The organism is Streptomyces sp. NPDC001668, from assembly GCF_042893155.1.
Classification (GTDB): Bacteria; Actinomycetota; Actinomycetes; order Streptomycetales; family Streptomycetaceae; genus Streptomyces.
This window is the reverse complement of the sequence record NZ_JBIAUQ010000002.1, coordinates 57672-283793: the sequence shown is the minus strand read 5'-3', so window position 1 is coordinate 283793 and position 226122 is coordinate 57672. Positions and strand designations below refer to the sequence as shown.

Below are 226122 nucleotides of genomic sequence, written 5' to 3'. Positions count from 1 at the left end.
GCCGAGGAAGGTACCGACGGACCCGTCTCAGGCGGAGGTGCCCGTGACCGCGGTGCCGGACCTGGTCACCGTGTACGTCAGTCGCGTTCCGCTCCAGAAGTAGAAGGTGAGGGTCACGGCGGCGCCGTCGGTGACCTCGTCGAAGAACGCCTTCGGCAAGGTGATCGTGCCCGCCGTGTAGTCCGGTACGAAGGCCACGTTGAACTGCTTGTACGTCGTCCAGGACTGCGGACCGGCGGCGGTGCCGTCGGCGTAGACGGCTTCCATGGTCGCCAGCTTGTCGCCGTTGAACGCGGTGGGTATCACCAGCGAGCCCGCGGTACCCGTCGCGCTCGTCAGCACCGGCTTGTCGTAGGTGATGACGTTGACGGCCCAGGGAATTCCCTCCGTGAACCGCAGGGTCAGCACGGCATTCGTGCCGTACTCCTGCGACGCGGTCAGCCGGCCGAGCGTCGCCGCCGCGATCGTCAGCGTGCTGCCGCTGACGGTGTAGTCCACGCCCCGGACCAGGGGGCGGGTGCCGACCTCGATCCTCGACAGCCTGGTGCCGTTGAGGTTCAGCGTGAGCGTCGCGTCCGTCGGGGACTTGCCCTTGGGCACGAAGAGCTGGTCGGTGGACGCGGTGCCGGAGCGCCCGGTCCAGCTGGAACGTATCTGCGCGTAGAGGCTCGGGTCGTTCCACTGCAGGGTGCGGCGGTTGAAGCGGCTGCCGTTGTCCCACAGCATCGTGGTCAGGCCCCGGTAGCGCGCGTAGTAGCCGAGATACTCGAGGTACTTGAGCGTCTCGCCCTGTTCGACCGTGCCGGGGCCGGAGTCCCAGCCGAGCAGTCCGTACTCGCCGACGACGACCGGGATGCCCTTGGCCACGAAGGATCTGTGCAGCAGGTCGAAGGTGTCGGTCAGGTCCTTCTGGGTGGCCGCGTTGAAGGTCGTGTAGCCGGCGAGGTTCACGCTGAAGGGCCAGAAGCTGTAGTAGTGGATCGAGGCCACCAGGTTCGGGTCGCCGAGCGCGGCGAAGGTGGCCAGCAGGGTGTCGATCTTGGCCTGGTCCGGGGTGTCCCCGAGGGTCGGCATGACGAGGAGCCGGTCGGTATTGCCTCCGCCGGTCGCGCGCACCACGGAGTGGAAGGTCGTGTTGAGCTCGTTGATCAGGGCGGCGTTCTGCTGGTCGCCGGAACTGCCGTTGAAGAAGGGCTCGTTGATGCTCTCGAAGAGCAGTCGGCGCGACGCGTCCCGGAAGGTGGCCGCGATCTGCTGCCAGGTGGCCGTGTACCGGGCCAGGACCGCGTCATGCTGGGACGGCATGTCCGGCACCCACTGCCAGGCGTCGCCGTGCATGTTGATCAGCACGTAGAAGCCCTCGGCCAGGGCCCAGTCGACCACCTGCTTGATCCTGGTCAGGAAGGCCGGGTCGAGGGTGTAGGCGGGAGCGGGGCCCTCGTGCTGGCCCCAGGTCACGGGTATCCGGACGCTCTTGAAGCCCTGCGCCTTCACGCTGCGCAAGAACGCCTGGGTCACCCGCGGGTTGCCCCACGCCGTCTCGTCGGCGCCGATGGCCTCGAAGCTGTTGCCCAGATTCCAGCCGGGCTGCATCTGGGCGACGACGTCCAGCGCGGACGCCGAGGTGGCGGAACCGGTGGAGCGGGCGGCGGCCTGGGCGGCCGTCGGAACGGACAACGCCGCGACGGCGAGGGCCGCGGAGGTCGTCATGACCTGGCGGCGAGTGAAACCGGCTGAACTCGGCATAGAACTCTCCATTGAGTCGAAAGGCCTGCCCCCCCATGTCGAAGACGCTGATCGTCGAAGCGCTTCGACACGAGGCGGGAGCCTAGCGCAACCTGACGGTGGAGAGAATGGCCTGATCCGTAGGGAACCTGCGTGGAGTTTCGAAAAGTTGCGAGTCGAAGCGCTTCCCTCGGTGGAGCGTCAGGCAGGGACCACCGGAAGGACGATGCGGGAGGGGCGGTCGGCGTCGTGGAAGATCTGCTGGCGGGCCACTCGGGCGGTGGTCGCGCTCTCCTCGGGTTCGCCGGTGTTGAGGTTGCGGTCCCAGCGCGGGAAGTTGCTGGAGGTGACCTGGAGCCGTATGCGGTGGCCTGCCCGGAAGACGATGCTGGTCGACCACAGGTCGACGACGTGTTCGGCGGGCTCGCCCGGTGTCGCTTCCCGTACCCGCACGATGCCGTCGGTCACGTTGCGGGAGACGCCGTTCTCGTCGACGTCGCACAGGCGGGCCACCCAGTCGGTCGAGGGGCCGTCCGTGGCGGCGAAGAGCACGGCCTTGATGCGGCCGGTCACTTCGACGTCCTCGGCGAGCGGTTCGGTGGTGAAGACCAGGACGTCCTCGCGCGCCTCCACGGCAGCCTGGTCGAGCGGGCCGGGCCGGAAATCCTCGGTCAGCAGGAGCGCCCCGCCGACTGTGGGCACCGGATCCGTCGGGTCGTAGGTGAACTCCTCGGGCTGCTCGGCGGTGGACGGAGGCTCAGGGGTGAGGCGTCCGTCGGCCCGCAGGTGGAAGTCCGTGTCCACGGCCCGGGACAGGGGCCATTCCGTCTCCTCGCGCCACTGGTTGACGCCCATGACGAACAGCAGGACCTTGCCCGTGTCCGGCTCCAGGGCCTCACCGTTGCCGATCGTGCGCTGGAACCAGTCGAGTTGGAGGCCGTGCAGGGGGCCGCGCATGCCCATGAAGGCGGAGTTCGCGGCGAACCCGAAGTTGACGTCGCCGATGACATGCTGCTGGTTGGCGTGACTCCACGGACCCATGATCAGTGTGGCGGAGCGGCCGGCGCGGCGCATGGCGGTGAAGTTGTCGAGCGTGCCCTGGGTGAAGATGTCGTACCAGCCGCCGACCTGGAAGGTGGGCAGGTCGACCTCGTCGTGCCGGCCCGCCACCCGGCAGGTCGCCGACCACTCGGGCTCCCGCCGGGACCGCTCATAACCCAGTTCGGGAAGGTCGTGCCGGGCGAACGCGGGGAACCGTCCGGCGGGGAGTTCGCCGTAACCGCCGCCCGCCAGGCCGTCCATGTCCTGTACGAGCCCGCCGAGGCTGCCGACGAGTGTGGCCGGGTCGGCGCCGTGCCGGCGCATCAGCGCGTCGGCGCCCATCATGAGGGTCCAAGGTGCGGTGATGCCGAGCTCGATCGCACCGCCGCGCGTCCACAGTCCGTCGTCCGGGTCGGACCAGGTGACCATGGGAGCGATCGCCTTCAGCTCCGGCGGCTTGGCCAGCGCAGCCATCCACTGCGTGTTGCCGAAGTAGCTGGCACCGATCATGCCGACGGAGCCGTTCGCGCCGGGAAGGGCGGCGGCCCACCGTACGGTGTCGTAGCCGTCGCTCTCCTCGTACGTCCACGGGTCCCACTCTCCCTCGGAGGCGAACCGGCCGCGGGTGTCCTGGAGGACCACCATGAAGCCGCGCCGAGCCGCCGCCAGGGGATCGAGGACCGCGATCGCCAGGGCCATCTGCTTCCCGTACGGCAGCCGGCTCAGCAGCACCGGCCACGGCCCGGTGCCGCCGGGGCGGTAGACATCGGCGCGCAGGACGGTGCCGTCACGCATCTCCGCCGGAACATCGAATTCGATCTGGACCTCGGCCATGTACCGCTCCCATGTGTGCGACGACGTTGTCACGCGACATGGTCGGACCGGGGCGCAGTCACGCACTACACCCGAACGGGGGTGGTCACGTCCTCCGGGCGGCATCCTCGAAAACCGATCGGTTTTCATTTTGTCGGAATCGAGTTAATCTCACAGCATGACCATCCAGGTGAAACCAAGCCCCAGGGAGCGGCTGCTGGAGGCGGCGGCCACGCTCACCTACCGGGGCGGCGTCGGAATCGGCGTCGAGGCGCTGTGCAAGGCGGCGGGCGTGTCGAAGCGCTCCATGTACCAGCTGTTCAAGAGCAAGGACGAACTGCTCGCGGCGAGTCTCGAGATGCGCACGTCCGCCTACGTGGCGGCACTCCTTCCCGCGGCGGACGACGGCCGTTCGCCCCGGCAGCGGATCCTTTACGTCTTCGAGCGGGTGGAGTCGCAGTCGAACACGCCCGAGTTCTACGGCTGCCCGTACCTGACCGCTCAGGTCGAGCTCAAGGATCGGAGTCATCCCGCGAGCCGCGTGGCCCATCGCGTCAAGGAGAACCTGACCGCCTTCTTCCGCGGCGAGGCGGAGCGGGGTGGGGCGAGCGATCCCGAGCTGCTGGCCCGGCAGCTGAGCATGGTCTTCGACGGTGCCAGCGCTCGCGCGGGCGTCGGAGCGGACAAGCTGGACGGGCTCATCGAGCCCACGGTGACCACCCTGCTCGACGCGGCGGGCGTGCGCTGACGGGTCGCATGCCCCCGGGCTCCGGTGCTTCCGCTCCGCCGCGGCTTGCGTCAGTTTCTTCCCATGGGTGCGAGTCATGATGACGACAGACCGACCGGTGGCCCTCGTTTGAGCCAACGGTTCGGACGCATCGACGTCCTGGTCGACAACGCCGGCGTCGGCCCGATGGGCGCCTGCCTCACCGACCACCCCGACGCGGTCGCCGCCCCGCCGGACTGAACCGCGGTAGACACTCGGTCGCCTTCGAGGACGTCAGCCGGGGAAGCGTCCGCCGGAGCGCAGGAGCCAGCGGCGTTCGGCGTAGGCCAGGTCGTCGCGCCACAGCCGTGCGGCCCCCGCCGTCATCAGGCGGCGCAGGACGGGGGCCGCCGTGCGGGCGGCGGCGAAACCCGGGCGCTCGGAGGCGGCCACGACCGCCTCCAGGACGGCGGTCCGCGGCCGCCCCAGCTCGTCCGGGCCGAGCGGGGCCGTATGCGTCTCGACGACGGAGCCCACGCCCTCGCCCTCGGTGATGCGCATGACGACCGTGCGCGGTTCGGGCGCGGTGAAGACCGCGCGCACCGGCACGACGAACCGTCCGGCGACCTTGAAGGAGACGTCGACGGTGAACCCGTCCTCGTCGGACCCCTCGGAGCCGGGAGTGTCGACCACGGTCAGGTCGACGAAGGAGTAGGGGTGGAACCAGGCCCCGTGCCAGGGGTCGAGCCGGTTGGCCACGATGTCTTCGGGCTCGCAGATCCCCACCCCGGTGTAGACGGCGGCGACGGAGCGCGACAGTCTCGGCCTGGGTGGGACGACCGGTGCCGGCGTGGGCGGTTCCCCGCCCACCTCGTCCAGGCGCACCCACACCAGCACTCCGTCGTCGTGCACGGGCAGCGGCTCCCAGCCGGCGAACGGCCCACCGTCCAGGGCCAGTCCGTGCCAATGGCAGACCAGGGTCCCGCAGCGCACCGGGCTGTCGGCGAGCGGTGCTCCCAGGTGCGGGCAGATGCCGGGGCCCGCCGCGAGCCGCCCGTCGGCGGTACGCCACACCACCACCTCCTGCCCGGCCACCGTCGTGGACAGCGGGCGGTCACCGCGTACGTCCCGGGTGGCGCCCACCACGTACCAGTTGCCGGACGGGCGGGCCTGGGCCCGCTTCAGCGCGTCGGCGATCAGAGCGGGCCGGGCCTGCCGCCAGGTCGGCTGCTGCTTCTCCCACCGCACCGGGCGGCGCCGCAGGGAGAGGGGGTAGCGGGAACGCTCCGCAGGTCGCCGCCGTTTCATGCGATCCTCCGCGAGGGTGGTGAAATGCCGGCCGCAGTGGTCGGCGAGGGAGCCGTACGGGATCCGGCGGTCCTGTGCCCCAGCCGCGCCGCGCCCACCCGCATCAGGCCGTCGAGGGCCACGAGGGCACGGCGGCGCGCCGGGACCACGGCACGGTGTTGCACCGAGCGGTACCCGTCCGCGGCGACCGCGTCCAGGATTCCGCCGTACAGGACGAACGCGGTGCGGATGCAGGGGCGCGAGACCGGGTCGAGCATGGCAAGGCCCGGGGCGGCCTCCCGGTAGACGCCGCGGGTCAGCTGCTCGAACTCGCGCAGTGCGGCGGTGATCCGGCGGTCGGGGCGCCCGGTGTCCCGGCTCCAGCGCAGCAGCCGCCGTTCGACACCGTGTGCGGCCAGCAGGTCGGCGGGCAGATAGACGCGGCCGCGGTCGAGGTCCTCACCCACGTCCCGCAGGAAGTTGGTCAGCTGGAACGCCACGCCCAGCGCCGCCGCGTGCGGAGCCGCCTCCTCACACGGGACGACCGTGCCGAGCACCGGAAGCATCTGCAGACCGATCACCTCCGCCGAACCGTAGGTGTACGTGCGCAGATCGGCGTAGGTGGCATAGTCCGTGACGTCGAGGTCCGCGCGCATCGCGGCCATGAAGTCGGTGAAGTGGCGGTGGTCGATGCCGTAGCGCAGCGCGGTGTCGGCCAGGGCGTGGACCACCGGCTCGGGGCTGTGGCCCGCCCGCAGTCCCGACTCCAGCTCGTACTCCAGCAGGGTCAGCCGTCGGGCCCGCTCGGCGGTGGTGGTCGCGTCGTCGAGGGTGTCGACGATGTCGTCGGCCCAGCGGGCGAATCCGTACAGCGCGTGCACGGCCGGCCGGCGGGCCACCGGCAGCAGGCGGGTGGCGAGGAAGTACGTCCTGCCGTGCCGGGAGTTGAGCTGCCTGCACCGGGCGTACGCCCGTCTCAGTGCCGGATCGGTGACGCCGGCCGCGTCGAGTTCACGCTCGGTCATGCCGGCCTCCGTTCCCGGGATGCGCGCACGGCGGGGCGCGGCCGCCGCGAGGGGGTGCCGCCCGTGATCCGTACCGCTGCGAGCTTGCCCGACAACAGGACGGTCGGCACGCCGACGCCGGGGGTGGTGCCGCAGCCGGCGAGGACAGCGTTGACCGTCCCGCGCACCAGGTTGCGCGGCCGGAACGGCCCGGTCTGCGCGAAGGTGTGGGCGGCGGAGAAGGGCGTGCCGGCCGCATGGCCCTGGGCCTGCCAGTCGGCCGGGGTGACCAGGCACTCCTCCTCGATGGCGGCCGCGATGCCGTCAAGGCCCCGCCGTTCCAGCTCGGTGAGCAGGCTGTCGCGGTAGCGCGGTCCCAGTTCGCCCCATTCGGCGGCGCCGGGGCCCAGGGCGGTGTTCGGGCAGGGGGCGAGGATGTAGTGCAGGTGCCGTCCGGGTGGCGCCAGGCCGGGGTCGGTGGCGGTCGGGCGGGTGATGAGCAGGGACGGATCACTCATCAGGCGGCCGGTCTCGGTGAGTTCGGAGAACGTCCGCCGCCAGGCCGCGCCGAAGGAGATGGTGTGGTGGGCCAGCGACGGCCAGGTGCGGTCCGTGCCGGCGTGCAGGATCACGGCGGAGGGCGAGAACCGCAGACCCACCGGGCGCCTGGGGACCCGGCCCAGCAGTCCGTAGACGACGGGCAGGTCGGGTGTCAGGACGACGGCGTCGCAGGCGATACGGCCGTGGTCGGTGACGACGGCCGTGATCCGTTCCCCGGAACGCTCCAGACGGGTGACGGTCTCCCCGAAGCGCAGGTCGGCGCCCGCGTCGGCGGCCGCGTCGGCCATCGCCCGGGGCAGGGCGTGCATGCCGCCGCGCGGGAACCAGACGCCCGCGACCGTGTCCATGTACGCGATGACGGCGTACGCGGCCAGGGCCCGTTCCGGTGCCACGCCCGCGTACAGGGACTGGAAGGAGAAGACGCGCCGCAGCCGTTCGTCCTGCAGGAACCGTCCGATGCGCGCGTCCAGCCGCCCGAAGCCGCCGAGGGCGGCCAGGCGGGCGAGGTCGGGGTGGAGCAGGCGCAGGGGTGAGTCGAAGTCGGCGTCGATGAAGCGCCGCATCTGCACCCGGTAGAGCCGCTCCAGCCAGGTACGCAACCGTCGGTAGCCGGCGGCTTCCCGGGCCCCGGCGAAGCGTTCGACCTCCGCCTCCATCGCGTCGGCGCCGGTGTGGACGTCCAGGGTGCTGCCGTCGGCGAACCGGGCCCGGTAGGCCGGGTGCAGGGGCACGAGGTCCACTCGGGCGCGCAGGCTGTCGCCCACGGCGGCGAACGCCTCGTCCGCCAGATGGGGCATCGTCAGCACCGTGGGACCGGTGTCGATGCGGTAGCCGCCGCGGACCGTCCGCCCGGCCCGCCCGCCCGGTGACGTGTCGCGCTCCACGACGGTCACCCGGCGTCCGGCACCGAGCAGGTGCAGGGCGGCCGCGAGACCCGACAGACCGGCACCGACGACCACTACATGGTCGGTGCGCCCGGGGACGGTACGGGTCATCGGCCGGCCCCCTCGTCACCGGTCGCGAGCTGCAGGGAGAGCGGGACCACGTCGGACGCGACGGTGTCGGCGACCCCGCTCGCGGAGCGCATCAGCAGCTGAAGCCGCCTCGTGGCCTCGGGTTCGAGCACCGCGGTGTCCAGATGGCGCAGCCCCTGCGCCACCAGCCTGCCGATCTTCCCCTCCACGGTTTCGCGTGCGCCCGTGGCCGTGAACACCTCGCGCACCGCGGCGAGTTCGCCGGCCGAGGCATCCGTACGGCCGAGGGTGCCGCGCAGCACGTCGAGGGCTCGCCGGTCACCCGAGGTCTCGGCCCGCGCCTGTGCGACGGCGGCGAGGTAGGTGGGTTTGCCGCTGCGGATGTCTCCGCCGGCCGGCTTGCCGGTGTCGCGGGGATCCCCGAAGGCGTCGAGGAGATCGTCGCGCAGCTGGAAGGCCAGCCCGACGCACCGGCCCGCCGAACACAGGGCCCGGGTGGCGGAGGGGCCCGCGTCGGCCAGCGCCGCCCCCAGGGCGAGCGGGCGTTCCACGGAGTACAGGGCGCTCTTCAGGCAGGCCGCGCGGATCGCCCGGGCCATGGAGCGCGCCGAGGTGGCCTCACCCTGGACGTCCAGGTACTGGCCGGCCACCATCTCCGTGCGCATGGCACGCCACAGCTCGCGGACCCGCCGCGCGGTGCGGCCCGGCATCTCGGTGTCCGCCACCACGTCGTCCGCCCAGGCCAGCGCCAGGTCACCGGCGAGGATCGCCGCGGCCTCCCCGAGACGCCCGGCGCGCTGCGCGCCGCAGCTCCCCGCGTACTGGTCCGCCAGCTCGACATGCAGCGCCGGCCGACCGCGGCGCAGCCGCGCGCCGTCCATCACGTCGTCGTGGACGAGGGCACAGGTCTGGATGAGCTCCAGGGCCGCTCCGATCCGCAGCGCGGCCCGGGCCTGCGCGGGCTCGGCGCCACCGCAGGCCCGCAGCGCCCACCACACGAAGCGGGAGCGGGCGAACTTGCCGCCGTTCCGCGTGAAACGGGCGACCGGCGCGGCCAGGTCCGCAGCGAAGAGCGGGTCCGCGGCCTCGGCAGCGGCCACCTGCCGGTCGAGCAGATCACCCAGCACCACGCGGACGGCGCCGCTCACGTCCGCGTCCACGGCGGGCGGGTCGTCGCCGTACGCCGGCCGTGTCTCGTGCGGTGAGGCGCGCGGATGGTCGCCGCGGCCGTGGTCCCCCTCCCCGGCCGTCCGTGGGGTCGGCGCGGGGGAGTCCTGCTCGGCGGTCGGGTGTTCAAGCGGACTGCGGTCCGCGCGGCGGTCCTTTGCCACGGTGGAGCTCATGCCGGTTCCCCTCATCTTCCCCTCGTCCAGATCCTCGGGATCGTCGCGATCACAGCTGACGTCGTCATGACCGGTTCGCCTCGGGTGGCGGGGACGGATGCGGGGCGGCACGGTGAGGACTGGGCCTCGTGGTGAAGACGGGTCTCACCGCTGCCCCATTCGATGCGAAGTCGATGCAAGTTGCCCACCCTGTGCCGGATCCGCAGGGTGGAAGGGCCGCAGGTCGCTGTCGGCGACCCTCAGGCCCAGTGGAGGAGTGACCATGACGACCGCACAGCCAACCGGCGCGGACATCGACGACAGCACCCTCGTGAACGGCTTTCTCAGCGGGGACGAGTCATGCCTCACGGTCGTGCACCAGCGGTGGGGGCCCCTCGTGCACGCCCTGGCCAGGCGCTCCCTGGGCGATGCGAGGGAGGCGGAGGACATCACCCAGGTGGTGTTCCTGGCCGCGTGGCGAGGACGCGCCGGATTCGTCCCGGACCGCGGCACCCTGCCCGGCTGGCTCACGGGCATCGCCCGCCGGAAGATCGCCGACGCGCTCGCCGCCCGCACCCGGCGCAACGAACTCGTCGCCGCCGCGGGCGCCCAGCTGCTGCTGCGGGCCGACGACGAGACCGTGCTGCCGGAGGCCGCCCTCGACCGGGTCCTGCTCGCCGACGAGATGTCGCAGCTCCCGGCACCGCAGCGCCGGGTGCTCAACCTCGCCTTCTATGACGACCTCACCCAGACCCAGATCGCCGAACTCACCGGCTGGCCCCTGGGAACGGTCAAGAGCCACGCGCGCCGGGGCCTGCGCCGCCTTGCCGGCCGGCTCCGCAACCAGGGTCCTCTCGAGTGCGCCGCGTGACAACGACGCAGAACCGATGCGGCTGTTCGCCGCGCCCGAGCGAGCCACACGGTGCGAGCACGTGAGACACGCATCCGGACGGGTACCGCGACCGGAATACCGTCGCAGGACACGGCGTAGGCGCGCAGGGAGGGACTCGGCCATGCACGAGGCGGACGTCGCCATCATCGGAGCCGGGGCCGCGGGACTCTCCCTGGCCCACCGCCTCTCCCGGCCCGCCCCCGGCACCCGGCGCCTGTCCGTCGTCCTCCTGGACGCCCCACCCGGACCGCTGCGCCCGCCGCGGCGCACCTGGTGCTTCTGGGAGACCGGCCGCGGACCCTACGACGCCGCGGTCACCAGGTCGTGGCAGCGGCTGAGGGCGCACCGGCCGACAGGCGAGCCGATCGAGCACGTCATCTCACCCCTGCGCTACAAGATGATCCATTCGGACGACTTCGAGGCCCTGATCGCACACGACCTCGCCCGCGGCGGACAGGTACGGCGCGTCGAGGCGACGGTCGAGAGCGTCGAGGGACTCCCGCGGGGCGCGCGGATCGACGCCCGCACGGCGGACGGGCGCCCCGACTCCTTGCACGCCCGCTGGGTGTTCGACTCCCGGCCGCTGGGCTGCCTCCCCGCTGCCCGCACCACCCTGCTCCAGCACTTCCACGGCTGGTTCGTCCGCACCGGCCGCCCGGTCTTCGACCAGGCCCGCGTGGAGTTCATGGACCTGCGCACCCCCCAGCCCGCCCATGGCCTCTCCTTCGGCTACGTCCTGCCCACCGGCCCCGACCAGGCCCTCGTGGAGTACACGGAGTTCTCCCGGTCCGTGCTCTCCCCGGGCGCGTACGACAAGGCGCTGACCGACTACACCGGTGCCGTGCTCGGGCTGAAGGACTTCGAGGTCACCGGGACCGAGACGGGTGTCATCCCGATGACCGACGCCCGGTTCGCCCGGCGGACGGGTGACTCCGTCTTCCGTATCGGCGCGGCCGGGGGAGCGACCCGGCCCTCGACCGGCTACACCTTCGCCGGCGTGCAGCGCCAGACCGCGGCGGTCGCCGCCGCCCTGCGCCACGGCCGACGGCCCGTGCCCCCGGTGCCTCACTCGGCCCGTGCCCGCGCCATGGACGCGGTCCTGCTGCACGCCCTCGACAGCGGCCTGGTGGACGGAGCGGACTTCTTCGCGCGGCTGTTCACGACGATCCCCATGACCCGGCTCCTGCGCTTCCTCGACGGCGGAACACAGCTGCACGAAGAACTCGCCATCGGGCTGCGCACCCCCGTCCTGCCCATGCTGCGCGCCGCCGCTCACATGCCCCGATTGCCGCGGCGGCCCTTCCCCGGCCCTTGACCGGCCTTCCCCGGCCCATCCGGATCCCGGACTCCCCGACCACCCGCACCAGGAGGCACCGTGACCGTGTTGCGCGACGCGGAACTGGCCGCCGCATTCGACCACGCGGCACACCGTTACGACACCCTCGTGGCCGCCAACCCCGGCTACCACGCCCAGCTGCGCCGCTCGGCGCGCCGGCTCGGCCTGCCCCGCCCGGGCACCGGGCTGCGCGTCCTGGACCTCGGCTGCGGCACCGGAGCCTCCACCGCCGCGCTCGCCCGCGTACTGCCCGACGCCGAGATCACCGCGGTGGACGCCTCGGCCGGGATGCTGGAGCGTGCCCTGGCCAAACCGTGGCCGGGCAAGGTCAGATTCGTGTGCGCGCCGGCGGAGGCCCTCGCCGAGGCGGACGTGGAAGGGCCCTTCGACGCGGTGTTCGCCGCCTACCTCTTCCGCAACGTCGCCGACCCGGACGCCGTGCTGGACGCCGTGCACGACCTGCTGGCCCCGCACGGCCGGCTCGCCGTGCACGAGTACACCCTCAGCGGCCGCGAGCTCGACCGGGCCGTCTGGACGGCCGTCTGCCGTGGCCTGGTGCTGCCGATCGCCACCGCCCTCGGCGACGGCGACCTGTACCGCCATCTGTGGCGCAGCGTCGTGGAGTTCGACACGGTCGACCGGTTCACCGACCGCGTCCGGGCCCGGGGATTCGACCATGTGCGGGCCCTGCCCCTGCCCGGCTGGCAGACCGGCATCACCCACACCGTCGTCGCCCGCCGCGCCGCCCCGCCCGCCGGGAGCGGACAGTGAGCGCCGCGGCGGCACCCGCCCGCCCCGGACGGGACCGCCACGCCGTCCTCCTGCCCCCGCGGCCCGGAGCGACCCGGGTCGGCGGGCGGCCGCGCAGCACCGCCGTCGTGGGCGGCGGCATCGCCGGCCTCGCCGCCGCCACGGCGCTCGCCGAACGCGGCGTCCACGTCACGCTCTACGAACGCGAGGCCTACCTGGGCGGTCGGGTGGGCGGCTGGAGCACCGAGCTGCACGACGGCTCCCTCGCGACCATGAGCCGCGGCTTCCACGCCTTCTTCCGCCAGTACTACAACCTGCGCAGCCTGCTGAGCCGCACCGGCCCGGGGCGCCTCACCGGCCTGCCCGACTATCCGCTGCGGCACCGCGACGGACTGCACGACAGCTTCCGCGGAGTGCCGCGCACCCCGCCGCTGAGCGCACTGGGCTTCGTGGCGCTGAGCCCGTCATTCCGCGGACGGGACCTGGTGCGCATGAACCCCGCCGCGGCCCTTCCCCTGCTGGACGTCCGCGTCCCGGACGTCTACACCGAACTGGACGCCGTCAGCGCCCACGACTTCCTCGAATCCCTGCGCTTCCCAGCGGCCGCACGCCACCTGGCCTTCGAGGTCTTCTCCCGCAGCTTCTTCGCCGACCCGCACGAGCTCTCGGCCGCCGAGATGGTCCTGATGTTCCACATCTACTTCCTCGGCAGCTCCGAGGGCCTCCTCTTCGACGTGCCCGACGACCCCTTCCCGACGGCCCTGTGGGACCCGCTCGCCGAGCATCTGTGCCGCCACGGCGCCGACCTGCGCACCTCGACCTCCGTCGAGAACGTCTCACCCACCGCCGACGGCGCCTTCACCGTCGCCACGGACCGCGAGGAGCGGCGGTACGACAGCGTCGTCCTGGCTCTCGACACGGCAGGCCTGCGCTCTCTCGTCGGCCGTTCGCCCCGGCTCGCCGACGACGCCTGGCACGACCGCATCGCCCGGCTGCGCACCGCCCCGCCCTTCCTCGTCTCCCGCCTCTGGCTCGACCGCCCCGCCGACACCGGCCGGCCCGGCTTCCTCGGCACGGCCGGATACGGCTCGCTGGACAACGTCAGTGTCCTGGACCGCTGGGAGCGGGAGGCCGCACGATGGTCCGCCCGCACCGGCGGCTCCGTGGTCGAACTCCACGGCTACGCCCTGCGGGAGAACGCCGACCCCGATACGGAGGCCCGGCACCTGGTCGCACAGCTCCACGACGTCTACCCCGAGACCCGCGACGCGCGCATCCTCGACGCACGGCACGAATGGCGCCAGGACTGCCCCCTGTTCCCCGTCGGCGGACACACCGACCGCCCCGGCGTGCGCACGCCCCGGCCCGGCCTGGTCCTCGCCGGCGACCTGGTGCGCACAGACCTCCCGGTAGCCCTGATGGAACGCGCCGCCACCACCGGCTTCCTCGCCGCCAACGCCCTCCTGGAGTCATGGGCGGTGCGGGGCCACCCCCTGTGGACCGTGCCCAACGGCAGCCGCAGCCGCCTGCTCCGAGCGGTGGCACGGAGACGCGGTGTCGGTGGCAGGCGGGTCTGGCGGTGATGCCGAGCACGAGCGCCTCGGGCCGGTCGAGGGGGCGTCACCGAGCAGCCGGGCGGCTTGAGAGACTGCCGGGTATGGACATCACGAGCAGGAACCACGTGACCGTCACCGGCAACATGCGGGGACCGACCGTGGTGCTGGCCCATGGCTTCGGCTGTGACCAGAACATGTGGCGGCTGACGGTGCCCGCGCTGACCGACGACTACCGCGTCGTGCTGTTCGACTACGTGGGTTCGGGCCGTGCCGACGCGTCCGCGTTCTCGGAGGACCGGTACTCGTCCCTGGACGGGTACGCCCAGGACGTGGTCGAGGTGTGTGAGGCGCTCGACCTGCGAGAGGCGGTGTTCGTGGGCCACTCGGTGAGCGCGATGACCGGCGTATTGGCGGTGGACAGGGCACCGGAGCGGATCGGCGCCCTGGTGATGGTCGCGCCGTCCCCGCGGTACATCGACGACGAGGGGTACCGAGGCGGGTTCAGCGCCGAGGACATCGACGAACTGCTGGCCTCGCTGGAGGCGAACTACCTCGGCTGGTCGGCGGCCATGGCCCCGGTGATCATGGGCAACGCCGACCGGCCCGAACTGGGCGACGAGCTCAAGAACAGCTTCTGCGCCACCGACCCGGACATGGCGCGCGTGTTCGCCCGGACGACGTTCCTGTCGGATTCGAGGGACGACCTGAAGAGCGTACGAGTGCCGACGCTGGTACTGGAGTGCACCCAGGACGTGATCGCCCCCCGTGAGGTCGGAGCGTTCGTGCACGAGACGATTCCCGGCTCGCGTCTGGTCACTCTGGACGCCACCGGGCACTGCCCGCACCTGTCCGCGCCCGAGGCCACCAACCAGGCGATCGTCGACTTCCTCGCGAGCCTGTGATGATGTGCCGCGCCGGCCGGCAGCCCGAGCCGCAGGACGCCGACGGCCGCGAACCCGCGGACGCCGCGTTCGCCGGACTGCTGGAGGACAGCGTCGAAGACCTCTACGAGAACGCCCCCTGCGGATACCTCTCCACCCTGATGGACGGCACCATCGCGAAGATCAACGGCCGGCTGCTCGACTGGCTCGGGCTGGAACGGGAGGCGGTGGTGGGCCGCAAGAGGTTCACCGACCTGCTGACCGTCGGCGGCAAGCTGTACCACGAGACGCACTTCGCGCCGCTCCTGCGGATGCAGAGCGAGATCAGCGGGATAGCCCTGGAGATGAAGCAGACCGGTGGCCGCCGGATACCCGTGCTCGTCTCGTCCGTCGTCAAAAACGGCACCACCGGACAGCCCCTGCTGATCCGCACCACGGTCTTCGACGCCCGCGACCGCCGCGCCTACGAAGAGGAACTCCTGCGCCGCCGGGAAGCCGCCGAGGAAGCGCGCCGGCAGGCGGAGGCCGACCGCGCCCGGCTGCAGGAAGCCCTCGCCGTGCTCCAGCAGTCGCTGCTCCCGGACACCCTGCCGCCGGTACCCGGCGTGCAGACGGCCGCCCACTACCACACCGCCTCACCCGACCGCTTGGGCGGCGACTTCTACGACGTCTTCCCCATCGACGGCAAACGCTTCGGATTCTTCCTCGGCGACGTGTGCGGCAAGGGCCCCCAGGCCGCAGCGCTCACCTCCCTGACCCGCTACACCCTGCGCGCCGCCGCTCTGCACGACCCCGACCCCGTCTCCGCGCTGACCACCCTCAACACGGTGCTCCACGAGCGCTACGCCGGCAGCGGAGACCCCCGCTACTGCACCGCCGTCTTCGGCACCCTCGAACCCGATCCCGTGACCGGGCAGCCCGCCGTCCACCTCGCCTCGGGCGGCCACCCTCCGGTCATCGTGCTGCGCGCGGACGGTACGGCCGACTTCCTGCCGACCCCGGGCGGCCTGCTCGTCGGCATCCTGCCCTCCGCGCGCTTCACGGCCGCGAGGACCGTGCTCGGCCCCGGCGACACGCTCCTTCTCTACACGGACGGCCTCACCGAAGCCCGCACCGGCCAGGGCCGCACCGGTCTCTACGGCGACGAGGCGCTGCTCGCCTTCGCCGCCGGCCAGGCGGGCAAGCCGCCCCAGGCGGTGATCCAGGCCCTGACCGGTCTTCTGGCAAGCTTCGGTGACGGCCTCGACGACGACACCGCCCTGCTCGCCATCGGCGTCCCGGCCCCCGAACCCCAGACGAGAAACGAACGATGAGCCCGTTGAAGATCACCACCCGAGATGCCGCGACCGGTCCCGTCCTGGAGATGTTCGGCGAACTCGACTACGCCAACGTCGCCGAACTGCACGAGGTGCTGCGCGGTCTCACCCTCAGGCCGGGCCAGCGACTGGTCCTGGACCTGGGCGGTCTGGAGTTCTGCGACTCCAGTGGCATCACGGCGCTGATCGCCGCGCACAGCAACGCGCAGGCCGTCCAGGCGGACGCCGCCCTCGCGGCCGTACCGCCCAACACCCTGCGCGTCCTGCGCATCGTCGGCCTCGACCAGATCCTCACCATCCACCCGGACACCGAGACCGCCACGCGTTCCTGAGCCGGCCGGCGGTCGGTCAGGACAGGATCTCGACGTACCCGTCGGTTCCGTGCACACGGATGCGCTGTCCGTCCCGGATCCGCCGGGTCGCCTGCTCCACCCCGACGACGGCCGGCAAGCCGTACTCCCGGGCGATCACGGCGCCATGGGTCATCAGTCCGCCCACCTCCGTCACCAGGCCCGCCACCGCGACGAACAGCGGTGACCAGCTGGGGTCCGTGAAGGGTGTGACCAGGATGTCGCCCGCTTCGAGATCGGCGTCCGCCATGTCGAGGATGACGCGGGCCCGGCCCTCGACGGTCCCGGTGGAGACCGGCAGGCCCACCAGGGCGCCCTCCGGCACGTCATCGCGCCGGTAGGCCCCGCTCAGAGCCTCGCCGTCCGAGGTGAGGACCCGGGGAGGGGTGAGCGCCTCGTACGAGCGGAACGCGTCCTTGCGCTCCTCGACGAGCCGCAGGTCGACCTGTCCCGTGCGCACGACGTCGCGGAACTCCTGGAAGGTGAGGTAGAAGACGTCCTCCCGGCCGGCGAGCACCCCCGCCCGCACCAGGCGGTCGGCCTCCGCCATCAGGGCCTGCTTGTAGACGAAGTAGCGGCTGATGATGCTGTACTTCGGGTACTCCCGGTAGCCGATGAAGGTGCGGACCCGGTCGATCATGGCCTTGGTCTCGGCGGCCTTCCGCTCCCCGTCCGGCAGGGCCCGCAGCCGGGACAGCACCTCCTGTTCCTTCTGCTGCGCCGCCTGGCGGCCCTGCTCGAAGCGCCGCCGGGCCGCGCCCGGTTCGAAGTTCCGTACGTTGTCGAGGATCACGGGAACGATGGTGCCGGGGCGCTCGCTCCAGCGTGGCCTCGTGATGTCGATCTCGCCGACGCAGCGCATGCCGTACTGGTCGAGGTAGGACTCGATGGCGTCGCGTGCCTCGGTCCCGCCCGGGAGCTTGGCCAGGTCGTCGAGGAAGCCGTCGTCCTCGACGCTCTCCAGGAATCCGACCACCTCCGGGTGCGGGCGGATCGCGTCCGCGACGTCGAGCAGCGCGAGTCCCATCTCCGACGTGATGTTGCCGGGGGCGGACAGGGTCAGTGTGTCAGCCGCGTTCTTCTCGCCGAGCCACTCCTCCAGCTTGTCGTTGAGCCACCACGTGGCCTCCATTCCCGCCATGATCGCCTTGAAGTTCAGCGGGTCCGTGAGGACGCGTTTGTGCTCCTCGAAGGCCTCCGTCAGGAAGTCGAACAGCGCCGGTCCGGTCTTCGCCTCGATGCCGCGCTCGAGGGCGGCGACGGATGCCCGGCTGCGTTCGATCAGCTCGGTGACGATGGCCGGATCGGTCTCGATCGGGGCGGGCGGCCCACCGGCCGGCGGCCCGGCGGCGGGCGCGTCCGGGAGCGAGGGCACGAAGTCCTCCCGCTCGAGGACGGTCTCCAGCGCGTCCCTGACCAGCGGATCGCCCTTGCCCATGAGGTCCAGCAGGGCGGCCCGGCTCGCGGGCGTGGCCAGTCGCTGGGTGACCTCGACGAACAGCCTCCCGCCGGCCTCGTGCATCGGCACCATGGCCGTCAGCCGCCACATGGACAGCCCCAGGGGCTTCATGGGGTCGGTCATCATCTGCTGGTGACCGGTGGAGACATAGACGTGATTCTCCTCGTCGTCCCTCTCGGGAACGGGGAACAGCGTCGTGATGGGCCGGCTCTGCACGATGTGGAAGTCGTCACCGACCAGGCACCACTCGATGTCCTGCGGGCGGCCGAAGTGCGCCTCGATCCGCCGCCCGAGCCGCGCGAGCCGGACCGCCTGCGCGTCCGTGAGCGACGGCTGCTCCTGCTCCTGGGCGTCGACCGCCACTTCCTGCGTGCCCCCGCCCGGCAGGGCGCGCACGGCACGCCGCTTGGCGGAGATCGTCCTGGCGACGATCTCGCCGTGCCGCACCTTGAAGACGTCCGGGTTGACCAGACCGGACACCAGGGCCTCGCCGAGGCCGAAGCCGGCGTCCACGGTGGTGACCGTCCGGTTGCCCGTGACGGGGTCGGCCGTGAACAGGATGCCGGCCGCCTGCGGGAAGACCATCCGCTGCACGACCACGGCCATGTGGACCGTACGGTGGTCGATGCCGTTGCGCCGGCGGTAGGTGACGGCCCGTTCCGTGAACAGGGACGCCCAGCACCGGCTGATGTGCTGGAGGACCGCCGCCGCACCCACGACGTTCAGGTAGGTGTCCTGCTGGCCGGCGAAGGAGGCCGTCGGCAGGTCCTCGGCCGTCGCGCTGGAGCGGACGGCGTAGGGGGTCTGCTCGCCGGACCGGGCGAGCGCACCGGTGATCGCCGCGGCGATGTCGTCCGGGACGGCGATCGCTTCGACGGCCCGGCGGATCCGCGCGCTGAGGGTGCGGATCGCCTCCTGGTCGTCCGGGCCCACCAGCGACAGCTCATCGAGCTGCCGGCCGATCGACGGCGTCTGCGCCACGACCCGCTGGAAGGCCTCGGTCGTCACGCAGAAGCCCCCGGGTACGCGGACGCCCTCGATCCGCGACAGGCTGCCCAGGTGAGCGCCCTTGCCGCCGACGACGGCGATCCGGCTCTCGTCGATCTCCTGAAGATCCAGCACGTACTGCTCGGTCATCGCGACACCTCCGAGGCGGCCGAGCTGTGCCGCACTGCGGTGCCCGATCGAATTGGCTGGTCTGTCGAACCGTTGGCCGAGCACGTCGCCGTGCGCCATAACGTCGACAACAACACGTGGTTTCCCCATTTCCGCAGGTTGTGGCCTCGGCCGACGATTGTGCGCCGTCACCGGGGGCTTGCCGCAAGCCCCCCTTCGCGCTATAACTTGGGTAGTGGCAAGGAGAGTTCTCTCCTTGCCTTTTCCTTTTGCCGTCTTCCGGAGCGGGTCACGTGCTTGGTCGACGCCTCATCGGGTACCGCGTTTGAATAAGGGTGGTATCTGTATGGCCAAGCGATTACTGAAAGCGATGGGTGCGTGACTCGTCTCAGTGGCTCGGGGGGCGACCAGTCGAGCGGATCGGGTGACGACCCACTTTCCGTGGCGCTGGAGATCGCCGATGCCGTGGACGGTCTCGCGAACGCGTGGTCGGTGGCCGCCCAGGGAGCGAGCCTGCGGCTGTCGCCGCACCAGCTGAGAGCCCTCCGGATCCTGGAGTCGGCACCCGGGCTCAATCTCACCGCTCTGGCGGAGAACATGGACATAGGGCCCCCGACGGCCAGCCGGCTGTGCGACCGGCTGGAGGCGGCCGGCCTGCTGGAGCGCCTGCTGCATCCGCACCGACGCCGTGAGGTGCAACTCGTGCTCACCGGGCGCGGTCGGCAGGTGCTGAACGAAGTGGCCACCCGCAGGTCGCAGGCGCTCGCCGCGGTCCTCGCGGCCATGGAACCCCGCGAGCGGGCGGCGCTGAGAGTGGGCCTGCGGGCCTTCCTGACCGCTCAGGGCGACCCCGGCAAGGAGAGCGGCCGCCCCGAGCGCTGACGGCCGCGTCAGCCCCGGCGGCCGTGCCAGTCGAGGCAGACCACCGCGGCGTCCGACATCAGCTCCTTGCTGCCGTAGTGCTCGATCAGCCCGGCGACGACCGCGCGCGCCGTCTCGTGCGGCGGCGCGGAACGGGTGGCGCCGAGGATCTGTCGCAGCACCTGCTCGCCGAAGAGGTCGCCCGTGGCGGAGCGGGTGCCGTGGACACCGGTACTGACCGCTATGAGACGGTCGCCGGGCTCGACCTGGAAGGTCTGCTCCCGGTAGAGGGTCTCCTCGAACATGCCGAGCGGCAGCTGCGCCTCCAGCTCGACCCTCTCGGTATGGCCGCCGCGCTGCTGGAACAGCTGCGGTGAGCCCGCGTCGACGGCGTGCACGAGGCCCGTGGCCAGGTCGAAGCTGAGCAGCAGGGTCGGGGCGTAGACCTTCCCGCCGTACTGCGCGTAGACGGCCTGGTCGGCGAGGCACGCCTGGTCGGCGAGGCCGATGCCGGCGCGGCGGGCGTTGCGCAGGGCGCTGACCGTGAGACCGGCGAGCAGGGAGGCGTCGATGCCGTGTCCCATGCCGTCGGTCACGGTGAGCACCAGATGGTCGGCGCTGGTGGACCAGTCGAAGTTGTCGCCGCCGATGGCATAGGCGGGTTCGAGGTGGGCGCCGATGGCGTACTCCTCGCGGGCACACCCCCGGCCGGGCAGGAGCTGCCACTGCATCTCGGCGGCGAGCGTCAGCCGGCGGGTGCGGCGGGCCTGGAGGTACAGGTCGGTGTCGCGGCCGGCGGTGGTCACCTCATGCCCTAGCGCTGTGGCGAAGTCGCCGAGCTGGAGCACCGTGCTCGGGTCGACGGCGCCCGCGGGCAGCCGTACGGACAGCACGCCCAGACGGTCGCCGCGCACGGTGATCGGCAGATGCGCCAGGTGGCCGGCCGGGTCGTGCAGGACTTCGAGCACCGGTTTCTGGGTGCGGAAGGCGCTGCCCGCGGGCCCGTCCTGGGCGGAGACCGGGGGACCGGTGTGCGGCAGGTGGGTCACCGGCTGCAGGACGGCCAGGGCGTAGTCGGCGAGCAGGAGCGTCACGTCCTGGGCGCCCACCCGGTCGGCGAGCAGTCGGCGGGCGGTGGCCACCAGGGCATGGGGTGGGGCGCCGCGCAACAGGGCTTCCGCGGACGGCTGTGCTTCAGGGACGTTCACGCAATCCACCCTCTCGCCTTGTGTCCTTCACGCTACCGCGAGCGGACCGGATGTCAGGCGGTGAGGAGACGGAGGAGGAGCGGCCGGACTTCCCGTGCTGTTCCTGCGGGCCGGAGAGCACGGTGTGGCAGAGCAGGACGCAGACGTCGTCGTCCCGCTCGGAGTCGTGCAGGAGGGGTTTGAGCAGGGCGTCGGCGGCGGCGTCCAGGTCCTGTTCGAGCTCCGGTGTGTGCAACGCCGCGAGAGCGCGGGCCAGGCGTCCGATACCGGGGTCGATGCCCTGCCCCCGGCGCTCGACCAGGCCGTCGGTGTACAGCACCAGGGAGGAACCGGCGGGCAGCTCGGCCCGGTTGTCGGTGTAGACGTAGGGCAGCGGGATGCCCAGCATCACGCCGGGTTTGGCGTCCAGGACCCGTACGGTGCCGTCGGCGGAGCGTACGACGGCGGGTGGGTGGCCGGCCGACGCCCAGAGCACTTCCGGCTCACCCGGCCGGAAGCGGGCGATCAGCGCGGTGGCGTACAGGTCGGGCTGCAGGTGGCCGAGCATGCGGTGCAGGCGCGTGAGGATCTCGCCGGGGGTGGCGTTCTCCACGGCGTAGGCGCGCAGGGCCGTGCGCAGCTGGCCCATGACGACGGCGGCGTGCAGCCCGTGGCCGGTGACGTCCCCTATGACGGCCAGCAGGCTGCCGTCGGGCTGGAGGAAGGCGTCGTACCAGTCGCCGCCGATGTTCATCCCCCAGGTGGCGGGCAGGTAGCGCGCGGCGAGCAGCAGTCCGGGCGCGTCGGGCAGGTCGGTGAGCTGGGCGCGCTGCAGGGCTTCGGCGGTGTTGCGGGACTGCTGGTAACGGTGGGCGTGGTCCAGGGCGACGCCGACACGGCGGGCGAGCTCGACGAGCATCACCGAGGTGTCCTCGTCGAAGCGGGGGGCCGGGGCGGTGAGGGTGAGGACGCCGAGCAGACGCTGGGCGACGAGCGGGATGGCCAGCAGCGGTCGCCGGGGGGAGAGGGCGGAGGGCGGGAGGTCGTCGACGCCGGGAAGGTTGCCGGGGTGGTCCGCGGCGTGCTGGGGACGTCCCGTGCGGGCGGCGGTCACGGCGGCCGCGGAGTGTTCCCCTACGCGGTGCGCGCGCTCTTCGCCGTGCTCCTCGTACTCCTCCTCGTCGAAGAGCCACACGTCCACCCGCTCCGCGTACTCCGGCACCAGCAGGTCGGAGAGGCGGCGCAGGATGGCCGTATGACTGAGGGACGAGGTGATGGCGGCGCTGGCGTCACCCAGGAAGCTCAGCAGACGCCGGGCCTTCTCCGCCTCGACGCGCGCGGTCCGCTCGGCTTCCAGGAGCTCGCGCTGCGCGCGTGCCGCGGCTTCCAGATCGGCGTGCAGCGCCAGTACGCCCTGGTTGGTGTGGTGCAGTTCCTCCCGGTGCAGCCGGACCAGGCTCTCCTGTTCGTCCAGGAGGCCCAGTACCTCGGCGGTGGTCTCGTCGGCCCGCAGCAGGGCCTCCGGCAGCGAGCCGGCGACGCGTCGGCCTTCGCGGACGGTCCGGTGAGGCAGGGAGCAGGTGAGTAAGGGCGTCTCGTCCCGCGGGTCCGGCCCGCCGGAGCCGGCCGGGCGCAACGAGGCCTCGAGCCGGCCCGCCTGCCCGGGGGTCGGCTGCCGGACCTGAAGCCGCAGTTCCCAGTCCTCGCCCAGGCTCAGGCAGTGCCGCAGCCGCGCCGTCAGCGCCGTCAGGAAGCGGGCCTGTTCCAGGGCCGGTGCCCCGCCGTCCGCGGCGATGCGGCCGGCGGCGGCGCGGGCCCGGGCGGCGTCGGCGACCGACGCGACCTTCCAGACGCCTGTGGGTGCGGTCATACGGGTCCGTCCGGGGGTCGGGGGGCCAGTACGGCCACACTGGCGTCGTCGCGCGGGGGCCGGGCGGCGCTGCCGGCGTCCCTCAGGACGACCGCGGCCACCACGGCCGGATCGTGGGCACCGAGCCGGGGGTCGGTGGGGGGAACCCAGCGGCCGGGGAGCCCGTCACTGTGCAGGACGAGCAGGCTGTCCGGCGCCCAGTCGGCCTCGCTCAGGGGAACGGTGGCCGGGAAGTGGGCTCCGACGATGCCCGGGTGGGAGATGAGGGGCCGCCACGCGCCGTCGGTGCGCAGTCTGGCGCCTATGTTGCCGACACCGGCGAACGAGAGCCGGCCGGTGTCCTCGTCCAGCTGTGCGACGCCGACGGCCGCGCCTCGCGTGACCCGCAGCGCGGTGTGCAGTCGCCGAAGGATCTCGGCCGGCGGCAGACCGGCACTGCGGCGCAGTTCTTCCACGGCGGCGCTGGACGCGTCGGCGGCCTTCTCGCCGTGGCCGAGCCCGTCCACGAGCATCAGCGTGACGCGGGCACCGGAGCGCACCCGGGCGAAGGCGTCCCCGGAGTGCTCGGCGCGGCCGAGCGAAGTGGTGATCCCCCCGGCCCGGGTGCCTGTCCGTGACCCCACCTCCCGCGGGGGAGTGCTCCCGCGCGCCTGTGCCGGGGCGATGCGGGCCACCGCGACGGTGCCCCGGCCCGGCCGGCTGTGCAGGTCGAACTCGCTGGAGATGCGCCGGCAGGTGCCGAGCCCGGCCCCCAGCGAGGAGGAGGCGGTCGTGTGACCGTCCCGCATCGCCGCCTGGACGTCGTCGATGCCCGGTCCGTGATCGAGCGAGGCGATCTGCACGCAGGGCACGTCCCCGGCTGACGTGTCGGAGGGCGCGGACAGGTTGACGAGGATCCGGCCGCCGCCGGCGTGCTTGACGAGGTTGGTGCCCAACTCGGTGGCCACCAGCGCCGCGACCGCCGTGGAATGCGCGTCCAGTCCCGCGCGGGCGCAGGCGGCCTCGGCTGCGACGCGTACGTCCCGGACCCGGGTGCTGTCCTGTACCGGGACCTCCCACACTCTGCTCACGGCGCACCTGTGCGGGGCGCGGGCAGACCGGAGACCCAGTCGGTGATGGTGACGGTGGTGCCCTGGCCGGGCCGGGTGTCGAGGGCGAACTCCTTGACGAGCCGCTTGGCCCCGCTCAGCCCCATGCCCAGGCCGCCACCTGTGGTGTAGCCGTCGGTCATGGCGAGCTCGACGTCTCGGATGCCCGGACCCGCGTCGACGAAGGTGAGCCGCAGCCCGCGCTGGGTCCCTTCGGCCAGCACGGTCATCTCCATGTGGCCGCCGCCCCCGTGCACCAGGGCGTTGCGGGCCAGTTCGCTGGCCGCGGTCACCAGCTTCGTCTGCTGGACCAGGTTGAAGCCGAGGTCGGCGGCGTACTGGCGTACTTGTTGCCGTACCCAGGCCAGATCGGCGTCCGAGCCGATGGGCAGGCGGGTGGTCGAGGCGATGGGGGCATGCATCATGCACCCTCTTCCGGACGAGCGGTCGGAGCTGCCGAGAAGTCGCGGCCCAGCAGGGCCAGGGCCTTCTCGACGTTCAGAGCCGTCCCCAGGCCGGGCAGGGTGAGGCCCAGCTCGACCAGGGTGATGGCGACGGCCGGACGCATGCCGGCCAGGACGGTCCGCGCGGCGAGCAGGCGTGCGCTCGCGGCGATCTCGGCCAGCACGCGGCCGAGGAAGGAGTCGACGATCTCCACGCCGGAGATGTCGATCACGACACCGCCCACCGGCACCGGGCTGGACGCGATCCGCTGGGCGATGTCGTGCTGGAGCTGCTCGGCCGCCCCGTCGTGCAGTTCTCCCTGCAGGGTCACCAGCAGGACGTCTCCCAGCGCCAGGACCGGCACCGGGGCCGGCCCTGGGTACATGGCGACGAAGCCGGTCACCGCGATCCCGCCGCCGTCACCTGACGTGGGGAGACGACGATGCCCTGCTGGGTGAGCGCGTAGGCCAGCGCGTCGGCGAGGCCGGCCCGCGTGATGATCGAGCCGAGGTCGATGCCGAGGTGGACGATGGTCTGCGCGATGGCGGGACGGATCCCGGAGACGATGCACTCCGCGCCCATCAGCCGGGCGGCGGCGACCGTCTTCATCAGGTGCTGGGCCACGAGCGAGTCCACGGTCGGCACACCGGTGATGTCGAGGATGGCGTACGCGGCCCGCTGGTCCACGATGGCGTCCAGGAGGCTCTCCATCACGACCTGGCTGCGAGCGCTGTCCAGGGTCCCGATCAGCGGTACGGCGACCACGCCGTCCCACAGTTTGATGACCGGGGTGGCCACCTCCAGCAGCTGCTGTCGCTGCCGGGCGATGAGCTCCTCGCCCGCGCTCAGCGTCGTCTCCATGATCACCAGGCGCAGTGTGGCCGTCAGGACCGCCAGGGCCTGCTCGCACGCGTTCACCCGCACGTCGTCGGCGGTGTCCTGGAACTCGGCCCGCAGCAGCGCGGTCACCGGCTCGCGCAGGCCGGCCACCTCGCCGGCGATCTGCACCGGTGTGAACCCGGCCCTGGCCCGGGCCGCGGCCATCCGGCCGAGCTGGTCCCTGACGGTGCCGAAGCCCGGGGCCTCGAGGTCCTCCAGCCGTCCGGAGCGGGCCACGTCGGCCAGGGCGTCCACCACCGCCTTGCACGCCTCGACGGCCTCGTCCCGGGAGACGGTGAAGACCGTCCGGAACAGGGCGGCGTCCGCCCAGCGCTGGGCGATCTGCTCACGGCGCCGCTCCAGGAAGGAACCCAGCTCCTCAGCCGTCTCGGGGGCCGTGTCGTGCTCCGCCACCTGCATCGTCTCCCTGCCTGTCGGGCCGGACGGCCCGCCGGGCGGTCAGGCCATGCGGCAATTATTGCCGCATGGCAAACGTTAACGCGAGCGTGTCCGGCGAACAACATGCCCTCGCCGTCATCGGGTCGGCTCGCCGGTCAGTCGAACCGCGGCCTGCCGTGCCAGTCCAGACACACGATCAGCGCGTCATCGGACGGGACGGCCTCTCCGCGGTGGCCTGTCAGCTCCCGCAGGATGGCCCGCGGCACCTCGGCTGCGGGCAGCAGGCGCGTGGAGTGGATGGCCCGGGTGAGCGCCGCGTCCCCGTACGCCTCGCCCCGCGGGGAGGCCACGGCGTGGACCCCGTCGCTGACGAAGACGAGCCGGTCGCCGGGCTCGACGTGGAAGTCCTGTGCGACATAGTCCGTCTCCTCGAACATGCCCAGCGGCAGCTGGGCGTCGAAGGAGACGCCTTCCACGGCGCCGTCGCGCAGCCGCAGCAGCTGGGGGGAGCCCGCGTCCACGACGCTCGCCCGGCCTGTGGTCAGGTCGAAGTCGAACATCAGAACCGACAGATAGCTCTGCCCCCGGTAGTGGGCGTAGACGGCCTGGTCGGCCAGGGCCGCCTGGTCGGCGATGGACAGTCCGGCGCGCCGGGCGTTGCGCAGCGCGTTGATGGCCAGGTTCGTCAGCAGGGACGCCTCTATGCCCTCGCCCATGCCGTTGGTGACGTACAGCATCAGGTGGTCGGCGGTGGCGGACCAGTCGAAGTTGTCGCCGAAGATGGCGTACGCGGGCTCCAGCTGGGCCCCGAGTTCGTACTCGGGACGGGAGCAGGCGCGGCCGGGCAGCAGTTGCCACTGCATCTCGGCGGCCAGCGTCAGCCGGTCCTTGCGGCGCGCCTGCAGGTACACGTCGGTGTCGCGCTCGGCCACCATCACCTCGTGCCCCAGCACGTCGGCGACATCGGCCAGTTCGGACTCCCACCGCTGCGCGGCGTCGCCGTCGGGCAGGGTGACCGACAGCACGCCGAGCCGGTCGCCGCGCACACTGACCGGCAGATGCAGACGCGTCCGCCCGTCCCGTTCGTCCTCCCGGTACGGCTTCTGCGAACCGAAGGCCCGGCCGGCCGTGCTGTTGTGCACCGACACCGGCTCCAGCGTGTGCGGCAGTACCGACACCGGCTGGAGCACGGTCAGGCTGTAGTCGGCCATGAACAGCTCGACGTCCTCCGCGCCGTACTGCTCGATCAGTACGGCGCGGATGGCGTCGAGCAACTCGTGGGGGGCCGCTGTGCGCAGAGCGCGTTCAACGGCCAGGAATCTCTTCATGAGGGAAAAACACCTGTCCTTCGCCGGACTACGTACGGGTCTCAAGGGCGGGGCCGGCTCCTCGGTGAGCCGCTTCGGCCATCCCGGTCCTGTGTGGTCAGCGCGTGCGCCTAGTACGCTGACAGGCACCCAAGTGCCTGCGAGAGTGTGATCGTGACTGCCTTCCGCCGCCGCTCAGAGCCCGATGAGGTCGCACGTGTGACCACCACGGCCGTCGAGCTGCTGGAGCTTGTGTGGGGCCGGGCCTCGACCGCGCCCACCTCCGCGTCGCAGCTGCGGGTGCTGCACATCCTCGAGCACCACGACGGCATCAACCTGCGCACCCTCGCGGAGTCCCTCGCCTCGACCCCGCCCTCCACCAGCCGGCTGTGCGACCGGCTGGTCGCGGCCGGGCTGGTCGAGCGGGTCGTCAGCGAGGAGAACAGGCGGGAGGTCCGGCTGCATCTCAGCGGCCGGGGCCGCGCCTTCCTCGTCGACCTGCGTGCCCGCAGGGAGAGGGAGTTGCGGACCGTGCTCGCGGACATGCCTGCCGTGAAGCGGGTCGCGCTGCTGGAAGGGCTGGAGGCGTTCTGCGCGGCCGCGGCCACGCAGATACACAACGACGCGGAGGAATCCGGCAGCCGCACCGCCTGAACCCCCGATCGCGCCCTCGCCGTCTTCGTCACCTCTCGACATGGGTGACCAGCACACGGAGCGGTCTCCGCCCACCGGAGCATTCCAGGTCCTTCCCCGTACGTCCGACACGGTTACTCTGTTGCTTCCCGGCTTTTATTGTCAAACGGCAACAATGCGTCTGACCGCCCTTACCCGAACTCGCTTACCCCGTCGCGGTGAGTTCTTCCGGGGGTGTGCGGTTTGTCTCTCGAACGAGGGAAGCCGCGCATGAGCGCACCCATCCGGGGAAGGAGGGGGATGGATCCGCGCTGGTGCGAATGTCCGCGATGCGTGCGGAGGTTCAGCCGAACCGCAGCGTACGCGGGGCGAAGGCGCCTTCGGGGCCGTCGGCCCGGCCGACCGACCACACCGTGTCCGTGCCCGGCACCGGCGCCAGCCGCAGGGTCCGGGAGTCTCCCTCACCGGCCACCGCCGGTTCGTCGTAGGCGCTGAAGGACTGTCCGTTCCAGGCGAGGAAATCCGGCCCGGACACGAGCGGCGGCGAACCGGGCGGGCCCCACTTCTGCGAGCGGGCCACCGCCACCCAGGCCAGCCCGCCGGACGGGGAGGCCGCCAGCGAAGTGACCGAGCCGAAGTCGGTGGGCACGCTCACCCGGCTCCACGTCTGTCCGTCGTACCGCAGCAGCAGCGGCGGGATCGGCCGGCCCGGGGGACCCCCGATGAACCCGGCCGTGCCGCCCGCCCACACCTCGGTCGGCGAGATGGCCAGCACACTGCCCACGGCGGAGCGCGGGGAGCCGTCCACGATCGTCTGCTGCCACGCCTGCCCGTCCCAGTGGGACACCGCCGCACCCGAGTCGCCCGCGCCCGCGGCCCACACATCGTCGGGCGCCTTGACCTGCAGCCCGTACACCGAGCCCGGCGGCACGGGCATGTCCTGCCACACCTGCCCGTCCCGGCGCAGCAGGACCTGGGCGCCGCCCCGCGTACCGATCAGCCAGGTCTCACCGCCGCCGGCGACCACACCGGTCAACACCACACCCGTCGGCGGTCGGCTCTCCGACCAGGCGATGCCGTCGAAGCGGAGCAGCCGGGTGCCGCCCGCCGCGTCGCGGCCCACCGCCCAGACCGCGGTCGGCGCGGTCGCGGCGACGGACAGCAGCTCTCCCTGCCAGCCGACCCCCGGCAGGCTCCGGCGCTGCCACGCGGTTCCGTCCCAGCGCAGCACCAGAGGGAAGCCCGGCGCCTCGCGGCCGACGGCGTCGGTGCCCACCGCCCACGCCTGGTCCGGGCCGAACGCCACGGCCTCGTTCAGCGCGGCCTGGGGGCGTACCTGGGCCGGGACCGGAACGTGCTGCCAGGACAAGGGTTCCGTCGCGGCCCTCGCCGTCGTCATGGCGGCGATGAGGGCCATGGCGACGGCGAGGGCCGCGACGAGAAGTCTGCGTGCCATGGTCAGCCTCCCAGCCGCTCGCTCATCAGGTTCGGTTTCGAGCCGTAGATCTCGACGGTCCCGAAGGACAGCAGCGCGGATCCGGCCCTGGCCAGCGCACGCGGTTTGACGTCGATGGCGTTCGTGCGCTCCGGGCCGTAGGAGAAGGTGGTCCGGGGGCCGTCCAGCCGCGTGTACTTCGACTGGAAGGCGCGGTCGCTGCGCACCGGCAGCCACAGCGCGCCGTCCGGGCCGCGCACCATCGCCCCGGTGTAGGTGTCGCCCAGCGGCGGGTAGGTGGTGCGCCAGGCGTGCCCGTCGAACGTCATCAGGTAGGTACGGGCCACGCCGTCGGTGTACTGGCTGCCGCCGATCGTGACCCGGCCGGACGGTTCGAGCAGGAGCGTGTGCACGTTGCTGTCCGGCGGCAGCGGCACCTGCGCGTCCCGCCACGCCGTGCCGTCCCAGCGCAGCACCGCGGTCCCGGTACTGGTGTCCGCCCAGGCCCACGCGTCGCCGGCGCTGCGCGCGGTGATCCCCATCAGGTACAGCACTCCCTCCGGGGTGGCCTGCGCGGTCCAGCGGGAACCGTCGTAGCGCAGGACCCTCAGCCCGGTGTCGTCCTCACCGACCACCCACGCGGCACCCGGCACCGCGGCGAAGTCCTGGTAGGTCCACAGCGTCTGCGGCAGCGGGACGGTGCTCCATCCGCCCGCCGACCGGCGCAGGATCTCGCCCTCGCCCGCGCGGTTGTGGAGGAACCACGTCTCCGCGCCGACGAACTGCACCTTGCCGAGCCAGCCCGGCTCGCCCGCGCCCGGGAAGGTGGTGTCCCGGCTCCACGCCGTGCCGTTCCAGCGGTACAGCAGCGGCCGCAGTCCGTCGGCGGGCTGCTCGTACCCGGTCGCCCACGCCTCCCCGGAGGCGCGGGCCGCGAGATCGGACACGGTCACGGGCGGGGTGGCGGGCGGCACCTGGAGCGCCGACCAGCTCGGGGGCGCGGCCGCGTCGGGCGTCACGGCCACGGCCGGCGACACCACCGAGGCACACGCGATCACAAGGCAGACGACGACCGCACGGAGACCGTTCACGAGACCCCCAAACCACGACGGTCGCACACGCTATTGGCCGTCACAGGCCATGGACAGACGGCATTCGGCCGATCGTGGCCCCCCTGGGTCAGGCAGGAGCGGCAGGAGCGGCAGGAGCGGCAGGAGCCCGGTCGGGTGTGGGTTCCAGTCGTACGACGATGCCCTTCGACGTGGGCTGGTTGCTGATGTCGGCGACGCTGTCCAGCGGCACCAGGACGTTGGTCTCCGGGTAGTAGGCGGCGGCTGAGCCCGGCGCGGTCGGGTAGGGGACGATCTCGAAGTTCTCGGCCCGGCGCTCGGTGCCGTCCTCCCAGACACTCACCAGGTCGACGCGGTCGCCCTGGGCAAGGCCGAGTGCGGACAGGTCGGCCGGGTTGACGAGCACGACGTGGCGGCTGCCGTGGATGCCGCGGTAGCGGTCGTTGAGCGTGTAGGGGACGGTGTTCCACTGGTCGTGCGAGCGGAGCGTCTGCAGCAGCAGATGGCCCTCGGGCGCCCTCGGGACCACGCGCTCGTTGCGGGTGAACAGGGCTTTGCCGGCCGAGGTGTTGAACACGCCCTCGTTGACGGGGTTGGGGAGCTGGAATCCACCGGGGCGTGTCACCCGCGCGTTGAAGTCGTGGAATCCCGGCACGATGCGGGAGATGCGGTCGCGGATCGTGCCGTAGTCCCCCTCGAACCGGTCCCAGGGGATGTCCGGCTTGCCGTCGAGGGTGCGGCGGGCGAGCCGGCACAGGATCGCGACCTCGCTGAGCAGCAACGGCGACGCCGGTTCGAGGCGGCCCTGGGAGGTGTGGACCTCGCTCATGGAGTTCTCCACCGTGACGAACTGCTCGCCGTCGGCCTGGACATCGCGTTCGGTACGGCCGAGCGTCGGCAGGATCAGCGCCGTGTCACCGCAGACGGTGTGCGAACGGTTCAGCTTGGTGGAGATGTGCGCGGTCAGCCGGCACGAACGCATCGCCTCCTCGGTGACCTCGCTGTCGGGAGCGGCGCGCACGAAGTTGCCGGCCAGGGCGAGGAACACCTTGACGCGGCCCTCGCGCATCGCCTTGATCGAGTTCACCGAGTCGAGCCCGCGCGGGCGTGGCGGATCGAAGCCGAACTCCCTTTGGAGCGCGTCCAGGAACGTGTCCGGCATCTGCTCCCAGATGCCCATGGTGCGGTCGCCCTGGACGTTGCTGTGCCCGCGCACCGGGCAGGCGCCGGCGCCCGCACGCCCGAGATTGCCGCGCAGCAAAAGGAAGTTGACGATCTCCCGGATGGTGGGCACGCCGTGCTTGTGCTGGGTGATGCCCATCGCCCAGCACACGATGACGCGTTCGCTGCGCAGGACCTCGTCGCGGACCTTCTCGATCTCCTGGCGGCTCAGTCCGGTCGCCGCGCGTACGTCGTCCCAGTCGACGGTGCGGGCGTGCTGGGCGAACTCCTCGAAGCCGGAGGTGTGTGCGTCGATGAAGTCGTGGTCCAGGACGGTGCCGGGCCGGGCGTCCTCGGCCTCCAGCAGCAGGAGGTTCAGGGCCTGGAACAGGGCGAGGTCGCCGCCGGGCTTGATGTGCAGGAAGCGGTCGGCGATCTGGGTGCCGCGTCCGATGACCCCGCTCGGCTTCTGCGGGTTCTTGAACCGCCGTAGCCCCGCCTCGGGCAGCGGATTGACCGCCACGATGCGGGCGCCGCCCCGCTTGGCCTCCTCCAGGGCGGAGAGCTGGCGCGGATGGTTGGTGCCGGGGTTCTGCCCGACCAGGAAGATGAGGTCGGCGTGGTGGAGGTCGTCGAGAGTGACGGTGCCCTTGCCGGTGCCCAGCGTCTCACTGAGGGCGAAGCCGCTGGACTCGTGGCACATGTTGCTGCAGTCGGGCAGGTTGTTGGTGCCGAAGGCGCGGGCGAAGAGCTGGAGGACGAACGCGGCCTCGTTGCTCGCCCGGCCCGAGGTGTAGAAGACGGCCTCGTCGGGGGAGGCGAGCGAGGTGAGCTCCCGCGCCAGTTCGCCCAGGGCGTCGTTCCAGCTGATGGGCTCGTAGTGGTCGGAACCCGGCCGCTTGATCATGGGTTCGGTGAGCCGGCCCTGCTGGTTGAGCCACATGTCGGAGCGCCCGGCGAGGTCGGAGACGCTGTGCTCACGGAAGAAGTCGGCGGTGATCCGGCGTGTGGTGGCCTCGTCGTTGATGTGCTTGGCGCCGTTCTCGCAGTACTCGTTGCGATGGCGTCGCCCCGGGGCCGGATCCGCCCAGGCGCAGCCGGGGCAGTCGACCCCGCCCACCTGGTTCATGGTCAGCAGGTCCACCCCGGTCTTGCGCGCGGAGGTCTGCTCCAGGGAGTACTCCAGCGCGTGCACGACCGCGGGGACCCCGGCCGCCCACTTCTTCGGCGGTGTCACGGAGAGGGTGGTCTCCGGCTCCTCGCCGGGCGGGTTCTGCATCGCATCGCCTTTCTCTTGCCGAGTGTCCTGCCGCGTCATGCCGTCACGGTTGTCCCCGCGACCGGTACGCGGGTCAGCCGACGGGCCACTGGGCCACCCGGCTCCTCGGCGGTTCCGGGTGGTCGTGCTGTACTCGGCCGTTGCGGATGGTGCCGCGCCAGGCCCCGCCCTCCTGTCCCAGCCCCTCGATGAACCGCTTGAAGTTCTCCAGCTCACGACGCACCAGGCGGCCGATCACCTGCGAGATCCTCGAAGAGCGGGCGAGTCGTCTGGTGGCTCCGCGCGGCTCGAGGAGCATCCGGACGGTGATCGCCGTGCCGCCCGACTCGGTCGGCCGGAACTCCACCTCGCCCTGGTGGGAGGGATTGAGCTCCAGTCCGCGCCAGGCCAGGTAGGTGTCGGGGTCCTGCTCCACGATCTCCACGGCGAAACGGCGGCGCAGCGGACCGTAGCCGATGATCCAGGCGGTCACGGTGGGCCTGACCTGCTCCACGCCGTGCACCACGCTCGAGAACCGGGGGAAGGTCTTGAACTGCGTCCACTGGTTGTACGCCGTCCGCACCGGCACCGCGACCTCGACCGTCTCCTCGACGTGCTGCGCCCGCAGCGGCCTGCGGCGCGTGACGCCGTCGCCGTCTGGGCGCATCCCCGGCGTGTTCGGCACGGCCTGCTGGGAGTCGTCTTCGCGCACCATCGTGGCCTCTCCTCCGGTGGGTGAGCGGGTCCTCCCGCGCACCCGGGCTCCCTCTCGGGTGTCAGGGCTTGCCTTCCCGGTTCCCAGATCGCGGGTTTCGAGTCGCGCGAAGGGGGTGGTGTGTTGTGTGTGGGACCCGGGCCTGACCAGACTTAGGCCTGACCGGAGCACCCCCGAGGAACGGGAGGCGGACGGCGGGCGTGCTGCTGGGCGGTGGCCAGGGCGGAGGTGTGCTTCTGCGTGCCGCCGCCGGCCTCCAGGCCTATCCGTGTTGCTGAGGGCGGCGAACTACCGCTCGGCGGCCAGCGCGGCCGTGAGCCGGGGCAAGCGGGGGCAATGGCCTGCTGTGCCGTCCCTGTGGACCTCGGCCACCTGGTTGGTCCCGGCGAAGGGGATATTCGGCCGCGAAGGTGCATCGTCGCGCATGTGCGTACCCCTGCTGTCGTACAGAGACTCGTGCTCAGGTCCGGGCTCAGGTCCAGGCCCGGGCCCCCGGGGCGATCTCCTTGACCAGACCTTCCACCAGCACCTTGATCTCGTCCCGGATCGGACGCACGGCCTCGACACCCTGGCCCGCCGGGTCCTCCAACTGCCAGTCCAGGTACCGCTTTCCAGGGAAGACCGGGCAGGTGTCGCCGCAGCCCATGGTGATGCAGACGTCGGACTCCTGGACCGCGTCCACGGTGAGCATCTTCGGGACCTCGGCGGAGATGTCGATGCCGACCTCGGCCATGGCCTCGACGGCAGCCGGGTTGACGGCCGCGCCGGGGCCTGACCCGGCGGAGCGGACCTCGACCCGGTCCCCGGCCAGGTGGGTCAGCCATGCGGCGGCCATCTGGGAACGGCCGGCGTTGTGGACGCAGACGAAGAGCACGGAGGGCTTGTCGGACATCGGAGGTCTCTCTTGTCTCAGGTCGACATCAGGCGCGCGTGACATCAGCACCCAGTGATGTCAGTCACCACTGATGTGACATTATCAGCGCATGCTGACGTCCGTCGACACCGATCTGATCCGGGTTCTGGCCGACCCGCTCAGGCTCCGGATCGTGACCCTCCTCGCCCGGGAGACGCTGTGCACCACCCACCTCGTGGAGGAGACCGGTGCCAAGCAGACCAACCTCTCCAACCACCTGAAGGTGCTGCGCGAGGCCGGGGTCGTGGAGACGGAGCCGTGCGGCCGCTTCACCTACTACAAGCTGCGCGCTGACGTCATCGCATCACTCGCGGGCCAGTTCGCCGAGCTCGCCGAGTCCGCCCGCACGGCGGCCGGCAACAAGCGGTCCTGTCCCTGATCCCTCGCCGACGCGATCCCTCGCCGCCGCCCGGCGACCGCACCAAGGAGTCCCGTTGACCGCCACGCACGAGTCCGCCGCGGAACCGGTGACTCCGCCCGCCCAGCCGCAACCCGCTCCGGGCGCCACCCCGCCGCGCAGGCCGCCGGCCGCCCGGGCCGCCGCCGAACTCCTCGGCACCGCGGCCCTGGTGGCGGTGGTCATCGGCTCCGGCGTCCAGGCCACCGAGCTGACCCACGACGTCGGAGTGCAGCTGCTGGCCAACTCCCTGGCCACCGTCTTCGGTCTGGGTGTCCTGATCCTGCTGCTCGGCCCGGTCTCCGGCGCGCACTTCAACCCCGTCGTCACGCTGGCCGAGTGGTGGACCGGCAGGCACGGGGGAGCGGGGGTGACGCTCCGCGAGGCGGCGGTCTACGTCCCCGCGCAGATCGTGGGAGCGATCGCAGGCGCGATCCTGGCGAACGCGATGTTCGGCGAGCCACTGGTGGAGTGGTCCACGCACGACCGCTCGGCGGGACATCTGCTGCTCGGTGAGGTCGTCGCGACCGCCGGCCTGATCCTGCTGATCTTCGGCCTGGCCCGCACCGACCAGCTGCGGTTCGCCCCGGTGGCCGTCGCCTCGTACATCGGCGCCGCGTACTGGTTCACCTCCTCGACGTCCTTCGCGAACCCCGCGGTGACCATCGGCCGCGCCTTCAGCGACACGTTCGCGGGCATCGCACCTGGCTCCCTCGCGGGCTTCATCGGCATGCAGCTCATCGGCGCCGTGGTCGGACTGGCTCTGGTGGCGATCGTCTTCATGCCCGGACGGGACAGCGCCGAGTGACGCACACGTCCTAGGTGTGGGTGATCGGCGGCGGCCGGTCCGGACTCGCCGCCGGATGCCACCGCCGACGGAGCCTGGCAGCACGGCCCGCAGGATTTCGAGGGCCGGTCGACGGCGTTGACGGCCGCCCCCGTACGTTCCTGTAGCCGCAGTCAGACCGCGGCCGGCGCGACAGCCAGCAGCTTGCCCATCGCGGCCAGCACGGAAGGCTCGACCCGGTAGTACACCCAGGTGCCGCGCCGCTCGGAGGTCAGCAACCCGGCCTCCCTCAGCTTCTTCAGGTGGTGGGAGACGGTCGGCTGGGAGACGCCGACGTCGGAGATGTCGCACACGCAGGCCTCGCCGCCTTCGTGCGAGGCGACCGCTGAGAACAGCCGCAGCCGCACCGGATCGCCCAGTGCCTTGAACATCCGCGCGGCCGTCTCGGCCTCCTCGGCGCTGAACGGTCGCTCGGTGAGCGGCGGGCAGCACGGTGCCGCGGCCTCGGAGGCTTCGGCATCGAGCATCGGCAGCACCCTCGTATTCGACATACGTCTATGTTGACACATGTCGAACCAGTCGATGGGGCGTCCGCTTGATTCGGTGAATGTCTATGTTGACGCTTATCGATGCAGGTGTCATTCTGGCGACGCAAGATATCGACAGGCGTCGAATCAAAGGGGACCATCATGAACGCGCCCACCGGCCAACTGCCCGTCGTGGTCATCGGGGCGGGCCCCGTCGGCCTGGCCGCCGCCGCCCACCTCGTCGAGCGGGGCCTGGAACCGCTGGTCCTGGAAGCCGGCCCCTCCGTCGGCACCGCCGTACGCGACTGGGCGCATGTCCGGCTGTTCTCCCCGTGGGCCGAAGTCACCGACCCCGCCGCCGAGAAGCTCCTCGCCCCCACCGGCTGGACCCGCCCGGACGGCGCCACCTACCCCACCGGCGGCGACTGGGTCGAGCGCTACCTCCAGCCGCTCGCCGACGCCCTCGGCGACAAGGTCCGCTACGGCGCCACGGTGACCGGAGTCGCCCGGGCCGGCCGGGACCGCATCGTCGACGCCGACCGCCACGAGCAGCCCTTCACCGTGCACCTGCAACGGGCGGACGGCCGTGAGGAGCGCCTCGCCGCCCGCGCGGTCATCGACGCCTCCGGCACCTGGACCATCCCCAGCCCGATGGGCGCCGACGGTCTGCCCGCCCTCGGTGAGAAGCAGGCAGCCGAGCGCATCTCCTATCGCGTGCCCGACCTCAAGGACCCGGCGGTCCGCGCCCGGTACGCGGGCAGGCGCATCGCCGTCATCGGATCCGGCGCCTCCGCCTTCACCGCCCTCGCCCACCTCTCCGACCTCGCCGAGGACGAGCCGGGCACGCACACCACATGGGTCCTGCGTCGCGGCATCGGCGCCAGCACCTACGGCGGCGGCGACGCCGACCAGCTCCCCGCCCGCGGCGCCCTCGGCCTGCGTGCCAAGGCCGCCGTCGAGGGCGGTCGCGCCGACGCGGTCACCGGCTTCCGCACCCAGGCGGTGGAGCGGGACGGGGGCCGGCTCGTACTCGTCGCCGAGGACGGCCGCCGCCTTGACCCCGTCGACGAGGCCATCGTGCTCACCGGCCTCCGTCCCGACCTGTCCTTCCTCTCCGAGGTCCGCCTAGGCCTCGACGAACGCCTCCAGGCCCCGACCGCGCTGGCCCCGCTCATCGACCCGAACGTGCACTCCTGCGGCACCGTCTACCCGCACGGCGTGGGCGAGCTCTCCCACCCCGAGCAGGACATGTATCTGGTCGGCATGAAGTCCTACGGCCGCGCCCCCACGTTCCTCGCCATGACGGGCTACGAGCAGGTCCGCTCCGTCGCCGCCGCCCTCGCCGGTGACCGCGAGGCCGCCGAGCGCGTCGAGCTGACCCTGCCCGAGACCGGGGTGTGCGGTGGCGCGGGCCTGTACGACGACTCCGAGGCCCCGCAGAGCGGGGAGGGCGGAGGCTGCTGCGCGGCCCCGGCCACCCTCCAGATCGGCATCGGCGCCCCGACCTCATCCGGCGGCTGCTGACCTGCCCCGATGACCGACGTCCGTGCGGTTGGAGCCGAGACCGGCACGGGGGACCGGCCACGGCCCCGCGCTGTCCTGCCCGCCCTGTGCGTCACCCAGATCACGAGCTGGGGCATCGTCTCCTACGCCGTCCCCGTCCTCAACCCGCGGATCACCGCCGCCACCGGCTGGTCGGCGACCTCCACCACCGCTTCCTTCCCGGTCCCGGAACTCCACCAGCATCCGGATCAGCCGTACGACCTGATAGCTGCCGCCGACCGCCCAGTCCGGCTCACCGCTGTCCGGGCCCACCCACACCAGGTGGTCCATCTCCCGGCCGTCGGTCACGTCCGGGTTGGCGATGCCGCCCTTGAACCCCAGATGGTTGCGCGGGGCCCCGGAGGGCCGGGAAGGACTGACGAAGCCGTCCATCCGCCAGCGCACCTGCATACCGCCGCGGGTGTGCCGGGCGATGTCACGCAGCGCGTGCAGCACGGTGTCGGTGTTGTCCGCGCACAGCTGCACGCTGAGATCGCCGTGGCACCAGGCGGCGTCGATGTCGTCGTCGGGGAAGGACGGCATGCTGGTGAGCCGGCGCGGGCGGCGGACGGCGAGGCCGTAGCGGTCGTCGAAGAGTGAGGCGCCGACGCGGACGGTGACGGTCAGCCGGTCGGCGGGGACCTGCGGGCCGAGGGTGCCGGAGTCGGACGGCGGGGCGGTGATACCGGGGGAGTCGGGGGTTCCGCCGGCGGTCAGGAAGCGGGCCCGGTCGGTGAGCGTGCGCATGGTCGCCTCGCGCGCTCCTCCATCTGCTGGACGGCGTGGGGCGTGCCGTCGGACCGGGCTTCCAGGGCGCGCAGGACGGCCACCATGTCCGCGTCGCCGTGGCCCTGTTCGGCGGCCTCGCCGTACAGGGCGTGGCAGGCGTCGAGGAGCGGTGAGGCCAGACCGGCCTTGCGGGCGGCCTCGGCGATCAGCCGGTTGTTCTCCAGGACGTTGGTGACGGCGGCCTGCACGGTGAAGTCGCGGGCCAGCAGCTTGGCTCCCTTCACCCGTGACACGGCACTGGCCATGGGGCCCGCGTCCAGGACGTCCCGCAGCCGGTGCTGGTCGAGTCCGTGCCGGTCGGCGAAGTGGAAGGCCTCGGCCAGACCGGTGACCAGGGTGATCAGGAACAGGTTCACCGAGAACTTCATCAGCAGTGCGCCGGGCACCGCACCGCAGTCGAAGGTCTCCCGGCACATGGTGGCCAGCAGGGGGCGTACGGCCGCGACCGCGTCGTCGTCACCCGCGGTCATTCCCACCAGTTCGCCCTGCTCGGCGGGGATGCGGGAGCCGGAGACGGGAGCCTCGACATACCTTCCGCCCGCCGCCCGGACGGCATCGTGCAGACCGGCCGAGTACTCGGCCGAGGTCGTGCCCATGTGGACGACGGTCCGTCCGGGCACGAGGTCGGTGAAGTCCGGGGTGCCGCGTCCCAGCACGGTGTCCACGGCGGCCTCGTCGGCCAGCATCAGGAACACGGTCCCGGCCCGCCCGAAGACCCCGGCCGGACTCGCGGCGACCTCGGCGCCGGCCGCACGCAGGGGGTCGCAGCGGCCGGAGGTGCGGTTCCAGACGACGAGAGGCGTCCCGGCCCGGGCGAGGTTGAGGGCCATGGGCTGCCCCATGGTTCCGAGGCCGATGAATCCCACGTACACAAGGCACCGCCGTTTCCGGCCCCTGCCGAAGCCGAGCCGTAGCCGCCCGCTATGACAGTGGTCATAGTAGGCGCATCTATGACGACGGTCATAGAGTGAGTCCGGCACAGACTCAGATGCGGAGGTCGGCCATGGCGGTGTCCGAGCGGGGAGCACGGGAGCGGATGGTCTTCAGCGCGGCCCAGCTCATCCGGCGCGACGGGGTCGCCGCCACCGGCATGCGCGAGGTCGCCGCCCACGCCGGTGCGCCGCGCGGGTCGCTCCAGCACTACTTCCCGGGCGGCAAGGAGCAGTTGGTCAACGAGGCGGTGGGATGGGCGGGCCGATACGCGGGCAACCGGGTCGCCCGTTTCCTGGCCGCCCTGCCCCAACCGACACCGAGCGGGTTGTTCGCCCAGATGGTCCGCCAGTGGACCGACGAGTACGAGAACGCCGGCTTCGCGGGCGGCTGCCCGGTCGCCGCCGCCACGGTGGGCTGGGCGGAGTCGACCGCGTCCACACGGACGGCGGTGGCGGAGGCGTTCGCCACCTGGACCGGTCCGGTGTCCCGGGCACTGACCGACATGGGTGTACCCGAGGAACGATCCGACGCGCTGGCCACGCTCATGGTCAGCGCCTTGGAGGGAGCGATCCTCATGGCGCGGGCTCAGCGGGATGTACGTCCGTTGACGACCGTGGCTCGGGAACTCGGCCCGCTTCTCGATGCGGCGGTGAGCCAGGAGGGGTGAACGGTCGGGCCTCCGGCGTCCACGAGTGGGCCGTCCGGTGGGCCGGGGGACGAATACCTGTGCCTCGTACCGCGCCCGGCATGACAAGCTGGGCTTCCCATTGCCCGAACCCAGGAGGTCACCATGACCGCAGAAGCTGCGTCCCCAGAAGGTTCGGAGCCGGCTGACACCGAGACGTCCGCGCTCGCGCCCGACAGCGACGGCAACTACGACCTCAAGCGCAAGTTCCGCGAGGCGTTGGAACGAAAGCGCGGTGCGCAGGCGGACGCCGCCGAGCTTGCCGCCAACCCCAATGCGTCAAAGATCCGCGGGACGCACGGACCGGCGTCGAGCCAGCGGTCGTTCCGGCGCAAGAGCGGGGGCTGAGCCGGAGCGGTCCCGGACAGCTGACCGCCCAGCACCATCCCGAAGGGCCCTGCCTCTCCACCGAGGCAGGGCCCTTCGGGATGGTTGTCGCCCGCTACCGCACTGTCCGCAGGAAGATGTCCGTCACCCCGTTGGTGTCCCCTTCCACCAGATCGGGAGAGGCCGACTCGAACGCGACGACCGTACCGTCGGCGTTCACGGAGGGATGTTCCGCCGGAAGGTCGTTGCGGCCGCCCCAGCGGTCTACGCTGACCAACTGCCTCTTCCCTGTGGCGAGTTCGAGCAGATACACGGAACGGCCCGAGGTGTACGCGAACTCTGTGCCGTGCCCGGAGATCGAGGGCTGGGCGCCCCTGACCCGAGCCGTGGTGGTGCCGGTGTCGAGATCCCGGACCAAGACGTACCGGCCCTGCTGGAAGGCGATCGTGCGGCCGTTCGCGCTGAGGGAGGGGGCCGAGGCGCCGTCCGCGACCTTCGACAGGTCGCCGGTGTCCAGGTCACGCACGTAGAGGTCGCCGCCCTGCTCGAAGGCGATGTACCGGCCGTCGTAGTCGATGGACGGGTTGCCCGCCGGACCGCCCGAGGGCGCGCTGACCACGTCCGTGGTCCCGCCGTCGATGTTGAAGCGGTAGACGCGGGGTTGCGGGTCCGGGTCGGCGTCGGTGGCGGGCAGGGTGGCCGCGTAGGTGATCCACTGGCAGGTGGGGCTGATCCGGGGCCGCCCCATCCAGGCGAAGCGGACGCCCTGGTAGGAGTCCAGGGTGGTGACCTTGCCGACGGCGCGGTAGCGGACGTGGATCTCAGGGGCGCCGTCGGCGGCGGACGGGACCACATAGCCCACCATGCGTCCGCTGTAGCAGGGAGTGCTCTGCGACGACGGCCTCTCGGTGTCGGAGTTGACCGGGACGACACGGAGGGGTGCGTTGATCAACACGTCTGCCTCCGAGGTGAAGGTGACGACCTTGTTCTCCCCCATCACCGGGTCGTGGGACGCCCCGGCCGGTCCGTCGAGCCGTTCGGTGACGGACGGCATCGGGGCGGGGTTCTTCCTGAGGCCGCCCGAGAAGGCGAACACGTCCGACTGCCGGTTGGTGTCGCCCGGCACCAGGTGGGACTCCGTCGAACTGAACGCCACCACACGCCCCTTGGCGGCCAGCGAGTGCCCCATCACCGTAGCGGTCCACGGGAGGGCGGCCCCTCGCAGCCCCGTCCGCAGGTCGCGCACCCGTACCCCGTCCTCGCCCGTGATGACGGCGTACCGGCCGTCCGCCGTGGCCGAGGAGGCGGTTCCGTCGGCCACCCGTCGCGACAGGCCCGTGCTCAGGTCGTGGACGTACACACCGAACTGGGCGTTGAGGAGAACCCGGCGGCCGTCCGCCGTGATCCGGATCAGATGGGCGACACCGAGGTCCGCGCCGACGTGGATGCGCTCGCCCGTCGTCCGGTCCTTGACGAAGACGTCGTTCGTGTCGCCGCCCTCGGCATACCCCCCGACCGAGTAGGCGACCCGATTGCCGTCACCGCTCACCGAGGCCCCGTTCTTGTCGCCCTCCTCCGCGGGCGAGATCAGCTCGTCGGTGCCGGTCTCCGTGTCGCGGGCGTACAGCAGCCGCGCGGTCTGGCCTCCGTTGCGGTTGCCGACGGTGTACGCCACGTGCGTGCCGTCAGGGCTGATCGACTGGGCGCGGCCCAACTCGTCGAAGCCGGGCGGGTCTTCGGGCCACAGCCGCTCCGAACGGCCGGTGGCGCTGTCGTACAGGTAAGGAGCCTGGGAGCGGGTGCCGGCGGAGTAGGCGACCCGGCTCCCGTCGGCGCTCGACATCGGCGCGTCGTATGTGTAGCCGCTGCCGAGGTCGATCCTGGTGAGGCCGCCGTCGGCCAGGTTCTTCAGGAACAGGCACGGCGAGAGGCGCTCGCAGCCGAGGCTCGGCGCGGTGGACGTGAACGCGACCTGGCGGCCGTCGGCGCTGATCGCGGCCCCGCTCGACGGTCCGTCGGCCTGACTGCCGTCGGCGGCCGTGCTCACCCGCACTGTCCGGGGCTCGTCGCGCCCCTGGGGACCCCGGTCCTGTGCGGCGGCCGCCGGCGTCCAGACCAGCGCGATCGCGACTGCCGTGCCGAGCACGGCTCTTGAGGCGCGGAACATCAGCTTGACCTCCACTGGAAGACGTCGTGCACGCCGTTGGTGTCGCCGGGCACGTTCGCGTCCGTGCGCGGGTCCCGTACGCAGGAGCCGTCGGCCTCGGTCCGCGCGCAGGTGGCGCGGTCGGCGACCCCCACGTCGCCGGTGCCGGACACGGCTGTGGCTCTGCCGGACATGGCTGAAGCCTTGGACATGTTCCCCCTTGTGTTCCCCGATGACGCATGGCCCCCGGCCCCGCGCCGAGGGCTCCCTTCGAGGCAAACGCACCAGGGGCCACAGGGTCAATCGTTCTTGTCGCGTACAACCCGGACGGAAGGTCACGCGTCCGCGAGGAGTCTCTCCTCCGGCAACTCCCGTATGTGGCCGAGAATCGTCGGCTGGGGCGGGGTGTGGTGACGGGCGCCGCAGACGCAGACGTGGTCCGTACTGCCAGGCCGTACGTGGCCTTCCCGGTCGCCTCCGGCATGGTGGCCCCAACCGCGGCATACGCCGCCGCCGGGGCCCATGCGCCCTCGGCCGCCCAGCAGTCGGCGCTGTGCGTGCCGTGCGTGGGCGGTGCCGGGCCCTGCGTCAGAAGGTCAGGTTCCAGGCGTCGATCTTGCCCGTGTCGGAGGAGGCGTTGTCGTTGACGCGCAGCTTCCAGGTGCCGTTCGCGACCTCCGAGGAGGCGTTCACGGTGTAGGTCTGGGCGATGTTGTCGGCGCTGCCGCCGGCCCGGTTGTGCAGCGTGTACACGGTGCCGTCCGGCGCCACCAGGTCGGCCTTCAGGTCACCGATGTAGGTGTGCTTGATGTCCACACCGACCTTGAGGGTGGCCGGGGCGTTGCCGGTCACACCGGATACGGCGATCGGGCTCTCCACGGTCGCGTTGTCGTTGATGGCGAAGTCCGTGAGGTTCTCGAAGTACTTGCCGGCCGGCGGGGTGGTCCCGACGGCCTTGAGGGCGTCGACCTGTCCTTCGCCGAAGAACGCGTTGTTGGCCGTCGTGCCCGTGCAGCGGCTGTCCGAGGGGCAGGCGATGTCGTTGGCCTGCTCGGCCAGCTTGGCACGGAGCTGCGCCGGGGTGATGCCCGGGTTGGCGCCGGCGATGAGTGCCGCCACGCCGACCACGTGCGGGGTGGCCATCGAGGTGCCGCTCTTGCTGCCGTAGCCGCCGCCGGGGACGGTGGAGTACACGTTGCTGCCCGGTGCCGCGACGTCGATGACGCCCTGACCGTAGTTGGAGAACGAGGCCTTGGTGACGCCGGTGCCGTTGGCCGCGACCGTGACCACGCCCGGCAGCTCGGTCGGGATGTCGAGGCAGGCGTTGGTGATGGTGCGGGTGACCGGCGTCGAGTCGTTCGGGCTCGCGGAGTCGGTCGTCTTGTGGGCGAGGTCGTAGTTCTCGTTGCCCGCCGCGGCGATCTGGAGGGAGCCCTTGCCCTCGGCGTACTCCTGGGCGCGCTTGACGCCCTCGATGATGGCGGCCTGGTCGATGTTGTCCGGGCAGTTGAACTGCCACGGGTCCGTGTAATAGCTGTTGTTGGTGACCTTGAATCCGTGGTCACCGGCCCAGACGAAGCCGCAGATGGTGTTCTCGGCGAAGAAGAAGGAGTTGCCCGGCTCGGCGACCCGGACCGCGGCGATCTTCACCCCGGGCGCCACGCCGACGACACCCTTGCCGTTCTTGGCCGCGGCGATGGTGCCCGCCACGTGAGTGCCGTGCGTGTCGACGTCCCGCCACGCGCCGGCCCGGGTGTCGGGCTTGCCGTAGGCGCAGGAGACCGAGTCGGCCGCGTCGAAGTTGGGCGCCAGGTCCTGGTGCTGGTCGTCCACGCCGGTGTCCAGGATGCCGACCGTGACGGAGGGGGAGCCCGGGTTCACGGCCCAGGCCTGGTCGGCCTTGATCTGGCTCATGTCGGCCCGGACCGGTTCTCCGGCCGGCGTCGAGGCCTGGGCCGGATTGGGCGGGAGCGCAGGGTCGTAGGCGGCGGCCGGGACGTCCGAGGTACGCGTGGCGCCGACCTGCTGCACGCCGGCGACGCCGCGCATGGTGGCGGCGAATGTGCTGGACGCCGAGTGGGCGACGATCACGCCGATGGCGTCGAAGTCCGAGAAGACGGTGCCGCCGTTGGCCGTGATCGCCGAGCGGACCGCCGAACTGTCACCGGGGGCGGTGATCACGAGGTAGGCGCGCGTCCCGGCCACCCAGTCCGCACTCTGGGACGCGGGCACCGCGGCCGGAGCCTGGGCCTTGCCGGCCGGCGCGGTGGTGGGGACGACGGGGAGCGTGCCCGCGAGGGCGCCAGGGGCACCGAACGCGAGGGCGGCGCCGAGCGTGGCCGCCAGCGCCAACGTGCGTCTGGAGCGGCTGGAGATGTGGGGTATCAATGCGTCCTCCGGAGACGGCCCGGCCGTGCTGGGGGCACCGGCCGGGCCGTACGAAACGAGTGGTGGGTGCAAGATGTCAGGTGCATGCTCCTGTACGGAAGTACCTTTCAGCGCAGGGACGTTGGAGAGGCGTGGCTGAAAAGAGACGTGCTCCGGGCATCGGGGATCGGGATCCACCGAGAGCTCGGCGACGTGGACCGGGCCCTGGCGGCCGGCGCCGACGTACTACCCCCTCGTGCCGGTCGGAGCGCCGGGCAGAACGCGGCGGCGCGGGCGCTGTTGCGCAGTGCCGCGGCGGTGCGAGAGTGGCGGTATGTGCGGTCGATACGCTTCCACTCGCAGCCCGCAGGAATTGGCCCCGCTCTTTCAGGTGCCCGACGTCCCGGCCAAGGAGACCCTCGCGCCGAACTGGAATGTCGCCCCGACCGACGCCGTGTGGGCGGTCCTCGAGCGCTCACCCCGCGGCGAAGAGGACACCGACATGGTGCGTCGGGAGTTGCGGCCGCTGCGCTGGGGCCTGGTGCCGTCGTGGGCGAAGGACGCGAAGGCCGGCGCACGGATGATCAACGCTCGAGTGGAGACGGTGCACGAGAAACCCGCCTACCGCCGCGCCTTCACCCGGCGCCGCTGTCTGCTGCCCGCCGACGGCTTCTACGAGTGGGAACAGATCAAGGACCCGGCCACCGGCAAGGCCCGCAAGCAGCCGTACTTCATCCACCCCGAGGACGAGCAGGTGATGGCACTCGCCGGGTTGTACGAGTACTGGCGCGACCCGGCTGTCAGACGGGACGACGACCCGGCCGCCTGGCTGATGACGTGCACCATCATCACCACCGAGGCCACCGACGCGGCCGGCCGTGTCCATCCGCGCATGCCGCTCGCCCTCACGCCCGACAACTATGACGCCTGGCTCGACCCCGGTCACCGGGATCCAGATGAGCTGCGGGCCCTGCTCGGCCAGCCGGCCGAAGGCCACCTGCACGCCAGGCCCGTCTCCACCGCCGTCAACAACGTCCGCAACAACGGGCCCCAACTCCTCGACGAACACCCCGCGTGAGACCTGCCGGCCTTGCGTGCGGCGGGGCCGGGGGTCGGCGTCCGGGGAGTGACACTCGGTCGCGGCAACGCGCGTCCCACCTGGTGCGCGAAACGCCGGCTCGTAGGCGGTGCCGACGCCAGGGCGACTTGGGAGGGGGCCAGGGCCGCCGTCGCGCCCAGCACCGCGACGAAGGGGGGGCGGGCCCAGGAACAGCACGCGCTGCGACCGCCGGCCGAGAGGCGCCGTCCGGCGGTCATGTCCGCCAACGCGTCGTCCACCGCCCATCCACCGACGTTCCGCAGACTGCCTACGTCTTCGTCGCGCTCCGGGACGCGCTGCAGCCGCAGTGGCTGTACCGGCGTACTAGCGTTGGTCGGCCTTCACGGCGCGGTGCACGCTCTCGCGGAGGAGCGTCCGGCGCTGGTCGTGCACCTCGGGGGATTCCTGCGCGGTCGCCGCGTAGACGTTGCTGACCGGTGACCAGGCCATGGACATGGCGATCACCATGGCCATCAGATCGAACGGGTCTCCCTCGCGCACCAGCCCGGCGGCCTGGGCCTCGGCGATGGCGCGCAGCTTGAGGTCGTCGAGCCGGTCGGGGTCGTCGACCAGATGGCCGGCCGGACGCCGCTCCAAACGCGCCCAGGTGGCCAGCCGGATGAGGTCGGGGCGGCGCAGATACTCGTCGTAGAGGCGTACGGCCCAGTCCGCGAGGTCGGTGGCGTCGATGGGGACGACATTGACGATCCGCTCCAGCGAGCCGAAGAAGATGGCGTCGAAGAGCCCTTCCTTGCTGCCGAAGTAGGCGTAGAGCTGCGCCTTGTTCGTGCGTGCCGCGGCCACGATCCGCTCGACGCGCGCACCGGCGATCCCGTGCTCGGCGAACTCCTGGGTCGCCACTTCGAGGATGCGCTGGTAGGTGGCGGCTCCGCGCGGGGTGAGGGGCTGGTCGGCCATACCCCGAGGCTACCAGACAGAACAGTTGGTTTGCCTGGCGGGCAGTTGCCTGTACGGTTGAATAGACCGAACAGTCTGTCTGTAGGAGATGTCATGAGGAGCACCGTTGGCTGGCAGGTGACAGGTCCGTCGCCGATCCTGCGGCGGACGTCGTTGGAACGGCGCGACCTGCGCCCCGACGACCTCGCGGTCCGGGTCGACTTCTGCGGTGTCTGCCACACCGATGTGCACGCCGTCGGCGCCCGGTCCGGCGAAGTCGGCGGCAAGCCGCTGGTGCCGGGGCACGAGTTCACCGGCGTGGTGAGCGAGGCCGGTGCCGCCGTGACCCGTTTCGCCGTCGGTGACCCGGTCGCGGTGGGCAACATCGTCGACTCGTGCGGCGAGTGCGCCATGTGCGGGGCCGGCCAGGAGAACTTCTGCCACACCTTCCCGACCCTGACCTATGACGGCATCGACCGGCACGACGGATCGACCACGCTGGGTGGCTACTCCCGCGAGTACGTCGTCCGCGACCGCTTCGCCTACGCCCTTCCCGCGGGCCTGGACCCGGCCGGCGCGGCTCCTCTGCTCTGCGCGGGGATCACCGTCTGGGAGCCGCTGAGGGCCCTCGGCGCGGGGCCGGATACCCGCGTCGCCGTGGTGGGGCTGGGCGGCCTGGGTCATCTCGCCGTCAAGATCGCCGTGGCACTCGGCGCCGACACCTCGGTGGTCAGCCGCACGCCCGACAAGGCCGACGACGCCCGTCGTCTCGGCGCCCGCGACCTCATCGTCTCCACGGACCCGGAGCAGATGGCCGCGGCCCGCGACCGGTTCGACGTCGTCATCGACACCGTCTCCGCCCCCCACGACCTCGCCCCCTACCTGCGCCTGGTCGCCATGGACGGGACGCTCACCCACCTCGGACACCTCGGAACCGTCACCGTCGAGACCACCGACCTGCTCGTGGGACGCAAGAAACTCACCTCGGCGGGCAGCGGCGGAAGGCCCGCGACCGCCGACATGCTCGACTTCTGCGCCCGTCACGGCATCACCGCCGACATCGAGGTCCTTCCCTCGGCGCGTGTGAACGAGGCCCTCGAGCGTCTTCGACGCAACGACGTCCGCTACCGATTCGTCCTCGACATGTCCGACCTGGATTGAACGCGGCGGCTGGTGGGGGGCGGTTCGAACGGCCGGCTGAGGCTGTACAACTCCCGCTGCCGGATACACCGTTGAACGAGTTGCCGCCTCCGCATAGGTTCCGGCGTATGACGAACGTACGGATCGGTGTGATGTACGACCGCGACTGGGCCCCCGAGGGTCTGCCCGGGTTCGCGCGGGAGGCCGAGGCGCTCGGTGTGGACGACCTGTGGGTGGTCGAGGACCTCGGGTGGAACGGTGGGGTGTCGGCGGCGGCCGTGGCCCTGGGAGGCACGGACCGAATCAGGGTGGGCATCGGGATCGCCCCCGCCCCGTTGCGCAGTCCGGCGCTCCTGGCCATGGAACTGGCCACGCTGGCACGGGTGTTCCCCGGACGGCTGGTGGCCGGGATCGGGCACGGAGTGCAGGAGTGGATGGCCCAGGTGGGCGCCGCGGCGCGGTCCCCGCTGGCCCTGCTCGAGGAGACGATCACGTCGGTCCGCGCGCTGCTGCGTGGCGAGCGGGTGGAGCTGGCGGGACGTGAAGTGCGCTTGGACGGCGTCGAGTTGACGCATCCTCCGGTAGTTGTCCCGCCGGTGGTCGCGGGCGTCGTGCGCGCTCGCTCACTGGAGCTGTCCGGACGGGTCGCCGACGGCACGGTGATCACCGAGGGGCATGGCCCGCGCGATCTGGAGCACGCCCGAGCGCTGACCGGCAAGGGCGGTGCCACGTCCGACCACGCCCTGATCGTCTTCGCTTTCACCTGTGTCGGTGACGACTCCGACGCGGTGGCCGAGGCCCTGCACCCGCACATCGAGGGCCATGGCGCCTGGCTCGGCCGCCCGCCCCACGAGGTGTTCACCGTCTCGGGTCCCGTCTCCGGGGCCGCCGAGCACATCCGCGAGCTCGCGACGGCCGGCGCGGACACGGTCGTGCTGCGCATCACCGGTCCGGATCCGTTGCGGCAGCTGAAGGCCGTACTGGAGGCGGTGGGGCAGCAGAAGCCGGCCATCGGTCGTTGAGGAGGCGGGTCGCACGGCGGGCGCCGCTGGTCGTGGTGCTCCGCTCGCGTCCCGCCCCGCGCACACCTGGCGGTCGGGCCCGCGCGGCCTCACATCCGGGATCTCAGTACGTCGACCTCACAGCCCGGCGCGAACGGGTCGAAGCCGTGCTCGGCCAGCCAGCGCACTATCAGCAGGCTTCGCAACGACCACCACGCCTGGATCACGTCGAGGTCGACATCGGCGCCGTAACCGGCGATGACGTCCTCGAGGTGCTCCTCGTGACCGAGGGTGAAGGTGGCCAGGTCGTACAGGGCATCGCCCTGGCCCGCCTCGGACCAGTCGATGATGCCGGTGATCTCGTCGCCGTCGACGAAGACGTGTTCGATCTGCAGGTCGCCGTGCGTGAACGACGGAGTCCACGGCCGGAGGGCGGCCTCGGCGACTTGGCGGTTGCGGGTGACCAGGTCGGCGGGCAGGACGCCGTTCGTCACCAGCGACGCGCACTCGTCGTCGAGTTCCACCGCCAGCGCGGCGATGCTCCGGCCGGCCTGGCCCTGCCGGGACGGCAGCGGCGCGTCGTGCAGCTTGCGGATGGCGGCGCCCGCCGCGGCCCACGCCGCCGGCGACCCGGTCGACGGCCCGCCGAGGCGCCCGAGCGTCGTCCCCGGGAGTGCGGCGGTCGCGAGCACGCACGGCTTGCGCCACAGGACCTCCGGGGTCGGAACCGGCGCGAGGGACATCGCCTCGACCTCGAAATCGATGCGTGCCGGATCGGCGTCCACCTTCAGGAACATGTCGCCGACGCGCAGTGTCGCGCGCTCGGAATGGGCGACGACGACTTCGACCTCATCCATGGGCGACCAGTATCCCGGGGATGTTCGCCCACGTCGCCGGGTTTGCAGGGTGCGCGTGCGCGTGTGAGTGCGCGGCGGACCAGGTCCTGCCGCCCCGCCCGGTTGCTACTTGGGCGGCAGGCTCGCCGCGAAGGCGCGGCCCTCGTCGATCCACTCTCCCAGGGCCTCGTCCTCCGCCACCGCGGAACCTGCGACCACGACCCAGCCGCGCATCGGGCGGCCGGTCATGTCGAAGAGCCGTGCCCCGGGCCGGGCGAGGGCCGTGTCGGTGGCGTCGGGGCCGACGCGGACCATGAGGTCGTCGCCGGTCACTCCGACGGCCATGTTGCCCTGGTGGAGGAAGGCGATGCCGCCGAACATGCGCTTCTCGGTGACGGCGGGATCCGCCCCGAGGTGTTGGCGGACGCGCTCGGCGAGCCCTTCGTCGTACGCCATCGGAGGTCTCCTTGCCTCGGACAGTCTGCCGCCTCACCGGCCTTGTACCCCTGGCCCGGTGCTACGTCGTTTCCAGCATGGCAGGCCTGGATCATCCGGGTGGGGCATTCTGGTAGCCACAGGAGCCTGGCCGGGAGGTGCGCGGATGCGACGGTGGGTCGGGGGGTGGGTGATGGCGGGGGCGGTGGTCCTGGTGGCGTGCGGCGGATCGTCGGGAGGGGGAACGTCCGAGAGCGGCTCTCCGACGCCGTCGACCGGTGCGTTCACGTCCTCCACGCCCGGGACACCTCCTGAGGCGCCTCCTGAAACACCTCCCAAGACGCTTCCCGCGAGCCCGACCGGGCGAAGCCCGTCCGCGTCGTCCGGCTGCGTCGCCGGACACGTCGATCTCACCGTGTCACCCGATGACCCGGCCCCGCAGCAGATGTGTGTGCGGCCCGGGACCGTCGTGTCGCTCGTCCTGCGCCCTCGCGCGGACGGCCGGCGATGGACCGCGCTGCGCAGCTCCGCGCCGGTCTTCGTCCAGCCGTCCGGCTGGCAGGTGGATGCGGACGGCACCGCGAGGGTCTCCTTGCGGTGCGCGGGAATCCGGGCCGGTGCCGCCGACATCACCGCCCTGGCGAAGGAACCGGACCTGGCAGGGGTGGGCCGCGTGGCCTTCACGCTGCGGGTGGTCGTGGTGCCCCACACGACGGCGGGGTGACCCCGGAAACCGGGATCACCCCTTCACCGCGACGTCGATGCCGACTCAGTCGATGCAGACTCAGTCGCAGTCCCGCACTTTGATCGTGTAGATGCCGCGGCCGTGGGTCGCGGCGTACAGCGTGCTGCCGTCGGGGCTCAGCTTCAGCTGGAGTACGGCGACGGCCGGGAGCGAGCCGACGCGCTGCCAACTCGAACGGCCGGGCGCGCGATAGACGACGCCGAGGTCGGTGGCGACGGCGAGGCCGCCGTTCGGTGTGACGACCGCGGAGTCGGCCGGCACGTCGGGGAAGTTCTTCGAGACGTCCTTCCAGGTGGTGCCGCCGTCCTCGGACTCGAAGACATGGCCGACGCCGGCGCCCGGTCCTTCGGTCCACTGCCGGGAGAAGCCGCTCACCGTGAGGTAGACGTGGTCGGCGTTCTTCGGGTCGATGGCGAAGCCGCTGAGGTAGCGGTTGGGTACGGTGCCCGTCGCGCCGGTGGCGGGGAGGGTGATGTCGTGCCAGCCGGTGCCGTCCGCGTTGCCGACGGAGATGCCGCGGGCGAAGCCCTGGTTGTTGCAGGGCCCGCACCAGGCCGCGTACACCTTGCCGCCCGAGGCGGCGACGGCGGTCGCGGTGTGGCCTTCGCCGAGGTCGTAGACGCTCTTCCACTCGTCACCGCTGCGGATGGCGTAGCCGTGGGTCTGCACCCAGACATGGCGGCCGCCGGCGATCCAGGTCGAGCTGTTCTTCGCGTCGGCCGCGAGCGGGGCGATGAAGCGTGCCTCGCCGGTGGCGTTGTCGGCCGGGGCGACGCTGTACGACGTGGCCTTGCTCGGGTCGTCGATCCAACTGCCGTCGTTGACAGCGCAGTTCTGGGTGACCTGGATGGAGAGGTAGACGTACTCCTCGGCGATGTTGCAGCCGTTGGCGGGGTCGGTGAGGGTGTCGCCGCCGTCGCCGCCGAAGTTGGAGCCCATCACCTTGTCGTTGCTGCGCAGGATCGACTGGCCGTTGTCCTGCAGTCCGCCGGTGACGGAGACGCCCCCGTGGTCCAGGTCCTTGCCGACACCGACCGAGTAGTACTGGAGGGTGTCGATGGTGCCGTCGTTGAGCGAGGTCCAGTCGGTGGCGTGCCCTGAGGAGTCCTGGGCGCCGTTGACCGGGCGCTTGTAGACGCCTCCGTCGTTGCCGACGTACACGAAGCTCTTGCCGTGGTAGCGGCCGATCGCGACGCCGTGCTGGTCGGAGTGGGTGGTCGGGTTGCAGTCGCCGGTCTGCTTGGCCGGGTCGATGCTCCAGCAGGAGAAGCCGAAGTTCCAGTACGGGCCCACGGCCGACCAGTCGGTGCCGCCGTCCTTGGTCTCGTAGACCTCTTCCAGGCCCGCGTACACGTGCTCGGCGTCGGCCGGGTCGACGGTCAGGAACTGGTTGTACCAGGCCTGCACGCCGGGCATGTAGCCCGGGGAGGTGAGTGCCGAGCCGTCGGCTGCCAGGCCCTGGTAGTCGGCGATCTTCGTCCAGGGGCCGCTGGGAGAGCCCGACTTGGAGACGTAGATGCCCTCCAGGCCGCTGTCCGGATTGGTGTTCAGCTGTTCCGGCGACTGGTCGATGGCGTAGTAGCGCGAGCCGTCGGCGGAGCGGGCGAAGGTGACGCTGCCGACGTTGTCCGCGTCGGTCGGCAGGTCGCCGAAGCCGCTGCTGATCCGGGTCCAGGCGCCGTTGACCTTGGTGTAGAAGCCGTTGTAGTCGTCACCGCTGCGCCAGCCGACCGCGAGGACGACCTTGGAGGGGTTCTTCGGGTCGATCGCGATGTCGTTGGTGATGTTCTTGTACGCGGCGGCGGGGTCGTCGGCCTTCGAACCACCGGGCAGGTAGTCGGGGTTGGGCGCGAACTCCAGCTTCCAGGCACCGCTGAGCTTCTTCGCGGAGTGGCTCCACACGCCCGCGCTGGTCGCCGCCCACACTTTGCCGCCGCCGAAGCGCAGTTGGTGGATGGTGGTGGACTCCAGTTCGTCGCCGCCGACCCGGCTGCGCGTGGAGAACGTGCCGTGGTGCGGGTCGGACAGGACGTAGACGCCGCTGCCGAGGTAGGCGTCCGCGTTGGTCGTCGCCTCGCCGGTGCCCAGCCACAACCGTCCGCCGCCGTCGAGCGCGAGCGCGCCGGTGGACTGCGAGGAGAGCCGGTCGCTGATGGGCTGCCAGTGTCCTCCGCCGCTGCGGGACCGCCACACCCCGCCGCCCGCGCTGCCCGCGTACACGTACCCGTCGTCATCGGCGGCCATCGCGGCCATCCGGCCGGTGACATTGCCCGAGCCGCCACTGGAGTTGGAGTCGATGTCGCGGTAACGCGAGTCGTCGGAGTTGTACGGCAGGTCGGTGATGTTCCGCCAACTGCCGCCGCTGCTCGGAAGGTTGGCGAGGCTGGTCCACGCGGCCCCGTAAGCGCCGGGGGCGACGATGCCGGGTGAGGTGCGGGCCTCGGCGTACTGGTCCGCGCCCTCGGCTATCTCGTCGGCCTCGTTGCCGTCGTCGCCGTCGCCGTCCTCCTCCTTCACCTTGGGGCTCATGGCGCCCACCGACTGCTCCCGCTCAGCGGCGAGTCGGGCGAGGGTGCGGGCCCCGAAGGGGGTGTTGTCGTGCCGGCCGGGCGCGGCACTCGCGGGTACCGCGACGAGTCCGGCGGTTGCGGTGATGGCGCAGATCGTGAGCCATCGTCTTCTACGGGTTGGTGCTGACACCAGGTCCTCCCACACGGGCGGTGATACAGCCGTCGGTGGAGACCCGATCACGGGCAGGTCAGAGCATCCGGGAGTTTGGCAAGCCTTGACCGGAGCCTGCCATTTGCGTGGCCAAAGGTTGGCAGTCGCCTTCCGGCCGTGGCCCACCTGATGCCAAGTCCGCTGGAAGGTGCCGGACTTGGATGGTCCTGGGACATCAGCTGTTTCACCGCATCTCCGCCTCGACGACGGCCCGGAAGCTCCGCGGAGGACGGCCGGTGAGGCGCTGGACGGTGTCGGCGACGCGGTCCTCCGTGCCTGCCGCGATGGCACGGTCCATGCCGGCCGGCATGGCGGGCTTCTTCCTCAGCAGGGCAAGGGCGGCCTCGCGGACCTGCTCCGGTTGGGGGCGCCCGGCGGGCGGCTGCGCAGCTGTCCGACGAACTGCCAGGTGCGGGGCACGATGCAGCCGATGAGGGAGACGAACAGCAGGATGTAGATCGCGGAGAAACACACCGAGCTGTAGACGTGGAAGAGGCCGAGCTTGTCGTAGACGTCCCCGAGGGTGGGGTTGTTCTTGACGGGACCTCCGCCGCCAGGCGATCGCGCGTCTGTTCGTACGGCAGGCGGTGGTGCGTCACGGGTCGCCCGGTGACCTCGGTGATGATCGTGGCGATGTCGTCGTGGCTGAGTGCCTCGGGTCCGGTGAGGACGAGATCGGTGTCGGGTGCCCGTTCGTCCGATGGAGGGGCCGACTGTCGGGGGGTGGGGCATTCGATGAGCTTCGAATTGTTTCGCGTGGGACAACCTTTGCCAGAGTCTGAACGTCCAACGAACAACAGGAGACATGTTGTCTCTGTTGAGGGGGAGCGTTCATGCTCAAGGTGAGCATCGTGGTGCCCGTTTACAACGCGGGCCGTTACATCGACCTATGTGCACCATCACTCTTACGCCAGACCCTGGGGGAGGACGCGTACGAGATCATCTACGTCGACGACGGATCGACCGACGACTCCGCGCAGCGGCTCGACGACCTGGCCGCCCAGCACGCGCATGTCAGGGTGATCCACCAGGAGAACTCCGGCTGGCCCGGCAAACCCCGCAACGTCGGCATCCGGGAGGCCCGCGGCGAGTACGTCCAATTCGTGGACCAGGACGACGAGTTGACCCCCGCGGCCCTCGAGCACCTGCACCGGCTGGCCGCCCGCAACGGCTCCGACATCGTGCTGGGGAAGGTCATCGGCACCATGCAGGGCCCCAGCAACGTCTTCAAACGCACGGTGGAGCGCTGCACCGTCGAGGACGCGCCGCTCATGGAGAGCCTCACCCCGCACAAGATGTTCCGCCGCGACTTCCTGCTCGCCCACGACCTCACCTTTCCCGAGGGCCCGGTGCGGCTGGAGGACCAGCTCTTCATGGTCCGCGCCTACGTGCACGCCAAGACGGTCTCGATCCTCGCCGACCACCCCTGCTACGTATGGAAACGCCGGGACGACGGCGGCAACAACAGCAGCCGCGGCACCACCCCGGAGGACTACTACGGTCACCTGCGCACGGTCGTCGAGGCCATCAAGCAGGACACCGAACCGGGGCCCCTGCAGAACCACTTGCTGCGCCGTTCCTACCGCGTCGAACTGCTCCGCCCGGTGAACGAACCCCGCGTCCTCCAGCGCACCGGCAAGGACCTCGAGCGCCACTTCGATGTCGTACGGCGCTTGGCCGTCGAGGCCTACCCGCCCGGTGTCCGCGACGGACTCCCCGCCCTCACCCGACTCCGCGCGCACCTGCTGGAGGAGGGCCATCTGGACTCCCTCGTCGAACTCGCCCGCCGCACGCGGGGCATCAGGCCCGTGGTCACCGTCGACGACATCCGCTGGCGCGACGGGAAACTCCACGTCACCACCACGATCGGCATGCGCCGCGCCGACGGTGAACCCCTCGCCCTCGTCGAACGCTACGGCCGTATGCTCCTCGACCCCGATCTGCTGGCCGGCATCGAGGGCGCCGAGGGCTGGGAGGCCCCGCACCCCCTCGGCCACGCGCACGGCGAACTCCTGGTCCACGACACCGCCCAGGACCTGTGGTGGTTCCCGGACGCCGACCTGATCCCGCGCACCCAACCGCTCGGCGGACGCCGCCACCGCGTCGTGCTGACCGGCGAGACGGCCATCGACCCCCTCACCCTCGCAGGCGGCCGACAACTGGAACCCGGGACGCACCTGGTGTGGGCGAGCGCCCAACTCCTCGGTGTGGGCCGCAGGGCGCGGGTGACGCGCGCGGACGACACCACGCGTGACACCGGCTCAGGACTCGCTCTCGGCGGCGGACTCGGCTTCGGCTCGGTCAGCGTCGGCACCCCGCCCCACCTGGTGATCCCGACCTGGGGCGGCCCCGCCGGCCAACTCCGCCTCTCCGTCCGCCCACCGGGCCGGGCCACGCTCCCGCACCGCCTCTACCTGCGCACCACCTCGGCCCCGCCCATCCGCCGAGCGGCCCGCACGGTCCTGCACCGCCTCCCCCCGGACGTACGGGGCCGTGCGAAGAAGCTGGCACGCAGGGCGGACCCCTGGAGCGGCGCCTGACCAGAGCCGCAGCCGGGCAGAAGGGGCCGGCTTCCGGCCCCCTCCCTGGCCTTCGCCGGCTCGGTCGGCCGTATGGTCGCGGTGGACGAGGCGACGGACATGTCGGCGGAGGGGCTCCGGGACAAGTGACCTGTGACCTGGACGTGTCGGGGATACCGCCGCGGCGGCACGGTGACGCTGCCGGCCAGGGCGGAGCGGGAGACGGCGAAGGAGCTGAAGTCCCTGCCGCAGGTGGACCCCCTGCTGGGGGTGGGCGGCGCGATGCGGATGAGCTGGTCAGACGGCCACGCCTGGCCGCTGCCGGGGAAGTTCGGCATGCCGCACCGCGCCGGATGCCAGGGCGATGACGACGCCCAGGCCGGCGAAGAGGCCGCAGCCGACGAACACCGGAGCGGATCCCCAGGCTCCGATGGCTGCGCCGACCAGCGGATAACTGAGGGGCGCGAGACCGACCATGGTGAGCATGACGACAGAGGTGACCCGGCCCAGATAGGCCGGGTCCGCAGCGGTCTGTATGAGGGCGTTGTCCAGACTGCCGAAGACACCCGCGTTCAGTCCGATGACCCCGGCCACTACCGCGGCGAGCCAGAGCGTGGGCACCAGCGCGATGGCGGTTGCGCCCGCGCAGCCCACGAGGAGTGTCCCGGCCAGCACCAGGCCGGCGCGGGGCAGCCAACCGGCAATGGCCAGCAGCGAGGCGCTGGCAGCAGCTCCTGCGCTGAAGCTGCTGACGATCCAGCCGTAGCCGGAAGGGCCCCAGCCGCGTTCGGCGTTGAGGACCAGCATGCCGACGTTGAGGGTGCCGACGAGCCCGAGTTCACAGATGGCACCGGCGACCACGAGCGGGCCGATGAGTCGGTGGCGGCGGAGGTAGCGCAGACCGTCGAGCAGGTCCTGCCGCGCGGTGCCGGGCTCCGGCTTCTCGGCCTCTCGTGCCCCGAGCGACCGTATCCGTGTCGTCAGCAGAAGTGGCAGGGACAGGGCGATGAACAGGCCGGCCACGGTGAACGCGGCCGCAGGTCCACCGAGTCCCATGGCCAGGCCGCCGATCGGCGGGCCCGCGATCTGGCTGAGGCGCATCGCCAGCGCACGCATGCCGGTGACCCGGGCCAGCTGGTCGGGGCTGGTGATGAGTGGCGGGAGGGCACCGACAGCAGGCACGAACAACGCGTCCACGGCACCGAAGACGAGCGCCACGGACACCAGGATCCACAGGGCCGGTGCCGTCAGTGCGATGACTGCGGCGACCGCCAGGATCAGGAGGCAGCGCAGTGCGTCACTGCCGAGAATCACCCGGCGGGGGTCGAACCGGTCGGCCACCACACCCCCGCCGAGCATGAGTAACGCGCGTGGCAGGGCTCCTGAGGCCATGACGAGGCCAACTTCCGTAGGGCCGACGGCCCTCTGCGCGGACCAGCCCAGGGCGACGAAGTACACGCTGTCGCCGACGAGAGAGGCGGTGTACGCGGTGAGCCAGCGCAGCACATTGCCGTCCCTGTGGGCCGGTGCGGCGGCGCGTTCGGGCAGGGCTGTCTCCGGGGTGGCCATGGCAGGCTCCAGTGAGTCGGGGATATGGCCGGGTCAGGGCCGGAAGGGGAAGCCGTAGAGGTGTACGGACACGTGCTCCCTGTCCTCGGTGTCGCCGGCAGCCTTGGCGGCCTTGCCGCGCTCCCGCCAGCGCCGGGCCAGTGCCTCGAGCTCGTCGCTCATCTCGTCGAGTTCGGCGGGGGTGAGGTCGAGCAGCCACTCTGAGCTGAAGGCCGCGTCGCTCCAGGTCTTCCCCCAGGCGGACTTCTGGTCGAGGTACGCGCGGTACTGGGCGACGCGGGTGTCGAAGATGCCTCGGGTGACCGCCCCGACGGCGGCGGCGCCCTCCGGAGTGTCTGCGAAGTCCGAGTCGCGAAAGCCCCAGCCCTCCTCGGACGCCACTCGCCACCAACGCTCGCGGCCGTCGGTGCTTTCACCGTTCGCCTGAGTCACGAAGCCGTTCTCGGCCAGTTTGCGCAGGTGGTAACTGACCAGCGAGGGCGTCTCGTCGACATCCTCGGCGAGCTGAGAGGCGGTCGCGGTGCCCGCGGCGTACAGCAGCCGGTACAGCCGCATCCGCAGCGGGTTCATGAACGCCCTCAACCGTGACAGGTCGGTGATCTGCTCAGGCTTGTGCTTCGGTCGCATGCACGCACCGTAGATGTGAAGCGGAAACTTCGCAATATCTGCTTCAGATTTGATCCACAAGTGGGCCCCGGAGTGGCTGCCGGCGGCCGGGGCCGACGAGACACCTAGTCTCACCAGCAGCGCACCGACCGCAGGAGCAACTCCGTGAGCGAAACACGCCTCAGTTACCGCACGACCCTCTCCGTGCCCAGGGCCAAAGGTGTCCTGGGACTCGGCGTCCTGAGCCGGATACCCGCCGGCGTCGTGCCGTTCTCCGTCCTCATGGCTTTCACCGAGAGCTACGGCATCGGCATCGCCGGCATCGCCTCCGGCGCCCTCATGCTGGCCATCGCACTCCCTGGACCGGCGCGCGCTCGCTGGGCCTCGCGGCGCGGCCCGGCCGCGTTGCCCCTGATGGCCGTGGCCTGCCTCATCCTGTTCACCGCCGCAGCCGCGGTGATGGGACACGTACCCTGGCAGGCGGCGGCAGCGGCCACCTCAGCAGCGGGATGCCTCTTCCCGCCTCTCACACCCACTTTGCGGTCCGTATGGTCTCGGCTGATGCCGGACGAGGACCATCTGCAGCGCATCCACACCCTGGATTCGACCGTCGAGGAGCTGACCTTCGTCGCGACGCCGCTGCTGGTGTCAGCCGGAATGGCGCTCTCCGACACCCGCCTCACGCTCGTCGTCGGCGCAATCCTCCTGCTGCCCGCGGCCCTTGGCCTGTCCGCGGTACTGCGAGTCCTCCCTGCCGACCAGTCCGAGGAGGATGCCATTGAAGCGACCGTGCGGCGGCAGCGGTCCGTCCTCCGCACGCGCGACGGGCGCGGCATCATCGTGCCTGTCCTCGCCCTCGGCCTGTTCGCCGGCGGTCTTGAGGTCATCATTCCGGCGGCTTCTTCCCACTTCGGCGGCCTCGCCTCCTCCGGATACGCGTTCGCGGCCTTCTCCGTGGGCGGCGTGGTGGGCGGCCTGGCCTACGGTCGCAAGACCTGGGTGGCAACGCTGCGCATCCGCTACGTGATCGTCACGGCCGGACTGGTCGCCGGGGCCTTCCTGCTGGCGGCGGCCGCACAATCACCGCTCATCGTGCTCGTCGCCTTCTGCGCCGGACTGCCTATGACCCCGATCTTCGTCGTCGCCTATCTCCTGGTCGACGAGCGCGTCGAGGCATCGCGCCACACCGAGGCAAACGCCTGGTTGGGCTCGGGATTCAACGTCGGCTCCGCCTCCGGCGCAGCCATGGGCGGGCAGTTGCTCGCCCTCACCGGCCCCCGGCTGGTGGCTGTCGCACTGGCCGCCGTTGCCTCAGGCGCTGCGGCCGTCGCGTTCCGGATTGCAACTGCGGAAGAGGTGTCCGAACGGCTGACGGGTGTCGGCGGAAACTCGGATGTCCCCGGCGTGCCCCCTGTATAGAGTCGGGCCGTGCCCGAGCTGCAGCGGCTGCGTGCTGATCATGCCTCGGCGGTGCTGGCCTTCGAGCTGGCCAACCGCGCTTACTTCGCTGCCTCGATCTCCGACCGCGGCGATGACTTCTTCGACCGGTTCACCGACCGGTACGACGCCCTGCTGGCTGAGCAGGAGGCCGGGATCTGCGCCTTCCACGTGCTCGTCGCCGAGGACGGTGCCGTCCTCGGCCGGTTCAACCTGATCGACATGGAGGATCGCGCCGCGGTACTCGGCTACCGGGTCGCGCAGCACGTCGCAGGCCGTGGCGTGGCGACCGCGACCGTTCGGGAGGTGTGCCGGCTGGCGGCGTCCCGGCACCGGCTGCGTACCCTGCGGGCGGCCACCGCCCACAAGAACGTCGCCTCCCAGAAGGTGCTGACCAAAGCCGGGTTCGTCCCGATCGGCCCCGCCGGTCCGGCCGGCCTCGGGGGCAAGCCAGGCACCTGGTACGAGCTCGACCTCCGCTCGCCGTCCGTCGGCGGTTCCTCCTTCCTCGGCGGGGTGGGGTGATGTTGAAGCTTCGGGGCATTCGGGAGGTGACAACGTCAGCGCACGCGAGGAGGCACATCATGATCGCGCTCGGCATCATCCTGCTTGTCGTCGGTTTCCTCACCGGCATATCGATCTTGTGGACCCTGGGGATCATCCTGGCCGTAGTGGGCGCCGTTTTCTGGCTCATGGGATCCATGGGGCACGCGGTCGCCGGTCGACGTCACTATTGGTGACCGCGGCTGTCCTCGATCGGCACCTGGCGGCTGCGATCTCCAGCCGGGTCTGCTCCGGATCGAAGAGGCACGACGGCCGGGCCTGCCGAGGAAGAACTCGGTGGCCCGGCCGCCGTCATGCAGCCCTCGGCGTCAGCCGTTCAACGGTGCGACCGTGATCCGGTCGATGTCCGGCGCGTACGCCGAGTCGTTGCCGAAGGTGACGCTGTTGACGCCCGCCTTGAGGGTGACCGGGACCGGCAGGTACCAGTAGTTGGACCAGCTGTAGCTGTTGCGGAACATGACCGTCTGCGTGCTGCCGTCGACGGTGATGTCGGCCGCGCGGGAGACCACGTTGGTGTTGTAGTTCCCGGAGCCAGAGACCTGGTTGTTGGCGTAGCGGACGCTCATCACGTACCGCCCGGCCTTGGCGGCCTTCACGGGGACGGTGAGGGTGTTGCCGGCGCCGTTGCCGATGTCGCCGACGTACTTTCCGCCCGAGGTCCAGGCGTTGGAGGCGACGGCCGCGTGGCCCGCGAGGGTGCCGTCCTCGGCCTCGTAGGCGGTCACGCCGTCCGTGCTCGGCGCGCCGGTGACGCGCAGATCGCGCAGGGAGAGCCGGTCATGTCCCTGGGCGGCCGCGGTGACGCGGTTGTTGCCCGCCGACAGGTACAGCCTCAGGGTCCTGCCCGTGTCCTTCGCCTGGGCCGGTGCCAGGGTGGCGGCCGTGGCCCCGTCCAGGCTCAGGGTGCCGCTGCCGGTGTAGTCGGCTCGCACCGAGTAGTAGCCGTCCGCGGGAGCATTGACATCGAAGATCGCCTTGTCGCCCTTGCCCAGGACCAGGGCCCCGGCGCCGCTGACGCCCGAGGCGGAGTAGTCGTACGACGGCGATCCCGTGATGTCGGCGTACGTCGCCGGGTAGACGGCCTGCGGGGTGACCGACGCGGTGAGGTCGATCTTGTCGAGGGTGACCTCGCTGGTGCCCTTGGCCAGCGACAGGGTGTGGGTGCCTGCCGTCAGGGTGACCGGGGTGCGCACGACGGAGCGGTAGGTCCAGTTCAGGGTGGACCCGTAGGTGAGGGTCACCGGTGAGGCGCCGTCCACGGTGAGGGTCTGGGTGGAGGGGGTGCCGGACTGGTTGCCGTAGAAGACGTCCAGGTCGTACGTGCCGGTCTTCGGGACCTCGACGGTGAAGGCGACCTTGCTGTTCGGCTGGTTGAGGCTGCCGACGTCCTTGGTGCCGGAGGTGGCGAAGCCGTAGGGGTTGGAGCGCGAACCCTGGGTGTAGACCGTGCCGGCGGTGATCGCGGCGTCCTCGGCCTCGTACGACGCCGACCAGGGCAGGCTCGCCGTGGCGGGAGTGCCGTGGCCGGCCGGGTTGACGGTGACGCGGTAGGCGGACATGGGGTCGAGGCCGGTCAGCGGCACGGTGAGCGCGCGGTCCTTGCCGACGGTACGGCTGGTGCGGGAGACCACGCTCGGTGCGGCGGCGGCTCCTTCGTAGCCGCTCCAACCGACGTGCTCCACGGTCACGTTGACCTTGCTCCCGAAGGAGGAGGGGAGGTGCCGGAGCACGGTGTCGGCGGCGCCGGAGGTTCCGCCGCCGAGGAGCACCTGGGCCTGCTCGCGGCTCGTGTCCAGCGTCCCGATGCCCTGCAGGGTGTCGATGGTGTCGGCCTGCGGCGGGGTCGTCTCGACGGTCTTGCCGGTCAGTCCCGCGTACCAACGCAGCAGCCACCAGCTGCCGTTGGGGATGTTGGTCTGGACGGCGTTGTCGTTGAGGTTGCCCGCGATGTTCCAGTACGCCTGGTCGGCGTAGACCTTGTTGCGTTCGAACATCGACAGCCACTGGACCATCTGCCCGGGCACGGACTGGTCGCGCCGGTTGGCGTACTCGTTGATGCTGACCGGGCGTCGGGGGATGCCGGCGTTCTTCTCGATGGTCCGGTAGGCGGCCAGGTTGGACTCGAAGTTCGCGAGCGAGCCCGGGTCCAGCTCGTGCCAGGTGGTGACGTCCGGCAGGACGTTGTTGGCCTTCGCCCAGGGATAGAAGTCCCGCATGAGCCGGGCGTCGTAGTGGGTCTCGTTGGGGCCCGCGATCCGGGCGTTCGGGATGATCGAGCGGATCTTCTTGTAGACGGTGGCCCAGTCGCTCTCGAACCTGTCGCGCGTGCTGGTGTAGGTGGCGGTGTCGGAGCTGCCCAGGCCCTGGTACCAGATGCCGTCCGGCTCGTTGAACGGCACCCACACGAAGTCGTCCGCGTCGGGGCGGGCGGCGACCTTGCGGACCATGGTGTCGACCTTGGCCAGGTAGTCGTCCAGGCCGAGGTTCTCGTAGGGCCACTGGGTGTAGTAGTCCTGCATGTAGATCTGGACCTGGCCGCCGCCGGCGCGGTCGTAGGCGGGCTTGACCGTCAGCGCGTCCCCGTTGGGGTGCTGGAGTCCGTCGGGTGCCTTCTGCACGATCGAGGTCTGGTGCAGCGGGACCAGCAGGTTGTCGCCGGGGACGCCGTCGTCGCTGAGGCCGTAGAGCGTGCCGTTGGCGCCGTGCATGACGGCGCCGGTGGTCCGGCCGAGGTCCACGGTCAGCTGGGGGGTGGCCGCCTGAGCGGCGGGGATGGTCAGGGCGGTGCCGACGAGGGCCGCGGCGACGGCGCCCGCGCCCATGAGGCTGCGCAGGCGTAGGGATCTGCTGGGAGTGCGAGGCATGGTGGTCCTCCTCCTCCCGCACCGTTGCGGGAGGCTCGTGTCACTACGGGGGATGGGGTTACTTGACGGCGCCGCTGGTGATGCCGGAGACGATGCGGCGCTGGGCGATGACGAAGACGAGCACCATGGGGAGGCTCATCATCACGACGTAGGCGAAGATCAGGTGCCAGTTGTTGAGGTACAGCTGGGCGCTGGCGACCTGGTAGAGGTTGAGCGGGAGCGTGGCCCTGTCGCCGCCGCCGAGGACGAAGAAGGCGTAGAAGATGTCGCTCCAGGCGAACAGCATCACCATGATCGTCGCGGTGGCGATGACCGGACGCAGCAGCGGCAGGATGATGCGCCAGAAGACCCGCACCGGCCCGGCCCCGTCCATGCGCGCGGCCTCCTCCAGCTCCTCGGGGAGGGCGCGGATGAAGCCGGTCATGAAGAAGATCGACGTGGACAGGTACATCCCGGCGTAGACCCCGATCATGCCGGGCCGGGTGCCGGCCAGGCCGAGCTGGCGCAGCTCCATCACGATGGTGATCACCGCGGGAGGCAGCAGCAGGCCGCTGATGCTCAGCGCGTACAGGGCGTTGACCAGCCGACCCTTGCGGCGGGCGAACACCCAGGCGGCGCCGGCCCCGAGGAGCAGGACGAGGACGACCGAAGGGGCCACGACCAGAAGGCTGTTGACGAATCCCTGGACGATCTTCCCCTCGTCGAAAGTCTGTTGGTAGTTGGCGGCGGCCTGGGCGTGGTGGGGCAGCGCGAGGTTGGGCTTGATGGCCTCGGACTGCGGCTTGACCGAGGTGACCGCGACCAGCCACAGCGGGATGCCGATGGTGACGGCGGCGATCAGCAGCACGACGGCGGGCTGAACCCAGCGCCACGGGCGCCGGTGGACGGGCGCGAACGCGCCGACGGTGGTCACTGGTTGTTCTCCCTGCGGCGCAGACCGACGATGACGGGCACGGCGAGGACGACGACGATGAGGAACAGCACCAGGCTCATCGCCGAGGCCTGCGCGTACAGGCCCTGGCCGAAGATGCGGAACATGTAGATGTTGAACACCTCGGTCTCGCTGCCCGGGCCGCCCGCGGTGGTGGCCTGGACGATGTCGAAGGTGTTCATGGACCCGATCAGCGCGGTGGTCACGTTGAAGGTGACGGCCGGGGCGAGGAGCGGGAACCTGATCGACCAGAAGGTGCGCCAGCCGCCCGCCCCGTCGATCCGGGCCGCCTCCAGCACGTCACCGGGCATGCTCTTCAGGCCCGCGAGATAGATCAGCATGGCCAGGCCCATCCACTTCCAGCCGTGGATGAGCGTGACGACGACCAGCGTCCAGGTGGTCGAGCCGAGCCAGGGCGTGTCCACGGGGTGCCCGGCCAGCGACGACAACACGCTGTTGAGCGCCCCGTCCTGGGCGAGCAGGGCCCGGAAGATGTAGCCCACCGCGAGGGCGGAGATCAGCACCGGGAGGAAGAACACCGCGCGGAAGAACCGGTTGAAGCGGGTGTCCCGCTCCAGGAGCAGGGCGAGCCCGAGACCGAAGCCGTTCTGGAAGACGGCCACGAGGACGGCGTACTCCAGGGTGATGCGGATGTCCCTGACCATCGACCCGTCGTGCAGGATCGTGGAGAAGTTCGAGAAGCCCACGAAGCCGATCTGGGGGTGGAACGCCGACCAGTCGGTGAACGGGTAGACGAAGTTCAGCAGGTTCGGCAGCAGGAAGAACACTCCGAACACGGCGAGCGCGGGCACCGCGAACCACCACGGCTGGCTGGCCCTGCGGCGGGACCGACCGGGACGTGCGGGCCGGGCGGGTTCCTTCACGCGCTCGGCGTCGCTGACACCGATAGTGGCTGTGTCCGCCACGATTCAACCTCCGGTACGGGACCCGGTTCTGCCGCCCGACGGGCGCCCCGGGGAAGGATCTTGCGAGGGCCGGGCGGCCGGGCCGCGCCCCCGAAGGGGCGCGGGACTGCATTGACATGCGGCTCCGCCGCGGGGGCGCGACCAGCGACCAGCCACGAAGGCGCCGCAGACGAAAGACGGCCCCTTCGCGTTCGTGACACTCAGAAGCCGGACACCCCACGTGCCTTGAGGACCTGGTCGAACTGGTCCTCGGCGGCCTGGGCGACCTGCTGCGGGGACTTCTTGCCGTAGATCATGTCGGCGAGCGCGAGGTGCATGTCCGGGGCGGTCAGCGCCTTGACCTGGAAGACGCCCGTGGCCGTGGACAGCGCCTTGGCCTGGGCGAGGGCGGTCTGGGGCAGTCCGTCGGGGTTGGGCACGGACGGCTCCACCGAGACCAGCTTGTTGGCCTTGATGTAGGCCGGGTAGTCCTCGCCGAGCCAGAAGGACATGAACTGCCGGGCGGCGGTCTGCCGCTTGTCGTCACCGGTGTTGAAGGCGACCACGCCGTTGGTCTGGTCGGGCGAGTACTCGGCATGGGCGGAGCTGTTGGAGAGCGGGAACCAGCCCAGCTTCTCGTCCATCTCCGCGGTGCTGGAGGCCGCCTGGATCTCGGACTGCAGCGAGGTGACGTTCACGGCCATCGCGGCCGTGCCGTCCATGACCGCCTTGCCCTGGTCGACGAAGGTCGCCGTCTTGTAGTTCTTCTGCGCGAGCCCGCCGTCGAGGACCTTCGTCTTGTACTTGGTGATGGCGTCGACGATGGTCTTGTTGGTCCAGGAGTCCTTGTTCTTGTTGAGCTTGTCCCAGAACGTCTGCGGCAGGTCCGTCATCTGGAGCTGCACCTGCCACTGCAGCGGCCACTTGTCGCCGCCGACCTCGAAGAAGGGAGCCACGCCCGTCTTCGCCTTGATGGTCTTCGCGTCGGTGAGCATCTCGTCGTAGCTGGTGGGCATCTTGGTGATGCCGGCCTTCTTGAAGACCGCCTTGTTGTAGTAGACGCCGAGGACCGCGGGGCTGGTGACGATGGCGGCGTAGCGGTGGCCGTCGACCTGGCCGAGGCTCTGCTCCGTCTTGCCGAGCTTGGAGACCCAGTCCTCCTTGTCGAGCTGGAGCAGGTTCTGGGCCGGCTGGATGAACGGCAGGGTGCTGCCGGTGGGCTGCCAGAACATCAGGTCCGGCTTGGTGCCCGAAGCCAGCTTCGTCGGCACGTTCGACTCGTACGGGTCGGGGATCACCTCGGTGGTGATCTTGGCGCCGGTGGCCTTCTCGAACGCCTCGATGGCCTGCTTGGGCTCGGAGACGCTGTTCTGGGCGACCCACATCGTGAGCTTGACGCCCTTGAGGGAGGCGGTGGCGTCGACCGAACCGGTGGGCGCGGCACCGCTGCCGCCGGCGGTGCTGTCACTGCACGCGGTGGCGGTGAGCCCGAGGACACAGGCGGTGGCGAGAACGGAGAGGGCTCTTCTCATGGCGGGATCCTTGAGGGTGAGGGTAGGGCGGTGCTACGGCGGTGGGTGAGGCGGTCGGGGAACTCGGAGAACACGGAGAACACGGAGAACACGGACGGTGCACGCGTCCGGTCCGGATCAGGTGGAGCGCGGTCCGGTGCGCTTCAGGTGGGGCGCGGGTTCAGTCCGCCTCAGGTGGAGCGTGGTCCGGCGCTCTCCCGCAGGACGAGGGTGGGTCGTGCCGGCGGAAGAGGTACGGATTCCCGGTGCGCGATGGCGAGTTGGGTGTGCGGAAGGCCGAAGGTGGTGTGCGGCCCGGGTCGGTGAGCGACGGGGTGGGGGAGGGGGAGTGCGGGGCGTCGAAGAGGATGAGGCCGATGTCCCGCCGGACGCGCCGCGCCCGTGGAGGATCGGGGTGACGTCCGGATCCGCGGCGAGTGCCGTTTTCGTTCCCGCCCCGTGCCCGGCCCGCGGCCACGCGTCCCGTCCGCTGCCGGACGGCGGGGGAGGAGCCGCAGCGGCAACGCGCAGTGCCTGTCCGGCCGGGGGGACGGTGCCCATGCCACCAGGGCCGCGCAGGGCAACTGCGCCGGTACGTGGTCCAGGGCTGTGCAAGGGACCACGCACGGCACCTGCGCCGCTACGTGGTCCAGTGCCGCGGCACCGAGACGGTCCTCGGGTGTCACGACCGGTACGCCCAGCACGTGCCCCGCCGCGCGGGCGGCCTCCTCCAGGCCCTGCAGGGTGGCCGCGCAGCCGTGGAGGACGGTGTCCGAGGTGTGCATGGTGACCGGTCGGGTCACGCCGCCGGTCAGCGCGAGTGCGTCGCGCGACTCCTCCATGACGTTCGGGTGGGCGTCGATGACCCGCGAAACGGCGTGGTGGCAGACGCGTGCCGCCTGGGCGACTTCGCCGATGTCGGCGGCCTTGTGGTGCCCCGCGGAGGGGCCGGTGCGGCCGTCAACGCTTGTGTGACCGGTCACATGCATGCCAGGATTGTGAGCGGTCACAACGTGGCCGTCAAGAGACCGAAACACGGGATTCATCTTGTGGGCGCAGCAGTTGACGTCAGCGACACCCCGCCACCGCGTGATGTGCCCAGCTCAGAACGACCACGACCACCCCAGTACGCACGTTCCCGGAAGAGGAGAAAATGTTGACCGCTGCCGTTGAAGCGGGAGGGACGACCCACCTCTGGTCGCATCCTCAGCTCGGGTTGCACGCCGTCGTGGACGCCACGGGCTCGGTCCGGCTGGGGGCGCCCGGCCAGGACTGGGCCGCCCTGGTGCCGCTCGTCGAGGTCACCGCGACCGGGCACGGGCGGCTGTGGTCGGGGGAGCGGTTCATCGAGACCGCGATCGGGGACCGGCTGACCTACCGCGACCATGACACGGTCTGGGACGCGAGCGGAGAGCGTACGACGATCCGGCTGGCGGATCCCGAGACGGCTCTGATGGCCGAGGTGACCCTGGAGACGGCTTTCGGCGCGGGTTTCCTGCGCTCACGGGTACGTCTGGTCAACGAGGGCGACACACCGCTGCGACTGGAGAGCGTCTCCAGCCTCACGCTCGGCGGCATCACCGACGAACGCGGTGGACTGGACGCGCTGATGCTGCACTGGGCGGACAACGACTGGCTCGCCGAGTGCCGTTGGCGCCAGGCTCCCTTCCGCCGACAGGTCGTCCCGCTGAGCCGGTTCGCGCACGGGCATGAGGGGCGCGGCTGCTTCGAGCGTTCCTCACAGGGGAGTTGGTCCACCGGCCGCCATCTGCCGGTCGGGGCGCTCACCGACCGTCGCGGACGTACCTGGCTGTGGCAGATCGAGTCCAGCGCGGGCTGGCGCTTCGAGACGGGCGAACGCGAAGGCGCCGCCTATGTCGCCCTGTTCGGCCCCGACGACGCCCACCACCAGTGGCGGCACTCCCTCGCACCGGGCGAGGACTTCCACACTGTTCCCGCCGTCCTCGTCCGCGCCGGGACGGGCGGCCTGGACGCGGCGTTCGGCGAACTCACCGACTACCGCAGGCTGATCCGCCGCGACCACCCCGACCACCGCACCCTGCCGGTGATCTACAACGACTACATGAACACCCTCATGGGCGACCCGACCACCGACAAACTGCTCCCGCTCATCGCGGCGGCGGGGAGGGCCGGCGCCGAAATCTTCGTCATCGACGCAGGCTGGTACGACGACGACGCCCAGGGCTGGTGGGACGCGGTGGGCGCGTGGGAGCCGGCCCAGGGGCGCTTCCCCGGCGGCATCCAGGAGGTGCTGGACGCGATCCGGGCCCACGGCATGGTCCCGGGGCTGTGGCTGGAGCCCGAAGTCGTGGGCGTGCGCAGCCCGTTGGCCCATACCCTGCCGCCCGAGGCGTTCTTCAGACGCGGCGGCCTGCGCGTGACCGAACACGGCCGCCACCACCTGGACCTGCGCCATCCCGCCGCTCGCGCCCACCTCGACGCGGTGGTGGACCGGCTGGTCGGTGAGTGGGGGGTGGGCTACCTCAAGCTCGACTACAACATCAACATCGGACCCGGCACGGAGAACGGCCCGGAGAGCCCCGGAGCCGGCCTGCTCGGCCATCACCGCGCCCACCTCGACTGGATGTCCGCCGTCCTGGACCGGCACCCCGGCCTGGTCCTGGAGAACTGCGGCTCCGGCGGCCTGCGCATGGACTACGCCCAACTCGCCGTCACCCAGCTGCAGTCCACCAGCGACCAGCAGGACCCCCTGCGCTACCCGCCCATCGCCGCGGCGGCCGCCACCGCCGCAACTCCCGAACAGGCGGCGGTGTGGGCCTACCCCCAGCCCGACGATTCCGCCGACCGGATCGGATTCACCCTCACCGGCGCACTGCTGGGCCGTATCCACCTGTCCGGCTTCCTCGACCGCATGAACGACGAGCAGTTCGACCTCGTCCGCTCGGCGATCCGCGTGTACAAGGACATCCGGCCGGAGATCGCTGACGCCCACCCCCTGTGGCCGCTCGGGCTACCGGACTGGGAGGACGCCTGGATCGCCCACGGCCTGCGGGCAGCCGACTCCACGCTGCTCACCGTATGGCGAAGGGGAACCGAGTCCGCGGACCACCGCGGGCTCAACCTCCCCGACCTGCGCGGCAGACGGTTGCGACCGGTCGTGCTCCATCCGGGAACGGCCGATGCCGGCGCGGAGTGGAACGCGGCCGCGGGCGAACTCACCGTGCGCCTGCCACGCCCTGACACGGCCGTTCTGCTGAGGCTGGTCCCGTACGCGTGAGCGTGGTGTCCCGGTCGTGGCGCTCTCCCACCAGCGTGTTCCGCGCTGATCTGCCCCTCGGTGTTGTCACTTCATGACCGTGGCCGGATTTCGTCACCGGTGGGTCACAGGTCGGAGTGCGGGAGAACTGCCAGGTCCAAGATTCTGTCTGGTTCGACGGGAGCGGCAAGGAGTCGCGCTCCGGACACCTGGGACTCGGGGGACAGCATGCGGTACGTGAAGGCAATGCGCGGTTCGGCGATGGCGGTCGTCGCGGCTTCGGCGGCGCTGGCGGTGGCGGGATGTCAGCCCGGTGGGGCCGGTGCGGACACCGCAGACGGCGCCGTCACCCCGTCCGGGGCCGTCAGCTCAGCGGCCTCCCCCTCCACACCCGGCGCCCCGAAGCCCGGCGGCTCCGCCTCCGGCACCTCGACGCCGTCCACCTCCCGGCCCGCGCCCGCCGCCTCCGCCCCTTCCTCGTCCGCACCTGCTCCGGGCGGTACGGCGGCGACCTGTCCCGCAGGAAGTCTGAAGGCGACCGCCCGTCAGGCCGCCCTGCGGCCGACCGGTACGGGTACCGGGGCGGCCGTCGTCGAGTTCACCAACGTGTCCGGACAAACGTGCGTCCTCTCGGGGCACCCCACGGTGGCCGGCGCCGCGAACGGCTCCCCCGAGATGAACGTGCCGCTCACCGTCAAGCCGACCGGAGCCGCGGCGTCAGTGAAGGTGGCGCCCGGCGGCAAGGCGTGGGTGAAGCTGACGTTCGTGCAGGTGCAGGGAGAGGGCGACGGGTACTGCGTGTCCGGTTCGGCGCCCGTGCTGTATCCCACGATGGTCGTCCGTCTGCCGGGGTCCGGGGCGCACCAAGTGGCCCTGGACGACGGACAGTTCGCAGAGTGCGACGACACCGTGACGGTCTCCGCCGTATCGGCGGTCAGGCCTTCCTGACCGATTCCAGGCGGTGCACCAGCGCGGGGGCCAGGCGCTGCGGATCGTGGAGAGCGGCGCGAAGCCGGTCTGCCCCGCGAACCACACATAGGCGGCGCGGGAGAGAACCCCGGTCACCGCCTTGCCGGCACCGGTGCGCTCCCTGCCCGACTTTCTACGCGCTTCCACGGCCGCGCGCCACATAAATCGCCACCAAACTACGCGCTCTTTTGAGCGCTTAACGGCGACCGCTGCTCCTGAAACGCTGCGCTTCGGCTCGGTCAATATCTATGGCCGCGAGATGAGGGTTTGACACGTCGCACGGAAAGTGTTTTTGCCGTAAACAGCAGGACTGGGTCATCTTCCGAACTCGGCCCGTCACGGCGTGCTACTGTCGATCTCAGTTGCAGTTGTGGTTCCCAAAGCGTTTTCGTATGGCCGGTCGTTTTCCGGACGGGGCATCATCGCGGCGACCCGGTATCCGTGCATCGCGGGTTTCGGCGTACTGCCCAAGAGGAGATATGACATGGCGTCAGGCACCGTGAAGTGGTTCAACGCGGCCAAGGGGTTCGGCTTCATCGAGCAGGACGGTGGGGGTGCCGACGTGTTCGCCCACTTCTCGAACATCGCCGTCCAGGGCTTCCGGGAGCTGATCGAGGGCCAGAAGGTCACGTTCGACATCGCGGCGGGCCAGAAGGGCCCGACGGCCGAGAACATCGTCCTCACCTGACGCTGACGCGAACTTCGTAGCTGGGGCCCGCATCCCTCGGGGTGCGGGCCCCAGCTACGGACTTTTCCCGACCTCATGTCGTTTTCGCATTCCATTCGGTCCGTTCTTGAGATTCCCCGCGCTGATTGTGCTGCGGGAATTCCTTGATACGTGCCGTATCAAGGAAGGTTCTCATTGAACTCCGTACGTACCAATGACCGATCCTCCCGCCGTAGCCGTGGCGCCGGCCCTGTTTTCGGCTCCAGCGCCGGTTCGAAGCGGGGCAGCCGTTTCGGATTGTCCACGCCGAACCGCTCGGGCGGCTACGGCCGGCGGCCCGCAGTGGTCCAGGGCGAGTTCGCCCTGCCGGAGACCATCACTCCCGCACTTCCCGCGGTCGAGGCGTTCGCCGATCTCGACATGCCCAAGCAGCTGCTGGCCGCGCTGACCGCGCAAGGCGTGAGCGTCCCGTTCCCGATCCAGGGCGCGACGCTGCCCAACACCCTTGCGGGCCGCGATGCCCTGGGGCGCGGGCGCACCGGCTCCGGCAAGACCCTCGCCTTCGGCCTGGCCCTGCTGGCCCGGACCGCCGGTCAGCGTGCCGAGCCCCGCCAGCCGCTGGCTCTGGTCCTCGTGCCGACGCGTGAACTGGCCCAGCAGGTGACCGACGCGCTCACCCCCTACGCCCGCTCGGTGCAACTCCGTGTCGCCACGGTCGTCGGGGGGATGTCGATCGGCAGGCAGGCCAACGCGCTGCGCACCGGAGCCGAGGTCGTCGTCGCGACGCCGGGCCGGCTCAAGGACCTCATCGACCGCGGGGAGTGCCGGCTGAACCAGGTCGCGATCACCGTCCTGGACGAGGCGGACCAGATGGCCGACATGGGCTTCATGCCGCAGGTGACCGCGCTTCTGGACCAGGTCCGCCCCGAGGGCCAGCGGATGCTGTTCTCCGCCACCCTCGACCGCAACGTCGACCGCCTGGTCCGCCGCTACCTCACCGACCCGGTCGTCCACTCCGTCGATCCGTCCGCGGGTGCGGTCACCACGATGGAGCACCACGTGCTGCACGTCCACGGCGCCGACAAGCACTGGACGACGACGCAGATCGCGGCGCGCGAAGGCCGGGTGATCATGTTCTTGGACACCAAGCACGCCGTCGACCGGTTGACGCAGGACCTGCTGAACAGCGGGGTGCGGGCCGCCGCCCTGCACGGCGGCAAGTCGCAGCCGCAGCGCACCCGAACCCTGACCCAGTTCAAGACCGGGCACGTCACCGTGCTGGTGGCCACGAACGTCGCCGCCCGCGGCATCCACGTCGACAACCTCGATCTCGTCGTCAACGTCGACCCGCCGACCGACCACAAGGACTACCTGCACCGAGGCGGCCGCACCGCGCGCGCCGGCGAGTCCGGCAGCGTCGTCACCCTGGTCACCCCCAACCAGCGCCGCGACATGACCCGCCTCATGACCGCCGCGGGCATCACGCCCCGGACCACCCAGGTCCGCTCCGGCGAAGAGACACTCGGCCGGATCACCGGCGCCCGGACACCCTCCGGCATCCCCGTGACGATCACCGCGCCGGTTGCCGAGCGGCGTCAGCGCAGTACGTCGTCCTCACGGGGCCGACGCAGCCCCGCCTCGGCCGCCCGGCGCAGGACCGGACGGCAGTCGTCGTTCAACGCGGCGGCGTAAGGACTTCGTCTTCAGGGGCCCTGTCCGTCATCGGAAGCGCCCGCAGCGGGCACCTGCTTGTCTGCGACAACGACGGCGTGTGCACCGGACTTCTCACCCAGGCCCAGCTCACCGCGGTCGACCGCGGCAGAACCATCCCCTCGTCCTTCTCCCTGTGAGGCATCATGCGCTGTGTCATCGCCCGCTTCCCCTTCGACCTCACCAAGAGCGGCGTCCTGGAATCGATGAAGGGCGTCAAGCCCGAGGAAGTCATCGGGGCGTCCGTGACCATCGGTCGTCGCACCTACCCCGTCAAGCAAGTCGGGCAGGTCGTCACCCGCCAGGACCGCCGCGACTTCAGTGGCGCCGAGGTCCTGCGGGCCATGACCCAACTCGGCTTCACCTGCCGCGACCTCCCCCCAGTGGCCGCACCCGAGCGCATTCTCAGCCCGTTGCAAAAGGCTTCCGCGATGCTCGGGGCCCCCGCGGCAATCTGACCGGCCGACGTGAGCCGCCGTCGCGGCAGCGTCAGGTGGGGACACTCCGTCGAACCCACCGCCCCCGGGCCAGTACTCCCGAGAGCCGGAGAAGCCGTAGAGCGGAGGAAGCAGAAGCCGAGTTGGCCTTGCATGCGGCGAGACCAGCATGTGTCGGCGAAGTGAGGCGCGAGAGTGTGTGCCCGGCCTTCGATGGTGCCCTCGGCAGAGGCTGGGCGTCCGAGCGGGCCATCGCCCATGCCAACGCCTCGCGCACGGCCGGCCACGCCGGCGCCGGCACCCCCGACTCGCCCGGCCTCGGCGTACCGGGCGATCACCGTCCCGCGCATGTCCCGCCCCAGCGCCCCCGCGACGGCGGCGACGGTCCAAGAGGGTTCGCCCGCACTCGGTCAGGCGTCGTCGTTCGCGGCACAAGCGCTATGGCGTGGCCTGGTTCGCCGGGTCACCGGTCAGCGGGTCCGGAGTGGGACGCCATGGGTGACAGAGGGCCAGGAAGCAGACCGTCGCGGCCAGCGTGAGGCCGAGCACCGACAGGGCCATGGGCAGGGCGGTGCCCTGGTCGCCGAGACCGGCGAGGGCGGGCGCGAGGGCTCCCATGAGGAACTGCGTCGTGCCCAGGAGGGCTGAGGCGCTGCCCGCCGCCTGCGGGGCGCGCTGGAGGGACAGGGCCGTGGTGGTGGGCAGGATCATGCCGACCGGGCAGGCCGTGAGGAAGAGCGCGGTGGCGATCCAGGGCAGGCCTACGTGCGTGGTGGTGGCCAAGATGACCAGGGCGCTGCCCGCGGTGGCGAGTACGGCAAGGCCTGTCCCCAGGATGCGGTGCGAGGGGAAACGGCCGAGGAGCAGTTTGCCGTTGAGCTGCCCGGTGGCGACCATGCCGATCGCGTTGAGGGCGAAGAGCAGGCTGTAGGTCTGGGGGGAGGCGCCGTAGACCTCTTGCAGGGTGAAGGAAGAGCCGGCGATGTAGGCGAACAGGGCGGCGAAGCCGAGGCTTCCGGTGAGCAGATAGCCCGAGAAGCGGCTGTCTCCGACGAGGCCGCGCATGGTGTGCAGAGTGTCGGGGAACCCGCCGCGCCGGCGCTGACCGGTGGGCAGGGTCTCGGTCAGCAGGGTTGCGGTGGCGGCGAGGATGGCCAGGCCCAGCAGGGTGAGGGTGACGAACACGCCGCGCCAGGAGGTCAGGCGCAGGAGCTGGGCGCCGAGCACGGGGGCGAGGATCGGCGCGGTGCCCGAGACGAGCATCAGCGAGGACAGCAGGCGGGCGGCGCCGAGTCCGTCGTACAGGTCACGGACGACGGCCCGGGCGATGACGATTCCCGCGGCGCCCGCCAGGCCCTGGATCAGACGCATGCCGATGAGCACCGTCGGAGTCGGGGCGACGGCGCAGAGGACGCTCGCCGCGACGTACACGGTCAGGCCCGTCAGGAGGGGACGGCGTCTGCCGAGGGTGTCGCTGAGGGGCCCGATGACGAGCTGGCCCAGGGCGATGCCGGTCATGAAGGCGGTGAGGGTGAGCTGGGTGACTGCCTGTGAGACGTGGAGATCCCCGCTGACCTGGGGGAGGGCAGGGAGATAGAGGTCGATGGTGAGCGGTCCGAGCGCGGTCAGGGAGCCCAGGATCAGGACGAGGGGCAGACGGCGTGGATGGCGCTGCCGGGACGGCGCATGGAGGGCGTCTGCTGTCCCGGCGTTGCTGGTAGGGGAGGGGTCGGACATGTCTGTTCCAGGGCTGTCGGGGAGAGGGGATCGTGCGGACCGCTGCGCTGCCGGTCGTGCACGGGCCGGTGCCGCGCGGTCGGCGCGGCACCGGCCCCGGTGGGGTGCGTCCGGCCGGCCGTGTCAGCGGTCGAGGTGGGCGATGAGCAGGTTGGGGTCCTTGTCGGTCATGTAGGCGGCGCTGGGGACGTACACCGTGCTGCCGTGGACCGCGATGGACGTGGGGGTCTGGAGGCCGTCGGCCGGGGTGAGGACGGCGGTGTGGGTGCCGTCGGGGCGGACGAGGTCGACCTGGTTGTCGTCGCGGGCGGCGAGCAGGGTGTCGCCGTGGCCGGTGAAGGCGAAGTCGTCGATGGACGGCATGCCGGTGGCCCGGACCTGGATCTTCCCGGCGGTGCCCTTGGCGGTGACCGGGATGCGCAGGACGGTGCCCCGGTCGAGGTTGGTGGCCCAGACGGAACCGTCGTGCAGCTTCAGGCCGTTGGCGCCGGCGAACGTGGTGGGCTCCAGCTGCGTGCCCTTGGCCCAGACGGTGGCCTTTCCGCCGCGCGTGGGGAGGCGGTAGATGACGCCGTGCACGGAGTCGGTGACGTAGAGCTTGTTGATGTGCTGGTCGAGGGCGAGGCCGTTGGGGAGTCCGTCGGCGGGCAGGGCGGCGATACGGTGCGGGCGCCCACCGGGGCGGACAGCCCAGACGCCGGTGAGGTCGGCGGTACCGGTGGCGTAGGTGACGTACAGGGTGCCGTCGTCGGCGCGGGCGATGCCTCCGACGAACGCCTTGCCGAGGTTGGGGGTGCTCGCCTTGGCCGGGGCCGGCAGCGTGGCCAGGACGTGCGGTCGGCCGCCCGGAGTGACCCGGACGATCTGCCGGGCGAAGGAGAAGGTCAGGTACGCCGCCCCGGTGCGGTCGACGGTGATGTTCTCGGGCTGCTGCGAGGCTTCCAGCTGGAAGTGGTTGGTGATGTGCGGCGCCGAGAGGGGCTCGGTCGCCGCGGTTGCGGTGGCTGCGGAGACGAGCAGGGCCGCGGTGACCGCGAGCGTGGTCAGGGGGGTAGGGACGCGCATGGGGTGGTTCTCCTGGTGGGGTTCTGCTGACGGTCCACTGCCGGTCCGTGGGGTCGCGGGCCGGCAGTGGGGCTCCATGGGGTGGTACTGCTGCGGCTCAGGAGGCGACGATCTTGATCGTGCTGGCCCAGCCGTGGCCCGCCTCGCGTATCTGCAGGGCCATGTGCAGCAGTTGGAAGCCCTCCAGCTCGCGGGCGTGCCTGAGCGCGCCGACGTCGACCGGGTTCAGCCCACCGGACGTGACCAGGTCGGCGACCTGCTTGCGCGCGGCCTCGTCGTCACCGGCGATGAACACGTCGAGCGGAGTGCCGTTCACCTCGCCGGCCACCAGGGTCGTGGCGAACGTGGTGTTGAACGCCTTCACGACCCGTACGTCCGGTCCCGCGGCCTCGGCGATCCGCTCGGCGGCGGAGGTGCCGGGGGCGACGGCGAGCGCGTCGAGTGAGGCGTCGACGGGGTTGCTGATGTCGATCAGCACCTTGCCGCTCAGCCGCGGGCCGTAGGCGGTGGCGAGCTGCTTGGCCGCGTCGAAGGGGACCGCGAGGACCACGATGTCCGCGGTGTCCACGGCCGAGGCGTCGGCGGCGGCGAGGCGGCCTTCGCCGGTTGCCTGCCCGCGCAGTTCGTCGACGAGTCGTACGGCGTTGCCGGGGTCCTTGGCGGTGATGGTGACCGAGTGTCCGCCGGCCAGGGCGCGGGTGGCGATGCCGCGGGCCATGTTGCCGGCACCGACGACGGTGATCTGCATGAGAGGGGTGTCCTTTCTTGTCCTGCGCTGTGCCTGGTGGCTGTCAGACGTGGACCCGCACGACGTTGAACGGGAGCTTCGGGTCGGCGATCTGGAACTGGAAGTTGACGATCAGCAGGTCGTGGCCGTCGACGGCGGCCGTGGAGGGGCTGTGCATGCCGTGGCCGTGGACCGTCCGCACGAGCTTGGCCTTGGTGCAGTCGTGGCTCAGCTTCAAAACGCTGATCTGGCCATCGGGGTGGTCCAGTTCGGTGACGGCGGTGAGGGTGGTGCCCTTCAGCAGCAGACCGTCGCCGGAGACGCCCTTGGCGCCGCCGAGGTCGATCGGGACGACCTGGTGGGTGCGGATGTCGACCCGGTAGAAGGCGTAGTCGTTGTAGTCAGCGAGCAGGACGTAGCGGCCGTCGTGGGTGACCACCAGGCCGTTGCCGTTGAACCCGGCGTCGTAGACCATCGGGGAGCCGTTCAGGTGCACACCCACCCGCAGGCGCTGCTCGACCTGCTTGCTCTTCAGCTCGGCGGCGCTGATGTGCCACAGGGCGGGGTGGAGCGAGTCGGAGATGTAGGCGTCGCCGTTGGGGGCGAGGGCCACGTCGTTGAGGAAGGTGTCGGTGCGGCCGGTGCCGAACACGTGCAGCAGGGCGCGGCTGCGGGTGTCGTAGACGAAGACCTTGCCGCCGGCGCCGCCGGCGACGATGAGCCGTCCCGCGCGGTCGGTCTTCATGCCCGCGACGGAGGTCCGTCCGTCCTTTCCGCCCGGCAGGAACACCTTGGTCGCGCTCTGATGGACGTCACCGCGGTAGATGGTGCCGTCACTGGTGCCGCCGACGTAGAAGAAGGGCGTGCCCTGCTGGCGTGCGATGCCCTCGGGGTAGGTCTTGTCGCCGGGGATCGTGTAACTGGTCGGCAGCGGTTCCCGGTGATGCCAGGCGGTGGCGTGGTGGAGGTCGGCGCCGGAGGCGGCCAGGGCCGGGGCGGCACCACCCAGGACGAGGAGGGAGGCCACGGCTACGGCGGCGGCGCGGGGACGGGAGAGGCGGTTGTGGGACATGACGGATCTCCGGGCGTGAGCAAGCGAGCAGACCAGGGGGTGATCAACGATGTGGGGCAATCAGCGGAGAGGGCGCGGGCCGCGCGGAGTGCCCCTGATCCGCGCGGCGCGGGGGCACACGCCTACGGCGCTCAGTGGCCCGCCGGGAAGAGGGACCGGTTGGCGATGTCGATGATGAACGGGCCGACGTGGGCCGGGTACTTGTCGACGATCGCCTTCTTGTACGCGTCGCCGTCGTCGCCGAGCAGTTCGCGGGCGTCGGCGAGGTAACGGCGGATGTCCGAGTAGACCTCCGGGCCGGTGGGCAGACCGTGGCCGGCGAGGATCGTGTCGTAGCCGGACTCGGCGGCCAGGGCGTCGAGGGCCTGCTGCCAGCCGGTGATGTCGTTGTTGCCCAGGTAGAGGTGGACGTCGTTGTAGACGAGGTCCTGGGCGATCAGGACGCCCTGCTCGGGCAGCTTGATGAGCAGTTCGTCGGCGGCCTCGCCACCGGAGACGGCCTCGAAGACGAACGGGACGCCGTCGATGACCTCGGTACCGGGAATCAGGGTCACGGACGGGGTGAAGTCGCTCAGGGGGATGACCTGGCCGGTGGGCAGGTGGCTGTCGCCGCGGGCGATGATCTGCTCGCGCACCTGGGCCGGCGCGTGCACGGGGACGCCGAAGCGGGCGGCGCCGTTGTAGTGGTCCGGGTGGGCGTGCGTGACGATGAGACGGTCGAGCGGCTTGCCGAGACCCTTGGCGTAGGCGATGGCCTCGTCGGCGTAGGAGGGGAGCAGTTGCGCGTCGATGGCGATGACGCGGGCCGAGGTCTCGATCAGCTGGGTGGTGGTGTGGAAGGTGTCCGCCGGCGACATGTAGCTGTGGACGCGCACCGCGCCCTTGTCGAGGACCGTGACCGTGCCGTTCATGGAGATGCTCCTTGAGGTGCGGGCGGCCTCGCGCCGCCTTGATGTCCTCCACTCTCGCCGCGAAACCGCAGGCAGACGAGATACCCTGAAGACGCGGCATGGTAATTCGAGGACATCTGGAGATCGCGATGCTTCCCGCGGACCTCGGTGACGGCGATCCCTCCCAGGGCGGCGCCATCCTCCGGCTCGACTTCCACCCGCCCGAGGAACGGGTCCCGGGTTTCGAGATCATCGATCTCGCCACCCTGCACGAGCGGCGCCGACGCCGGGGCAGGCGTCCCGATCTGGTGCACCGGGTCGACTTCCACACCCTCACGCTGATCACGGAGGGCAGCGGGGAGCACGCGATCGACTTCGTGACCTACCCCTGCCGCCCCGGCACCCTGCTGTGGGTGCGGCCCGGCCAGGTCCAGCGGTTCGTCCGGCCCGGCACGACGAACGGCACGCATGTGCTGTTCACACCGGCCTTTCCCCCGCACGGCAGCAGCGCCGACCGGCTGGTGAACGAGTGGTACGGCTCGGCGTGCCGGCAGTTGGGCACACGTCCCGCGTACGCGGTGCTGTCGACCCTGCTGGGCCAACTACGGGCCGAGTACGACCGCCCGGAGCCGACCGTCTCGGCGGAGATCCTCCAACTCCTGCTGGCCACCGTGCTGTTGCAGGTCGACCGGTTGCCCCACCCCGAGGGCGGCGGCGACCCGCACGCCGGTGGCGAGGTGTACGCCCGCTTCCGCGCCGAGCTGGAGCGCTCCTACGCCACCACCCGTCGCGCCGCCGACTACGCCCACCGTCTCGGATACACCGTCAAGACCCTCACCCGCGCCTGTACGGCCGCCACGGGGAAGCCCGTGAAACACGTCATCGACGGTCGCGTCGCCCTGGAGGGACAGCGGCTGCTCGCCCACACCGACGAGCCGGTGGCGACCATCGCCCGCCGTCTGGGCTTTCCCGAACCCACCAACTTCGGCAAGTTCTTCACCCGGCACACCGGAGTGACACCGGGCGCGTTCCGGCAGACGCACCAGGGGCAGCAGTGACCTGAGGCTCACGGCGCTCAGTCCTCACATCAGCCGGCCGGTGGAACGCAGCGCGTCGAACACCATCCGGTCCACTGGCGAGACCCGGGCGCGATCGCCGTAGCCGAACCAGTCGGACTCGGCGATTTCTCGGGAGGCGATCAGCGGGCCGGTGTGCTCGGCCGTATAGCAGATCATGCGGAACTCGACGGATCCGTCGGACTCCCTGCGTGTCTCGAAGGTACCGACGTGCATCATCGTGGCGGTGTCGATCCGGGACCGGAGTTCCTCCATGATCTCGCGCGCCAGGGTCTCGGCATCGGACTCACCCGGCTCTCTCTTCCCACCCGGGAAGTAGAAGAGGTCCACACCGCGGTTGCGCGTCACCAGCACCCGCCCGTCGCGCACCAGAACCCAGGCCACCTTCTCCGGAACGCTCCCACCCATGCCCGTATTCGTGCCCATGGCGGGACCCATCCATGTACCTCACCAGTGGCGGCAGCCAGGACAGGCTCTCCGGACCCGGCGGGAACGAAGGTCTGAACAGCCGGGTCGCGTGTGCGAGGCGGAGCCGTACGTGGACGGTGCCGAGGGCAGGGGCATGGGTGCGGTCGGTGGTGTCCTGGCGCCGGGGAGTGGCAGCCCGGCCTGCGGCGCGGAGGGGGAGCACTCGGGGGCAGCGGGGGCAGCTTCCGGCGGGGGAGAGACCAGACGCCGTGGAACAGCTGCCCCAGCCCGAGTGCGACAGCGTCCCGCCCCGCACGGGTGTCCGCACGCCTTCGCCGCTGCCGCCCAATGACCGGGGCGCCGGACGACAGGTGGAGCCGTCCTGTGGACGAGTCAGTCCCGCAGCGAGGAACTGACGTACGGTCGCCGCGCCGCCCGCGATTTCGACGTCCTTGTCACCTGCGGCCTTCCGCGCCTGCTCCAGAGCGGTTTAAACCCATCCAGCTTTTGTCCCAGGCGCGCCGCGGGCCTGCCCTGTGGTCAGTGATCGTCAACGTGGACTCGTCGTCCGCCTCGAACTCATCGGTGTTCCCGCGGACATGTCCGGCGGTACGGATCAGAAGGAACCGCGTTGGCGCGAACGGCGGCGCCCGCAGCGCCTACTGATAGCAGGGAGTTCCGCACTGCACGGTGAGCGAGCCGTCGTGGCCGTCCGTCACGGCTGGGGCCACGGGGACCTTGCTGGTCTCCCACGGCATCGGCACCGCCATGGCGGGCGCGCCGAGGGCGCCCAAAGCGGTAGCCGCCAGGAACACCACAGCGATCGCACGCTTGTACACGTTCATTCGTTCCCCCATTGGTGGTTCCCCTGGTCGTTCGACCGGTCGAGCGACGGTGGCAAGCACAGTGCCACGCATCTGTACGAGCCGCTATGACTTCGATCCTCTTCGAAACGTGGTCCCGCTTCCGGCCAGCAGGTTCAGGGCCAGTGGCGTGGCCGTGTGCTCGACATGCTTTCCGTCTCGTCGGCTGACGATGAGTCCTGCCCCGCGCAGGACGCCTATCTGATAGCTCGCACTGGCCGGTGCGAGTTCGAGGGCCTGTGCCACCTGGGTCGTGGTACGCGCGGGATGACCTGCCACGTCGACCAGCACCGCGCTCCTCGTCCGGCCGAGCAGTCGTTCCAGCCGTTCCTCGCCTGCTCGCGCGATGTCGAGCGGCTGCTTGGCGACGGGATAGACGAGGACCGGATCGAGTTCGGGATCGGCCAGGGCCGTAGGTCGGCGCCAGCAGAAGTACGACGGCACGAGCGTCAGCCCCCGCCCGTCGAGCCGTAACTCCCGCTCGACGGGATAGTCGACGTCCAGGTACGGCGGGTTCCAGTGGGCGAAGGGTCGCAGCCCCTCAAGGAGGGCGGCGGTGCCTCCGTCGAGGACGGCGCGTGTGCGGACCGACACGTCGTCGCCCACGGCTGAGCGGACGTGCCGCCAGTGGGGTGCAAGGAGCGCCCGGAACGAGGTCCGCAGCGCCTCGGAGACCAGTTTGAGCGAGGAGGCGGCTGGTTCGTGGGGGCCGCGGATCCAGCCCGGCACCGGCCGGGTGCCGGCGAGTCGCGTGATGTCCGCGACCAATCGGTCACGGGGTGTGGCCCTCAGCATCTCGAGCCCCGAGTCCAGGCACTCGCCCGTGACCGGAGGTGTCAGGAAGTCGGGGATGTAGCCGGAGGCGGGGATGACGGTGCGGAGCATGCCCAGGGCATGCGAGGCCGGGCGGTCACGTGACAGCCGCTGACCCGTCTCGCGGCGCCAGTGCCCGAACTCCACGGGCCCGTCGCTCGTCTGGAGGCGGCAGACCGCGCACATCAACTCCCACAGGGGGTCGGGCTGCTGAGCGATCCGGATGTTCTCGAGATCGCTCCAGCCGAAGTGGATACGAAGCAAGTGACTCCTTGAGAAGGTGCCCACCGGGGCCCGGCGCTCGACGGCAGGCGAACAACCCTGCGGGGGATGTTCCGGCTCGTCCTGTTCTGTCCGTCAAGTCGGCCCCATAGATCCTGATGGAGGGCGACCGGAGAGGAAAGCCGAGCGTGGGAAGAGGATGACGTTCGTGTCGATAACCTTTCGTTTATGAGTGCTGGTGGCGCAACCGGCGGCAGACGAGAGCCGAGTCTCCGTCAACTCCGGCTCTTTCTCGTCCTCGCCCAGGAACTTCACTTCGGGCGCGCGGCAGCGCGGGTCTACGTCACACAGCCCGCCTTCAGCCAGCAGATCAGGTCGCTGGAACAGCGGCTCGGTGTCGTACTCGTCGAGCGTGGTGGCCGTGAGGTGCGGCTCACCGCGGTCGGTCAGTCCGTCGCCGAGGAGGCCGGCGCGGTGGTCGACGCCATGGCCCGGTTGCGGCAGGCGGCCGACCGTCATGCCGGCGCGGCGGACGGGCTGTTGAGGATCGGCAGCCTCGGGGCGGAGGCTGCCATGCCCTACGCGCAGGCGATCCTCGCCCGCCTCCGTGCCCGCCATCCGGACCTCGAGATCGAGGTCCGCAACCTGACGTTCGTCGACATGTTCAGCACGCTGCTCACCGGGGAGGTCGACGCGGCCTTCCTCCGTGGCCCCCTGCCCGGCGGGATCCAGTCCCTGCACCTGGCCAGCGAGACCCGGGTGGTCTGCCTGTCCGCCGACGACCCGCTCGCCCACCGGGACGCCCTCACGCTCAGCGACCTCGCCGGTCGCAGGGTCGTCGACATGCCGCCCGAAGTACCCCGCTCGTGGTGGAACCACCTGACGGTCAATCCCCGGCCCGACGGCACCAGAGTCCGCTTCGGCCCCGTCGTCAGAGACACCGAGGCCATGGTCCTCGCCGTCACCCAGGGCGGCGCGATCACCTTCCTGCCCTCCGCGGCCCGCCACCTGTACCCGCGCGCCGGCATCACCTACGTCGACTGCCCGGAACTGGGGCTCTCGACGGCTGAACTCGCCTGGCTCCCGGACAGCCGCGACGAACCAGCCGTCGCGGCCCTGCGCGGGGCAGCCCGCCAGACGGTTGGACAGCCCGAAGACACGGCTCTCGATTCGGGCTCCGACGGGTGACGGGTGACGGGTCGCGGGTGACGGGTGACGGGGGCGGGGCAGGCCCCGGGACGTTCGCGTAGGTCGTGATCGTCCCGAACTCCGCCCGCCAGGGCGACCGAACACGGCCACCCCAACACACGCGCAAGATTACGAATCCGTTTCGGACGCTTGACGGGCACCGTATGACTGCGTAGACATGTCAGCGCAGTCATACGACGGCCACGATCATCCGGAGACACCATGGGGCGAGGCACAGGGCGGGGCACCAGTCCCGGCGCGCCGCGCAGTGTGGACGTGGCCCAGCTGGCCGGTGTCTCCCAGAAGACCGTGTCCCGGGTCTACAACGACGAGCCGTACGTCTCCGCCGAAGTGCGCCGACGCGTCCTCAAGGCCGGGGAAAAGCTCGGGTACCGGCTGAACAGCGCCGCCCGGGCCCTGGCTTCCGGACGTACACGGTCCATCGGCGTGGTGACGCTGGGCACCGCCCTGTACGGGCCCGCTTCACTGATCATGGGGGTCGAACGTGCCGTACGGGACACCGGATACGCCCTGCGTGTGGTCAACACCCTGGAGGGCGACCCGACGGGCGTCGCCGGCGCCGTCGACTCGCTCCTGGAGCAGGGCGTCGACGGCATCATCATCTCCGAGCCGATCGACGACGGACACGGCGACGACCTCTCCGCCCGCGTCGACGTGCCGGTCCTCGTGCTCGGGGCGCCGCCCCTGTCCACGCCCAGGACCCTGGCCGCGGGTGTCGGCGCCGATCTGATGGCGCGTACCGCGACCGAGCATCTCCTGGAACTGGGGCACGACACCGTCCACCATCTCGCCGGTCCGCAGCGGTGGTACGCCGCCCGGGACCGGCTGGAGGGCTGGCGGTCCACGCTCGCCGCGTACGGCAGGACACCGCCCCGCGTCGTCGAGGGCGACTGGTCGGCCGCGAGCGGCTACACGGCCGGACGCGAGCTGGCCCGCGACGGCGACATGACCGCCGTGTTCGCCGCCAACGACGACATGGCGATCGGCCTCATCCGCGCGCTGGCGGAAGCCGGCCGACGCGTGCCGCGGGACGTCAGCGTCGTGGGCTTCGACGACATCCCTGTGGCCGCCTATGTGACTCCGCCCCTCACCACGATGCGTCAGCCCTTCGACACCGTGGCGCAGGAGGGGCTCAAACGCCTCGTGCACTCCATCGAGAACCCGGACGCGCCACCCCTGCCGTCCGGTGAACCACCGGTCGACCTCGTGGTCCGCGCCTCGACCGGGCCCCCGCCGCCGACCCGGACGATCCCGGGCCGAGACCGGGTGCTGGCCTCTTCTCGGAGCGGGGGCCGCGCCGGCCCACTCCGGAACGGGGGTGCGTCCGCCTACGACTGATCAATACCGACGTACACCTGATCACTGCCGGCCGACCCGGAGGCCGGCCTTTCAGCCGGACCGGCCCCGGCCCCCGGGCCGTGGCCTCGCCCCCTCGGACAGCTCGCCGCACGCACGACGCGCCCCGTCCGTCCCACCTGACGGCAGCCGCTGAGCAGCCTGGCCCGCCACAGCTCTCCGCTCCACCCGCACCCCTCCCGTCCCCGGGTGTCCGCTTGTTGCAGCAGGTGGAACACCCGCCGGGCGGCGTCCGCGAAGACGCGCACCCCGTGCCATGCCGACTCCGTGCCCTGGTCGGCGCGTCCGAGCTTCCTGTGTTCCTCAGCATCACCCTCCCCTCGCACCACCTCGCACCACCTCGCACTCCCTCGTGCCTCCTCGCACCCCCTCACACCTCCGTTCGCACGTCCGTGCTCGGCGTGCCATTCCTCAGCCATCGGCGGGAGTTCGTCATGCGCAGATCCCACTCCACCTCCAGCCAGTCCCGGATGAGCCGTCGGCTCCTGCTCACCGCCGCGGGTGCCGTCTCGTTGGGTGCCGCCCTCACGGCCTGCGGCGGTGACGGCGGCGGCTCCGCCTCCTCGTCCTCGAAGCCGGTCAGTCAGGCAGACATCGACAAGGCGATGAAGAAGCCGACCACACTGACGTTCTGGACGTGGGTTCCGGACATCGACCAGGAGGTCGCGCTCTTCGAGAAGAAGTACCCGGCGATCAAGGTGAAGGTCGTCAACGCGGGCCAGGGCGTGCAGCACTACACGAAACTGCGCACGGCGATCAAGGCGGGCAAGGGCGCCCCGGACGTGGCGCAGTTGGAGTACCAGGCCATCCCGACGTTCACGATCACGGACAGCCTCCTGGACCTGAGCCCGTACGGCGCGGCCAAGTGGAAGGACACGTTCGTCGACTGGACCTGGGGCCAGGTCAGCGGCGCCAAGGGCGAGATCTGGGCGATCCCGCAGGACACCGGTCCGATGGGGATGCTGTACCGGGCGGACATCTTCGAGAAGCACGGCATCGAGCCGCCGAAGACCTGGGACGACTTCGCCGCCGCGGCCCGCAAGCTGCACAAGGCCGACCCGGAGGTCTACCTGACCAACCTGGCCGGCAACGAGGCGGCCGCCTGGCACGGCCTGCTCTGGCAGGCGGGCGCCAAGCCCTACGCCTCGTCCGGCAAGGGCAGCGTCACCATCGACGTCGACGACGCGATCTCCAGGAAGCTCGCCGCCTACTGGGGCGACCTGGCCCGGGAGGGTGTCATCGGCGTCGAGCCGGACTTCACCGACGCCTGGTTCTCCGCGCTGAACAAGGGCAAGTACGCCACCTGGATCACCGCCGCCTGGGGGCCGGTCTTCCTCGCCGGCTCGGCCAAGTCCACCGCGGGCAAGTGGCGCGCCGCCCCGCTGCCGCAGTGGGACGCGTCGAAGCCGAGCTCGGGCAACTGGGGCGGGTCGACCAGCGCGGTCATGCGGGGGACCAAGAACCCGGTCGCGGCCGCGGTGTTCGCGCAGTTCCTCAACAGCGACCCGGCCAGCGTGAAGCTGTTCAACACCAAGCAGTCGTTCTTCCCGGCGACCAAGCGGCTGCTCGCGGACGCGTCCTTCACCGCCGACGCCCCCTCCTTCTACGGCGGCCAGAAGGTCAACCAGGTGTTCGCCGACATCGGCAGGACGGTCAGCCCGGACTTCCAGTGGCCGCCGTTCCTCGACCAGGCCGTCACCGACTGGACCGAGACCGTGGGCACGGCCCTGACGCGGAAGAAGGACGCGGTCGCCGCACTCGGCGCCTGGCAGACCCGCCTGACCACCTACGCCAAAGCCCAGGGCTTCACCGTCAAGTCCCCCTGATCCGCGGCGGGTTCCGAGCCGAAGCCCTTCCCCAAGAAAGGCCCGATGATGACTGCCACGACCGTGGCCTCCCCCGAGGAGCCGCGCCGAGCGGGGCCCACGCGCCGCCTGGGTGGCCTGCGCCAAGGTGCGGCAGGCCCACTGTTCGTCGCACCGTTCATGGTGCTGTTCCTGCTGATGTTCCTCGCCCCGCTCGGCTACGCCGCCTACCTCAGCCTGTTCCAGGAAAGGCTCATCGGCGGGAACACGTTCGTCGGGCCGGCCAACTACGTGACGGCCCTGAAGGATCCGCTTCTGCACGAGGGTGTCCTGCGGGTCGCGACGTTCTTCGTGATCCAGGTCCCGCTGATGCTCCTGCTCGCCCTGGTCTTCGCGCTCGCCCTGGACAGCGGCCTGCTGCGCCTCGCCCGTGTGATCCGCCTGGGCATCTTCGTTCCGTACGCCGTCCCGAGCGTCGTCGCCACCCTGATGTGGGGCTACCTCTACGGGCCGGACTTCGGGCCGTTCGCCCAGCTGAGCCAGAAACTCGGTCTGCCCGTCCCGCGCTTCCTCAGCGACGGATGGCTGCTGGGCAGCCTGGCGAACATCGTGACCTGGGAGTTCGTCGGCTACAACATGATCATCCTGTACGCGGCTCTGCGCACCGTTCCCCAGGAGCTGTACGAGGCCGCCGCGATGGACGGCGCCGGCGCCTGGCGGATCGCCTGGTCCGTCAAACTCCCCGCCCTGCGCCCCGCACTCCTGCTCACCCTGCTGTTCTCGGTGATCGGCAGCTTCCAGCTGTTCAACGAGCCGAAGCTGCTTCAGCCCATCGCGCCCGACGTCATCGACAACGCGTACACCGCGAACCTCTACGCCTACTCGCTCGCCTTCACCGGTCAGCAGGTCAACTACTCGGCCGCGGTGTCCTTCCTCCTCGGCCTGGTCATCGTGATCTTCTCCTACGCCGTCCTGTTCATCGCGAACCGCAGGAGGACCTCGTGACGACCACGACCTCCCCCTCCACGTCCCGCCCGGTCCCGCGCCCCACCGCCACAGGCGCACCGCGCAGCGTCCGCCGACGGCGCCGACGCCCGACCGGTCGCCGCAGCACACCGCTGACCATCGTCATGCTGGCCGTCCTGGCCTACTTCCTGCTGCCGCTGTTCTGGCTCGCCGTCTCCTCGACCAAGAGCACCCAGGACCTGTTCACCAGCTTCGGTCTGTGGTTCTCGCACACACCACAACTGCTCACGAACGTCCGGGAGACGCTGACCCACGACGACGGGGTCTTCCTGCACTGGCTGCTCAACACGGTCCTGTACTCCGTCGGCAGCGCACTCGGCGCCGCCCTGCTGGCCGCGGCCGCCGGCTACGGATTCGCCAAGTACCGCTTCCGGGGCGACAACGCGGCCTTCGCCCTGGTACTCGGCGCCATCATGATCCCGACCACCGCCCTGGCCATCCCCACCTACCTGCTCTTCGCGAAGGTGGACCTGGTCAACACCCCGTGGGCCATCGTCCTGCCCTCCCTGGTCAGCCCGTTCGGGCTCTACCTCATGCGCGTCTACGCCGCGGACGCCGTCCCGGACAGCCTGCTGGAGGCCGCGCGCATCGACGGGGCGGGGGAGTTGCGCATCTTCTGCACCATCGCGCTGCGGCTGCTGGCACCCGGTCTGGTGACGGTCGTGCTCTTCACGCTCGTGGCGACCTGGAACAACTACTTCCTGCCACTGATCATGCTGAACGACCCGAACCTGTACCCCGTCACGGTCGGCCTCTCGTCCTGGGCGTCCCAGGCCTTCGGCGGCGGCAGCGGCGCGAACGGCAACATGCTCGCGCTCGTGGTGACCGGTTCCCTCATCTCCGTCATCCCGCTCGTCGTCGCCTTCCTGCTCCTGCAGCGGTACTGGCAGAGCGGTCTGGCCACGGGCGGCGTCAAGCAGTGACGCCCGGACCCATCCCCCCGTTGACTCCTCGGAGGTTTTCCCCATGGCGGATCTGCCCGCCCGTGTCCTGTTCGGTGCCGCGTACTACCACGAGTACACGCCCGCCTACGACCCTGAACTGCGGCCCGACGAACGGCTGAAGACCGACCTCGACCTCATGGCGGAGGCCGGCTTCACCGTGATCCGCGTGGGGGAGTCGGTCTGGTCGACCTGGGAGCCCGAGAACGGCCGCTTCGACCTCGACTGGCTCCAGCCGGTCCTCGACGGCGCCCACGAGCGCGGCATCTCCGTCATCCTCGGCACCCCGACCTACGCCGTGCCGCCGTGGCTGGCCCGCCAGTACCCGGAGATCACCGGCGAACGGCGCACCGGCGAGCGCATCGGCTGGGGCGCCCGGCAGGAGGTGGACTTCACCCACCCCGCCTTCCGCTTCCACGCCGAACGGATCATCCGGAAGATCGTCGCGCGCTACGCCGACCACCCCGCGGTCGTCGGCTGGCAGGTCGACAACGAACCGGGTCTGCACCTCTTCCACAACCACGGCGTCTTCCAGCGCTTCGTGGACCACCTGCGCGAGAAGTACGGCGACGTCGAGACCCTCAACCGCGAGTGGGGGCTGGTGTACTGGTCGCACCGCCTGTCGGCCTGGGCCGACCTGTGGACCCCGGACGGCAACGAGCAGCCGCAGTACGACGTCGCCTGGCGGGAGTTCCAGGCCCGCCAGGTCACCGAGTTCATCGGCCGGCAGGCGGACATCGTCCGCGAGTACGCGAAGCCCGGCCACTTCGTCACCACGTGCGTCTCCTACACCCGCCAGGGCGTGGCCGACGACGAACTGTCCGCCCGGCTCGACATCGCCTCCGGCAACCCGTACTACGACATGCAGGACGGCCTCCTGCTGCCCGACCCCACCCCGGACGGGCACGAGCAGATGTGGAAGACCACCGGCGTCTGGGCGATGTACCAGACCGCCGACTGGATGTTCTCCTCCCGCCAGGAGCCCTTCCTCGTCACCGAGACCAACGCGAACTCCATCGGCTACCCCTGGGACAACCGGCCCGGCTACGACGGCCAGTGGCGCCAGACCGCCTGGGCGCACGTGGCCCGCGGCGCCCGGATGATCGAGTACTGGCAGTGGCAGACCCTGCGCTTCGGCGCCGAGACCTACTGGGGCGGAGTCCTCCCGCACAGCGGACAGCCCGGCCGCACCTACGCCGAAATCGCCCGCCTGGGGGGCGAGTTCGCGAAAGCCGGGCCGCTCGTCGCCGGACTCGAACCGGACGCCGACATCACGATGGTCTACTCGACGCCGAGCAAGTGGCTGATGCAGAAGTACCCGCCGCTGTCCAAGCCGGACGGCTCGCCGGACCCGGCCGCCTACCACCGCATCTTCGACCCCTTCTACCGGGGCGCCTTCGACGCCGGCCGCCAGGTGCGGATCGTGCACGCCCGGCAACTGCACGAGCGTACGACCCCGGACGAGGCCGCCCGCCGGCACCCGGTACTGGTGGTTCCGGCGCTGTACATCGCCCCCGACGCGACCCTCGACTGGCTCGCCGCCTACGCGTACGCGGGCGGCCACCTCGTTCTCGGCCCCCGCACCGGCTACGCCGACCACGAGGCCCGCGCCCGTCACGAACCGGCCCCGGGCCGCCTCACCGAGGCAGCGGGCGTCTCGTACGACGAATTCAGCAACCTGGCGGGCACGATCCCGGTCCGAGCCGTACCCGGAAGCCCACTCGAAGTGCCCGCGGAGGCGACGGCGACGCACTGGGCCGAGTGTCTTACGCCGGTCGACGCCGACGTACTCGCCTCCTATCAGCACCCGCACTTCGGCCGCTGGCCGGCCGTCACCACCCGTCGGCACGGCGCCGGCCGGGTCACCTGCGTCGGCACCGTGCCCGGCCGTGAGCTCGCCAGGGCACTGGCCGCCTGGCTGGCGCCGGAAGCACGCGGCGGCTGGCGGGGGCTCCCCCCGTCCGTGACCGCCGCGAGCGGCACCGCCCCCGACGGACGCCGCGTCCACATCGTGCACAACTGGAGCTGGGAGCCCACGCGGGTCCAGTCCCCGGTGGACCTGTCCGACGTCCTGAACGACGACCTCGTGCCGTCCGGTGCGGAGTTGGACCTCGGCCCGTGGGACGTCCGGGTCCTCGTCGCCGAGGGTCACCGTGATCATTCCTGAAGGAGGAGTCATGCAGAGAAGAACCCTGGGAAGGGCGCTGGGCACCTTCGGCGCGGCGGCCGCGCTGCTCGCCGTACCCGCGTCCGGTGCGCAGGCGTACAACCCGACCGGCGGGATCCTCTACCAGCTCGGCAGTGATGCCTGTCTGAAGGGACGAGGCAACTGCGCGGTCTACCCGAAGTCGGCCCAACTGCCCGGCGGGCGGCTGGTCGCGTCGTTCGAGAAGTCCACCGTCGTGGCGAAGTCGGGCAGCGCCGACGGGCAGACGCTGCCCGTCTACAAGAGCGACGACGACGGCACGAGCTGGCAGCCGCTGTCCGAGGTCAAGGCACCGGCGTACCTCTCGAAGGACCCGAAGTACGCCAAGTACACGAGCAACTGGACCAACCCGTACCTCTACGTGCTCCCGCAGAGCGTCGGTGGGCTGAAGGCCGGCACGCTGCTGCTGGCCAGTGTGGTCTCCGGTGACGACTCCTACTACAAAGAGCACAAGGCGGCCGACCCCGGCTGGACGCCGAACAACGACGGCGACCGCAGCGACATGGCCATAGCCCTGTACTCCAGCACCGACCAGGGCAGCAGCTGGAAGGTCCTCAACGTCGTGGCGACCGGAGGATGGCAGGGCGGCAGCGCGGGCGCGGTCGGGCAGAACATCGCCGCCGCCAACAAGTACCGGCAGGTGGACCCGCTCTGGGAGCCCTACCTGATGGTCTACAAGGGCAAGCTGGTCTGCTACTACTCCGACGAGAACGACTACACCGGCTTCGACCCGGCAACCGGCGTCCCGAGGAAGGACCCCGCCAACGACACCGCCACCGACTCGCACGGCCAGCTCCTCGTGCACCGGACCTGGGACGGCAGAAGCGCCACCTGGAGCGCCCCCGTCGTGGACGTGTCCGGATCCGTGCAGGACATGGGCGGCGGCAAGACCGAGATCGGCGGGGGCCGGCCGGGCATGACCAACGTCGTCGCCACGACGGACGGCAGGTGGATGCTCACCTTCGAGTACTGGGGCGGCGGGGCCAACACCCGCTACGTCATCGCCGACGACCCGTTGACGTTCTTCCGCGGCACCCAGACCGGCATGTCGGTCGGTTCGCTTCCAGTCGTCGCCGGGTCCCGTCCGCTCGTCGGCGGCGGCAGCCCGGTGCTGATCCGGCTGCCGGGCGGGCGCCTGGTCTACAACGCCGCGGGCAGCGGTGACGTCTGGGTCAACGAGAGCGGACGCGGCGACGGCGTGTGGACCGAGTACCAGACCACCTCGCCCGCCGGCTACAGCCGTAATCTCCAGTACGTCGACGGCACCGGCCGCATCGCCATCCTCAACAACCAGGGCACGTCCACGATCGCCTACGCCGAGGTCGACCTCGGCGACTCTGCCGGCACCTACTACCGGCTCGTCAACCGCAAGACCGGCCAGGTGATCGGCACCGGCAACAACACCAACGACGCGAACCTCGGCAACGCGGACACCCCCGATGTGGTTCTCGAGGACGCCGGGGCCGCGGCGGACCCGGACACCCAGTACTGGCACGTCGTGACCGAACCGAACGGCGGCACGACCCTGCTGAACCAGTCGGGCGGCCGCGCGGCCGCCATCTGGACGGGCAACGCCACGGCCGGACAGCGCATCGGCCAGTGGGTCGACAACAGCACGTCGGGCAGCTGGAACCTCGTCAAGAACCCCGACGGCTCCTACCGGCTCCAGGCGGCCAAGAACACCTCCCTCTATCTGACCGGAGCGTCCGCGGGAGCACCGCTGACCCTCCAGAACGCCGCCGACGACGGCTCACAGGACTGGAAGCTCGTCCGCTAGGCCGGCCGGCTGTCCGGCAACTCGGCGGACTGTTTGGAATTACGTGTGCATGCGGGTTCAGGGTCGGGGTAGACGGCTGATCGTCGGTCAGCGGGCCGGCTGACGCGAGACCGACACAGTGGAGGGGTACATCATGGCGACGACCGTGCGGACTGCCGGACAGACGGTGAGCATGCCGGAGATCACCGACCCGTCCCAGGTGGCTCCCAAGGACGCGCGGGAGTTGTCGAAGCTGTTCTTCGAGCAGCTCGCGGTGCTGGAGGAAGGCACCCCCGAGTACCAGTACGCGCGCAACACGCTGATCGAGATGAACATCTCCCTGGTCCGTTACGCGGCCGGCCGGTTCCGCAGCCGGGGTCAGGAGGAGATGGAGGACATCGTCCAGGTCGGCATGATCGGCCTGATCAAGGCGATCGACCGGTTCGAGCTGTCCCGCGAGGTGGAGTTCACCTCCTTCGCCGTGCCCTACATAGTCGGCGAGATCAAGCGGTTCTTCCGCGACACCTCCTGGGCGGTGCACGTGCCGCGCCGCCTTCAGGAGGCCCGCGTGCAACTGGCCCGCGCCAGCGAGGAGTTGAGCAGCCGACTGGGCCGGACGCCGACCACCAGGGAACTGTCCGAGCTGATGAGCCTGCCCGAGGAGGAGATCGTCGAGGCCCGACTGGCCTCGAACGGCTACCGGTCCGCCTCTCTGGACGCGGCGATCAGCGGCAGCGAGGACGGCGAGAGCGTGCTCGCGGACTTCATCGGCAAGCAGGACCCGGCGCTCGGCCTGGTCGAGGACTTCCACGCCCTCGCACCGATGATCGCCGAACTCGACGAACGCGACCGCAAGATCATCCACTGGCGTTTCGTCGAGGAACTCACCCAGGCCCAGATCGCGGAACACCTCGGCATCTCCCAGATGCACGTCTCCCGCCTGATCACCCGCCTCCTGACCCGCCTTCGCGAAGGCATGCTGAGCAGCCACTGAGAACTTGGGCGTCGAACCAGCCCCACCCCTGTCCTCTAGCGGAGTGTGTCCAGCACGGCGATGACGTCGTCGGCACGCGTGTCCGGGTTGACGAAGGCCATCCGCAGTACCGTCGCGCCGTTCCACTGTGTCGGCACGCACAGTACGGCTCCGGTCTCGGCCGCCCGGGCGGACCAGGACGCGTAGTCCTGCGGGCTCCAGCCAGGTCGCTCGAAGAGGAGCACGGACAGGTCGGGGGCGGTGGCCAGGCGGAGATGGGCACTGGCGCGTATGGCGTCGGCGACCAGACGGGTGGTGGTCAGGGTCTGTTCGACGGCACGTGTGTACCGGTCGGTTCCGTGGGCCGCGAGGCTGAACCAGAACGGCAGCCCACGGGCCCGTCGGCTCAGGTGGAGGGCCAGGTCCGCCGGATTGTGGACGGCACGGTCGATGGCGTCGAGATAGTGCGCCGACTGACTGTGCGCCGCCCGTGCCCTCGCGGGATCCCGGTAGAGCAGGGCACAGCAGTCGTAGGGGGCGAAGAGCCATTTGTGCGGGTCGACGATGAAGCTGTCGGCGCGCTCGATGCCGCTGTAGAGGTGGCGCACGCTGGGTGCCGCGAGGCCCGCTCCGCCGTAGGCGCCGTCGATGTGCAGCCACACATGGTGGCGTTCACACGCGTCGGCGATGGTGTCGAGCTCGTCGACGAGTCCTGCGTTGGTGGTGCCGGCGGTCGCCACCACGGCGAACACGCCTTCCGTGGAGTCCAGAACGGCGTTCACAGCGGCTCCGGTGAGGTGTCCCCGTCGGTCCACGGGCGCGGTGACGATCTCGACGTCCATCGCCTGCGCCGCGGACCTGATGGAGGAGTGGGCGCTGTCGGCGCACACGATCTTCCAGCCGTCCGGCGGACGGTTCCGGGACGCGGCGGCAGTGGCGCGCGCCGTGACGAGGGCCGACAGGTTGCCGGAGGTACCGCCGCTGACGAAACATCCCGCCGCGGTGTCGGGCCAGCCGAGCAGCCGGGTGAGCCAGGCCAGGGCCTCGTTCTCGGCGTGGATGGCGCCGGCGCCGGCCTCCCAGGTGCCCGCGAAGATGTTCGCCGCGCCGGTGACGGCCTCGAAGGCGAGTGCGGCACGAGTGGGTGCCGCGGGGATGTACGCGAGGTTCGTCACCGCGTCCTGGGCCCGGGTGGCGGGGGCCAAGACCCGGTCGAACAGTTTCAGGGCCGCTTCGCCGCCGATTCCCCAGGGCGTGATGGCCGTACCGGCCGCGAGGGCCAGGTCGGCGGCGGGGCGAGCGCCAGTCACCGGATCCGGAGGCTGGGTGATGCGCCGCCAGGCGTAGTTCATGGCGGCCGCCACGATCTCGTCCTCATCGCCCCACACCCGGTTGTCGACGTGGGGTGACCTACTCACAGATGCGTTGGTGCATTGCGCGTTTTGCATGGTGTGAACCTAAGAATGGGCATCACTATGCGCAATATGTGCAATCAAAATTGCGCATTATGCTCAATGGGTTGCGCGCATGGCGTGTCATACTGCGCACCATGCGAAACCTCGACGCCCTCGACGCCCGGATCCTCCTCGCGCTCGACGCGGACCCACGCGCCACGACGGTCGCCCTGGCCGATCGGCTCGGCCTGGCCCGCAACACCGTCCAGGCACGCCTGAAGCGACTGGAGGAGGACGGACAACTGAAAGAGCCCAGCCGGCGCGTGGACCCCGTGGCCCTCGGCCGTCCCCTGCTGGCCCTGATCACGCTGTCGATCAGTCAGCGGGTCGGGCAGCCCACCCAGGACGCCATCCTGCGCATCCCCGAAGTGGTCGAACTGCTCGTCACCACCGGCGACGCCGATCTGCTCGCCCGCGTGGTCGCCCGGGACACCGACGACCTGCACCGCATCACGAACCTGCTTCTGGAGGCGCCCGGCGTCGTCCGGTCCAACACCACCATCGTCCTGCTGGAGGTCCAGCCGTTCAGTGTCCGGTCCTTGCTGGAACGACACGCCGGATGACGGAGCGGTCGGAGCACCCGGGGATCGCGTCACGAGCTCTCAGGAAAAGGTTTGAGCGCGGCAACGCCCCGCTGCTACGGTCCTGACGGACCGTGAAGTCGTCGTAGGGAGGTGAGCCCCCGTGAACACAGTTACCCGTGGGTGCTCCCTCAACCCGTCACGGTCCGGCGGCTGACATCCGGTGTCGCCAGGAGCGCCTGAGACCGAGGCACTCCTGGAGGAGGCTCCGATGAACACAACGCCTTTCACCTCTGGCCTGAGCGAGAACGCGGTGATGGTCACGCGCGTCGCGGACAGGCAATGGCATGCGCTCGATGACGACCTGGTGGTCGGTCGCGGGCATGCGCAGCACCGGCCCGACGGACGCTTGTTCGTCAGCATCGACGCCTGGCACGACGCCGCCTTCGACCGGCTCGCCGAGGCGATGGTGGCGGAACTGCCGGCGCCGCTCCACACGGTGGTCGACGAAGCAGACGTCGAACTGACGGCTGCCTGGCGCCGGTCCGGGTTCACGTTCCGGCGCCGCGAGTGGGAGTACGCCGTGCCGACCGACCCGCGGGTCACAGGGCTCGACGGAGTGCTGCCACCGTCCGGCGTGACGCTCGTGCCCGCCGGTCAGGCGGACGAGGGTGTGCTGCGGGCACTGGACCGCGCGATCCGTGACGAAGTCGAGGCGACCGTCGGGTGGACGTCGATGCCCGCGGAGGTGATCGCCTTCCCCGAGGGCGACACCGTCGTCGACCCGTCGAAGTACGCGGTGGCCGCTGCGCCGGACCGCTACCTGGGGCTGATCCGGGTGGTGACGGTGATCCGGCCGCGCATCGGGCTGGTCGCGGTCCGGGCCGGCGAGCAGCGCCGCGGCATCGCGCGGGCGCTGCTGGCCCACGCCCTGGGGACGCTGCACCGCTCCGGGTTCACCGCGGCCTGGGCAGAAGTCCAGGAATCCCATCACGCGGCCTCGGCCCTGTTCCACGGCATCGGCGCTCAACCGATGAGCAGCAACCTGGAGTTGGTGCGATGACGAAGCACAAGAACGTCATCGAAGTCGAGGGCAGGGTCGTCGAGTGCCTGCGCAGCGCCATGTTCACCGTGGAACTTGAGAACGGCCACCAGGTGCTCGCGCACGTCAGCGGGAAGATCCGCAAGAACTACATCAGGATCATGCTGGAGGACCGGGTTCTGGTGGAGCTCCCGCCGTACGACCTGACACGCGGCCGGATCGTGTTCCGGTACCGCAACTGATCCTCGGGGCCCCGGTCGCGGCGTTTCCGCGACCGGGGCCCCGTCCTATGCGAGCGGGAAATCGAAGTAGGTGTCGGGATAAGGCTCGTCTCTCAGGGTGTAGTGCCACCATTCACACGCGTACGAGCCGAAGCCGCAGTCCTCCATGAGGGAACGCAGGTGTGCACGGTTCCGGGCTGCAATCCGCTCGATCCCCGTAGCTCCGTGATGGGAGACGGGGTCCATGAGGTCGTGACCGCCGCCCATGGCGGCGAGTTCGCCGGAGCCCAGGTGATACAGCGTCACATCAACGGTGCTGCCCCGGCTGTGGCCTGACCTGGCGGCCACGTATCCCCTCTCGAACATCTCGGCTCGGTCGATGTGCGGATAATGCCGTGGCTTCGTCCGTCCGTCCTCCGGCTGCTGCGACCAGCGGACGAAGCAGTCCACGGCGCGTTGGGGACGGTAGCCGTCCCAGAGCAGCAGGCCGAAGCCGAGGGACCTGGCCTTGTCCTGCGCTCTTTCCAGAGCCGCACACAAGGCCTTGGTACCGGCGACGCGATTCGCCAGGTAGCCGTCCACCGGCTTGCCGGTGAAATTGTCCCAGGTGGCGTACTTGGCGTCCCAGCGTATTCCGGGGACGAGTTCGTCGACGAAGACGAAGTCCTCGTTCACCGAAGTGCCCGCTGCAGTGCCAGGGACACCAGCCGGTCGAGCACTTCGGTGAGCGGCAGACCGGCGGCCGCCATCATCCTCGGATAGCGGCTGTACGAGGTCATACCGGGAAACGTGTTGACCTCGTTGAGGACCACTTCGCCGTCCTCCTTGAGAAACATGTCCACCCGCGAAAGACCCTGGCAGCCCAGGGCGCGGTAGACGGCCTTGGCCTTCTCCACCACGAGCGCTCGCGTCTCCTCCGGAATGTCGGCGGGAACGATCGCCACGGAGTTGTCGGATCCGGTCTCGGGCCGGTCCTCCTGATGGATCCTGAAGAAACCGTGGGAGAGCGCGATGTGGTCCACCTGCCCGGCGAGCAGGTCCGTCTCGTTCCCGAGGAGGGCGCATCCGATCTCGCTGCCGACGACGACCTCTTCGATCAGCACCTTGGAGTCGTACTGCCGGGCCGTTTCCACCGCAGTCAGGAGCTCCTCTTTCCGGGCCACCTTGGTGACACCGAAGGACGACCCCGAACGTGCCGGCTTCACGAAGACGGGATAGGTGATCTGGTCGGGATCGATCTTGTCGTCCCCCAGAACGGTCCAGTGGTTCGGCGTAAGGATTCCCGCGTTCCCGGCGACGAGGTAGGCGAGGGACTTGTCCATGCACAGCGCGGAGCTCGGGATGTCGCAGCCGATGTAGGGGATGCCGGAGAGTTCCAGGAGCCCCTGCATCGCGCCGTCCTCGCCGAGCCTGCCGTGCAGCACCGGCAGTACCACGTCCAGGGCGATCGACTCGTACCGTCCTTGGTCCAGGACGAGCAGTCCGCGGGTGGTCCGCTCCGGTGACAGTACGACCGGGTGGCAGTCGCCCTTCTCCCAGTCCGTGCCGGGCCCGTCGCAGAGCCTCCACTCACCGGTCCGCGTGATCCCGATGTAGAACGGCTCGTACTTCTCGAGGTCGAGATGGCGCGCGACCTCCCGGGCGGACTTGACGGAGACGGGGTGCTCCTCGGAGCAGCCGCCGAATATGACGCCGACCTTCAGCCTAGCCATGCCGATTCCCTCTCTCGAATTTCAGGCAGTTGGTGATGGAGTTCTCGACCGTGTCGATCAGAGCGTGGTCCGTGTAGTACGCGGTGTGCGGAGTGATGAGCACGTTCGGCATCTCCTGCAGCCGCAGCAGTGCTTTGCTCTCGATGTGTCTGTCGCGGCAGTCCGCGTAGAAGATTCCTTCTTCTCTCTCGATGACATCCAGAGCCGCTCCGCCCAGCCGGCCCCCCTCCAGCGCCGAAACGAGGGCTTCGGTGTCGATCAGGGACCCGCGTCCGGTATTGATGACGAAGGCGCCGTGCTTCATCAGTTCGAGCCGTCGGCGGTCGAGGAGATGGTGCGTCTTCGGGGTGAGCGGCGCGTGGAGCGTCACGATGTCGCTCTGCCGCAGCAAGTCATCGAGGGGGACGTAGTCGCCGGACGCCTTGGGTCGGCGGTCATGGGAGAGTATGCGACCGCCGAAACCCCGCAGCCTTTCGATGACAGCCGTGCCGATGCGTCCTGTTCCGACGACCCCGACGGTCAGGTCGCGCAGTTCCTTCCCGCGCACCTCGTTCAGCCGGTAGTCGTGACGGTCCGAGCGGCGGACCGTGGTTTTCGCGTTCCGCACCGCCATCAGCATCAGCATCAGGGTGTAGTCGGCCACGCTGTCGGGGGAGTAGGCGACGTTCTCGACGGACATGCCGAGGCTTTCCGCGTATTCCACGTCGATGTGGTCGCAGCCGATGCTCCGCGTGGAGATGTAGGTGACGCCGACCCGACTGAGGGCGAGGAGCGCGGAATTGGGGACGCGGGTCTTGTGGCCCACGCTGACGCACCGATTCCCGACGGCGAGGCCGGTGTTGTCCTCGGATACGGCCGCGTCCGTGACGGTAGTGGTGACGCCGAAACGGAATGCCATCTCACGGAAGAGCGCGGCCTCGTCCTGCCCACATCCGTAGACAGTGATCCCCGTTCGGACTGATTCGCTGTGAGGCATGCCGACAGCCAAGGCGACGGACTGTTGCCCGGGCGTATGCGGTTTTCGATACGCCGACGATATGCAACAGGCCGGTAGCGTCCAGCACATGGCTGAGTTGACCGCCCATTCCTTTCCCCGTTTCCCACTCCCGTTCTGCCAGGCCCGAGAGAACCGCGAGACCTCGGCGTGATTCCGCTGAGTGTCGAAGAGATCGCCGCGATCGTCGGGGGGACGATCTCGGGCGACGGTTCCGTGAACGTCACCGCCCCGGCCGTGCTCGACAGCCGGCAGGCCGAACCGGGCAGTCTGTTCGTCGCCTTCGCAGGCGAGCACGCCGACGGCCACGACTACGCCGGGCAGGCAGGCCGGGCCGGCGCCGTGGCTGTGCTCGGGTCCCGGCCCACGCCGCTGCCCACAGTCGTCGTCGCGGACACCCAGGCCGCGTTGCAGGCGCTTGCCACCCATGTCGTGGCCCGACTGCGCGACGGACTGACCGTTGTCGGGGTGACCGGCTCGCAGGGCAAGACCAGTACCAAGGACCTGCTGGCGGCCGTGCTGTCGAGCGCAGGGCCGACGACCGCCACGTTCGGCTCGTTCAACAACGAGCTCGGTGTTCCGCTCACCATGCTGCGCGCCGACGCGACCACCCGGTTCCTCGTCCTGGAGATGGGAGCCCGCCACGTCGGCGACGTCGCCCGGCTCACGGGCCTGGCCGCGCCCGACATCGCCGTCGTCCTCAGCGTCGGCCAGGCCCACCTCGGCACCTTCGGATCACGTGCGGCCATCGCCGAGGCCAAGGGCGAACTCGTCCAGGGGCTGGCGCCCGGCGGCACAGCCGTGCTCAACGCCGACGATCCCAGGGTGGTCGCGATGCGCTCGCTCACCGACGGCCCGGTGCTGACCTTCGGCCGGGCGGAGCACGCCGACGTGCGGGCGATCGGCCTGACTCTGGACCGGCTCGGCCGGCCGTCCTTCACCCTGCGGACCGGCGACGGCTCGACTCCCGTCGCGCTGCCGCATGTGGGCGCCCACCAGGCACTCAACGCGTCGGCCGCCGCGGCCGCGGGCCTGGTGGCCGGCGTACCCCTGGAGATGGCCCCGGCGGCGCTGGCCTCCGCCTCGCTGTCGCGGTGGCGCATGGAGCTGCGCGATCTCGGCGCCGGCGTGAGGTTGCTCAACGACTCCTACATCGCCAACCCGGACTCGACCCGGGCGGCCCTGGACGCGCTGGCCGCGATCGAGGGCGGGCGCCGCGTCGCCGTCCTCGGCGAGATGCTGGAGCTCGGCGACGGCAGCGAGGCCGAGCACCGCGCCGTCGGGCAGTACGCCGCCTCCCGGGCGGACCTGGTGGTCGCGGTCGGTGAGGCAGCGGTGCCGATCGCCGAGGGCGCGGGTGAGCGGGCGGTGGTGCTGGCCGACAACGACACGGCCGTCGTATGGCTGCGAGACCACCTGGCCGCCGACGACGTGGTGCTCGTCAAGGCATCCCGCGGGGCGCGCCTCGACGAAGTGGCCGCCGCGCTCGCGCAGTTCGGCGGGTGAGCCGGAGGAGTCACGCCGCGCCGTCGCCGTACAACTACCTGGTCACCGTCGTCCGGACGGCCTTCGGGAGGTCCGCGTTCATCGCCCGCGCCGCGTGAGGTAGAGGTCGAAAGCCCGGTAGACCAGCGGCCGCAGCGGCAGGTCCCATTCGCCGACGTACCTCACCGCCTGACCACCGGCACCGACCTTGAACTGGATCAGCCCGGCGTGCGGGTCGTCGGGGTCGAGGGTGGGTGTGATGCCGCGCAGGTCGTAGACGTCACAGCCGGCCGCCAGCGAGTCCCGGATCATCGCCCACTGGCAGGCGTTGGAGCCGCGCACTTCACGTTTTCGGGTCGAGGAGGCACCGTAGGCGTACCACGCGTGCGCGCCGACCCGCACGAGGATGGTGGCGGCGACCACGTCGCCCTGGTGGCGGGCCAGGTAGAGCCTGATCCGCCCGGGGTCCTCCGCGTTCAGCGCCGCGAACATGGTCTCGAAGTAGGGCAGCGGCCGGGGTGTGAAGTGGTCGCGCTCGGCGGTGTGGACGTACAGGTCGTGGAACACCTTCAGGTCCTCACCGACCGTGACCTCGACTCCCTCCTTGGCCGCCTTCTTGATGTTGCGGCGCCAGAGCTGGTTCATGCCCCTGAGCACGTCGTCCTCGGTCTTGCCGGCCAGCGGGATCTCGTACTTGAACTGCGGATGCCCCACCCCGAAACCGTCCCGCGGGCTCTGCGGCAACCATCCGGCGTCCCTCAGCCGGCTGGTGACACGGGCGCCGACCGGGTCGGTGCACTGCGCGGACATGTCGGTGAGCCGCTTGACGCCCTGGTCGGCGATGCCCTCCTTGACCTGCGCGGCGCTCCAGGTGTGCGTGCGCACCGGCGGGCCGAGCCGGATCGCGAACGCGCCGTGTGCTGTGAGATGGGCCGCCAGCGGGTCGAGCCAGGTGTCGATCTCGCCGGTCCAGTCGATGACCGGTCCCTCGGCCAGATAGGCCAGCGTGTAGCGCTCCAGCCGCGGCACCGGCCGGTGCAGGACGAGCCCGGCACCCACCAGCTGCCGGCCGTCGTACCAGCCGAGCGACTCGCCGCGCCACTCGGTCTTGACGCGGGCCCAGGCCGGCGTCTGAAGGAAGCTGACGGACCGTTGGGCCCGCACGAAGGCCAGGTGCGCGGCGGCGCTGATCGGACCGACGGTCAGACTCCCGCCCACGGCTGTGCGCGCTGATTCCCTGTAGGACATGCCGACAGCCAAGGCAGCGCGGTGTTGCCGGCCCGTATACGGATTTCGATACGTCGACGATATGCGTCGGTTCATAGCATCGAAGGCCTACGTGTGTCGTGCCGGAAACGGAGCGGCAGCCACCGCGCCCGAAATCCTGCTTCCCGGGTGGGACGTAAACCTGTGGCCACAGCGTCTTCAGAGTGTGGACGACGAACAGGATCTCGGATGAAGCGCCGGTACGAAGAGGAATTCATGGCGTTCGCCGCTGCGCGATCCGCACCTCTGTTCCGCTCCGCGTGTGTGCTCACCAGCGGTGACGTGCACCTCGCGGAGGACTTGGTGCAGGACACGCTGGGCCGCATGTATGCCAACTGGCGGAAGATCGGGCAGGTGGACGACCCGGCGGCCTACACCCACACGGTGCTCGTACGGACGTACCTGTCCTACCGCCGCCGGCGCAGCAGTTCGGAGCAGCCCACCGACACCCTGCCGGACTCCGGCGCCGCCACCGAGCACGACGCCACGCTGCGGCTCACGTTGCTCGACGCGCTCGGCCGGCTCTCCGCCCGGGACCGGGCCGTACTGCTCCTGCGCTACTGGGAGGACCGCAGCGTCGAGCAGACCGCGGCGATCCTTCAGGTCCGGCCGGGCGCGGTACGCAACCAGAGCATGCGCGCCCTCGCCAGGATCCGGGACCTTCTGGGCCACGACCTGTCCGAACTCGTCAGCCCCTGACCCCGCGGCCCCGGCATCTGCCTCGCCCTCCTCACCGACCCCCGGAAAGCGGTGACCCGCATGCCCATCGAAGAAGACTTCACCCAGGCCCTCCGCACCACCGTCCCGACCTTCGAACCGCCCCACACCTCCTCACTTGTGCAGGCCGGTATCCGCAACGGCCGGCGCAGGCGCCGCCGCCGCGCCGCGGCCGTCGGTGTGAGCGGAGCAGCCGCCCTCGCGCTGGTCGGGTTCGGCGCGGCGATCGTTCCGGGACTGCTGTCCGACGGGCGGCCGGCCGACCACCCGCTCGCCAGTCCGGCGGCCTCGGCCCAGACCGGCTCCGCCGCCGCGTCCGCCACCCCGAAGCCGACGTTCACCGGCGCACTGCCCGCCGACCACGCCCTCGCCACCCTGACCGCGCTGCTGCCGAAAGGCCTGACCCATGCGAGCCCGCCCGGCGGCGAACGCTCCGGCCAGCTGTGGATCGACGACGGCCACGGCACATCGCTGCTCGAGGTCCACGTCTCCCGGCCGGCCTCCACCACAGCGATCCGCGACCACGTCTTCGCCGGGACGACACCCCTGGCCGACGGCACCCTCATCCAGACCCGGCAGGCACCACCCGGAACCGACCCCGGCCACGAGACGGTGAACCTCCTGCGTCCCGACGGGCTCTACCTCACCCTCATGCAGTGGCAGGCACCGAGCCAGGACACCCCCTCGACCCGAACCACGCCGATCCTGACACCGGCTCAACTGCGGGCCATCGCGGCCAGCCCGCGGTGGCGGTGACGCGCGACGCCGAAAGCCCCGACGGCGCCGGAACCGAGAAAGTCCGAACGGCAGGGCAGTCGAACTCCCTCCCGGACCCGTCTTTACAGGGGAACGAGGGAGGGCACTTTGAACGCCGACGAGGAACGACAGTTCCGCGAGTTCGTTGCGGCGCGGTCGAGATCGCTGCTGCATACGGCATACCTGCTGACCGGGGACTGGGAGCAGGGCCGGGACCTGCTCCAGACCGCGCTGGCCTCCACCGCCCGGCGCTGGTCGAAACTGCGCGACCGGGAGCAGCCGGAGATCTATGTGCGCCGGGCGCTCTACCACGCCCAGGTGGACCGCTTCCGGCTCCTCAGCTGGGGGCGGGAGACGGTCACGGACACCTTGCCGGACCAACCGTCCGGGCAGGGCGCGGACTTGGCCGAAGGCGTCGTCCAGCGGCAGGACATCATGGCCGCGCTGCGGCGGCTGCCCAAGCGCCAGCGCGCGGTGATCGTGCTGCGCTATTTCGAGGACCGGCCGGACCACGAGATCGCCACGATTCTGGGGGTGGCCCAGGGGACGGTTCGAAGTCAGACCTACAAGGCCCTCGCCTCCCTGCGCGCCACCCTGGCCGAGGCAGGGCACGCGGCCTCCTCCACTGCCTCCGGAAGGGGCGTCATCGCATGAACGACTCGACCGAGAACCCGCTGCGCGACACGCTCTTGCACGATGCCCTGCACGCCCATGTGGGGGAGGCCGGCGGTGACGCCGGGGCCCATCTGGTCGGTCTGGCCGACGGCGCGTTGCGGGTCGCCCGACGTCGGCAGCGGCTGGCACGGGTGGGCGTCGGTCTCGTCGCCGCCGCCGCGGTCACCACCGCCTGGGTGGCCGTCGCGGACGACGCGCCCTCCCGCGCTCACGTGGTCCAGCCCGCCGGAAGGGACGACTCCGGCGCGACAGGGAAGGCGGCCCCGGTCTCCCTCCTGCCGGTCACCTCGATCACGGAGCACGCGTGCACCGCGGCCGACGTCGGCTACACCGTGCACACGATCGAGGACAAAAGGACGCTGTGTGTCCGGGTCGACCGGGCCCGCGGCATGACCGATGTCCGTGTCACCTCGGCGAAGGCCGAGAAAAGCGCCGTCGACGGGACCTGGCAGGTCGTGGGAACCCTCAGCCCCGCCGACCGGACCCGTTTCGCCTCACTGACCGGCTCCCTCGCGTCCGCCCCCGCCCCGCGCAACGAATTCGCCATCGTCATCGACGGCAAGCTCTGGAGCAACCCGTACGTGTCCTCCTCGATCACCGGCGGCCGTTTCGCAATCGCCGAGTCCTACATCGAGCACCTCACCAGCACCACCGCCCACGACCTCGCTCATCGGCTGGACCCGGGCAGTGCGGGATAGCCGAGGGAGTCGTCCGAGGCCCGGACGTCAGAGGATGCGGCCACCGTTTCCCCCGCGCCGGCCGGGATCCTGGCGGCCACTCCGTGCGACACCGTGGCACTCGCCGTTCCGTCAGGGCATGCCCAGGCGCTGGCGGTAGGACGGGAGGGGGCCGGCGTTCGCCAGGACCGCGGCACAGGCGGAGTCGGCGGCGCAGGCCCGGCCGGGGTCGCGAGGCGGCAGCAGGGTGTTGTCGGCGAAGGCCAGACGGTGGGGATCGCCGCAACCTTCCTCCGGCTTCTGCTTGTTGGCCGGGGGCCACGCTCCGGGGAAGTCCCGCCGTCCGACCCATTCGGGTACGGCGTCGTCCCAGAAGTTGCCGCGGTAGCGCACGTTCTGGACGGGGCGGCCGCCCCATTCCTCGCTGCAACCCCCGATGGAGGCGACGTAGTCGTAGACCGTGTTGCGGTCCACAGTGGCCCAGTTGGTGCTGTCGTCGGTGTAGATCCCGACGTTCCAGTCGCCGTGCTTGCTGTCGGTGACGGCGTTGCCGCTGATGACGGCCCCGTCGGCGAAAGAGGTGCCCTGTTCCCCGCGCAGGTAGATGCCGCCTCCGTCCTCGAGGACCTGGTTCGTCGCGAAGACGCGGTTGTCGAGGATGCGGTTGCGGCGCATGATGCCCCGCAGGTCGTCGCTGGGCCCCGACAGGATGCCTGTGTAGGGCACGTCGTCGACCTGGTTGTGCGCGATGGTGGTCTGCTGGGTCGCCGTGTCCCAGATGCCGGAGGCCGCGTGGTACTCCGCACCGATGCGATGGATCCAGTTGTCGGTGATCCGGTTGCCGCGGTTGGTCCCCTTCTGGGCGGGCGGGACCACCCCCATCAGGATGCCGCCGTCGGAGACGTCGCTGATGACGTTGCCGTCGACGACGTTGTGCGAGCTGTTCTCCGACAACTCCAGCGCCTGGGCGCCCAGGTGGGTGAACCGGTTGCCCTCGAAGGCGATCCGTTCGGCGGTACGGAAGGCGACCGCGCCGGGCACCGTGAGCAGTGTCGCGTCATCGCCCTTCCCGGGCCGCAGGTACATGCTCCAGGCGGAGGGAAACCCGGCGGGTTCGCTGGGCGCCAGCCAGGTGGCGTACGCGAAGGTCAGGCCACGGAAGCCGATGTCGTGCAGCGGACGGCCGGGGCGGCCGGTGCCGGTGACCAGGTTCTCCAGGACCGGGGCGATCACTTCGGCCCGGCGCATGTCCTCCCCGGGCCGCGGGAGGTAGAGCAACGCGTGGTGCCCGGGCCGCGAGCGGTCGAGATACCAGCTGCCGGGCCTGCCTGCGAAGCTGGGGGAGTTCTCCACACTGCTCGGCGCTTCGAGCAACTCCGTGCCCCCGTACAGCTCTTGGGCCAGACTCCAGCACGGCTGGTCCATGGTGATGCTCGTCCGGCGGCCGCTCGCGGAGACACCCGCGACTCCGCAGCGGCCCTCGAGATAGCCGGCTCGGTAGACGAACTCGATGTCACCCGGGTTCCGCCAGGTCCGGGGGACGGCACTGGCGGTGACGTAACCGGTCCTGGTCGCCTTCAGCCCGCCCGGGAAGCCGACACCGCCCCGCGTGAGGCGCGTGGCGCGCCGGTCGTCGACGTAGAGCTGCCGGGTCTCGAGGCCGCCCACGTCCGCGCGCCAGTAGCCCGTGAGTCGTTCGTCCGGCCGCCACCGGGAGATCTGGCGGCCGCCACTGATCGTCACCCGCTCCTGTCGCGGTGTCCCGTGGCCGTAGGCCTGGTAGATCACCCGGTGTCCGCCCCGGCCGGAGTCCCCCGCGGTCTCCGAAAGGCGCAGCGGCGCCCTGAGGCGGTACGTCCCACCGCGGAGGTTGACGACCAGGTCCGAGGTCATCCGCGGAACCCGGGCGCGTACGGCTTGCTGCGCGCGGGCGGGTGTGGCGAACGGCCGGTCCAGAGTGCCGGGCCAGAAGTCCTTGCCCCAGGGAGCGACGTACAGCTGACCGGCAGCCGCCTGCGGTTGCGGCAGGGCCGCCGCCGAAGACGGCACGGCCGCCACCGAGAGCCCGATCGCCACCGCCGCCCGCGTCGCGACGCGTGCCCTTGCCCGTGTACGGAACAACGCCATGCTGCCTCCTCGCTGTACGGAGTTCCACCGTGGGGCAGCACGAGAGGGTGCGCAGTCGTCCTGAGGTAGAGGCCTCGTCGACCAAAGTCGCTGTCGTCGGCCGGTGCTCAGGGTTTGCGGGCGAGGGCGGCGGCGATGAGGTGCTCCCAGACCGTCAGTTGGCGTTCTCCGCTGTCGTTCCAAGGGGTGGCGGTCTGGTCGGGGCGCCAGAGGGGGGCGGGGACGATGCCGGGGGCGAGGATCTCCAGGCCGTCGAGCAGGGCGGCGATCTCCGCGTCGGTGCGCCACCGGCCGCGGCCGAAGGTCTGCTGCAGGACCTTCTCGGCCTCCTGCGTCTCCGCGTTGTTGCCGGAGCGGAAGTGGCTGACGAAGAAGTAGCTTCCGGAGGGCACGTTCTCGCGCCAGTAACGGACGATGCCGACCGGGTCCTCGTCGTCGTTGACGTGGTGAAGGATCGCACTGAACATGACCGCGACAGGCCGGGTGAAGTCGATCAGGGCCAGGGTGTCGGGGTGGTTGCGGATGCCTTCGGGGTTGCGTACGTCGACCGCGACGACCCGGGTCCGTTCGTCCTTCTCCAGCAGCGCCCGGCCGTGCACCAGGACCTGGGGGTCGATGTCGACGTAGAGGACCCGGGTGTCGGGGTCGTGCCGCTGCGCGACCTGGTGGACGTTGTCGGCGGTCGGCAGGCCACTGCCCAGGTCGATGAACTGCCGGATGCCGGTGGTCTTCACGATCTCCCCGACCGCGCGGGTCAGCGCGGCGCGGTTGGCGTAGGCGATGGCCACCGAGCCGGGCAGGTCCCGCTTGAACACGTCACCGATCTCTCGGTCCACGGCGTAGTTGTCCTTGCCGCCCAGCAAGTAGTCGTACACACGGGCGATGCTGGGCTTGGACGGGTCGATGGAGGAGCCTTCGTACGTCATGACGGCCATTTTCCCTGCAACTTCGCCTGCTGACCATGGTTTTGGGATGCTGGGAGGTCCCTCTTGCGGGTGGCTCGGCCGTGTGCGGGGCCTCGCCGCCGGTGCCCAGGCCGATCGCTCCGCCGGCGTACCTCTGCCCGCCCACGGTCGCAGAGGGGCCGGGCCCCTCACCGTCGCGCCCGAGGGGGCGGTCGATCGGCCAGGGGCCCGGCGTGACATGGCTCCGGGACGAACGGCGGCTAGTCGGCGAAGAGCGCGCCGAACTGCGGGGTGCCCGAGGTGGAGACGCCCACCGCGGTCACGGACAGGGCACGGGAGCCGGTCGTGCCGATCTTCGTGCCGGTGGAGGGCAGGTAGGTCACCGCTCCGTCGCCGCCGTCCTCGTACGAGCCGACGACCAGGTCGGCCTTGCCGTCGCCGTTGACGTCGTCGAGCTTGACGTCGGCGCCGAACAGGTCGTTCTTCTCGTCGGTGCCGGGGACGCCCGTCGTGTTCTGCGCGAAGGACTGCAGGCCGGTGGACGTGTTGATGCCGCTCGCCGAGCCGTACAGGACGGTGACCATGCCGGCGTTGGTGACGCTGCCGAGGTCCTCGTTCGGGGTGGAGACGACCAGGTCCTGGTAGCCGTCACCGTTGACGTCGCCCAGGTCCAGGTCCCAGCCGAAGGCGTCGCCCTTCTCCGAACTGCCGGGCACGTTCCCGGTGTCCTGGGTGATGCCGGTCGTCGAGGCGGGGCCCGACGCCGAGCCGTAGGTGATGCTGACCTTGCCGCCGTTCGCGGAGTCCGGGATGGTCCGGCCGTCGCCGGAGGTGGCGTCCCAGCCCGCGCCGGTGACGATGTCGCCGTAGCCGTCGCCGTTGATGTCGCCGATGCCGGTGACGATGCCCGGCTTGAGGGTCTTGACGCCGGCGACGCTCAGACCGCTCGTGGTGCCGGGCACGTAGTAGTTGGTGTTCCAGCCGTTCTCCGTCTGCGTCTCGTAGCCGTCGACGACGAGGTCGGTGCGGCCGTCGCCGTTCACATCGCCGGCGGTGAGCTGCTCGGGACCGTACGGGAAGCCGGACGAGCCGGGCATGATCGGAGGCTTGACGGTGTAGCGGCCTCCGGGCTGCCCGGTGGAACTGCTGAAGCCGCCCTTGTAGACGTACAGGGTGGCGGACGAGCTGCCGACGGCCAGGTCGGCCTTGCCGTCGCCGTCGAAGTCGCCGGCGGCCAGGGCGAGGCCCCAGTTGTCGTGCGAGGAGACGGCCGGGTCCGGTACGTCACTGGCCTTGCCGGTGAGGCCGCTCGCCGAGCCCCAGAGGATCGCGAGGGCGCCGCCGTCGGTGTCGGTGCCGACCTTCTCGTACGGCGAGGCCACGGCGACGTCGTCGTAGCCGTCGCCGTTGAAGTCGGCGTACGCCGTCGCGCCGCCGAACAGGTCGCCGGCCTCGGCGCTGCCGGGCACGGTGCCGGAGTTCTGGCTGATGACGGAGCGCTTGGCCGAGGTCACGCCGGTGGTGGCGCTGCCGTAGAGGGCCACGACCTGCCCGGCGTCGGCGTGACCGCTTACGGAGGCGCCGGGGGCCGAGGCCAGGACGTCGCCGATGCCGTCGCCGTTGAAGTCGGCCTTCGGGACCTTGAACGAGTCGGCGGCGGTGGCCGTCGTCGCCGAGACCGTGAGCAGACCGCCCGTGAGTGCGGCCGCGGCGGCCGTCGCGAGGGCGAGTCGCAGGCGCGGGTGGTGCAACTGGTGCATGCGGGATTCTCCTGCGGCATGCGGGGATGCCTGGCAGGCATCCGCATTGATGGGGTGCGGACCGTCCGTGTTTGCCAGGTGTTGTCCTGAGAGACACGAGCAGTTGGCGATCAAGAGACTGCTGGTGGGGCGCAAGGGTTGTACGTGACGGCAGTGGCTTTTCACGGCCCACCGGGGGCGGGCGGGGAAACGCCGACCCAGGGACACCGAGTGGCCTCGCCGGGAACAGTCGGTACGGTCGGCGCGGTTGCATCGAGCGAGGGGCCGGCGCCGCACGGATGGGGAACGCCTGCCGCGCTTCGAATCAAAACGTTGATCTGTTGGAGGACTGTTTCATGACTGACCGGCCCATGACGCTGATGGCAGTACACGCCCACCCCGACGACGAGGCCACCGGAACCGGAGGGGTGCTCGCGCGGTACGCGGCGGAAGGCATCCGCACGGTCCTCGTGACCTGTACCGACGGCAGCTGCGGTGACGGACCGGGGGGCGTCAAGCCGGGCGACCCGGGGCATGATCCGGCGGCAGTCGCCCTGCTGCGCCGGCAGGAACTCGAGGCGAGCTGTGAGGTGCTGAAGGTCAGCGATCTGGAGATGCTGGACTATGCCGACTCCGGGATGATGGGCTGGCCGAGCAACGACGCCCCCGGATCCTTCTGGCAGACCCCTGTGGAGGAAGGCGCGGCCCGACTCGCGGAACTCATGCGGCACTACCAGCCCGATGTGGTCGTCACCTATGACGAGAACGGCTTCTATGGTCACCCTGACCACATCCAGGCCCATCGCATCACGATGGCGGCGCTGGAGATGACCGAGCTGACGCCGAAGGTGTACTGGACCACGATTCCCCGCTCGGGGATGAAGCGGTTCGGCGAGATCATGCGCGAGTTCCAGGAGGACATGCCGGAGCCGGATCCCGCCGAGACCGCCGCGCTGGCCGAGATCGGCCTCCCTGACGAAGAGATCACCACGTGGGTGGACACCACCGGGTTCAGCGGCCAGAAGTTCGACGCGCTGGCCGCACACGCCAGCCAGGGCGAGAACATCTTCTTCCTGCGGATGGGCAAGGAGAGGTTCGGTGAGTTGATGGGCACGGAGACGTTCGTACGGGTCCAGGACTCCACCGGCGCGGCCGTGCCCGAGAACGATCTCTTCGCCGGACTGCGCTGAGCTGTCCGTCCGGCCGAGCCGGCGACACCCCTGGACGCTCGTTGACGGGAGCCCGCCTGCCCCGGCGACGCGCCTCCAGGGGGTTGGTGACGTGAGCCCGCACGGCTCACCCGCCGACCAGCACCGCCGACCGTCCGCTGCGGGCGTGGAGCCGCGCGCTCACGGCCCGTACCCGCCGACGACGTCGGGGTCCCCTCCGTAGGCCACGAGGGCGATCTCCCGGCCGTGACTCCTGCGGTCGCCGACCGCCGTGTCGCAGGCTGCCTGTGGCGCCACACCGGTGGCCCGTGCCACAGCTCAAGGAGAGGTTCATGCCCCGACTCCCGCACCTGGCCGGTATCGCCGCGACCGCAGTCACCCTCGGCGTGCTCGCATCGGCTCCCGCATCCGCTGACGCGCCCATCGTGTCGCAGCCGCGGGTGGTTGCCCACTTCGACTTCGCCGCAGGGGAGACGCCCGAGAACATCGCGCTCGAACCCGACGGCTCCGCCGACCTGACCTTCGCTTTCGCCCGCCAGATCGCCAACGTCACCCGACACGGAGACATCCGCAGACGCGTCACCCTGCCCGCCGTCGCGAACCCGAACACCCCCATCGTGCACAACGCCATCGTTCTCGGCATCGCCCGTGCCCACGACGGCACTCTCTACGTCGACTACGCCACCGGCACCAGCAAGACCGGCATCTGGCGCATCGCCCCCGACGGCGGCAAGCCCCAGCAGATCGCGAAGCTGCCGGCGAACGGGCTGCCCAACGGCCTCGCCCTCGACGAGCACCGAGGCGTGCTCTACGCGGCCGACTCGGTGCGGGGAACCGTCTGGCGCGTGCCGGTGGCAGGAGGCGCGCGCACCGCGTGGGCCACGGCGACGGCCCTCGCCCCCGTCCCGTCCAAGACCGGCTTCGGAGCCAACGGCATCAAGGTCCACGACGGCGCCGTCTGGGTGTCCAACACCGACCGCGGGACGCTCCTGCGCATCCCCGTACGCCGAGACGGTTCCGCGGGCACCGTCGAGACCCGGGCGACCGGGCTGGACGGCATCGACGACTTCGCGTTCACCTCACGCCACCAGGACACCGTGCTCGCCGCGGTGAACGGCGCCAACCAGGTCGTCGTGGTGTGCCCGGACGGCACCCACTCCGTCGTTCTCACCCAGCAGGACGGACTCTCGAACCCGACCTCCGTGGCCGTGCACGACCGAAGGGTCTACGTCCCCAGCGCCTCGTACTTCGCCACCGAGCCGGACCCGAACCTGCTCCTGGCCCGCCTGAACCACGGATAACGTCTGACCAGGTGTGATGGAGGAGGGGCGGGCCTGCTTCGGGGCCCGCCCCTCTCACGCTCCCGCCGCTGAGGCTCTCACCTCCCTGGAGCATCCGCGTCGGATCAGTAGTACTGAACCAGGCAGAACTCGTGATCCTCCGGATCGGCCATCACGACGACCACGCCTTCGTCGTAGTCGTGCCGTTCACCGGTGAACCGGCCGCCGAGGGCGGTGACTTGGGCGACGCCCTGGTTGATGTCGTCGACCCCGATGTCGAGGTGCAGGCGTACCTTGGCGCGCTTCGGCTCGGTCACCGGCTGGAAGTTGAGGCGGGGCTGTGCGTCGCCGGGACGGCCGAGGTAGACCCAGCCGGGCCGCGACGGCATGGCCGGCCGCTCCAGCAGTGCGCTCCAGAATCCCGCGACCCGTTCCACGTCGACGCAGTCGATGGTCACTCCGATCCAGCGGTTCGTCATGCCGTCAACTCTCCCAGGTTCGCGGGACTCTCCGCGCACGTCCTCGGCCAGACTGCGGGTGGCGGGGCTGAAGACATGCGCGGTGCGTTCGCCGATCACGGACATGCCGACCGGGCTGCTTCCCACATCCGGGCCTGTGGGTGTGGCGCGGGGCACGGTGGCTCTCCTTCCGCACGAGCGCGGACGCTTGCCGAGGTCCGGGCGGGGTCCGGGCGGCGGGTCAGTGGTGGTGCGCGGCGCCGCGGACCGCGGAGGTGTGCGGGGCGGGGACGGTCTGGAGGGGTGCCTGCAGTCGGGCCTGGCTACCAGGCATTCGCGATCCTGCGCACCGCTTTCACGGTGGCGCCGATCCTCTTCGGGCTGGACAAGTTCACGAACCTGCTCGTGGACTGGCCCGCCTACCTCGCGCCCTGGCTCAACGACCTCGTCCCCGGCAGCGCGCAGGACGCCATGTACGCCGTGGGCGTGATCGAGATAGTGGCGGGTATCGCCGTGGCCCTCGCCCCCCGCTTCGGAGCCTGGCTGGTGGCCGCCTGGCTGGGCGGCATCATCGTCAACCTCCTGACCATCCCGGACTACTACGACATCGCCCTACGCGACTTCGGCCTCCTCCTCGCCGCCGTCGCACTCGCCCGCCTTGCCGAGCGCTACCACGGCAAGCGGCAGCACTGACCGCGGCGCAAGCCGTCTGTGCAGGGCCGAAAGGACCTGGGGAACTGTCCGTTCCTCGGATCGCAGCAGCGGAAGCGCAACATCGTGCAGCCGAGACGGCGGGGGAGGCCACCTTGCTCCCTCGCCGCAGTTCGCCTATTGCGAGCTGTTGCTTCCACCGTCAATCGAGCATGGTTCGTCTGCCGTCCCGGTTCCGGATATCGCCGAGGTGAGCCCAAAAGGGGCTACGGGATGATCTTGAAGAGGCATCAGGGGAGTACCCGTTGGTAGGCTCTCGGCGCTAGCTGACCTATGACAGAGATCACCTTCACCGCCGAGCAGGTGATCTTCTCCGCGGGCACCTACAACACCCAGAAGGGGCGACGGCGGGCGGCCAGGTGTTCCAAGAACGGGGCGGTCGGCCAGTTCCCGCGCCTCCTCCTCGCTCGGGACCGTGAGCGCGGCCAGCTCGAGAACCCGCGCGGCGCGGCCGGGCAGCGGCACCAGCAGTTCCCGGGCGCGGCGGCGAGGAGCTGCCAGCAGAGGGCGACTGCGCGGGCCGGGTCGGCAACGCCGCCGTGCAGGGTGCCCAAGGCCTTCCCGTACACCTCGCCCCACACGCCCAGGACCTCCTCCTGGGCCGCGCCGAGCTTGACGCCCATCAGCCGCTCGGCGATCCCCGCGGCCCGGGCCCGGTGGTAGCCGCCCGGCTGCTTCAACTGCCCGCGCAGTACGTCGGCCGCCTGGCGCAGGGGTCCCCATCCCTCGGTGTCGGCGCCGTTCATGCCCGCACCGCCGGCGGCGGATGTCCGTGGGCAAGCCGGCGGACTGCCGGGGTACGGCGGGGGTTGTGGGAGCCCGGCGGCCGGGGCGGGCTGGCAACACCGGTCTCCCTCGCCGGCACCGGTCGGTTCGGGGCGCCGGCGGACTCGTCGTCCGGCGCCGCGACCGGACCCCAGGAAGGGCCGGGGTGGAGGCGGGGCCGGGCGTCGAGCCGGGCAGCGGCCGCGTCTTTCAGGCCCCATCGGGCCTGGGCCGCTCTGCGAGGTCCTTACTCGGTCGGCTGCACCCCATGACGGACCTGGACGATCGGCAGCCGTAGCGCGGCGGGGGCGTGCTCGGGCACCACGGGACGCCGGGGGCTGACCGGGGCCAGGCGGTGGTAGGCCGAGCCCACGGGCGGCCGCTGATCGGCTTCGCCCTTGTTGGGCCACAGAGCCATAGCCCGTTCGGCCTGGGCGGTGATGGTCAGGGACGGGTTGACGCCGAGGTTGGCCGAGATCGTCGAGCCGTCGGCGACGTGCAGGCCGGGGTGGCCGTAGAGGCGGTGGTAGGGGTCGATGACCCCGGTGTCGGGCGAGTCGCCGATGGTGCAGCCCCCGATGAAGTGCGCGGTCGCCGGGGTGTTGGAGATGTCGCTGGCCGTGGCGGTGGCTGTGCCGCCGATCTTCTCGGCGACACGGCGGGCGACCTCGTTGCCCACGGGGATCCAGGTCGGGTTGGGTGGGTGGCCCTGGGAGGTGACCAGCTTGTGGCGCCCGAACCGGGTGTTCTTGCCGGAGACGGTGAGGGAGTTGTCCAGTGACTGCATCACCAGCAGCATGATCGTCTTCTCCGACCAGTGGCGTACCCACAGTGAGCCCAGGTGCCGCGGGTTGCGCGCGAGTTCCTGGACCCAGGTGACCCACCGTGGATGTGGCTTGTCGCCGTCGGTCAGGGCGGTCATCAGCAGGCCGAAGGCGTTGCTGCCCTTGGCGTAGCGGAACGGCTGGATGTGGGTGTGCTCGTCGGGGTGGATCGAGGAGGTGATCGCCACCCCGTGGCTGTAGTCGACGTCATTGCGCTTGGCCGTGGCGCCCAGGATCGCTTCGGAATTGGTCCGGGTCAACACGCCCAGCCGGCGGGAAATCCTTGGCAGTACGCCTGTGTCGCGCATACGGTGCAGGAGCTTCTGGGTGTTGTAGGTGCCCGCGGAGAACACCACTTGTTCGGCGGTGAAGGTGCGCAGGTTCCCGCGGCGCCGCGGCGAGCGGCCGCTGCGTACCGTGTCCACCGCGTATCCTCCGCCGGCCAGCGGACGCACCGCGCGCACAGTGGTCAGCGGGTGGACCTCGGCACCATTGTGTTCCGCGAGGTACAGGTAGTTCTTGTCCAGGGTGTTCTTGGCGTTGTGCGCGCAGCCGGTCCAGCACGACCCGCAGCCGATGCAGGTGTTCCGGCTCGGACCGCTGCCGCCGAAGAACGGGTCCGCGACCTCGGCACCCGGTGCGGTGCCGGGACCGCCGAAGAGCACCCCTACCGGGACGGGGTGGAAGGTCTCCTCGACCCCCATGTCCTCGGCGACTTCTTTCAGGACCTTGTCGGCCTCGGTGACCAGCGGGTTGGTGGTCACGCCGAGCATGCGCTCGGCCTGGTCGTAGTACGGCGCCAGCTCACTCTGCCAGTCGGTGATGTGCGCCCACTGAGGGTCCCTGTAGAACGGGGCCGGCGCCCTGTAGAGGGTGTTGCCGTAGATCAGGGAGCCCCCACCCACGCCGGAGGCAGCCACGAGAAACACGTCCTTGAGCCAGTACATGCGCTGTAGCCCGTAGAGGCCCAGCCGGGGCGCCCACACGGAATTGCGGGCGTCCCAGGAGGTTTTGGGGATGTCGGCGGCTTCGAAGCGCCTTCCAGCCTCCAGCACCCCGACCCGGTAGCCCTTCTCGGTCAGCCGCAGCGCGGATACCGAGCCGCCGAAGCCGGAGCCTATGACCAGCACGTCGTAGTCGTACGTCATGTCGTCAACTTCATTCCTGCCAGCTTGATTACCCAGAGCGAGATGGTCTGGGACGCGTCCCACCGCGCGAAGGACATTCCCTCGGGCGGTACGAAATTCATGAGCCGCACGTGGGCGACGGTCCGGGCCTCCGTGTACTTGAGCAGGCCGTCGGCACCGTGCCGGCGGCCCAGGCCTCGTTCACGTTCACGGTGCCGGAGCGCGGGCGGGGTCTCCTCCGCCGGTTGGGGGTACAGCCCGCCAGGTCGTCGGCCGGAGTCGCCTTGGCCTGCCGTGAGACGTGGCCGGCGAGCAGGCGTCACGCCACCGCGTTCAGCAAGTCCGCCAGGATGTCGGGCCGTTCCAGTGCGATGAAGTGGCCGGCTCTCCGCACCTGGGTGAAGTCGGCGGCCGGCAGCAGTCGCCTGTTGGCCTCCCGGTCCGAGGGCCGGGACCAGTCCTTCTCGCCGTAGACGAGGTGGACGGGGGCCTTGACCTCGGGGTAGCGGGAGCGGGCCGCGATGAGGCTGGGCAGCGCCTGGTACACGCTCCGGGCGACGGTCGGGTAGCCGGGACGCCGGCCCACCTGGAGGAGCTCGTCCACGTAGTCGTCCCGCAGGGCGCTCTTGTCGCCCAGGCCGCCCTGAAGGATCTTGCGCATGACGGGCTTGGGCTGCACTCCGGCGATCACGGGGCCCACTCCGGGGGCGAGGACGCCGCTGACCACCACGCGGGCGAGGAGGCTGGAGCGGGCGATCCCACCGGCGAAGTCGTACGTGTTCACCGCGACCACGCGTCGTACCCGCTCCGGCAGATCGGCCGCGGTGGTCAGGGCGAGCACCGCGCCCATGGACTCCCCGACCAACGTCACGTCGGTGAGGTCGAGTTCGGTGAGGAGCCGCTCGACACCGGCGCGCATCGTCGGCTCGTCGTACGACGCCCCGGGCACGATCTCGGAGTAGCCCATCCCCGGGAGGTCGAGGGCGTACACCGTGTACTGGTCGGCGATGAGCGGGATGAGGGAGCGGTAGTGCTCGGCCTGGGTGCGCACGGTGTGCAGCAGGACCAGGGGAGCGCCGGTGCCCGCCTTGAGGTAGCGCAGCGTGCCCTCGTGGCTGTTGCGCCCTGCGCGGGGGGCGAGGGTGTGGGTGGTGGTCCCGGGGACGGTGATCGTGGGACGTGCATTCTGACTGGGCATCTCGCCGACTCCTGGTGTGTGAACCGCTGAGAGGACGGGGGTACGGTCCGGTGGTACCGATCGGTTTCCAACATCATAAACCGATCGGTTTCCAGGCGCGCAACCCCTTATCAAGTACTGCGGGTCGGCTTCACTCTTTCTCCACGGTCGCGAGGCGGTGGCCGAGTGTGCGCGAGCGACACAGCGGGGGTAAGCACGGCACGCCGTCGTCATCGGCCACGATCACGTCACCGCGCCGGACGGTGATGCCGGCGACCACGGCGGGCGCGGCCACTGGGCCGGGCCGGCCTTCACTGCACCCTGCGCCGCGTCCCCTCGCGAACAGACAGGGAAGCCCAATGCCGTCAGCCCGGACGGACCATGTGGTACTGCGCGGTCGTGCAGCCCACCGCCTGGTCTCGACATCGAACACAGGTGAGATGTCTGGCGTTGTGCCAGGCGACGCCGGGTAATGAGAGCCGGGGCAATGGCGACGAAGGCGAGGAAGTTCGGCTTTGCGAGACGGTCCGTTCGACAATCCAACGGTGCCGGCCGAGGCGCGGTGAAGACTCGATGCCCTTGCGGTCGATGCAGTGGCGGATGCCTCTCTTGCACGGCCACCATCGCCGCAGGTGGTCGTAGTCGTATCCCTTGTCGGCACCGAGCTTGGCCGGACGTCGGCGGCGTGGGCCGCGGCGGGAGCGGATGGGTGGGATCCCTCGCACCAGTGGTTTCCGTCGCGGGTGTTGGCGTCGGAGATACCCAGTGACAGGGGCAGAACATTCCGGACCGTGATCAGGTGAATTGTTCGATCGCGCTTGCCACGGTCGGCCGGATTCGGTCCGGTCAGTGGCCCCCTCTTTGCCGCCCGGAAACTGACGGAGTCGACCGCGCACCTCGAACAGTCCAAGTCTCCTCTGGCGCCGAGTTCGTCGAGGATGACCACGTGGAGCCTGGCCCAGCAGTTGCCGCCATGTACATCCTGAGGTGGCTACGAAGACGATCGCCGCCAGGCATTCGCGGCCACCAGCCCACCGTCCCCCGCCGCCCTGCGGACGTATGACCTGCGTCGGCGGGACCACCCGCCGGAACACCGTTCACAACTCGTCCGGCACCAACCGTGCAATCAGATCCGTCATGCACGACTCAACGGACGATCAGGCCATAGAGAGAGGAGTTACAACGGCTAACACAATGAGGTGGATCGGCACTGATGACCGTGTCCGGGGCGGGAGTTGAGCGTCGCGACTGGTGTGCGGACATCGCCGTGGGGCCAGGCTATGGCCACACCTGTTCCCAGCCGGGGCCGCGGCAAGATGATGGCGAACCCGGACCGGGGTATCAGGAGTGATCGAACAGAGTGACTACGCTCTGCGGTGCTTCCCGGCCGAAAAAGATTTCCAGGTTCTGCGCCGAGCGGCCTGCGGCGCCGCTACCACGCAGGAACAGCCGCTCTTCGTAGGCGGTGAGCGCGGCCTCGATGTCGGGTTGCTCAACCAGCTCGCTCGCCAGGTCGGCACCGTCGTACATGGCGAGGTTTGCGCCTTCGCCGGCAAAGGGCGACATCAGGTGCGCGGCGTCGCCGACGAGCGTGACGCCGGGCACCCTGTCCCATTCAAGCCCGACGGGAAGGGCGTAGATGGGTCGGAGGCAGGGTTCCGCGCAGCTCTCTGTCACAAAGGCGGTGAGCAGCGGCGACCAGCCGTCGAACTCGTCGGCGACTTGACGGAGGCCGGCGGACGGGTCGCCGAAGTCGATCGACCTCATCCACGTCTCGGGCTTGTTCAGCGCCACGTATCCGCGCACGTGCCCCTCGGAGTAGCGGTGGGCGATGATGCCTTTGCCCGGCGCGACCGCCATCAGCGTGCCGCTGCCGATCGCGGCCACGCTCGCCCGATGGTTCCGGCCGCCCGAGGTGAAGGCGATCTCTATGAAGCAGGTTCCGCTGTAGAGAGGCTCGGCGAGGGTGAGCAGCGGACGCACCTTCGACCAGGCACCGTCCGCGCCGATGACGATGTCGGCGCGTGTGTCGGAACCTTCCGTGAAGGTGAGGGCGTAGTCGCCCTCCGGACGGTGCCGGATCGAGGCGAGCTTGTGACCCCACCTGATCGTCCCGGGCGCGAGCGAGTCGATGAGCAGGCGCCTGAGTTCGCCCCGATCCACCTCTGGACGGGCCGAACCGGGGTCCGCGGGCATGTCGAAAAGGATTGTGCCGTGGCGGTCGACCACGCGCTTGGCGTCCTCGCCCGGTCGGACCAGAGTGAGGAACTCGTTGTACAGACCAGCTGCGCGAAGCGCGACCTGTCCGGTCTCTTCGTGGAGGTCGAGCAAGCCGCCCTGTGCACGGGTCGTCGCCGAAGCCTCACCCTCGTAGATCGTCGCGGCGATGCCGTGAACCTGAAGTACTCGGGCGAGCGTCAGCCCGCCCAGTCCCGCTCCGACAATGGCGATGGTCTTCTGCATGCTGCGCTCCTCTGTAGCGCCGACACGCGTCGGCGATTGTCAGCGCCGTGAGCGGACGGGATGTCCGGTCTCGGCAGGAGACGCTCACCGATCAGAACCATCTGCATCGATGTATGCGCGATGCCCGGCGGGTGGACCCGCGGGACATCGTTTTTCGCGACGCTGTGACTATAGCCCGGCATCCAGCCCGCAGCGGTCGGGGCCGCCCACGCTGCGACGCACCGCCCCCGCCACGTTCAGCGCCGATAGCCGCCTCGACCGGCTCGGCGGTGTCGTCGGGCGTGGTTGTCCGAGTGCTGCCTTGTCCACACAGGCTGCTGCAGTGGTCCGACTGGAGTACTAGCCGCTACAACACGACACGACTCACGGTGAGGCCCCTTGACCAGCCGGTGAAGGCCAGGCTGGACACGCTGATTGGTTCAAGTTCTGTCTGAGCGACGAGACTTCGCCAGGGGGTCTGGATGAACGCAGACACCGTCACCGCGATATGCGCGGTTGTGATCGCTGTCGCGTCGCTGGTTGTCTCGGTCTATCAGACCCACGCCATGCGGCAACACAGCCGCCACTCGGTGCGCCCGATACTCCAACTACACCGCGGCCGGCCGGTGGGAGGCAGAGCTGGGATCCGGCTCATCAACTCCGGACTCGGACCGGCGGTCATCGTCGACAGCACGCTCACCGTTGATGACGAAGTGATCGGCGCCTGGAACGCACCCGGTGTCGATTACGTCCGCGACCGCCCGTCGATCCGACCATCTGCCGTGACCTGCAACCAAGGAGAGGTCATTGGCACGGACTATGAACAGTACTTGCTGAGTGTCGCGAGCTACGACCCGCAGAACCACGTCGAAGTCGAGGATCTGATCGATCGGAGGCTCACACCCAAGATTCGCTACGAGTCCCTGTATGGCGGCGAGGACTACACCGCTGTTCTACGCCCAAATCGGAGTCTGAGTGGGGGTCCGGGCGGCTGGGCTGTGTCAGGGTGGGTCCGAATGCGCGGTGACCGTCGAAACCGTAATGTCGGGACATCGCGACGGGTCGTTCGGGGCTCAGGCGGCCAGGATCCCGAACTGTCGAGCGGAAGAAGAGGCCACCATGAAGAAGGCCACGGCAGCGCTTGCCGCACTGGTCATGGGCGCGACGCTGATCGTGACCGGCTGCTCGGAGAACGCCGGCAAAGACTCCAAGAAGTCGCAGTCACCCTCCCAGTCCCCGACCGCCCAGCTGCGTGGGGTCTATACGGCAACGACGACACACGCCGACCTTCTGGCCGCAGGCCCAGACCCTCACGAGGACATTCCGGAGAACTACGGCAAGTGGGTCTACGTCTTCAAAGGCGATCGCCTCGCCTACAGCCAGGAGAACAAGGACGCCTGTACCTGGGCCTACGGCAAAGTCAGCTTCTCGGGAGCGACATTCTCCTGGGAGATCATCGATGGTGGCTACACCAAGGCACCCCACAAGGGCTCCAACAAGCCCGGCGAATTCTTCAGCTTCGCTTTCAAGGTGCGGGGGACCACCCTGAAACTCTCGCCGGCCGGAACCGCGCCCGCGCCGTTCCTCCTCAAGCCGTGGCACCGGATCAGCGCCACCCCTTCCGACAAGTACTTCAGTCACAACTGCCCGCCCCCCGCGAAGTGGGCGACAGGTACAGGGAAGGCATAGGGGCAAACGGGCTCGGCGGCGGCTGCGGCGGCATCCCGCTCGACCGGGACGACGAAGTGGCCGCCGCCGAGCCGAAGCGGTTGTAGCGTCCGGCGGCACATCAGCTCAACCTCCGCGGCGGAGCCCCGGCCAGGTCGGCGACGGGCCGACGAACGAGAGCATCGACGACGGTCTGCACGGGCGCCCATTCCGACGCACACCAGACTCCTAGTTGAACACGTTCAAAAATGTCGGCTACCCTGATGCCAGCGAAGGCGAGGGGGAACCATGAAGGTAGTGCTGCCCGGAGGAACCGGGCAGGTGGGCAGGGTCCTCGACCGTGCGCTGACGGCGGCCGGCCACGAGGTCACAGTCATCACCCGTCATCCCGCGCGGGCCCGCGACATCGGCTGGGACGGGGCGACACTCGGGCCCTGGGCCGCGGCGATCGACGGCTGCGATGTCGTGATCAACCTGGCCGGACGCAGCGTCTCCTGCCGTTACACCGCCCAGAACCTGCGGGCGATGATGGACTCCCGGGTCGATTCCACCAGGGTGGTCGGCGAGGCGATCGCCGCCGCCGCGCGGCCACCGCGCGTCTGGCTGCAGATGAGTACGGCGACGGTCTACGCCCATCGCTTCGATGCCGCACACGACGAGGCGACCGGGGTGATCGGAGGGTCGGAGACCGGGGTGCCGGACTACTGGGCCTACAGCGTCAAGATCGCGGAGAACTGGGAACGGGCGCAGGCCGAGGCGCCGACTCCCACTACCCGAAAGGTGGCGCTGCGCTCGGCGATGGTCATGAGCCCGGATCGGGGCGGTGTGTTCGACGTGCTGTCGCGGCTGGTGCGTCTCGGACTGGGCGGTCCGGTGGCCGGCGGCGCGCAGTACGTCTCCTGGATCCATGAGGAGGACTTCGTGCGAGCCGTGGAGTTCCTGATCACCCGGGACGACCTCGAAGGGCCGGTGAACCTCGCCTCCCCCGGCCCTCTTCCGCACCGCGACTTCATGCGAGCGCTGCGTACCGCCTGGGGCGTCCCGGTGGGGCTTCCCGCCACGCGCTGGATGGCCGAGGTGGGCGCCTTCGCGCTGCGCTCGGACACGGAGTTGCTGCTCAAGAGCCGTCGGGTGGTGCCGGGTCGGCTGGATGAGGCCGGATTTACCTTCGCGTATCCCGACTGGGAGAGAGCCGCTACGTCCCTCGTGCGGCGAATGAAGAAAATGGCAGGTCGGCGGCGTCCTGCTGGCTTTCCCGGCCATGCCCGAAACAGTGCTCCCTGAACGGGATTTGGTGACTCTCCGAGTGCTTGGGATCGGACGGTCAGCCGAGGCCGGAGATCCGTGGGAGCCGTACGGAAGAGCTATCGGCGCAGGGCCCGTCAGCGACGTCGATTCACTCGTCCATGAGCGCTAGCGGGGTTCCGAATGCGCCGGTCACCAACTTCGGGCGTCAGGAACGCCGCCGGGTTCATGTTCGACGCGTTGCATTCGGGCTGTAGAACCGTGGCGTCAAGAATGGATGGTCCTAGCGTTCGCCCGGCCCGATGTGGCAGTGGCAGTGGCAGTGGCAGTGGCAGTGGCTGTGACAGAGGCGTGCGTGCTGGTTTTGGCCCTCCGATGCCTCGTTACTCTCAGGACCATGATCTGTTCCGCGCCTGCTACGGACTCCTCCGCCCTCGATCCCGGGTGGGTTGGGGCTTCGGCTGGTGACCGGCAGGAATGAAGGCGAGCACGTAGTCCTCGAAACCCTCATGTGCGCCCCACTCCTCACGTCCCATAGCTGCCTTGTATCGGTCTCGGGAATTCTGACGCCCTCTGGCGTAGACGTGGACGGTGTAGACCGTGGACGGGTCGAGTGGCAGCGAACGGTCATCGCACTGCCCTCCGGAGACCCAGCCCATGGCGGGCATCGCGGGGCCGGTGGTGGGGCCCGATATCCCCATCCGGCCTCCGTACACCGGCGGATAGGACCAGGCGCCCAGCAGTTGCCACTCCTGCGTCTGCTGGACAGGCGGGACATCTGACAGCATGAGCGTCACCCAAGCGTCGTGGGACTGCACATTACTGACGATGGTGAGCTGTCCGGGCCTGAGGATCACCGGAGCACCGGTGTGGAAGTCCGGTGCCTGCGCAGCGTCGTCGAATCCGGGCTCCACGAACTCGCTGACGTAGAAATGCGAGTAGGCGATGCTGACGACGCCGCTGATCAGGTCCATGGTCTGACGCTATGTGACCGTTACGCTGCCCGCGCTGAGTTCGTGGAATATGCGGCTCTGGCTCTGTGCCCTGCCGGGGGTGATGCCGGTCTCGTGGTAATGGAACCTCTTGATATCCGCCAGTGCGTCGTCTTTGAGCGATGAGTTTGACGGCGAATTGCAGTCTCAGCACGTAACCAACCGATGGGAGTGGAGATGAGCGTGCTGCGGCAGGTGGCTGACGGCGTCTGGGCCCGGCAGAGCGAGTGGGTCTGGTCTAATTCCATCGTCGTGCGCGGGGAGGACGGGCTGATCCTGGTCGATCCCGGTATCAACGGCTCCGAGTTGCAGGAACTCGCCGATGACCTGTACCGACTCGGCATTCCGGTGGTCGCCGGGTTCTGCACCCATCCCCACTGGGACCACCTGCTCTGGCATCACCGGTTCGGCGATGTACCGCGCTATGCCACCCCCGCCGCCGCCCACGTTGCTGGGGCGGCCCGTGAACGGGCGCAGGCGATGGCGGCGCAGAGCGCGGCCGGCATCCCCCTCGACCTGGTCGCGCTCATCACCCCGCTCCCCGCGGACTGCAGACCCGTACCGGGCGAGATCATCGAGCATCAGGCGCACGCTGCCGGCCACGCCGCGATCCTCCTCGCGGACCGGGGCGTCCTGATCGCCGGGGACATGCTCTCCGACGTCCTGATCCCGCTCCTCGATGTTCGCCAAGTCGGTCAGGTCGACGCCTACCAGACGGCACTCAACCGACTGGAAGAGGCCGCCAAGCACGCCGACGTCGTGGTCCCCGGCCATGGTGCCGTTGCCGAGGGCCCCCAGGTGGCGGCCCGCCTAGCCGCCGATCATGCCTACATCGACGCGCTCCGGCGGGGCCGGGAACCCGTCGACGCGCGTCTGGGGCCGCACGCGGACTGGCTCTCTGGCCCTCACCGCGCAAATCTGGAGCAGGCCCGAGGGATGTGAGAGCCCGGCGATTGCTGTGGAGTGTGAAGGATCGACAGGTCGACAATCTCGGTGGCACGCAAAGGCGTTCCGGCCGCTGACCGAGACCGGCGGGCAGGTCGGCGGCTGTACGACGGATTCGTCTGCCCTCACCCCGACGCCCTCTGGCTGATCGCGCCGGGGGCGACCCGTCGTGCGGTCAGCCGGCCTGTGCCGGGGCTTTCCGAGAGGCTCGGCGATCTCCAATGACGAACTTCTCGGAAAGGAGACGGTCTCACCCGATTTCGTCTGGAGGAAGCCATGAGAAGGCGTACGGCGGATGCCAGCCGTTGCCTGGATCCGAAGTCACCGCCGGTTTACGTCGCGCATGCCGAGGAAGTGGGCCGTGATGCTGTCAGATCCGGTCTCGGGGCGGCGCCTGATGGCGGGCTCAGTCGACCTCCGCCTCCGCGATCAGTGCATCGAGTGCCCTGCGCAGGGCGGCCAGTTCGGCCGGGGTGGGATCCGCCGGTTCGTGCGGCACCAGCGCAGCCGGGTTGACCACGGGGACGGCGCCGTGCGCACCAAGCACTGCAGTGGCGGCGGCAAGGACCGAGCCGTTGTCGGGGGGCGGGGTGCCGAGGCGGTCGGTGAGCCGCCGCAGGGCTGACGTGAGCGGGGTCTGCGGGAAGGGGAAGCCGGTGGGAAGCAGTCCGGCTTGGTGGGTGTGGTCGTCGCCGTGGAACTCCAGGGTCCAGTTCTCCCAGCGGGGCAGCGGCCAGGTGTGGATACCGGCCACGTTCTGCACTGCCCAGAGCGAGACGGTGCGGGCCTGCGGGTCGTAGTGGACGCCGCCGTACGGCATGTCGGTGAGCGCAGGAGTGGCCGGAGTCGCGAGGAGCAGGTCGATCAGACCGGGGCCGGCGCCGAGGTGATCGACGGGCTCCCAGTCGCTGCCCCACGCCTGAACGCTTCCGTCAGGCAGGAGCAGGGAGAGCACGGTGCAAGGGTCGGTGTCTTCGGTGGCCGCGAACCCGGCCGGCTCGAAGGTCTCGATCCAGCCCGGCGAACGCGTGAGATTCCGGCCGAGGCCCAGATGGTGGGTCAGATCGCCTATGCCGTCGTGCGCGAAGCGGACATCCCAGCCGGACCAGGTACGGGACAGTACGGCGCGGGCGGCTTCGTAGTCGGCCCAGCTGTCGGTGGAGGTGAACCAGAGCAGGACCTTGCGGTCGTGGTCGACGAGTGCGGCGCCCTCGCACCACACGTCGTCGAGCCATTCGTCGATCTCCCGGTTGGCGCGGAAGCAGCGTGTCGCCGCGACCGGACCGGCCAGCAGGTCGTCGACGACGCGGTTGGCGGCCCAGTGTGAGTAGTACCGCTGCCAGGCGCCGTTCTCGACCACCACGTATTGCGCTCGTGCTCCCATGATCAGCGAGGCTATCGCCGCTGAACGACAGGCGACGAACACTTTTTTGTGGACGTTCGAGTCCTTGGGCTGGGACGGACTCGGGGTCCTGCCAGTGCCTCCGGTTGTGGGCGACCGACGGCGCCCCGGCCCGCTGAGGCCCGCGCTGTTGCGATGCGATTCCTCCATATGGCATGGAACTGGCACTGCTGGAACAAGCGGCACACTGCCTGGTCCGACTACCGAACCCACTGCACCGAGACGCGCGCGACAACCTGCTCAGGCGTGGGAGAGGGCGAAGGAGACCAGGAAGCCGCTCACGGTGATCAGTCCGATGGCCAGGTGGGCGTCGTCGAACGCCTCGGGGATCATCGTGTCGGCGATCATGGCGAGAATCGCGCCGGCCGCCACTGCTGTGACCGCGGCGATCAGGGCGGGGGAGAGGGCGCCGACCACCGTGTAGCCGAGGACGGCCGACACCGTGCTCGCGACGGCGATCGCAGCCCAGACGCCGAAGACGTACCCCTTGGTGCGGCCGGCCTTCTTCATCCCCGCCGAACTGGACAGCCCCTCGGGCACGTTGCTGATGAACACCGCTGCCACGGTCACCAGACTGACCGCGCCCCCGTCGAGCAGGCTCACGCCGATCACCGCGGACTCCGGCACCCCGTCGAGCAACGCGCCGAGTGCGAGCGCCATCCCGGAACCGCCCTGCTGGGCCTCCGAGGGCTGCGCCGCAGCCTGCGCGTGACCGGAGCGCTTGCGGTGCCGGGCGCCTCGGCGGGCCAGCCACACATTGCCCGCCGTGTAGGCCAGGGCACCGATGAGGGTGCCGACGGCAGCGGGGGTGAGCCCTGCCTGGTCGTACGCCTCCCCGACCAGTTCGAAGGAGACCGCTGACAACAGCACCCCGGCGCCGAAGGCCATCACGGTCGCGATCACCTTCTGCGGCACCCGCAGCCCGTATCCCAGCGCGGCACCGAGCAGCAGCGCCGAGCCCGCCACCAACCCCCACAGTCCAGCCTGCACCACTTCAGCCATGCCGACGCGTGTACCCGCGATGGATGTGGATCAACGGACGGCCGGTGTGGCCATGCGAACAACGTCGGCGCTCGGGGCAGGAACAAGCTCAGTAGCTGTCGTAACCGGGTTTCCCGGTCGGCCGGTAGACGCCGACGATGGTGCCACCCTTCGTCGTCGACACGCTGACCGGCTCGAGCGCGGTGGGGACTGCTCCGCCGGCGAAGAGCCGCTTGCCGGTGCCGATGATCACTGGATGGATGGTCAGCCGGTATTCGTCGACGAGGCCGTGCTGCATGAGGGTCTGGGCGAGGTCGCCGCTGCCGACGACGTTGATGTTGCCGCCGTCGGACGCTTTCAGCTCGCGTACGGCGTCGGCGGTGTCGCCCTCCAGCAGCGTGGAGTTCTGCCACTCGACGGACGTCAGGGTTCGAGACGCCACGTACTTGTGCATGCTGTTCATTCGATCGGTGAACGGATTGTCGGGATCAGCGGTCGGCCAGTACGACGCGAAGATGTCATACGTCTTGCGGCCCAGAAGCATCGCGTCGGAGTCCTCGTACCAGCCGGCGATGGCCGCACCGACCTCGTCGTCGGTCACCGGCTTCTGCCAGCCGCCGTGCTCGAAGCCGCTCTGAACGTCTTCGTCCGGACCGCCCGGTGCCTGCATGACGCCGTCCAGCGTCAGGAACGTACAAACGATGATCTTGCGCATGGTGCGCTCCCTTCGTCGAGGGGTAGACGGCACGGCGACCACAAACTCATCGGCGCAGGTCGCCAAGGCTGCCGTGGCGGATCGACGAGGGAGTGCAAAGGCCGTCACCCCGCAGTGCGGGGGCCACATCAATCCGCCGCCGCTGTCAGCGTCGTCCATGACGTCGGAAGGCCACGCGGTAGTCATCGTCGACCTGCATGCCCGAGAAGCCGAGAGAACCATTCGTGCCCGGGCTTTTCCATGCGCGCGCAGGCGTTCGACGGGTTCCCTAGGGGTGCGCTGTTCGGTGAGCTCGTAGAGGAAGAACAATGGGGCGAACACGCTCGCATAGCCGATCAGGGCGCCCCGAGGTGCTGCACCCGGTGGATCGACCGCAGGTTCCTGCCGCACGTCCTCGGCTCTGACCCGCCCTGCCCCGCGCGTAGTTCAGTTCCCGCCGGTCGGGAGTACCGCTCGCAGTTCCCATCCCTGTCCGGCCCTGGGCCCGGTGTGCAGTTCGCCGCCCAGGGCGGTGACGCGTTCGCGCAGGCCGACGAGACCGAAGCCGCCGCCGTGTGCCGCGGCCGGGAGCTGGGTGCCGCCGCGGCCGTCGTCGGTCACCGTGACCTCCAGTTGCCGGGCGTCGTAGCGCAGGGCGACGGTGACCTGCGTGGCGTCGGCGGCATGGCGTCGTACGTTGGTCAGCGCCTCCTGGACGACGCGGAAGGCGGCCGTCTGCACTTCGTGCGGCAGATCATCCGGTACGTCGGTATGCCGGTCGAGGATGACCTGCTGGCCGGGGCTCATGAAGCCTTTCGCCAGGTCTGCGATGGTGGCCAGCTCTCCGACCGGGCGCAGGTCCGAGGCCGGCGACCTTGTGTCGCGCAGGACGCCGACCGTGCGGCGCATGGAGGCCAGGGCTTGTGTGGCGGCGCCTTCGATCGCTGCAAGGACGGGGTCGAGCTCTTCCGGCCTGTCGGGCGCCATCATGCGGGCCATCTGGGTCTGGACGAGGATGCCGGTGACATGGTGGGCGACGAAGTCGTGCAGATCGGCCGAGATCGCCAGTCGCTCTCCCCGCCGTGTCTCGGCGATCGCCACCGTACGGCGGTAGTCCAGCGAGCGCAGGTATGCGGCGAGCCCGGCGGTGAGCCCGACCAGGATCAGGCCGACCAGCTCATAGAGCGGTGCCTCGTCACCCGCCCACAGCGTCCGGAAGTACCGGGCCGGAGTGGCCAGCAGTGCACCCGCGCACGATAGACCGCACACCATGGCCCAGCGGGGTGGGCAGTGCCGTACGGCAATGAACAGCAGGCACAGCAGGACGGCGATCTCACCTGGGCCGAACGGGGCGTTGCGGTGTCGCAGGAGCGAGCCTGCCGTATAGAGGAACGACAGCAGTGCGGGTGCGCTGGTGCGTAGCTGCGGTGTCAGCCACCGGGGCCGTCGTGCGCTCGGCCACAGCACCGCGGTCAGGCCGGCCAGCAGGACGATCACCGGAGGCCAGAGCGCATAGCCGGTATCACTCGCGACGAGCAGATCGACGACCGATACCGCGAGCAGGGCGCCCACCGCAGCGCCTCGCGCGGCACTGCGCACCCAGGCGAGTCTCATGGAGATCACCGTATGCGGCGCAGGTGTCCGAGGGCGCGCACGATCAGGCTGGTACCTTTCGGGTTCTTGCATGTCAGGAGAGGGGTATGCCGGACAGTCGGTATCTCGTCGGCGTCGTCGGAGGCGCGGCCGCCGTGCTCGTCCTTGGCGGCATCGGCACCCGTCTGGCCTCCGGCACCGAATCGACGACCGAGCTCGACGAGTTCGACACCATGGTGGTGGACGGCCACAAAGCCCTGGAGCCCAGGATCGTCGCGGGTCGGACCCAGAGCAAGTACCACCCGCTTCCCTGGGTCGGTGAGCGGGTGCGGGTGTCCTGTCCCACCGGCCTGAAGAACGTCGTCGGCACGACCATCATCTGCACCGGGCAGAAGAACGACGGCACCACGATCGACATCCCGGTGACCGTGACCAGGGTGACGGAATCCCATATCACCTGGAAGTTCGCGCGTTGAGAGGGGCGCACCCGGCTCCTGCCGCACATCAGCACACGGTCCGAGTGGAGGGCGTCGGAGTGCCGTGCGCAAAGGCGTATTCGGACGAGATCTGGTAGAAGCCGGGGGCGTCGACTGTGAGACGGGTGAACTCGCCCTGCTTCCGCAGACACCCGCTGTTGTCGGCGTGCAGCCATGGTGAGTACTCGATGCGTGCCGTCACCGAGCCCGGCTTCGGCATGTGTACGACGAGAAACGCGTCCGAAGCACTCACGACCTCCGCGGGCGCCGGTACGAGTGGCACCGCGTTCCGCACCCGGTACAGCCGCCAGTGCGCGTCGCTCCACACCGGCTCCAGCCAAGCCGGACCACGGCGTATCAGGCGTGCCTCCGCCGCCCCGTACCGGTCGGGCTCGGCGTCGGACACGGCCACATAGCCGACGGCCCACCGGTCCAGCCAGGCCCGGTACGTCGCCGGGGACAGAGTGCCGTCGTAGAAAAGGCGGCCTCGCTCCATATCCAGCTGGGTGTTCCAGCCGCGCGCCATGTTGACGTGGGAGGAGAGCACGGCGGCCTCGCGGTGGTCGCGGGCGGGGACCACCTCGACCCGTCCACGAACCGCGCCGAGCCGGTCGAGTTCGCGTACGAGCCCGTGCGTGTCGGCGGCCCAGGCCGGGATCGCGTCCGAGCCCTTCAGGAAAGAGGTGGGCGTGCCCGAACCCAGCCAGAACAAGGAACCGGCCAGCGCCAGCGCCAGCCCGCCGCGTCGGTAAGGGGCGCGCTGGTCCGTGCAGAGCAAGCCGGCCAGCAATACGGCGGGAGCGAACAGGAGCGCCAGACGCTCGACGTTCGAGCCTATGGGGGAGGGCGTGAAGTAGGTGACCACGACGCCCACCGCGTACACCGCGCCACCGAGCCGCACCACCCGCCAGCCGCGCGGTACGAACGCGGCCACCGCGACACCCAGCAGCGCGGGCCACCAGATCCGCCCCGTCGCCATAGGCTGCTCGCCGCTGAACGGGAAGAGCAGTGTCGTCGCACCGACGACCACGAATGGCGGAAGCATGAGCACGGCGGCCCGCCTCCAGTCGCGGACCAGGCCATAGGCCGCGCCAGCGACCACCAGGAACAGCCCGGCCACCGGACTGCCCGTCGTCGCGAGCATGGCGTACCCGGCGGCCAGCCCAAGGCGCCTTTGGCCCACCAGCAGCACACACGCGGCCAGCCCGAAGGCGACGCCCAGCGCGAAGGTCACGCGGCCCGCCGCGACATCGACCCACAGTCCGAACGCAGCCATCAACGCGGGCGCCAGCGGACGTCTTATCCCGGAGCGGACCAGCAGAACGGCGGCCAACCAGCCGGCGGCCAGGCCGGAGACGACACCGATCGTGCGCACGCCGAAGAAGCCCATCAAGTACGGCGACAGAAGGCTGTAGTTCGCCGTGTGCAGCCCGCCGAACCAGAACAGTCCGTACGCCGAGTCGCCATGCTCGGCGGCGAAACGTGCCCACGTGTCCTGGGCCGCCAGGTCACCGCCGCCATTGGCACGCATGAACGCCCACGCGAGATACAGCGGAAGCATCGTCACCGTGGCGAGGAGCGGCACACGATGCATGCGGAGGAGGCCGCCGGTAAACCCTCGTCGGGCTTCCCGCTGTGCCAGAGGAGCGCCCCGCGCAGGGTCGATCTCCGTGTCGACGGCGACTGTCATACGGGGACGTCTCCCTTCGAGGATGGACACACCGACGGCAGCCCAGACTGGGGTGTGGGACATGCGAGGCCGTGCCTGTACTCAGGCCCAGTGCACCGCCTGCCGTCGCTTGAATTCTCGGCCGGACCGCAGGTCAGAGGCATCAGCCGTTCAGCCGAGCTGTCCGCGTTACGGCGCCGGAGAATCGGCCATTCAGCCGAGGCAGCGACCGTTCGTCCGTGCCAGAGCCTCCATCGCAAGCGGCTCGGGCGACGCGGCTGCGCAGTCGTGTGTGGGACGGGAAGGGCGGGAATTCACCAGGACTCGGACGGCGCCAACGGCGGGCCAGAGCAGGGGGGCGCCACTGCGATGACATGGCGTGATTACTTCTATAAAGCCCGTATATAGGCTATGTAGAGTACGGGTATGGGGACATTGCGTATGACCCTGCAGACCCAGCTGGTGCTGCGGGCCTTGCTTGAGGATCCCGCCAAACAGCGCTACGGCCTGGAGCTGTGCGAGCTGGCGGGACTGCCGTCGGGCACGATCTATCCGATTCTGGCCCGCCTGGAACGAGCCGGCTGGGTGGACAGCATCTGGGAAGACCCCGCCGTGCACGAGGAAGCCGGCCGTCCCCGCCGCCGCTTCTACCAGATCACCGAGGACGGCGCCGAACAGGCGCGCGGCGCCCTCACGCACGCCTACCGCGCTCGCAAACAGCCTCTTCCGGGGTGGGTCGCCGCGCACCCGGTATCCGACGGGGGAGCGTCATGAACGTCGATCGTCGGTAAGTGGCCCTGCGGTGCCCATGGCTTGGCCACCGCCGTCGCCGGCCAACGTCCTGAACGTCGTGCGCCCGCACTACGCCCACGAGGGCGCCGCCCGGGGTGAGTTGGCCCGCGGCTGTGTTCTGTGCGGCCTTGGTGCACGACAAGGAGGACACCCGCTGCCCGCCGGGCCGTATCGCCGAGCGTTTCGGTGAGGACATCGCTCAGCAGAGGTCAGCCGTCCGCGTCGCCCATCTCGGAAGGGCAGCCGGACGAGGGGTGGATTCGCTGGCAACGGCAGGGTCGCCGCGCCCAGCCTGAGGCATGCCAGGACCAGGGCCGTGTAGTCGACGCCTGGCGAAGCCGCAGATCGCGACGAAGCGCCGCGGCCGTACCGGCTCTTGGGCGTCCTTGCGCCACTCGGCCGCGATCGCGTCGGTCCGTTCCCGCAGTTCGCGTCGGTGGTCTCCGTGGACCGGGCGACCTCGGCGGTGTGTCGGCGTCCCTGCGCGTTGCGGCGGATCCCACAGGCGTACGGGCCGCGTCGCCGACGGGTGGCGTGCGACGTAAGGCATGGACGGCCCCGACTTGGCATATGGAAACTGATCGGTTTACTATTGTCTTGAAACCGGCCGGTTTCCATTTTGGGAGCCGGCCGGGACCGTGATCCACGGGGTGCTGTCGCCAGCTTCGCCGTCGGCAGTCGGGGCGTCGGCAGGGCTTGTCCTCAACTGTCGCCGTCCGCCGTGCTGAAGGGTCTTGCGACAGGAAATCCCCGGTCAGCGATGGTGCCGTCCGGTCTCCCTCCTCCCGATGTAGCTGTGTTGTCCAGGCCGGAGTAAGTCATGAACGGAATTCACCCCTTCCGCGTGCTGCGCGCGAAACCCCTCTGGATCGCCAGCGGCGTCATCACCGGAGTTCTCGCGCTGTTGTTCGCCGTGCTGTACGTCGGCGCCAACATCGACCCGGCCGGCCACATGAAGAAGCTGCCCGTCGGTCTGGTCAACGCCGACAAGGGGGCCGCGATCGGCGGCAAGCAGGTCAACCTGGGCGCCCAGATCACCCACTCGATCAGCAAGTCCACCGCGGGAGGGGACAAGGTCGACTGGAGGGTGATGGACGAGGGGAAGGTGAAGGAGGAACTCGGCAAGGGCAAGCTGTACGGTGCGCTCGTCGTGCCCGCCGACTTCACGTCCTCGGTCGCCGCCCTGACCGGCACCGAGGCCGCCGGAACCCCGGTCCGCCCGGAGTTGACGGTCCTCACCAACCAGTCGGCCGGCAGTCTGGGCTCCGGTCTGGCCCGGACGGCGACGATGCAGGCGGCCGAGAGTGCATCGCTCCAGGTGGGCAAGGAGCTGTCCGCACAGGCCGGCGCCCAGCAGGCGAAGCTGCCCGCCGCGGCACGCGTCCTGTTGGCCGATCCGGCCGCCGTGACGGTGAAGGACGGTCATCCGATCGACTCGCACAGTGGCCTGGGCCTGACGGCTTTCTACTACGCGCTCGCCCTCGTTGTGTGCGGCATGCTCTCCGCCAACGTGATCAGCGGCCAGGTGGACCACGCCCTCGGCTACACCCACAACGACATGGGCCCGCTGCGCATCCACCGTCCGCTGATCCCGGCGACCCGGGTGCAGACCCTCGCCATCAGCAGCACCCTCATGGCTGTCCTGTCCCTGGTGATGGGCACCCTGGTCATGGTCGGCGCCGTGGGCATCATGGGCATGGACGCTTCACACCTGCCGCTGCTGTGGCTCTTCTCGGTGTGCGCCGTCGCGGTCTCCGGGATCGGCGCGCTCACCCTCCTCGCCGTGTTCGGCACGCCCGGCATGTTGGTGGCGACGCTGGTCTTCATCGGCATGGCGGTGCCGACGGCCAACGCCACCACACCGATTCAGGCGCTGCCCGGCTTCTACCGCTTCCTCGCGGAGTTCGAGCCGCTGCGCCAGATCGCGGGCGGCATCCGCGCGATCCTCTATTACGACGCGCAGGGCGACGCGGGCCTGACCCGGGGGTGGGTCATGATGGCCGCCGGCCTCGTGGCGGCCCTGCTGTTCGGCTTCGGGGTGCTGGGGTGGTACGACCGCAAGGGACTGCACCGCATCCCGGTCGAGACGGCGCCCGAGAAGAACGCCACCTCGGTGTAGCAAACCTCCACCGCAGCACTCAGGGCGGGCCATTGTGCGGAGTGGCCCGGTGTGTAGCCCCCGTGGGGACGAGGGGCGTGCACACCATCAGGGCTCGGCGACGGTCTTCTCCCCTCGAGACCGTCGCCGAGCCTGCGCGTGGATTACAGGTGCCGGGACGACTCCGGGCCGATCCCGAAACGGCGTCAACGTCGGCGTCGACGCCCTGAGCAAGCGGTGTAAGTGCCGAAGCGCTTCATGTCCGGCTGTTCGAGAGCACGGCCGACCTGCTGGCAGCAAGCCCGAAGGAGCGCGCCGCCGTTCGTGGCCGGCCTCGTGAAAAACCCCGGCCGCCGACGACTGCCACACCCGGGCGAGCCGATCTTGCCCCTTTTCGAGCAAATGGAGTCCCCAGGTGGGCGCGCCCGACTTCTTGGCGCGGCGCGAGCGCTCCGACCTGATGCCCCGCCCGTTGATGCTGGTCTTCGATGGTGCCGGCGCACGCGCGGGCCTTGGGACCAACGCGATGACAAGACTCATCGCACTTACAGTGGTGCCTTGTTGGCGCGGCTGGGGTGCGCTGACGCCTGAACCCTCGCCGCTCGGCCCCGTCCCCCTACTTGGCAGATGCGCGATGGCGGTGAGAGTGTCACCGAGCATGCCGTGGGGCTATCGCGCGGGTGCGTTGCCAGCCCGCAGGTGGGAGGCATCCTCGGTAAAGGTGGTGTCGCCGACGTGGTGCAGCGTCTCGATCTTCCAGTGGGGGCGGACGAGTTCGGCGAGCTGGACCGCGGGGATCTGCTCGGTAGTCAGGCCGGTGAAGACGTAGACCGTCATGGCGGTGGTCTTGCCGGTCCTGCGGTCCTGCGGACGGGCCCGGCGGGTTCCGGGGAAGGTAGTCGGCGTGCGCGTGCTCGCGCTGCGTGTGCAGGGCGTCGCTGGTGACTACGGACCCGACCAGGTCGGCGACGCTGGTCAGCGGCGACGGCAGCAGGCGATCTCGTAGCAACGCTGAAAGCCTGGTGTGAGTTGCCCCGTCAGGGCAATCGCCTGAGCCACGACACGGCAAGGCCGTAAGCAACGGCCGACACAGCAAGACCTGTGAGGACCGTAGCGGTGTACGCCCTGTCGGGCCACGTGTGTCTGAAGAACCCGAACGTGGCGTCACGAGTGATGAGGAATGCTGCGAGGGCGGCGAACATTCCACCCGCGGACTGCCGGGTCCACCGTCCGGGCTTCGACGCGACGTGGCCACCCGGGCGAGGAACAAGAGGTTCTGTCACTCGCCACTTGTACCAGTCCCGACGGCACTCATCAATGGCAGTTTGGCTGGCCCAGGCCTGCACGCGGCAGACCTTCGGCTGCACTTCTGACAGTGTCATCCGGCATCGGCAAAGAGACCGCCCCCGCGCTGGTCGCAGCGGATTTCGATGTGGCTGGCACAAGTCGCGTCGCTGCCGAAGACCCTGGTGCACGCCTCGGGTGCCTGCGCTGCGCCGAGATCCTGTTTGAACCGGGTCTACGGGCTGTCTCGCAAGCGGATCTTCTGGCTGCCTCGGGCACGGTGGGCCACCGTGCGGCCACTGGCCTATCCGGCGAGGGCGAGGTTGTGCATCCGTACGATCGAGGCCGGCACCTGTAAAGGGAGCCGCCCGGCGGGATCGCCGTTGAGTTGGACGCCGACGTTCGACAAGCGCGACTCCCGCGAGCGGCATGGCGCCGAGTGCGGGATCAATCGCCGCGATCACCACCGGGCCGTGGCCATGAAATACGACAGACTGGCCGTCCGGTGAACGAGTGGCTGTGACCAGCATGGTCCCAGCCGCGCCTACACGGTTTGCCAGGGGTTGGTCTCGTAGCAGTTGACGAGCAGGTCCGTCACGTCCGGATCGACGGTCAACGCCACCGAGTCGATGCCCGCGACCGGGACGGCCGGCGAGATGGAGTTCGAGAGGAAGGCTGCGAGGGCGGGGGTGTCGGACGCCCAGGCTCCGAGGTCTCGAAGGTGGATCTCACGCCGGTCGGACGGGATGCCCTTGGCCGCCAGTCCTCGCTGCAGCAGCTGCATCGTGATTCCCGGCAGTACGGCGGCCTCGGGCCAGATGACCCGCTCGCTGTCGAAGAAACCGATGTTCGAGATCGAGGCTTCGCTGATGCGGCCGTGGCGATCGGTGAACAGCATGTCGTCGTATCCGGCGAGCACCGCCTGGCGTCGGCGGAGGCTGAGTCCGAACGTCCCGGCGTGCTTGACGTGGGGAAGGTCCCGCTCGTACTGCACGGTCCGTAGCCGCACTGGTGAGGTCCGCGCCGTGATGGGAGCGCTCGTTGCCACGGCCACGTCCGGTTCTACGTCCTCGCCGCGCAGCACGGCTTCCTGATGGCGGCTGAAGACGGTCACCCGAACGGACACCGCTTCCGGGCAATGATGGAGCGCGTGCCACAGGCAGGAGCGCACCCGATCGGCGTCGAGGGCCGTTCCGAACAGCTCCCGTGTACCGTCGTCCAGCCGCTTCAGGTGCAGATCCAGTCCTCGGACGGCTCTGTCCCGCACCTGCATCGAGGAGAAATGCGAGTAGTTGGACCGCGCGAGGATCTTCAGATCCGCGGTGTCGGCTTCGGCACCGTTGACTTCCACCCGGTCGATGACGACCCCTCCCTCGCTCGTCCCCAGCCCCGCGGCCATCTCCCGACCACCTTAGGTACCGCTGAGACGCCAAGCGAACTAGATCGACTTTCTTCAACAGGCTCCAGCCGGTGAACGGGGTTGTCGAGGACGGCTCGGACACGGTGAGCCCGGTCCATGGAGGCAGGGTCACCGCGTCCGGCTGTCACCATCACTCGAGGGTCGTGGTGGAGCCGGACGGCAACCAGTGGGGCGTGTCGATCGGCGAGTCGTCCCACCGGAGCGAGGGCGCCGAAGTCGATCCGGCCGCCCAAGTGGAGGTCATTTCGGACGTAGAAGCGCACCACGCTGTCCCAGACGGCGTTGTTGAGGCCGTCGGGCGACGAGAAGAAGTGCTCGACGGTGCACTCGAACGCGGTGGGCGTGCCCTTGATGCGCGGCGGACGCACGGCTTCGGACGGCACCTTCTCCAGCCCGACCGCGTCGAATTCGTCGACATCGGGCTCGAACTCGGAGGCGCTGCGGTTCAAGCCGTCGATCTGCGGCAGGGTGGCCATGTTGGTGACGAACTCGCCGGTGTCCCGGATGTTGACGAAGCTGTCCTTGGAGCGTGGCGCCGTCCGCGCGCGGCTGGAACGACAGCGAGATCCGGGGCGAGAACCGGGGCGGTTGCGCCCGACGACCGTGAAGAAGGAGATGGGGCCAGGTTGCCCACGCCCTCGGTGGACAGGGTGCTCACCCAGGCGATGGGGCGGGGGATGACACTGCCGATGAGCACCTTGTAGGCGGACTTCGCGTCCAGGTCCGCGGAGTCGATGATCATGTGGTGTCCTCTGGCTGGCGGTGAGTGGGGGAGTGGGGGATCAGCGGCCCTCGAAGATCAGCGGCCCTTGACGTCCTCGGTCTCGAAGAGCGGGACGGCGAGGTCGAACAGCCGCTGGTCGGCGGCCGGGATGCCGCCCGTGGCCCGGGCGCGCAGCAACGCCTTGTGCACGACGTGAGCCCGCGTGGGGCCCTGGGCGATCTTTTGGGCGAAGGTCTCGGCTTCGGTGCGCAGTTGGTCGTCGGGGACGACGCGGTTGATGACCCCGGCCTCGGGCATGACCGAGGCGGGTACCTGCTCGGAGGCCAGTGCCCATTCGTAGGCGCGGGCCCGGCCGGCCCGTTCGGCCACGCGGTAGATCCCGCCGAGGAGGGTGACGTTGCCGAGTGACTGTTCGGTATGGCCGAAGCGGGCGCTCTCGCCGGCGAGGATGATGTCGGCGCGCAGGACCAGTTCGAACCCGCCGCCGTAGCACAGCCCCTGGACCGCGGCCACGACCGGAACGGGGAGCTGCTCGAACCGGTTGATCACGGCCATGTCCTGGTCGAAGTCGGCTCGCAGGCTGGTGCGTTCAGCGTCGACCCAGGGCCGGAAGTCGCCACCGTAGCTGAAGTCGGGTCCCTCGGCCCGCAGGACGACGGTGCGGGCCGAACTGCGCGTGATGGCGTCGACGGCTTCGCTGAGCTCCTCGGCGAACTCGGGTGCGAATCAGTTCTGCGGGGGGTTGTCGAAGACGATCGTGGCGACATCGCCCTCGAGGGAGTGGGTGAGAACGGGCATGGCATTTCCTTGGCTCGGGACAGTGCGGGCGGGCTCGCGGCTCATCGGGCGAGGCGCTCGTGGAACCCGGCTCCGGGCAGAATGCGCCGCGATGGGCACTGCGTTCTGTACGGGGCGAAGTGGCTCCCGCGGATGAGCGCGGCAAGAGCGCGACCGAGTCGCACATGATGGAGCTCGGTTTCCTCGTCAAGGGCGTCGGCGTCGCCCAAGGCCTCGCCGTCGTGCTCGAGAGGTGAACGGGCCGCAAGATGTCAACCCGTTGACCGCTACGTCGACGCCGGCGAGTGCGGGGAGCGGAGCACGAGCAGGGTGATCTCGCTGGGGGCGAAGACACGGAACGGCGGGCCCCAGAAACCGGTGCCGCGGCTGGTGTAGAGAAGGGTGCGGGGGCCGTGGTGGGTGAGGCCGGCGAGGGCGGGCTGGTCGAGGCGGACGAGGTGGTGGAAGGGCCAGATCTGGCCGCCGTGGGTGTGCCCGGACAGTTGGAGGTCGATGCCGGCGGCTGCCGCCCGGTCGATGAACTTGGGCTGGTGCGCCAGGAGCAGGACGGGCAGGTCGGGGTCAGCGCCGTCCAGGGCCCCGGCGAGGTGGGCGCGGTGGCCTGCGAGACCGGAGGACTCGGCGGTGACGTCGTCCACGCCGGCGACCACGAGGGTGTCGCCGCCGCGTTCGAGCAGCAGATGGCGGTTGCGCAAGGGCTCCCATCCCAGCTCGTCCATCAGGTCGACCCAGCCCTGGGCCTCGCTGTAGTACTCGTGGTTGCCGGTGACGTACACACGGGCCCGGGTGGCCTGCACGGTTGCCAGGGGGGCGGCCTGGGCGCGCCGGCGTTCGGCGGTGCCGTCCGCGATGTCGCCGGTGTGGCAGACCAGATCGGCTTCCAGGGTGTTCACCGTCTCGCACACCCGTGCCGACCAGCGGGCGCGGTCGAGCGGGCCGTAGTGGGTGTCGGTGATGAGGGCGACGCGGATACCGTCCAACCCGGCACCCAGCCGGGGGAGTCGCACCTCGAGTCGGCGCACGCGTGGCACGCGGCGAGCCTCGGCGTAACCCCAGGCGAGCAGTACGGCGGTCACACCGAGGACGGCCCAGGCGACGATGCGGGCCCGGTCCTGGCCCTCGCCGACCCCGGCCACGGTCAGGGCGAGCCGCAAGAAGACGCCGAGCAGAACGGACCAGGTGAACAGGACCCAGCTCGCCCCCAGCAGGGTGTCACCGACGATCGCCGCCCGGTCCTGCTGACGGCGGCCGTGGCCGCGCACCATGGCGAGCGGCATACCGGCGAGGCCGAGGGCGAACAGGGCGGTGCAGATCAGCGTGACGGGCAGCGGCCACTGCTGGCCGCTGTACAGGAGCACCCAGCACGGCACGGCCCACAGCAGGACAGGGGCGATCAGGGGGAGGTAGCGCATCAGGCGAAGCAGTCGGCTCTGTCGGCTCTGCCGCGGAGCTCGCTCCGCGCCGTCCGCGGGTCGGGTGTCGCTGGTGTCGGTCACGCCTGCCCTCTCTGACCGGACTGCCTTCTCGCGCACTGTATCCGGTCGCCCTCGGGCCGCGTCGCCGCGGACCGGATGACCCGCTGCTGCTGTCAGGCCCTCCTCGCGCTGCTCTGCTCGCGCAGGCCGTCGAACATGGCGGTGAGCGCGGGACTCTCGGCGAGGCCGCTCAACAGGGCGTGAAGCGAGTGCCGTTCAGTGGCGCCCAGGTCGGTGAGTGTTTCGCCGTCCAGACCGACGAGTGTGCGGTTGAGGTCGGCAAGGACCTTGCGCCCGTCGTCGGTGATGTCGACGGCGTACCGACGACGGTCCTGCGGATCGCGCGTCCGCTCGGCGTATCCGGCCCGCTCCAGGTCGTCGAGGCTGGTCACCATCGTCGCCGGGTCGATGCGCAGGAACGAGCCGAGTGCCAGCTGCGGCATGGCCCCGTTGTCGGCCAAGGCCTGCAAGACGCTGTAGTGGCGCACTCGCAGGCCGGTACCGCTGATGCCCTCTTCGGCGATCCTGAACGCCACCTGCCCGAGCTTGACCAGCAGGCAGATGGTGTGTTCGGCCACGGTCCCCGGTACCAGCGGAGCCTCGGACATCGTTTACCCCACCCATGGTTAGCCCTACGTATCGTCTGGGTCCATCGTACGAGAAGGCTGGGGGCGCGCGGGGCCGTCAGCCGACGATGGCCCGGCCGAAGATCTGCCGGGCGATGACCCACTTCTGGATCTCGTTGGTGCCTTCGTAGATCTCGCCGATCTTGCTGTCCCGGTAGATCGCCTCGACGGGGCCCGGGCTGCCGTCGGCACCGAGTTCGCGTGCGAAGCCGAGGCCTCCGAAGGCCTGGACGGCGTCGCGCGCCATGTCCACCGACAGCTTGGTGGCGTAGTACTTCGCCATCGCGGCCTCGGGCTCCGGGGACGGGTTGCCGGCGTCCAGGCGCAGGGCGGCCTTGGTGACGAGGGTACGGGCGTTGTCGATCTCGGTGGCCCGCTCGGCGAGCAGGAACTGCCAGTGCTGGTTGGCGGCCACCGGCTTGCCGAAGGCGTGTCGCGTCGACAGGTGGGCCACGGTGTGGTCGAAAGCGGCCTGTGCCATGCCCACCCCGGCGGCCGCGATGCCGATGCGGCCGTACGTCAGTGTGGACAGCGCGTGGCGCAGTCCGTGTCCCTCGGTGCCGCCGAGGAGGTCGCCGTCGGACAGGTGTACGTCCGTGAAGCGGATGTCCGCGGTGAGCTGGCCCCGGTTGCCCATCTTGCGGTCGGCGAGGCCGACGTGGACGCCCGGAAGCGCTGTGTCGACGATGAACATGCTCAGCCGCTCGCCGGTGCGGGCGAGAACCACCACGAACCCGGCCACGGACGAGTTGGAGATCCACCGCTTGTGGCCGTTCAGCACCCAGCCGGTCTCGGTGCGTACGGCTTCGGTCCGGACGGCCTGCGGAGACAGGTCGCTGGAGGCGTCCGGCTCGGTGGTGGCGAACGCCCCGACCACCGAACCCTGTGCGACCTGGGGCAGCCAGCGCTGCTGCTGCTCCTCGGTGCCCTGGCGCAGCGCGTTGCCCGCCAGGATGCAGTGCACGTCGAAGACGGCCGCGACGCTGCTGGAGTAGTAGGCCAGTTCCTCGATCGCCGCGGCGGTGGCGGTCGCCGGATGGGTCAGGCCGTCGCCGCCGACCTCGCCGGGGAAGGGGATCCGGAAGACCCCCGCCGATCCGAGCGCGTCGAACACCTGTCGGGGGAAGCCGTCCGTGCGCTCGTCGCCGTTCGCGATCGCCGCGGCGTGCGGAGCCACCTCGTGCTCCGCGATCCGGCGTACGGCGGCGCGCACCGACTGGGTCTCTTTGGGGGCGAGAAGCTCGTGGTAGAGCCGGTCGCTCTGGCGTGCGGGAGTGGAAGTCATGCGCGGACCATATCATTCGTACCGCTTATGATTAGTTAACCAATCGATTTTGGAGGTTCGACCATGACTCGGACGCTGGCCGGCAAGACCGTTCTGATGTCGGGAGGCAGCCGCGGCATCGGGCTCGCCATCGCGCTGCGTGCGGCCCGCGACGGCGCGAACGTGGTGATGCTCGCCAAGACCGCCGTACCGCACCCGAAGCTCGAAGGCACGGTCCACACCGCGGTGGAGGAGGTCGAGCGCGCGGGCGGCAAGGGGCTGGCCGTCGTCGGTGACGTCCGCAACGAGGACGATGTACGCACCGCCGTCAACGCCGCGGTCGCCGCCTTCGGGGGCATCGACATCGTGGTGAACAACGCCAGCGCGATCGACCTGTCGTCGTCGGAACAACTGGAGATGAAGCGCTACGACCTGATGCAGGACATCAACACGCGGGGCACGTTCCTGCTGAGCAAGGCCGCGATCCCGCACCTGCGCGCGGCGGACAACCCGCACATCCTCACCCTCTCCCCGCCGTTGAACCTCGCGCCGCACTGGGTGGGCAGGCATCTCGGTTACACGCTGTCGAAGTACGGGATGAGTCTGTGCACCATCGGGCTCGCCGAGGAGCTCGCCGCCGACGGCATAGCCGCCAACTCGCTGTGGCCGCGGACCCTGATCGACACAGCCGCCGTACGCAACGTGGTCGGCGGCGCCGGGCAGGCCCGCAGTCCGCAGATCATGGCTGACGCCGCGTACGCCGTGCTCACACGTGACGCGCGCAAGTGCACCGCCAACCTGTTCATCGACGACGAGGTCCTGGCGGACGAAGGCGTCACCGACCTGTCCGTCTACAGCCCTGCCGGGTTCGAGGGGGAACTCGCGCTCGACATATTCGTCGATCCGGCCTGATCCCGCCCGGGCTTCGGCGGCGGTCGGCCGGGCGTGTGCACCTCTTCTCTATCGCTATACATTTCATATAGTGGCTGCTAGCGTCCTTCGAGGATGACGCGAGTCACTCGAAGGACTGCGCCTCTTCTCCCCGCGCCGGTCTCTCCTTCGCGAGTCCTGAAGGCTGCTCCCGGTCCAGCGGGGCGGCGCAGCCCAGAAGCCCGCGCACGGCGACAGATGGACCGCTCGATCTACCGCACTGATGGCAACGGGGCCGGTGCTGTTCAGCCGGCCCGGCCGCTGAAGGGATCACTGAATGCACATCGACGCCGAGAACCTCACGGCCGCGGAAGCGTACAAGTTGCTGATCGGCAGCGTCATTCCGCGGCCCATCGCATGGGTCAGCACGCTGTCGGCCGACGGGGTCGGAAATCTGGCGCCGATCTCGTTCTTCACCGTGGTCGGTCGCAAGCCACCCATGGTCTCGCTGTCCATCCAGCCCCGGTCCGACGGTGTCACGCTCAAGGACAGCTTCGTGAACATGCGCGACACCGGTGAATTCGTGACCCACCTGGCCACGCTGCCGCAGGCGCTTCCGCTGCATCTCAGCTCGCGCGAATTCGAGCCCGACGAGGACGAGTTCGACATGGTGGGGCTGAAGAAGGTGCCCAGTTCCGTCGTGAAGCCACCTCGTATCGAAGGCGCGCCGATCGCGTTCGAGTGCGTGGTGGAAATGATCGTGCCCTCGCCGGACGGGCTCAACCACCTCGTGGTGGGGCGGGTCGCGCAGTTCTACATCCGCGATGACCTCTACCTTCCCCATGGGCGGATCGACACCGGTGCTGTCGCGCCGATCGGTCGGCTGGCGGCCGAGTACACGGTGGTCGACAACGCGTTCGTCCCGCCGCTGGACAGTGAAACGCTCGCACGGTTCGAGGGCCGCCGGATGCAACGACTCGACAAGCGCGACGACGGCTACTCGATGATCGACACCGACGAGTGGTCACCCTCCGGATCCGTCATGGGGGGAGACGACAAATGACCGGTCAGACACGCGTAGTCGCCCACGAGGTGCGTCGGCTCGAAGTCGCGGTCGACCGGCAGTTCGAGGAATTCCGTCAGTGCTACGAACAGGCGGTCCCTTCCTTCAATCCGGACCACTTCGGCGACCTCGACCCGGACCGCACCGACTGAGCCACGATCCGCCGGATCACCGACCAGCAGGCCCCGCACGGTTTCCTGCTGTATTGGCGTGGTGAGGCCGACCTGCTGATGCGGGTGGCCGGTCACGCGCGCCGCTGCACCACCTACCTCATGGGCAACCACACCATCGCCGAGCGCATGTATCGCCACAATCCCGGTGTCATGCTCTACGCGCCCCTGCGTACGGCCATCTATGAGAGCCGCGACGGCCGGGTGTGGTTCTCCGTCGATCAGCCCAGCACCCGCTTCTCCAGTTTCGCCGATCCGGAGATCGCCGATGTCGGCGCGGAGCTGGACGGCAAGCTCGCCGAGTTGTTCACCGCGCTCGGTCTCGTCGTTCCTGACCTGTAGTCCAGGGCGCGGACGAATGTCTGCGCGGCTTGCCGCCGTACTGCTATACAGTTCTTATAGTCGCTGCTGGCGTTCCTGGTGATGGCGAAGGAGTCACACCGTAGTCCGCGGCACCGGCCCGGGACGCGCTGTCGCTCACCCATCGGCACGCGCGTCACTGACGCGGAAGATCCCGGCCCGGGCCCCGTGCAGCTCATGCCAGCCCACCCGAGCCGGCGTCAGGGCCTCCCTCAACGGCGCGCGTGGCGCGGTCTTCTCGCCCCGATCGCCCCGACCGCGCACCGACCGGCTGCTGAAGTCCTTCCTTTCCGAAAGGGATCCGCCCACATGGCTGGAAACGCAAGCGCGGCCACTCGCGCCGAGGTGACGGACTGGTTCTTCAAGGACTACCTGCCACGGTGGGCCGCCGCGGCCGCGGGCACGTCCGGCGAGGGGCCCGAGTTCGTTCTCGACTACTGGGGCACCCCCTTGCATGTCACGGCGCTGGAGCAGTCGTTCTGGTGCCTCGACGACGCGAGCGTGCTCGCCTTCCTGGAGAAGAACCAGGCGCCGCTGCGGGAGGCGGGATACAGCCACACCGTGGTGCCCGACCGGCGGGTGTTCGTCTACAACACCGTCGGTGCCGCGATCGAGGTGATCTGGTCGCGGCGCCGTGCCGACGAGAGCGAGATCGAGCGCTGGGCGGTGCAGTTCAGCGTGGCCAGGTCCGACAAGGGCTGGCGTGTGGTCGGCATCCACTCGGCCGCCACGGACAAGGACCGGCTCGCCGACATCTGGTCCACCGGATCGGTCCTGGAAGAGGCGAACGATGGCTGACAAGGTCTATCCGCCGCTGGTCATGCCCGCGGGCGTCGGCCGGCGGAAGGTCACCGTGCGGAGCGACGGCATCGCGCTCGACGCGGACGTGTACCGGCCGACGAACCTCGCCCGCGACGCCGCCGTCCCCGCCGTCGTGCTCTCGCACCGTGACCTGCCCGACGACCCGGCGATCATCGACGAGACCCGGCAGTACCTGCGCGACGCGCAGCGGCTGCTCGCCGAGAAGCCCACCCCGCAGCAGTTCTTCGACGAAATCACCGCCCGCCATCCCGACCGGCTCAACATCGGCCCCGTCTGGTACGGCGCGCACGGCCTCCTCGGAGGTCCCACGCCCGCGGCGACCGAGGGCGACCCCGACCAGGCGAACGAGTAGAGGAGCCCAAGTGACACCGCCCAGCATCGAAACATCCACCGGCCCCGACGACGCACCCCTCTCCGCGTTCGTGGAAGCCGTCGGCCTGACCTTCACCGAGGTCACGGGCACACGTGTGCGGGGGGAGATACAGCTGGGCCCTGAGCACCACACCCCCTGGGGAGTGGTGCACGGCGGGGTCTACACCAGCGCCGTGGAGTCCGCCGCCACCGTCGGCGCGTCCGCCGCGGTAGCCGATCGTGACCAGGTCGCCGTAGGGGTGGCCAACAGCACGGATTTCCTCCGGCCGATCACGGCCGGGACGGTGGAGGTGCTGGCCGAAGCGATCCAGCAGGGGCGCAGCCAGCAGCTGTGGCAGGTGGCCGTCATCAGCGCCGACAGCGGCAAACTCATCGCCCGCGGCCAGCTGCGCCTGGCCAACGTTCCTGCCAAAAGCCTCCCGAACACCCCGGGGCAGCAGGCATGACACGCGCTTCTCGGACACACTCTCACCGGCACCGACGTGGCGATGGGTGGTGTACAAGCCGTATAGCGGAAAGTTGCCGAGCCATACAGTAGAGGCATGTCGACTGCGAGAACATACGGCCAGATGTGCCCGCTGGCCCGTTCCATGGACATCCTCGGCGAGCGGTGGACCGTGCTGATCGTGCGCGAGCTGCTGCTCGGGCCCAAGCGGTTCAAGGATCTCGCCGACACGCTCCCCGCTCTCGGGCCGAATCGTCTGACCGCGCGGCTTCGCAGTCTGGAGGCCTCCGACGTCGTTCGCCGGAGCACGCTTCCGCCGCCCGCCGGTGTGGCGGTGTACGAGCTCACCGAGCGGGGCGAGGGCCTCCGCGAGCCGCTCATCGCGCTCGGCCGGTGGGGTCTGGGGCTTCCGCCGTCTCCGGAGATCGATACGGCGACGACCAGGGCGGACCTCATCGCCCTGAGTGTGTCGAGTGTCGTCACGCCGGACAAGCTCGCAGGGCTCAAGGAGATCTACGAACTGCATGTGGGCAGGGACACGTTCCATGTCGAGATCGTCGACGGCCGGATGTGGACGAGGAGCGGCCCGTCACCCGTCCGCCCCGACCTTGAGGTCCACTGCCGTACGCGGACCTATCTCAAACTGATTTTCGGCGGTACCCAGGTGACCGACGCGGTGCGGTCGGGCGATGTGCGGGTGGCCGTCGGTTCGGACGAACTGGTCGAGCGTGCCTTCGACCTGATGTCCGGTACCGAGATCGATTACCCGGTGTACGTGGGGATCTAGCGGGGGAGAGGTCCGCACAGCGGGTGCCGACTGGTGCCGACTGGTCCGTCCTCCGGATGAGGTCAGGGCAGGCTTCCGCTCAGGCGGTGTGGAGGACCTGTTCCGCCCATATGGTCTTGCCCGCAGGCGTATGGCGAGTGCCCCACCGCTCGGTGAGCTGGGCGACCAGCAGCAGCCCGCGGCCGCCCTCGTCGCTCAGCCGGGCCCTGCGCAGGTGGGGGCTGGTGCTGCTGCCGTCGGACACCTCGCACGTGAGGGTCCGGTCCTTGATCAGGCGCAGCCGGATCGGGCCGGTGCCGTACCGGATGGCGTTGGTGACCAACTCGCTGACGACGAGTTCCGTGACGAACGAGGCCTCCTCGAGCCCCCATTCGGCGAGACGGTCGCCGGCGCGCTTGCGTGCCTCGGCCACGATCGCGGGATCACTGGGCAGGTCCCACGAAGCCAGGCTCTCCGGACCGAGGGCCCGGGCGCGGATGAGCAGCAGGGCGACGTCGTCGCCGTCGGCCGCGGGGTGTTGGGCGTCCAGGACTGTGTCGCACAAGACTTCGAGCGAGGGTTCTGGCCTGGCGAGTGCCTGGCACAGGCTGCGGTTGCCTTCGTCGAGGTCGTGATGGCGGCTTTCGATGAGGCCGTCGGTGAACAGGGCCAGCACGCTGTCCTCGGGCATCGTGAACTCCGCCGCCTCGAAGGGCAGGCTGCCCAGACCGAGAGGAGGCCCGGCCGGCAGGTCCACGACATGCGCCGCTGTGTCCGGTCCGACCAGGATCGGGGGCGGGTGGCCGGCGCGGGCCAGCGAGCACGTCCGGGACACGGGGTCGTAGACGGCGTACAGGCAGGTGGCGCCGACATCACCCGGGATCTGCGACGCCGCGGCGTCGTCCGCGTCATCGACGTCCTGGGGGAGCCCGGAATGGGTCACGATGTCGTCGAGGTGGGTGAGGAGCTCGTCGGGTGCCAGGTCGATGTCGGCGAGGGTGCGCACCGCTGTGCGCAGGCGGCCCATGGTGGCCGACGCATTGATGCCATGCCCTACGACGTCGCCGACGACGAGCCCGACACGCGCACCCGGGAGCGGGATCACGTCGAACCAGTCGCCGCCCACCCCCGCGTTGCCGCCCGCGGGAACATAACGGGATGCCGTCTCCACCGCAGGGTGGAGCGTCGGTCTCCGGGGCAGCAGGGACCGCTGGAGAGCCAGCGCGATGCCACGCTCGTGGGTGAAACGACGGGCGTTGTCCAGACAGACGGCGACCTTGGCCACCAGGTCCTCGATGACGGTCTGGTCATCGGGGCCGAAAGGGTCGGGAGAGGTCGCGTGCCGGAGGAAGAGGGCGGCTCCGAGGATCACGCCGTGGGCCCGCACGGGCACCGCGAGCAGGGAGTGCGTTCCGACCGCGCGGATGTACGCCACCTGGACAGGGTCCTCGGCAAGCCAGCGCACGATGTCGGGGTCCTGTATGTGGCCCAGCACCGTGCGGCCGGTGACCTGACAGCGGACGAGGGGAGACGACTGCGGAGGGGTGTGGATCGTGCCGACGCGAACAGCGGTGTCGGGTGGGAGAGGGCACGTGCCGCCCTGCGCGGCCCGCCGCAGCGGGACAGGTCCCGTTCCGGCAGCCGGCCCGGGCAGGGCACCACGAAAAACGTCCTCCACCAGGTCGACGCTGACGAAGTCGGCGAAGTGGGACACCTCCACGGTCACGTCCACGAGTTCCTGGGCGGTTCCCGCCACGTCCAGGCTCGCGCCGATGCGGGTCCTGGCCTCGCTGAGCAGGGCCATGCGTTCGCGGCTGTGGTGCTGCTCGGAGTAGTCGTTGGCCACCATGCCCACCGCGTGCACCCGGCCGTGCGCGTCCTTGAGGGGGAAGACGTCCACGGCCCAGGCGTGTGCCCGGGGTTCAAGCGGGAGTGCGACGAACAATTCGGTGTATTCCGGCTCGCCGGTCTCGCCGACCCTGAGGATCCTGCGCTCCGCCTCTTCGAAGGCGGCTCCCGGGAGGAATTCGGTCAGACGCCGGCCGAAGACTTCGCTCTGACCGAAGCCCACCGCCCGCCGTGCAGCCTCGTTGGCCCACAGCAGCCGCCCGTCAGGGTCGTAGATCGTCAGAGACAGGGACTGCTGCTCCAGCATCCACCACATGAGATCCTGCAGCTTGCCCGTCCCCGGTGACGGAACGGTCGTCACGAGGAAGTGCTGCTGTGGTGTGGCGCCGAGCAACGGGCTCAGGTGGGCCTTGATGTCCAGCAGACTGCCGTCGCGATGCCGCAGTGTCGAACCGTCGGCGGAGAGCAGATCGTCCAGGGGCCGGCCGATGATCTCCGCAGAGGTGTATCCCAGAAGCTCCTGGGCCTCGCGGCTCCAATAGGCCACACGCGCGTCCCCGTCCGTCACCGCTATGGTCACGGACTCGACGGGGTGGGCCTTGTCCGGCTGCCGTGCGCGTCGGCCGGGCGGCCCGCCGGTGCGATGCATGGCGCACCTGGCCCTTCTGCCTTGTGTGGGGGCACTGTCCACGATCGTACGGAGAGCGGCGGAGGGCAAGACGGGACGGGGGCCGCGGACCGGGCGGCTCAGCCGCGGGGTCCCACCCCGCGCAGAAACGTGTCGACGACGAGCACGGCCAGTGCGTCCGCGTTCTGCCGGACCTGGTCCGGGCCGAGGAACCCTTCACGCTGGGCCCGGGTGAAGAACTCGAGGGCGCCGGCGTCTGGCCGGCGGTCCTCGATCTTGTCGGCCGAGTCTCGGCCCGGGAGGCGCGGCTCCCCGTGACAGCCGCTCAGGTTCAGGACTCGAGAAACTCAAGGGCCCGGGGCACGAAGTCGTCGTGGCACTGGAAGACGCCTCCGTGCCCGGCATCCGGGTAGAGGGGGATGAGTTCGCTGTGGGGCAGTCGGGCGGCGAGGTCGAGGGTGTTCGGGCTGGGTACCATCCGGTCGTTGTCGCCGTTCGCCACCAGGGCCGGTTGGCGAATGACGGACAGGTCCGACGGCGCCTGGCGGCCCCACCGCTTGACGGCCTTCAACTGGGCGCGGAGCGAGGGCAGTGAGATGTCCTTGTCGCGGTCGTGTGTGCGCTCTTTCAGCCGTTCCAGGAAGTCACGTCCGGCCTGGCGGCCGTGTGCGGTGTCGGTGAAGAAGAGGGAGAGTTTGGGGTCCTGACGGGTCAGGGCGCCCTTGAGCGTGGCCTGGACGGTGAGTGCCGGGACCTTGTCGATGCCGGGGCCCCCGGCGGGGCCGGTGCCGGCGAGGATGACCTTGCGGACGAGGTCCGGCTCCTCCGCCGCGATGACCTGCGCGACGAAACCGCCCATCGACAGGCCGAACAGATCGACCTGGTCGAACCCGAGAGCCCGGATGAACAGCACGCCGTCACGGGCCATCGCCTCGATGGTGTCGGGTGTGGAGCCGCTCGATCCGCCCACTCCGCGGTTGTCGAAGGTGATGACCCGACGCCGTGCGGCGAGTCCGTCGACGATGCGCGGGTCCCAGTTGTCCAGCACACCGGCCAGGTGAACCAGGAGGACGAGCGGTACGCCGTCCTCGGCGCCGAGCTCCCGGTAGGCGAAGTCGTCGCCGCGAACGGACACGGAGCGGGTCGCCGCGTCCTTGTACGACGCCGTCGAGGGGGAGGGGGAGTTCCGCGGTGTGCTCATGACCAGATCCTTCTGTAAGGGGTTTCAGGGTGCTTTTCATGCCGCGGACGCTGTCGGTGTCCTGCTCGCTCTGGTGTACGGAGGGCCCTGACGGGCTGACAGGGCTGTTCCCTCACGTCATCTCGCCGACGACCTTGCCGGCCGTCGCGTGGCCCGCTTCGAGGTACTCCAGTGCTTCCCGGGTCGCCTCGAACGGGAAGACCGTGTCGACGACGGGACGGGCCTTGCCGGCTTCGACGAGAAGGGTGAGCTCGCGCAGCTGGTCGCCGCCGGCCCTCATGAACAGGAAGGAGGACGTCACGTTGCGGCGCCGGGCGGCTCGTCGGATGCGGAAGGTCAGCGCCGACATCACCAGCCGGATGACGGGATCGAATCCCAGCTCCCTGGCGAGTGCGGCGTCGGAGGGATCCGCGGCACTGATGACCTTTCCGTCGGGTTTGAGCACGTCCAGGGACTTCAGAAGCGTATCGCCGCCGAACGAGTCCAGCGCGACGTCGTAGTCGTGCAGCACCGTCTCGAACGCCTGCTTCTTGTAGTCGACGACGACGTCCGTGCCCAGGCCCTTCACGAGGTCGACGTCGGCTGTGCTCGTCGTGGTCAGCGTGGCCGGTTTGATCGCCACGTCGTCCTGGTGCACCGCGATGAGTTCGGCGAACGTACCGATCCGGTTCTTGTCGGGCCGCGCGAAGACCTCTTCGCCCACCGTGAACCGCGTGACGGCCGACCCCATTTCGATCACCACTCCGGCCAGGTCGTTGCCCAGGACGAACGGGACCTTGTACGGCAGGATCGCCTTCATCTCCCCGTCCCGGGTCATGTGGTCGAGCGGGTTGACGCCCGCGGCCTGGACCCCACCAGGACATCGTCCGCGCCCACCTCGGGGTCCGGCACTTCGCCGATGCGTACAAAGTACGTTCGTAATCCTATCGTGGCGACCGGTGGGTGGCAAGCAGGACCTTCGCCATCGGGACTGAGTTGGTGTGGGCGTCTGAGCTGGTGTGGTGCGGGCCGAGGAGGGATCGTCGGGTGGAAGGCGGTCGGTGATGCCGTCGCCTGCCGGGGTTGCGACGGGATCGGCACCGCACCCTGTGTGGCCCCTGTCCGCCTGTCCGCCTGTCTGCCTGTCTGCCTGTCGGTACAGCCAGTACATGCCCGTATGTCCACACCCGGGGTCAACCCGCCCGGCGCGTTTCTGGGTACCGACGGAGGCCACGGTCGCTCCAGGTCGACGACGGCGGACGCGACGTCTCCGTCGGCGGGGGCGGTCGTGGGCATAGCCGAACCGCAGTCGGAGTTGCTGGCCGCAGGTCCAGCGGTGACCGGGTCGGTGCCCGGGGTCGCCATGCGTGACGCGCGTGTAGCTCGTCGGCGAAGCCCCGGCGGCGCACCTCAGCGGATGAAGGCGAGGCCGTTCTTGACGCCCTGCTCAAGGATCTCGTCGGAGAACTTCCGGTCGGAGAGGGCGCGGGACAGCTGCAGCGTGCCCACCATCATGGTGTAGAGCCCGATGGCCTGACCGCGAGCGGCCTTCGGATCCTCGGGTGTCAGGCGGGCGGCGATCTCGTCCAGGATGTCCCGCGCGCCGACGGTGTAGGCCTGCTTGGTCCCGTCCTCGCAGCGGCCGATCTCGTCGAGCAGGGCGGCGGAGGGGCATCCGGTATCCGGGTGGTCCCGGTGCGCAGGCGACAGGTACTCGCGGATGAGGTCCTCGAGCCCGGCGCGGCCGGGCCGCAGTGTGCCGTACGCGGCGATCTGCGTCCGCAGTTGGTCGGCCACGACGTGGGCGACGAGGTCGTCCTTGGAGGCGAAGTGCGCGTAGAAGGCTCCGTTGGTGAGCCCGGCATCCGACATCAGCGTGGAGATGCCCGAGCCGTCTATGCCGTCCTGCTTGAATCGCCGGCCGGCCTTCTCGATGATCCGTTGCCGGGTCACCTGCTTGTGCTCCTTAGTGTAGCGCACCACGAGCTTCCTCCATTCGCCCCGTGAGGCTGTTGCCCCATGCCAAGCCCAAGCTATGGCCTGATGTACGTAATGTTATAATCGGAGGTGATTCGATCACCCTGTCCCGCAAGTCCTGTCCGATGGCTCCGGACGGCGGCGCGCGCCGGGCCCCAGCCGGGCGGTGACTTCCCCGGGGGTGAGGGCGGAGTGGTCCGCGGAGCACTGGACGACGACGCGGAGCGGAGCGTCGCAGTCGGTGTGGCGAACGTCCAGAACGGGGCCCTCGGAGCCGAGGGCGTACGCCTCGCCCCACTGGCTCAGCGCCATCAGGACGGGCCACAGGTCCCAGCCCTTGCGGGTCAGCCGGTACTCGTTGCGGGAGCGGCTGCCCGCTTCCTGGTAGGGGACGGTCTTCAGGACACCGGACGAGACCAGTTTGCGGAGGCGGTCACTGAGGACGGCTTCCGACAGGCCGATGTGGCGGTGGAAGTCGTCGAAGCGGCGGACTCCGTTGACGGCGTCACGCAGGATCAGCAGCGTCCATTTCTCTCCGACCACGTCGAGCGTGCGCTGGACGGGGCAGTTCTCCGTGCTCGCCTCAAGCCACTCCATCCCGTCATCGTAGGGGCCTGGCTTCGTCATTGACAGTCAGGTGAGCTCGCAACTAGCTTCATTTCCAAAAGTCAGACGGAAGGTGCTCGGTCGTGGGACGAACACGTACGTATCAATGGGAAGATCCCGCGATCCTGGCGGAAGCCGCCGGGCGCATGGCCGGCATCGACTTCCTGCGCGAGCTGCAGGATGGGCGACTGCCCGCGCCGCCCATCAACTACTCCGTCGACTTCGCCCTGGACGAGGTGGAACCCGGCAGGGCGGTCTTCTCGCTGACGCCGGGGGAGGAGCACTACAACCCGATCGGCAGCGTGCATGGCGGCATCTTCGCCACCCTGCTCGACTCGGCCGCGGGGTGCGCCGTTCAGTCCACCCTGCCGGTAGGCATGGCGTACACCTCGTTGGACCTGACGGTGAAGTTCCTCCGGCGGATCACCGTCGACACGGGCACGGTGCGGGCGATCGGCACGGTTGTCAGCAAGGGACGTCAAACAGCCCTCGCCCAGGCGCAGTTGGTCGACGGTACGGACCGGCTGCTCGCCCATGCCACCAGTAGCTGCATGCTCTTCCCGGTGCCGTCCTCGCAGGCGTGACCCTCAGAGGCGACCTGAGTCGGCTTCAGAACATGGTGTCATCGCTGACAGGCTGGCCGCGTTGAGCCACCGTGATCGACCCGTTCCTACGAGCTCACGGACCTTCAGCGTGGTGGCTCGTCATCCGGGATGTCCGGGGAAGCGAAGTGAAAGGTACGCCAAGGTGGTCGGCCGGCGCCCGGCCTGCCCTGGCGGCGGCAACGCCAGGCGGAGAGCCGCCAGGGCGGCGGTCAACGGTCGCCGACTGCTTCTCCGCAGACCGGTTCTCCGCAGTCCGGGGCCTCGCGCGTTCCGTGGATCAGTAGCGGTGGCCGGGCCAGTGCGGGTCCTCCCAACGGTCAGGACCGGTGACCCCGAGCAGCCGTATCCGGTGCAGCAGTTCTTCGGATACGCCGATGGCACGTAGCCGGGTTGGAGCATGGCGGACCAGCCATTCAGTCAGCTCGGTGCGCATCTCTTCGCCGTTCTCCCAGGCGTTCCAGGGCAGTTGGTCACCGAGCAGGTCGTACTCCCATTGTGTCGCCGCCTCGGCCAAGTGCTGGTCGGCCGCGGGACCGGTCAGTGCTTCCCAGGTGCGGAGCCACGGGCTCAGCGTGCCTGATGCCTCGGCGCTCAGTATGAGGACCTCGTACGCGGGTACGGCGGGATCCGGATCGGTGAGCGTGTGCGCCCACCAGGCGTTCAGGAATTCCTCGACTGCCGCGGCCTGCTCGGCAGGCCACTGCTGCCAGTGGCCGAATGCGAAGGAGCGTCCAACCTTTTCCATGCCGAAGAGGGGCTCGATGAGCCCGTTGACGAGGGAGGTGGCGAACTGGGGCAGAATCCTGCGGAGGACGGACGCGTGATCGCTCCAGTCGACGGCCTCCCATGTGCGCCGCAGGAGGTCGGCGTCCAGCTCCGTGTCCGCCATCTTGAGCTGGGCAAGATCTTCCGCGCTGCCCCAGTGGCAGTCGCAGTTGTGCTCGTCGGGATGGGCGGTCATCCCACGGAAGGTGACTGCCAGGCCGTCCATTGCGGCATCGAGGCGAAGTCGGGCGCAGGATCGGTCGAGGTTCATCATGAACGTTCGCCTTCGAGGACTCCGGGAGTCAGCACCGCCCGAAGATCGCTAACTTACCGGGGCGGGCCCCAACCCGCCATCAAAATGACAGCACGGCCAGAACTCCACTGCGTGGACAGGCCGACTGCGACCGCGTTCAAGCCCTCTTCATGCCGTTGACCAGGGCCGCACAGCGGGCAGGTCGTCTGCGAGGACGCGGTCCGTAGCCCCAGGGCAGTCCCCCGGTAGATCGCGCATGATGTCGGCGAAGTCGCGAACGTGGCGTGCGGTGGCGTCGAGGTGTGGCCAGTCGGCCCGGATTCTCTTTGAGCTCGGCCGCCGCTGCGGCCGGCCGCCCAGAGCCGCCCCCAGGCTTCGCGGCTCACGGGGCCGGCTGTCGGTCTTGCTGGGCACGGTCGGGCGGCTCGGGCCTGGCCGCTACGCCGCTGGGCGTGGCGGAGAGGGATGCGGCCGGTTTCAGGTGGGGCGACGGATGGCCTGTACGGCGGTGTCGTAGAGGTCGACCATGTCGGCCTGGCCGCCCAGGCGTACCCATTCCTCGTTGGCTGCCTGCATGCAGACGATCGCCGCGGCCGCGATCGCGCGGGCTTGCAGGGTGCGGCGGTCGGAGTCGGGCAGTCGCGGCTCGATCAGCGGTGCGAACAGGTCTTGCCAGCGGGCCTGCTTCTCGGCGTGTCCGGCGCGCAGGGAGTCGTTGCCGAACAGCAGCGTAATGAACTCCAGGCGCCCTTCCGCCGGTATGTCGATCTCCTCCAGCACCTGGAACGCCGCGCGCAGGGCCGTCCAGGCGTCCTCGTCGGCCGGGCGCTCGGCGAGGCGCGCGGCGATCAGCTCGCCCTGTTCGTCCAGGCCGCTGAGCGCGAGGTCCTCCTTGTTGCGGAAGTAGTTGAACAGGGTCCGCCGGGAGACGCCCGCGGCGGCGGCGACCTCGTCAAGAGTCGTGTTGTCGAAGCCCTTGGCGCCGAACAGCTCGATGGCCGTGCGGGCCAGCAGTGATCGCACCACGGAGCGGGTCTGTTCCCGGATGGGGGCCGGTTTCCGAGTCATGCACCGATGGTACGGCGTCTCGCACGATGCATCTACTTGCACTCAGTGCAAGGATGTGCGTAGGGTGAAGCCGTGAGTGCTGCGAAGGCGACCGCGCGGCCGAGGTGCGGGCATGGGGCGCCTAGGTCGTCAGTAGGTCATTAGGGACACGTCAAGCGCCACGACCATCGCCGAGGCGGGCTCCGAACCCGCCTCGGCGACAGATGAGCACCCGATGACGGTCACAGGCCGTCGCAAGGATGGAAAGGAGAAGGGGAGGAGGTCCCCGCAAGGGCACCGCGTCCCCCGACCGCCATGAACAAGATCGACTACCGCACCCAGACCACATTGATCACCGGCGCGAGCTCGGGCCTCGGCGCGGAGTTCGCCCGCCAGTTGGCCGAGCGCGGTTCCAACCTCGTGCTGGTCGCCCGGCGCGCGGACCGGCTTCAGGCCCTGGCCGACGAACTGTCGGAGAAGTACCGGATCAAGGCCACGGCGGTGCCCTTCGACCTCACCGCGCCGGCCGCGGGCCAAGCGCTGGCCCAGGAGGTGGCCCGGCGCGGGATCACCGTGACCAGCCTCGTCAACAACGCAGGATTCGGGACCCACAGCCCGTTCCGCGAGGAGGACCCGGCACGCGTCCAGCAGGAGATCGGCCTGAACGTGGCCAGCCTGGTCGACGTCACCAGGGCGTTCATCGACCAGCTGACCGGTGTCCTGGTCAACGTTGCCAGCTCCCTGGGGTACCAGCCGTGGCCGAACGCCGCCGTCTACGGGGCGACCAAGGCCTTCGTGCTGAGCTTCACCGAGGCGCTGTGGCAGGAATCGCGAGGGACCGGCCTGCGCGTGCTCGCCCTCTCTCCGGGCCCGACCCGCACCGAGTTCTTCGACGCGTCCGGCTCCGATGACATGGCCCGCGGTGTCCGGCTGCAGACCCCGAGCCAGGTGGTCACCACCGCACTGCGCACGCTGGACCGGCGCAACCCGCCGCCGAGCGTCGTCTCCGGCACCATCAACTGGGTGATGACCCTGACCTCGCGCTTCACCACCCGCCGAGCCAACGTTCTGGCCTTCGGTGCGGTGACCCAGTGGCAGATGCGTTCGCGTCGGCCTGGCCACTGACGCCTGCGGGCCACCGTCAATTGGAGGGCCCCGACTTCTGCCGCGCCGGCGGGACGAGGAAGCCATATTGACCTGCGAGAGGGCCGGCGGCCCATCTCGATCCAGGTCCTCGACCACGCGGCGGACTTGGGTGGCGGCGACGTCGTCCTCGGGTCCGGGACGGGCGGTGTCATGGAGCTGGCACCGGGAGGTCCGGCCCGATTCCAGGGCGGTGACGAAGGAGTACGTCCGGCCGGGGATGAACTGGCCGAGGAGGGTCCGCTGCGACCGTAGACGTGGCAGGACAGGCGGTCCGAGCTGGTCGGGGCGTCGGGACGGAGGCAGCTGCTGACGTCGACCTCCAGGACCAGGCGGCCGTCGGCGGCCCGCGACATCGGCAGACTGGCCGGCACCTGCCGCAGTCGGGGCACGTCCACGTTCCCCCGCGCGGGCAGGCACTCGAAGAACTCGTCCCGAAAGCGTGACGTCACCGTCAATGCCTCGCGCAGGACACCAGGTTGCAGCAGAATCCTTCCCCCACGGGAGTGGCTGCTTGCAGAAACGGGTCAAGTCGGGGATTCCGAACTATCGGACCCCAAGGGCCAGACATCGTCCGCGCAGAGATCGCCACGTCAGGGCCGTAGGCGAAAAGCCTTTCCTGGCAGACACCGCAAGGCGCCAGGATCCAATACCCGCGACCGCCATCGGCGGCGGTCACGCACACAGACGCCGCCACACGTCGCCCTCGCTTGAAGGCTTCACAGATGGCACCGGTCTCATGGCACAGGTTCACGGCGCTGTTCGGCGCGACCGGGGCGGTGCTCGTCAGGATCTCGCCGTCGTCGAGACGTAACGCGGCGGCTCCAGACCACTCCTGCCCGGGAAAGCGCGTGCGCGTCAACTCGAGGGCGGCATGTGCGGCGATGCCGGACTCCCTCGACCGCGCCGCAGAGCGCTGAAGCACGCGGACGTCGTCGGTGGTGGTCCGGAGGCGGACGGGCTGTCCGGTGGTCAGCACGCGAGCTGGCTCCGAGCCTTCTGTAGAGGTCCGTGTCCTGCCCTTCGTCGAGAGCCGGGTCAGGATGACAGGAGGCCGACGCGGACGGGGTCCGCGAGGTGATCGACCCCCACCCCCGGCCCGCGTGGAACATGCTCCCGTGGTTCATGTACTGGGGCCGCTCACGGCGTGTGACCGGCGCGGCGGAGGACCGGGCGCAGGGTTTCGATGACGCCGGGGTCGTCCACCGTGGAGGGGATGGGTTCGTCGTGGCCGTCGGCGATGCCGCGCATCGTCTTGCGCAGGATCTTTCCCGAGCGGGTCTTGGGCAGGGCTGCCACGACGGCGACGTCCTTGAGGGAGGCGACGGCGCCGATGCGCTCGCGTACGAGCTGGACGAGTTCGGCCTCGACCTCGGCCGCGTCGCGACCGGTGCCGGCTTTCAGGACGACGAAGCCGCGCGGGATCTGGCCCTTGAGCGGGTCGGCCACGCCGATGACGGCGCACTCGGCGACATCGGGATGGGCGGCCAGGGCCTCCTCCATGCTGCCGGTGGACAGCCGGTGTCCGGCGACGTTGATGACGTCGTCGGTGCGGCCCATGACGAAGACGTAGCCGTCGTCGTCGATGTGGCCGCTGTCGCCGGTGAGGTAGTAGCCGTCGTAGGCGGAGAGGTAGGAGGCGACGTAGCGGTCGTCGTCGTTCCAGAGAGTGGGCAACGCGCCGGGCGGCAGGGGGAGCTTCACGACAATCGCGCCGTCGGTGCCCGCGGGCACGGGCTCACCCGAGGGGTCGAGGACACGGACGTCCCAGCCCGGGAGCGGGCGGGTGGGGGAGCCGGGTTTGAGGGGTGCTGCCTCGATGCCGACCGGGTTGGCGACGATGGGCCAGCCGGTCTCGGTCTGCCACCAGTGGTCGATCACCGGGATGCCCAGGAGAGCGCTCGCCCAGTGGTAGGTCTCGGGGTCGAGGCGTTCGCCGGCGAGGAAGAGGTAGCGCAGGCCGGTCAGGTCGTAGCCGGCGGTGAGTGTTCCTTTCGGGTCCTCCTTGCGGATGGCGCGGAAGGCGGTGGGTGCCGTGAACATGGTCTTGGCCCGGTGCTCGGCGGCCACGCGCCAGAACTGGCCGGCGTCCGGTGTGCCGACCGGTTTGCCCTCGTACAGGATGGTCGTGGCGCCGGCCAGCAGGGGCCCGTAGGCGATGTACGAGTGCCCGACGACCCAGCCGACGTCGGAGGCGGTGAACATGGTCTCGCCCGGGCCCACGTCGTAGACGGCGCCCATCGACCAGTGCAGGGCGACCGCGTAGCCGCCGCAGTCGCGGACGACTCCCTTGGGTTTTCCGGTCGTTCCGGAGGTGTAGAGGATGTAGAGGGGGTCGGTGGCGGGGACGGGAACGCAGTCGGCCGGGGACGCGGCGGCCACCAGATCCGCCCAGTCGAGATCGTCGGGGCCCAACTCGGCGCGCTCCTGCGGGCGTTGCAGGATCACGCTCTTCTCCGGCTTGTGGGCCGCGAGTTCGATCGCCCGGTCCAGTAGGGGCTTGTACGCGATCACACGCTTGCCCTCGATGCCGCAGGAGGCGGAGACCACGACCTTGGGGGCCGCGTCGTCGATGCGCAGGGCGAGTTCGCGCGGGGCGAACCCGCCGAAGACGACCGAGTGCACCGCCCCGATCCGTGCGCAGGCCAGCATCGCGACGACGGCCTCGGGGACCATCGGCATGTAGATCACCACTCGGTCGCCGTGCCCCACGCCCAGTCCCGCCAGTGCTCCGGCGAAGGCCGCCACCTCGTCGCGCAGCTGCGCGTAGGTGTAGGTGCGCCGGGTGTCGGTCACGGGTGAGTCGTATACGAGCGCCGGCTGTTCGCCCCGGCCGGCCGCGACATGACGGTCGAGCGCGTTGAAGCAGACGTTGAGCCGCCCGTCGGGAAACCAGCGGTAGAAGGGCGCGCCCGAGGAGTCCAGGGCGCGGTGCGGAGCGACATCCCAGTCGATGCCTTCCGCCGCCTTCAGCCAGAAGCGCTCCGGGTCCTCGGTACTGGCGCGGAAGACATCCTCGTACGTTCCCATCGCGCACTCCTTTGTGGCATCGGGACGGTGGTGTGGTGGTGGTGTGGTGGTGTGGTGGTGTGGTGGTGTGCGGAACGGTGTCGGACACAAGTACCGCACGGCCGGTCGTCTTGGTCGAGCGGGATGCCGGTGACGGGTCCACCGGTCCACCGGTCACCGGCATCCCGGCGGTGCTGCGGCTGGCAGGCAGACCGGACATGAGGCCGGCGTGGCGGGCAGACCGGACGTCAGGCGCGGGTCTCGCTCACGCGCCGAGGTGCTGGCGCAGCCACTGGCCCATCTGCCCGATGGCCTGGTCCACCTCGGGTACGCGTCCGGCGCCGAGGATGAATGAGTGCTGCCCTTCGGGCATCGCGTGGGTCTCGGTGGTGACCTTGAAGTCCGCGAGGCGGCGGCCGAGCTGGGCGCCGTCGTCGGCGAGGGTCTCGTACTCGCCGTAGTAGACGATCGTGGGCGGCAGGCCGGTCAGGTCGGCGTGCACCAGGCTGATTTGCGGGTCGGTGAAGTCCACGGCGGGGTCCTGCAGCCAGGCGCCCCGGAAGAGCTCCAGCGTGGACCGGCTGAGCATCTTGTCGTTCGTCTCGTTGGCGTCCACTGCCGGGTTCCGGAGCGTGAGGTCGGTCCAGGGGGAGACGCTGACGATCGCGCCGGGCGTGGCCTCGCCCTTGGCGAGCAGGCGCAGCGGCAGCATCACCGCGAGGGTGCCGCCGATCGAGTGGCCGGTGCTGCCGATGTTCTGCGGTTCGTAGCCCTGCGCCAGCAGCCACCGGTAGGCGGTCTCGGCGTCGTCGAGCTGCGCCGGATAGGGGTGTTCGGGCGCCAGGCGGAAGTCCACGACCAGGGAGCGGGCGCCGGCCGCCTTCGCGATGTGGCCCGCAGCCTTGCGGTCCGAGTGCATGGAGGCGGCGACGGACCCGCCGAAGTGGAAGTGGAGCAGGGCGCGGTCGGGATCGGCACCCTCGGGGATGGCCCAGAGCGCGGGGACGCCGCCCGCGTCCACTTCGGCGTAGGTGACGCCTTCCGGCTCGGTCGACGCCTTGTGGTTCGAGTCGACGATGTCACGGATGACGGCCAGGTCGAGGCCCGGTGTCGACGACTTCGCGCTCACACTCGCGAGGAACTCCGCGAACGCTTGTGCCTCGGGGCTTACTCCCATGGTGGTGCTCCTTCTCAGGCGGATGCCGTGCCTGATTCCGCCGACGGCAGCCGGGTCGATGTGCTGGGTCATGACGCTACTGGCTGAGTATGGAAAAGTAAACTCAGATGGAACCGGTACCGACCGCAGGTGGCGGCAGCCGCGTTCGTCCGGCCGCCGACAGGCTCGTCGAGGGCGCTTCGAGCCCTGTGCGAGGATCTTGGGGTGCCCACCCTTCACGCCCGCGAGGAGCACAGGGGCGGGGGTTCCCCCTCACGCCTCCCGTGGCCGGGCATGCGCTCGCGTCCGCATCCGGCGCAGGCGACCCCGTCGTACCCGCCGTGGGCGAGATCCGGGTTCTCCGTACGCAGATCTACGCCTGACACCCGTCGAGTGAGGAATGTGATGGCTTACGACAACCAGGTCCCCGGGGACGACAAGGTGACGGTCACTCATGCCTGATGCCGCTGCGGTCGGGATCCTCACCGACGTCCACCGGGGCGTCGGCCGCATCCTGTTGAACCGGCCCAAGGCGCTCAACGCCCTCACCACAGGCATGGTCAGCGCCATCGACCGTGTGCTCACCGCGTGGGAGCACGCCCCGCTGTCCGCCGTGGTGTTCGCCAGCACCAGCACGAAGGCGTTCTGCGCCGGCGGTGACATTCGTACGATCCGCGAGCACAGCCTCGCGGGCGATGCCGAGGCCAGTGAGCGGTTCTTCGCCTCCGAGTACCGGCTCAACGCCCGGATCGCCGAGTATCCCGTGCCGGTCGTGTCGCTCATCGACGGCCTGTGCATGGGCGGCGGTCTGGGGCTGTCCGTCCACGGTGGCTTCCGCGTCGTCACCGAACGCGCGGTGCTGGCCATGCCCGAGACCGGGATCGGGTTCTTCCCGGACATCGGGGCCAGCTACTTTCTGCCGCGGCTGCCCGGCGCGATCGGCATGTACCTGGGACTGACCGGGCAGCGGATCGACGCGGCCGACGCCCTGTACACGGGGCTGGCCACGCACTTCGTTCCCGCGGATCTGCTGGGCACGGTGGGGGATGCCCTGGCCGACAGCCCCGATGAGCCGGTGGAGGCCGTACTGAACCGCCTCGCCGGCCGTTCCCCGGTGGCGGAGAGCGGACTGGCGCAGGCACGCGGCGACGTGGACTGGGCTTTCGGCGCGCCGACCCTCGGCGAGATCGAGAAACGCCTGCGTCACCTCGACACCCCTTGGGCGGCAGCCGCGTTGGGCGCCCTGGAGGCCGCCTCGCCGCAGAGCCTGGAGATCACCCACGCCTTGCTGGCCCGGGGCAGGCAGCGCACTTTGCGTGAGTGTCTCGACGCCGAACTCGCCCTGACGCGCACGACCATCCGTACGCCGGACTTCCTGGAGGGCGTCCGTGCCGCCCTGGTGGACAAGGACCGAGCTCCCACCTGGCGGCGTACGTCGCTCGGCGGAGGCGCGCCGGCGTCCTGAGCAGGTCCGCCGAGAGCGGGACATCGGCTGCGCGAGGAGGCCAGGAGGGCCGCGCGAGTCTGACTGTCCCTACGGAGCCGGATCCCATCGACCACGGAGACAGCGCGCCGCCGCTGTCGCGGTTGCGCGCGTTCCGGACCGAGTGGTGGGGCAGGGATCTGCTTGACCGTGCCGGAACCGAGGGGCTGTGGCCCTCCCCGTCTCAGCCGTTGCCGAGCCCCATGGAGACCACGACCTTGCCGGCCTTGGTGCGGCCCTGCTCGACGTGCGCCATCGCCTCGAGTGTCTGGTCGAAGGGGAAGGTGGTGTCGATGACCGGGCGGATCTTCCCGCTGTCGTAGAGGGCGGCGAGCTTGCGCAGCTGGGAACCGCTGGCCTGCATGAAGAAGAACTCGTAGCGCACGCCCAGCGCCTTGGCCTGCTTGCGGATCTTGCGGCTGAGGGTGTTCATGACCAGGCCCATGATGCCGGGGGCGCCGACCTGCTTGGCGAAACCGGCGTCGGGCGGGCCGACGACACTGATGGCCAGGCCGCCGGGCTTCAGCACGGTCAGCGACTTCTCGAGGTTCGCCCCGCCCACGGAGTCCAGCACCAGGTCGTAGCCGGAGAGCACCTTTGAGAAGTCTTCCTTGGTGTAGTCGACGAAGACGTCGGCGCCGAGGCTCTTGATCAACTCCTCTGACCTGGTGTTCGCGGTCGTCGCCACTGTGGCGCCGAGGTGCTTGGCGAGCTGGATGACCGTCGACCCGAGACCGCCGGCACCGGCGTGGATGAGCACCTTCTGTCCCGGCTTCACGTGCGCGCGCTCGACGAGGATCTGCCAGGCGGTCAGGGCCACCAGCGGCACCGCGGCTGCCTCTTCCAGGGAGAGCGAGGCCGGCTTGGGGGCCACGTCGTCCGCGTCGATCGCGATGAACTCCGCGAAGCCCCCCACGCGCAGGTCGCGTGGACGGGCGTAGACCTCGTCGCCGACCTCGAAGCCGCGTACGGCGGAGCCGACCCGCGTCACGACGCCCGCCACGTCGTGGCCGAGCACGAACGGGCGCTTGTACTTGAGGAGCTGCTTGAACTCGCCGTTGCGGACCATCTTGTCCAGCGGGTTGATGCTGGCGGCGCTCACTTTGACCAGGACGTCGCGGGCTCCGACGGTGGGCTCGGGTACGTCTGCGGCGCGTACGCCGTCCTTGCCGTACTTCTCGACGACGAACGCCTTCATGCCGGCGGCCTCTCTGCGTGGGAGTGTGGGTGGTTGGTGTGATTCTTCCGGCAGATTCCCCGACGCGCTCGTCCGTCGCGAGCGGCCGGGGTGATGTGCCGGTTACGACGTTACTTCCTGAGTATAGAAAAGTAAACTCAGGTGAGGTTAGAATCACCGCATGGAAGCAACGACCGAAGCTCTGCTGGACGCCGGCGTGGACCCCCGGCTCGACCGGGACGCGTCGAACTGCTCAATCGGCCGGACCCTTGAGGTCGTGGGCGAGAAGTGGACGATCCTGATCCTGCGCGAGGTCTTCTACGGTTCGTCCCGCTTCAGTGAGTTCGAACGCGTCCTCGGCTGTCCGCGCAACCTCCTCGCGGCGCGACTCCGGATGCTCGTGGAGGAGGGGATCCTGGCCACGGAGACCTACAAGGAGCCGGGCTCGCGGAGCCGGCCGAAGTACGTGATCACCCCCAAGGGCGTGGATCTGGTCCCGGCCGTGATGGGGCTCCTGCAGTGGGGCGACCGCTACCGCGCCGACCCGGAGGGCCCGGCCATGCTGTCCAGGCACCGTGGATGTGGCGCGCCCGTGGACGCCCAGATCCGCTGCGACCACGGCCACGCCGTACCCCCGGAAGACATCGAGAGCGTCCCCGGCCCCGGGTTTCGTCTGAGGCCCGCCGAGTGAACTGAGCGCGATGATGCCTGGAGCTCTCGGGGCTCAGTCTGCCGGGGTGTGCTCACTCCGTCTGGCCCGGGCCTGGTGGAGGCGGACCTTGGTGCGGTTGCCGCAGCGGGACATGGAGCACCAGCGGCGGTTGCGGGCGGGGGAGCGGTCCACGAAGCGCAGGGCGCAGTGGTCCGCGCCGCAGACGCGCACACGCCGGATCTCGGGGGACAGGAGCAGATCGACGGCGTCCAGGGCGATCAGCGCCAGCGCGGCTGAGGCGTCGGTGGCGGTGTTCGCGGTTCCGGCGGGCTCCAGCCGCCCGTCCGTGACGGCGATCTGCACGGCGGGTCGAGGGGCCTCGGCTGCCGAGCGGTTGAGCACGGTGATGTCGCCGGGCAGGGGCAGCCCGTTGTCGGCGACCGCGAGCACGGCCCGGTCGACCGATTCGCGCAGTCGCCGGCCCGACGCCAGGACGGCGGCAGTGCCGGGGTCCTGGATGCCCGGTGCGAGCAGCCCGGCTCGCTGAAGCCACACGGTCAGGTCGCCCGGACTCCGCAGCGTCTCCTCCGGCGTGGTCCGCCACCGGTTGCGGAGGGTGTTGGCGAAGTCCAGGCAGACCCGCCCGCCGTCCCAGATCCACATGTCGTCCGTTGCCACGCCTCCATTCTGCACATTAACTTAACCGTCTAAGACGGTTAGTCATGCTCGCGGGAGGCGCATCCATGGGACGAACGACGGTGACCACCGGAGTCGCACAGGTGGACGACGGGGTCCGCCTGCACTACGACCGAGCGGGATCCGGCCCCCTGCTCGTGCTGCTCCACGGCTGGCCGCAGACCTCCGACTGCTGGCGGCCCGTGCTGGCGGAGCTCGCGGCCGACCACACGGTTGTGGCGCCCGACCTGCGCGGCTACGGCCTGAGTGACAAGCCCAGGACCGGTTACGACAAGCGACGCATGGCCGCCGACATCGCCGGTCTCGTCGAAGCGCTCGGCTTCCAGAAGGCCGCGGTCGTGGGGCACGACCGCGGAGCCCGGGTGGCGCACCGGTGGGCGCTGGACCGCCCGGAGCAGGTGGAGCGGTTGGCCGTACTCGACATCGTGCCCACCCGGGAGATGTTCCGCCGCTTGGATGCCTCCCTGGCCTCCGGGTACTGGCACTGGCTGTTCCAGATGCAACCGGACCTGCCGGAGCGCCTCGTGGGACGCGACATCCGCGGATATCTCGAGTACTTCTTCGAGCGGTGGACCTACAACCGCCACGGCCTGACGTCCGAAGCAGTCGACGCCTATGTGCGGGCGTTCTCCCGTCCCGGTGCCATGCGCGCGAGTTTCGACGACTACCGCGCCATGGAGCAGGACGTCGCCCTCGACGACATCGACGCCGCCGAGGGGCGTCGTCTCACGATGCCGGTCCTGGCGCTGTGGGGTTCCGTGGGGCTGCCCTCCCGCCTGCCGACACTGGAGATCTGGCGCGAGTACGCGGACGACGTCACCGGTGCCGAGATCCCGGAGTGCGGCCACTTCATCCCGGAGGAGCAACCGGCGGCGATGCTGGAGCATCTGCGGCCTTTCCTGGCTGATGGGAGGGCTGTTTAGCGACGGTTGCTTCCAGGTCGCCGTAAGGCTGTCCGAGGCAGACGGGCGACGCCGACTGTCAGCGTGACATGCCATTCTGGCGGCCCGGACGAAGTCGGGGAAGGAGCCGAGGTGGCCTCGCTGAAGGAACGGTTGCGGCATCGGAAGACCGAGGTCTTCGAGGGCGCGCTCCTCGACGCGGTGACGGACGGTCCCACGGGCGAGGCCGAACTCGTAGCGGCATTGGACGCTCTTCCCCAGAGCCGTCAGGTGTCTGTGGTCGCGGTGCTGGGCGATGCCCAGGGCTCCGCGGGTCCACCGGCCCTGCGACACGTCCTGACAGCTGAGGGCATGTCGCGGGATCTGCGGTGTGCGGCGGCGCTTGCGCTGGCCAAGCGATGCGGGCCGGGGGCCTCCGCTGATCTTGCGCAGGCTCTGGCAGCGCGTGACGCGGTCCTGAAGAACTACGCCATGGTGGGTCTTGCCGGCGCTGGAGACGACAGAGCCTGGGACCAGGTGTTCGTCCGCCTGAGACAGATCCTGCGCCGTTCGGGACCACCCACCGGCCTCCGCTTGCAGCACCTCTCCGTGCAGTCGCAGGTGGCATCGGCGATCTGCTATCTCGGTCGGCATCTCGATGGTGCCGGTGGCGATCGCAGTGTTCGGCTCGTGGGTGAGGTGCGCGAACACTGGGATCGATTGGGCACCCCTGAACAGGTGTGGCTCATAGAGATGTGGCCGGGGTGTGTGCCTGATGGCCCACCAGCAGGAGAGGTTCTGCCACCGGAGGGCAGGCGTCTGGAATCCTGGATTCGTGATCCGCTCTTCGGCCCGGTGCACTGACCGGCCGCCCGCACGCGGCGAGGCGGAGGGTGATGGCGGCTAGGACGCCGAGAGCTCGGCGTGGCCGGCACGCAACGAGGTCTTGTCGATCTTGCCGACCGCGTTCTTCGGGATGGCTTCCACCACGAAGAACGCGGTCGGGCGCTTGTAGCCGGTGAGACTGCGCGTGCACAGGGCTTTCAGCGCCTCGGAATCGACATCCGAACCCGGCCGAGGCTGGACGTAGGCGACCACGACCTCCCCCCACTTCTCGTCGGGCACGCCGATCACCGCGGCTTCGAGCACCGACGGGTCGCCTGTGAGCACGTCCTCGATCTCCTTGGGGTAGATGTTCTCCCCACCCCGGATGATCATGTCCTTCGAGCGCCCGACCAGGGTCAGATAGCCGTCGGCGTCGAGATGGCCCACGTCGCCCGTGTGCAACCAGCCGTCGACGATGGCCTTGGCCGTCTCGTCCGGACGGCCCAGATAGCCACGCATGACATTGGCCCCTCGTACCAGGACCTCACCGTCGACGCCCGGTGCCACCTCGACACCGGCGGCGTCGACGATCCGGATCTCCTGGCCGGGGAAGGGAAGCCCGACGGTTCCGGCGCGCCGAGGGCCGGCGACGGGGTTGATGGTGGAGCCGCAGGTCCCTTCGGACAGCCCGTACCCCTCGACGAGCGGAAAGCCGTACCGGGTCTCGAAGCGGGTCAGCAGCTCGGCGGAGGCCGGCGCCGCGCCGCAGACTCCGAAGCGCAAGGACGAGGTGTCGGGGCGGACGTCGTCCGGGAGCGCCGCGAGCATGCTGTAGATCGTCGGCACGGCGCTGAAGAAGGTGGGGCGTTCGCGCTCGACGACGTCGAAGAACGTCTCGGGCCTGAACCGGTCGGCGATGGCGACGCTCGCGCCGGCCAGCAGCGGTACGAGGATGCTGACCACGATGCCGTTGACGTGGAAGAGCGGCAGGATCAGCAGGCATCGGTCGGTCGGCCCGACGCTCAGCGACCGGCGCCCCATCTCCGCCATGGCGTCAATGTTGGCGTGGTCGAGCATCACGCCCTTCGGCACCCCGGTGGTGCCGCTCGTGTAGATGAGGAGGGCCAGCGCGGAGGAGTCCGCGTACGGTGCCTGATCCGACCCCGCCGCGTCTTCGCGCAGGTCGCCGACGGCGAGCAGGGCAAGACCCTCCGGCGCGACGGCCGCACCGTCCTCGACCACCAGCAGGCGGGCACCGGAGTCCTTGAGCTGTCGGGCCACTTCGACGTCGGTCATGCTCGGGTTGACCGGCGTGATGGTGGCGCCGAGCCGCCAGGCGGCGAACAGCAGGAGCACGAACTCGACGCGATTGGTCAGCTTGAGGGCCACGACATCGCCGGGGCCGATCCCGAGATCCCGGAGGTGACGCGCGGCCGCCTGGACGCGACGCAGCAACTGAACGTTGGTGAGGGCCTGTCGGCCGTCCTTGACCGCGGCCCCGTCGGGGTCGAGGGTCGCGCGGCGATCGGGGAGAGAAGCGAAGTTCATGGCGAGGGCGTACCTGTCTCGGTGTGATGCGATCCGGTCACGGAGCCGACGCGGCGGCTGCCGGGGCCAGTTGGCGGGTGAGGAACTCGATCTGGTCGCGGACCAGTACTTCGAAGGTCTCACCGGTGTAGAAGTCGAAGTGACCGGCGTCGTACCTCTTGATCTCTCCCTTGGGCGCGGTGCGCGCGTAGCGGAGGGTCTGGGCGGGAGGTGTGACGGAGTCGGTGTCGCTGACGCAGAAGAGGATCGGGACGGTGATCTTCTTGGCCGCACGCCCGGGCCGGTAGGCGAGGATGGTCGGGATGACCCGCGCCGCCACCTCGTTGCGGAACGTCGTTCCCGGGGGCTGCAGAGCCTGGTACCCGGGCAGGGCGTCCGGGGCGTTCATGAGGGCCGACGAGCCGGGGCCGGCGGCGATCGGAACCATCACCGGCGGCTTTCCGCGACCTCTGGCCGCCAGATCGCGGGCCACCACGGGGACGACCTTGAGCGAGGCGGCAGGGCCCAGCGCGAGCGCCGAGGCGAGACCGTCGGTGAAGGGGCACTGCGCCACGGCCGCGCGCAGTTCGGGGTGGCGTGAGGCGACGGTGATGGCGTGGCCGCCGCCGAACGAGCTGCCCCACACGGCGATGCGTGTGCGGTCGACGTCCGTGCGTGCCTTGACGTAGGCGATGGCGGCGTCCCAGTCGGTGAGCTGACGCTTGATCGACAGGAGCTGGCGAGGGTGGCCGCCGCTGTCGCCGAAGTGCCGGTAGGTGAAGGCCACCGCGGCGATGCCGGCCTGTGCGAAGCGCTCGGCGAAGGCGTCCAGGCGCATCTCGCGGACGGCGCCGAGGCCGTGCCCGAGGATGACGACGGGCGGAGACGTGACGCCTGTGGGGAGGTAGAGCCAACCGGCACAGGTGCTGTCGCCGGACGGGAAGGTGATGTCGTGACGGGTGAAGGACTGCGAAGTGGTCATCGGCGGTTCACCGCCCGTCCGTCGGGCGACGGCCCGGCACGCTGCCCGCCGCGAGGGACCGGGCGTAGGTGCCGGGTGTGTAGAGCGGGAGTTCGCCGGTGGCGTCCGTCGTCTCCATGTAGTCCAGCATGAGTTCCTGACTTTCCTTCGACATGACCCTGGCGAAGAACTCGGTGCGTTCGACATGCAGGCCCTCCTCCAGCGACAAGGAGCCGCCGAAGTACACCGCCCTCTTGGCGGCCTCGACCGTGCCCTTCGACCGCTTTCCGAAGTGCTCGGCGAGTTCGACCGCCTGCGCGACCACCTTGTCCTGCGCGACGACCGAGTCCACCGCTCCGTTGGCGAGGGCCTCCGCGGGCGTGAACGGCTTGCCTTCGAGAATCGCGGCCAGGGACCGGTGGGTGCCGATCAGGCGGGTGAGCCGCTGGGTGCCGCCGCCGCCCGGGATGATGCCGAGGAGGATCTCCGGCTGGCCGATGAAGAAGTCGCCGTCGGCCATGACCCGCAGATCGCACGCCCAGGCGAACTCCGCGCCGAGCCCCAGAGCCGAACCGTTGAGAGCGGCCACGAAGAGGACGCCACTGCGGTTCATCCGCAGGAAGGTCGAGTGCAGACGCTCCAGCTGGAGGGCGCCCCGCATCGGGGTCCTGCGCAGCACGGGCCCGAGGAGACGGGACCGGTCCACGTGCTTCGCCATGCGTACGACGGCGGCGGCACCGCGCCGGCCGACCGTGGGGCTGCTGGCGCCGCCTTCCTGCAGCCAGCGGACCGCGGCATGGCTGACGAATCGCTCGGGATGTGCCCCGGTGAAGACGACGGCACGGATGTTCGGATCACGGTCGGCCCGGGCTACCAGCTTTTCCAGCTGCTGCGCGATGTCGAGGCCGAACTCCTGGTGCGGGCCGCCGTCGACCCGGACGACCAGGACGGACCCGCGGTCCTCGATCGCCAGACGGCCCTTGTCTTTGTACGGCATGAGTTCTGCTCCTGTGCTGAGTTCATGCGGTGGAGGCGCATGGGGTGGAAGGCGCGTGGGGGTGGAAGGCGCCTGGGGACAGCCGCGGAGGCGTGTCGCGGCGACGAGGTCGAGTCCGCCCCGACGAGCTGTGCCGCACAGGGCGGCGGGAGACTGGACCAGCGGTGACGTGTCCGAGGACGAACGTCGTATCCGGGGCGGCACGTCACGTGCGATGTGTACTATTGCCGCGAAGAATTACATAACCAAGTTATTTCAGGTGTGTCAACGGTGGAGGCGTGCGGATCATGGCAGGGCGGGCGAGAGTCGATGACGCACCGGAACGGCTTGTGCGGGCGGCCATCGGTCTGCTGGCCGAACAAGGTCCGTCGGCGCTGAAGGTGCGCGCGGTGGCGTCCGCGAGCGGGCTGTCGACGATGGTGGTCTACAGCCACTTCGGTGGGATCCCCGAGCTGATGAGCGCAGTTGCCGACCACGGGTTCAAGGAACTCGGCAGAGCGTTCGCCCAGGTGCCGGTGACGGAGGACCCGATCGCCGAACTCCTGGCCATGAACCTGAGCTGCCGACGGCTGGCCCGCGAGAACCCTCACCTCTACGACCTGATGTTCGGGCTGTCCACCCGGGCGACGTACCGGCCGCTGCCGGACACGGACCTTCGACTGAGCGGGCATTCCCCGGCATTTCGTGAGGCCCACGCTCATGTCACCGCGGCATGCGCACGGCTCGTGGACTCCGGCAGGGTCGAGCGGCAGGAACCCGAGGTCATCGCCGCCCAGCTGTGGAGTTTCGTGCACGGTTACATCACCCTCGAACTGGCCGAGCACTTCGTCGAGTTCGACGACGCCGTGCGGCAGGTGCTCCTGCCGATGGGCGTGAACTTCTCCGTCGGACTGGGGGACAGGCGGGAACGTGCCGAGGCCTCCCACGAGGCCGGCCTGCGGCTGTACGACTCGATCGTCCAAGGCCGCTGAGAAGCCGGGCGGTTGGGTGCTGTGTCGGGAGCGCCTAGGACGAACCGGTCTCCGTCGCGGGGGTATTCGTTCCCGGCGTGAGCTGGTCGTGCCTGCCCAGCGCTGCGACCTCGCGTTCGAGAGAGGGAACCGCCCGCGCCGCGAAACGCCTCGCCCAGGGCCAGGCCAGCGGTGAATTCAGCGCCGCCTTGGCCCAGTTGGCCACGACGACCGCGCGTGGGACGTACACCCGGCTGCGTCGGCGCACGAGTCCGTCGACGATCGCGGCGGCCGCCCGGTCGGGGCTCGTGGTGACATTGCCGGGATAAGGCAGTCGCGCGCGCATGCCCTGGAAGGAGGGGAGGTCCGCCTCGGCGCCCCTGACCAGGTCCGTGTTGATCCAGGACGGGTGCACCACGCCGACCGTGATCCCCAGGTGTGCCACCTCCCGGCGGTAGGTCAGGGCCAGCAATTCGGCCCCCGCCTTGCTCGCGCCGTAGGAGGCCATCGCGGGCAGCGGCATGAACGACAGTGCGGACGCCACGACCAGCACATGGCCACGGCTGCGTTCCAGATGGGGCGTCGCGTACTTCAGGGTGCGGAACACACCGTTCAGATTGATGTCCAGGACCCGCTCGAACGATGCCTCGTCCGTCTGCCGCACCGTCCCGTACGCCACGACGCCGGCGTTGGCGACGACGAGGTCGATGCCGCCCATCAGGTCGGCGGCCTCGTCGATCGCCGACCGTAGGGCAGCCCCGTCGCGCACATCGGCCTCACGCCACGCCGCGGTGGGTCCCAGCTCGTCGGTGAGGGCGCGCAACCGATCGGCTTCGAGGCCTATCACGGTCACCCGGGCCCCTCGGGCGGCGGCCAGGCGGGCCACCTTCTCTCCGATGCCGCGTGCCGCTCCGGTGACAACCAGCTTCTTGCCCAGCAAGTCACGTTTCATGGCGGCAACATAACTTCGTTATTGATGGAACACAAGGGATCGCGCACGGCTTGCTGTGGCGCGCGGTTCGACGGGTTCCCGGAGCCGTGGTCCTGGGGCTGGGCCCCTCCGGGCCCCAGGTGATGGAAGGGCCTCGCGGCGAGAGGTTCGGCCGGCGGCTGTCCCGGATGTGCGACCCTCACCTGGGCGACGCAGGCTGTATACGCGCCGATCTCGACATCTGCCGAGGTGCGGAGGTTGTCGTCGCGGATGACGAGGACGCGCTGCGCGCGATGGTGGCCCGACGCAAGAAGGAGCTGGCCCTCAGTCGCGGCGGCATGGGCTCGGCGACCTCGAACTTCTACAACAACGCCTACAGCCGCCAGGGTTGGGCCGATGCGGCGGCTGAGGCCGGGGTGTGCTGGCAGGGCCAGGGGCCGGGTCGGCGCGGCCGGCCTGGTCACCGACGAGACGGTGCCGACGCCCACGCTGACCGGAACCGGGGGAATGGTGCGCGAGCGGCCGCGCGTGCGGACACCATTCGTCGCCGTGCCGCCGTGCCGCCGTGCCGTCGTGCCGTCGTGCCGCCGTGCCGCCGTGCCGCCGTGCCGCCGTGCCGCCGTGCCGTCGTGCCGTCGTGCCGCCGTGCCGTCGTGCCGCCGTGCCGTCGTGCCGTCGTGCCGCCGTCCCGCCGTCCCGCCGTCCCGCCGTCCCGCCGTGCGAGCCTCGACGTCCGCCCCGCCACCCTGGGAGGGGTCATCGATCAGGCGGCGGCACGGTAGCGGCAGGCCATGGCGGCGAGGCGGGTCGTCAAGCGCCGGCGCCGGCCGTCGGACCCCGGTTCGGATCAACCGCGGGCGCGGACGCCGTCGGCCGCCAGGCCCGACAGCAGCAGGGTGATCGCACGGAACGTCCTGCTCAGGGCTTCCTCCCGGTCCACCGCGGCGGCGATGATCTGGTTGCCCTCGCACAGGCCGGCCAGCAGCAGCCGGGCGACGGTGGCGACGGGAACGTCCGGTTGCAGTTCACCGCGTTCGGCCAGAACCATCAGCAGCCGCTCGATGGGCGGCTGGGCGACGCTGTCGTTGACGTGCCGGTACTGCTCTCCCAGCACCGAGGGCGCCTGGGCCATCAGCTCCCGGTGCAGGGGGTCGTCGATGGTTCGCCGCAGGAAGGCGTGCGTGAGGTCGCCGACCGCGGCCATGGCGGGCTGGTCCGGCCCGGTCGCGCGGAGCGCCTCGCACGTCGCGTCGGCCAGGGCGCCGACCTGCTGAAGGAGCTCCGTGTAGATCTCGGCGAACATCGCCTTCTTGTCCGGGAAGTGACTGTAGAAGGTGCCCTTGCTCACCTGGGCCGCCCCGGTGATGGCCTCGACCGACGTGTCCGCGAACCCGTTGTCCACGAACAGTTTCCGAGCGGCCGTCACCAGGTCCGCCCGGGTCTGCTCCGCGTACATCTGCCGTCGGTTTGGCCCTCGCATGCGCACCATCGTATATTCGATGACCTGGAGTCAGTGAATGACTCACGGTCATTGGGGTGACAGGTGCCCTCCGGAAGGCAGGCGGAGCCGTGGACAAGCGCAGGATCGTGTTGCTGGGTGCGACGGGGTACACCGGGCAGCGCGTGTTCCGGGAACTGCTCGCGCGAGGGGAGAAGCCGACCTTGGCCGGGCGCAGCCGGACCAGGATGCTGGACCTGGCCGAGCGCTTGGAGGCGGACCTGCCGGTGGCCGAGGTCGACGTCACCTCGACGGCTGACCTCACGCGCCTCGTGGAGCCCAGCGATGTCGTCGTCTCCACGATCGGCCCCTTCATGCGGCTCGGTATGGCCGCGGTCACGGCTGCCGCGCGGGCGGGGGCCCACTACTTCGACTCCACGGGGGAGGGGACCTTCGCCCGCCGCGTCCTCCTTGAACTGGACGCCGTCGCGGCCGTCCGGGGAGCGACCCTCGTGCCCGCGTTCGGCTACGACTACGTGCCGGGCAACCTCGCCGGCGCGCTCGCCCTGACGCGCGCGGGCGAGCGGGCACGCCATGTGGAGGCCGGCTACTTCATCACCCGTGCCGGGCAGCGCGACCAGCTGCTCTATCGGAGCACCTTGCGCGACGCGTACACCCTGACCACGGGCGGCACACGTCAGACGCTGGTCGCCTCGGCGGCCGAGGACGGGTTCGCCTACCGCAGCCCGCGTCCTTGGGCCACCGCCCGTGTGGTCGACGAGCGGATAGGCAAGCGGGTGCGTACCTTCCACTACGGCGGAGTGAAACGTACGGTCATGACCGTCCCGGGCACGGAGCATCTCGGACTGCCGGAGGTCTACCCCCAGTTGGAGAGCGTCGAGGTGGGCCTCGGATGGTTCGGACGGTGGACGCGCCCGGTGCAGATCGCCGCCACGATCCAGGCACCCTTGTTGCGCTCGGCGAAGGTGCGGGCCGCCCTGGAGCGGTGGTCCGAGCGGCTCCCGGGATCGCAGCGCGAGCCGGACCCCGACGGCCGTTCCCTGGTGATCGCCGTCGCCCGCGACAGCCGGGGCCGACCGCTGGCCACGTCGGCGCTCACCGGACCCGATCCGTACGAGATGACGGGATCCCTCCTGGCCTGGGGCGCCGTGCACGCGGCCCAGCCGGATGCCGTCCTCAAGCCCGGTGCGCACGGTCCGGTGGCCGCCTTCGGTCTCGAGACGCTCAGGCTCGGTGCCGCCGAGGCCGGAGTACACGAAGTCGACGGAGCGCCGGCCCGCCGTTGATGATGACTGGGCGGGCATAGATCACGGCGCCGGGGCGCTGAAGCAAGCGTCCGGTACATCGCTGCCGAGGTGGTGAACGATATGTTCGCCCCACTGTCCGCGAATTGATGAACAGGTTGTTCGATCGGGAGCGAGTCGGCCCTCGCGGGAGTCGGCCGCCCCAGCCGAAAGGAAGCCGTCCATGGACGAGCAGGGTGACCACTTCGACGTCGTCGTACTCGGCGCGGGGCCCGGCGGATACGTAGCCGCCATCCGGGCCGCTCAACTGGGCAAGCGCGTCGCGGTCGTCGAGGAGAAGTACTGGGGCGGCGTCTGTCTGAACGTGGGCTGTATCCCCACCAAGGCCCTGCTGCGCAACGCCGAGCTCGCGCACATCTTCACGCGCGAGGCGAAGACCTTCGGGATCAAGGTCGACGGGGAGGTCTCCTTCGACTACGGGGAGGCCTTCCGCCGTAGCCGGAAGGTCGCGGACGGCCGGGTCAAGGGCGTCCACTACCTGATGAAGAAGAACAAGATCACGGAGATCAGCGGTCGCGGCACCTTCCTCGACCCGCACACGCTCCAGGTGGCCGACTACGACGGCAACACCCGCACCATCGGCTTCGATCACGCCATCATCGCCGCCGGGGCGACCCCCAAGCTGCTGCCCGGCACCCGCCGCACCTCACGTGTGGTGACGTTCGAGGAGCAGATCCTCGCCGAGGACCTGCCCCAGTCGATCGTGATCGCGGGCGCCGGGGCCATCGGCGTCGAGTTCGCGTACGTGCTGCACAACTACGGCGTCAAGGTCACCATCGTCGAGTTCCTGGACCGGATCGCCCCCCTGGAGGACGCCGAGGTCTCCGCCGAACTGGCCAAGCAGTACCGGAAGTTGGGCATCGACGTCCTCACCTCGACCCGCGTCGAGTCGATCGACGAGTCCGGCCCGCAGGTCCGCGTCACGGTGACCGGCAAGGACGGCGCCCAGCAGATCCTGGAGGCCGACAAGGTGCTTCAGGCGATCGGCTTCGCGCCGAACGTCACCGGCTACGGCCTGGAGAACACCGGCGTGCGCGTCACCGAGCGCGGCGCGATCGACGTCGACGGCCGTTGCCGTACCTCCGTGCCGCACATCTACGCCATCGGCGACGTCACCGCGAAGCTGATGCTCGCGCACGCCGCCGAGGCCATGGGCGTGGTCGCCGCCGAGACGATCGCGGACGCGGAGACCATGGAGCTGGACTACGTGATGATCCCGCGATCCACCTTCTGTCAGCCGCAGATCGCCAGCTTCGGCTACACCGAGGCGCAGGCGCGGGAGAAGGGATACGACGTCCAGGTCGCCAAGTTCCCGTTCACCGCGAACGCCAAGGCCCATGGCCTGGGCGACGCGAGCGGGTTCGTGAAGCTGATCAGCGACGCCAAGTACGGCGAACTCCTCGGCGGTCACCTCATCGGCCCGGACGTCACCGAACTCCTTCCCGAGCTGACTCTGGCCCAGCAGTGGGACCTCACGGTCCACGAGGTCGCCCGCAACGTCCACGCCCACCCGACCCTCGGCGAGGCCGTCAAGGAAGCCGTCCACGGCCTCGCCGGCCACATGATCAACATGTAGAGGAAGGCTCGTCACGGGTGGGCATCCGTGACGTCCCCCGAGGTAGGAGGGCGCGGCAGGATCGCGCCGTCCGAGATCCACGACCCGGCCGCCCCCGGCTGGGTCGCGATCCGGTCGGCCGCGGCGCCGAGGGCGTCGTGCGCGATGCGCTCTAGACGAGGGCCGGAGGCGGCACGAAGCCGTCCACCTCCCGGCCGAGCAGTGCGGCGAACTCGATGGTGGTGAGATCGCCTCCGCTCGGGCCCATGGCCTGCAGACCGACGGGCAGTCCGGACCTGCCCTTGCGCACGGGGATGGTCGTCGCGGGCCCTCCGGAGACATTGGCGACGGCGCTCCACTTGACCTGGTCCCAGTAAGGGCGTCGTACACCGTCGACCTCGAAGGGACGCCCGAACCAGTCGATCAGTTTGTTGTGATGGGCTGGGGCGGCCGTCGGCGTGACCGGCATGAGCACGACGTCGAAGTCCTGGAAGAACTCGAACCAGCGCTGCCGGATCTCGTTGCGCACCATGTGGGCCTGCAGCCAGTGGAAGTGGGACTGGAAGGTTCCGCGCAGTGCGGGTCCGGCGTCGCCCCGCGGGTGCTGGACGAACCGGGCCAGGGTCGCGGCGCTGGGGGCGGGAGCGAGGCCGGTGCGGTCGCCCGCGCCGAAGAGCAGGGGCGAAAAGGCCTTCTGATGATTCGTCGCGAGGTCGACGGGGAGGCTCGCGGGCTGGACGGTGATCTTTGCACCGGCCGTACGCAGCACGGCGACCGCGTCGTCCATGGCTTCCACGACGTCGCTGTCGACCGGACACGAGGGATCCTCGCTCCAGACGGCCACCCGGAAGTCCGCGAGCCGGGTCGCGCGCGGCGGTGCGAGCGTGTAGCTGAAGCCGCCGTCGTAGTCCGCCGGCCCGACCGTCGCCCGCAGGATCGGGACGAGATCGCGGGCGTCGCGGGCCTGTGCGCCGCCGCAGGCCATGTCGGCTTCCGTCCACCGTCCCGCGCCAGGGCCGTAGGGCACGTGCCCGATGAGCGGGATCGACCGCCAGGTCGACTTGTGGCCGTACAGGCCGTTGAAGTGGGACGGGATCCTGGTCGATCCGCCGATCTCCGAACCGAAGTCGAACGTGGTGAGGCCCGCGGCGGTGGCGACGGCGCCGCCTCCGGCGGATCCGCCCGAGGTGCGGGTGGTGTCCCACGGGTTCGACGACGGGCCGAACACCGGGTTGTCGGCCTGGACGTCCTGGTTGCCCGGGGGCATGTTGCTCTTGCCCATGACCACCGCACCGGCCGCGCGCAGCCGCTTGACCGCTTCGGCGTCCTGGTCGGGCACGTACTCCTTGAGATCCATGCGCCCGCAGACGGTGCGCATGCCTGCGGTCTCGTAGCTGTCCTTGACGGTGATCGGCAGGCCGTGCAGCGGACCGAGGTCCCGCCCCGTCGCCTGCCCCGCCGCCCGCTCCGCGTCGGCTTCCGCCGCCTCGCGTCGTGCACGTTCCGGGTCCAGGGTCACCACGGCGTTCAGCGCGGTGTTGTGGACGGCGATCCGTTCGAGATAGATCTCGACGAGTTCCCGGCTCGAGATCTCACCCGCGGCCAGTGCGCGTGAGTGCTGCACGGCGGACCGGAAGGGGACGTCACTCACGGCATGCCTCATCTCTGATTCTGACGGCGCCGAGTGGAATGGCGGTCATAATATTACGTTTGGCAGACCATAGGTCGGGCGACGGGTGGAAGGCAATGGTCCGGCGGGCGGCGGCGGAAGCCCGGTGGACAACGCGGAGAGGACCGTGGAGGCGGTCGGGCCGGCGCGGCTATCCTCCACGGGATGCCACTTCGCCAGTACGCCTACTTCGCGCTGTTCAGCCAGCACATCTCGGCAGACGAGATGACCTCCCAGCTGGACATCACACCTGACGAGGTGTCTGTCCGCGCCAGCAGGTTCACCGAGCCGACGGCGGTTCCGGTGAACCACTCGTGGATGATTGCCTGCCGGGAGCCGGGGCTGCGTGTCGACGAGCAGATCACCCGCATTCTCGACAGGCTCCAGCCCTACGAGGACCGCATCCGTGACCTCACCCAGCGTCTGGCCCGCACCGGCGGCGGAGCAGTGCTCCACATCGTGCGCTACTTCAACGACGCCGACCCAGCCCATCCGGGCACAGCGGATGCCCCCAACATCTTCGGCTGGCACCTGGACCGCGAGGTCCTCGACTTTCTCAGCGCCACTGGAGCCGAGCTCGACGTCGACGAGTACGACATGGCCGGAGCCGAGGACGCCAGGTGAGCACCTGACCTCGTGTTCACCTGGCACGTAAGTTGCACCCGGACGGCTTGACGACAGGGGAGCGGGTTGGTGCGCTCTTGCAGTCTGTACGGCGACCTCGGAGTTGGGCGGTTACCAGGGCCGGGTGCCGGGTGCCGGGTGCCGGGAGCCGGGTGCCGGATGCTGAGCCGAGCACGGCTCACGGCCCTTGATGACCTTCGCGTGCCGCGCCGTGATGACCGGCCCGGCGACTCCGCGCGAGCTTGTGCCGGCCCACGTGGTGCTGCTGTCCGGAGTTGAGGAGAAGGGCGCCGGAAGCCTCGAGGAGACCGGTGTGGTCGAAGTCCCGTCCGGGGGCAAGCCCAGGAAACTGCCGCCACGGCGTGTCGAATGCGCGGAGCGCCAGTGCGCCGACGACCTGGTCACCCACCGCGTCAACTCGATGTTCGGTGTCGCCCGGATGTTCGCCGCCCTGGAGCGCGTCCTGGTCTCCTCGGCCAGGACCTGAGCCACCTCCGTGCGGTGGTGGTCGCCGGGGCCTGACCGAGACCGCCCCCTTCGCCACCCACCTGACGGCGGAGCGCACCCTGGAGAAGCTCGGCTCCGCCGGAATTCCCATGCCTTTCACCGAGGTCCGGGGAAATCGTCGTCCGCGGCCCGAACGTCACGGCCGGCTACTGGAACAACGCCGCGGCCGACCGGGCCGCCTCCGCATGCGCAGGGCGCCGGCCCCGCGCTCCCGGGGGAGCTCGTCTGCCGTGGCAGGGCAGAGGCGGGACCGGCACCGGTGATCCGGGGCCTGCGTCAGCAGGTGTGGATGTCCTGGCCGTTGATGTCTCTGGCGACGTCGTTGCCCTGGCCGCTGAGGTAGTAGGCGGAGACGTAGTCGCGGCCGCCGGTGTCCATGTCGGTGTACAGCCACCAGTGGTTGTAGGCGCTGCCGGAGCCCACCTGTGTGCCCCAGACCTTGCAGTAGACGTAGTTGCTGCCCGCGTAGAGGGCGCCGCCGTGGTCGCGTCCGGCGGCGGTGGTGAAGGTCTTCACCCACACCTTGCCGCCGGCGTCGTCCCCTGCGGCGCACTCGGGAATGTCGTCGCCGTTCTCGTCGTGGGCGACGTCGTTGCCCTGGCCGCTGAGGTAGTAGGCGGAGACGTAGTCGCGGCCGCCGGTGTCCATGTCGGTGTACAGCCACCAGTGGTTGTAGGCACTGTCGGAGCCGACCCTGTCGCCCCAGATCTTGCAGAAGACGTAGTTGCGGCCCGCGTTGAGGGTGCCCCCGTCGTTGAGCCCGTTGGCCGCCGCGAAGGTCTTCACCCAGGCGCGTCCGCCACTGCGGCCCGTGCCCGTGGTCGCGCCGTCGCAGGTGGGAAGGTCGTTGCCGTTCTCGTCCTTGGCCGTGTCGTTGCCCTGCCCGCTGAGGTAGTAGGCGGAGACGAAGTCCCGGCCGCCCGTGTCCATGTCGGTGTACAGCCACCAGTGGTTGTACGCGCTGCCCGAACCCACCTGACTGCCCCACTCGCGGCAGAACACGTAGTTGCGCCCGGCGTACAGCTTGCCGCCGTGATCGCGTCCGGTGGCTGTGGCGAAGGTGTTCATCCAGAGCTTGTCGGAGCCGCCGCCCCCGCCACCCCCGCCGCCGGAACCTCCGCCGCCACCGCCCCCGCCGTTCAGCGGCTGGCTCTTGGGCACGGGGCTGACGTAGCCGTCGATCGCCTCCGTGTTGCCGAACATCGTTCCCGGTGCGGAGTCGAGTGTGTCCTCGCGGACCTTCGCGGTGTGCGCGAAGTGGGCTTCTTCGTTGTGCTCGGGGCCCGCGGTGTTCTCCTCGCCGCCCACGTCACCGCTGACGATGGTCACTGAGCCGCCGTCGACCGCGACCACCACGGCGACATGGTGCACTTCACCCTTCTTCGCGCCTGACGTGTCGTGGAAGAGGGCCGCGTCACCGACCCGCGGCGCCGAGTGCTCACCGCCGTATCTGGCCCGCTGTGTCTTGAAGCTGGAGGCGAGGGGGTTGAGGTAGTCGATGTGGAAACCGGCCCGGTCCCATACCCAGCGGGCGAAGTCGGCGCACCAGTACTCGCCCTTCCCGCCGTTGCCGCTGCAGCTGGTGAAGTAGCCGGGGTCGCAGACCGTGCCCGGTTCGCCGAGGCTCTCGAAGCGGTGGGTCTGGCCGCGCGCGATGGTGGCGATGGTCTGGACGTCTCCGTCGTTGAGGTCCGCGTGTGCCGGCGGTGCCGGTGCGGCGATGTAGAAGGCCAGGGTGAGCAGCGCGGTCACCGCGATGCCCCACCGGCGCAGGGACCGGTAGACGTGTTCGAAGTACATGGTGTCCTCTGTGGGGAGTGGAATCTCCGCCGCAGGTTACGAACGCAGCGCCACCGCCGTCTTGAACGAATCCGATGTGCTCTTCGCGGACAGGCCGGGGGACTTCGGCACCGCGCCCAGGCAGCCGCACGGCCGGAGCCGGGAGATGTACTCCGAAGGGGACATGCCGGTGAACTCCCGCAAGTCGCGGTTGAAGTGCGACTGGTCGCTGTACCCGTGATCGGCCGCGAGCTCGGGCCAGCGCGTCCGCTCCGGGTCGACGCACCCGAGCAGGTTCATCAGCCGCATCAGCCGTGCCGCTGTCTTGGGCGGCAGTCCCACCTGTCGCCGGAACACCCGCCCGAGGTGGTCACCGCTCCATCCCACGTCTGCCGCGAGCTCCGCGATCCGAGCCTGTCCGGCGGAGCGGGCCAGTAACTGCCACGACCGTACGATCTCCGCACTGGGCCGCGGCCCTTCGACGGAGCGGCACAGCAGGAACGCGTCGAGCAGGGCGAACAGCTCCGGGTGACCGCGCGCGGCCCGGCACTGCTCGGCCAGCACCCGCCCCGGAGTCCCGAACACCTCGGTCAGGTCGACGACGTGCCCGGCGAGGTCGGCCGGCGGCGTGCCGAGCAGCCGGTACGCGCCGAGCGGCGTGAGCCGCAGCCCGACCCACGTCAGCTGCACCGAGGACGTCTCGCTCCCGCCGTACCGGTAGAGGCAGCCGGGGCCTGCCGCGTAGGCGACCGGCAGACCCGCCGGGGGCTCGCCGAAGTTCAGGTTCAACGCCACCGACAGGCTCGCCGGCACCGTGATGACCTCGCCGGGAGAGAGGGTCTCCCTGCCCGCGTGGTAGGCGCCTTGGACCAGTTCTCGCAGCGCAGGATGAGGCCGTGCGTAGACGTCCACCGATGGGTCCCCCGACTTCGCTCGACCAGCGACTTTAGGGCCGAGGAGAAGAGCGCGGAGGGCGCCGGACGGCCTTTTGCGCTTACCTGGCCGATTCTTTGAACCGGGCATGCCGAACCGGAAGTTCCGGCAAGGAGTACGAGACTGACCAGGACTGGCCTTTCTCGGCCTCGCCACCTGCCTGCTGTGGCGAGGGGGCGGGAGTGACACACCGAGCCGGATCCGCGGGCAGGTGTGAGAGCGAGCGCTCGGGTGAGGCATCTGTCTCCCGCCTCACTGCACGACGTTTCAGCGGTTGAGTCATGACAGGCCAGTTGGAACCTCGTCACGAGAGTGGGAGCCAGTGTGGCCGCCCACGACTAGGCTCACCGCCATGTCTGTGCCAGCCGACCCTCGCATGCAGTTCTTGAGGGACCAGCTCCGGCCGGGGGCCGTAAGAACGGTGAAGGTCGTCGGGTTCGACGGAGCGGACGTTCTGGTGGAGCTCGTAGATGTCGATGCGGGGAAAGCCGAGATCGGCCGGATTCCTCGACATGAGGCGTCGATGCGCCGGACGGAGCATCCGTCCGAGCTGTTTGAGATCGGCCAGGAGATCAGTGCGGAGGAGACCGGGCGTTGGGGCGAAGGTCAGCTCCATCTCTCCGCCAGGGCATGCGAGAGTCCGGCATTGAGATCATTTCTCCTGGCGTTCGAACCAGGGCAGGTCGTTGCTGGGACGGTCTCGGCGGTCCACAACTTCGGGGTCTTCGTTCACGTAGACGGCGAACCGGACGGCCTGTGCACTGGCTTCATCCGGGTGCCGGACCTGGCGTGGGGCTGGATCAACCACACCTCCGAGGCGATCGAAGCCGGGCAGCGGATCACCGCTGAGGTGATCATGGCGGAGACGCGGTTCGGGCAGGTGTCTCTCTCGCTGAAGGCTCTGCAGGAAGATCCACTCATTCACTTTGAGGATCAGGTCGGCCGGGTCCTCACGGGGCCCATCACCAAGATCGTTCCATTTGGTGTGTTCGTGAAACTTGCTCCCGATATTGAGGGGTTCCTTCATCTCTCTGAACTGACTGACGAGCCGGTCGAGACCCCGGGGCAACTCGTAGATGAAGGCCAGTTGATCACGGTGAAGGTCGCCGACGTCGACCTCCAGCGCCACCGGGTGCGGCTGGACGCCGTCGGCGGAGCGGACGGAACCTAGCGCACTGACGCCAGCGGCCGACAGGAATGGCAGTTCCAAATCCTCGCGGCCATCGGGGAAGTATCAGCGCCCCGCTGGTGATCATGGGTACAGATTGGTTCGATGGGGAGGGTTCCCCGGATGGTTCCCTCCGCGGGCGCCCGTGATGCCGGCGCTCGGGGTTGTTGCCGCGCGACAGGAGGACGGTGAATGGCTCTGACGGCGACGGCCGAGGCAGTCGCGCGGATTCAGGTCGTGCGTCACCGGGTGAGCCGCGCCTGCGGAACATGACCCCGGTACCGGCGAGTCGAACTCAGAACCTGCGCGTGCTCGAGGGCCGTTTTAGCCTCAGGCGGGTGTCCGACGTCCGTACGGTCGCCGCCGACTCCAACCTGCTCGCGCTGGTGCTCGGTCCGGACGGAGGCGCGGCGATGCTGCGCGACGACGCGGCCGACGACGGATGGGCGGCGCTGTGGAACGGCGATGACGCGCACGACCCGGAGGCGACGGGGATGCTCAGCGCCATCGTCGCGCCGCTCGCCGCCGGCGGGCTCCCGGTCTGGACGGCCGCGAGCTACGACGGAGACCTCGTGCTCGTCCCGGCCGGCCGGCTTGAGGAGGCCGTAGGGGTGCTCCGCAGGGCCGGCCACCGGGTGACCGTATGACTGGGTTCCGACAGGAGAAGCGTTGAAGCCTTCGCGCAGTGGTGAGAACCGCTCCTTTGCTGCTCATCCCCGGCGCTCACATGGCCACCGACCGGTCACCGGCAACGTCGACACGCCGCTGTACCGCCGCCCTGCTCGGCGCCTCCCCGCACCAACCCATCACTGAACTCGACGCGCCCAACCCCACGGGCCGCGTTGCCGCCCCGGACGAGATCGCCGGGCTCGCCGCCTTCCTGCTGCGTCCGGGTGAGGCCCCATCGGTTCGACGACTCACGGACCGTCAGACTCTCCGGGGAAGCCGGTGTGAGGACGCGACGCCCGGTGCGCGGCGAAACCATCGAGGCGCCACCCCCGCGGCGCAACCCCCGCGGCGCAACCCCCGCGGCGAACCCCCGCGGTGAAACGCCGCCTTCACCGCCCCTCGTCGCTCCCGGGCGGCACCTCGCCATAGGGCGGCGGGGCCTCACCCGCGGTTGTCACCTCGAAGGTGTTGAGGAAGTCGCAGACCAGTTGGTAGAAGCCGACGGTGATGACCAGATCGGTGAGCTGGTTCACCGTCAGGAACGCGAGAAGTTCCTTGCGCGCGGCCTCGTCGAGGGAGTGCCGGGCGAGCAGTCGGTCGGTCGCGGTGAGGACGGCTGCCTCGGCCTCGGACAGGCCGTCGGGGGAACCGGTCGCCGCGGCGGCGATCGCCTCCTCACCGAGTCCGACGAGACGGGCGATGTTCTCGTGATGGTGAATTTCGTACGCCGCCCGGTACGCGTGGCCCACCCGGACGATGGCGAGTTCGCGCAGGGGGTCCGGCAGTGAGTTGCGCCGCAGGACCGCGTCCCCCAGCGCCAGCACACCGGGTGCCAGCGCGGGGGAGTGCATCATCATCCGGAAGACGTTGAGCGAACCGCGAGCGGTCACCTCGTCCCGCAGTTCCGCGGGCAGTGCGGAAAGGTCCGGATACTCCATGTCGGCTCCCGTCGCTGGGCGTTGGTCTGCACAGGACGGGAATCCCCACACTGACCGCGTCGAACACCACGTGATGCGAAGCGATGTCCTGTCGTGGTGGTGGCGTCGTCGTCCGTCAGGAGTTCCACTTCACCTTGAAGACCCACACATGCTGTCCTGCCCTGCGGGCCGCCGCGGGCACGTCGATCACCAGCGCTCCGTTGCTGACGGTCCAGCTCAGTGGCCGGTCGTGGCCCAGCATCGTCACCGTGTCCCCGCTGCGGATCGGCACCGGTGCCTCGACGGTGAGCCGTGAGCCCGGCTGGACCAGCGAGTGGACGTAGAAGGCCCGGTTCGGGCGGACGGTGAAGCGGAGGTCCTCACCCAGTTGCGCCATCTTCGACCAGTACGTCGTGTCGTAGACGGCCTCTCCGTTCGTCCGCAGCCACTGACCCGTCTCACGCAGTCTCGTCTGCATGATCTCCGGGATGGTGCCGTCGGCGCGTGGGCCGATGTCGAGCAGGAAGTTGCCGTTCTTGGAGACGATGTCCACCAGGCTCCGCACGACCTGTTCCGTCGTCATGTAGGAACCGTCGGGGGTCGCCTGGTTGTAGCCGTAGCTGAAGGGGTCCAGACCGCGGCTGGACTCCCACTTGGCGATCACGGTGTTGTCGTACGTCGTGTACTCGGGCGTCGTGAAGTCGTGGAAGGAGATCCCGGAGCGGTTGTTGACGGTGACGTCGATGGGGCGGGCCCGGTTCTTGGCGTGGTTGAAGTACTCGGCGAGCACGTGCACGCTGTCGTTCGCGCCGCCGATGTCACACCAGATCAGCTCCGGGTCGTACCCGTGGATCAGCTCCAGCATCTGCGGGGCCTGGTAGTCCTTCACGAAGTCCTTGCCCGCCCTGTATCCCGTGTACGGCACCGGGGCGAGGGTGTACGGGTTGCGCGGGGCGTGGCCCATCCACGGGTTGTCCGGGTTGAACCACTCGGGCATCGAGAAGTAGAGGCCGCGGTGGAGCTCGGGCGTGTAGCGCCGGGACGCCTCGAACAGCTCCCTGACCAGGTCCCGCTTCGGGCCCATCTTCACGGCGTTGCGGTCCGAGACCTTGGTGTCCCAGAGGGCGAATCCCTCGTGGTGCTTGGAGGTCAGCACGTGGTACTGGGCACCGGCGTCCCGGAAGAGTTCGACCCAGGCTCGGGGGTCGAACTTCTCCGCCGTGAAGCGCGGGATGAAGTCGTCGTAGGCGAAGTCCTCGCCGTAGGTGTCCCGGTGGTGCGCGTACGTGGGGTTGTTCGGGTCCTGCATCTGGTCCCAGTACCACTCGGCGTACTGCGTGCCGACCGGCGCCCAGGCGGGCACCGAGTACACGCCCCAGTGGATGAAGATGCCGAACTTGGCGCTGTGGAACCAGTACGGAGCCTGGTGACCGGAGAGGGACGCCTCGGTCGGCTGGTAGTCGGCGACGCCGAGGGAGAGTCGGCTGTGCTGCATGGCGGCCGTGGCGCCTCGGCCGGTGACCGTCACCACTCCGTCCTGGGACGTGCCCGGTGCCGTCCCCGCGCGGTTGCGGATACCGATGCGCACGCGAGCCTGCTCGCCGGGGTCGAGACGGCGGACGGCAGCGGGCTCCACCGTTCGGGCACCCGGCACGTCCACGTGCACCGACACGTGGTCGCCGGCCGACACGGCGGCCGTACCCGCGTTGACGACGGTGGCCTCGACGCTCTGGGCGCCGGTGGACGTCAGGAGCGAGTTCGTGGAGTGGGCGTCGCGCAGGATGAGCGCGCGTCCCTGGGCGACCGGCTGGAGGGAGAGCGCGAACACGTGCAGCGAGGTCTGGTTCGGTTCGGGTGCGTGGGTGACCGGCAAGGTGATGGCGATCGCCTCGCGCTGCGGATCGACCCAGACCTCCGACGTGCCGATACCGACGCTGTGCTGGTCCTTCGTGCCGTCCGGGCCGTAGCGGTACGGCGCCGACAGCGAACCGCCCGCCGCGTACCAGTCGGCTCCGGTGAGGCCGCCCGTCGTTGTCGAACCGTCCGCGTAGTGCACCGTCGCCCTGCCCGAGGCGTTGCCGTAACTGCCCGAGGTGAGGAAGTGGGCCGCCAAGTACCGGCCCCTGGGCAGGTCGATCCGCTGACCGAGCGCGACGACGTTGTTCTTGGCGCCTGCTGCCGAGGACGGGAAGACGAAGGGAACGCCGTCCACCACCACCTGGCCCGTCGCCAGCTCCTCGCCCGGGAACGTGTAGCCGGAACCGTCGAAGTCTCCGCCTCGCGCGGAGGCGGTGTCGATACCGTCGTTGTCGTAGAGGCTGTCGAGCGGGACGGGGACCGGAGCGGGCACGGCAGCCCACGTCCCACTCCGCTGTTCGGCTTCCTGAGCGGCTTGGGCGTCGGTGGCGGAGGCGAAGGAAAGAGCGGCCGAGGCAGCAACTCCCGCCGTGACACCGAGGACCTGACGTCTTGGATACGTACTCATGGCGGCTCCCAGTCATCGGATGTCTTGATGATTGGGGAGGCGTGGAGGAGTGTCAATGGGGAGTGCGTACTGGGAAGTTGAATCAGAGGTCGGATGACTGGGAGCCTCGGAGTCCGGGCGGAGGGACGGCTCGGTGCCGACGTCTTCAGGGCAGCGGTAGTCGACCCGCCGCACGAGCCCACTCCCCGGTGCGAAATACTCGCGGCATGAGTTCACGCACTTCCCCGGTCAGCCAGCCGATCACGATACGGAGGGCGGTCGCGCGGGATGCCAAGCGGCTCACGCGGATCGTGCGTGGCTCATCCGCCTACGAGGGCAAGTACGCGTCCGCGGTCGCGGGCTACCGGGTCGGCCCTGATTACATCGAGGCCCACCGTGCCTATGTGGCCGTCGGTGCCGACGAGCATGGAGGCCGGGTCCTCGGGTTCTACTCGCTCGTCCTCGTCCCGCCCGAGCTGGATCTGCTGTTCGTCGCCGACGATGTGCAAGGACGGGGTATTGGCCGGCTGCTCGTCGCGCACATGCGGTCCGAGGCCCGTGCCGCCGGGATCGACCGTCTCAAGGTGGTGTCGCACGGTCCCGCCGAGGACTTCTACCACCGCGTCGGTGCGGTGCGGACGGGGACCGTGCTCGCGAATCCGCCCGCCGTGCCGTGGGACCGTGCTGAATTCGAGTTTCGCATTTCTCCGGGATGAGGTGGTGCGTCGGCTGGCCGGCCTGCAGGACCGGCTGGACACCGGGCAGGCGCTCCGTCTGTGCGTCCGCCTCCTCTGCTCGGGCAGGCGGCGCGGACCGCGGCGACGACCCCGTAGAGCACTCGCGGTCAACACCGGAACCTTGCCGACCGAGCCGCAGCACGGTACCCGCGGGGCCGCCTCTATACCGGCCCTACTCGTCCAGGAACTGATACGCCCCGCTCGGGTCTCCGATCGACACGGTGCCGTCGCGAACCTGCCACTCGCTCATGCCGTCGCACTCGTGACTGACGAGGAACAGTCCAGTGATGAGATCGTTGTCGTCGTCGGAAGCCGGGATGCGGGCCACGCGGCGCAGTTCCTCAAGGAACGTCGGCGGACTGCGCGCGCATCTCGGCGCCGAAGAAGACCCAATGGGTGAAGTTGTACTGCCTCGCGGGAAAGGCCCAGCCCCCGCCGTATGTCCGGTCGGGATCGGCCTCTCCGACGATGTCCTTGACCTGGCTGAGCTGCCGCTCGTCGCACTCCAGCCAGCCCCTGATCCGTACGAACACGCCCAAGGCGACCGCCCCCCATACGGTGCTCACCATGTGCTGAGCGCCGGTTCCGATGTCCTCGCACCCTAGGCGCGGTCGGATTGATCTGGCAAAGCGCTTTAAGGGCCCCGCCATGGCTGGGCCGCGTCCAGGGTTTCACGCAACAGGCGGGTGCTGCCGTTGTACTGAACTGGGGTGGGCATTGCACTGCACACGGCGAGCCAGTCTGCGGCCCCACCTCTGGCCGGGAGCTTCGACGTAACGGTAGGTCAGCAGGCACAGCGGCAGCAGTACGGTGAAGAAGGCCGCTTCGAACGCGAGGCTGTCCTGGTGTCGCCGGCCGGCTGTGCTGTCGAAGACTGCCAGGAGCACGGGATGCACCAGATACACCGAGTAGCTGATCGTTCCCAGTCCGGTGGCGAGGCGCGGCAAGGACCGGCCGCGCGCCGCCAGGCCGGACGTGAAGGTGAGCACGGCCAGCAGGAACGCGAGGATCCAGCCGCACCGTGTGAAGTGGTCGCCATCGCCGTACCGGTACGCACTTCCCACGGCACAGGCGACCACGACGGCGGCGGTGACGGCGGCGAAGCCCCAGGTGCACCGGCCGCTTTCGGCGCGGTGGACGGTGGTGCCCAGGAACATGACGGCGAGGATCACCAGGCCCTCCCACAAGGGGACCGTTCCGTTGAACGCGACCAGTGCGAGCGCCAGCACTCCTCCCAGCACACCCCCGAATGTCCGCAGCAGTGCTGAGCGGCTACTCGCGCAGCAGAGGGCGACCCCCATCGTGATCGCGGCGATCACGATCACCGGGCCGGTGCCGAACAGGTTGGAGAGGGCGGACGGCGGCAGCCCCAACCCTGCCGCCACGCTCGCGGCGGCGAGCATGGCCAGGGTGATCGCGAGCGTCGGAGGCCGCCGATGGAGACGGACCGTGAAGAGGGCGACGACCAGCAGGTAGAAGGCCATCTCATAGGAGAGAGTCCACAGGACGAGCAGGAGACTGGGTGTCCCCAACAGCTCCTGGAGCATGGTGATGTGGGCGAGCGCCACCATGGTGGCACTGTGCGAACCGAAGTCGCGTATCTGCGCCACACCCAGGGCATGGAGGACGAGCAGCACGGTGATGACCGCCGCCCACAGCGGATAGACGCGGAAGATCCGGCCGATCCAGAAGGTGCGCACGCAGCCCCGGCGTTCCAGCGAGCGGGGGATGATGTAGCCGCTGACCAGGAAGAACACCATGATGCCGTAGCGGCTGGTGTTGAAGTACGGCATCAGCTCGTGCCGGAAGTCCGGCATGAAGGTGTACGCCGAGTGGTCGAAGACCACGACGAGCGCGGCGATACCGCGCAAGGCGTCCAGCCAGCCCAGCCGCGACGGGCCGGCCACCGAGAAGGCGGCACGTAATCGAGAGAGGGCAGACGGCGGTCGTGTCGGCGAAGCGGGAATGAGGGGCGGGGATTCCATGCGCGGGCGGCGTCCTCTTCGGTCAGGCCGGCCCCGGTCGGGGCGGGCTGATCACCGAGTCCAGCGGCTGGGCCATTGTTCGGCAGTACCGTTTCGGCAGCCGAACAATGGGGTGAGGGTGTGGCGGGACGTCGCGAGCTGCCGGTGGATCCGGCGGCGAGTCCGGTTCAGCGGTTCGCGTTCGGATTACGCGAGTTGAGAGCGGAGGCGGGAGGGGTCACCTACCGGGAGCTGGCGCGGCGGGCCGGTTACTCGGTGACCACGCTGTCGCAGGCGGCGGCGGGGGACCGGCTGCCCACGCTGCCGGTGACGTTGGCGTATGTGGGGGCGTGCGGTGGAGACCTGACGCTGTGGGAGGAGCGGTGGAAGCAGGCGGTGGACCAGGCCGCCGGTGACGGCGTCCGGGACGATGACGGATCACCCACCCCTTATCGAGGCCTGGCCCGGTTCGAAACCGGGGACAGCGCCCTGTTCTTCGGCCGGGAACAGCTCACGGCCGACCTGGTCGACCTGCTCCGCCGCAGGCGGTTCGCCGCGGTCTTCGGTCCCTCCGGCAGCGGCAAGTCCTCACTGCTCCGGGCCGGCTTGATACCCGTCCTGCGGTCTGCTCAGGAGCAGGACTTGCGTCCGGCAGCGATCCGGATCCTGACCCCGGGCGAACACCCCGCCCGCAACCACGCCCCACTCCTCGCACCGGCCGTCCCCCGCGACGGCGGTGACGGGTCGGACACGTTCGTGATCGTCGACCAGTTCGAGGAAGTTTTCACGCTCTGCCATGACACGGCCGAGCGGGCGCGCTTCATCGACCTGCTGCTGGCCGCCCGCCGGCCGGAGAGCGGCCTGCGGGTGCTCCTGGCGGTGCGCGGCGACTTCTACGGCCGCTGCGCCGAGCACCGCGACCTGGCCGACGCACTGCGCGACGCCAACCTGCTGGCCGCGGCGATGAGCCCGGCCGAACTGCGCGACGCCGTCGTCAAACCGGCCACGGCCGTCGGCCTGACCGTGGAACGCGCCCTCACGGCCAGGCTCGTAGAGGAGGTCGCCGCGGCCCCCGGTGGCCTGCCCCTGCTGTCCCATGCCCTGCTGGAAACCTGGCGCCGCCGACGCGGCAAGACTCTCACCATGGCGGGATACGAGGCGGCCGGATGCCTGGACGGCGCGATCACCAAGACCGCAGAGGAGGCCTACGGCCGGTTCACCGCGGACCAGGCGGCCGTGGCCCACCGGGTGCTGCTGCGCATGGTCGTTCCCGGTGACGGCACCCCCGATACCCGCCGCCCAGTCGAACGCGCGGAGCTGCCCGACAGTGGCCGCGACGACACCACCCACGTGCTCGAAGCACTGGCGGGATGCCGACTGCTCACCCTGGACGGCGACACGGTGGAGCTGGCTCACGAGTCGCTGCTCAAGGCCTGGCCCCGGTTACGCGACTGGATCGAAGAGGACCGCGAACGACTGCGTGTACAGCGGAACTTGACCGAAGCCGCTCATATCTGGCAGCAACTCGGCCGAGATGAGGGTGCCGTGTACCGCGGCAGCCGACTCACCGCCGCACGGGAACACTTCGGCGACGCACCGTGCGAAGACCTGACGGACCTTGAGTACGCGTTCCTCAAGGCCAGCCGCTCCCACGAACAGCGAGGCCGGCGCAAGTACCGGCTGATGCTCACCGCGGTCACCACCGCCCTGTGCCTCGCCCTCGTGGCCGCCGGTCTCGCCCTGGGGCAGCGCCAAAGCGCCCGCACGGCCCAGCACCTGGCCGAGTCCCGGCAACTGGCCGCCCAGTCCGGCGCACTGCTGGCCTCCGACCCCGACCTCGCCGCGCTGCTCGCCGTCCACGCCTACCGCACCAGCCCGACCCGCGAAGCCTCCGCCGCCCTGTACGCCGCCGCGGCCCTGCCCCTGCCCAGACAGCTGAGGGCCGGAACCGCACCGGTGAACTCCATGGCCCTCAGCCCGGACGGACGTACCCTCGCCACTCACAGCGGAGACGGCGCGATCCGTATCTGGGACCTGCCCGAAGGACGGATCCGGCACACCATCCGCGCACCCGGCGACAGCGGCGTCGCGGCCTTCGGCCCGGACGGCCGCATCCTCGCCGTCGCCACCGAGGCGTCGACCGGCCTGTGGGATGCGACCACGGGCAGAAAGCTCGGCAACCTGCGCACGTCCGACGGATTCGTCAGCGCGATCGCCTTCAGCCCGGACGGTCACAGCGTGGCAGTCGCCTCTGCCGGGGCCCTGCGCGTCTGGGCCCTGGTCGGCGGCCGCACTCAGCGCACCCTCACTGTGCACACCGACGCGCAGGCGGTCGCCTTCGGCCCCGACGGACGCACCGTCGTAGCAGCCGGCTTCGGTGGCCTCGTGCACGTGTGGGACGTGGCCACCGGCCGCACCCGCTCCGTCCATGGCAGCCGGGCAGCGGGTACCGCGGTGGTCCTCAGCCCGGACGGCCGGACCTACGCGACACTCCGAACCGACGGGTCGGTGGTACTGCGCAAGGTGGCGACCGGAGCCGTCCAGCGCACTATCAGCGGCGGCTTCGCCTACTCGCGCGAGGCGGTCTTCGCCCCCGACGGGCGCACGCTCGCCGTCCCGGGCCCGGGGGACACCGTACGGCTGTGGGACACCGTCACCGGCACGGCGCTGACCACGCTGACCGCCGGTCACCACGGACGGGGAACTCCGCGCGTGGCGCTCAACATGAATGAACGCACCGTGGTCACCAGCAGTGACCGGGAGGCCGTCGTTCGCGTCCACAGTCTGTCCGCTGTCCGCCCGCGGACCACTCTGCCGGGGCGTGCCGCCACATCGATCGCCGACTTGGCGTTCAGCCCCGACTCCCGCACGGTCACCACGTTCGGCCAAGGTCCGTACGGTCAGGGCCCGGTGCAGCTCTGGGACGCCAGGACAGGAAGAAGTGGAGCCGCCCTGGCGCTCGACAGCGAACGGGTAGTCAGGGGAGAGCAACTGCCGGTTCCCCTCTCTGGCCCCGCAGCCACGGCGTTCGATCCGGCCGGACGGGCCGTGGCCGCACGGAGGGGCGCGAACGGGCAGATCGAGGTTCGTGACGTCGCCACGGGACGTCTACGCCACCGCCGTGCCGTGGCCAACGTCCTCACGATGGTCTTCAGCCCGGACGGAACGCGGCTCGCCCTCGTCGGCGCGAACGGATCGCTGCGAATCTGGCATCTGGCCACCGGAACCCTGCACACCCTCCGCACCGGCCACGACCCACTCCTGCGGGCGGTGACGTTCGCTCCGGACGGCCGCACCCTCGCCGTCGTGACCATCGAGGCCCGTGGTGACCGAGTCGTGCTGCTGGACGCCGCGACCGGTCACGCGCGGCACACCATGAAGCCGAAGGGCGCATTCACATCGGCCCTCGTCTTCAGTCCGGACGGGCACACTCTGGCCACCGCAAACTACGGTGGCAGCGCGGTGGCGACCTGGGACGTGGCCAGCGGTCGGCTCCTGGACGACTTCGATGTCGGCGCCTCCGTGGCGTCGCTGGCCATCAGCCTCGACGGACGCGCTCTGGCCGTGGGCAGCGCGCAAGGCGTTCGCCTGTGGGACCTGGCCACCCGCCAGTACAGACTCACCCTGCCGACCGGATCATCCGCAAACGTGACCTTCAGCCCGGACGGACGCACGCTGGCTGTCACCACAGGCGGTTCCGTCGCCCTGTGGGACATCGATCTCCCCGACGAGACCCGCGCCATCCGCGCCATCTGCGCCGCCGTCGACACCCCTCTCACCCCCGTGCAACAAGCCCGCTACCTGCCCGGAGAATCCGCTCAGGCCGGCTGTCCCCGTACCAGGTGAAGAATCTGCCCCTTGTCGGGAGGCGCCCATCCGCGCAGCGCCTTGAGTGTCCTGCCGCGTGTCATCCGCGCCACCGAGATCAGCGGACCAGCAGCAAGCGAGCAGGGGGAGCGTGGAGACGCAGGGCGTGAGACTTGAGTCTCCTGCAGGGGGAGACAGGAAGGTGGACTCATGGACGGCGGCACCCTGTACTCGATCGGTGAACTGGCCCAGCGCACCGGGCTGACAGTCAAGACGATCCGGTTCTACTCCGATCGCGGCATCGTGGCGCCTGCCGACCGCACCCACGCCGGCTACCGGCGGTACGCCCCGGAGGCCGTATCTCACCTTGCCCTCGTACGGACACTGCGAGAACTGGGACTCGGCCTCGACATGATCCGGCGGGTCATGGACCAGGAACTGACGCTCGGCGAAGTCGCCGCAGAGCACGCCGCCGCACTGGACGTGCAGATCAGCATTCTGCGTCTGCGACGGGCGGTGCTGATGGCCGCCGCAGGACGCGAGCCCACCCCCGAGGAGATGGAACTCATGCACCAGCTGGCCACACTGACCGAAGGAGAGCGCCGACACTTGATGAACGATTTCCTCGACACCGTCTTCGACGGTCCGCACGGCGGCTCCCACTACGCCGCAGCTCGACGCTCCATGACACCCGAACTCCCCGACAACCCCACAGACGAGCAGGTCAGGGCATGGGTGGAGCTGGCCGAACTGTCCCTCGACCCGGACTTCCGCGCCAGTGTGCGACGCCTGACCGAAGATCACGCGGCGGGCCTGCCCGACGGCGCCCCCATCCCCCTGCGCCCGGACGTGGTCGCCATCGCTCGCGATCTCGTGGGACCAGCCGTGGCGTCCGGCACCAGTCCGGAAGCGCCCCAGGCCGATTCTGTCGTCGCGGCGCTCACCGCCCAGTGCGCGCTCGCCTACGGCCGCGCCGATGACAGCGAGCTGCACCGGTGGGTGCTGCACCGTCTGGAAGCCGCTGGCGATCCACGCAGAGACCAGTACTGCCAGTTGCTGGCGCTGATCAACGACTGGCCGGCACCGGAACGCCTAGCCCCGGTGATCGACTGGTCCGTCGCAGCCCTACGCCTATGGGCGGCCCGACAAGACCCAAGCTCCGGGTAAGGAGGGGCAGTTGGCGGGGTGCTCAGCTCGGCCACGAGTCGGTCTCGGCCTGGTGAACCGTGATGCGGTGCGTGACGTCACGTTCCAGCGTGTGACCATGGACTTCGAACGGAGTACGTGTGCACCGCGCTCACCGGAGATCGTTCACCGCACAGGGGAACCCTCGAACTCGCGAGGCGACGGGATCGCGGGTGGCTGCATCAGCCTGATCGTGCTGCTCATTGAAATCCCGGTCGCTTTTCTGCTGGGGTTGACATCGGTCATCCGCGGGTGGGGTGGTGCGGACGAGCACACTGCGGCACCTGCGGTGGACTGGGTTCCCACGCTCTTGTTCGGCGGGTTCACGGTGGGCGTACTCGTGATCGCGGTGATCTTCCTGTCCTCGGCACATCCGTTCGCAGGTGCCGTCCAACTGCTCTTGGCAGCGGTCGCACTGCTTTTCATCATCGCTGCTTGGCATGATCAGTACGAACGCGCCCACCCGTCTCATTCAGCTGGTTGGGCCCGTCTATCCCCTGAGCCAAGTCATGAAGCGTGTGCGCTCTCCGCCGCACCGGCCGTCACCGGAGGCTTGGGCGCTGCTCGGGCTGAAGGTGGAGCCATACCGTCCGGAGGTGAGCGCGCAAGCTTCCCGCACGGGCTGCAGGGCGTAGGAGCCGAATGCCGCCAGCGCCACGACCAGCAGGGACGTCAACAAGTAGCGGCGGCCTATAGGGGAGGGCATGCGGTGATGCTATCGGCTTGCTTCACATGCACTGGAGCTCCGCCAACGTGCTGCGCGAGCCGACCGCCACGCCCCCACGTGCTTTCGCCAGTTCGATGTGTTCCCCACGGGCTCGCGTCGAATGAGGCCGCCGGAGTTCTGTCAGGGGTGTCCGCCGCAGCCGCGGCCCCTCATGGTCGACCCCTCCTGGGGCGGTTGGGCCTGTGCGGCGGCCTCTTCCACCCCCGCGAGCAGTCGGCGGCGTTCCTCCAGTGGAATCCACCGCCCGTTGACGACCACGCCGTGGATGCGGCGGGTGTTGCGGATGTCCCGCAGCGGGTCGGCGTCGAGGACGAGCAGATCGGCAGCCTGACCACGGGCCACGGCGCCGACGGCGGGCAGCCCGAGGGCGCGGGCCGCGTCCCGAGTGGCCACGCGCAAGACCTCGGCCGGGGTGAGGCCGGCCGCCGCGAGCAGCGCCAGCTCGTCGTTCAGGGCGAAGCCGGGGACGAGATATCCCGTGCCGGTGTCGGTGCCCGCAGCCAACCACACCCGCGCCGTGCAGCTCGCGCACCAGGTGGAGCCGGTGCGCGAAGATCCGGCGGATCTGCCGCCGCTGCTCGGGGGTACGCCCACCGGTCAGGGCCGCCAGCTGATCCGGCCAGCTCTCCACCTGCCATGCGGGCAGGTACTTCCACTCTTCGGCCTGCGAGGGAGTCCGCCCGGTGCCGGTCGTAGCCCTGCACCGCCCGCCATTCGAGGGGGTGCACCTGCTGGAACCAACTGTGGTAGCGGGACAGGCTGCTGAGGTCGCGCGGGTCGATGCGTACGGCGGCCAGGAGGCGCCGTATCTCCTTCTCGTGCCGTGAGGTCGCCAGGAGCAGCGCGTGCAGGTGCTCGATGGCGCACTGTCCGGCGGCGCTCGCCTCCGCGATCGGTACGGTGCCGTGGCTGTGCCCGAGATGGGGATGCCCTGACGCCGTGCCTTGTCCGCGATGGCGAAGTAGTTCTCGCGGGACAGGCGGGAGTACACCTTGACGAAGTCCGCGCCCTCGCGCTTGACCTGGCGTACGGCGCGCCGGGCCTCGGCCGCGTCGCGCACCTCGATGGTCGGATCCACGTCGGCCGCCCACAGAGAGGGCGAGCCGTCGACGATGGGGCTGCCGACCACCCAGCGGGGGCCCGAGCAGTGCACCGCTGCGGATCTTCTCGCGCCACTCGTGGTGGACCGGCGGCCCCACATCTCCCGGACCGTGGTGACGCCGGCGAGGGCGTACAGGGCCGGGCTGGGCGCCACTTCCGGCGCTCGCCGCGGCCGCGCGTGCCGTGCCGACGGGCACCGTGCTCGTCAGTGCCGTGCCGCACCTGTCATGGCGGCGGCCCCGGCCATGAACCCACTTCGGGCCATACCGCCACGTGCCCCAACTGTTGCTTCGGACATGCTGTTTCCCCTCCCACTTGTGAAACCGCCGGCCCTGTCCGCACCGTGTCTGTGGGGTGTTGCTGGGACCACAGGGCCTTTCCCCGGCGCTTGCGGTTGCCTCCGCCCCCGCGAACCGGCCGCCGGCCGGTGATCACGCCGCTTGGCGTATCTCGCCAGGGCGGTCAGAGGGCACGGGGGATCAGGGCGGGACACGACAGCGACCTCGTGCCACGCCTACTCTCGTGACTGGAACAGATGGTCAAGGTAGTAGTCGATGGCAGCAGTGGCTTGTTCGGGGGTACGCAGGCCCAGGACGACGGGTGGACCCTGCGAGTCGGCGAGGCCGAAGAGCAGTTCCGCCTCCAGATCGGGGTCTCGGTCCGGCGCGATGTCGCCGGCTTCCTGGGCCATGCGGACGAGGTCGGCGAGGAGCCGGTAGAGGCGGGGCAACCCGTCGACGTAGAGGGCGCGCAGTTTGGGGTTGGCCAGCATGCGGATGAGGTACGCGACGCCGACGAGCCACTCGCGGCGACGCCGGTCGTCCCTGGGGATCGTCTCCAGCAGCACCCAGCGCAGCGCCTCCCGGGGGGTGGGCTCGCCCTCGGGCCATGCCTGCTCGTTCCACCGCTGCTGGACCAGCCAGTCCTGGTACTCGATCGCATAGGCGAGCAGTTCGTCCTTGTTGGCGAAGTAGTGCTGGATGCGCCCGGCTGAGACGCCCGCCTGCGCCGCCACGGCCCGCACGGAGATCGCTTCCAGCCCGTGGTCGGCGACGATGTCCAGCAGCGCCTCGGCGATCTGGTCCCGGCGGGCCTTGTGGTCTACCTGTCGCGGCACTTCGACGGGCACCTTTCTTCCTCGTGCTTGCCTTCCCTGGGGGGAGCAGCCTATTGCCGCTTTTGCGATACGAACGTATTGTAAAAAGTGATGGGCCGACTGCACGCAGCAGCGGCAAGAGGGGGAGAGGACCCGACCATGCCGAAGCGACGCTCCACTCTCAGCACCGCACTGGGCGCGGTCCTCCTCGTGGCGGTGATGGGCACAGCGGATGCGGCGCAGACCTCGCCGACGACGGCCGGGCAGCGCCCGAACAGGCAGCATGTCCACGGTCAGCACGTCGAGCCCCGGTCGCCCGCTGCCCGTATCCGCCAGGGCCGCCTGGAGGGGGTAACCGTCGACGGCGTCACCACCTATCAGGGCATCCCCTACGCGGCGCCCCCGGTCGGCCCGCTGCGCTGGCAGCCCCCGGCCGCGCCACTCGCCTGGAGCGGCACGCGAACGGCGGCCGAGCCCGGACCGGCCTGCGCGCAGCCCGAGGTGGCGGACTCCGCGGAGGACTGCTTATACCTCAACGTCACCACGCCCGCTGATGGAGCGGACCACGCGGCCCCGCGGCCGGTCGTGGTCTGGCTGCACGGTGGGGCCTTCAGCTCGGGCTCCGGAGATCAGTACGACGCCACCCGGATGGCCCGGCAGGGCGATGTCATGGTCGTGACGGTCAACTCGCGGCTGGGCGCCCTGGGGTTCTTCGCCCATCCGGACCTGCCCGACTCCGGGGCCTTCGGCCTGCAGGACCAGCAGGCGGCACTGCGCTGGGTACGGGACAACGCTCCCGCGTTCGGCGGCGACCCCGGCAATGTCACGCTCATGGGGGAGTCGTCCGGAGGCGCGAGCGTGTGCGCCCAGCTCACCTCGCCCAAGGCTGCCGGGCTCTTCCACCGGGCGGTCGTCCAAAGCGGCTCCTGCCTGCAGAACTGGCCCAAGAACACGCTCGCGCCCGGCGATCCCGCCGCCACCTACTTCGCCCACCAGGACCAGCTGGCTGCCAAGGGCCGCGGCGCTCTGGGCTGCCGCACCCTGAAGTGCCTGCGTGCCAAGCCCGTCAAGGACGTGTTGTCCCTCAACGGGCGCTTCCACCAGCCCGCCTACGGGACGAGTGTCCTGCCCCGGTCGCCGGCCCGCGCCTTCGCCGCCGGCAACGTCCACCGCGTGCCCGTCCTGCAGGGCAACACCCGTGACGAACACCGACTGTTCGCCGCCCTGTTCACGCTGGACGGGCCGATGACGGCAGCGGACTACCGCCGCCTGCTCACCGAGACCTACGGCCGGCGCCAAGCGGCCCGTATCGCCCGCGTGTACCCGCCCGGTGCCACACCCGCACTGGCCTGGGCCCAAGTCGGCACCGACCGCAGCTGGGTGTGCCCCACTCTGGCTGCCGACCGGCTGCTGGCCAGGCATGTTCCGGTCTACAGCTACGAGTTCGCCGACCGCCACCCACCGGCGCCCGACCTCGGCCCCGACTTCCCGTTGGGCGCCTACCACAGCGCGGAACTGCCCTACCTGTTCGGCATGGGCGATCTCCGCCTCGACCACGGGCAGTCCGCCCTCTCCCGACGCATGATCGCCGCATGGACGACGTTCGCCAGAACCGGCACCCCCGGCGACGACTGGCCGCCCCTCCCGCACACCCAGCTGCTCGCCAGGAACACGTTCTCCGGCGTGGACGCGGCGGCCGAACACCGCTGCGCCTTCTGGTCGCGCAACTCCTGACGCCCGTGATCCGCACACCTCTCGGGGACCGTACGAACACGCCCCCTTGGAGGACAACCATGAGCGAGATCGGCCCACCACTTGCCCAGGCCGACTACATCGGCGCCTCCGCCCACGAGTTGACCGAGAAGCGAGCAGCGGCGAAGATCGCGGCCGGCATCAGCCAGAAAACGCTCTTCCAGCGCCGCGGCCGGATCATCCTGCACGCCGACCTGCTCGTCCTCACCGACTGGTCCGACCAGGGCGATCTCACCCTCCCCCGTACGGACATCACCGCGGCAGAAGCCCGCTTCACCCACCTCTACGGCCGCTTCCTCGGCGGCCTCCTGAACGCCGGCCGACCCCTCATCCTCAACACCACCCATGCATCGGCCGCCGAGGTGTACTTGCTCATCAACCACCGCGGCTTCCTGGAGACCACGGACGACCGGACCTGGGAGAAGCGCATCGAGCGGTGGCGCCACGGCTGAGGCGTCAGGAGGCAGAACGCGCAGGGTGTTGAGCTTTGAGCGTACGTCCGGCTGACGCAGCGGTAGCCCGCCGTCCGCAACGGATCTCACCGAACCGGGCGGGGTCGCGCATCAGGCCGCGACGAGCTCCTGCTCGCGGGCCGGCGTGGTGACCTTGGGCTTCTTGTTCGGCAGCGAGAGCCGGAAGACCTTGTGCCACGCGGAGAACACCTGCTTGGGCAGCGACCCGGTGACGTACTGCAGCTCGTACTTCTCGAACAGCGCGCGCACCTTCACCGCGACCTCGGCGTACCGGTTGCTCGGCAGGTCCGGGAACAGGTGGTGCTCGATCTGGTGCGACAGGTTGCCGGTCATGAAGTGCATGGCCTTGCTGCCGCTGATGTTCGCCGAGCCCATCATCTGGCGCAGGTACCACTGGCCGCGCGTCTCACCCTTGATCGACCGGCGCTCGAAGACCTGGACGCCCTCGGGGAAGTGACCGCACATGATCACCGAGTGGGACCAGATGTTGCGGACCAGGTTCGCGGTGAACGTGGCCGCGAGCGTGGGGAGGAACGACGGGCCCGACAGCAGCGGGTGGATCACGTAGTCCTTGAGCACCTGCTTGCGGATCTTGCGGCCCACGGCCTTGGCCTGCGCGCGGAACTCCGGGTTCTTGCGGCGGCGCTTGTTCAGGTTCTTGCCGAGTTCCAGGTCGTACGCCGCGATGCCGTACTCGAAGAAGCAGGCGTTGAGGAAGTTCCACAGCGGCTGGCCCAGGTGGAACGGGTGCCACTTCTGGTCCTCGTCGACGCGCATGATGCCGTAGCCGAGGTCGTTGTCCTTGCCGATCACGTTGGTGTACGCGTGGTGCAGCTCGTTGTGCGAGTGCTTCCACTGGTCGGCCGGCGAGACGTGGTCCCACTCCCAGGTGGTGGAGTGGATCTTCGGGTCCCGCATCCAGTCCCACTGGCCGTGCAGGATGTTGTGGCCGATCTCCATGTTGTCCATGATCTTCGCCACGGACAGACCGGCGGTGCCGATCAGCCACGCGGGCGGGAAGAGCGAGAACAACAGCACGCCCCTGCTGACCAGTTCGAGCTTGCGCTGCGCCGAGATGACCTTGCGGATGTAGGCGGCGTCCTTCTCGCCGCGGCCGGCGATCACCTCGTCGCGGATCGCGTCCAGCTCGCGGCCGAGCTCCTCGATCTGCTCCGCGGTCAGATGGGCGGTGGGGTCGATGGCGGTCAAAATGCTCCTACCGTTCGATGCTGCAGGGGCCCGCCGCGGCGGACACACAAGTCTGGATGAGGACGCCCGGCTCGGCCTCGGTGATCTCGCCGGTGCGCAGGTCGCGTACGGCGCCCGCCTTGAGCGGGGTGACGCAGCCGAAGCAGATGCCCATGCGGCACCCGGAGGGCATGAGCACGCCGGCCTCCTCGCCGACGTCCAGCAACGGCGTGGCGCCGTCCGCGTCGACGGTCTTGCCGGTGGTGCTGAACGTGACCTCGCCGCCGTCGCCGGCGACGACGACGCTGGGGCGGAAGCGCTCGGTGTGCAGGCGCTCCGGGACTCCGTGCTCGCTCCAGTGCTTCTCGGCGGCGTCGAGCAGGCCCGCGGGCCCGCAGGCCCAGGTCTCGCGCTCGGCCCAGTCGGGCACCAGTTCGTCGAGACGGGCGATGTCCAGCATGCCGTCGGTGTCGGTGTGCACCTCGGTGAGCCGCAGCTTCTTGTCCGCGACCAGGCCGTGCAGTTCGCTGCGGAAGATCACGTCTCGCGGCTGTGGCGCGCAGTGGACCATGACGACGTCGGCGAACTCGGTGTCGCGCAGCATGCCCATCACGGGCGTGATGCCGCTGCCGGCCGTCAGGTAGAGCACCTTGGCGGGCTTGGCCTGCGGCAGTACGAAGTCACCGGTCGCCTGGTCGAGCTGGATCAGCGTGCCCGGCTTCGCCCTGCGGACCAGGTGGTTGCTGACCTTGCCGTCCGGGATCGCCTTCACGGTGATCGTGACGCGCCCGTCCTGACGGTTCGTCGGCGAGGTGATGGAGTAGGCACGCCACAGGCGCACCCCGTCGACATCGACCCCGATCCGCACGTACTGACCGGCCGTGTGGCCGCGCCAGCCCCGTCCCGGTCTGATCACGACGGTCGCGGCGTCACTCGTCTCGGGGTGCACGGCCTCGATGCGCCCACGCAGGTCAGCGCCTGCTCGCAGCGGGCTGACCAGGTCGAGGTAGTCCGACGGCAGCAGCGGCGTCGTGACCATCTCCAGCAGTTTCCACGCCCTGCTGCGCAGGGCTGTACTCGTCATGTCTCCAGCTTGCTGTGCCTCAGGGCGTAAAGTCCTGACCGCAGGATGTGAATCTGGTCGCCTGAATTGTTCGCAGGGAACAAGTATGAGTCATGCAATCCAGAGGGCCAGCGAGCTGGCCCTGGACGAGAGGACGGTCACCGCACTGCGGGCCGCGCTGAGGAGCACCGCCGACGAGGTCGTCCAGGCGATCATCGACGAGGTCCCTCCCTACGCCAACGCCCTGTCGGGCAGCATGGGCGGCACCATCCGCCGGGCCGTCCGCACCGCCCTGGGGCACTACCTGGACCTCGCGAGCGGGAACGCCACAGGCGGTGATGCCGGTGACGCGGCGTACGAGCTGGGCCGCGGCGAGGTCCGCGACGGCCGTTCCATGGACGCCCTGCTCAGCGCCTACCGCGTCGGCGCCCGCGTGGCCTGGCGCTGCCTGGCGGCGGGTGCCGTACCCGCGGGTCTGCCCGCAGCCGAGGTCGCCAAGTTCGCCGAGCTGACCTTCGCCTACATCGACGAGCTCTCCGCCGCGAGCGCCGCGGGCCACGCCGACGAACTGGCCGCCCGGGGCCGGGCCCAGGAGCGCCACCTGGAACACCTGGCCCGCGACCTTCTCGCCGGCGCGAGTCCGGAGGTGCTGCTCGACTCTGCTCAACGCGCCGGGTGGCAGCCGCCGGTTTCGCTGACCGCGGTCCTGCTGCCCGCCGCCCAGGCCCGGCCCGCCTGCCGCGCGCTCGACCCGAGCACCCTCGTCCTCGACGATCTGCCGGACGCCTTCGGCGTACTGCTCGTCCCCGATGCCGACCGATCACATCTCCTGCGGCAGCTGCGCGACCGCACCGCCGTGGTCGGGCCGGCCCGGCCATGGACCCGTGCGTCCGCCTCGTACGCGCGAGCCGTACGCGCGCGCTCCCTCTCCGCCGACATCCGCGACACCGAGGACCACCTGCCCGAGCTGGTGCTGAACGCCGACGCGGACGCGTTCGCAGACCTGCGTGCCCGAGCCCTGGCCCCGTTGCGGACCTTGCCCGACGCGACCGCGCGGCGGCTGGAGGAGACGTTGCGGGAGTGGCTGCTGCACCAGGGCAGGCGGGATGAGGTGGCGGCGGCGCTGTTCATCCATCCCCAGACCGTCCGGTACCGGATGTCGCAGCTGAGGGAGCTGTTTCCGGATCTCGCATCACCGCACCGGGTCCTGGAACTGACGCTGGCGGTCGGCCTTCGGCCAGACTGACGCGTTCGTCGACCGTCCGGATCACAGTCCTGACCCGGACCCCGTCCGGGTCCGCCCAGCACGCGAGGACCGGCGCCGTCGCGAGGTGATGCTTGACCAAGGGCGGGACGGCGGGCCTGCGGGTGACTGATGTTCCCGAAAATGTGCTGATCAGGTCGCCGACATCTGACGACTTCGCCGCGGGCGGCGCAAGCCCTGGGGGCGCAGCGGCCTGGGTATCAGAAGTCCCGGTCCAGTTTCTCCGGGAGCGACGCCCACAAGGGGTGGGGTGAAAAGGAGCACCCTGTTTCATGATCGGCATCGTCGGACGCGACGGGGTTGGACGGAGTCAGGTTGGCGACGAGGAGGCCGACACAGCAGACGAAGCCGGCGGTCGGTGTGGCTGCCTGCAGTCCACCGAGGGTTGCGAGTTTCGCCGTGGTGTCGGGGGCCGGCGCCGCGGAGCGGGCGGTGACGATGGCTGCCAGTCCTGCCACCCCGACCGCGCCGACGAACTGCGGCACATCGCGAGAGGGCGCCGGCCGCGCCCTGCTCGTCGTTGCGCCAGGGCGTGGCCGAAGCCTGTGCCGCCCGAGGTCGCGATCAGCAGGAGCGGGATGTTGCTGGCCGCTGAGCAGCGCGGTGGTCCCACCGGACATGCCGAAGCTGACGAGGCCGACGACGAAACGCTTACCTCATTCATGAATGAGAGGTCCCGATCCGGGACATGCCTGTGGCTCCGGATACGTCCGGAGCCACAGGCATGCTGCTGCGTGGCGGGTTACCAGCGATACCAGCGGCCCTTGCGCCCGCCCGCGTCCGCAGAGCGCATGACGAAGCCCAGCAGCCAGACGACCAGCACGATGACGGCCAGCCACCACAGTGCCTTCAGCGCGAAACCCGCGCCGAAGAGAAGCAGAGCCAGCAGAAGAACCACAAGCAGGGGAACCATAGTTATCAACCTCCGCCGCTCCTTGTGCCCGGCGAATGTAAGAACACACGGTCGATTTCCCTGGTTTCTTCACCGCTCATGCGGGCACTGAAGCCAGTTCCTCCACGGCGTTCTCGGTGAGGCAAGTTCCGCAAGGGGTAGCGGGACCTGCACGCCGAGCTTCCTCAACGCCGCCTCCTATAGCCACACCAGCCGCATGGCGATGATCGAGGCTTGTCATGCGCTCAACCTAGTCGGGGCTCAACGCAGTCGCGGCACTGCATGCCTCGTAGGGACAGCACCGGTTGGCATGACGCGCGTCTACGGGCTCGCGAGCCAATCGGTGTACCAGGATCGGAAGCCGGGGCTCACCGGTACGAAGCCGCCCCAGTCCGGATCGAGCTGCCAGATCTCCCCTGCGTGTGCGCCGTTCAGGACGAGCCGGGTGTAGATGCCGCAGCCCTGTTCGGCCAGCATGAGCGTGCCCCGGGTCAGATCGGCGGGTGCCCCGATCGGGCCGGGCAGGGAGTCGGTGAGTGGGAACGTCTCGGCGAGGCGGCCCGGCAGCCGGTCCTCCTCCCACTCGTCGTCGGCAGCCCACTCCTCGTCGGGCTCCGGGCGTGGGGCAGTCAACGCCATCAAGCCGTGCCCGGGCCCGGCCGGGCCGTTGCCCACCTCCGCCACGAAGGACCGGTACTCCACCGGGAGGGCGATACCGTGGGAATCCTCGAACGCCCTGATCTCCGTCTCCGGCAGCCGCGGCGCCAGCGCGTACCGATGCGTGCGCGCTCCGAAAGACTCCCGCTCCGGGTCTCGTACGGCCATCTCCCGTATCCGCGCGCGGACGCCGTCTTCGTCCCAGTTCGCCATCCCGCGACCCTAACAATGACGTCCGCACCCGGACCCCCGCTATGCGACCCTCGGTTGCGGGCTTTCAAGTGTTCCGCCCGCTCGGCTACGCCCGGTTGCTGCGGCCTCGGCGTTTGACGGTTCGTTGTGGCGGTTCTCGGGCGACCGGGCACGCGGTGTCAGCGCATCACGAGCAGTGGTCGGTCGCGTGTGGTGTGCAGTTGCCACAGGTGCCGCGCGACCTCGTCCGGTTCGTGTCTGGCGCCCGGTCCGATGGGGCCCACGACCGTGACTTGCGCGGCGTGGACGCCGTCGTCGGTGAGCGCCTCGTGGAGCATGCGCACGTAGGCCGATTCAGCGGCGTAGGCGATGGCCGACACCGCGCGGTCGCGGTGTGGTTCCACGGCGGCGCCGCCGGTGGTGAACAGCAGGGTGCCGCGCCGCTGGCGGCGCATGTCCGGCACGAGTGCGCGGACGGCCGATGCGGCGGCGACGACGTTCAAGGAGAGCGCGCTCGCCAGGTCCTTCGGCTCGGTGTCGAGGACGGGCTTGATCCAGGTCAGGTTCGGTCGCGGGCTGAACAGTGCCACCTCGATGGGCCCGAGCCGCTCACGAAGTGCGCCGAGCGCCGCGGTCAGTGCCTGCTCGTCGGTGACGTCGGCGGTTTCCGTTGCTGTTGGCAGGCCGTGCGAGGCCAGGTCGGCGGACATCCTGTCCAGGCGTTCGGCGTTGCGCGCGATCAGCCCCACCGGATGTCCCTCGCTTCCGAACCGGCGGGCCGCCGCCGCGCCAAGACCGGGCCCGGCGCCGACGACGACGAACGCACCCCTGAAGCTCATACGTCCTCCCGGTCCGCGCTCCTGGTCAGTGCCTCGTGGGCATCGATCTCGCCCTGCATCCGCCGCAGGCGGGCGCGCGCTCCGGCCAGGGCGTCGGAGCCGAGCAGCAGCCGCAGGGGCGGTCGTTCGGCGTCCACGCTCGCGACGATGGCCGCTGCGGCGCGCACCGGGTCGCCGGGCTGGCGACCGGAGACGGCCAGCGTGGCCTCACGCCGCCTGCCCGCGGTCTGCTCGTAGTCCTCGAGACGCTGCGCGGAGTGCTGCATCGACGTTCCGGCCCACCGGGTGCGCAGGCCGCCGGGCTCCGCGATCGTCACCGTGATACCGAGCGGTGCGACTTCCGCGGCCAGCGACTCCGACAGGCCCTCCAGCGCGAACTTCGTGGCGTGGTAGTAGCCGGTCGCGGGGAACGCGGCCAGGCCTCCGAAGGAGGAGATGTTGACGATGTGCCCCCGACGGCGGGCCCGCATACCGGGCAGCACCGCCTTCAGAACCCTCACCACGCCGTGCACGTTGGTGTCGTACAGGGCGTCCACCGCGCTCTCCTCGCCCTCTTCGACGGCGGCCAGGTAGCCGTAGCCGGCGTTGTTGACCAGGACGTCGATGCGCCCGAAGGCCGCCTCGCACGACCGGACGGCCTCCTCCACCGATGCGGAGTCGGTGACATCCAGTCGCAGGGCCAGCGCCCGCTCGCCGTACCGGGCGGCGAGTCCGGTCACCGCCGCGCGGTCGCGGGCGGTGACGGCGACCCGGTCGCCGCGCTCAAGGGCGTGCACGGCCAGGGCCCGGCCCAGACCGCTGGAGCATCCGGTGACCAGCCATACCGGCGATGCGTTCGTTTCGTTCGACATGCCTCCAGGGCACCAGCAACCCGGCCCACGTGCCACGCCCCCTCAAGGGTGGCTCTCGCAGGGTCAGCCTCGTGGGCCGCGGCAGCCACCGGGGCCCGTGGGCGACGGGTAAAATCGCACCGGATGGCACGCGATGACAACCAACTCGGTTCCTTCCTGCGCAGCCGCCGGGAGAAGGTCGATCCAGCCTCGGCCGGTGTCGTCGACAGCACACGCCGGCGGGTGAAGGGGCTCAGACGCGAGGAACTGGCACTGCTCGCCGGTCTCAGCCCCTCCTACTACACCCGCATCGAACAGGGCCGGGACCGCAATCCCTCTCCGGAGATCCTCAACGCCCTGGCCAAGGTGCTTCGCCTGGACGACACCGAGCGGGCCCATCTGTGGTCCCTCGCCATGCCCGCTCCGGCTCCGGCCGACCACCATGCCCTCCCCGCCCCCACGGTGCGGCCGGGAGTGCTGCAGCTGCTGCGGCGGTGGAGCGATCTGCCCGCGTTCGTCGTCAGCCCCCGCCGCGATGTGCTGGCCGGCACCGTGCTCGCCGCCCGGATCAACCCGGCCTGGGGCCCGGGGCACAACCTGATCGAGTTCACCTTCCTCGACCCCCGTGCCCCGGCGATCTACCCGGACTGGCAGGAGATCACCCAGCAGGCCGTCGCGGGCCTGCGCATCACCGCGACCGCACGCCGCTGCGAACTCGACGACTTCGTCGCCGGTATGCGTGAACGCAGCGAGACCTTCCGGGCTCTGTGGGACTCGCACGACGTGTACGAGCGCGTGACGGGCGACAAGCAACTGCGCGTCGACGGCGTCGGCGTCCTGCGCCTGAGCTTCGAAACCTTCGCCCTCACCGGCCCCGAAGGCCACATTCTGTACGTCTACTACCCGCCGCCCGGCACCGACCACGACCGGATGCTGCGGTCCCTGGCCTGAGTCCTCGACGCGTCAGCAGCGGGTGAGCCCTTCGTCGACGGGGCAAAGGGGCACCCCGGACCTCGGCCGGCACCCGCGAGTCGCGCGTCATATGGCGTTGTCCAGACCGACGAACACCTTCGCGATACGCCACTGGCCTTCAGCGTGCTGCAGAGTGAACGTGTAGAAGCCGGTCGCCGTCACGGCCGCGCTCCCACCGGCATTCGACGTCAGCATCAAGTACGCCGACGCCACTGCCGTGTCGGCGCCCGCGCGGTGCGAGACGACGTTGGTGAGGTGATGCCTCCGCTGCTTGGTTTGCGTCTTCGTCGCGTCTCGCACCAGGCGGAGAATCGCCGCGCGTCCCAGGAACGGGCCCTGCTCGGCCTCACCGGCGATCGAGGCCGTCCAGACGGTGTCCTTGGTCAGGAGATTCTCCAGCGCCATCAGATCTCCGTGGTCCAGGGCGAAGGCGTAGCGTGCCAGCGTCTGGTGGATGGCGAGCCACTCTGCTGGGTCGAGATCCACCTTTCCTGCAGGAGTTGCGGTGAGGCGGCTGCTTCCCCAGCCGAATGCCGAAGTTGTCGTCATCTCAGGCCTCGCTTTGCTCGGTCGTCAGGTGAAGGGCAGGGCGCGGTCGCGAAGGCGGCTTTCCCGAGTGCGCTGGCTGGGCTGAGCGCGCGTGGCGTGACGGGCGCACCGGCCCGCGACCGGCCGCTCCACCGTCGCCGACGCCGGATGGTCTGGTGTCGGGTCAAGCTGTCCGTTGACGCCGGCTAGATACTGAGTGTAGATACTGAGGTATGACTGTTCCTTTGGCGCTCCTCGGGCTCCTTGAACGGGAGTCGAGCCACGGCTACGACCTCAAGCGCGACTACGACACCTATTTCGGCCGGGGTAAACCGCTGCCGGCCGGGCAGGTCTACTCGACCCTGGGGCGCCTCGCCCGTGACGGGAAGGTCGAGGTCGGCGAGACCGGGCCCGGGTCGGGGCCGGACCGCAAGCGCTACGTGATCACCGAGCTCGGAGTCACGCAGGTCGAGAGCTGGCTGACCGAGCCGGTCGAGGGCGAGCCCCACCTGCAGACGGTGCTGTTCACCAAGGTCGTACTGGCGGTACTGCTGGATCGCGACCCCCGCGTGTACCTCGACATCCAGCGCGCCGCCCACATGGAACGGATGAGGGAGCTGACCGAACTGCGCCGGACCGGCAGCACGATCGACTCGCTGCTCGCCGATCACGGCGTATTCCACCTGGAGGCCGATCTGCGGTGGATGGACCAGACCGTGGCACGGCTCGCCTCTCTGACGGCGGAGGTGCGCTCATGAGTTCGGACGACGGCTTCCTGGTGGAAGCGCGGGATGCTGTCCTGTCGTTCGGGCAGACGCCCGCGCTGCAGGGTGCGAACCTCTGCGCCCGTGCCGGCGAGATCCTCGCCGTCACCGGCCCGAGCGGCTCCGGCAAGTCCACACTGCTGCACTGCCTGGCCGGGATCCTCGTGCCCGACTCCGGTGAGATCTGGTTCGACGGCCGCCGCCTCGACACCCAGGGCGAGCCCGAGCGCAGCGCGCTGCGCCGGGACCGGTTCGGCTTCGTCTTCCAGTTCGGTCAGCTCGTCCCCGAGCTGACCGCCGAGGAGAACGTCGCCCTGCCGCTGCTGCTCGCCAAGTCCCGCAGGGCGAGCGCGCTGGCCGAGGCCCGATCGTGGTTCGGACGGCTCGGCCTGGACGGCCTCGAGGGGCGCCGGTCCGGCGAACTCTCCGGCGGACAGGCACAGCGTGTCGCCCTGGCCCGCGCCCTGGTCTCCCGGCCCAAGGTGCTGTTCGCCGACGAGCCGACCGGATCGCTCGATTCGCTCACCGGCGAGCACGTGATGGATTTGCTGGTGGCCTCCGCACGGGAGGAGGGCACCACCGTCGTCCTCGTCACCCACGAGCCGCGGGTGGCCGCCTTCGCGAAGCGCGAAGTCATCGTCCGCGACGGCAAGGTAACGCCGCTCTTCGTCGAACGGCTCACCTCGTGATCCGCCTCGGCCTGCGCCTCACCGTGAGCGGCGGCAGGGAGGCTGCCGCCCGTCTCGCCATCATCGTGGCCGCCGTCGCCCTCGGCGTCGGATTGCTGCTGAGCATCCTGGCGGCCATCAACGCCACCGCCACCCAGAACAGCCGGAACGCCTGGCTCAACACCGGGTCCGGCACGAGGACATCGAGCCAGTCCGCGGCGAAGGCAGACACCGACCCGCTGTGGTGGCTGCTCAGGGCGGACCACTTCGACGGCGAGATCATCGGCCGTGTCGACGTCGCCGCGACCGGCCCGAGCTCCCCGGTTCCACCGGGCCTTTCACGCCTTCCGGGACCGGGCGAGTTCTACGCCTCACCGGCGCTGGACAAGCTCCTGCATTCCACCCCGGCCGCCGAACTCGCCGACCGCTACCCCGGACGCCAGGTCGGCACGGTCGGCAAGGCAGCACTTCCGGGCCCCGACTCCCTGCTCATCGTCATCGGCCACCGCCCCGACCAGCTCGCGAAGCAGCACGACGCCACCCAGGTCACCTCGATCACCACCGCGACGCCCAGCAGCTGCAACGGCACCAACTGCACGGTCAGGGTGGGCATCGACAGCAGAGGCATCAAGCTCATCCTCTCCGTCGCGGGCACCGCCCTGATCTTCCCCGTCCTCATGCTCATCGGCACGGCCACGCGGCTGGCGGCCGCCCGCCGTGAGCAGCGCTTCGCCGCGATGCGCCTGGTGGGCGCCACACCACGGCAGATCTCAATGCTCTCGGCCGTCGAATCGACGGTCGCCGCGGTCATCGGCACGGCCGTCGGCTTCGGCCTCTTCTACCTGTTTCGTACGCAGCTGGCCTTGGTCAACCTCACAAGTACGCCGTACTTCGCCGACGACCTCACGCTCCGGACCGGCGACATTCTGCTTGTCTCCGCCGCTGTCCCGGTGGGGGCCGCCGTCGCGGCCCGGATCGCCTTGCGCCGCGTGCAGGTCTCCCCGCTCGGGGTCACCCGGCGCGTCACGCCACGCCCGCCGCGGGCCTACCGGCTGATCCCCTTGGCCGCCGGCATCGCCGAACTCTCGTACACCATCGGCCGGGTGCCCAGAAGCACCAACGGCCAGATCTGGGTCTTCGTCCCGGGAATCCTGCTGGTCCTGACCGGACTCGTCATCGCCGGCCCCTGGCTGACCATGACCGGAGCCCGCCTCCTGGCCCGGCAGACCGGCCGCCCCGCGCTGCTCGTCGCGGGCCGGCGGCTCGCGGACGACCCGAAGGCCGGTTTCCGCGCGGTCAGCGGGCTGGTCCTCGCCCTGTGCGTCACCAGCGCAGCCGTCGGGATCATCGGCTCACTCAACGCCGAGCGGAGCATCCCGCAGGCCGGCCGGGCGGTCGCCGGCGCCCTGGACGCCAACTACACCGAAGGCTTCAACCCCACTACCGGGCGTCAGATCGGCAGCGTGCCCCCGCTCTCGAAAGCTGCGCTCGGCGACCTGAACTCCGTACCGGGCGTCACAGGAGTGCTGATGATCCACACGAACCCGCTCGGCACCACGGACCCGGCCTATCACGGCCCACAAGGCAGCGGGACACCGCCGGTGGCCGGCCTGGCCTCGTGCACGGAGCTCGCGAAGATGCCGGCCCACAGCGCATGCGCCTCCGCAGCCCAATCGGCGTCGGTCACCCAGAACTACGGCAGCTTCGGCACGTACTACTGGCAGCACTGGCCCACGGCATGGCCCGCCGCCGACATCTCCGCCCAGCGCCTCGCACGCCTTCCCGTCCAGGAGATCGTCGTGGCTACCAACGGGTCGACGTCGGCGATCGAACGCGCGCGCACCATCCTCGCGTACACGTATCCCGACCAGGACCTCCCATGGACCGTCCGCGAGGACCATGCCCAAAGTGGCGCACAGCTCGCCGGATACCAACAACTGGCCAACGTGGTCATCCTGGTCAGCTTCCCCATCGCCGGCTGCAGCCTGGCGGTGAGCGTGGCCGGGGGCCTCCGCGACCGCAAGCGCCCCTTCAGCCTGCTGCGGCTGACCGGCACACAGCTCGGGGTGCTGCGGCGGGTGGTGCTTCTGGAGAGCGCGGTCCCGCTCCTGGTGGTCGCCGTGGTGGCAATCGGGATGGGCTTCCTGGCTGCCCAGCTGTTCGTACAGGCACAGTTCAGCTACTCAATCCGAGCGCCGGGGATCCAGTACTACGCGATCGTGCTCGCCGGGCTCGTCGCCTCGCTGACAGTGATCGCGTCCACGATGCCGCTGCTCAGGCGCATTACAGGACCCGAAACGGCACGCAACGAGTAGCAGGAACGACGAATGGCTGGGACCGACTGACCGCAGACTGTCCGAGCGATTCGTCGTTCGGCCTGGATCGTGAACGGCACGTCCGGTGAGGCTGTGAGGGGCCGCGTGACCCAGCCGGTTTCCACCACCGTGTTCACCCTGACGTCCCTGTCACCAAAGACGCCGCACCGCCCCTCTTGCGGGTGAATCCCACGCCCGCGGAGCCCTCCGGCTCCTTCCTGCGGGTGACGCCGTGTCAGCGCCGCTTCCTACCGTCCGAGCCGTGACACCCGCGCCCTGGTGGCGCCCGATGAAACAGCGGTGATCCGACATGTCCCTGGTCGCGACAGGCTGCGAAGCTGCCGTCGGCGACGGCGGGGAGTGCTGGCCGGTGATGGACGCGGCGCGCCGTCGGGTTCCAACGACCGCTCGGCCGGCGTCTGCGAGGATCGCCGCCCCCTGGTCGGCAGACGCGCCCGAAGGTCTCCGCATCGGCTTCTCGATGGCCGCCGGCGCCCCGGGAACGGGCACCGCAGGCGCCTATGAAACGGCTGGTTCCTGAGCGACCGTGAGCACGATCTTGCCCTGGATGTGTCCTCGGGCGGCGCGTTCGTGCGCAGCCCGGGCGTCGGCGAGGTCGAACGTGCTGTCTATCGCGACGCGGACCGTGCCCGCGTCGAGCAGGTGTCCCAGTTCGGCGAGCTGCGCGCCGTTGGAGCGGACCTGGGTCGCGGTGACGGTGACGCCCAGTTTCGCGTTCTCCTCGTCGTCGAAGTCTCCGAAGTACACCGGGTAGAGAGCTCCGCCGCGCTTGAGGGTGCGCAGGAAGCGCCTGCTGCGGGGACCACCGACGGTGTCCAGGACGAGATCGATGTCACGGACGGCTTCTTCCGGCCGCTCCTTGGTGTAGTCGATGAACTCGTCGGCGCCGAGTGCGCGCAGGAACCTCTCATGGGCGCCGGAGGCCACGGCGATGACGCGGGCCCCCTTCCACTTGGCCAGCTGGAGGGCGAGGTGGCCCACGCCGCCGGCGGCGCCGTTGATGAGCACCGTGGTGTCGGCGTCCAGGGGCATCGGGCGGTGCGGGGCCGCCTGGAAGGGCGAGGGGTGGTCGTGCCCGAGCTCGATCAGGAACTGCCACGCCGTCAGTCCCGCCATGGGCAGGCCGGCGGCGTGCACGTGGTCGAGGGCAGCGGGCTTGCGTGCGAGGTCGGAGGCGGGCGCGGTGACGTACTGGGCGTAGGCGCTGCCCTGCAGAGTGGTGGGGAAACGCAGCAGACCGAACACCTCTTCTCCGGCCGTGAAGCCGGGTACGTCGGCGGCTACGTCTGCCACGACGCCCGAGACGTCGGTCCCCGGGATCAGGGGCAGCTCGAACGGCGGCTTGAGTTCGGGAGGCACGTCGGGCATTCCCTCGCGTGCGTACCAGTCAGGGGGGTTGACGCCGGCCGCGTGTACGCGGACAAGCACCTCGCCCGGTCCCGGCTGGGGAATCGGCGCTTCTTCGTAGCGCAGCACCTCGGGTCCGCCGAACTCGTGCAGCCGGATCGCCCTCATGGTGTGTGTCGGCATCGTTTTCTCCTGCCCGCGTCGCGGGATACGCTTATTCGGATCAGCGATCCGGGTATCCGGATCACTGGTCCGAATATATGGATCGCTGATCCGGATAGTCAAATGGTCCGGGTAGTCAAGAGGGGCAGATGCGGGCCGACGCCAGGAAGAACCATGACCACTTGCTCGCCGTCGCGGGCACCGTCATCACCGAGCAGGGCGTCGACGCCTCGCTGCGCGACATCGCACGCAGGGCTGGCGTAGGGCTCGCGACGCTGCTACGGCACTTCCCCACGCGCGAGGCACTGCTCGAAGCCCTGCTGCGCACCAGCTTCGACGAGCTGACGGCGAAGGCCGCAGCCCTTGAGACGTCGAGCTCGCCCGACGAGGCTCTCGTCTCCTGGCTGCGCGACTGCGTCGCGTGGACCACCGAGTATCAGGGCGTGACCGTGCTGATGGCAGCCGCCATCGAGGATCCCGAATCCGCACTCCACGCTTCGTGCGTCACCCTGCGCGCAGCCGGTGCACGGCTCCTCAGCCGTGCCCAGGCCGCCGGCACGGCCCGGCGCGACATCGATGGCACCGATCTGTTCGCGCTGGTAGCGGCCCTCGCGTGGCTCGGCGATCAACCCTCGCTCGCACCGCGTGCCGATCACCTCTTCGATGTTGTGGCGAGCGCGATCCTGCCTGCCGCAAGGAGCAGCGACGCCGAGGAGGAACACCCGCCCGCGGTCCGATAGCTGGATTCGTCACGCCGGGCGGACCAGCGGACTCGGCCGCGCTCGGCAAGGGGAGCGGACCGCGGCCGCCCCGAAACGGCTGACGAAGGCGGTGGCGCGCAGGCTGATCAGCGCCCGGGTCGGCTTGTGAATCTCAGCCCTGTTCACCGTCGTCCTGGTCCGGATCCGCCGGGTCCGGGGCGCGCGGCGGGTGCAAGGCGCCGCTAACCGGGAGCAGCGGCCGGTACGTGAGCGGGGAGCCGGGCGACACCCTCGTAACGGATCTCCTGGCCCTCGGCGCGGAGTCGTCCGACGGCGGCTGCGAGGTAGTGCGGCGTCCACGGCACGATCGAGTTCAACCCGAGGCCGGGCGGGCCGAACGGCCGATGTTCCTGCCCGGTTGGTCCCGGTGCTTCGACCCTGCCCATCTCCGACGACTGTCCTTCGGTACCCGAGCACGAAGGGCGGGCACTGGCCGTCGCCATGGTTGAGGCCGCGGTTGCTCTTTTCGTTGGTACGGCCCCGGGCTCCTGGCTCGGCGGCGCGGTCGGCTGGCGGTCGTCCTCGCGGCGATGAACGACTGCTGGCTGCGCTCGTGACGGCAGAGGCCGGAGCCCTCGTCCCCGACTCCGCGGGACGGCGTGCAGACGTATGCGTCACTACCTCATGTGCTGCGACTTCCCGGCGCGGCGACCATCCTCGCGGTCGTCTTCACCTGGATGCTGGCGCACCACCTCCTCTGCTCGTGCTGGCTCCGTACTCCTGGCTGTGCATGACTCACTCGTCGCGGCACCTCTCGGGATCGGCCGAGAGTGGCAGGGTGGGGGTGCTGGGTCTGTAGGGGCGTGCCTTGAGGCGGACGTCGCTTGTGGGCACGTGATGGGGAATGGCTGTCTCGTCGGCGAGGTCGTGCATTTCTCGTGGCGTGGGGGACGTGTCGCGGGCTGTTTTTCGCCGCTCACTGGGGCGTGTGGCCTGACCGCTCGACGCCTCGTGCGAGGTCACGGGGCGGCTTGCATGTACTGGTTTTTGCGGGTGTTTTTTGCCTGTGCAGGAGGGTCTGGTTCAGGCGGGGGTCGGGATGCTGTCGACCTGGTGGGGCGGTGGGGGCGGAAGAAGTCGGTGATGTCGTGTGCCAGCAGGTCGGGTACTTCATGGGCGGCGAAGTGGCCGCCGCGGGGCAAGTGTGTGTAGCGGGTGATGGTGTAGGTGCGCTCGGCCCAGCTGCGGGGCGGTCGGCTCAGGTCGGCGGGGAAGAGGGCGACGGCTGTGGGGACGTTTACCCGTTGTACGCGGGGGGTCAGGCCGTGGGCGTGTTCGTAGTAGGGCCGGAAGGAGGTGGAGATGGTGCCGGTGAACCAGTAGAGGGAGGCCTGGGTGAGGAGGAAGTCGTCGCTGAAGCGGGTGGACAGGTCGCCGCCGCAGTCGCTCCACGCGCGGTATTTCTCGAGCAGCCAGGCCAGCAGGCCGGTGGGGGAGTCGGCCAGGCCCTGGCCGAGGGTGAGGGGGCGGGTGCTCTGCTGGTGCTGGTATCCGCCCTCCTGGGTCTGCCAGGCCGCCACGGCTTCGAGGTGGGCCTGCTCCTGGGGGGTGAGGGTGGCGGGGTCGTAGTGGGCCGGGGCTGCCACGGCCAGCAGGTGGATGCCGACGAGCGACTCGGGGTGGGCCTCGGCCAGCCGGGAGGTGATGCCGGCGCCCAGGTCGCCGCCGTGTGCGGCGTAGCGCTCGAAGCCGAGTTCGTCGTGCATGAGCCGGTGGAGGAGGTGGTGGGTCTGCTCCCCGGTGCTGAGGGCGGGCCGCTGGGGTGAGAAGGCGAATCCGGGGAGTGAGGGCACGACGGCGGTGAACGCGTCCTGGGCTGCTCCTCCGTACCGGCTGGGGGGGGCCAGCCGCTGGGCGAGGCCGGTGAGTTCGAGGAAGGAGCTGGGCCAGCCGTGGGTCAGCAGGATCGGCAGCGCGTCGGGGTGTTCGCCGTCGAAGCGGAGGTAGTGCAGGGGTGTTCCGTCGAGGTCGGCGAGGTGGGAGGGCAGGGCGTTGATTGCGGCTTCGTGGGCGCGCCAGTCGTAGCCGTCGGCCCAGTAGGCGGTGAGGCGGCGCAGTTCGGCGGGGTCGGTTCCGGCGTCCCATCCGTTCACCGGCCAGGGTTCGGCCCACCGGGTGCGCCTCAGCCGGTCGCGCAGGTCGATCAGTTCGGCGTCACTGACGTGGATCATGGGTGGCTTGTTCGGCACGCGGTGCTCCTTGGTGTGGTCAGGGATCACGGATCGGAGCTCAGAGTTCAGGGCTCACGGATCAGGGGCCAGGGTTTCGGCGGGGCGGGGGTGGCGGTTCGCGCCGGTGCGTGGGTATGTGCCGGGAGGGTGGCGGCGCCGGGGAGTGGCATGGACGCTGCCGTGACCCCTGCGGGGGCGAGCAGGCTGTGGGCGGCAGTGGTGCGAGCGGCGAGGAGTCCGATCGCAGGGGGCTGTCGGCCGACCCGCAGTGTCCGGTGGAGGTGATGACAGCGGCCCGGCCGGCGGTCCGGGCGGGTTCATCGGCACCGGCGCTCAATGTGACGGGGAGGCCGAGCGCGGCGCTTGTTTCCCGCAGCAGGACGCCGGCCGGTGCTGTCCGGGTGTTCGGTCCGGGTGCGGACAGGACGACACCGGTGACGGTGGCGGCAGCTGCACGCAGGGCGCCGGGCCGGGCAGCCGGTCGACGACCGCCGGTCCGGGCAGGCGGCCCCAAGTGACCGCCGCGAGGAAGGCGTCGTAGGCCGAGGCTGCGGCGGTGGCCGTGGCGTGGTGCCGGTCGATGAGGGTGAGGCTGATCCAGTTGCTTCCCGCCCCCCCCGTGCGCCGTCGCGTAGGCCAGCGCGAGAAGGCCGGTGAGGACCGTGCGCCGCGCGCGCCAGGGTCTCGGTGCGGGGCGGTCCGTCTGCACCGCGCACCGGCCCGGTGGGGTACGGCGGGCTTCGGCAGGAAGTCCCGGGCGGGCGCAGGCGTCACGAGGGCGATGAGCAGGGTGCCCCCGCCGGTGTGCACACTCACGGGGGTCTGCCAGGCAGTCATCAGCGTCCCGGGGTCGGCCCGGCAGCGGTGCCCGGACTGAACGCGGCAAAGAAGCGGGGCATGGTCGGCCGGCCGTGCCGCCGTTCCAGGGGCCGCGGCGGGCACGGTCACCGCGACGTCCCGGAACCCCGTGGCCGTGCCCAGGAACATGAGCCCGGCCACCAGCACCGGCGCCAACAGGGTGTGGCCGTGGGCCGCGGCGCCGGGCCCGGTACCTGCCAGGGCGGCCGTCGCAGTGACGGCCTGGCGCGGCCCGACACGGTGACGGCCGCTCCGGCCGTCGGCAACACCGTGACTCCGCCGACGGCGGTCATAAGGAGCACAAGCTCGGGCGGGGCCGGATCCGGACCCGTCCATGAACCACGGATCTGCGGCGGCCGGGAGGCCCTCGCCGCGCCGGCCGGGCCCGTGGCGGCGAGGACCGCGTGCGTCGGCCTCATGGCAGCTTGGGTCTCGGGCCGCCGCGGGGCGGGGGCCGCGGCCGTGGTCACTCTCCCCGTCCGGTGACCGGGGCGAGTGCCTGCACGATCGCCGCCCGCGTCTTCTGACGAGGCTCTGGTTCCGTCGCGAGGAGGGCGTGCATGATCAGCCCTTCCAGCAGGGCGTCCAGGCGGCCGGCGGTCTCGGGCCCGGTGAAGCGGGCCAGGACGGCGCGGCTGTCCGTGGTCCACTGCTGGGTCAGTGCGCGCAGGGCGGGGTTGCGCAGGGCCGCAAGATGCAGCTCGAAGCCCAGCACGGCACTGCGGCGCCGCGAGGGTCCGCCCTGCACGAGGTCCACCAGGACCTCGATGAGGTCCTCGTCTGTGGCCACCTGCGTGAACAGGTCCTCGAACTCCGCAGTCCGCTGTGCTACGTACCAGGCGAAGGCCTGCGCCTGGAGCTCGGCCAGGCTCGAGAAGTGGTAGGTGACCGACCCCAACGGCACGTCCGCACGCGCGGCGACCTTCCGGTGCGTGAGGCCGCCGGCCCCGTCCGTGTCGAGCACATCGAGGGCAGCGTCCAGGATGCGCGTCCGGCGCTCCGGGTCATGCCGGCGAACCCGCCTTCCCTCACCCGCCCGGGGGCCGCCGGTCCCGGTCTGCGGCTCGGGGGCTGCCCTTCCGGTAAGTCTGGTCCTCTCCATAAGAACAAATGTACACCGGTTAGGAACAGATGTTCCTACGGGGCTGGTGGGCGGTGAGGCAGATGCGAGTGCAGGCGCGCCTCGGCTGGCATGACCGTTTCCGTACGGCTGCAGGGTCTGGCTGCCGGCTCTCGCTCTGGCTCTGGCTCGCCGCTCTCACCGGCTGGCGCCTCGCTCGCTGTGACCCGGGCTTCCCGTAGGGGCCGTGTGGCCGCGGCCGACGTGTCGCCCGTGGGCGAAGAGCCGGCCGCTGACGGTGCTGCCGCGGTCGGACAAGCCGGCCTTCCCGCCACCTGTTGCATGCCTGCCACGCGACGAGCTTCCAGCCTCCTGGGGCAGAGGCGGGTGGCCTGGGCCATCACGGATCCGTGAGCGGCCCGGCTGGTCGGTCGGCGGCGCACATATCCGTCCAGAGCCGCGGCGCTTCGCAGTGGTCGCCTGAAAGGGGTCTGATCAAGACGGGAACGGGGTCACGGGAATGGGTCGTTTTATCGCTGCATGCCCGCTATTTCGCGGGTCGGTGTTCCTGGCGCGCGCCGCGGCTCGTGCCGCAGGAGTCCTGCACAGGCCGCTTCGGCGTGGGTCTGCGGGGCAGATCCTGATTCCCGCGGGTGTCGTGGTCGTGTGTGGCCACAGGACGCTGGATGTGCAGGTGCCGCACAGGCTGCCGCGGCACCGGCAGTTGATGAGGCCGCGCGGCCGGCTGAAGGCCAATCGGCCGACCGGGAAGGTCTTCAAGCTCTGCGAGGCGTACAGCGCGAGGGCCCCCACCGTGGCTGGGGCGGCGTCCGTGGGCTCTGGCAGCGATCACGGGCTGTCACGGTCGATGAAGGACGTGTTCGATTCTTTGATGGGCGCCGGGATGGGCCGTGCAGTCGTGGCCGACGGATGAGCTTTTCGGTGGCCGCCACGTCCGTCAGGTCGCGTCGGGACTGTGCGCGAGAGATCCGCCGATCCAGAAGGGCAGTGCCTTTTGATCTTTGCTCAGTGAGCGTCGTATGGCGTTGACCAGCTGCACCTGCGCGTGAGCAGGCGCCCTGCTGGCCTGCGCGAACTCCTCCTGGCTCAACGGATCACGTGCCGGGTCGCGTGCCGGGTCACGCGCCACCTGGTTGAGGAACTCGTTGATGGCCTTGCCAAAGTTGTCGATCTCCACCGCGACCGCCGCGGGGGCGACCAGGCTGGCACGGGTCAGGGTCGCGCTCCACTCGCTCCAGTCGTAGTCCCATCCTTGCCGGCCGGCATGGGCGCGGCTGATGGTCATGGTGAATTTGGCGTAGTGGCTGATCAGTTCCTGGTAGGCGATCAACTGCTTGTCCCGCAGCCACTGACGGTCCTGGGCCCGGTGCGTGACGATGCCCCCGACCAGGACCCCGATCGTGGCGGACAGCGCCCCGGCGGCCGTTGTCACCAGTACGTCCAGCAGTGCCACCCCAAGCCCCGTATTCCCCGCCCGCTCGAACATCGGCGGCTCGAACCTACTGGCGACCAGCCTCCGGTGACAATGCTCAACTGCTATGGCGCAGGAGCCGGAGCGGCGGGTCACGCGAGCAGGATCGTCTTCCGTAACGGGGCGAATGCGGCCGGCCGTACAACCGCCTCTTGATCTTTTTTGATGCGGTTCACAGCGCCCTCGGTGCCGCCCGGGCTCCAGCTCGGCGTGGGCCCGGGCGGTGACGGCGTCGAGGTCGCTGGTGAGGCCGCGGACGAAGCCAGTCAGTCCTGGCAGGTCCGAGGCGGCGTCGTCCTCGATCCAGGAGGGCAGCAGGACGCCGGTCTGCTGGGTGGGCATGCCGCCGGCATCGCGCACCAGCCGGTGCGCGGTGGTCTGTTCGGGACAGGCGTCGAGCACTGCCTGGAGCTGCTGGTGGTCGTCCGCGGTGAGCGTGGAGGGGCGAGGGCTGAGCCGGCCGGTCACCTGGCGGACGTCCGGCGGCGCCAGAGGCCGGCAGAGTCAGTGGGCCACTGCAGAGGAGTGCGGGCCCGGTCACGGAGACTGCTGTCGGGCACCGACCGGCCCTGGTCGGCGAGTTCCTCGCGCAGTTTCTTGATGGAGATGGCGCCGTCGCTCTCACCGATGCGTCGCTGCAGGCAGGGGCGGTGGATGCAGAGAGGCGGCTGGGCCGAGTACCGGCGGGCGGTGACGGCGTCCTGCCGGCGGGCCGCGCGGGCATGCCGCTGGACGGTATGGCGACCTTAGCCCAGATGCCGGGCGATGGCGCCGGCCCATCCCCTCGCGCAGGCTCATCGCCTCGTTCAACAGGCCGTGGACCAGGGCATGATGCGCGTGCATGCGCTCCGCCCGGCGCCCGGTCCGCAACACATCGTCGGCCGCAGACGCCACATGATGGATGCTGCGCGTGGAGGCCGCGGCGCGTCCTCCCATTCGGGCTGATCGGCCGTGCAACGGTGGAGGCGGCGACCACCGCACCGACTGGGCGGCTGACAAGATCCGCTACCGGGTGGCTGTCGATCCTGCCGAAAACACTGCGCTCACCGGCACGCTGAACCGCTGCCCGAATGAGCTGATCACGGTGACGTTCGCCCGCTGACGGCCGTACCCGCGCATCACACGTTGTGCTCCGGCCGAACCGGAGCCCCTGAGGGCTGCTGCTCATTCCCACGCCGTAGGCCCTTTCTGTCGATTGTCTGCAGGTGCTCATGCAGGCTTCGTGCCGTGTGTGCTGGACCAGCGGTGCGCCCCTGCTCGGGCGAAACAGCCAGGCAGGCTGCGTGGAGACTTCTGCCCTGGTCGCAGGTGCGGCTCCTAGCCGCAGCGGACGGGGATCTCGTCCCACAGCCGGCGGAGGCTGTCAGTTCGGGAATCCAGCGGACTCGGTAGCGGGCCTGAAGCTGTTCGGCCGTCATTCCCCGTCGCTGTGCCCGTTCCCGTTCGGCGTCGACACGCTGCGCATCGTCTACCTCTGTCTGCAACGGTGCGGTGTCGACGGCGAGTTCGGGTGCCTCCCAGCCGGTGTCGGTGCTCCGCGACGGCCTGAAGGGGGCCGGGCCGGTGCCGGAGACGCCGACCGGATCGGGAGGCCCGCTCGTGGCCATGAAGGTGCCGGCCCGGCCATCGGGGAGACTCGGCAGGCCGGGTGCGGCATCCCAGAGATCGGCGTCGGTGTCGGTGCTCCCCACCCAGGTGGAATGGCGGTCGTAGGTGTAGTCCGGCAACGTCTCGGGATCGAGTCTGAGTACCAGGGCAGCGACGACCGGCACCTGACGCCCGTCGGCGAGGGTGACCACGCCTGTGCCCGCGAGATGACGAAGGCGCATATGCCGCCACGGGTAGCCGGCAACCGAGGCAAGGTGACCAGCACAACCGTTCCGGTCCACAACAACGTACGCACTACAGGCCGACGCGGTGCAGCTTCCGTGTGCTGACTCAGCGCCGCCCGTACGGGTCGCACCAGGCCTGGTGGCCCGATCGATCCTGATCGGGATGTTCCCCACCACTCCACAGCTGCGGGTGATGGTGCCCTGACTCGCCGTGGACCTTCGCCTTGGCAGCCACTGACCCGGCTGAGGACAGAGAAAAAACAGGCGCTTGACCAGGCCATCATCCGTCGCTGATGTGCCGAGCCGGCCATGAGCAACGCAGTGATGCCGAGCTACGGTCTACAGCATTGGCTGGGGCCACGCCTGTCACGTGGGCGACGACGACCATGCCGCGGCACGGCCAGTTCAATCGGGCTGGTGACTATCGAAAGGTGCGAAGGCCAGCGTGCCAGAGGTTGGTTCAGGGGCCGGGGGAGGCGGTCAACGGGGCCGGGACGCGTCCCAAGGAGACGGAAGATCCGCAGACGCCTGACCGCGCAATGGTCCTGCGTCAGCCTCTGCCGAGACTTCGGCCTCCCAGGCATCTTGGAGAGTGACAGGATTGAGCAGTTCACACGGTTCCGGAGGGGGAACCGCCCAGTCAGTTGGGGGCATCGTGACCATGGGACGTGAAGTGTCGGAAGAGCTGTGCCGGCACTGTGGTGAGCCGATCACCTTCGTCAACGACCGTTGGGCCCATGGCCGTCACGGATTCGGGGGGTGGGGGACCGTCGGTTGCAGCGCCTACAGCTTCACCGCACACGGCAGTTGGGACTCGCGCCTGACCAAGTCCGAGAAGGCGCATCTGCGTACGCGCGGACAGCGTATGGGGCATGAGGAGTTCCCCGCCTGGCCCGGTCTCCAGAAGCAGCGGCGCGAGGCTGAGCGCAAGGAGCAGGAGGCGGCCGCACTGGCGGCGACCCGCTTCACACCGGCCTTGGCCAGGGCCGTGAAGGCTGCTGAGGAGATCATCGCGGATCCGAGCAGCAGCACGTTCCGGACCCTGGAGCGTCGACGTCAGGCCGTGTGCCTGGCCATGGAGGAGCAGGCCCGCCGCACGGCCGCCGCTCGCCTTAATAGCGGCTAACACAATGAGGTGGATCAGTCCTGGTTGCCGTGTCCGGGACGGGAGTTGAGCGTTCGGTCCGGTGTGGGGACATCGCCATGGATCGTGTCGGATGAGCTTTGGGACCGTCTGGAGCCGCTGCTGCCGCGGCGTGAGCGCAGGTTCCGGTATCCCGGTCGCAAGCCGTTGCCGGACCGGGCGGTGCTGTGCGGGATCTTGTATGTGCTGCACACCGGGATCCAGTGGGAGTACCTGCCCAAGGACCTCGGGTTCGGGTCGGGCATGACGTGCTGGCGCAGGCTGCGGGACTGGAACAAAGGTGGCGTCTGGCAGCGGTTGCACGAGATCCTGCTGGCCGAACTGAACGCGGCCGCACGTCTGGACTGGTCCCGCTGTGTAGTCGACTCCTCGCACGTCAGGGCGCTAAAAGGGGGCAGCACACGGGCCCGTCGCCGGTCGACCGGGGACGAGCGGGCTCCAAGCATCACTTGATCACCGACGGACACGGCACCCCGCTCGCGGTCCTGCTGACCGGCGGCAACCGTAACGACGTCACCCAGCTCCTGCCCCTACTCGACGCGATCCCGCCGGTCCGCGGTCGGGTTGGTCATCCTCGCCGGAAGCCGGACTCGCTCTTCGCTGACCGCGGGTATGACCACGACATCTACCGCGACCAGGTTCGCGCCCGAGGCATCGTGCCAGCGATCGCCCGGCGCGGGACCCTGCACGGCACGGGACTGGGCACCTACCGCCGGGGCGTCGAGAGGAGTTTCGCCTGGCTGCACGGCTTCCGACGCCTGCGCATCCGCTGGGAACGGCGAGCCGACATCCACGAAGCCTTCCTCAAACTCGCCTGCTGCCTCATCACCCATCGGCAACTCAGGGCATTGCGCTGACGCTGGAACCGCTAGGCACTCCATGGATGTCCGTGGCGCATGCCATGATCCGGCCTCATGAGTGACCGATCGCTTTCATCTGCCTGGTTGGCCTCGTGGACAGACAGAGTTTCCGGGACTCTCACGGCCGTGACAGGCGAGTTCGAGCATCGGCACGGCTATCCCCCTGGGACCAACCAGGTCCGGCTGGCCGACCACGACGATCAAGCCGCAGCTCGCATGCTTGCCCAAGTCACCCCTGCACCAGCTGACCTGGTCACCTTCTACGAGAACATCGGCGATGTCACCTGGTCGGACGTCGGCAACGGCTACTTCCTCGATCCGGCCGGCGACGTCCTGCTGCGGCTCCAGGAGTACGGCGTGGTCGACGTCGGCACGGACCAAAAGGCCGATGGCCTGGTCATCGGCTCGAACGGCGGCGGCCTGACCTACGTCGCGGGGCCCGATGGAGCCGTTTACCGGACGCGGACGGCGTCACTGGACGAACCGGAGTTCGACAAGGTGGCCGATGACCTCCGGCACTTTCTGGAGCTGCTGGAGTGCTCCCTGACAAGGTTCAACGCCAACGGCGACCCGGGATACCTGTAAGCGCAGGCCCCAACGCCCATTCTGTTAGCCGCTGTTAGCGGCGGACGGTGAGAACTGCCAGGCCCGCTGGTCCGCCGAAGGCGATCGCCGGGTCGGTGGTGTCTGGCATGCTGCCGTCGGGCAGGGTGCAGAGGGAAGTGAGGGGCGTGCCGGTGACCACCCGCGTGAGCTCTTCCCCGGTCCACGGGTTCCAGAGGCGCACGGTGGTGTCGCTCAAACCCGCAGTGGCGAGGAGCGGTTGTGGCGAGGTGGGGGTGGGCGACAGAAGGCCGATGGCGGAGACCGGGCCGTGGTGCCCCTCGAGTACGGGATACGCCTCCGTCCGAGGAGCGTCCGGGGACCAGAGCCGGACGCAGCCGTCGCTGCCGCCGGTGACCAGCAGTGAACTGCCGTCCTCCGCGGGGCAGACTGCGAGCGAAGGGACGGGGCCCGTGCGGCCGGGCAGGCGCAGGTGCGACGGCGCACCGACGTGGCTGAACCTCACGGTACGACCGCTAGAGAAGGCCACGAGCGGGCCCGTCTCGCTCGGCAGAGCCGCGAGGGCGCGCACAGCCGCGTCCTCGCGGACGGGCTCCCAGCGCTGCTCGCCGCTGGCGAGATCATGGAAGCAGATGCTTCCCGCGCTCGTGCCGCTAACCAGGACGACGTCGTCAGCACCGGAGAGGGAGAGCGTGGCGAGAGAGCGCACGCTCGCCGCCTGCCAGCTCTGGTCCACCGGAGGGGACTGCCAGCCGCGCTGCTCGTCCCAGCGGCCGATCACGCCATTCTGTAGGCCGATGACGACGGACGCCGACCCGTCCGACCAGACGTGGGTGGCCAGGGCGGTCAACGTGTCGCAGTGCCATTCGGCGGGCCACGTCAACTGCTGGGGACGCCGCTGCGTACGCTGCAGCTGCCCCCTCGCCGCCGATCGGATGCTGACAGCACCTGAGCGGGCGGGCGTCAGCAGGCTGGGGCCGCCGTCCGATCCGGGGAGCACGGCTAGGAGGGAACCGTCTCCCGACGCCTCCAGATCGAGTTCCGGCTCCGACGTGCGCCCGGCGGGGTTCCAGATCCGGACCGTCCGGTCCAACGATGCGGACACCACGAGAGGCATCCGCTGTCCCGTATCGACCGCGACCACGGCCTTGACCCTTCCCGTGTGGTCGGGCGGGGATGTGTACACCTCTTCCCCCGTGGCCGGATCCCAGAGGCTCACGGGCCCCCCTTCAGCTCCGCCGAGTGCCAGCAGTGCTCCGAAATCCGGATGGGGGTAGGGCCCGAGGGAGGCCGCCGACCGCGGGATGCGCGCTGCCTTGTTCTCCTTGCCGGTGAGCGCGTCGTAGGTGCGCACGCTGCGCGTCGTGCTCGAAGCCGCGGCGAGCCGGGGACGGCCCTGCTGGTCGAAGTACAGGGCGAGCGCGACCACTCCCCTGCCCTGCCCGTGTACCACGGTGACAACGTCGAGCGATTCGGCG

General features: G+C 70.0%; 197 protein-coding genes and 10 pseudogenes (1 of these 207 cut by a window edge). 92 read left to right on the top strand and 115 right to left on the bottom strand.

The features are described 5' to 3' along the window. Positions 1-27 precede the first annotated feature (27 nt). Both ACFYZ8_RS06800 and ACFYZ8_RS06795 read right to left on the bottom strand, forming a co-directional pair. On the bottom strand, positions 28-1746 hold the full coding sequence (locus ACFYZ8_RS06800) for a cellulase family glycosylhydrolase (protein ID WP_388531692.1): 1719 nt from the start codon (positions 1744-1746) through the stop codon (positions 28-30). 180 nt (positions 1747-1926) lie between these two features. Next, complete coding sequence (locus ACFYZ8_RS06795) at positions 1927-3600, bottom strand: CocE/NonD family hydrolase (protein ID WP_388531694.1); 1674 nt, start codon at positions 3598-3600, stop codon at positions 1927-1929. Between the two features lie 157 nt (positions 3601-3757). Between ACFYZ8_RS06795 and ACFYZ8_RS06790 the strand changes: the two genes are divergently transcribed. Next, positions 3758-4327 (top strand): TetR/AcrR family transcriptional regulator, encoded by a 570-nt coding sequence (locus tag ACFYZ8_RS06790; RefSeq protein WP_388531696.1) that lies wholly within the window; start codon positions 3758-3760, stop codon positions 4325-4327. A gap of 252 nt (positions 4328-4579) precedes the next feature. Here the strand turns inward: ACFYZ8_RS06790 and ACFYZ8_RS06785 are convergent, their stop codons facing one another. The 4 genes from ACFYZ8_RS06785 to ACFYZ8_RS06770 are packed head-to-tail and all read right to left on the bottom strand — an operon-like array spanning position 4580 to position 9454. After that, positions 4580-5593, bottom strand: a complete 1014-nt coding sequence (locus ACFYZ8_RS06785; RefSeq protein ID WP_388531698.1) for a DUF5914 domain-containing protein — start codon at positions 5591-5593, stop codon at positions 4580-4582. Beyond that, the gene (locus ACFYZ8_RS06780; protein ID WP_388531699.1) at positions 5590-6597 is read right to left on the bottom strand and encodes a phytoene/squalene synthase family protein; all 1008 of its coding nucleotides are present in this window, start codon (positions 6595-6597) and stop codon (positions 5590-5592) included. Before ACFYZ8_RS06780 ends, ACFYZ8_RS06785 begins: the two co-directional genes overlap by 4 nt. Continuing rightward, positions 6594-8132 (bottom strand): phytoene desaturase family protein, encoded by a 1539-nt coding sequence (gene crtI / locus ACFYZ8_RS06775; RefSeq protein ID WP_388531701.1) that lies wholly within the window; start codon positions 8130-8132, stop codon positions 6594-6596. Before crtI ends, ACFYZ8_RS06780 begins: the two co-directional genes overlap by 4 nt. Beyond that, complete coding sequence (locus ACFYZ8_RS06770) at positions 8129-9454, bottom strand: polyprenyl synthetase family protein (RefSeq protein WP_388531702.1); 1326 nt, start codon at positions 9452-9454, stop codon at positions 8129-8131. The genes crtI and ACFYZ8_RS06770 overlap by 4 nt, the downstream gene beginning before the upstream one ends. A 262-nt stretch (positions 9455-9716) precedes the next feature. On the opposite strand from ACFYZ8_RS06770, the gene ACFYZ8_RS06765 reads away from it, so the two are divergent. The 7 genes from ACFYZ8_RS06765 to ACFYZ8_RS06735 all read left to right on the top strand — a co-directional run bounded on the left by ACFYZ8_RS06765 (position 9717) and on the right by ACFYZ8_RS06735 (position 16496). Further along, entirely contained in the window at positions 9717-10304 is a 588-nt protein-coding gene (locus ACFYZ8_RS06765; RefSeq protein ID WP_359034774.1) for a sigma-70 family RNA polymerase sigma factor, read from the top strand. Positions 10305-10446: 142 nt separating this feature from the next. Then, entirely contained in the window at positions 10447-11640 is a 1194-nt protein-coding gene (locus ACFYZ8_RS06760; protein ID WP_388531705.1) for a lycopene cyclase family protein, read from the top strand. A 60-nt stretch (positions 11641-11700) separates the two neighbouring features. Beyond that, positions 11701-12432 carry a methyltransferase domain-containing protein gene (locus ACFYZ8_RS06755; protein WP_359034778.1) on the top strand — a complete coding sequence of 244 codons (732 nt, stop codon included), beginning with the start codon at positions 11701-11703 and terminating at the stop codon, positions 12430-12432. Continuing rightward, positions 12429-13994, top strand: a complete 1566-nt coding sequence (locus tag ACFYZ8_RS06750; RefSeq protein WP_388531708.1) for an FAD-dependent oxidoreductase — start codon at positions 12429-12431, stop codon at positions 13992-13994. Before ACFYZ8_RS06755 ends, ACFYZ8_RS06750 begins: the two co-directional genes overlap by 4 nt. Before the next feature lie 74 nt (positions 13995-14068). After that, positions 14069-14869, top strand: coding sequence for an alpha/beta fold hydrolase (locus tag ACFYZ8_RS06745; RefSeq protein ID WP_388531710.1), 801 nt, complete (start codon positions 14069-14071; stop codon positions 14867-14869). 2 nt (positions 14870-14871) lie between these two features. Then, entirely contained in the window at positions 14872-16161 is a 1290-nt protein-coding gene (locus ACFYZ8_RS06740) for a PP2C family protein-serine/threonine phosphatase (RefSeq protein WP_388531712.1), read from the top strand. Next, positions 16158-16496: an STAS domain-containing protein gene (locus ACFYZ8_RS06735; protein WP_359034784.1), complete on the top strand. Its 339-nt coding sequence runs from the start codon at positions 16158-16160 to the stop codon at positions 16494-16496. The genes ACFYZ8_RS06740 and ACFYZ8_RS06735 overlap by 4 nt, the downstream gene beginning before the upstream one ends. 16 nt (positions 16497-16512) lie before the next feature. On the opposite strand, the gene rph is transcribed toward ACFYZ8_RS06735, so the two are convergent. After that, positions 16513-19110, bottom strand: coding sequence for a rifamycin-inactivating phosphotransferase (gene rph / locus ACFYZ8_RS06730; protein WP_388531714.1), 2598 nt, complete (start codon positions 19108-19110; stop codon positions 16513-16515). 357 nt (positions 19111-19467) lie between these two features. Here rph and ACFYZ8_RS06725 point away from each other — a divergent pair, with 357 nt between their 5' ends. Beyond that, positions 19468-19971, top strand: coding sequence for a MarR family transcriptional regulator (locus ACFYZ8_RS06725; RefSeq protein ID WP_359034788.1), 504 nt, complete (start codon positions 19468-19470; stop codon positions 19969-19971). Between the two features lie 8 nt (positions 19972-19979). On the opposite strand, the gene ACFYZ8_RS06720 is transcribed toward ACFYZ8_RS06725, so the two are convergent. The 7 genes from ACFYZ8_RS06720 to ACFYZ8_RS06690 form a co-directional block, all read right to left on the bottom strand. After that, entirely contained in the window at positions 19980-21167 is a 1188-nt protein-coding gene (locus ACFYZ8_RS06720) for a PP2C family protein-serine/threonine phosphatase (protein ID WP_388531716.1), read from the bottom strand. Next, positions 21145-23007 (bottom strand): PP2C family protein-serine/threonine phosphatase, encoded by a 1863-nt coding sequence (locus ACFYZ8_RS06715; protein WP_388531718.1) that lies wholly within the window; start codon positions 23005-23007, stop codon positions 21145-21147. Before ACFYZ8_RS06715 ends, ACFYZ8_RS06720 begins: the two co-directional genes overlap by 23 nt. After that, positions 23004-24077 (bottom strand): SpoIIE family protein phosphatase, encoded by a 1074-nt coding sequence (locus tag ACFYZ8_RS06710; RefSeq protein WP_359034794.1) that lies wholly within the window; start codon positions 24075-24077, stop codon positions 23004-23006. Before ACFYZ8_RS06710 ends, ACFYZ8_RS06715 begins: the two co-directional genes overlap by 4 nt. Further along, on the bottom strand, positions 24074-24517 hold the full coding sequence (locus ACFYZ8_RS06705) for an ATP-binding protein (protein WP_359034820.1): 444 nt from the start codon (positions 24515-24517) through the stop codon (positions 24074-24076). Before ACFYZ8_RS06705 ends, ACFYZ8_RS06710 begins: the two co-directional genes overlap by 4 nt. After that, the gene (locus ACFYZ8_RS06700) at positions 24517-24924 is read right to left on the bottom strand and encodes an STAS domain-containing protein (protein WP_359034822.1); all 408 of its coding nucleotides are present in this window, start codon (positions 24922-24924) and stop codon (positions 24517-24519) included. The genes ACFYZ8_RS06705 and ACFYZ8_RS06700 overlap by 1 nt, the downstream gene beginning before the upstream one ends. A gap of 14 nt (positions 24925-24938) precedes the next feature. Then, positions 24939-25838, bottom strand: coding sequence for an STAS domain-containing protein (locus tag ACFYZ8_RS06695; protein ID WP_388531720.1), 900 nt, complete (start codon positions 25836-25838; stop codon positions 24939-24941). A 134-nt stretch (positions 25839-25972) separates the two neighbouring features. After that, positions 25973-27145, bottom strand: coding sequence for a PP2C family protein-serine/threonine phosphatase (locus ACFYZ8_RS06690; protein ID WP_388531722.1), 1173 nt, complete (start codon positions 27143-27145; stop codon positions 25973-25975). Positions 27146-27343: 198 nt separating this feature from the next. Between ACFYZ8_RS06690 and ACFYZ8_RS06685 the strand changes: the two genes are divergently transcribed. Then, a complete protein-coding gene (locus ACFYZ8_RS06685) occupies positions 27344-27778 on the top strand; it encodes a MarR family transcriptional regulator (protein WP_388531723.1) in 435 nt (144 codons plus the stop codon). A 322-nt stretch (positions 27779-28100) separates the two neighbouring features. On the opposite strand, the gene ACFYZ8_RS06680 is transcribed toward ACFYZ8_RS06685, so the two are convergent. From ACFYZ8_RS06680 to ACFYZ8_RS06660, 5 genes are all read right to left on the bottom strand, one after another. Next, positions 28101-29213, bottom strand: coding sequence for a hypothetical protein (locus ACFYZ8_RS06680; RefSeq protein ID WP_388531725.1), 1113 nt, complete (start codon positions 29211-29213; stop codon positions 28101-28103). A gap of 2 nt (positions 29214-29215) precedes the next feature. Beyond that, a complete protein-coding gene (locus ACFYZ8_RS06675) occupies positions 29216-30283 on the bottom strand; it encodes a hypothetical protein (RefSeq protein WP_388531727.1) in 1068 nt (355 codons plus the stop codon). Positions 30284-30371: 88 nt separating this feature from the next. Beyond that, positions 30372-32702, bottom strand: coding sequence for an FdhF/YdeP family oxidoreductase (locus tag ACFYZ8_RS06670; RefSeq protein WP_388531729.1), 2331 nt, complete (start codon positions 32700-32702; stop codon positions 30372-30374). Positions 32703-32775: 73 nt separating this feature from the next. Next, positions 32776-33396 carry an SRPBCC family protein gene (locus ACFYZ8_RS06665; protein ID WP_388531731.1) on the bottom strand — a complete coding sequence of 207 codons (621 nt, stop codon included), beginning with the start codon at positions 33394-33396 and terminating at the stop codon, positions 32776-32778. A gap of 472 nt (positions 33397-33868) precedes the next feature. Continuing rightward, complete coding sequence (locus ACFYZ8_RS06660; protein ID WP_388531733.1) at positions 33869-34288, bottom strand: arsenate reductase ArsC; 420 nt, start codon at positions 34286-34288, stop codon at positions 33869-33871. Positions 34289-34379: 91 nt separating this feature from the next. Between ACFYZ8_RS06660 and ACFYZ8_RS06655 the strand changes: the two genes are divergently transcribed. Then, positions 34380-34688, top strand: coding sequence for an ArsR/SmtB family transcription factor (locus tag ACFYZ8_RS06655; RefSeq protein WP_388531735.1), 309 nt, complete (start codon positions 34380-34382; stop codon positions 34686-34688). A gap of 55 nt (positions 34689-34743) precedes the next feature. After that, positions 34744-35514 (top strand): aquaporin, encoded by a 771-nt coding sequence (locus ACFYZ8_RS06650; RefSeq protein WP_388531737.1) that lies wholly within the window; start codon positions 34744-34746, stop codon positions 35512-35514. 152 nt (positions 35515-35666) lie between these two features. Here ACFYZ8_RS06650 and ACFYZ8_RS06645 read toward each other — a convergent pair whose 3' ends face one another. Next, entirely contained in the window at positions 35667-36044 is a 378-nt protein-coding gene (locus tag ACFYZ8_RS06645; RefSeq protein WP_359040289.1) for a metalloregulator ArsR/SmtB family transcription factor, read from the bottom strand. 138 nt (positions 36045-36182) lie between these two features. Here ACFYZ8_RS06645 and ACFYZ8_RS06640 point away from each other — a divergent pair, with 138 nt between their 5' ends. Together ACFYZ8_RS06640 and ACFYZ8_RS06635 are read left to right on the top strand one after the other, a co-directional pair. Beyond that, positions 36183-37544, top strand: a complete 1362-nt coding sequence (locus ACFYZ8_RS06640) for an FAD-dependent oxidoreductase (protein WP_388531739.1) — start codon at positions 36183-36185, stop codon at positions 37542-37544. Between the two features lie 9 nt (positions 37545-37553). Then, a pseudogene (locus ACFYZ8_RS06635) lies at positions 37554-37742 on the top strand (MFS transporter); the annotation flags it as partial. Here the strand turns inward: ACFYZ8_RS06635 and ACFYZ8_RS06630 are convergent. Together ACFYZ8_RS06630 and ACFYZ8_RS06625 are read right to left on the bottom strand one after the other, a co-directional pair. After that, positions 37743-38309 (bottom strand): annotated as a pseudogene (locus tag ACFYZ8_RS06630) (Dyp-type peroxidase); the annotation flags it as partial. After that, positions 38276-39223, bottom strand: coding sequence for an NAD(P)-dependent oxidoreductase (locus tag ACFYZ8_RS06625; RefSeq protein ID WP_388531740.1), 948 nt, complete (start codon positions 39221-39223; stop codon positions 38276-38278). The pseudogene ACFYZ8_RS06630 and the gene ACFYZ8_RS06625, both read right to left, overlap by 34 nt. A gap of 131 nt (positions 39224-39354) precedes the next feature. Between ACFYZ8_RS06625 and ACFYZ8_RS06620 the strand changes: the two genes are divergently transcribed. Beyond that, on the top strand, positions 39355-39951 hold the full coding sequence (locus ACFYZ8_RS06620) for a TetR/AcrR family transcriptional regulator (protein ID WP_388531742.1): 597 nt from the start codon (positions 39355-39357) through the stop codon (positions 39949-39951). Between the two features lie 123 nt (positions 39952-40074). Beyond that, complete coding sequence (locus tag ACFYZ8_RS06615; RefSeq protein ID WP_359040281.1) at positions 40075-40317, top strand: DUF5302 domain-containing protein; 243 nt, start codon at positions 40075-40077, stop codon at positions 40315-40317. A 94-nt stretch (positions 40318-40411) separates the two neighbouring features. On the opposite strand, the gene ACFYZ8_RS06610 is transcribed toward ACFYZ8_RS06615, so the two are convergent. The 3 genes from ACFYZ8_RS06610 to ACFYZ8_RS06600 all read right to left on the bottom strand — a co-directional run bounded on the left by ACFYZ8_RS06610 (position 40412) and on the right by ACFYZ8_RS06600 (position 44830). Then, positions 40412-42478 (bottom strand): hypothetical protein, encoded by a 2067-nt coding sequence (locus ACFYZ8_RS06610; protein ID WP_388531743.1) that lies wholly within the window; start codon positions 42476-42478, stop codon positions 40412-40414. Then, complete coding sequence (locus ACFYZ8_RS06605; protein ID WP_359040277.1) at positions 42463-42636, bottom strand: hypothetical protein; 174 nt, start codon at positions 42634-42636, stop codon at positions 42463-42465. Before ACFYZ8_RS06605 ends, ACFYZ8_RS06610 begins: the two co-directional genes overlap by 16 nt. Positions 42637-43030: 394 nt before the next feature. Next, complete coding sequence (locus tag ACFYZ8_RS06600) at positions 43031-44830, bottom strand: S8 family serine peptidase (protein ID WP_388531745.1); 1800 nt, start codon at positions 44828-44830, stop codon at positions 43031-43033. A gap of 313 nt (positions 44831-45143) precedes the next feature. Between ACFYZ8_RS06600 and ACFYZ8_RS06595 the strand changes: the two genes are divergently transcribed. Continuing rightward, positions 45144-45887 (top strand): SOS response-associated peptidase, encoded by a 744-nt coding sequence (locus ACFYZ8_RS06595; protein ID WP_388531746.1) that lies wholly within the window; start codon positions 45144-45146, stop codon positions 45885-45887. A 345-nt stretch (positions 45888-46232) separates the two neighbouring features. Here the strand turns inward: ACFYZ8_RS06595 and ACFYZ8_RS06590 are convergent, their stop codons facing one another. Then, on the bottom strand, positions 46233-46826 hold the full coding sequence (locus ACFYZ8_RS06590; protein ID WP_359040271.1) for a TetR family transcriptional regulator: 594 nt from the start codon (positions 46824-46826) through the stop codon (positions 46233-46235). 93 nt (positions 46827-46919) lie between these two features. On the opposite strand from ACFYZ8_RS06590, the gene ACFYZ8_RS06585 reads away from it, so the two are divergent. Beyond that, on the top strand, positions 46920-47966 hold the full coding sequence (locus ACFYZ8_RS06585) for an NAD(P)-dependent alcohol dehydrogenase (protein WP_388531748.1): 1047 nt from the start codon (positions 46920-46922) through the stop codon (positions 47964-47966). A 107-nt stretch (positions 47967-48073) separates the two neighbouring features. Next, positions 48074-48967 carry an LLM class flavin-dependent oxidoreductase gene (locus tag ACFYZ8_RS06580; RefSeq protein WP_388531750.1) on the top strand — a complete coding sequence of 298 codons (894 nt, stop codon included), beginning with the start codon at positions 48074-48076 and terminating at the stop codon, positions 48965-48967. Between the two features lie 89 nt (positions 48968-49056). Here ACFYZ8_RS06580 and ACFYZ8_RS06575 read toward each other — a convergent pair whose 3' ends face one another. After that, positions 49057-49803: a phosphotransferase family protein gene (locus ACFYZ8_RS06575; protein ID WP_388531752.1), complete on the bottom strand. Its 747-nt coding sequence runs from the start codon at positions 49801-49803 to the stop codon at positions 49057-49059. A gap of 105 nt (positions 49804-49908) precedes the next feature. Continuing rightward, positions 49909-50238 carry a TfoX/Sxy family protein gene (locus ACFYZ8_RS06570; protein ID WP_388531754.1) on the bottom strand — a complete coding sequence of 110 codons (330 nt, stop codon included), beginning with the start codon at positions 50236-50238 and terminating at the stop codon, positions 49909-49911. 394 nt (positions 50239-50632) lie between these two features. Between ACFYZ8_RS06570 and ACFYZ8_RS06565 the strand changes: the two genes are divergently transcribed. Further along, entirely contained in the window at positions 50633-50941 is a 309-nt protein-coding gene (locus tag ACFYZ8_RS06565) for an acetyl-CoA synthetase (RefSeq protein WP_388531756.1), read from the top strand. A gap of 60 nt (positions 50942-51001) precedes the next feature. On the opposite strand, the gene ACFYZ8_RS06560 is transcribed toward ACFYZ8_RS06565, so the two are convergent. The 4 genes and pseudogenes from ACFYZ8_RS06560 to ACFYZ8_RS06545 form a co-directional block, all read right to left on the bottom strand. Continuing rightward, positions 51002-53662 (bottom strand): glycosyl hydrolase, encoded by a 2661-nt coding sequence (locus ACFYZ8_RS06560; RefSeq protein ID WP_388531757.1) that lies wholly within the window; start codon positions 53660-53662, stop codon positions 51002-51004. Between the two features lie 205 nt (positions 53663-53867). Further along, positions 53868-54009, bottom strand: a pseudogene (locus ACFYZ8_RS06555) (ergot alkaloid biosynthesis protein); the annotation flags it as partial. Continuing rightward, a pseudogene (locus ACFYZ8_RS06550) lies at positions 54008-54160 on the bottom strand (cytochrome c biogenesis protein ResB); the annotation flags it as partial. The pseudogenes ACFYZ8_RS06555 and ACFYZ8_RS06550, both read right to left, overlap by 2 nt. A 62-nt stretch (positions 54161-54222) precedes the next feature. Then, positions 54223-54384, bottom strand: a pseudogene (locus ACFYZ8_RS06545) (ergot alkaloid biosynthesis protein); the annotation flags it as partial. A 132-nt stretch (positions 54385-54516) separates the two neighbouring features. Between ACFYZ8_RS06545 and ACFYZ8_RS06540 the strand changes: the two are divergent. Next, the gene (locus ACFYZ8_RS06540) at positions 54517-56223 is read left to right on the top strand and encodes a glycosyltransferase (RefSeq protein ID WP_388531759.1); all 1707 of its coding nucleotides are present in this window, start codon (positions 54517-54519) and stop codon (positions 56221-56223) included. Positions 56224-56499: 276 nt separating this feature from the next. Here the strand turns inward: ACFYZ8_RS06540 and ACFYZ8_RS06535 are convergent, their stop codons facing one another. Together ACFYZ8_RS06535 and ACFYZ8_RS06530 are read right to left on the bottom strand one after the other, a co-directional pair. Next, positions 56500-57771: an MFS transporter gene (locus ACFYZ8_RS06535; protein ID WP_388531761.1), complete on the bottom strand. Its 1272-nt coding sequence runs from the start codon at positions 57769-57771 to the stop codon at positions 56500-56502. A gap of 33 nt (positions 57772-57804) precedes the next feature. Beyond that, positions 57805-58398, bottom strand: a complete 594-nt coding sequence (locus ACFYZ8_RS06530) for an ArsR/SmtB family transcription factor (RefSeq protein WP_388531762.1) — start codon at positions 58396-58398, stop codon at positions 57805-57807. A 144-nt stretch (positions 58399-58542) separates the two neighbouring features. Here ACFYZ8_RS06530 and ACFYZ8_RS06525 point away from each other — a divergent pair, with 144 nt between their 5' ends. The 3 genes from ACFYZ8_RS06525 to ACFYZ8_RS06515 are packed head-to-tail and all read left to right on the top strand — an operon-like array spanning position 58543 to position 60554. After that, on the top strand, positions 58543-59796 hold the full coding sequence (locus ACFYZ8_RS06525; protein ID WP_388531763.1) for an MFS transporter: 1254 nt from the start codon (positions 58543-58545) through the stop codon (positions 59794-59796). Between the two features lie 9 nt (positions 59797-59805). Then, the gene (locus ACFYZ8_RS06520) at positions 59806-60339 is read left to right on the top strand and encodes a GNAT family N-acetyltransferase (RefSeq protein ID WP_388531764.1); all 534 of its coding nucleotides are present in this window, start codon (positions 59806-59808) and stop codon (positions 60337-60339) included. Positions 60340-60398: 59 nt separating this feature from the next. Continuing rightward, positions 60399-60554, top strand: coding sequence for a DUF6131 family protein (locus ACFYZ8_RS06515; protein ID WP_088245310.1), 156 nt, complete (start codon positions 60399-60401; stop codon positions 60552-60554). 132 nt (positions 60555-60686) lie between these two features. Here ACFYZ8_RS06515 and ACFYZ8_RS06510 read toward each other — a convergent pair whose 3' ends face one another. The 5 genes from ACFYZ8_RS06510 to ACFYZ8_RS06490 form a co-directional block, all read right to left on the bottom strand. Next, complete coding sequence (locus ACFYZ8_RS06510; protein WP_388531766.1) at positions 60687-63242, bottom strand: CBM35 domain-containing protein; 2556 nt, start codon at positions 63240-63242, stop codon at positions 60687-60689. A gap of 58 nt (positions 63243-63300) precedes the next feature. Further along, the gene (locus ACFYZ8_RS06505) at positions 63301-64155 is read right to left on the bottom strand and encodes a carbohydrate ABC transporter permease (protein WP_359040368.1); all 855 of its coding nucleotides are present in this window, start codon (positions 64153-64155) and stop codon (positions 63301-63303) included. Next, positions 64152-65099: a carbohydrate ABC transporter permease gene (locus tag ACFYZ8_RS06500; protein ID WP_388531767.1), complete on the bottom strand. Its 948-nt coding sequence runs from the start codon at positions 65097-65099 to the stop codon at positions 64152-64154. Before ACFYZ8_RS06500 ends, ACFYZ8_RS06505 begins: the two co-directional genes overlap by 4 nt. A gap of 200 nt (positions 65100-65299) precedes the next feature. Further along, entirely contained in the window at positions 65300-66610 is a 1311-nt protein-coding gene (locus ACFYZ8_RS06495) for an ABC transporter substrate-binding protein (protein WP_388531769.1), read from the bottom strand. Positions 66611-66780: 170 nt separating this feature from the next. Beyond that, positions 66781-67578 (bottom strand): hypothetical protein, encoded by a 798-nt coding sequence (locus ACFYZ8_RS06490; protein ID WP_388531770.1) that lies wholly within the window; start codon positions 67576-67578, stop codon positions 66781-66783. Positions 67579-67745: 167 nt separating this feature from the next. Here ACFYZ8_RS06490 and ACFYZ8_RS06485 point away from each other — a divergent pair, with 167 nt between their 5' ends. From ACFYZ8_RS06485 to ACFYZ8_RS06465, 5 genes are all read left to right on the top strand, one after another. Beyond that, positions 67746-69848 carry an alpha-galactosidase gene (locus ACFYZ8_RS06485; protein ID WP_388531772.1) on the top strand — a complete coding sequence of 701 codons (2103 nt, stop codon included), beginning with the start codon at positions 67746-67748 and terminating at the stop codon, positions 69846-69848. Between the two features lie 207 nt (positions 69849-70055). Next, entirely contained in the window at positions 70056-70775 is a 720-nt protein-coding gene (locus ACFYZ8_RS06480; protein ID WP_388531773.1) for a DUF4232 domain-containing protein, read from the top strand. A gap of 505 nt (positions 70776-71280) precedes the next feature. Then, entirely contained in the window at positions 71281-71484 is a 204-nt protein-coding gene (locus tag ACFYZ8_RS06475) for a cold-shock protein (protein ID WP_388531775.1), read from the top strand. Between the two features lie 174 nt (positions 71485-71658). After that, positions 71659-73155 carry a DEAD/DEAH box helicase gene (locus tag ACFYZ8_RS06470; protein ID WP_388531777.1) on the top strand — a complete coding sequence of 499 codons (1497 nt, stop codon included), beginning with the start codon at positions 71659-71661 and terminating at the stop codon, positions 73153-73155. A gap of 164 nt (positions 73156-73319) precedes the next feature. Next, positions 73320-73631, top strand: coding sequence for an SCO5918 family protein (locus ACFYZ8_RS06465; protein ID WP_359040354.1), 312 nt, complete (start codon positions 73320-73322; stop codon positions 73629-73631). 417 nt (positions 73632-74048) lie between these two features. Here the strand turns inward: ACFYZ8_RS06465 and ACFYZ8_RS06460 are convergent, their stop codons facing one another. From ACFYZ8_RS06460 to ACFYZ8_RS06440, 5 genes are all read right to left on the bottom strand, one after another. Next, entirely contained in the window at positions 74049-75347 is a 1299-nt protein-coding gene (locus tag ACFYZ8_RS06460; protein ID WP_388531779.1) for a multidrug effflux MFS transporter, read from the bottom strand. Positions 75348-75470: 123 nt separating this feature from the next. Next, a complete protein-coding gene (locus ACFYZ8_RS06455; protein ID WP_388531781.1) occupies positions 75471-76412 on the bottom strand; it encodes an SMP-30/gluconolactonase/LRE family protein in 942 nt (313 codons plus the stop codon). A 97-nt stretch (positions 76413-76509) separates the two neighbouring features. Beyond that, a complete protein-coding gene (locus ACFYZ8_RS06450) occupies positions 76510-77160 on the bottom strand; it encodes an NADPH-dependent F420 reductase (protein WP_388531783.1) in 651 nt (216 codons plus the stop codon). 43 nt (positions 77161-77203) lie between these two features. Further along, positions 77204-78211, bottom strand: a complete 1008-nt coding sequence (locus ACFYZ8_RS06445; RefSeq protein ID WP_388531785.1) for an SMP-30/gluconolactonase/LRE family protein — start codon at positions 78209-78211, stop codon at positions 77204-77206. A gap of 131 nt (positions 78212-78342) precedes the next feature. Beyond that, a complete protein-coding gene (locus ACFYZ8_RS06440; RefSeq protein WP_388531787.1) occupies positions 78343-79122 on the bottom strand; it encodes an MBL fold metallo-hydrolase in 780 nt (259 codons plus the stop codon). A 128-nt stretch (positions 79123-79250) separates the two neighbouring features. Between ACFYZ8_RS06440 and ACFYZ8_RS06435 the strand changes: the two genes are divergently transcribed. Next, positions 79251-80159 carry a helix-turn-helix domain-containing protein gene (locus ACFYZ8_RS06435; protein ID WP_389049756.1) on the top strand — a complete coding sequence of 303 codons (909 nt, stop codon included), beginning with the start codon at positions 79251-79253 and terminating at the stop codon, positions 80157-80159. Between the two features lie 24 nt (positions 80160-80183). Here ACFYZ8_RS06435 and ACFYZ8_RS06430 read toward each other — a convergent pair whose 3' ends face one another. The 3 genes from ACFYZ8_RS06430 to ACFYZ8_RS06420 all read right to left on the bottom strand — a co-directional run bounded on the left by ACFYZ8_RS06430 (position 80184) and on the right by ACFYZ8_RS06420 (position 82525). After that, a complete protein-coding gene (locus ACFYZ8_RS06430; protein WP_388531791.1) occupies positions 80184-80603 on the bottom strand; it encodes an NUDIX domain-containing protein in 420 nt (139 codons plus the stop codon). A gap of 641 nt (positions 80604-81244) precedes the next feature. After that, the gene (locus tag ACFYZ8_RS06425; RefSeq protein ID WP_388531793.1) at positions 81245-81430 is read right to left on the bottom strand and encodes a hypothetical protein; all 186 of its coding nucleotides are present in this window, start codon (positions 81428-81430) and stop codon (positions 81245-81247) included. An 84-nt stretch (positions 81431-81514) separates the two neighbouring features. Then, complete coding sequence (locus tag ACFYZ8_RS06420) at positions 81515-82525, bottom strand: helix-turn-helix domain-containing protein (RefSeq protein ID WP_388531795.1); 1011 nt, start codon at positions 82523-82525, stop codon at positions 81515-81517. 186 nt (positions 82526-82711) lie between these two features. Between ACFYZ8_RS06420 and ACFYZ8_RS06415 the strand changes: the two genes are divergently transcribed. From ACFYZ8_RS06415 to ACFYZ8_RS06380, 8 genes are all read left to right on the top strand, one after another. Next, the gene (locus tag ACFYZ8_RS06415) at positions 82712-83671 is read left to right on the top strand and encodes a LysR family transcriptional regulator (protein ID WP_388531797.1); all 960 of its coding nucleotides are present in this window, start codon (positions 82712-82714) and stop codon (positions 83669-83671) included. Between the two features lie 222 nt (positions 83672-83893). After that, positions 83894-85030, top strand: a complete 1137-nt coding sequence (locus tag ACFYZ8_RS06410) for a LacI family DNA-binding transcriptional regulator (RefSeq protein ID WP_388531799.1) — start codon at positions 83894-83896, stop codon at positions 85028-85030. 452 nt (positions 85031-85482) lie between these two features. Then, positions 85483-86874 carry an ABC transporter substrate-binding protein gene (locus tag ACFYZ8_RS06405; protein WP_388531801.1) on the top strand — a complete coding sequence of 464 codons (1392 nt, stop codon included), beginning with the start codon at positions 85483-85485 and terminating at the stop codon, positions 86872-86874. 45 nt (positions 86875-86919) lie between these two features. Further along, positions 86920-87858, top strand: a complete 939-nt coding sequence (locus tag ACFYZ8_RS06400; protein ID WP_388531803.1) for a carbohydrate ABC transporter permease — start codon at positions 86920-86922, stop codon at positions 87856-87858. Beyond that, positions 87855-88802 carry a carbohydrate ABC transporter permease gene (locus tag ACFYZ8_RS06395; protein WP_359038908.1) on the top strand — a complete coding sequence of 316 codons (948 nt, stop codon included), beginning with the start codon at positions 87855-87857 and terminating at the stop codon, positions 88800-88802. The genes ACFYZ8_RS06400 and ACFYZ8_RS06395 overlap by 4 nt, the downstream gene beginning before the upstream one ends. Before the next feature lie 43 nt (positions 88803-88845). After that, positions 88846-90987 (top strand): beta-galactosidase, encoded by a 2142-nt coding sequence (locus tag ACFYZ8_RS06390; RefSeq protein ID WP_388531805.1) that lies wholly within the window; start codon positions 88846-88848, stop codon positions 90985-90987. Positions 90988-90997: 10 nt separating this feature from the next. Further along, a complete protein-coding gene (locus ACFYZ8_RS06385; protein WP_388531807.1) occupies positions 90998-92803 on the top strand; it encodes an RICIN domain-containing protein in 1806 nt (601 codons plus the stop codon). 133 nt (positions 92804-92936) lie between these two features. Then, complete coding sequence (locus ACFYZ8_RS06380) at positions 92937-93776, top strand: RNA polymerase sigma factor SigF (RefSeq protein WP_359038902.1); 840 nt, start codon at positions 92937-92939, stop codon at positions 93774-93776. A 35-nt stretch (positions 93777-93811) separates the two neighbouring features. Here the strand turns inward: ACFYZ8_RS06380 and ACFYZ8_RS06375 are convergent, their stop codons facing one another. Beyond that, a complete protein-coding gene (locus ACFYZ8_RS06375; protein ID WP_388531809.1) occupies positions 93812-95173 on the bottom strand; it encodes a pyridoxal phosphate-dependent decarboxylase family protein in 1362 nt (453 codons plus the stop codon). Positions 95174-95304: 131 nt separating this feature from the next. Here ACFYZ8_RS06375 and ACFYZ8_RS06370 point away from each other — a divergent pair, with 131 nt between their 5' ends. The 3 genes from ACFYZ8_RS06370 (at position 95305) to infA (ending at position 97014) form a co-directional block, all read left to right on the top strand. Next, positions 95305-95772, top strand: a complete 468-nt coding sequence (locus ACFYZ8_RS06370; RefSeq protein ID WP_359038898.1) for an Lrp/AsnC family transcriptional regulator — start codon at positions 95305-95307, stop codon at positions 95770-95772. Between the two features lie 229 nt (positions 95773-96001). Beyond that, complete coding sequence (locus ACFYZ8_RS06365; RefSeq protein WP_388531811.1) at positions 96002-96793, top strand: GNAT family N-acetyltransferase; 792 nt, start codon at positions 96002-96004, stop codon at positions 96791-96793. Continuing rightward, positions 96790-97014: a translation initiation factor IF-1 gene (infA, locus tag ACFYZ8_RS06360; protein WP_359038894.1), complete on the top strand. Its 225-nt coding sequence runs from the start codon at positions 96790-96792 to the stop codon at positions 97012-97014. Before ACFYZ8_RS06365 ends, infA begins: the two co-directional genes overlap by 4 nt. 45 nt (positions 97015-97059) lie before the next feature. Here the strand turns inward: infA and vanX are convergent, their stop codons facing one another. The 3 genes from vanX to vanH are packed head-to-tail and all read right to left on the bottom strand — an operon-like array spanning position 97060 to position 99681. Further along, positions 97060-97668: a D-Ala-D-Ala dipeptidase VanX gene (vanX, locus tag ACFYZ8_RS06355; RefSeq protein ID WP_388531813.1), complete on the bottom strand. Its 609-nt coding sequence runs from the start codon at positions 97666-97668 to the stop codon at positions 97060-97062. Next, the gene (gene vanA / locus ACFYZ8_RS06350) at positions 97665-98705 is read right to left on the bottom strand and encodes a D-alanine--(R)-lactate ligase (RefSeq protein ID WP_388531815.1); all 1041 of its coding nucleotides are present in this window, start codon (positions 98703-98705) and stop codon (positions 97665-97667) included. Before vanA ends, vanX begins: the two co-directional genes overlap by 4 nt. Further along, entirely contained in the window at positions 98698-99681 is a 984-nt protein-coding gene (gene vanH / locus ACFYZ8_RS06345; RefSeq protein ID WP_388531817.1) for a D-lactate dehydrogenase VanH, read from the bottom strand. Before vanH ends, vanA begins: the two co-directional genes overlap by 8 nt. A 168-nt stretch (positions 99682-99849) precedes the next feature. Between vanH and murF the strand changes: the two genes are divergently transcribed. Next, positions 99850-101205 carry a UDP-N-acetylmuramoyl-tripeptide--D-alanyl-D-alanine ligase gene (gene murF, locus ACFYZ8_RS06340; RefSeq protein WP_388531819.1) on the top strand — a complete coding sequence of 452 codons (1356 nt, stop codon included), beginning with the start codon at positions 99850-99852 and terminating at the stop codon, positions 101203-101205. Positions 101206-101283: 78 nt separating this feature from the next. Here the strand turns inward: murF and ACFYZ8_RS06335 are convergent, their stop codons facing one another. Beyond that, positions 101284-102432 (bottom strand): lipid II:glycine glycyltransferase FemX, encoded by a 1149-nt coding sequence (locus tag ACFYZ8_RS06335; protein WP_388531821.1) that lies wholly within the window; start codon positions 102430-102432, stop codon positions 101284-101286. 207 nt (positions 102433-102639) lie between these two features. Here ACFYZ8_RS06335 and ACFYZ8_RS06330 point away from each other — a divergent pair, with 207 nt between their 5' ends. The 4 genes from ACFYZ8_RS06330 (at position 102640) to ACFYZ8_RS06315 (ending at position 105296) form a co-directional block, all read left to right on the top strand. After that, a complete protein-coding gene (locus ACFYZ8_RS06330) occupies positions 102640-103149 on the top strand; it encodes a SigE family RNA polymerase sigma factor (protein ID WP_359038884.1) in 510 nt (169 codons plus the stop codon). A gap of 60 nt (positions 103150-103209) precedes the next feature. After that, entirely contained in the window at positions 103210-103923 is a 714-nt protein-coding gene (locus ACFYZ8_RS06325) for a hypothetical protein (protein WP_388531823.1), read from the top strand. Between the two features lie 108 nt (positions 103924-104031). Beyond that, positions 104032-104577 (top strand): SigE family RNA polymerase sigma factor, encoded by a 546-nt coding sequence (locus ACFYZ8_RS06320; protein WP_359038880.1) that lies wholly within the window; start codon positions 104032-104034, stop codon positions 104575-104577. Then, entirely contained in the window at positions 104574-105296 is a 723-nt protein-coding gene (locus tag ACFYZ8_RS06315) for a hypothetical protein (RefSeq protein WP_359038878.1), read from the top strand. The genes ACFYZ8_RS06320 and ACFYZ8_RS06315 overlap by 4 nt, the downstream gene beginning before the upstream one ends. 111 nt (positions 105297-105407) lie before the next feature. Here the strand turns inward: ACFYZ8_RS06315 and ACFYZ8_RS06310 are convergent, their stop codons facing one another. The 3 genes from ACFYZ8_RS06310 to ACFYZ8_RS06300 form a co-directional block, all read right to left on the bottom strand. Further along, a complete protein-coding gene (locus tag ACFYZ8_RS06310; RefSeq protein ID WP_388531824.1) occupies positions 105408-107402 on the bottom strand; it encodes a right-handed parallel beta-helix repeat-containing protein in 1995 nt (664 codons plus the stop codon). Between the two features lie 107 nt (positions 107403-107509). Further along, positions 107510-108328, bottom strand: a complete 819-nt coding sequence (locus tag ACFYZ8_RS06305) for an SAM-dependent methyltransferase (RefSeq protein WP_388531826.1) — start codon at positions 108326-108328, stop codon at positions 107510-107512. A 239-nt stretch (positions 108329-108567) separates the two neighbouring features. After that, complete coding sequence (locus tag ACFYZ8_RS06300; protein WP_388531828.1) at positions 108568-110067, bottom strand: FG-GAP and VCBS repeat-containing protein; 1500 nt, start codon at positions 110065-110067, stop codon at positions 108568-108570. A 335-nt stretch (positions 110068-110402) separates the two neighbouring features. Between ACFYZ8_RS06300 and ACFYZ8_RS06295 the strand changes: the two genes are divergently transcribed. Then, on the top strand, positions 110403-111236 hold the full coding sequence (locus tag ACFYZ8_RS06295; protein WP_359038870.1) for a PIG-L family deacetylase: 834 nt from the start codon (positions 110403-110405) through the stop codon (positions 111234-111236). Positions 111237-111395: 159 nt separating this feature from the next. Here the strand turns inward: ACFYZ8_RS06295 and ACFYZ8_RS06290 are convergent, their stop codons facing one another. Further along, complete coding sequence (locus ACFYZ8_RS06290) at positions 111396-111530, bottom strand: hypothetical protein (RefSeq protein WP_388531830.1); 135 nt, start codon at positions 111528-111530, stop codon at positions 111396-111398. Positions 111531-111547: 17 nt separating this feature from the next. On the opposite strand from ACFYZ8_RS06290, the gene ACFYZ8_RS06285 reads away from it, so the two are divergent. Then, a complete protein-coding gene (locus ACFYZ8_RS06285) occupies positions 111548-112516 on the top strand; it encodes a hypothetical protein (protein WP_388531832.1) in 969 nt (322 codons plus the stop codon). A gap of 104 nt (positions 112517-112620) precedes the next feature. On the opposite strand, the gene ACFYZ8_RS06280 is transcribed toward ACFYZ8_RS06285, so the two are convergent. Then, on the bottom strand, positions 112621-112974 hold the full coding sequence (locus ACFYZ8_RS06280; RefSeq protein ID WP_359038932.1) for a VOC family protein: 354 nt from the start codon (positions 112972-112974) through the stop codon (positions 112621-112623). Between the two features lie 282 nt (positions 112975-113256). Here ACFYZ8_RS06280 and ACFYZ8_RS06275 point away from each other — a divergent pair, with 282 nt between their 5' ends. Next, entirely contained in the window at positions 113257-113646 is a 390-nt protein-coding gene (locus ACFYZ8_RS06275) for a hypothetical protein (protein WP_388531834.1), read from the top strand. Positions 113647-113987: 341 nt separating this feature from the next. Here ACFYZ8_RS06275 and ACFYZ8_RS06270 read toward each other — a convergent pair whose 3' ends face one another. The 5 genes and pseudogenes from ACFYZ8_RS06270 to ACFYZ8_RS06250 form a co-directional block, all read right to left on the bottom strand. Beyond that, complete coding sequence (locus tag ACFYZ8_RS06270; RefSeq protein WP_388531836.1) at positions 113988-114410, bottom strand: hypothetical protein; 423 nt, start codon at positions 114408-114410, stop codon at positions 113988-113990. A 266-nt stretch (positions 114411-114676) separates the two neighbouring features. Beyond that, positions 114677-116401, bottom strand: coding sequence for a GMC oxidoreductase (locus ACFYZ8_RS06265; protein WP_388531838.1), 1725 nt, complete (start codon positions 116399-116401; stop codon positions 114677-114679). Between the two features lie 298 nt (positions 116402-116699). Continuing rightward, complete coding sequence (locus tag ACFYZ8_RS06260) at positions 116700-117578, bottom strand: alpha/beta fold hydrolase (protein WP_388531840.1); 879 nt, start codon at positions 117576-117578, stop codon at positions 116700-116702. A gap of 435 nt (positions 117579-118013) precedes the next feature. Beyond that, positions 118014-118651: pseudogene (locus ACFYZ8_RS06255) on the bottom strand (transposase); the annotation flags it as partial. A gap of 247 nt (positions 118652-118898) precedes the next feature. Further along, a complete protein-coding gene (locus ACFYZ8_RS06250) occupies positions 118899-120020 on the bottom strand; it encodes an FAD-dependent oxidoreductase (protein ID WP_388531842.1) in 1122 nt (373 codons plus the stop codon). Positions 120021-121118: 1098 nt separating this feature from the next. On the opposite strand from ACFYZ8_RS06250, the gene ACFYZ8_RS06245 reads away from it, so the two are divergent. Together ACFYZ8_RS06245 and ACFYZ8_RS06240 are read left to right on the top strand one after the other, a co-directional pair. Then, positions 121119-121688: a hypothetical protein gene (locus ACFYZ8_RS06245; RefSeq protein WP_388531844.1), complete on the top strand. Its 570-nt coding sequence runs from the start codon at positions 121119-121121 to the stop codon at positions 121686-121688. 267 nt (positions 121689-121955) lie between these two features. Then, positions 121956-122951: a TIGR01777 family oxidoreductase gene (locus ACFYZ8_RS06240; protein ID WP_388531846.1), complete on the top strand. Its 996-nt coding sequence runs from the start codon at positions 121956-121958 to the stop codon at positions 122949-122951. 377 nt (positions 122952-123328) lie between these two features. Here the strand turns inward: ACFYZ8_RS06240 and ACFYZ8_RS06235 are convergent, their stop codons facing one another. Beyond that, a complete protein-coding gene (locus tag ACFYZ8_RS06235; protein ID WP_388531848.1) occupies positions 123329-123886 on the bottom strand; it encodes a hypothetical protein in 558 nt (185 codons plus the stop codon). 195 nt (positions 123887-124081) lie between these two features. Between ACFYZ8_RS06235 and ACFYZ8_RS06230 the strand changes: the two genes are divergently transcribed. Then, entirely contained in the window at positions 124082-124846 is a 765-nt protein-coding gene (locus ACFYZ8_RS06230; RefSeq protein WP_388531850.1) for an MBL fold metallo-hydrolase, read from the top strand. A 409-nt stretch (positions 124847-125255) separates the two neighbouring features. Here the strand turns inward: ACFYZ8_RS06230 and ACFYZ8_RS06225 are convergent, their stop codons facing one another. The 4 genes from ACFYZ8_RS06225 to ACFYZ8_RS06210 all read right to left on the bottom strand — a co-directional run bounded on the left by ACFYZ8_RS06225 (position 125256) and on the right by ACFYZ8_RS06210 (position 129540). Further along, the gene (locus ACFYZ8_RS06225) at positions 125256-126233 is read right to left on the bottom strand and encodes a hypothetical protein (RefSeq protein WP_388531852.1); all 978 of its coding nucleotides are present in this window, start codon (positions 126231-126233) and stop codon (positions 125256-125258) included. Positions 126234-126491: 258 nt separating this feature from the next. Further along, entirely contained in the window at positions 126492-127253 is a 762-nt protein-coding gene (locus ACFYZ8_RS06220) for a ZIP family metal transporter (RefSeq protein ID WP_388531854.1), read from the bottom strand. 88 nt (positions 127254-127341) lie between these two features. Then, entirely contained in the window at positions 127342-127947 is a 606-nt protein-coding gene (locus ACFYZ8_RS06215) for a dihydrofolate reductase family protein (RefSeq protein ID WP_359038844.1), read from the bottom strand. A 426-nt stretch (positions 127948-128373) separates the two neighbouring features. Continuing rightward, entirely contained in the window at positions 128374-129540 is a 1167-nt protein-coding gene (locus ACFYZ8_RS06210) for a sensor histidine kinase (RefSeq protein ID WP_388531855.1), read from the bottom strand. 86 nt (positions 129541-129626) lie between these two features. Here ACFYZ8_RS06210 and ACFYZ8_RS06205 point away from each other — a divergent pair, with 86 nt between their 5' ends. After that, positions 129627-129995 (top strand): DUF4333 domain-containing protein, encoded by a 369-nt coding sequence (locus ACFYZ8_RS06205; RefSeq protein ID WP_359038840.1) that lies wholly within the window; start codon positions 129627-129629, stop codon positions 129993-129995. A 28-nt stretch (positions 129996-130023) separates the two neighbouring features. Here the strand turns inward: ACFYZ8_RS06205 and ACFYZ8_RS06200 are convergent, their stop codons facing one another. After that, on the bottom strand, positions 130024-131589 hold the full coding sequence (locus ACFYZ8_RS06200; protein ID WP_388531857.1) for a hypothetical protein: 1566 nt from the start codon (positions 131587-131589) through the stop codon (positions 130024-130026). A 501-nt stretch (positions 131590-132090) separates the two neighbouring features. Between ACFYZ8_RS06200 and ACFYZ8_RS06195 the strand changes: the two genes are divergently transcribed. Continuing rightward, complete coding sequence (locus ACFYZ8_RS06195; protein ID WP_388531859.1) at positions 132091-132438, top strand: PadR family transcriptional regulator; 348 nt, start codon at positions 132091-132093, stop codon at positions 132436-132438. A gap of 838 nt (positions 132439-133276) precedes the next feature. After that, positions 133277-134575 (top strand): SNG1 family protein, encoded by a 1299-nt coding sequence (locus tag ACFYZ8_RS06190; RefSeq protein ID WP_388531861.1) that lies wholly within the window; start codon positions 133277-133279, stop codon positions 134573-134575. Positions 134576-135223: 648 nt separating this feature from the next. Here ACFYZ8_RS06190 and ACFYZ8_RS06185 read toward each other — a convergent pair. The 7 genes and pseudogenes from ACFYZ8_RS06185 to ACFYZ8_RS06155 form a co-directional block, all read right to left on the bottom strand. Then, complete coding sequence (locus tag ACFYZ8_RS06185) at positions 135224-135391, bottom strand: hypothetical protein (protein WP_388531863.1); 168 nt, start codon at positions 135389-135391, stop codon at positions 135224-135226. A gap of 991 nt (positions 135392-136382) precedes the next feature. Continuing rightward, entirely contained in the window at positions 136383-137237 is an 855-nt protein-coding gene (locus tag ACFYZ8_RS06180) for an aminotransferase class IV family protein (protein ID WP_388531865.1), read from the bottom strand. Beyond that, positions 137150-137734: a hypothetical protein gene (locus tag ACFYZ8_RS06175; protein WP_388531866.1), complete on the bottom strand. Its 585-nt coding sequence runs from the start codon at positions 137732-137734 to the stop codon at positions 137150-137152. The genes ACFYZ8_RS06180 and ACFYZ8_RS06175 overlap by 88 nt, the downstream gene beginning before the upstream one ends. Positions 137735-138057: 323 nt before the next feature. Next, positions 138058-138693: pseudogene (locus ACFYZ8_RS06170) on the bottom strand (enoyl-CoA hydratase/isomerase family protein); the annotation flags it as partial. A gap of 353 nt (positions 138694-139046) precedes the next feature. Further along, the gene (locus tag ACFYZ8_RS06165) at positions 139047-140276 is read right to left on the bottom strand and encodes a metallophosphoesterase (RefSeq protein ID WP_388531868.1); all 1230 of its coding nucleotides are present in this window, start codon (positions 140274-140276) and stop codon (positions 139047-139049) included. A 92-nt stretch (positions 140277-140368) separates the two neighbouring features. Beyond that, positions 140369-140863 (bottom strand): MarR family winged helix-turn-helix transcriptional regulator, encoded by a 495-nt coding sequence (locus ACFYZ8_RS06160; RefSeq protein WP_388531870.1) that lies wholly within the window; start codon positions 140861-140863, stop codon positions 140369-140371. A gap of 76 nt (positions 140864-140939) precedes the next feature. Continuing rightward, positions 140940-142166 carry an acyl-CoA dehydrogenase family protein gene (locus ACFYZ8_RS06155; RefSeq protein WP_388531871.1) on the bottom strand — a complete coding sequence of 409 codons (1227 nt, stop codon included), beginning with the start codon at positions 142164-142166 and terminating at the stop codon, positions 140940-140942. Between the two features lie 63 nt (positions 142167-142229). On the opposite strand from ACFYZ8_RS06155, the gene ACFYZ8_RS06150 reads away from it, so the two are divergent. The 8 genes from ACFYZ8_RS06150 to ACFYZ8_RS06115 all read left to right on the top strand — a co-directional run bounded on the left by ACFYZ8_RS06150 (position 142230) and on the right by ACFYZ8_RS06115 (position 147034). Then, positions 142230-143057, top strand: coding sequence for an NAD(P)-dependent oxidoreductase (locus tag ACFYZ8_RS06150; protein ID WP_359038719.1), 828 nt, complete (start codon positions 142230-142232; stop codon positions 143055-143057). Positions 143058-143352: 295 nt separating this feature from the next. Further along, on the top strand, positions 143353-144078 hold the full coding sequence (locus ACFYZ8_RS06145) for a flavin reductase family protein (RefSeq protein WP_388531873.1): 726 nt from the start codon (positions 143353-143355) through the stop codon (positions 144076-144078). Then, positions 144075-144230, top strand: a complete 156-nt coding sequence (locus tag ACFYZ8_RS06140) for a hypothetical protein (protein WP_388531874.1) — start codon at positions 144075-144077, stop codon at positions 144228-144230. The genes ACFYZ8_RS06145 and ACFYZ8_RS06140 overlap by 4 nt, the downstream gene beginning before the upstream one ends. An 84-nt stretch (positions 144231-144314) precedes the next feature. Further along, positions 144315-144590 (top strand): DUF302 domain-containing protein, encoded by a 276-nt coding sequence (locus ACFYZ8_RS06135; RefSeq protein ID WP_388531876.1) that lies wholly within the window; start codon positions 144315-144317, stop codon positions 144588-144590. A gap of 327 nt (positions 144591-144917) precedes the next feature. After that, positions 144918-145406, top strand: coding sequence for a hypothetical protein (locus tag ACFYZ8_RS06130; protein WP_359038725.1), 489 nt, complete (start codon positions 144918-144920; stop codon positions 145404-145406). Next, positions 145399-145782, top strand: a complete 384-nt coding sequence (locus ACFYZ8_RS06125; RefSeq protein ID WP_359038727.1) for a hypothetical protein — start codon at positions 145399-145401, stop codon at positions 145780-145782. Before ACFYZ8_RS06130 ends, ACFYZ8_RS06125 begins: the two co-directional genes overlap by 8 nt. A 10-nt stretch (positions 145783-145792) precedes the next feature. Next, complete coding sequence (locus ACFYZ8_RS06120; RefSeq protein WP_388531878.1) at positions 145793-146248, top strand: PaaI family thioesterase; 456 nt, start codon at positions 145793-145795, stop codon at positions 146246-146248. Positions 146249-146344: 96 nt separating this feature from the next. Continuing rightward, positions 146345-147034: a winged helix-turn-helix transcriptional regulator gene (locus tag ACFYZ8_RS06115; protein ID WP_388531880.1), complete on the top strand. Its 690-nt coding sequence runs from the start codon at positions 146345-146347 to the stop codon at positions 147032-147034. A gap of 79 nt (positions 147035-147113) precedes the next feature. On the opposite strand, the gene ACFYZ8_RS06110 is transcribed toward ACFYZ8_RS06115, so the two are convergent. The 5 genes and pseudogenes from ACFYZ8_RS06110 to ACFYZ8_RS06090 all read right to left on the bottom strand — a co-directional run bounded on the left by ACFYZ8_RS06110 (position 147114) and on the right by ACFYZ8_RS06090 (position 153243). Continuing rightward, positions 147114-149510, bottom strand: a complete 2397-nt coding sequence (locus tag ACFYZ8_RS06110; RefSeq protein WP_388531881.1) for a SpoIIE family protein phosphatase — start codon at positions 149508-149510, stop codon at positions 147114-147116. A 310-nt stretch (positions 149511-149820) separates the two neighbouring features. Then, on the bottom strand, positions 149821-150690 hold the full coding sequence (locus tag ACFYZ8_RS06105) for an alpha/beta fold hydrolase (RefSeq protein ID WP_389049753.1): 870 nt from the start codon (positions 150688-150690) through the stop codon (positions 149821-149823). A 112-nt stretch (positions 150691-150802) separates the two neighbouring features. After that, positions 150803-151617 (bottom strand): annotated as a pseudogene (locus tag ACFYZ8_RS06100) (NADP-dependent oxidoreductase). A 462-nt stretch (positions 151618-152079) separates the two neighbouring features. Beyond that, entirely contained in the window at positions 152080-152652 is a 573-nt protein-coding gene (locus ACFYZ8_RS06095) for a TetR/AcrR family transcriptional regulator (RefSeq protein WP_359038737.1), read from the bottom strand. Positions 152653-152745: 93 nt separating this feature from the next. Further along, positions 152746-153243, bottom strand: coding sequence for a helix-turn-helix domain-containing protein (locus ACFYZ8_RS06090; protein ID WP_359038739.1), 498 nt, complete (start codon positions 153241-153243; stop codon positions 152746-152748). 92 nt (positions 153244-153335) lie between these two features. On the opposite strand from ACFYZ8_RS06090, the gene ACFYZ8_RS06085 reads away from it, so the two are divergent. Continuing rightward, positions 153336-153836, top strand: coding sequence for a PaaI family thioesterase (locus tag ACFYZ8_RS06085; RefSeq protein ID WP_388531885.1), 501 nt, complete (start codon positions 153336-153338; stop codon positions 153834-153836). A gap of 298 nt (positions 153837-154134) precedes the next feature. Here the strand turns inward: ACFYZ8_RS06085 and ACFYZ8_RS06080 are convergent, their stop codons facing one another. Beyond that, complete coding sequence (locus ACFYZ8_RS06080) at positions 154135-154818, bottom strand: hypothetical protein (protein ID WP_388531887.1); 684 nt, start codon at positions 154816-154818, stop codon at positions 154135-154137. 534 nt (positions 154819-155352) lie between these two features. Further along, on the bottom strand, positions 155353-155943 hold the full coding sequence (locus ACFYZ8_RS06075) for a TetR family transcriptional regulator (protein ID WP_388531889.1): 591 nt from the start codon (positions 155941-155943) through the stop codon (positions 155353-155355). Between the two features lie 294 nt (positions 155944-156237). Here ACFYZ8_RS06075 and ACFYZ8_RS06070 point away from each other — a divergent pair, with 294 nt between their 5' ends. Next, positions 156238-157047 carry an SDR family NAD(P)-dependent oxidoreductase gene (locus tag ACFYZ8_RS06070; protein WP_388531890.1) on the top strand — a complete coding sequence of 270 codons (810 nt, stop codon included), beginning with the start codon at positions 156238-156240 and terminating at the stop codon, positions 157045-157047. Between the two features lie 86 nt (positions 157048-157133). Here the strand turns inward: ACFYZ8_RS06070 and ACFYZ8_RS06065 are convergent. From ACFYZ8_RS06065 to ACFYZ8_RS06055, 3 genes and pseudogenes are all read right to left on the bottom strand, one after another. Next, positions 157134-157553: pseudogene (locus ACFYZ8_RS06065) on the bottom strand (transposase); the annotation flags it as partial. Between the two features lie 652 nt (positions 157554-158205). Then, the gene (locus tag ACFYZ8_RS06060) at positions 158206-160095 is read right to left on the bottom strand and encodes a propionyl-CoA synthetase (protein ID WP_388531892.1); all 1890 of its coding nucleotides are present in this window, start codon (positions 160093-160095) and stop codon (positions 158206-158208) included. 244 nt (positions 160096-160339) lie between these two features. Beyond that, positions 160340-161251, bottom strand: a complete 912-nt coding sequence (locus tag ACFYZ8_RS06055; protein WP_388531894.1) for an alpha/beta hydrolase — start codon at positions 161249-161251, stop codon at positions 160340-160342. 433 nt (positions 161252-161684) lie between these two features. Between ACFYZ8_RS06055 and ACFYZ8_RS06050 the strand changes: the two genes are divergently transcribed. After that, complete coding sequence (locus ACFYZ8_RS06050) at positions 161685-162695, top strand: enoyl-CoA hydratase/isomerase family protein (protein ID WP_388531896.1); 1011 nt, start codon at positions 161685-161687, stop codon at positions 162693-162695. A 202-nt stretch (positions 162696-162897) separates the two neighbouring features. Here ACFYZ8_RS06050 and ACFYZ8_RS06045 read toward each other — a convergent pair whose 3' ends face one another. Next, the gene (locus ACFYZ8_RS06045) at positions 162898-163911 is read right to left on the bottom strand and encodes an NADP-dependent oxidoreductase (RefSeq protein WP_388531898.1); all 1014 of its coding nucleotides are present in this window, start codon (positions 163909-163911) and stop codon (positions 162898-162900) included. Positions 163912-164071: 160 nt separating this feature from the next. Between ACFYZ8_RS06045 and ACFYZ8_RS06040 the strand changes: the two genes are divergently transcribed. Next, positions 164072-164581: a helix-turn-helix domain-containing protein gene (locus ACFYZ8_RS06040; RefSeq protein ID WP_359038757.1), complete on the top strand. Its 510-nt coding sequence runs from the start codon at positions 164072-164074 to the stop codon at positions 164579-164581. Positions 164582-164614: 33 nt separating this feature from the next. Here the strand turns inward: ACFYZ8_RS06040 and ACFYZ8_RS06035 are convergent, their stop codons facing one another. Then, positions 164615-165220 carry a CGNR zinc finger domain-containing protein gene (locus ACFYZ8_RS06035; protein ID WP_388531900.1) on the bottom strand — a complete coding sequence of 202 codons (606 nt, stop codon included), beginning with the start codon at positions 165218-165220 and terminating at the stop codon, positions 164615-164617. A gap of 65 nt (positions 165221-165285) precedes the next feature. On the opposite strand from ACFYZ8_RS06035, the gene ACFYZ8_RS06030 reads away from it, so the two are divergent. Then, positions 165286-166161, top strand: coding sequence for an alpha/beta fold hydrolase (locus ACFYZ8_RS06030; RefSeq protein WP_388531901.1), 876 nt, complete (start codon positions 165286-165288; stop codon positions 166159-166161). A gap of 111 nt (positions 166162-166272) precedes the next feature. Then, complete coding sequence (locus tag ACFYZ8_RS06025; RefSeq protein ID WP_388531903.1) at positions 166273-166983, top strand: hypothetical protein; 711 nt, start codon at positions 166273-166275, stop codon at positions 166981-166983. Positions 166984-167022: 39 nt separating this feature from the next. Here ACFYZ8_RS06025 and ACFYZ8_RS06020 read toward each other — a convergent pair whose 3' ends face one another. From ACFYZ8_RS06020 to ACFYZ8_RS06010, 3 genes are read right to left on the bottom strand one after another with little or no spacing between them, the layout of a single operon-like run. Beyond that, complete coding sequence (locus ACFYZ8_RS06020) at positions 167023-168492, bottom strand: class I adenylate-forming enzyme family protein (RefSeq protein WP_388531905.1); 1470 nt, start codon at positions 168490-168492, stop codon at positions 167023-167025. Between the two features lie 37 nt (positions 168493-168529). Further along, on the bottom strand, positions 168530-169453 hold the full coding sequence (locus ACFYZ8_RS06015) for an alpha/beta hydrolase (RefSeq protein WP_388531907.1): 924 nt from the start codon (positions 169451-169453) through the stop codon (positions 168530-168532). Positions 169454-169460: 7 nt separating this feature from the next. Next, positions 169461-170429 (bottom strand): enoyl-CoA hydratase/isomerase family protein, encoded by a 969-nt coding sequence (locus ACFYZ8_RS06010; protein WP_388531909.1) that lies wholly within the window; start codon positions 170427-170429, stop codon positions 169461-169463. Positions 170430-170716: 287 nt separating this feature from the next. Here ACFYZ8_RS06010 and ACFYZ8_RS06005 point away from each other — a divergent pair, with 287 nt between their 5' ends. Further along, a complete protein-coding gene (locus tag ACFYZ8_RS06005) occupies positions 170717-171400 on the top strand; it encodes a TetR/AcrR family transcriptional regulator (protein ID WP_388532131.1) in 684 nt (227 codons plus the stop codon). A gap of 34 nt (positions 171401-171434) precedes the next feature. On the opposite strand, the gene ACFYZ8_RS06000 is transcribed toward ACFYZ8_RS06005, so the two are convergent. Together ACFYZ8_RS06000 and ACFYZ8_RS05995 are read right to left on the bottom strand one after the other, a co-directional pair. After that, positions 171435-172331 carry a short-chain dehydrogenase/reductase gene (locus ACFYZ8_RS06000; protein WP_388531910.1) on the bottom strand — a complete coding sequence of 299 codons (897 nt, stop codon included), beginning with the start codon at positions 172329-172331 and terminating at the stop codon, positions 171435-171437. A gap of 826 nt (positions 172332-173157) precedes the next feature. Further along, positions 173158-173790, bottom strand: coding sequence for a TetR/AcrR family transcriptional regulator (locus ACFYZ8_RS05995; protein ID WP_388531912.1), 633 nt, complete (start codon positions 173788-173790; stop codon positions 173158-173160). Between the two features lie 89 nt (positions 173791-173879). Here ACFYZ8_RS05995 and ACFYZ8_RS05990 point away from each other — a divergent pair, with 89 nt between their 5' ends. Both ACFYZ8_RS05990 and lpdA read left to right on the top strand, forming a co-directional pair. After that, a complete protein-coding gene (locus ACFYZ8_RS05990) occupies positions 173880-175055 on the top strand; it encodes a saccharopine dehydrogenase NADP-binding domain-containing protein (protein WP_388531914.1) in 1176 nt (391 codons plus the stop codon). Positions 175056-175236: 181 nt separating this feature from the next. After that, positions 175237-176649: a dihydrolipoyl dehydrogenase gene (gene lpdA, locus ACFYZ8_RS05985; protein ID WP_388531915.1), complete on the top strand. Its 1413-nt coding sequence runs from the start codon at positions 175237-175239 to the stop codon at positions 176647-176649. A 151-nt stretch (positions 176650-176800) separates the two neighbouring features. Here the strand turns inward: lpdA and ACFYZ8_RS05980 are convergent, their stop codons facing one another. Further along, positions 176801-178279, bottom strand: a complete 1479-nt coding sequence (locus ACFYZ8_RS05980; protein ID WP_388531917.1) for an amidase — start codon at positions 178277-178279, stop codon at positions 176801-176803. Between the two features lie 183 nt (positions 178280-178462). Here ACFYZ8_RS05980 and ACFYZ8_RS05975 point away from each other — a divergent pair, with 183 nt between their 5' ends. Further along, positions 178463-178921 carry a DUF4279 domain-containing protein gene (locus ACFYZ8_RS05975; protein ID WP_388531919.1) on the top strand — a complete coding sequence of 153 codons (459 nt, stop codon included), beginning with the start codon at positions 178463-178465 and terminating at the stop codon, positions 178919-178921. A gap of 190 nt (positions 178922-179111) precedes the next feature. Continuing rightward, entirely contained in the window at positions 179112-179408 is a 297-nt protein-coding gene (locus ACFYZ8_RS05970; RefSeq protein ID WP_388531921.1) for a hypothetical protein, read from the top strand. Between the two features lie 296 nt (positions 179409-179704). Here ACFYZ8_RS05970 and ACFYZ8_RS05965 read toward each other — a convergent pair whose 3' ends face one another. Further along, positions 179705-181228, bottom strand: a complete 1524-nt coding sequence (locus tag ACFYZ8_RS05965) for a hypothetical protein (protein WP_389049750.1) — start codon at positions 181226-181228, stop codon at positions 179705-179707. 36 nt (positions 181229-181264) lie between these two features. After that, positions 181265-182119, bottom strand: a complete 855-nt coding sequence (locus ACFYZ8_RS05960) for a helix-turn-helix domain-containing protein (RefSeq protein WP_388531925.1) — start codon at positions 182117-182119, stop codon at positions 181265-181267. A 373-nt stretch (positions 182120-182492) separates the two neighbouring features. Between ACFYZ8_RS05960 and ACFYZ8_RS05955 the strand changes: the two genes are divergently transcribed. Further along, positions 182493-183311, top strand: a complete 819-nt coding sequence (locus ACFYZ8_RS05955; protein WP_388531927.1) for a S1 RNA-binding domain-containing protein — start codon at positions 182493-182495, stop codon at positions 183309-183311. A gap of 335 nt (positions 183312-183646) precedes the next feature. Continuing rightward, positions 183647-183955: an ACT domain-containing protein gene (locus ACFYZ8_RS05950; protein ID WP_388531929.1), complete on the top strand. Its 309-nt coding sequence runs from the start codon at positions 183647-183649 to the stop codon at positions 183953-183955. A 411-nt stretch (positions 183956-184366) separates the two neighbouring features. Here ACFYZ8_RS05950 and ACFYZ8_RS05945 read toward each other — a convergent pair whose 3' ends face one another. After that, entirely contained in the window at positions 184367-184915 is a 549-nt protein-coding gene (locus ACFYZ8_RS05945) for a carboxymuconolactone decarboxylase family protein (RefSeq protein ID WP_388531930.1), read from the bottom strand. A 115-nt stretch (positions 184916-185030) separates the two neighbouring features. After that, on the bottom strand, positions 185031-187379 hold the full coding sequence (locus tag ACFYZ8_RS05940; RefSeq protein WP_388531932.1) for an alpha-L-fucosidase: 2349 nt from the start codon (positions 187377-187379) through the stop codon (positions 185031-185033). 206 nt (positions 187380-187585) lie between these two features. Here ACFYZ8_RS05940 and ACFYZ8_RS05935 point away from each other — a divergent pair, with 206 nt between their 5' ends. Next, entirely contained in the window at positions 187586-188074 is a 489-nt protein-coding gene (locus ACFYZ8_RS05935) for a GNAT family N-acetyltransferase (RefSeq protein ID WP_388531933.1), read from the top strand. Between the two features lie 193 nt (positions 188075-188267). Here the strand turns inward: ACFYZ8_RS05935 and ACFYZ8_RS05930 are convergent, their stop codons facing one another. The 3 genes from ACFYZ8_RS05930 to ACFYZ8_RS05920 form a co-directional block, all read right to left on the bottom strand. After that, positions 188268-188423 (bottom strand): hypothetical protein, encoded by a 156-nt coding sequence (locus ACFYZ8_RS05930; protein ID WP_388531935.1) that lies wholly within the window; start codon positions 188421-188423, stop codon positions 188268-188270. A 13-nt stretch (positions 188424-188436) separates the two neighbouring features. Next, positions 188437-188664 (bottom strand): hypothetical protein, encoded by a 228-nt coding sequence (locus ACFYZ8_RS05925; protein ID WP_388531936.1) that lies wholly within the window; start codon positions 188662-188664, stop codon positions 188437-188439. A 102-nt stretch (positions 188665-188766) separates the two neighbouring features. Further along, positions 188767-190002: an acyltransferase family protein gene (locus ACFYZ8_RS05920; protein ID WP_388531938.1), complete on the bottom strand. Its 1236-nt coding sequence runs from the start codon at positions 190000-190002 to the stop codon at positions 188767-188769. 198 nt (positions 190003-190200) lie between these two features. Between ACFYZ8_RS05920 and ACFYZ8_RS05915 the strand changes: the two genes are divergently transcribed. From ACFYZ8_RS05915 to ACFYZ8_RS05905, 3 genes and pseudogenes are all read left to right on the top strand, one after another. Continuing rightward, on the top strand, positions 190201-193905 hold the full coding sequence (locus tag ACFYZ8_RS05915) for a helix-turn-helix domain-containing protein (RefSeq protein WP_388531940.1): 3705 nt from the start codon (positions 190201-190203) through the stop codon (positions 193903-193905). A gap of 171 nt (positions 193906-194076) precedes the next feature. Then, on the top strand, positions 194077-195033 hold the full coding sequence (locus tag ACFYZ8_RS05910) for a MerR family transcriptional regulator (protein WP_388531942.1): 957 nt from the start codon (positions 194077-194079) through the stop codon (positions 195031-195033). A gap of 97 nt (positions 195034-195130) precedes the next feature. Beyond that, positions 195131-195520 (top strand): annotated as a pseudogene (locus tag ACFYZ8_RS05905) (DUF6234 family protein); the annotation flags it as partial. A gap of 378 nt (positions 195521-195898) precedes the next feature. On the opposite strand, the gene ACFYZ8_RS05900 reads toward ACFYZ8_RS05905, so the two are convergent. Next, positions 195899-196282 carry an amidohydrolase family protein gene (locus tag ACFYZ8_RS05900; protein ID WP_388531943.1) on the bottom strand — a complete coding sequence of 128 codons (384 nt, stop codon included), beginning with the start codon at positions 196280-196282 and terminating at the stop codon, positions 195899-195901. Positions 196283-197393: 1111 nt separating this feature from the next. Continuing rightward, complete coding sequence (locus ACFYZ8_RS05895; RefSeq protein ID WP_359038807.1) at positions 197394-197996, bottom strand: TetR/AcrR family transcriptional regulator; 603 nt, start codon at positions 197994-197996, stop codon at positions 197394-197396. A gap of 138 nt (positions 197997-198134) precedes the next feature. Between ACFYZ8_RS05895 and ACFYZ8_RS05890 the strand changes: the two genes are divergently transcribed. Together ACFYZ8_RS05890 and ACFYZ8_RS05885 are read left to right on the top strand one after the other, a co-directional pair. Further along, positions 198135-199709 carry a carboxylesterase/lipase family protein gene (locus ACFYZ8_RS05890; RefSeq protein ID WP_388531945.1) on the top strand — a complete coding sequence of 525 codons (1575 nt, stop codon included), beginning with the start codon at positions 198135-198137 and terminating at the stop codon, positions 199707-199709. 59 nt (positions 199710-199768) lie between these two features. Further along, positions 199769-200179 carry a hypothetical protein gene (locus ACFYZ8_RS05885; RefSeq protein WP_388531947.1) on the top strand — a complete coding sequence of 137 codons (411 nt, stop codon included), beginning with the start codon at positions 199769-199771 and terminating at the stop codon, positions 200177-200179. 111 nt (positions 200180-200290) lie between these two features. On the opposite strand, the gene ACFYZ8_RS05880 is transcribed toward ACFYZ8_RS05885, so the two are convergent. Both ACFYZ8_RS05880 and ACFYZ8_RS05875 read right to left on the bottom strand, forming a co-directional pair. After that, positions 200291-201409: an acyl-CoA desaturase gene (locus ACFYZ8_RS05880; protein WP_359038813.1), complete on the bottom strand. Its 1119-nt coding sequence runs from the start codon at positions 201407-201409 to the stop codon at positions 200291-200293. Between the two features lie 7 nt (positions 201410-201416). Then, positions 201417-202472, bottom strand: coding sequence for a ferredoxin reductase (locus tag ACFYZ8_RS05875; protein WP_388531949.1), 1056 nt, complete (start codon positions 202470-202472; stop codon positions 201417-201419). 85 nt (positions 202473-202557) lie between these two features. Here ACFYZ8_RS05875 and ACFYZ8_RS05870 point away from each other — a divergent pair, with 85 nt between their 5' ends. Continuing rightward, entirely contained in the window at positions 202558-203697 is a 1140-nt protein-coding gene (locus tag ACFYZ8_RS05870; protein ID WP_359038817.1) for a helix-turn-helix domain-containing protein, read from the top strand. Between the two features lie 760 nt (positions 203698-204457). Here ACFYZ8_RS05870 and ACFYZ8_RS05865 read toward each other — a convergent pair. The 4 genes from ACFYZ8_RS05865 to ACFYZ8_RS05850 all read right to left on the bottom strand — a co-directional run bounded on the left by ACFYZ8_RS05865 (position 204458) and on the right by ACFYZ8_RS05850 (position 207146). Beyond that, positions 204458-204628 carry a hypothetical protein gene (locus ACFYZ8_RS05865; RefSeq protein WP_037706792.1) on the bottom strand — a complete coding sequence of 57 codons (171 nt, stop codon included), beginning with the start codon at positions 204626-204628 and terminating at the stop codon, positions 204458-204460. Positions 204629-204928: 300 nt separating this feature from the next. Continuing rightward, the gene (locus ACFYZ8_RS05860; protein WP_388531951.1) at positions 204929-205477 is read right to left on the bottom strand and encodes an SMI1/KNR4 family protein; all 549 of its coding nucleotides are present in this window, start codon (positions 205475-205477) and stop codon (positions 204929-204931) included. Positions 205478-205635: 158 nt separating this feature from the next. Beyond that, positions 205636-206295 carry an SDR family NAD(P)-dependent oxidoreductase gene (locus ACFYZ8_RS05855; protein WP_388531953.1) on the bottom strand — a complete coding sequence of 220 codons (660 nt, stop codon included), beginning with the start codon at positions 206293-206295 and terminating at the stop codon, positions 205636-205638. Beyond that, positions 206292-207146, bottom strand: coding sequence for an oxidoreductase (locus tag ACFYZ8_RS05850; RefSeq protein ID WP_388531954.1), 855 nt, complete (start codon positions 207144-207146; stop codon positions 206292-206294). Before ACFYZ8_RS05850 ends, ACFYZ8_RS05855 begins: the two co-directional genes overlap by 4 nt. 123 nt (positions 207147-207269) lie before the next feature. Here ACFYZ8_RS05850 and ACFYZ8_RS05845 point away from each other — a divergent pair, with 123 nt between their 5' ends. Further along, the gene (locus ACFYZ8_RS05845) at positions 207270-208076 is read left to right on the top strand and encodes a helix-turn-helix domain-containing protein (RefSeq protein ID WP_388531956.1); all 807 of its coding nucleotides are present in this window, start codon (positions 207270-207272) and stop codon (positions 208074-208076) included. Positions 208077-208163: 87 nt separating this feature from the next. On the opposite strand, the gene ACFYZ8_RS05840 is transcribed toward ACFYZ8_RS05845, so the two are convergent. Then, positions 208164-208646 carry a nuclear transport factor 2 family protein gene (locus tag ACFYZ8_RS05840; protein ID WP_388531958.1) on the bottom strand — a complete coding sequence of 161 codons (483 nt, stop codon included), beginning with the start codon at positions 208644-208646 and terminating at the stop codon, positions 208164-208166. Between the two features lie 212 nt (positions 208647-208858). Between ACFYZ8_RS05840 and ACFYZ8_RS05835 the strand changes: the two genes are divergently transcribed. Genes ACFYZ8_RS05835 through ACFYZ8_RS05825 form a run of 3 tightly spaced genes read left to right on the top strand, consistent with a single transcriptional unit; the run spans position 208859 to position 212372 of the window. After that, on the top strand, positions 208859-209383 hold the full coding sequence (locus ACFYZ8_RS05835) for a PadR family transcriptional regulator (protein WP_388531960.1): 525 nt from the start codon (positions 208859-208861) through the stop codon (positions 209381-209383). Further along, positions 209380-210078 carry an ABC transporter ATP-binding protein gene (locus ACFYZ8_RS05830; RefSeq protein ID WP_359039523.1) on the top strand — a complete coding sequence of 233 codons (699 nt, stop codon included), beginning with the start codon at positions 209380-209382 and terminating at the stop codon, positions 210076-210078. Before ACFYZ8_RS05835 ends, ACFYZ8_RS05830 begins: the two co-directional genes overlap by 4 nt. Then, complete coding sequence (locus ACFYZ8_RS05825) at positions 210075-212372, top strand: FtsX-like permease family protein (protein WP_388531961.1); 2298 nt, start codon at positions 210075-210077, stop codon at positions 212370-212372. The genes ACFYZ8_RS05830 and ACFYZ8_RS05825 overlap by 4 nt, the downstream gene beginning before the upstream one ends. A 519-nt stretch (positions 212373-212891) precedes the next feature. Here ACFYZ8_RS05825 and ACFYZ8_RS05820 read toward each other — a convergent pair. Beyond that, positions 212892-213923 carry an NADP-dependent oxidoreductase gene (locus ACFYZ8_RS05820; RefSeq protein WP_388531963.1) on the bottom strand — a complete coding sequence of 344 codons (1032 nt, stop codon included), beginning with the start codon at positions 213921-213923 and terminating at the stop codon, positions 212892-212894. A gap of 128 nt (positions 213924-214051) precedes the next feature. On the opposite strand from ACFYZ8_RS05820, the gene ACFYZ8_RS05815 reads away from it, so the two are divergent. Beyond that, on the top strand, positions 214052-214642 hold the full coding sequence (locus tag ACFYZ8_RS05815; protein WP_388531965.1) for a TetR/AcrR family transcriptional regulator: 591 nt from the start codon (positions 214052-214054) through the stop codon (positions 214640-214642). A 980-nt stretch (positions 214643-215622) separates the two neighbouring features. Here the strand turns inward: ACFYZ8_RS05815 and ACFYZ8_RS05810 are convergent. The 3 genes from ACFYZ8_RS05810 to ACFYZ8_RS05800 form a co-directional block, all read right to left on the bottom strand. After that, positions 215623-216852: an epoxide hydrolase family protein gene (locus tag ACFYZ8_RS05810; RefSeq protein WP_388531967.1), complete on the bottom strand. Its 1230-nt coding sequence runs from the start codon at positions 216850-216852 to the stop codon at positions 215623-215625. Between the two features lie 1306 nt (positions 216853-218158). Next, positions 218159-218794 (bottom strand): TetR/AcrR family transcriptional regulator, encoded by a 636-nt coding sequence (locus ACFYZ8_RS05805; RefSeq protein ID WP_388531968.1) that lies wholly within the window; start codon positions 218792-218794, stop codon positions 218159-218161. 916 nt (positions 218795-219710) lie between these two features. After that, positions 219711-220712 carry a hypothetical protein gene (locus ACFYZ8_RS05800; RefSeq protein WP_388531970.1) on the bottom strand — a complete coding sequence of 334 codons (1002 nt, stop codon included), beginning with the start codon at positions 220710-220712 and terminating at the stop codon, positions 219711-219713. Positions 220713-221145: 433 nt separating this feature from the next. On the opposite strand from ACFYZ8_RS05800, the gene ACFYZ8_RS05795 reads away from it, so the two are divergent. After that, a complete protein-coding gene (locus ACFYZ8_RS05795) occupies positions 221146-221346 on the top strand; it encodes a hypothetical protein (RefSeq protein WP_388531972.1) in 201 nt (66 codons plus the stop codon). 16 nt (positions 221347-221362) lie between these two features. On the opposite strand, the gene ACFYZ8_RS05790 is transcribed toward ACFYZ8_RS05795, so the two are convergent. Further along, a complete protein-coding gene (locus ACFYZ8_RS05790) occupies positions 221363-222043 on the bottom strand; it encodes a hypothetical protein (protein ID WP_388531975.1) in 681 nt (226 codons plus the stop codon). A 694-nt stretch (positions 222044-222737) separates the two neighbouring features. On the opposite strand from ACFYZ8_RS05790, the gene ACFYZ8_RS05785 reads away from it, so the two are divergent. The 3 genes from ACFYZ8_RS05785 to ACFYZ8_RS05775 all read left to right on the top strand — a co-directional run bounded on the left by ACFYZ8_RS05785 (position 222738) and on the right by ACFYZ8_RS05775 (position 224665). Then, a complete protein-coding gene (locus ACFYZ8_RS05785) occupies positions 222738-223202 on the top strand; it encodes a hypothetical protein (protein ID WP_388531976.1) in 465 nt (154 codons plus the stop codon). A gap of 24 nt (positions 223203-223226) precedes the next feature. Then, positions 223227-224077, top strand: a protein-coding gene (locus tag ACFYZ8_RS05780; RefSeq protein WP_388532133.1) for an IS5 family transposase whose coding sequence is annotated in 2 segments (ribosomal slippage) — positions 223227-223589 and positions 223592-224077 — 849 coding nt in all. Because the reading frame shifts where the segments join, the coding sequence is not laid out codon by codon here. 129 nt (positions 224078-224206) lie between these two features. Then, positions 224207-224665 (top strand): SMI1/KNR4 family protein, encoded by a 459-nt coding sequence (locus tag ACFYZ8_RS05775; protein ID WP_388531978.1) that lies wholly within the window; start codon positions 224207-224209, stop codon positions 224663-224665. 34 nt (positions 224666-224699) lie between these two features. On the opposite strand, the gene ACFYZ8_RS05770 is transcribed toward ACFYZ8_RS05775, so the two are convergent. After that, positions 224700-226122, bottom strand: the 3' end of a protein-coding gene (locus tag ACFYZ8_RS05770; protein ID WP_388531980.1) for an AAA family ATPase. It continues 3188 nt past the right edge of the window; the window shows 1423 of its 4611 coding nt (coding positions 3189-4611); its start codon lies off the right edge, out of view; its stop codon occupies positions 224700-224702.

Bases quoted from the DNA above. Each gene is read 5' to 3' on its own strand.
- ACFYZ8_RS06800 (WP_388531692.1), bottom strand. From the start codon at position 1,746: ATGCCGAGTTCAGCCGGTTTCACTCGCCGCCAGGTCATGACGACCTCC.
- ACFYZ8_RS06795 (WP_388531694.1), bottom strand. From the start codon at position 3,600: ATGGCCGAGGTCCAGATCGAATTCGATGTTCCGGCGGAGATGCGTGAC.
- ACFYZ8_RS06790 (WP_388531696.1), top strand. From the start codon at position 3,758: ATGACCATCCAGGTGAAACCAAGCCCCAGGGAGCGGCTGCTGGAGGCG.
- ACFYZ8_RS06785 (WP_388531698.1), bottom strand. From the start codon at position 5,593: ATGAAACGGCGGCGACCTGCGGAGCGTTCCCGCTACCCCCTCTCCCTG.
- ACFYZ8_RS06780 (WP_388531699.1), bottom strand. From the start codon at position 6,597: ATGACCGAGCGTGAACTCGACGCGGCCGGCGTCACCGATCCGGCACTG.
- crtI (WP_388531701.1), bottom strand. From the start codon at position 8,132: ATGACCCGTACCGTCCCCGGGCGCACCGACCATGTAGTGGTCGTCGGT.
- ACFYZ8_RS06770 (WP_388531702.1), bottom strand. From the start codon at position 9,454: ATGAGCTCCACCGTGGCAAAGGACCGCCGCGCGGACCGCAGTCCGCTT.
- ACFYZ8_RS06765 (WP_359034774.1), top strand. From the start codon at position 9,717: ATGACGACCGCACAGCCAACCGGCGCGGACATCGACGACAGCACCCTC.
- ACFYZ8_RS06760 (WP_388531705.1), top strand. From the start codon at position 10,447: ATGCACGAGGCGGACGTCGCCATCATCGGAGCCGGGGCCGCGGGACTC.
- ACFYZ8_RS06745 (WP_388531710.1), top strand. From the start codon at position 14,069: ATGGACATCACGAGCAGGAACCACGTGACCGTCACCGGCAACATGCGG.
- ACFYZ8_RS06740 (WP_388531712.1), top strand. From the start codon at position 14,872: ATGTGCCGCGCCGGCCGGCAGCCCGAGCCGCAGGACGCCGACGGCCGC.
- ACFYZ8_RS06735 (WP_359034784.1), top strand. From the start codon at position 16,158: ATGAGCCCGTTGAAGATCACCACCCGAGATGCCGCGACCGGTCCCGTC.
- rph (WP_388531714.1), bottom strand. From the start codon at position 19,110: ATGACCGAGCAGTACGTGCTGGATCTTCAGGAGATCGACGAGAGCCGG.
- ACFYZ8_RS06715 (WP_388531718.1), bottom strand. From the start codon at position 23,007: ATGACCGCACCCACAGGCGTCTGGAAGGTCGCGTCGGTCGCCGACGCC.
- ACFYZ8_RS06705 (WP_359034820.1), bottom strand. From the start codon at position 24,517: ATGCATGCCCCCATCGCCTCGACCACCCGCCTGCCCATCGGCTCGGAC.
- ACFYZ8_RS06700 (WP_359034822.1), bottom strand. From the start codon at position 24,924: ATGTACCCAGGGCCGGCCCCGGTGCCGGTCCTGGCGCTGGGAGACGTC.
- ACFYZ8_RS06695 (WP_388531720.1), bottom strand. From the start codon at position 25,838: ATGCAGGTGGCGGAGCACGACACGGCCCCCGAGACGGCTGAGGAGCTG.
- ACFYZ8_RS06690 (WP_388531722.1), bottom strand. From the start codon at position 27,145: ATGAAGAGATTCCTGGCCGTTGAACGCGCTCTGCGCACAGCGGCCCCC.
- ACFYZ8_RS06680 (WP_388531725.1), bottom strand. From the start codon at position 29,213: ATGGCACGCAGACTTCTCGTCGCGGCCCTCGCCGTCGCCATGGCCCTC.
- ACFYZ8_RS06670 (WP_388531729.1), bottom strand. From the start codon at position 32,702: ATGCAGAACCCGCCCGGCGAGGAGCCGGAGACCACCCTCTCCGTGACA.
- ACFYZ8_RS06665 (WP_388531731.1), bottom strand. From the start codon at position 33,396: ATGGTGCGCGAAGACGACTCCCAGCAGGCCGTGCCGAACACGCCGGGG.
- ACFYZ8_RS06660 (WP_388531733.1), bottom strand. From the start codon at position 34,288: ATGTCCGACAAGCCCTCCGTGCTCTTCGTCTGCGTCCACAACGCCGGC.
- ACFYZ8_RS06655 (WP_388531735.1), top strand. From the start codon at position 34,380: ATGCTGACGTCCGTCGACACCGATCTGATCCGGGTTCTGGCCGACCCG.
- ACFYZ8_RS06645 (WP_359040289.1), bottom strand. From the start codon at position 36,044: ATGTCGAATACGAGGGTGCTGCCGATGCTCGATGCCGAAGCCTCCGAG.
- ACFYZ8_RS06640 (WP_388531739.1), top strand. From the start codon at position 36,183: ATGAACGCGCCCACCGGCCAACTGCCCGTCGTGGTCATCGGGGCGGGC.
- ACFYZ8_RS06620 (WP_388531742.1), top strand. From the start codon at position 39,355: ATGGCGGTGTCCGAGCGGGGAGCACGGGAGCGGATGGTCTTCAGCGCG.
- ACFYZ8_RS06615 (WP_359040281.1), top strand. From the start codon at position 40,075: ATGACCGCAGAAGCTGCGTCCCCAGAAGGTTCGGAGCCGGCTGACACC.
- ACFYZ8_RS06605 (WP_359040277.1), bottom strand. From the start codon at position 42,636: ATGTCCGGCAGAGCCACAGCCGTGTCCGGCACCGGCGACGTGGGGGTC.
- ACFYZ8_RS06595 (WP_388531746.1), top strand. From the start codon at position 45,144: ATGTGCGGTCGATACGCTTCCACTCGCAGCCCGCAGGAATTGGCCCCG.
- ACFYZ8_RS06590 (WP_359040271.1), bottom strand. From the start codon at position 46,826: ATGGCCGACCAGCCCCTCACCCCGCGCGGAGCCGCCACCTACCAGCGC.
- ACFYZ8_RS06585 (WP_388531748.1), top strand. From the start codon at position 46,920: ATGAGGAGCACCGTTGGCTGGCAGGTGACAGGTCCGTCGCCGATCCTG.
- ACFYZ8_RS06580 (WP_388531750.1), top strand. From the start codon at position 48,074: ATGACGAACGTACGGATCGGTGTGATGTACGACCGCGACTGGGCCCCC.
- ACFYZ8_RS06575 (WP_388531752.1), bottom strand. From the start codon at position 49,803: ATGGATGAGGTCGAAGTCGTCGTCGCCCATTCCGAGCGCGCGACACTG.
- ACFYZ8_RS06570 (WP_388531754.1), bottom strand. From the start codon at position 50,238: ATGGCGTACGACGAAGGGCTCGCCGAGCGCGTCCGCCAACACCTCGGG.
- ACFYZ8_RS06540 (WP_388531759.1), top strand. From the start codon at position 54,517: ATGCTCAAGGTGAGCATCGTGGTGCCCGTTTACAACGCGGGCCGTTAC.
- ACFYZ8_RS06535 (WP_388531761.1), bottom strand. From the start codon at position 57,771: ATGGCCACCCCGGAGACAGCCCTGCCCGAACGCGCCGCCGCACCGGCC.
- ACFYZ8_RS06530 (WP_388531762.1), bottom strand. From the start codon at position 58,398: ATGCGACCGAAGCACAAGCCTGAGCAGATCACCGACCTGTCACGGTTG.
- ACFYZ8_RS06515 (WP_088245310.1), top strand. From the start codon at position 60,399: ATGATCGCGCTCGGCATCATCCTGCTTGTCGTCGGTTTCCTCACCGGC.
- ACFYZ8_RS06510 (WP_388531766.1), bottom strand. From the start codon at position 63,242: ATGCCTCGCACTCCCAGCAGATCCCTACGCCTGCGCAGCCTCATGGGC.
- ACFYZ8_RS06495 (WP_388531769.1), bottom strand. From the start codon at position 66,610: ATGAGAAGAGCCCTCTCCGTTCTCGCCACCGCCTGTGTCCTCGGGCTC.
- ACFYZ8_RS06490 (WP_388531770.1), bottom strand. From the start codon at position 67,578: ATGCATGTGACCGGTCACACAAGCGTTGACGGCCGCACCGGCCCCTCC.
- ACFYZ8_RS06480 (WP_388531773.1), top strand. From the start codon at position 70,056: ATGCGGTACGTGAAGGCAATGCGCGGTTCGGCGATGGCGGTCGTCGCG.
- ACFYZ8_RS06475 (WP_388531775.1), top strand. From the start codon at position 71,281: ATGGCGTCAGGCACCGTGAAGTGGTTCAACGCGGCCAAGGGGTTCGGC.
- ACFYZ8_RS06465 (WP_359040354.1), top strand. From the start codon at position 73,320: ATGCGCTGTGTCATCGCCCGCTTCCCCTTCGACCTCACCAAGAGCGGC.
- ACFYZ8_RS06460 (WP_388531779.1), bottom strand. From the start codon at position 75,347: ATGTCCGACCCCTCCCCTACCAGCAACGCCGGGACAGCAGACGCCCTC.
- ACFYZ8_RS06455 (WP_388531781.1), bottom strand. From the start codon at position 76,412: ATGCGCGTCCCTACCCCCCTGACCACGCTCGCGGTCACCGCGGCCCTG.
- ACFYZ8_RS06450 (WP_388531783.1), bottom strand. From the start codon at position 77,160: ATGCAGATCACCGTCGTCGGTGCCGGCAACATGGCCCGCGGCATCGCC.
- ACFYZ8_RS06445 (WP_388531785.1), bottom strand. From the start codon at position 78,211: ATGTCCCACAACCGCCTCTCCCGTCCCCGCGCCGCCGCCGTAGCCGTG.
- ACFYZ8_RS06440 (WP_388531787.1), bottom strand. From the start codon at position 79,122: ATGAACGGCACGGTCACGGTCCTCGACAAGGGCGCGGTGCGCGTCCAC.
- ACFYZ8_RS06435 (WP_389049756.1), top strand. From the start codon at position 79,251: ATGCTTCCCGCGGACCTCGGTGACGGCGATCCCTCCCAGGGCGGCGCC.
- ACFYZ8_RS06430 (WP_388531791.1), bottom strand. From the start codon at position 80,603: ATGGGCACGAATACGGGCATGGGTGGGAGCGTTCCGGAGAAGGTGGCC.
- ACFYZ8_RS06425 (WP_388531793.1), bottom strand. From the start codon at position 81,430: ATGAACGTGTACAAGCGTGCGATCGCTGTGGTGTTCCTGGCGGCTACC.
- ACFYZ8_RS06415 (WP_388531797.1), top strand. From the start codon at position 82,712: ATGAGTGCTGGTGGCGCAACCGGCGGCAGACGAGAGCCGAGTCTCCGT.
- ACFYZ8_RS06410 (WP_388531799.1), top strand. From the start codon at position 83,894: ATGGGGCGAGGCACAGGGCGGGGCACCAGTCCCGGCGCGCCGCGCAGT.
- ACFYZ8_RS06405 (WP_388531801.1), top strand. From the start codon at position 85,483: ATGCGCAGATCCCACTCCACCTCCAGCCAGTCCCGGATGAGCCGTCGG.
- ACFYZ8_RS06400 (WP_388531803.1), top strand. From the start codon at position 86,920: ATGATGACTGCCACGACCGTGGCCTCCCCCGAGGAGCCGCGCCGAGCG.
- ACFYZ8_RS06390 (WP_388531805.1), top strand. From the start codon at position 88,846: ATGGCGGATCTGCCCGCCCGTGTCCTGTTCGGTGCCGCGTACTACCAC.
- ACFYZ8_RS06385 (WP_388531807.1), top strand. From the start codon at position 90,998: ATGCAGAGAAGAACCCTGGGAAGGGCGCTGGGCACCTTCGGCGCGGCG.
- ACFYZ8_RS06380 (WP_359038902.1), top strand. From the start codon at position 92,937: ATGGCGACGACCGTGCGGACTGCCGGACAGACGGTGAGCATGCCGGAG.
- ACFYZ8_RS06370 (WP_359038898.1), top strand. From the start codon at position 95,305: ATGCGAAACCTCGACGCCCTCGACGCCCGGATCCTCCTCGCGCTCGAC.
- ACFYZ8_RS06365 (WP_388531811.1), top strand. From the start codon at position 96,002: ATGAACACAACGCCTTTCACCTCTGGCCTGAGCGAGAACGCGGTGATG.
- infA (WP_359038894.1), top strand. From the start codon at position 96,790: ATGACGAAGCACAAGAACGTCATCGAAGTCGAGGGCAGGGTCGTCGAG.
- vanA (WP_388531815.1), bottom strand. From the start codon at position 98,705: ATGGCTAGGCTGAAGGTCGGCGTCATATTCGGCGGCTGCTCCGAGGAG.
- vanH (WP_388531817.1), bottom strand. From the start codon at position 99,681: ATGCCTCACAGCGAATCAGTCCGAACGGGGATCACTGTCTACGGATGT.
- ACFYZ8_RS06335 (WP_388531821.1), bottom strand. From the start codon at position 102,432: ATGTCCTACAGGGAATCAGCGCGCACAGCCGTGGGCGGGAGTCTGACC.
- ACFYZ8_RS06330 (WP_359038884.1), top strand. From the start codon at position 102,640: ATGAAGCGCCGGTACGAAGAGGAATTCATGGCGTTCGCCGCTGCGCGA.
- ACFYZ8_RS06325 (WP_388531823.1), top strand. From the start codon at position 103,210: ATGCCCATCGAAGAAGACTTCACCCAGGCCCTCCGCACCACCGTCCCG.
- ACFYZ8_RS06315 (WP_359038878.1), top strand. From the start codon at position 104,574: ATGAACGACTCGACCGAGAACCCGCTGCGCGACACGCTCTTGCACGAT.
- ACFYZ8_RS06310 (WP_388531824.1), bottom strand. From the start codon at position 107,402: ATGGCGTTGTTCCGTACACGGGCAAGGGCACGCGTCGCGACGCGGGCG.
- ACFYZ8_RS06305 (WP_388531826.1), bottom strand. From the start codon at position 108,328: ATGACGTACGAAGGCTCCTCCATCGACCCGTCCAAGCCCAGCATCGCC.
- ACFYZ8_RS06300 (WP_388531828.1), bottom strand. From the start codon at position 110,067: ATGCACCAGTTGCACCACCCGCGCCTGCGACTCGCCCTCGCGACGGCC.
- ACFYZ8_RS06295 (WP_359038870.1), top strand. From the start codon at position 110,403: ATGACTGACCGGCCCATGACGCTGATGGCAGTACACGCCCACCCCGAC.
- ACFYZ8_RS06285 (WP_388531832.1), top strand. From the start codon at position 111,548: ATGCCCCGACTCCCGCACCTGGCCGGTATCGCCGCGACCGCAGTCACC.
- ACFYZ8_RS06280 (WP_359038932.1), bottom strand. From the start codon at position 112,974: ATGACGAACCGCTGGATCGGAGTGACCATCGACTGCGTCGACGTGGAA.
- ACFYZ8_RS06270 (WP_388531836.1), bottom strand. From the start codon at position 114,410: ATGAACGGCGCCGACACCGAGGGATGGGGACCCCTGCGCCAGGCGGCC.
- ACFYZ8_RS06265 (WP_388531838.1), bottom strand. From the start codon at position 116,401: ATGACGTACGACTACGACGTGCTGGTCATAGGCTCCGGCTTCGGCGGC.
- ACFYZ8_RS06260 (WP_388531840.1), bottom strand. From the start codon at position 117,578: ATGCCCAGTCAGAATGCACGTCCCACGATCACCGTCCCCGGGACCACC.
- ACFYZ8_RS06250 (WP_388531842.1), bottom strand. From the start codon at position 120,020: ATGCAGAAGACCATCGCCATTGTCGGAGCGGGACTGGGCGGGCTGACG.
- ACFYZ8_RS06245 (WP_388531844.1), top strand. From the start codon at position 121,119: ATGAAGAAGGCCACGGCAGCGCTTGCCGCACTGGTCATGGGCGCGACG.
- ACFYZ8_RS06240 (WP_388531846.1), top strand. From the start codon at position 121,956: ATGAAGGTAGTGCTGCCCGGAGGAACCGGGCAGGTGGGCAGGGTCCTC.
- ACFYZ8_RS06235 (WP_388531848.1), bottom strand. From the start codon at position 123,886: ATGGACCTGATCAGCGGCGTCGTCAGCATCGCCTACTCGCATTTCTAC.
- ACFYZ8_RS06230 (WP_388531850.1), top strand. From the start codon at position 124,082: ATGAGCGTGCTGCGGCAGGTGGCTGACGGCGTCTGGGCCCGGCAGAGC.
- ACFYZ8_RS06225 (WP_388531852.1), bottom strand. From the start codon at position 126,233: ATGGGAGCACGAGCGCAATACGTGGTGGTCGAGAACGGCGCCTGGCAG.
- ACFYZ8_RS06220 (WP_388531854.1), bottom strand. From the start codon at position 127,253: ATGGCTGAAGTGGTGCAGGCTGGACTGTGGGGGTTGGTGGCGGGCTCG.
- ACFYZ8_RS06215 (WP_359038844.1), bottom strand. From the start codon at position 127,947: ATGCGCAAGATCATCGTTTGTACGTTCCTGACGCTGGACGGCGTCATG.
- ACFYZ8_RS06210 (WP_388531855.1), bottom strand. From the start codon at position 129,540: ATGAGACTCGCCTGGGTGCGCAGTGCCGCGCGAGGCGCTGCGGTGGGC.
- ACFYZ8_RS06205 (WP_359038840.1), top strand. From the start codon at position 129,627: ATGCCGGACAGTCGGTATCTCGTCGGCGTCGTCGGAGGCGCGGCCGCC.
- ACFYZ8_RS06200 (WP_388531857.1), bottom strand. From the start codon at position 131,589: ATGCATCGTGTGCCGCTCCTCGCCACGGTGACGATGCTTCCGCTGTAT.
- ACFYZ8_RS06195 (WP_388531859.1), top strand. From the start codon at position 132,091: ATGGGGACATTGCGTATGACCCTGCAGACCCAGCTGGTGCTGCGGGCC.
- ACFYZ8_RS06190 (WP_388531861.1), top strand. From the start codon at position 133,277: ATGAACGGAATTCACCCCTTCCGCGTGCTGCGCGCGAAACCCCTCTGG.
- ACFYZ8_RS06185 (WP_388531863.1), bottom strand. From the start codon at position 135,391: ATGACGGTCTACGTCTTCACCGGCCTGACTACCGAGCAGATCCCCGCG.
- ACFYZ8_RS06180 (WP_388531865.1), bottom strand. From the start codon at position 137,237: ATGGCCGCGGGGCTGGGGACGAGCGAGGGAGGGGTCGTCATCGACCGG.
- ACFYZ8_RS06175 (WP_388531866.1), bottom strand. From the start codon at position 137,734: ATGGCCACCCTGCCGCAGATCGACGGCTTGAACCGCAGCGCCTCCGAG.
- ACFYZ8_RS06160 (WP_388531870.1), bottom strand. From the start codon at position 140,863: ATGTCCGAGGCTCCGCTGGTACCGGGGACCGTGGCCGAACACACCATC.
- ACFYZ8_RS06155 (WP_388531871.1), bottom strand. From the start codon at position 142,166: ATGACTTCCACTCCCGCACGCCAGAGCGACCGGCTCTACCACGAGCTT.
- ACFYZ8_RS06150 (WP_359038719.1), top strand. From the start codon at position 142,230: ATGACTCGGACGCTGGCCGGCAAGACCGTTCTGATGTCGGGAGGCAGC.
- ACFYZ8_RS06145 (WP_388531873.1), top strand. From the start codon at position 143,353: ATGCACATCGACGCCGAGAACCTCACGGCCGCGGAAGCGTACAAGTTG.
- ACFYZ8_RS06140 (WP_388531874.1), top strand. From the start codon at position 144,075: ATGACCGGTCAGACACGCGTAGTCGCCCACGAGGTGCGTCGGCTCGAA.
- ACFYZ8_RS06130 (WP_359038725.1), top strand. From the start codon at position 144,918: ATGGCTGGAAACGCAAGCGCGGCCACTCGCGCCGAGGTGACGGACTGG.
- ACFYZ8_RS06125 (WP_359038727.1), top strand. From the start codon at position 145,399: ATGGCTGACAAGGTCTATCCGCCGCTGGTCATGCCCGCGGGCGTCGGC.
- ACFYZ8_RS06115 (WP_388531880.1), top strand. From the start codon at position 146,345: ATGTCGACTGCGAGAACATACGGCCAGATGTGCCCGCTGGCCCGTTCC.
- ACFYZ8_RS06110 (WP_388531881.1), bottom strand. From the start codon at position 149,510: ATGCATCGCACCGGCGGGCCGCCCGGCCGACGCGCACGGCAGCCGGAC.
- ACFYZ8_RS06105 (WP_389049753.1), bottom strand. From the start codon at position 150,690: ATGAGCACACCGCGGAACTCCCCCTCCCCCTCGACGGCGTCGTACAAG.
- ACFYZ8_RS06090 (WP_359038739.1), bottom strand. From the start codon at position 153,243: ATGGAGTGGCTTGAGGCGAGCACGGAGAACTGCCCCGTCCAGCGCACG.
- ACFYZ8_RS06080 (WP_388531887.1), bottom strand. From the start codon at position 154,818: ATGACCGCCCATCCCGACGAGCACAACTGCGACTGCCACTGGGGCAGC.
- ACFYZ8_RS06075 (WP_388531889.1), bottom strand. From the start codon at position 155,943: ATGACTCGGAAACCGGCCCCCATCCGGGAACAGACCCGCTCCGTGGTG.
- ACFYZ8_RS06070 (WP_388531890.1), top strand. From the start codon at position 156,238: ATGAACAAGATCGACTACCGCACCCAGACCACATTGATCACCGGCGCG.
- ACFYZ8_RS06060 (WP_388531892.1), bottom strand. From the start codon at position 160,095: ATGGGAACGTACGAGGATGTCTTCCGCGCCAGTACCGAGGACCCGGAG.
- ACFYZ8_RS06055 (WP_388531894.1), bottom strand. From the start codon at position 161,251: ATGGGAGTAAGCCCCGAGGCACAAGCGTTCGCGGAGTTCCTCGCGAGT.
- ACFYZ8_RS06050 (WP_388531896.1), top strand. From the start codon at position 161,685: ATGCCTGATGCCGCTGCGGTCGGGATCCTCACCGACGTCCACCGGGGC.
- ACFYZ8_RS06045 (WP_388531898.1), bottom strand. From the start codon at position 163,911: ATGAAGGCGTTCGTCGTCGAGAAGTACGGCAAGGACGGCGTACGCGCC.
- ACFYZ8_RS06040 (WP_359038757.1), top strand. From the start codon at position 164,072: ATGGAAGCAACGACCGAAGCTCTGCTGGACGCCGGCGTGGACCCCCGG.
- ACFYZ8_RS06030 (WP_388531901.1), top strand. From the start codon at position 165,286: ATGGGACGAACGACGGTGACCACCGGAGTCGCACAGGTGGACGACGGG.
- ACFYZ8_RS06020 (WP_388531905.1), bottom strand. From the start codon at position 168,492: ATGAACTTCGCTTCTCTCCCCGATCGCCGCGCGACCCTCGACCCCGAC.
- ACFYZ8_RS06015 (WP_388531907.1), bottom strand. From the start codon at position 169,453: ATGACCACTTCGCAGTCCTTCACCCGTCACGACATCACCTTCCCGTCC.
- ACFYZ8_RS06010 (WP_388531909.1), bottom strand. From the start codon at position 170,429: ATGCCGTACAAAGACAAGGGCCGTCTGGCGATCGAGGACCGCGGGTCC.
- ACFYZ8_RS06005 (WP_388532131.1), top strand. From the start codon at position 170,717: ATGGCAGGGCGGGCGAGAGTCGATGACGCACCGGAACGGCTTGTGCGG.
- ACFYZ8_RS06000 (WP_388531910.1), bottom strand. From the start codon at position 172,331: ATGAAACGTGACTTGCTGGGCAAGAAGCTGGTTGTCACCGGAGCGGCA.
- ACFYZ8_RS05995 (WP_388531912.1), bottom strand. From the start codon at position 173,790: ATGCGAGGGCCAAACCGACGGCAGATGTACGCGGAGCAGACCCGGGCG.
- lpdA (WP_388531915.1), top strand. From the start codon at position 175,237: ATGGACGAGCAGGGTGACCACTTCGACGTCGTCGTACTCGGCGCGGGG.
- ACFYZ8_RS05975 (WP_388531919.1), top strand. From the start codon at position 178,463: ATGCCACTTCGCCAGTACGCCTACTTCGCGCTGTTCAGCCAGCACATC.
- ACFYZ8_RS05970 (WP_388531921.1), top strand. From the start codon at position 179,112: ATGACCTTCGCGTGCCGCGCCGTGATGACCGGCCCGGCGACTCCGCGC.
- ACFYZ8_RS05965 (WP_389049750.1), bottom strand. From the start codon at position 181,228: ATGTACTTCGAACACGTCTACCGGTCCCTGCGCCGGTGGGGCATCGCG.
- ACFYZ8_RS05955 (WP_388531927.1), top strand. From the start codon at position 182,493: ATGTCTGTGCCAGCCGACCCTCGCATGCAGTTCTTGAGGGACCAGCTC.
- ACFYZ8_RS05945 (WP_388531930.1), bottom strand. From the start codon at position 184,915: ATGGAGTATCCGGACCTTTCCGCACTGCCCGCGGAACTGCGGGACGAG.
- ACFYZ8_RS05940 (WP_388531932.1), bottom strand. From the start codon at position 187,379: ATGAGTACGTATCCAAGACGTCAGGTCCTCGGTGTCACGGCGGGAGTT.
- ACFYZ8_RS05935 (WP_388531933.1), top strand. From the start codon at position 187,586: ATGAGTTCACGCACTTCCCCGGTCAGCCAGCCGATCACGATACGGAGG.
- ACFYZ8_RS05925 (WP_388531936.1), bottom strand. From the start codon at position 188,664: ATGGTGAGCACCGTATGGGGGGCGGTCGCCTTGGGCGTGTTCGTACGG.
- ACFYZ8_RS05910 (WP_388531942.1), top strand. From the start codon at position 194,077: ATGGACGGCGGCACCCTGTACTCGATCGGTGAACTGGCCCAGCGCACC.
- ACFYZ8_RS05890 (WP_388531945.1), top strand. From the start codon at position 198,135: ATGCCGAAGCGACGCTCCACTCTCAGCACCGCACTGGGCGCGGTCCTC.
- ACFYZ8_RS05885 (WP_388531947.1), top strand. From the start codon at position 199,769: ATGAGCGAGATCGGCCCACCACTTGCCCAGGCCGACTACATCGGCGCC.
- ACFYZ8_RS05875 (WP_388531949.1), bottom strand. From the start codon at position 202,472: ATGACGAGTACAGCCCTGCGCAGCAGGGCGTGGAAACTGCTGGAGATG.
- ACFYZ8_RS05870 (WP_359038817.1), top strand. From the start codon at position 202,558: ATGAGTCATGCAATCCAGAGGGCCAGCGAGCTGGCCCTGGACGAGAGG.
- ACFYZ8_RS05865 (WP_037706792.1), bottom strand. From the start codon at position 204,628: ATGGTTCCCCTGCTTGTGGTTCTTCTGCTGGCTCTGCTTCTCTTCGGC.
- ACFYZ8_RS05860 (WP_388531951.1), bottom strand. From the start codon at position 205,477: ATGGCGAACTGGGACGAAGACGGCGTCCGCGCGCGGATACGGGAGATG.
- ACFYZ8_RS05855 (WP_388531953.1), bottom strand. From the start codon at position 206,295: ATGAGCTTCAGGGGTGCGTTCGTCGTCGTCGGCGCCGGGCCCGGTCTT.
- ACFYZ8_RS05850 (WP_388531954.1), bottom strand. From the start codon at position 207,146: ATGTCGAACGAAACGAACGCATCGCCGGTATGGCTGGTCACCGGATGC.
- ACFYZ8_RS05845 (WP_388531956.1), top strand. From the start codon at position 207,270: ATGGCACGCGATGACAACCAACTCGGTTCCTTCCTGCGCAGCCGCCGG.
- ACFYZ8_RS05840 (WP_388531958.1), bottom strand. From the start codon at position 208,646: ATGACGACAACTTCGGCATTCGGCTGGGGAAGCAGCCGCCTCACCGCA.
- ACFYZ8_RS05835 (WP_388531960.1), top strand. From the start codon at position 208,859: ATGACTGTTCCTTTGGCGCTCCTCGGGCTCCTTGAACGGGAGTCGAGC.
- ACFYZ8_RS05830 (WP_359039523.1), top strand. From the start codon at position 209,380: ATGAGTTCGGACGACGGCTTCCTGGTGGAAGCGCGGGATGCTGTCCTG.
- ACFYZ8_RS05820 (WP_388531963.1), bottom strand. From the start codon at position 213,923: ATGCCGACACACACCATGAGGGCGATCCGGCTGCACGAGTTCGGCGGA.
- ACFYZ8_RS05815 (WP_388531965.1), top strand. From the start codon at position 214,052: ATGCGGGCCGACGCCAGGAAGAACCATGACCACTTGCTCGCCGTCGCG.
- ACFYZ8_RS05805 (WP_388531968.1), bottom strand. From the start codon at position 218,794: ATGGAGAGGACCAGACTTACCGGAAGGGCAGCCCCCGAGCCGCAGACC.
- ACFYZ8_RS05795 (WP_388531972.1), top strand. From the start codon at position 221,146: ATGCTGCGCGTGGAGGCCGCGGCGCGTCCTCCCATTCGGGCTGATCGG.
- ACFYZ8_RS05785 (WP_388531976.1), top strand. From the start codon at position 222,738: ATGGGACGTGAAGTGTCGGAAGAGCTGTGCCGGCACTGTGGTGAGCCG.